Genomic DNA, 194,746 nt, shown 5'->3' with positions numbered 1-194,746 from the left:
CGTCGCTCACCAACTCAACGATCGTCCACGCAAAACGCTCGACTGGGAAACCCCAGCCGAGCGTCTGCGTGATCTACTTACCCGCTAAAAGCAGGCAGTGTTGCGACGACCCCTTGAATTCACCCATCTCGAGCGGGGCGCCTTCGCATGTGTTCGGGGAAAGGAAACTCAGTCCGCGGTCTGCAGGATGCCCGCCGGTGTCACCGTGACCTGATTCGAGCGTCGCAGGCGGCCGGTTCCCGGCGCGCTTGCCCAGACCGTGAAGGCGAGCAGGCCGTCGAGGAACATGGCGAGCACAGCCACCAGCAGGGCTCCGACGAGAACGCGGTCGTAGCGGTAGAGACCGATGCCGTCGAAAATGTAGCGACCGAGGCCGCCGAGGTTGACGTAGGCGGCGATGGTCGCGGTGGCCACTACCTGGAGGGTCGCGCCGCGCAGACCGGTGAGCAGGATCGGCAGTGCGTTGGGGACTTCCACCCGGAACAGGATCTGGGTTTCGGTCATCCCCATGGCGCGGGAGGCGTCGACCACATCCGTAGCGACATTGGCGATTCCGGCGTAGGCGCCGGCGAGCAGCGGCGGGATGCCGACGGTGACGAGGGCCAGCAGCGGTGGGACAAGGCCGAGGCCCATCAGCAGCACCAGGAAGGTGAGCAGGCCGAGGGTCGGCAGGGCGCGCATGGCGTTGGCGAAGCCGACGAGCACGGCCGCACCGCGCTTGGTGTGGCCGATGATCAGACCGAGCGGCACGGCGACGACGGCCGACGCGGCGACCGCGAGGAAGCTGTACCACAGATGTTCGGCGATACGGTGCTGAATGCCGGTCGGCCCGCTCCAGTTCGCGCCGTCGGTGAGGTAGTGCCAGGCGTCGAGGAAAAGGTTCATGAGGCAGCGCCTTTCGCTTTCGAGGCCCTGGCGTCGGCGCGCGCCCATGGCGTCGACCAGCGGCCGAGCGCGTACACCAGCCGGTCGAAGATCAAGGCCAGCGCGAGGGTCACGATGATGCCCGCGATGATCTCGTCCGGATAGTCGCGCTGGTAGCCCTGGGTGAACAGCTTGCCGAGGCCGCCGACACCGATCAGGGCGCCGACCGAAACCATGGCGATATTGGAGACGACCACCACTCGGAGACTGGATATGAAAACCGGTACGGCAAGCGGCATATCGACGGTCAAGGTCCGTCGCAACGGACCGAATCCGACGGCATCCGCGGCATCGATCACGTTGGCCGGCACCGAATCCAGTGCCGTCGGCACCGCAATCACCAGCAGCGCAGTCGAATACACCGTGAGTGCGATGATCACATTCATCGGATCGATGGTGGAAATCCCGGCCAGCGGCGGGATGATCACGAACAATGCCAACGATGGCACCGTGTAGGCCAGGCTCGACGCCGTCACAGTGACACGCCGCAGCCAGGACACCCGACGAACCAACGCCCCCACCGGAATCGCGATCACCAAACCCAGCGCCAGCGGTACCAGCGCCAAGTACAGGTGAGTCTTGGTGAACCCCATGATCTCCGAGAAGTTGTCGATCAAGTACTTCACGAGACCGCCTCCCGCCGGCGGGGCGAGACCGACGCGACGTTCGGTGCGGTACTCATTGCGCGGCTTCTTGTTCGAAGTAGTGCCGATTGCGTTCGGCGTCTTCGGCGGCCCGTTGGCCTGCCAGTTGCTCGAGGACCTCGGTGGCGAGCACCCCGCCGCGGACCGCCCCCGAATCATCCACGGCGACACCGACTCCAGCCGGTGAGGAAATGGCCGCGTCGAGCGCTTGGCGCAGGTCGCCCGACGGCGTGAACAGCGAGCCCCCCGCCGACATGCTGTTGTGCAGTTCCCTTCCGGCGCGCACCGCCTCGACCCCTGTCACATCGACCCAGCCGACCGGCCGCTTGTCCGTGTCGATCACCAGCACCCAGTCGCCGCGTTCCAGCCGCAGTTTCACCACCTCATCGGCGGTCGCGGTCCGGATCTCGTGCAGCGGAACGTTGTTCGCGGTGCGGAAGGACAGGCCGCGATAGCCGCGATCGCGGCCGACGAAGTCGGCGACGAAGTCGGTGGCGGGCTGGGCGAGGACGTGTTGCGGCGGATCGTATTGCTGCAGCACGCCGCCGCGACCGAAGACCGCGACCCGATCGCCGAGGGTGATCGCCTCGTCGATGTCGTGGGTAACGAACACGATGGTCTTGTGCAATTCGGCCTGCAGCCTTTGCATTTCGACTTGCAGTTCGGCACGCACCACCGGGTCGACGGCGCTGAACGGCTCGTCCATCAGCAGCACCGGCGGGTCGGCGGCCAACGCCCGCGCCACCCCGACGCGCTGCTGTTGCCCACCGGAGAGCTGGGCCGGATACCGCCCGGCCAGCGAGCGGTCCAGACCCACCCGGTCCAGCACGTCGAGCGCCGCCGCACGCGCGGCGCGGCGCGAATCGCCACGCAGCACCGGCACCGTCGCGACATTGTCGACAACGGTCCGGTGCGGCAGCAGCCCGCCGCTCTGGATGACGTACCCGATACCGAGCCGGAGCTCGACCGGATCGACTGTCGAAATATCCTGCCCGGCAATGGTGATCGTGCCGCCGGTCGGGCGGATCATCCGGTTGATCATCCGCATCGAAGTTGTCTTACCGCAGCCGGACGGACCGACGAACACGGTGAACGATCCCGATTCGATGCGCAGGTCGAGATTGGTGACGGCATGGGTGCCGTCCGGATAGGTCTTGCTGATACCGCTGAATTCGATATCGGACACGCGTACTCCTGTGTTCGGCGCGGCGGGGCCTGCCCCGCACACGGACGAGCACAGGCGCGGCCACCGCTTATCCGGTCGGCTTATTCAGTCCCTGGGCGGCGACCCATGCCGCGGCGGCGGCCTTGGGCTCGGTCTTGCTGCTACCGGAGACCGCTTCGTTGAGTTTGATCAGTTCGTCGGTGGTCAACTTCGCGGAAACGGCGTTGAGCGCGGCGAGCGACTTATCCGATTTCTTGGCCGCATTGAACAGCGGGACCACGTTCTGGGCCGGGAAGTTGTGCTTCGGATCCTCCAGCACCACAAGGTTGTTCTGCGCGATCGCGGGCGAGGTGGTGAAAACGTTGGCCGCGGTCACCTGGCCGTCGACCAGCGCGCGCACCGTGGCGGGCCCGCCGCCGTCGGCGATCGGCACGAAGTTGTTCGCGGCGATGTCGAGGTTGTAGTTCTTCTTCAATCCGGGCAGTCCGCCTGCGCGCTCCTGGAACTCGGCGGGCGCACCGAACTTCACCTCGGCCGAATGCGCGGCCAGATCGGCGATGGTGCGCAGGTTCCAACGCTCGGCGGTCGCCTTGGTGACGACGACGGCGTCGGAATCCTGGCCGGGCGCCGGGGTGCCGATGGCCAGATCGGCGCCGAGCGCCTTGGTGAGTGCGGTGTCGATGTCGGTGGAACTGGTCGCGGCCGCGCCCTTGTCCAGGTATTGCAGCAGGTTGCCGTTGTACTCCGGGATCACCGAGATGGCGCACTGGCGCAGCGCCGGGATGTAGGCCTCGCGGCTGCCGATATTGAGTCGGGTGTCCACCTTGAATCCGTTGGCCCGCAGCACTTCCGCATATACATTGGCGACAGTCTCGGACTCGGGGAAGTTGGCGGAGCCGACGGTCAGCCCGTCCCCCTCGCAGCTGCCCGTTGCCGCGAGCGGGTCGGAATTGCCACATGCGGACAGGATCATGGCGGCGGCCAGCGCTGCGGCGGCGACGAGGAACCGGGTCGCGCGCAGCGCCATGCGCAGCGCCGACCGCCCGTGCCGCGCGGCATCGGGGGAGATCGTGGTTTTCACTGGGGTCCTTCCGGCAAGGGCGAGCGGTGCGACGGGCCGTGCCTCAACGGCCACCGGTACATTCTGGTTGTTGTTCATACTGCCCGGTTCGTGGTGTTCCTGTTGGCTACGGAGAGTTGGTGTCGCCGGATGTTGCTGGCCGTGTCGAGGCGAGTGCTGGCTCGAGGTTTGGTCGTCGCGGCCGTCACGCTGGCCGTTTCCTGTGGAAACGATGACCAGGGCCCCACAATAGTGGTCGGCGCGGGCGATTCGATGGAATCAAATCTGCTTGCGCAAATCTATTCCGGAGCACTCTCCCGTACCGGCGTGTCCACCTCCGTCGCACCGCATCTCGGCAATCGCGTCGACTATTTCGCCGCATTGGACGCGGGCACCGTCACGGTGGTCGGTGAACACACCGGCGAATTGCTCGCATTTCTCGATGCCAATTCGAAGGCGCGCAAGCCGGCGGATGCCACCGAGGTGGCGACCGGCGGGGTGACCGAACCGTCGGTGCCCAAGGCGGTGAGCGGGTCGCTGCCCGAGGGGCTCGCGGTGTCGGATCCTGCCGACGGCACGGACATGCGACCGCGAATGCTGCGGACCGAGGCGGCGGCGACCCGCGATCGAGTCCGGTCGATCGGCGATCTCGCGGCCCGCTGCGGCGAACTCGAGGTCGGAGTGGCTCCGGTGCCGGAGGTGTTGCGCGCGTCCACCGATACGCTGCGGGTTTCGGGCTGCGGCTTCGCCCGGACCAAGCTGTTCCCCGATGCCGCCGCCCTGCGAAAAGCCTTGCTGGACGGCGAGGTCCAGGCCGGAATCCTGGGCGGGCCGCCCGCACTCGTTCCTGGAGCGACCGACGGCCTGGCTGTCCTTTCCGACGACGACTACGCATTTCGCGCGGAGAATGTGCTGGCCGTGTACCGCAAGGGCGAGCTCGGCGACCGTCAGATCCGGAAGCTGAACTACGTTGCGGGCGAGCTGACCACCGATGACCTCGTCGCCATGATCGGCCGGATCCGCGGTGGTGCGGTCCCCGCGGATGTGGCGCGCGACTGGCTCGATAGCCACGCTCTGTAATTTCCGTCTGGTGTAGCTCCCGGATCGCGTTCGGTGGATTGCCGCCGCTCGACTATTGCCGCCCACTCGGAGTGGACACCCGCACCTGACCACCTGGTTCGACTTGGGCCTGATCATCGCGTTCGGTGATCACTGTCGCCGTATCCGCTATGTCGCCGATCACATTTCCGATCGACCGAGGCGTCTTGCGACCGCGCTGTTCCGCGCCGTATATTCCACGTGGAATATTACAACAGGGAGCATGTCGGTAGCCACGACTACTGTGCGTGGTCTCGAGAATCAGTAGGAGGTAACCAGATGGGTCAGCAGGCGCGCTCCGCGGTGACGCCCCTGGCGATCGCCGTGCTCGCACTGCTCGAAGAGCGGCCCATGCATCCCTACGAGATGTTCCAATTGCTGATCGCCCGCCGCGAAGACCGGCTGGTGAAGGTGCGGCCGGGCTCGCTGTATCACACGGTCGCGCGGCTGGCCGATCAGGAACTGGTGTCGGCGGAAAGCGTCGACCGAGCGGGTAATCGACCGGAGCGAACCACCTATCGAATCAGCGATAGCGGCCGAACGGCGTTGCGCACCAGGATCACCGAAATTCTGCGCAATCCCGCACCGGAATATCCGATGTTCCCCGTTGCGCTCGCGGAGGCGCACAACCTGCCGAAGGCGGACGTGCTCGCGCTGCTGCGGGAGCGTGTGGAGCACCTGGAGCACGACCTGGCCGACATCGAGATGATCGGCCGATGGGCAGGCATGAACGCGGTGCCGCGCCGCTATTGGATCGTGCTCCCGTACCTGCGCGCCACCGTCGCCGCCGAGATCGCCTGGGTCAACGACCTCACCGCCGAGCTCGACAGCGGTGAGATGGAATGGGAGGAATTCGATCCGGCGACCGGTGCCCGGATCTCCGACCATCAGCATGCTTGGTCCGAAACCGCGGAAGCCGTCCTGCCGCCGGTGCCGCGGCCCGTGGCGCGGACGAGCCCGTCGCCGTGAACCAGTCATTTCATCGAAGCTTCGTCATCCAGAGACTTCCGAGATAGGAACGAAAACCATGTCCACCCAACGTAATCCGTGGCTGGCGCTCTTCGCGCTCGTCGTCGGCTTCTTCATGATCCTGCTGGACATGACGATCGTCGCGGTCGCCAACCCGGCCATCATGGTCGACCTCGGCGCCGATATCTCCCAGGTCATCTGGGTCACCAGCGCCTACCTGCTCACCTACGCGGTGCCGCTGCTGGTCACCGGCCGTCTCGGTGATCGCTACGGCCCCAAGAACATGTATCTCATCGGACTCGCGGTCTTCACCGCCGCGTCGCTGTGGTGCGGTCTGTCCGGAACCATCACCATGCTGATCGCCGCGCGCGCCGTGCAGGGCCTCGGCGCCGCGCTGATGACGCCGCAGACCATGGCCGTGATCACCAGGACCTTCCCGCCGGACAAGCGCGGCGCGGCCATGGGTCTGTGGGGCGGCGTCGCCGGACTCGCTACCCTCGTCGGTCCGATCCTCGGTGGCGTGCTGGTCGACGGCCTCGGCTGGGAGTGGATCTTCATCGTCAACGTCCCGGTCGGCATCGTCGCCTTTGCGCTGGCGGTCTCGCTGGTGCCCGCGCTGCCGACGAACGAGCACAAGTTCGACATTCCCGGCGTGCTGCTCAGTGGAGTCGGTCTGTTCCTGCTGGTGTTCGGAATCCAGGAGGGCAATACCTACGACTGGTCGTTGCGCATCTGGCTGATGATCGGCGCCGGTGCGCTGGTGCTGGTGGCCTTCGTGGTTAACCAGGCGCGCAATACCGGTGAGCCGCTGCTGCCGTTGCGCCTGTTCCGCGACCGCAACTTCGGGCTGTCCAACCTGGCCATCGCCTCGATGGGCGCCGCGGTCACCTCGATGATGGTGCCGTCGTACTTCTACTTGCAGGCGGTGCGCGAGATGTCACCGACCAGGTCCGCCTTGGTGTTTGCGCCGATGGCCATCGTCACCGGTATCTTCGCGCCGGTGATCGGCAAGTACTCCGACAGGTTCCATCCGCGCATCGTGCCGACCATCGGCTTCATCGGTTTCGCGGCCTCGGTCTTCTGGTTCGCGGCCGTCATGACACCGCACTCGTCGATCGTGTGGTTCCTGCTGTCGGCCGCACTCGCAGGCGTCGCCAACGCCTGCATCTGGGCGCCGCTGGCCTCGACCGCGACCCACAACCTGCCGGTGCAGTTGGCGGGCGCGGGCGCGGGCGTCTATAACACCACCCGTCAGGTGGGCTCGGTGCTCGGCAGCGCCGCGATCAGCGCTCTGGTCGCCGCGCGAATGACCGCCAACGGCCTGCACGGCGGCAAGGTCACCGAGGGTGCCGGCGGCCCGGTCCCCGAGGTGGTCAAGGACGCCTTCAGCACCGCCCTCGGCCAATCCATCCTGCTCCCCGCGGGCATCCTGCTGATCGGCGTCATCGCCTCGGCGCTGTTCATCCGCCACGGTGACGGCGCCACCGCGGGCCCCAAGTCCGCACCCGTCGAAGCCGACACCGTCGCGGCCTGATTTGCGTGTGCCCCGTGAGCAATCGCGCACGGGGCACTGCAATGTCAGCGCGCGAGCCCAGTAAGTCGATCCCAGTCGATCGACATTCGAATCGGCAGGTCGATAGTCGTTCGAGGCCCGCCTGGCGTCAACTGGGCATGAGGTCGATAGTGGCCGAATGCATGATCGAGAACGAAGATATCGACGACGGAGACGTGGTTGTCGACAACTCTGACAATCCAATACCACGGGATACCGGCGATGGCGTACTCGGCCTTCTTCTCTATCAGATCCACCTGAGTGTTACCCGGGGACACGATCTCGATAGCAAGTTTCACCAGGTGAGCGGGCAACGGTCGGAGATCCGAAGGCGCGCAATCGTAGATGGCGATATCGGGCCGCCTGATGGTTGTTCGTGGCGTCTCCCATAGCAGAACATCGAAATCAATGCTTATGTCCAGACATTCATCCCGGTATTGGTCGACGTGTTCATTGATGGCTCTGTCCACCATGTCGGCAATTTTGTACGTCGCTGTCTGCTGCGGACGACTCGGTGATTCCGCGCGGACCGCATCACCGTTCACGACCTCGACAAGGCGGCAGAATTCTTCGGGAAGTTGTTTCCAGATCTCCACCGTGATCAGTTCTGGCTGCAGGTTCTCTTCGCGCGCCCAATCGAATACGGCGGACATGCTGCGCTCCTTGGGACCAGCAACGGATACCACGTCGGATCCTAATCCCGGACGACGACGCCGACGGAAAGCACGCGCGGATCGGGGAGGCGTACTCGCAGTGCTCAGCGGGCAGAGTGCGTCGCGATCAGCCCACCTGGACGGTGATGGTGGGGTAGCCGGTGGCGCCGTCGGGGACTACGTCGCGGCGGTCGGCGGTTTGGGTTTCGCCGGTGCCGTCGGTGCCGTCGGTGGCGCGGGCGCGGAGGGTGTGGGTGCCGGGGGTGGCGTTCCAGTCGTAGACCCATTGGCGCCAGGTGTCGATGGACTGTTCGGTGGACAGGCGGGCGGGTTGCCAGTCGCCGTTGTCTATTTGGATCTCCACGGCTCTGATGCCGCGGTGCTGGGCCCAGGCGACGCCAGCAATCGGGGTGGGGCCCGCCTTGATACGGGCTCGGGATCGCGGGGTATCGATGCGAGACTCGGTCTTGATCGGGCCGTAGGCCGACCACCCGCGGCGGGTCCAGTAGGCGGTGGCGCGGTCGAATCGGGTGACCTCGAGTTCGGTGACCCATTTGGTGGCGGAGACGTAGCCGTAGAGGCCGGGCACCACGAGCCGGGCCGGATAGCCGTGCGCGACCGGTAGCGGTTCGCCGTTCATGCCGACGGCGAGCAGGGCATCGCGGCCGTCGGTGAGGACGGCAAGCGGGCTGCCCGCGGTGAAGCCGTCGATGCTGTGCGAGAGCACCATGTCGGCATCGGGATGCGGGCTCGCCTCGGCGAGCAGCGCGTCGAGGCGGTAACCGCGCCAGCGGGCATTGCCGATCAGATCGCCACCGACCGGATTCGAGACGCAGGCCAAGGTCACCAGGCTTTCGACAGCCGTCCGATTCGCAAGATCGGCCCAGGTGATGTGGATTTCGCGATCCACCATGCCGTGGATGCGCAGCGACCAATCATCGATGGACACCTGTGGAACGATCAGCGCGGTGTCGATGCGGTAGAAGTCGGTATTCGACGTCACATACGGTGTCAGCCCCGGCAAGCGTAGGTCCACACCTGGCGCGAGCGGCGCTTGCGGCTCGATCGGTTCCGGCAATTGCACCCCGGCCCGCTCACCCGAAACATCGTGTCGCTGAGCACCGAGCAACCGCCCACCCACTCCGGCGAGCACCGCCAACCCGCCGGTCATGGCAAGCCCGCGCAATACCTGCCGCCGCTCCGAGGTCGTCGCTGCACCCAGCCCGGTGCGTCCGGCATCGTCTGTGCGCGCATTCACCGACCGCATGCTGGATCCGGGCGGAGTAGCTGCGCCGGTGAGATCTGTGGATTGTGTTGCGGCGTGGTCATTTTGCTCGGTTGAGGCGGGATCTGCCGAACTGGTTGGGCTACCGGCGCCCGGGGTGCGTCCGGAGGCGCCGATGGCGGCCGAGGAAGATTCGGGGGCGATCGATTCGGCGGCCTCGTCGATGCGCCGGGTCAGCACTCGCAATGCGTAAATGCCTGCGGCGACGCCGATTACGGTGGGAATAGCGCCCGCGAAGCCGGTGCGATCGGCGGCGATTACGGCGGCAAGGAGACCGAAGAGGGCAAGCAGGATGGAGCCTGCGGCCCGGGTGGTGCGCTCGATCGCGCCCGCGCCTGCGGCGGCCATGATCGCGACCGCCGCCATGCAGAGGTACAGCACCGTCTTGTCGTTGGTTCCGAAGGTGGAGATCGCCCATTCGCGCAGGCCATCGGGAGTGTGGTCGACGACGGTGTTGCCGAGGGCGGCCAGCGGTGCGCGTTCGGGACCCATGAAGGCGGCGAGCAGTTCGGCGACGCCGAGTGCCAGCCCGGCCGAAACGATCCCCGCTATTACACGCTGTACCCGCAGGTCGGCCATGAAGCGAGCCTACTGCCGGATTTACGACAAAAGTATGACCACTCGGTGACGTATCCCGGCCGGCTGTGTCGCTGTACACCCGGTGTTTCGCGAGGCCCGAGTGGATTCAGTTCGCCGAGCCCTCAGGCTTGTGCCGCTGGTAGTAGCGGGCGACACGCACCCGATTGCCGCATCGCTGTGCCGAACACCAGCGCCGACGAGGGTGGGTGGGCAGGAACAGCAGCACGCAGTCGTCGGCTTCGCAGCGCTTGAGTTTGTCGATCGATGGGTCGGTGAGCAGGTCGATGGCGGACTCGGCCAGCGCCGCCGCGGCGGCAGCGCCGAGTGGGCCGTCGCGGCGAGCGGTCGCGACCACGGCGTCGCCGTTCCAGGTCAGCTCTCGGATGAGCGGCGCCGCGGCCTGGGCTTTTTCCAATCCACGCAGGGCGGCGGTGGGCGGCTGCTGCCCAGCAAATATGGCCTCCAGCGCGGCGGCAGTGTCTTCGCGGACTGCGTGGACGGCAATCAGGTCGGTCGCGGTCGGCTGCTCGATCCCGACGCCGTGCAACCGATCTGCTTGCCGCGCAAGCCACTTCGCCAGTTGCTCCGGCGTGCCGAGCAGGTCGGGCCCGTCCGGTGCGGTGTTGACCAAGTCCAGTGCCAGTGGCTCGCCGATCAGCGGGGTGGAATCGCTCATGATTCTAATGCTACTCCAAAGAATTGACACATTAGTATGCCTCGAGCTAAAACTAATGCACATCTCATCAAGAAAGCATGTGAACAGATGAACGCCTTGCCTCGAGTCGAGTACCGCAGCACCGATGTCGCCGGAGTCCAGGTCTTCTACCGGGAGTCGATCCCGGACCACGCCGACGCGCCGGTGCTGTTGCTACTGCACGGCTTTCCCTCCGCCTCGCACCAGTTCCGCAGGCTGATCGACGTGCTCGGCAGCCGATACCGGCTGATCGCCCCCGACTACCCCGGTTTCGGCAACACCGTCTCCCCAGCCGATTTCGAGTACACCTTCGATCGGCTCGCCGACGTGGTGGAGGGCTTCGTCGAACGCCTCGGCCTGCGCCGTTTCGCGATGTATGTCTTCGACTTCGGCGCTCCCGTCGGCTTCCGCATCGCTACGCGCCACCCGGAGTGGATCGCGGGCCTCGTGGTGCAGAACGGCAATGCCTACGAGGCAGGTTTGTCCGATGGCGCAAAGGAATTCACCGCATTGACACCGGAGCAGGCGGGCGCCGAGGACACCATTCGCGGCTTGCTCACGCTGGAAGGCACCCGCGGCCAGTACGAGCACGGCGTCGCAGACCCCGCCGTGATCTCGCCGGAGTCCTGGACCCTCGATCAGCACTTCCTAGACCTGCCCGGCCGCAAGGCAGCACAGGTTGCCCTGGCCTTCGACTACAAGTCCAACGTCGCCGCCTATCCGGAATGGCAGGCCTGGCTGCGCAAGTACACCCCACCGGCCCTGATCACCTGGGGCGCGAACGACCCCTTCTTTCCCGCTCCCGGGGCGCACGCCTACCTCGCCGATCTCCCAGATGCCGAGTTGTACCTCTTCGACACCGGTCACTTCGCGTTGGAAACGCACCTGGGTGACATCGCGCCGCTGATCGCCGACTTCCTCGACAAGCTCCCCGACCACAGCGTGTCTCCCGATCGGTGAGATCGGTGGACACCGTCCTTCTCGGACGTCCTCCACTCACACCAGTTCAGGGTGAGTGTCGGTTTCCGCGTCACTCGGGCCGGTTTCACCCACACAGATGTGTGGGCCAGTGCCTTCCCTAGGCGAAAGACGCTGCCGCCCGGCCCAACGCGTCCGGCAGCGCTCCGCGAGCAGCTCACACACCCGGCCTATCTCACCGTCGCGATCGGTGTCTCGGCGCGGCTGTCTCGGTGCCGCTCGACAAGGCCGCCGAGGCATTCGACTCCAGCCGGCCGCCACACCGCTGACGCCGCCCAAAAAGCGTGGCCCGCGACAGGTATCTGCGCGGGCCACACTTCGTCTGAAACTACCTCAGCCGTAGATCTTCTCCACCTCGGTGGCGTACTGCTTCATGACCACCGCGCGCTTGAGCGACATCTTCGGGGTCAGTTCGCCGGTCTCCTGGGTCCAGTCGACGGGCAGGATGCGGATCTTCTTGATCGCCTCGGCGTGCGACACCTTCTTGTTGGTGTCGGCGATCGCCGCATCGACCTCCGCGACCAGCTCGGCGTTCTCGATCAGCTTCTCGATCGGGGTGTCCGCGGGCAGGTTGTGGCGTTCCTTCCAGCCCGGAAGCGCCTCCGGATCGAGGGTGATCAGCGCGCCGATGAACGGCTGGCCATCACCGACGACCATCACCTGGCTGATCAGCGGATGCGCCCGCAGCGAATCCTCCATCAGCCCGGGGGAGACGTTCTTGCCGCCCGCGGTGACGATGATTTCCTTCTTGCGGCCGGTGATGGTGAGGTAGCCGTCGGCATCGATCGCGCCGAGGTCGCCGGTCTTGAACCAGCCGTCGGCGAACGCTTCCTCGGTGGCCGTGGCATTGCCCCAGTAGCCGTTGAACACCACCGAACCGCGCAGCAGCAGCTCGCCGTCCTCGGCGATCTTGATGGCGTGGCCCTCGGTCGGCTTGCCGACGGTGCCGACCCGGATGTTCTCCGGCGTGTTCACGGTGATGGCCGCGGTGGTCTCGGTGAGCCCGTAGCCCTCGTAGATGGTGACGCCGACGCCGCGGAAGAAGTGGCCCAAACGTGCGCCGAGCGGTCCACCGCCGGATACCGCGGCCTCACACTGTCCGCCGAGCGCGACGCGAAGCTTGCTGTAGACCAGCTTGTCGAACAGCGTGTGCTTGAGCTTCAGCACCAGGCCGGGGCCACCGTTGTCCAGCGACTCGCTCCAGGCGATGGCGGTCTCGGCGGCTGTGTCGAAGATCTTGCCCTTGCCGCCGTCGTGCGCCTTCTGCTTCGCGCTGTTGAACACCTTCTCGAACACGCGCGGCACCGCGAGGATGAAGTGCGGGCGGTAGCTGCCGAACTGGTCGACCAGGGTGGACCAGTCGGAGGTGAAGGCGACGATGACCTTGGCGTCGAAGGCGGCCAGCGTGACGCCGCGCGCGAAGACGTGCGCAAGCGGCAGGAACATCAGCGTCTTCTTGCCGGCGGTGACGTACTTGCTCAGCGCGATACGGTCGGACTTCGACTCGGCGTAGAGATTCGAGTGCGAGAGCATGACGCCCTTGGGGCGACCGGTGGTGCCGGAGGTGTAGATCAGGGTCGCGGGCGAGGCCGCGTTGACCTGTGCGCGGCGCGCGTGCACGGCCTCGTCGTCCAGGTCGGCGCCGCGAGTGGTGAGCTCCTCGATTGCACCCTTGTCGATCTGCAGAGTTTCCTTCAGATCGGTCAGTGCGCCCGCATCGATCTCGTCGATGACCGCGCGGTGCTTGTCGCTGTCGAGCACGAGCAGCTTGGTGGCGGAGTCCTGCAGGATCCACTTGGCCTGCTCGGGCGCGGAGCTGTCGTAGATGGCGACGGTGCAGCCACCGGCAGCCCAGATGGCGAAGTCGAGCACGGCCCACTCGTAGCGGGTCGGGGCCATGATGGCGACGCGGTCGCCGAGTTCGATGCCCGAGGCGATGAAGCCCTTGGCGACGCTGGTGACGGTCTTCGCGAATTCCGCGGCGGTCACATCGGCGAATCCGCCGTTGCCGTTCGGAATGTTGAAGAGCACCGCGCCCGGCGACTGCTCGGCGTGCCGGAAGACGTTATCGGAATTGTTCGCGTCTTCCGGAATGGTGTAGGAAGCCGGGACTTCGAACTCTCGCATCAGTGCCCTTCCACGTGGTTTTACTCGCCAGTAATCTACGACACCTGAGACCGGGCCATTCCCTCGACCACCGAAAAGTGATCTGGCTCGAAAATAGCGGCCGATCGAGGCCTTAATCGTACGCAGCCGGACTCGGCCCGTCCTCGGCTTTGCGGGGGTCGGGGACGACGAGGCGGCTGCTTATCCTAGGTCGCGAGCGGACGTCGGTTGGATCGCTTCGCGCAGAAATTCGGCCAGTTCGGTCAGCGCCGCCGCGGCAGGCGCGGCGAGCGAGGCCTGCAACTGCGCGACGTGCCACAGTCCCTGCGTCTCGGCGAACCGCACCTGCACGCCTGCGGCCCGCAGTGCGGCGACCAACTCGGTGCATTGGCTGTACAGCAGCTCGCTCGTGTCGACCTGCACATACGTCGGCGGCAGGCCGCGCAGCTCGCCGGTCAGCGGGGCGTAACCGGGGTCTGTCGAATCGCCGTTGCCGAGATAGGCGGCAGCGCATGCCCGCGACCACGGCTTGTTGATCACCAGGTCGCGGTGGCGCTCGGGGATCTGGTTCGGATCGGCCCATGGCGCGATCAGTCCGAGCGCAGCGGGCGTGTGCCCGTGCTGGGCGAGCAGGCGCTGGGCCGTGGCAAGCGACAACCCGCCGCCTGCCGAATCACCGGCGAGGGCGATGTTGTCGGGACGGTAGCCCACGCTCTCGACCAGCTCGAGGAACGCCAACTCGGCGTCGTCGAGCCCGGCGGGGAACGGGTGCTCCGGCGCCAGCCGGTAGTCGAGAACGTAGACGGTGCAGCCGGTTTCGTGTGCAAGTCGGGCGGCGAGCGAACGGTGCGTCGCGAGCGAACCGACCGCGTAGCCGCCGCCGTGCAGGTAGAGGATCGCGCCCCGCGCCGTCGCGCCGCGCGGAGATTGCGAACCCGCCGAGATTTGCTCGGCGGGCCTGCCGCCGAGGCGCAGTTTGCGCACGGCAGTTCCCGCGGGCAGCAACTGCGCGCGGGAACCGACATCGAGCAACAGGCGTTGCCACCGCCACGGCATCCGCTCGTTCAGCGTCACTCGGAAGATCGGCCGCAGCACCGCCCGTGCGACGGGCAGCGGAAGGTTGATGTCGCGCATGGTGTTTCCTCGACTGTGCCTTCTCGTGATCAGAGCTGGAACCGGCGATTCACCACGGCGGCGATGCGCTGGTAGCCGGAGGCGGTGATACGGACGAACAGGTCGAGCGCCTTCGCCTCCCAACCGATCAGCACCCGGCCGTGCCCCTTGCGCACGCCCTCGGTGATGGTCTGCGCGGCCATCTCCGGGGTGTGCATCGCCAGCTTCTTGTCGAACATCGATGCGGCGTTTTTGCCGTCGATGCCCTCGGCATAGGTGGCGTTACGGGCCACCGCGGTCTTGATGCCGCCGGGATGCACGCAGGTCACCTGCACCGGGTGCCTGCCGACCAGCATCTCCTGGCGCAGCGACTCGGTGAACCCGCGCACCGCGAATTTGGCTGCGTTGTAAGCACTCTGGCCGGGCACCGCGATCAGGCCGAACAGGCTGGACACGTTGACGACATGGCCCGCGCCGGACTCGATCAGCATCGGCAGGAACGCCTTGGTGCCATTGACGACACCCCAGAAGTCGACGTCCATGATGCGTTCGATGTCCTTGAACTCCGAACGGATCACCTCGCCGTGGTAGGCGATGCCCGCGTTGTTGTAGACCTGGTTGACCTTGCCGAAGTGCGCCCGCACGGCGTCGGCGTAGAGCAGCACGGCCTCGCGCTCGGCGACATTGATCCGGTCCGACTTCACCTCGGCGCCGAGCGCTTCGCAGCGGCGCACCGTTTCGGCGAGGCCCTCGGTGTCGATGTCCGACAGCGCGAGCTTGGCGCCGCGCCCGGCGAGGTTCTCCGCGAGCGCGCGGCCGATGCCGGAGCCGGCACCGGTGATGACACAGACCTTGTCTTTGAAGTAAGCGTCGTTGCGCCCACCCGTCTCCCGGCCGCCACCCCTCATCGAATCGCTGCGCGATGCTGTATTCACTGTGCGACCACCACTTTCAGATCGTTTCGGGAATCGTCGCTTGTCGTTTCATAGGCAGCGACATCGAATGTTCTTGTCAGCCTGCGGAATTCAAAAGTGAAGTCGGGCCACAGCGTGGTGTTGTTGCCATGCTTGTCCAGGTACCAGCTGGAGCAGCCGCCGGTATTCCACACGCTGCCTTCCAGCTTGTTCTTCAGTTCCGCGTTGTAAGCGTCCTGCGCGGCGCGGCGCACCTCGACAGTCTGCAGGCCCAGCCGGTCCACCGTGGCCAGCGCGTCGGCGATGTAGTTGATCTGCGATTCGATCATGAACACCATCGAGGTGTGGCCGAGGCCGACGTTCGGCCCGAGCAGGAAGAACATGTTCGGGAAGTTGGCGATGGACGAGCCTTTGTAGCCCTGCTGGCCGATCTCGTCGAACACTTCCGAAAGGGTGCGCCCGTCCTTGCCCGCGATGGTGTTGTAGGCGGGGGAATCGGTGACATGGAAGCCGGTCGCCACGATGAGGGCGTCGATCTCGCGCTCGGTGCCGTCCTTGGTGACGATCGAATTCTCGCGCACCTCGGCGATGCCGTCGGTGATCACATCCACGTTGTCGCGGCCGAGCGCGGGATAGTACTCATTGGAGATCAGCATGCGCTTGCAGCCGATCCGGAAGTTCGGTGTCACCTTGGCGCGCAACTCGGGATCGCGGATCTCGAGCTTCAGCTTGGCCCTCGCGATCAGCTCGAACGCCTGCATCAGCGCGGGGACCTTGGCCAGGCCGACGACCTGGGTCTCGCGGGCCGCGTAGATGGCCGCGCGCGAGAGGCGCTGGAAGCCGGGGATGTGCTTGAAGGCCAGACGTTCCGGCAGCGTGTACGGCCGGTCCATGCGGGGCAGCAGCCACGGCGCGGTGCGCTGGTAGACGTCGAGGTGAGCGACCTGGGCCGCGATGGACGGCACGATCTGAATGGACGAGGCGCCGGTGCCGATGATCGCGACACGCTTGCCGGTCAGATCTGCGTCGTGGTTCCAGCGGGCGGAGTGGAAGATCTCGCCCTTGAAGTTGTTGATGCCCTTGATGTCCGGCAGCGCGGGCTCGCACAGTGCGCCGACCGCGGAGACCACGGTGTCTGCGGTGAAGCTGCCCTTCGCGGACTCGACCTCCCACCGGTTGGTGCCGGTGTTCCAGCGCGCGGAGGTGACATCGCAGTCGAAGAGGTGCTTGTCGAGCACGTTGTACTTCTTGGCGACGCCCTGGATGTACTGCTGGATCTCGCCCTGCTTGGAGAACGAGCGCGACCAGTCCGGGTTGAGCGCGAAGGAGTACGAGTACAGGTGTGAAGGCACGTCGCAGGCGGCGCCCGGGTAGGTGTTGTCGCGCCAGGTGCCGCCGACATCGCTGCCGCGTTCCAGCACCAGGTAATCGGTGCGGCCCTGCTGGCTCAAGCGAATGGCCAGGCCGAGGCCGGCGAATCCACTGCCGATGATGATCGTCTTGACGTGACGGGCGGGGCGGTTGGCGACAGCTTTGTCTGTAACCTTGCGACTCATATAGGCGAGACTACGGTCTTATTGAGCATGAGTCAACAGTATTGACTGTCGTTCAGTAAGATGGCCGTGTGGGTACCAAAGGCACCGGAGAGACCGTGAAGCGCACCCGGCTCAGCCCGGACGAGCGCCGCACACAGTTGATTACCTTGGGTGCCAAGATGCTTGGCGAACGAGCTATCGAAGACATCTCTATCACCGAGATCGCCCAACAGGCAGGCATCTCCCGCGGCCTGCTGTTCCATTACTTCCCGACCAAGCAGGATTTCCAGTTGGCGATCGTGCACCACGCAAATGCCGAACTGCTCGAACGGGTCGCTCCCGACCGCTCGCTCGGCACATTCGACATGCTGCGCGACTCGATCGACCGCTATATCGCCTACGTCAGTGACAATCGCACGTCCTACCTGGCGCTGCTGCGCGGTCCCGCCAGCACCAGCCCACTGCTGGTCACCCTGGTAGAGGAAACACGCAACGCCATCGTCGGCATCATCCTCACCGAGGCCCCCGTCCCCGTCGACGACGCAGACCGCCCCCGCCTGCTCCTGGCCATCCGCGGCTGGATCGCCTTCGTCGAGGAAACCACCCTCAGTTGGCTCCGCGACGAACCTATCTCCCGCCACCAACTGGTGGACCTCTTGGTCGAATCCCTGGTGGCCCTTGCGCTTTCGCTCAGCCCCGCTCTCGCCGCCGCGCTGTCGAGGGTGACGGATATACCCTGACGTATGGGTCTGTCTCGCCGGGAGCTGTTGAGATTCGGCACCGCCGGATCGGTTGCGGTGCTGGTCGGCGCGTCGTCGGCCGGTAGCGGGCGGTTTCGGGCGCCGCGGTGGCCGGGGGACCCTTTCAGTTTGGGGGTGGCGTCGGGAGATCCCACCTCCGATGGCGTGGTGTTGTGGACCCGGTTGGCGCCCGACCCGTTTGCCCCGGACGGGCTCGGCGGAATGCCACTTGCTCCGGTGACCGTCGAATACGAAGTCGCTCATGACGAGCACTTCCAGCAGGTGGTGGCCCGGGGGAGCGCGGTCGCGACGCGCGCGCTCGCCCACACCGTGCATCCCGAGGTCCATGGATTGGCCCCGGACCGCTGGTACTTCTACCGCTTTCGCGCGGGATCGGCGATCTCGCCGATCGGCCGGACGCGCACCGCACCGCCGCCCGGCCGGCCCACCGCACGCATGCGTTTCGCCTTCGCCTCCTGCCAATCGTGGACTTCCGGCTTCTACACCGCCTACGAACACATGAGCGCCGAAGACCTCGATCTGGTCGTCCATCTCGGTGACTACATCTACGAGCGCGGCTGGAACCGTGGCCGCGAGGGCATGACGGTCGAGCCGCAGTTCCGTGCCGAAGCGGTCGACCTGGCCGGCTACCGGCTGCGCTACGCACAGGCCAAAGCCGAGCAGCCGCTGCGTGCCGCGCACGCCGCGTTCCCCTGGCTTGTCACCATGGACGACCACGAGGTCGACAACAACTGGGCGGCCGACGCGCCAGGGCTCGGGCTCGACATTTATCGCATTCCTGCGCTGTTCCGCCGCCGCCGCGCCGCCGCCTTCCAGGCGATGTACGAGCACCAGCCGCTGCGGATCGAACAGCTGCCGGCCGGGCCGAACATGCGTTTGCATCGGCGCTATGGTTTCGGCGACCTCGCGGAGATCACCATGCTCGACACCCGGCAGTACCGCAGCAGGCAGGCATGCGACGGCAAGAACGTCGCCGATTGCGCCGACGGTCTCGCAGCCGATCGCACGATACTCGGTGCGCGGCAACGTGATTGGCTGCTGGACGGGTTCTCCGGCTCCACGGCTCGTTGGCAGATCATCGGCAATCAGGTGGCGATGAGCCGATCCGACTACGACCCCGGCCCCGGCACCGACCTCGGCACCGACGCCTGGGACGGGTACGTCGCCGACCGCAACACCGTGCTCGGCGCCGCCGCCGACCGCGGCGTGCGCAACCTCGTCGTGATCACCGGCGACCGGCACCACAACTACGCTGCCGATCTGCGCCGCGACTACGCCGATCCCGAATCACCCGTCGTCGCATCGGAATTCACCGGAACATCGATCACAAGCGGCGGCGACGGCGCCGACATCAACCCCACCGGGCGCAACTTGCTCGCCGCCAATCCCGACATGAAATTCTTCAACGCACAACGTGGCTATGTCCGCGTCGAACTCGATCAGGGATCGTGGCGCAACGACTTCCGCGTCGTGCCTTATATCCGGCGCCCCGGCGCGCCCATCCACACTCGCGCCAGCTTCGTTGTGCAAGACCGAGTGCCCGGCGTCACGGCGGCATCGCGCCCCGACATCTTCACCGGCCATGCCCCTGAACCCGACGCCGCAGGCCGTCCACCGCAACCAAGGTGACGCGCCGAGCGACAACCCTCGACTGCTCGGTACCCCTACACTCGGCGACATGTTTCTCCGACGGCTGATCGCCCTCTGCGTTTTCGCGCTGCTCGCCTCGTTCGGCGTGGCCGCCTGCACCGTCGAAGGGCCGGGCACCAAGTCCGACTGCAACGTCAGCGGCTGCACCGTCACCTTCACCCGCGGCGTGCACGCCAAGGCCACCGTCCTCGGCGTCGACGCCGAACTGGTTGCCGTGAACGGCAATCTGATCACCCTGAAGGTGGCCGGTCAGGAGGTCACAATCCCAGCCGGGCAAACCCAGCCCGCGGAAGGCGTCAACGTCACGGTTCAGGAGATCACCGACGAGAAAGTTGTCGTCAAATTCGCCACCGGCATCACCACCGGGAACTGACCGAAACTTCGTCGCCGTTGACGCGTCGGCGCCGACCTGGCTCAGCTGGTCGACCTGCCAGTCAATCCTTGCTCCTTCGTTGGAAAGCACACCGGCTGCCGCCTGACGCGGTTGTGGCCGGCGCAGTTCGACCGGCATCCATGGAGCAGATCATCGCAAAGCCTCGGATACCAGCCGTCGATCTCGTGCACCAAGCATTGCGCGAACTACCGCTTCACAGCGGCAGGTCGTGAGATGGTGGCGACGTGCGGTATCGAAAAGCAGAACGCCGGGTCGAATCGCTCTGGGGAGAGGCGGATTCGACCCGGCATCGGGTCATTGACGAACTAGCGAACTAGCTGGTGGGCTCGAAGGCTTCGTCGATGATTTCCTGCTGTTCCACCGCGTGCACCTTGCTCGAACCCGAGGACGGGGCCGACATGGCGCGGCGCGAGATACGGCGGAGCTTGGTGAAGCGGTCGGGGAGGAGCTCGGGGAGGTTGAGGCCGAAGAACGGCCACGCGCCCTGGTTGGCCGGTTCCTCCTGGACCCAGGCGATGTCGGTCGCGTTGGGGTAGGTCGCGAGTGCCTCGTTGAGGCGGAACTTGGGCAGCGGGTAGAGCTGCTCGATCCGCACGATGGCGATGTCCTCGCGGTTGCCCTTGGCCTTCGCCGCGACCAGCTCGTAGTAGAGCTTGCCGCTGGTCATCAGGACCCGCTTGACCTTGTTGCCGTCACCGATGCCCTGCTCGTAGGTGGGCTCGTTGAACACCGAGTGGAACTTCGACTCGGTGAAGTCCTTCAGGTCCGAGACCACAGCCTTGTTGCGCAGCATCGACTTCGGAGTGAAGACGATCAGCGGGCGGCGGATGCCGTCGAGCGCGTGGCGGCGCAGCAGGTGGAAGTAGTTCGCCGGGGTGGACGGCACGGCGACCGTCATCGAGCCCTCGGCGCACAGCAGCAGGAAGCGCTCGATCCGACCGGAGGTGTGGTCGGGACCCTGGCCCTCGTGGCCGTGCGGCAGCAGCAGCACGACGTCCGACAGCTGACCCCACTTGGCCTCACCGGAGGAGATGAACTCGTCGATGATGGACTGCGCGCCGTTGACGAAGTCACCGAACTGCGCCTCCCACAACACAAGTGCGTTGGAGTTGCCCAGCGAGTAGCCGTACTCGAAGCCGACCGCCGCGTACTCGCTCAGCGCCGAATCGTGCACCGCGAACCAACCGGGGTTGGTGCTGCCGATGTTGTGCAGCGGGGTGTACTCCTCGGCCGTCTTGCGGTCGATGATCACCGAGTGCCGCTGGGTGAACGTGCCACGACGCGAGTCCTGACCGGTCAACCGCACCGCTTTGCCTTCGTCGATCAGCGTGCCGAAGGCCATCAGCTCGGCGAAGGCCCAGTCGACCTTGCCCTCGTAGGCCATCTCGCGACGCTTCTCCAGCACCGGCTTGACACGCGGGTGCACGTTGAAACCGTCCGGCACATTGAGGAAGGCATCGCCGATGCGCTGCAGCACCGTCTTGTCCACCGCCGTCACGACGGTGGTCGGCACCTGCTGGTCGTCCTCGACCGATTCGCTCGGCTCCGGGACGTACTTCTCCAGCTCGCGGACCTCGTTGAAGACTCGCTCCAGCTGACCCTGGTAGTCGCGCAGGGCGTCTTCGGCCTCTTTGAGGGAGATGTCGCCACGGCCGATCAGGCTCTCGGTGTAGGCCTTGCGAACCGAACGCTTGGTGTCGATGACGTCGTACATGTACGGCTGGGTCATCGACGGGTCGTCGCCCTCGTTGTGGCCGCGACGCCGGTAGCAGATCATGTCGATCACGACGTCCTTGCGGAACTTCTGCTTGAAGTCCACCGCGAGACGCGCCACCCAGTCGCAGGCCTCCGGGTCGTCGCCGTTCACGTGGAAGATCGGCGCGCCGATGAACTTCGCGATGTCCGTGGAGTATTCGGTCGAGCGGCTGTTCTCCGGCGCCGTGGTGAAACCGATCTGGTTGTTCACCACGATGTGGATGGTGCCGCCGACGCGGTAGCCACGCAGACCCGACAGGTTCAGCGTCTCGGCGACCACGCCCTGACCGGCGAATGCGGCGTCACCGTGCAGCATCAGCGGGACAACGGAGTAGCCCTCCGGGCCGTCGCCCTTGTCGAGGATGTCCTGCTTGGCGCGGACCAGACCCTCGAGCACCGGGTCGACCGCTTCCAGGTGCGACGGGTTGGCGGTCAGCGAGACCTCGATCTCGTTGTCGCCGAACATCTGCAGGTAGGTGCCGTGCGCGCCGAGGTGGTACTTCACGTCGCCGGAGCCGTGCGCCCCCGCCGGGTTCATGTTGCCCTCGAACTCGGTGAAGATCTTCGAGTACGGCTTGCCGACAATGTTGGCGAGCACGTTGAGGCGACCGCGGTGCGGCATGCCGATGATGACCTCGTCGAGCGAGTGCTCGGCGCACTGGTCGATGACCGCGTCCATCATCGGGATGACGGTCTCGGCGCCTTCCAGCGAGAAGCGCTTCTGGCCGACGTACTTGGTCTGCAGGAAGGTCTCGAAGGCCTCCGCCGCATTCAGTCGGTTCAGGATGTACTTCTGCTGCGCGACAGTCGGCTTCGCGTGCTTCTGCTCGACCCGCTCCTGGATCCACTGCAGCTGCTCGGTGTCGAGAATGTGGGTGTACTCCACACCGACGTGGCGGCAGTAGGCGTCGCGCAGTACCGAGAGCACCTCGCGCAGCTTCATCTGTTCCTGGCCGTGGAAGCCGCCCACGTTGAAGGTGCGGTCCAGGTCCCACAGCGTCAGCCCGTGCTGGGTGACGTCGAGGTCGGGGTGGCTGCGGAACTTGTCCTTGACCAGACGCAGCGGATCGGTGTCCGCCATCAGGTGGCCACGGTTGCGGTAGGCCGCAATCATTTCCAGCACGCGCGAGCTCTTGTCGACGCCGCGCTCGCGGATGTCCTTGCGCCAGCGCACCGGCTCGTAGGGCACACCGAGGCCGTGGAAGATCTCGTCGTAGAACTCGTCGCTGATCAGCAGTTGGTGGATGGTGCGCAGGAAATCACCGGACTCCGCGCCTTGGATGATGCGGTGGTCGTAGGTGGAGGTGAGCGTCATCAGCTTGCCGATGCCGATATCGGCGATGCGCTCTTCGCTCATGCCCTGGAACTCGGCCGGGTACTCCATGGCGCCCGCGCCGATGATCGCACCCTGGCCCGGCATGAGCCGCGGCACCGAGTGCACAGTGCCGATGGTGCCGGGGTTGGTCAGCGAGATGGTGACACCGGTGAAGTCTTCGGTGGTCAGCTTGCCGTCACGGGCCCGGCGGACGATGTCCTCGTAGGCGGTGTGGAACTGACCAAAGGTCATTTCCTCGCAGCCCTTGATGGCGGCCACGACGAGGGTGCGGCTGCCGTCCTTGCCGGGCAGGTCGATGGCGAGACCGAGGTTGGTGTGCGCCGGGGTGATCGCGTTCGGCTTGCCGTCGATCTCGGCGAAATGCCGGTTCAGATTCGGGAAGGCCTTGACGCCCTGCACGATCGCGTACCCGAGCAGGTGGGTGAACGAGATCTTGCCACCGCGGGTGCGGGCCAGGTGGTTGTTGATGACCAGACGGTTGTCGATCATCAGCTTGGCCGGAATGGCACGCACGCTCGTCGCCGTGGGGATGGTCAGCGAGGCGGACATGTTCTTGACGACCGCGGCGGCTGCGCCGCGCAGGACCTTCGATTCGTCGGCGGCCGCGGCGGGCTTGGGTCCGCCGGAGGTGGGCGTCGCGTTCGAGGTGGGCGCCGGAGTGGTCTGTGGGGTGCGCGCGGTGGCTTTGGCCGGTGCCGCGGGCTTTGCCGGTGCCGGGGCGGGCGCGGCAGGAGCCGGAGCGGCCGGGGCAGGTGCAGCTGCGGCGGGCGCGGGTGTGGCGGAAGTCATAGCCGCCGGCGTGGACGGCGCGGCCTGCGCGGGTGCGGCCGGAGCCGCGGTCTGGCTGTTACCGGAATCTCCAGTGGCTTCGGGGGTGTAATCAGCGAGGAACTCGTGCCAACTCTCGTCTACCGAAGATGGATCCTGTTTGTACTTCTGATACATCTCATCGACTAGCCACTGGTTCTGTCCGAACTGGGAAGTTGAGCTGCTCACAGCAGGTGTTCGCCTCATTTCGTTCTTCGCGCTGCGACGTTTGTGACGTGCCCGGCACGGGGATCAGCGGATGCGCGCCGATGCGCCCTATCTGAGGATAGGCCCAGCAGCAAACCGGCGGATCTACTGACCACCCGACAGTCCCGATCCCATATGTGACGACTCGTCTGTGACCGAGAATATTCCCCCCGTTTCCCGAGCCGCAGCCCATAGCCGGGAATACGGCCCCGTGGCCGCCACCAGCGCCTCGTGTGTGCCGATTTCCGCGATCTTCCCGTGATCGACGACGGCGATCCGATCGGCGCGCGCTGCCGTCCCGAGCCGGTGCGCGACGACAACGGTGGTGCGGCCGCGAGCCAGCGAACGACTGGCAAACAGCACCGCTGCCTCGGTGTCCGGATCGAGTGTCGCGGTGGCCTCGTCCAGCAGCAGGAGATCGGGGCCGACCAGCTCGGCTCTGGCGAGTGCGACGAGTTGCCGCTGCCCCGCCGAGAGTCCGCGGCCGCGCTCGCCGACCGGTTGGCGCATGCCGAGTGGCAGCGCGGCGATCATGTCCGTTGCGCCGACCGCCGCGGCGGCCGCCGCGATCTCGGCCTCGGTCGCGGACGGTTTTCCGAACGCGATGTTGCTCGCCACATCGCCGGTGAAGAGGTGCGCCTCCTGCGGGACGATGCCGAGGCGGGATCGGTAGTCGGTGAGGCGGTAGTGGCGAATGTCGACACCGTCGACACGGATCGCGCTGGTTACCGGACTGCGGGTCGGGTCGCTGGTTGCGGCGTCGTCGAGATTCCGGACACGGTGTGCGGGATCCTGGTTCGCGTCGAGGTCGTCGGGCAGATCGTAGAGGCGAGCGAGAAGCTTGACGATGGTGGATTTGCCCGCGCCCGTCGGGCCGACCAGCGCGAGGGTCGAGCCCGCCGGGATATGCAGCGATACGCCATCGAGGGCGGGTGCGTCGGTGCCCGGGTAATGGAAGTGAATATCGTCGACGGTGACCTCGCCGCGCAGACCGTCCGTGATCGCGACCGCCTGCGCAGGATCCGCGGCGATCGAGGACGGAGTGCGCAACAGCTCCCCGATCCGCCGCAGGCCGACCCTGGCCTGCTGATACCCGTCGAATACCTGGGAGAGCTGCAGAATCGGCCCGAACAGCAGCTCCAGATACAGCACGAAAGCGATCAGCGTCCCCGGACTCGTGGTGCCGCCCGCGACCGCACGGGCGCCGACGAACACCACCACGGCCAGCGCCAGATCCGCCCACGCGATGACAAACGCGAAGTACATCGAAATCGCGCGCTGCGCCCGCATCCGGCTGTTGCGGTAGCGCGCGGAGTATTCGGCGAACCGGTGCGCCGCGAACGGCTCATGACGACTGGCCTGCACCGCGCGCAGACCGCTGACGTTCTCCTGGAAATCGGCGTTCACCGCCGAGACGTGTTCGCGCGACACCGTGTATGCGGTCGAGGAGACGCGACGGAACAGCCAGGTCGCAACCGCGAGCGGTGGCAAGGCGACCAACACGGCCGCGGCCAGTGACGCATCGATGACCAGCAGCGCGCCCGCGATGCCGACCAGGGTCAGGCCACCGATCAGCGTGGTCGCCAGACCGGTCTGCAGGAAGGTCGACAAGGCGTCGATATCGGTGGTCATCCGGGTCATGATGCGACCGGACAGTTCTCGTTCGTAGAAGTCGAGGCCGAGCCGTTGCAGGTGGGCGTAGCTGCGTACGCGCAGGCCATAGAGCACCCGTTCGCCGGTGCGTGCGGTGAGCACGGTCGCCGCCGCGGCGACCGCCAAGCCCGCAAACACCAGCACGACACCGAGTGCCGCCGCGGTGGCGAGGGCACCGGAATCCGCATGGCCGACACCGGAATCGATCGCATAGCGGACGATCGGCGGGAAGGTGACGCCGATGAGTGCGTCCAGCGCCAGCAAACCGATCACGACCAGCACCAGCCAGCGGACCGGCCGCAGCAGCCGAGCCAGCCGGAAGCCGGGATCGGGCTCCCGCAGTTGCCGCTCGTCCAGGCCGGGTGCCTCGGTGGCCGGTGGCAGCCGTTCGATATCGCGGCGCAACTCGGGGGTTTCGCTGAGATCGGCCGCTGCACCCGATGCGGGCCCGCCGATCGCGGCGGACCCACGCCCGATGCGGATCGGCACGGCAGCGGCATCCAGATGCTCGAGGTGATGCGACACCGTGGGGGCGGGCAGGCGGATCACTCGGTCGGCGTGGGCGAGGGTGGACTCGCGATGCGCCAGGATCACTGTCGTGCGCCCGCCCTGGTCCGGCAGTGTGTCGAAGATCGCAGCCTCGGTCACGGCGTCGACCGCGGAGGTGGCGTCGTCGAGCACCAGGATGCGCGGCCGCGCCAGCAGCGCCCGCGCCAGCGCGATCCGCTGGCGCTGACCACCGGACAGCGTCAACCCGCGCTCGCCGACCACGGTGTCATAGCCGTCGGGCAATTCGGTGATGAAATCGTCGGCCGCGGCCAGTTCGGCGGCTCGGCGGATCTCGGCATCGGTGGCGTCCGGACTACCTAGGGCGATATTGGCGGCGATGCTGTCGGAGAACAGGAACGGGTCGTCGAAGACAACACCGATTGCACTGCGCAGGTCGGCAGCTCGGACGTCCGCGATATCGATAGCCGTCGGATGTGCGCGGCCCGCCGTTGGTCGGCTGGTTGCCGCCCCGCCCGAAGCGCGGTTCGGTGGGCCGATTCGCGGCTGGGCGATGCGTTCCTCGGCGGCGCGATCGAGTTCCGGGCTCGACGACGCCGATTGGGCGGTGGTGTCGGTTTCGGTGCCGAAAAGGCGGATCGTGCCGGAGTCGGGTGTGTAGAAGCGGGGCAACAACAGCGACAGTGTGGTTTTGCCGGAACCCGCGGGACCGATGATCGCCACCGTCTCGCCGGGTTGCACGGTCAGGTCGAGGTCACGCAGCACCGGGCGGTCGCTGTCGAATCCGAAGGTGACGGAGTCTATTTCGATGCCGAGTGGGCCTTCGGGCAGGGCGATCGGGTGCGTGGGGTCGGCGATCGTCGGCGCGGTGTCGATCACCTGGTAGACCCGTTCGGCCGCCGCACGGGTGAGCTGGGCCATGATCACCACCGAGGTCATGGTGCGGGTGGTCGTGGTCATGGTGGCCACATACGCGGCGAAGGCGAGGAAGGTGCCGATACCGATGGCGTCGTGCAGCGCGAGCCACCCGCCGAAGGCGATCACCGCGACCAGACCGGCCTGTGGGACCGCCGACACGGTCGGCGCGAACCGCGCGTTGATCTTCGCCGCGCGCATGCGCTCGGCATACAGCGCCCTGCCGTGCCGCTCGAGCACCTCGACCATGCGGGCTTCCTGCCCGAACCCCTTCACCACGCGAACGCCGGTGACCGTCTCTTCGACGTGCTGGGCGACCTCGGCGGCGCGTTGCTGCGCGGACCAGGTCGCGGCATACAGCCGTGGCCGCATCCGATAGACGACCAGCGCGATCACCGGAACCACCAGCAGGGCGGCGGCCGCGAGCGGTGGTGACAGCCACACCATCACCGCGGCTGCGAGCAGGAACTCCAGCAGTGCTAGCCCCGACAGCGGCGCCATGGCCAAAAGCCCCTGCACCAATTGCAGATCGGTGATCGATCGGGACACCACCTGGCCGGTGCGCATGGCGTCCTGCCCGGTCCCGTCCAGTCTCTGCAGCGACCCGAGCAGTTGCAGTCGCAGGCTGTGCTGCACATCCAACGACAGTCGTCCCGCCAGCATTCTGCGCCCGAACGCGGCCGCGAACCGCCCCACCGCGAGCACCGCGAGTAGCCCTGCGATCACACCGATGACGTCGGTGTCGCCTACACCCGCCGCATCCAGCGCCCGCTTGGTGAGCAGCGGCGCCGTGATCTCCACCACCGCACCGACCGCCAACGCGGCCCCGATCCCCGCGAGCAGCCCGCCGTGCGACCGGCTCTCGGCCCACAGCCTGCGCATCCAACCGCCCGGACCCACGCCCATCAGCTGCTTGCTCAAATCAGGTGCTCGCTCATCTCGATCGTCTCAGTCCACACATAAGTCGACGTTAACGACGCGAACCGGCACACCGTTGTTCCCGGTGGCAGCTATCCGATCGGGATCACAACTCGCGTTGGCGCACCGACCACCAGCCCGCGCCCGCGACGCCGATGGTCCACAGCAGCAGGACGACAACGGCCGCGGGAGCGGGAGCGAGGAAGTCACTGTCTTGGAAGGAACCCACGGCCACGGTGCTGACGGTGGCGGCGCCGGGGAACATGGTGGCGAAGCCCGCGATACCGAGGCCTTTGGCGACGAGCCAGCTCAGTGGTTCCACGATGACGAGCCAACCGAGCAGGGCGGCGACCGCGCCGGTCGAGGTGCGCAACAGCAGTCCGAGGCCTGCGCCGATCAGTGACCAGCATGCCGCGGCGAGCAGGCCGCCGCCGAGCACAGTGAGCAGCCGGAGGCCGAAGTCGAACTTGCCGTGCCCGAACCCGATCAGGCAGGCCATGGCGATCAGCTCGACGAGGAACGTGATCGTCAGCGCGAATCCCGCGGTGACAACGAGTTTCGCGGTGACGAGCCGATCGCGGTCCGCGGTGAACAATTGGGTCACCGACATGGTGGCGTACCGGTACTCGGTGCCCGCGCCCGCCGCGCCGAACGCGCCGGACACCAGGATCGCCGCTAAGAGGCCGAGATACAGGCCGATTGTCGCGGTGCCGGTCGCGGGATCGCCCTTCGGGTCGGCAGGCCCGGCGAGGATGGCGGTGACCGCACTCGCGACGAGCGCGACCGCGGGCACGCCGATGCCGAGGATCCGGCTCGCACGCAGCGTGATGACCTTGCGGACCTCGGAGTTGACCGCCGGGACGAGGTCCGCGGGCAGGATGTCGATCATCGTGGAATCCCGTAGGGCGTCGGCGTCGGAAGATGGGCGGCCACTCCGGGATACGGAGTCGGCTGTGGATGAACTTTGGTCAGCGCGGCCAGCACCCGATCGGGATGGATCGGGTCGGGGGTGATGCTGTCCACGCGCACGCCGGCGACTTTCGCCGCCTCCTGGATCTGTCCCTCGGTGGCCTCGGCGACGGCCAGCCGGCCGTCGGGGCGGATCACCGCGTCGGTGAAGCCCTGTGCGGCAAGCGTTGTCGCCAGCGCGATCGGCGTCGACGATGCGACAACGAGACGATCGGGGTGGCCGCGGCGCAGTTTGGTCGGACTGCCCTCGTACACCACCGAGCCCGCACTCAGCACAATGATGTTGTCCACCACCGGGATCACCGCGGCGAGGCTCTCGCTGGACAGCAGCACCGTGCCGCCGCGCCGCGTATGCCGGCGCAGAAACTCTTGCAGCCATGCGCGTTCCGCGCTGTCGAGGCCGGCGGCGGGCTCGTCGAGGACCAGCAGCGGTGGATCGCCGAGCAGCGCGGCCGCCAAGGCCACCTTGGTCTGCTGTCCTGCGGTCAACGCACCCGCTCTGGTGTCCGCCGCCACGTCGAGACCGACGAGTTCGATCACCTCGTCCACCCGGTCGTCCGCGACGCCGACCGCCGCGGCGTACACCAGCAGGTGGTCGCGCGCCGTGCGTGCGGGATGCAATCCGCGCGGTTCGAGCATGCCGCCCACCGCTCGCGCGGTGCCGGGTAACCCTTGTCCGCCGATGGCGATCGAGCCAGTGGTCGGTTCGAGCAGCCCGAGCAGGATCCGCAGGATCGTCGTCTTGCCCGCACCCGCGGGCCCGACCAGTGCCGCCGCGGTGCCCGCGGTGACGGTGAAGCTCACATTCTCGACGGCCGCCACCAGGTTGTACCGCTTGCCGATGCCGCGGACGGCGAACGCAGGTCCTCTGCTCGCACTCATCGTGGGGTGGCCGGGGGTTGCGGCTTGGCCGGGTCGAGGGCGGTGAGCGGATCGGCTTCGACGATGAGGTGCCGATCGGCAGGCCACACCGACGGTGCGGGCCCGAAGGCCTTGCGCGCGTTGTTGATCGTGGTCTTGCCGAGGGCCCGGTTGCCGACGCCGCCGATCACCGCACCGATGCCCGCCGGGACGATCTTGCCCGCCATCAGCGCCGCACGCTTGGTGATGAAGCGGATAATGAACCGCTTGAGCAGCGAGTCGTTCATGCTCGACAGCCCGGGAATGCGGTTGGCGAAGACGGTGCCCCAATTCTTCGCGGAATGGCCGACCGTTTTCTCGACGATCTCCATCCCGCTGTCACCGAGCACGACCGCGAGCACCAGCGCCCTGCGCTGTTCCTTGTCACCGGGGGAGACGCCGTGCACGGCCGCCACCGCAAGGGTGAACACCGCGGAGGCTTCCATGAAGAACGTCGTTTCGGCGCTGACGGCGGCGATGGCCGCGACGGTGCCGACACCGGGTACCGCGGCCGTCGCGCCGACCGCGCCGCCGCTGCCGGTCACGGCGAGCAGGTACTGCTTCTCCAGCCGCTCGATGATCTGCGCGGGGCTCTCGGCCGGGTGGGAGCGCCGGAGTCGGTCCACGTACTTGGCGACGGCGGGCGCCTGCAGGCGCGACCCGGAATCGAGCAGCTCGACGACCGTCTTCTCGAACGCGCCTTTGAACACGGCGTCATCCTCCTCTTCCACCTGTGTTGGGTGAACTGTATGGCACCGACTGCCTCCAGCTCGTCATGACAACGAACTACCCGGCCGGATCGGTTCCGATCAGGATCGGGCCGGCCGGGTGCCCGATCATGCCGGTTGGTTCAGCGCCGGCACCCGCTCGGCGAGTACCGGAGGCGGCGGCGGGGTGCCGTCGCCGAAGGGTCTGCCGCCCAGCGCTTCCCGGCCGTGTGGGGTCAGCCAGTTGGTCAGGTCGGGGCCCTTCGGGACGATCCCGGTCGCGTTGATGTCGGTGTGCACCGCGTAGTAGTGCGTCTTGATCTGGTCGAAATCGACGGTGTCACCGAACCCCGGCGTCTGGTAGAGGTCGCGGGTGTACGCCCACAGGACCGGCATCTCGCTCAACTTGCTCCGGTTGCACTTGAAGTGGCCGTGATACACCGGATCGAACCGGACCAGCGTGGTGAACAACCGCACATCGGCCTCGGTGATGGTGTCGCCCACCAGGTATCGCTGTCGGGTCAGCCGCTCCGACAGCCAGTCCAGGCGGGCGAAGAGTCGATCGTAGGCCGTGTCGTACGCGTCCTGGGTGCCGGCGAACCCGCAGCGGTACACCCCATTGTTGACATCGCGGAAGACCGCGAGATTCACCTCGTCGATCTCGGCGCGCAGCGATTCCGGATAGAGCGCGGGGGCGCCGGGGCGGTGGAACTCGGTCCACTCGGTGGAGAAGTCGAGGGTCAGCTGCGCATAGTCGTTGGTCACCACCTGTCCGGTGGGCACATCGACGATCGCGGGCACGGTGATGCCACGCGGATAGTCGGGGAAGCGCGCCAGATACGCGTCGCGCAGCCGCGGAATACCCAGCACCGGATCGACCCCGCCGGGATCGAGATCGAAGGTCCAGCTGAGTTTGTCGTGTGTCGGCCCGCACAGCCCGAGGGAGAGCGCGTCCTCCAGCCCGAGCAGCCTGCGCACGATCAGCGTGCGATTGGCCCACGGACAGGCCCGCGCCGCAACCAGCCGATAGCGGCCCGCTTCGACCGGGAAGCCATCGCGGCCCTCCGCGGTGATGCGGCTCTGGATGTAGTTGGTGTCCCGTTTGAACTCGCCAGGCTCTACGTAGGAACCATTTTCGGATACCGACTTGGTCACTTGGACAGTCTCGCAGACGTGGGTGACAGGACCATGCCTTCCAAGCGGCTGCCTCGCCTTCGCTCGGCCCGGCGCGGACTATCGACGGACTGTGTCCGGCTGTGTCTCTGGGGCGGCTGCCTCGCCTTCGCTCGGCCCGGCGCGGGCTGTGGACGGACTGTGTCCGGCTGTGTCTCTGGGGCGGCTGCCTCGCCTTCGCTCGGCCCGGCGCGGACTATCGACGGACTGTGTCCGACGCGCCTCTAGGCTGGCCGAATGAGTGAAACGAAGGCAACCCGTCTGGAACGCAACACCACCGACGGCGGCGCGGAAGTGGCCACCCTCACGCTGGCCAATCCGCCGCTGAACCTCTTCGACCAGGCCATGCTCGATGCCCTGGTTGCCGATCTCGCCGAGTTGTCGGCCCGCCCGCCGCGGGCGTTGCTGCTGCGCGCCGACGGCAAACTGGTGTCCGGCGGTGTCGATGTGCACGTCTTCGACGGCCTGTCCGCCGAGCAGGGCGCCGAACTGTGGCGCACCCTTTTCGCCCAGATCATCCATCCGCTGGAGGCGCTGCCGTGCCCGGTGGTTTTCGCCGCGCACGGGCTCACCTTGACCGCGGCCTTCGAGATGGCGCTTGCCTGTGATCTGATCCTGGCCGCGCCGAAGGCCAAGTTCGGACTTGTCGAGACGGTTGTCGGCCTGACGCCCTCGATGGGTGGCCCGCAGCGGCTTGCCGAGCGCGCCGGATCCGGCCGGGCCCGCGAGTTCGTGATGACCGGTGATCTCTACGACGCGGCGACCATGGCCGAATGGGGTGTGGTCAACGCCGTGCACGACGACGTCGACACTGCGGCGCGTGAGCTGGTGCACCGCCTGGCGCAGGGACCGACGAAGGCGCACGCCGCGACCAAACAGATCATCGAGGCCTGGCGCTCCGGCGGTGTGGCGCATGCCGATTCGGTGACCCCGGAGGTGTCCGGCGCCCTGTTCGGCACCGCTGACCTGCGCGGCGCGGTGCGCAGCTTCCTCGAGGCCGGACCGGGCAAGGCGACCTACACCGGCGAATGAGGATGACGAATATCGAAAAGCAGGGCATGTTCACCACCTAATCGCAGAAAATATGTGACTGGCGTCATATAGTTCGCCTAAGCCTGCCGGCTCTAGGCGTGCGGAGGACCCATGTCACAGCTCCTGGTCGAATACCCACTGACCCGTCCCCATGCCTGCGACAACCCGCTGGCCCGTGGTGCTGACGGAGTGCTGCGCTACGGGAATCTGACGCCCGCGGTCACCGAACTGCTGGATCTGCAGGTGCACGCCTTCGCGGGCCGGGAGGCCGTCGTGGAAATCGGCGGTCCCCGGCTCACCTACCGTGAGCTGTGGCATTCCGCCTCCCGGATCGCGGGTGGCCTCCAGGAGCACGGCATCGGCTACGGCGACCGGGTCGCCGTCCACATGCCTCCAGGCGCCCGGTGGGTGCAGGCGTTTCTCGGCGCGCTGCTCAGCGGCGCGGTGCCGGTGCTGGTGCACGACGGCCTGCCCGCCGAAGTGGCCGAGCGGGTGATCGCCGACAGCAGCACCGATTTCGTGCTCGGCGCCGGCAGTGCGGGCGGCTCCGACGCGCCGCTGCCCGATGGGGCCGCGTTCATCGATGACGGTGCGGCACTGGGTGATCTGGCGCTGCTGTGCTATACCAGCGGCACTGCCGCGCCGATGGGCGTCGAGCTGACCAACGAAAACTTGTTGTCGGCAATCCGTTCGGTGGTCGCGGCGCTGGATCTGCCGACCGACGGCCTGCGCAACCTGCTGCTGCTGCCGCTCGCCCATGCCAGCGGATGTGTGGATCAACTGCTGCCGACCTTCGCGGTCGGCGGCACGGTCGTGCTCGCGCCGGACACTCGCAGGCTGACCGAAACCCTGGTGGCCGAGCGGATCGACATGGTGTCGGCGACACCGCGCATTTTCACCCGGCTACTACCGGAGCTGGCAAGGCTGCGCACCGATGGCCTCGACACCGAGGGCATCACCCGCGTCAGCAATGCCGGACACCGCGCCGAACGCGCCGCCGCCGCTGCGGAACCCGCGAATCTGACGGCCGCACTGCGGGACATGTTCCCCGCGGCGCGGCGATGGTCGGTGTGGGGCGCAACCGAAACCAGCGGCATCGGTCTGGCCGTCGACGACGACACCGACGCCCCATCCGGCGCCGACGCGGTGCTCGGATTCCCCTTCGGCGGTACGGAATTGGCGCTGTGGGGCCCGCAGGCCCAGGTCGGTCACGGCGAATTGCTCTGTCGCGGACCGAATGTCAGCTGCCGCTACTGGAACGATCCGAAGTCGACCGCGGACCGCTTCACCGGAAGCTGGTTCCACACCGGCGATCAGGTGACCATCGATGCCGACGGACTGGTCCGCAGCGGGCTGTCCGCTTAGCCTTCGCTCATTCCAGCAGTCGCTCGCGCAACTTGGTGCGCAGCTCGTGGGTGAAGCCGATGGCGCCGAGGTACACCTCGAACTCGCCGTGCCGCTCGCGCACCGACTCCAGTGCGACCGTGAGGTACTCCGCGCGGACGCCGAGCAGGTCATCGGAAAGCTCTTCGCCCGCAGCCAGTTTCGTCGCCATCATGGCGCGCAGCGACGGCACCGCCGCATTGCTGATCAGGAAGTCGGTGAGCACGTCTTCCTCGGTGACCTCGACCGCACGCAGCAGCGTGGCGATCGCCCAGCCGGTGCGGTCCTTGCCCGCGGCGCAGTGCACCAGCACCGCGCCGTCGCCGCGCACAATCGATTCCGCGATGGCGACGATCGCGACGTGCGCCTCGGGCAGTGCGGGAAACAGCCGATACACCTCGAGCATGTGCGCGAACGCGGAATGGGTCTGCGCATCGTGTGGCGGCGCCTCGCCCATCCGCGAATCGAAGGGCGTGATGTTCAGCCGTACGCCTTCGGGTAGGTTGTCGTGCCCGATGTGGTCGATCTCGCGGCGGCCGCGCAGGTCGTGCACCTCGGTGACGCCGAGTTCGCGCAGGATGGCGTGGCCGGGTGCGTCCAGGCCGCTGAGTTGGGCCGAGCGCAGCAGCACGCCGGGGCGAACCTTCGCGCCGTCGAGGGTCCGCAGGCCGCCGACATCGCGGAAGTTGAAGGTGCCGGCGAGGAAGAACTGGTCGGCGGGGGGCGAGAGAGTCACCGATCCAGGCTATCGCCCCGTCGGTGACGCTAGGTGTCGTTCCCGGATCGAACGTCGAACGGCCAGGTGGCCGATTTGCGAAGTATTTGTGTGGGATCGATCACACGATGACGGGTCCCTGTGGGGCTGTCCGTACTGTGGAAAATCGTGTGTCCGGGGGTGAGGGCGGTCGAGAGTGACGCCCAGGGAGGCGATTCCGACGGACACCGGGCGGTCGCGGACCCATTCCGTTTGGGTAACAAAACATTCTTTCAGTCTGGTAATACCCTCCGAACCTATTCTTAAACCCCGATAAGCCTCTACCATTGCTGAATGTTGGACCGGGCAGCCAGGGGATTTCCTAGTGGAGGATTCTCGGGAGCGGCCCGCCATGTTCAGCGAGTCGCGCCGACGGTGGTGCGCGAGTTCTTTCGCCGAGGGAGTCGTCGTTGAGCGTTCGTGGAGAAATAGCGGAGGGCCGGTTGCGACCGACCATCTGCGAGGCGGTCGAGAAAGCGGCCGCCTCGCTCGATATCACCGGAGTGCGGGCGTTGCGGGTGCTGCTGCATGCCGGCGTGAGCGCGTACTGGCCGGTAGTCAAGGCCACCCCGGCCAGGCAGATCCGTGCCTATGAAATAACCGTGCAGACGCTGCGGCAGCGCTGGGAAGTGCAGACCGAATGCATTCCGGATCCGACCGCGTCGGCGGTGTATCGCGAGATGGACACCGAGGTCGCGGTCTTCCTCGACCTGTGTGCGGAGAAGTCCGGCGCGCAGTGGCTGGAGCCGGTGGAGGCTATCGCTGCCTATGCGGTGTCGGTGCTGCAGGGAACCGTGTTGCGCTGGCTCGCCGATTGCAATGACGAGACCACGCTGGTGGTGCTCGACGACCTGGTCAGCAGCTTGGCCACCCGGGCGGCCGAAGTGTGAGGACTGCCGGCGACCGCTCGACAGGACGGCGACTGACCGCCGGCCAATACTGGACGTGTGACCAGTTTGGTGGTTGAGTTGTACCGGTGACCCCGACGTCGCCGATTGTCGCGCTGGATACGGCCACGGCCGAGCTCGACCCGCCGCTGGCCGCCCTCGACCTGGCCGCGCTGCGGGCCAATGCCGCCGACCTGGTGCGCCGCGCGCGCGGTGTGCCGGTGCGCGTGGCCAGCAAGTCGGTGCGGTGCCGGGCCGTGCTGGAGCAGGTGCTCGGGCAAGGGCTGACCGCCCACGGCGGATTCGCGGGCATCATGTCGTACTCGCTGGCCGAAGCCATCTGGCTGGTTCGCCGCGGGGCCCGCGACGTGCTGCTCGGCTATCCGGCCGTCGACCGCGCCGCGCTTGCCGAACTGGTCACCGACGACACCCTCCGGCAATCCATCACCCTGATGATCGATGATGTGGCGCAGCTGGAGTTGATCCGTGCGGCGGTCGGCAGCGAGCGTGTTCGCCCACGGATCTGTCTCGACGTGGACGCCTCGTTGCGGATCGGACCGCTGCACCTCGGCGTGCGCCGCTCGCCCATTCGCACTCCCGACCAGGCAGCGGAGCTCGCCCGGGTGGCGATGGGGCGCGGGTTCGAGGTGGTCGGCGTGATGACCTACGAAGCGCAGATCGCCGGGCTGCCCGACTCCAATATCGCTGTACGGCTGGTGAAGCAGGCCTCCGCGGCCGAAATAACCAAGCGCCGCAAGCAGGTTCTCGACGCGGTCCGTTCGGTGGTCGGCAAGCTGGAGATCGTCAACAGTGGCGGTTCCGGATCGATCGAGGTCAGCATTGTCGACCCCGATGTCACCGAGGTGACGGCGGGCTCCGGTCTGTACGTGCCGACGTTGTTCGACCACTACCGCTCGTTCACCCCGCGCCCCGCGCTGTACTTCGCCACCTCGGTGCTGCGCAAGCCGACCCCGTCCATCGCCACCGTCTTCGCGGGCGGCTACATCGCCTCCGGTCCGACGGGTCCGTCGCGGGTGCCGAAGCCGGTGTGGCCCAGTGGGTTGCGGCTGATCGGCACCGAGGGTGCGGGCGAGGTGCAGACGCCGCTGTCCGGGGCTGCTGAACTGCAGATCGGTGACCGGGTCTGGTTCCGCCACGCCAAGGCGGGCGAGCTGTGCGAGCGCATCGATCACATCCATCTGGTCGACAGCGACGGCACCAGGACGACGGTGCCGACTTACCGCGGTGAGGGCAACTGCTTCGGCTGAGGCCGACGTACGTTGCTCCCCGGGATCGCCGACAGGATTACCGACTTTCGGCAATTTCGAGGCCCTGGATTTCGCATTGAATACCAACCGGTCTGGCTGTAAATTCCTGTCGGGTGCTGGCCGGTGTTTATGGAATGATTTCATCCGATGAATTCGCTCGGTAATACCCATACTCCGAATAGGTATTCGAGACGCCGGATCGATGTGAACTGTGCGGACGGCCACGGGATTACGACAAGCCCCACATTGCGCAGCGTGCACTCGATGGCCGCGGTCGTGCGCCATGACCGCGTGTGCCGCGATTCAGCTCAGATGCAGGAAGCTCGCCAAGTCCGACAGATCGTCCGCGGCGGCGGGCAGATACTCGGTGAGCAGTGGCGAGCGGATGATGGTCGCCTTCCACATGGCACGGCAGAGTGCGGCCTGGATCAGGCTGCGTGACAACAGAAACCCCATGCCGTAGGGTGCGTCCGCCGGGCTCGACGTGGTCATCGAGAGCAGGACGACGGCGGCCTCCCTGCCACGGAAGCGGTCGGCCGTGCCGACCAGCACGTCCTCGATCTTGGCGCGCGCGAGCAGCGTCCGGATCAGACCCACCTGGGCGCTATATGGCGCGACGACGAAGATGTCGTGCGGATGCAGCCGCCTGGTCATCGCGCCGGTCGTCCACGGCAGCCCGAGTAGGGCGCGCACCCGGCGGACCACCTCGCGCGCCTCGGCCACCGACTCGATGGAGTTGCCAGTGTGTTCGACGAGCACGGTGTCGACCCCCGGTGGCACGCCGTCGAGCTGTCGTGCAAGCGTGACCGTTTCGTTGGAGCGCAGCCTGCTGTCGTAGTACAGCCGGGAAATCGGTTCGCAGACCCGCGGGTGCATCCGCCAGGTCCGGTCCAGGAAGTAGCCGCGTTCGGCGGGCAGGGTGTTGCGTCCCTCGGCGAGCCAGCCGAGCACCGATTCGCCGACCGGCTCCGGGTGGGCGCTGCGCGTTGTCGGCGGCGCCGGGTCGCCGAGCAGCAACAGGTTGCGCGCGCTGACCGCGACCGCGACGGTGTCGGCCAGCGGAAAGCTGCCCGCGTCGGCGATCACGAGCAGATCGAGACGCTCGTGGGACACCAGCTCGTCGTCGGCGAAATCCGCCGGGCTGCCGCCGAGTACGCACCCGTTGACGGCGTTGTCCAGGAATCGCGGGTACCGGGCGCCGTCGATCACGGCCCACTCCGGCGCCACCGACTGCACGTCCTTCTTCGCGACAAGTTCGGGCAGCACCCCGATCTCGACGATCAGGTCGAGCATGTTCTCGACGGTCGAATGTGCGGGCGCGACAATGCCGATCCGCCACCTGTGCCGGGTGACGAGGCGTTCGATCGCGCGGGCGACGGTGGAGATCTTGCCGGTGCCCGACGGGCCCTGCACGGCGAGATAGGAGTTGTCGAGGTCGCGCACGGCGGTGGTGATCGCCGCGGCATGGTCGCCGTGCACATCGGGCAGGCCGCCGGCGCGATGCAAGCGGGGCGGGCGGCGGGCCAGGATGTCGAATATCGCGCCGGACGGGACCTCGGGCAGCGCCATCAGCAGCTCTTGGGCGACGAATTCGACGGCGGTCTCGGCGGTTTCGTCCCAAACGGGTAGTCCGGGCGCGATGGCTGTCGGTAGCTCGTCGTAGGGCTCGCACCCCTCCGACAGCAGCTCCTCCAGCCGCACAGTGTCGTCGAAGTCCGCGTCCACCGAACAGCCGAGAACCGTGGCGACGGCGGTCGCCCGCCGCCCGACGGCGGTGACCATGCCGGCAGCGACGGGCCGGTCGTAGAAGGTGTACACCATGGTTCCCGGTGCCAGCACGGTATGTGCCGCCACGGCGCCCGCCGTATGCGGTCCCGGCCCGGAAGTGCCCGCCGCACCGCTGCCTGCCGCGCTCGAACCCGACGCCGCGCCCCAGCCGATGCCGATGCGCCCGGTCAGCGTGAGGTAGCGGCGCATGGTTGCCCGGTGCGGGCTGCGATGCCATTTGGTGTCCACCGTGCCCCAGTCGGCGACGAGAACGCCTGGGGCATCGGCCCATTCGTCGACCGGGTGGCTGAGCCGATCGGCATGCGCCCACCACAGCGGTTGGCGTTCGCGCCGGTGATAGCCGAGCGCCGCGGCCAGCAACGCGGCCGGATGGTGCGGCTCCTGGTGTGTCGCAGCGAATTCCGCGAGCGCCGCCTCGATCGAGGAGGGGCGCGAGGGCGGCGCGAGATCCGCCTCGTCGGGTTCGGTCACCAGGCACCACGAACTCGCGCGCTCGAGTGTCACCGCCTGCGGGTCGATCCGCTGTTCGGCGGCCCGGTCCACCAGCCAGTCCCGCAGTCGCAGTACGGTCAGACAATCGCGTTCGGTGATCGAGGAATGCGCCTCGCCGGGTAGCAGCCGCCGGAGCCTGCTCAACCGGTAGGACCGTTCGCCGATGAGCAACGCGTTGCGCACAATCGGATACAGATCCACCAGCACGCCCGCGCGTAGCAGGTCGTCGACGACCTCCTCGCCGTTGCCGTGCGCGCCGGTCCAGCGCAGCAGCGCGGACCTGACCCCGGACGAGTAGTGGTAGACGTGCATGTCCGGGTACATTCGCCTGCGCTGCGCCAGATAGCCGAGCACCTCGCCCAGCGCACGACGCTGTTCGATGACATCGTCGGCGGCTGCCATCCGGAAGGCCAGATGGACGGTGCCGGGTCCGCCCACCTCGACGCCGATCGGCTGCCCGCCAGGACCTTCGTCGATGGTCAGCGACAGGTCCCCCGGCGAGGGCGGCGGCAGCGCGCCGAGCGCGATCACGTCGACGAGGTGATGCGTCGGTTTCCCGGAATCCTCGCGGCGCAGCTGGATTTCGGCTTGTTTGCGCAGCCCGCCGAAGGTCCGTGGTGGCACGCCCGGCACGGTGGTCTCGGTGACGGCAAGCCTATCGATGGTGCTCACGCCCGCCTCCCGCAATCGCGCACGCGCGGTGCGCGGCATCCCGGCGACCAGGAGCAGATCGCGCGCAGCCGCGAGCGCTGTGGTGCAGGTCGGGCAGTGCCCACAGGCCAGGTAACGGGGATCGCCCCACTGCGCCGGCAGCAGCTCGCTGAGCTTGTCGTCCAGGATGCGTTCGACTCGGCGGCGGCGCGCGAGGTACACCGGCACCAGATCGGAGAGTGGGTGGGTTGTGCTGTGTTCGCCGACGTACAGCCGGACCAGCGGTGCCGTCAGTGCGCCGGAGCCGTCCAAAGCTTCGGCGCACGCGGCTAGTTCGAGCGCGGCACCCACATGATCCGGCGGGCCCGCGGCGGTGCCGTGCACGGTGTAGCGGACCCGGTGACCCGCCCGCACCAGAAAATCGCAGGAGCAGGCGAACCGACCGTCGAAAAAGGCCGCACCGTGGATCACGTGCACACCAGCCCGCAGCGCGGCGACTGTCCCGGCGTGCGCTTCCCGCAATGCGTCGATGCGAGCCGATCCGTTGAGTTCGCGCCCCTCACCTTCGGGCCCGCGCGCACCACATTCGACTTCGACCATCGAGCTACCGAACCGGTCTCGGAAGTCCGCGAGCCTACGTGCCTTGGAATCGTCGAACCCGCCGCGCGGCTGCGCAACCGATTCCGGTGCGGTATCCGCGACGGGCACCAGATTGCCCAGTTCGGCATCGAGGGCGCGCAACAGCGCAAACTCACATTGCGCCGCGCGCACGAGATCGACGGCGGTGCAAACGACACGATCACCGAACACGAACAATCGCGGCCCTCCTGTGTCTTTGCGGGACACCGCCCCCGGGTCTTCGCGGGACTCCCGCTACCGACTAGCGCTGCAATACACGCTGGACGGCAACACTGTAGCTAGCGCGCCTGACCTCGATGAACCCTCCCCGGTTCAGGAGCGTGGCTGACGCCGCTCCGGGCGCTTGCCGCTCGCGCCTTCGCGGCGCGGCGCGCGGTTGAACGGCCGCTGTCCGGGCGGGCCGTAGTCCGGCGTCAGCTGGATGAGCTGACCGCTGATCCTGGTGCGGCGCAAGGCTTCCAGCGTTTCCGCAGGTAGGTTCGCAGGCAATTCGACCAGGCTGTGGTCGGGCCGGATGCTGATGTGCCCGAAGTCGCTGCGCCGCAGTCCGCCCTCGTTGGCGATCGCACCGACGATCGCACCGGGCACGACGCGATGCCGCTTGCCGACACTGATCCGGTAGGTCACCAATTCGGTGCCGGTCGCCCGCTGATGCGACGGCCCGCTACCGCGCGGTTCTTCGTCCTCGAAGCGACGCGGTGCGCGCTCGCGCGGTTCGCGGCGCGCGCGTTCGGGCTCCGGCGGTTCCGGCTGCATCAGGAAGTTGTCGCCGTCGCGGGACAGTGTGGCAAGCGCCGCCGCGATGTCGACGAGCGGAATGTCGTGCTCGCGTTCGTAATCCTCGATGAGCCTGCGGAACAGCTGCAGGTTCGACGAGGTCAGGCTCTCGGTGATGTCGTCACCGAACTTGGCGACGCGCTGGGCATTCACGTCGTCCACACTCGGCAGCTGCATCTCGGTCAGCGGATGCCGGGTGGCGCGCTCGATCGACTTGAGCAGGTGCCGTTCCCGTGGCGCGACGAAAAGCAGTGCCTCACCGCTGCGCCCGGCGCGCCCGGTGCGGCCGATGCGGTGCACGTAGGACTCGGTGTCGTGCGGAATGTCGTAGTTGACGACATGCGAGATGCGGTCCACATCCAGACCGCGCGCGGCGACGTCGGTGGCGACCAGGATGTCCAGCGCACCGGACTTCAGCTGTCCGATGGTGCGCTCACGCTGGTTCTGCGCGATGTCACCGTTGATGGCGGCCGCGGAGAAGCCACGGGCGCGCAGCTTTTCGGCGAGTTCCTCGGTGGCCTGCTTGGTGCGCACGAAGATGATCATCGCCTCGAACGACTCGACCTCGAGGACCCTGGTCAGCGCGTCCAGCTTGCGCTGGTGGGACACCTGCACCCAGCGCTGGGTGATGTTGGTCGCGGTCGAAGTCTTCGACTTCACCGTGATCTCGACCGGATCGTTCAGGTACTGCTTGGAGATTTTGCGGATCGCCGCGGGCATGGTCGCGGAGAACAACGCGACTTGCTTGGTCGACGGGGTGTCCTTGAGGATGCGCTCGACGTCCTCCTGGAAGCCCATCTTCAGCATCTCGTCGGCCTCGTCGAGCACCAGGTACTTCAGCTGCGACAGGTCGAGCGTGCCCTTCTCCAGGTGGTCGATCACCCGGCCCGGCGTGCCGACGACCACGTGTGCGCCGCGGCGCAGGCCCGAGAGCTGGACGCCGTAGGCCTGGCCGCCGTAGATCGGCAGTACGTGCAGCCCGGGAATGTGGGTGGCATAGCGGCCGAAGGCCTCGGCCACCTGGATCGCGAGCTCGCGGGTCGGGGCGAGCACAAGGGCCTGCGGAAGTTTGCCGGAGGTGTCGAGACCCATCAGGATCGGGATCGCGAACGCCGCGGTCTTACCGGTGCCGGTCTGGGCGAGGCCGACCACATCGGCGCCGGACAGCAGCGGCGGAATCGTCGCAGCCTGAATCGGCGACGGCGACTCGTAACCGACATCGGCGATGGCCGCGAGGACGCGGTCATCGATTCCGAGATCGGCGAAAGTCGGGCCGTCGTTGTCCCTGTCGTTGTCGCCAGGAACGCTGTCGACCTGATTGGTACTCATTGACCAGGAGTTTACTGCCTCCCGGTAGCCGTCCCGGCCACCGGCCCAATACCGTGAGATCTATGCAACCCGATAGTGCGTCCGTGCATCAGAGCCCGGCGACGTCTGCGCTGGATGTTGCGGTCGTTCAGTTTGCGCCGGGAACCGATCCCGCGGCGAACCTCACCGCGCTGCGCGAGCACGTCCGTGTGGCTCGGGAACGCGGCGCAAAAGTGGTGATCGCGCCCGAATACTCGATGTTTGCCGTGTCTCGCCTCGACGCGCGCGTTGTCGCCGCCGCCGAACCGTTGACCGGGCCGTTCGTCACCGGCCTCGGCTCGATCGCGCGCGAATTCGGTGTGCATCTGGTGGCCGGAACGGTGGAGCAAGTGGCGGCAGGCGCGGACCGGATCCGCAATACCCTCGTCGCCCTGGCACCCGATGCGAGCCTCGTCGCGAGGTATCGGAAGGTGCACCTCTACGACGCGTTCGGACACCTCGAATCCGACATCGTCGAACCGGGGGAGATCGAGACGCCCGCCACATTCGTGGTCGACGATGTGATGTTCGGCATGCAGACCTGTTTCGATCTGCGGTTCCCCGAGGGCAGTCGTCGCGTCGCGGCGGCGGGCGCACAGGTGCTGGTGCTGCCCGCACAGTGGATTCCCGGCCCGTCGAAGGTGGATCAGTGGACAACGCTGCTGCGCGCCCGCGCGATCGAGAACACCGTGTACGTCGCAGCTGCCGATCAGTGCGCGCCGCGCGGCGCAGGCGCATCGATGATTATCGATCCGACCGGCAGCGTGCTCGCCGAACTCGGCGATGATCCGGGTGTGCTGAGCGCCGGCATCGACCTCGACTACCTGGCGACCATACGCACCACGAACCCGAGCCTGGCATTGCGTCGATTCACCGTCGCCGAGCGGGTACCGGAGTAGCGTTCTATTGGATGATCTACACCGATCGGGCGTCGGCCGGTCGTGCGCTGGGTGCTGAGTTGGCGCACCTGCGTGCGTCGGACCCGCTGGTGCTCGGGCTGCCCCGGGGCGGTGTTCCGGTGGCCGCCGCGGTGCGGGATGTGATCGGCGGCGATCTCGATATTCTGTTGGTTCGCAAGCTCGGTGTGCCGTGGCAGCCGGAGCTGGCGATGGGCGCCATCGGTGCGGGCGGGGTTCGGGTGCTCAACCAGGATGTCTTGGACCACACGGGGATCACGTCGCAGCAGCTCGCCGAGATCGAGGACTTCGAGCGCGTCGAACTCGAACGCCGCCGCCTGGTGCTGCGCGGTGACACCGAGCCGATCGCGATGGGCGGGCGCACGGTCGTGATCGTGGACGACGGCATGGCGACCGGAGCCACCGTCGTGGTCGCCTGCCGCATCGTGCGGCTAGAACAGCCCGAGCGGATCGTGGTTGCCGTGCCGGTGTCCTCGGCGGAGGCGCTGCATCGCGTCGATGCGGAGGCCGACGAGGTGATCTGTCCGCTGGTGCCGCGCACACTCGGCGGGGTCGGCACCGCCTACCGTGACTTCCACCAGCTCCAAGACGAGGAAGTCACGGCACTGCTGTCCTGAGCGGCGTGCGTGCGCCGGTCAGACCTCGGTGATGCCCTTGCGGTGACGCTGGGCCAGGTCCGCGTAGAAGCCAGGGTTGAGCTTGACCCAGCCCTCGGCCGAGGTGCCCGCGATCGGCTTCTTGACCTGGGCGGGTGCGCCTGCGGCAAGGACGCCCTCCGGGATCTTCGCGTGCGCGGGCACCAAGGAGTGTGCGGCGATCATCGTTCCCGCACCGATCTCGGCCATGTCGAGGACGGTGCTGCTGTTGCCGACAATGGCTTCCGCACCGACCGACGCGCCGTGGAACACCACGCTGTGTGCGATCGTCGCGCCGGGGCCGATCTCCATCGGCACGTCCGGCGGTACGTGCAGCACGGCGTTGTCCTGGACGTTGGCGCGTTCCCGGATGATGATCGGGGCCAAATCCGCGCGCAGTACCGCGCCGTACCAGATGGAGGCGCCTGCCTCGACCCGTACGTCACCGATCAGCGTCGCATTGGGCGCGATGAACGCGGTCGGATCGACTTGGGGTCGTTTGCCTTCGAATTCGTAGAGTGGCACGTGCCCACCGTAACGAAGCTCACCAGCGTTCGGCGTAGGCGATCCGGCGTTCGGCTGCGGTGACCATCGGGCTCAATTGTGCGGTGAACACTTCCGCGGTCACCGGCACGATGTCGACATCCGCGCCCGTGCGCACGGCGTATCGGCCGTCGCCGACCACATCGATCCAGCACAGCACGCCGAACGGGCGCAGTTCGTCGTCGGCTCGGCGCAGCGAGACCACGATCTGGCCGATGCCGTCGCGGGGCCGGTTGAGCAGCCGCCGCATACGCGACGGCGTCGATGGACCGGCGACCGGCACGGTCACCAGGTCGCGGCTGTCCTCTTTGACCCGGGTCTGTGGCGCGGTCATCCGGGAAATCGCGCCGGGGGTGTTCTCCGGCAGCATCGAAACCACCCTGGCGGAAAGGTTTTTCGCAGCACCGACGAACAGCCGGATGTCACCACCGCGGTCCGGTGTCGCGGCGGCGCGCTGCGCGGCGACGACCGCGATCTCACCGGTGGACACGCCGAGCACCCGGACGGGCCGGATCGTGGCGGCTTCGGAATTCGTATCGTCGCGCTGCCCGAATACTTCGACGCGCACCGTGGGTCGGGCCAGCAGCCGCAACGCCGCCTCCAGGTCGGCGTCGAGCGTGCGGTCGCACCACCGGTTCAGTGCGGGCAGTTGCGCCGCCCGCTCGGTGGTGTCGCGGGCCGAGAGTCGGACAGCGAGAGGATAGGGAATCCGATCGCCGTCGGTGCGCGCCCAAGCCAGCGCGAACTGGTCGGGCGTGAGCGTCCAGCTCACTCGTACTCGCTCCACTCGCCGAGCACCGGCGGTGTCGTCGGATCCATCGCACCGATCAATTCGCCTGCCTCGTCGGCAGGTTCGAGGAAGGTGAGCTCGTCGTCGACGAAGTGCAGATCGTCGTCGTCCTCGTAGTCGGATTGCGCGGCCCGCTGCGGCGAGCTTGCGGATTGCCTGGGAGTGTCGGCCGCGGCGAGCGCGCCGCCCATCATGCCGCCCATCGCGCCCGCGCCCATCCCGCTGACCGCATCGCTGTTGGAGTCCTTGCGGCGTTCCTCACGCTTGCGTTCCTCGTCGGCGGCCGTGGCGTTGCCGCCGGAGCCGGGCACGGTCGACGGCGCCACGGTCGCGGCGGCGACAACCGGTGTGCCGGAAGCTGTTCGAGGAGCTCGGTCCGGGGTGATCGCCGCAGGCCCCGACGCTGGTTGCTCCGCTGCGGCGGCGACAACCCGTGGCGCGGCAGGTGTCGTGTCGAGGCCGCCGGTGGCAGCGGCGGTGCTACCGAGCGAACCGGCCGCAGGGGAAACCGCGGCGGGGGTCGTCTCGGAGGCTGCCGCCGGTGCGGTCTCTTCGGCCGCCGTCGACTCCGGAGTTCCAGCCAGGGGAGCGGGCGTCGAGATCTGCTGTGCGGTAAGCATTCCCATGGTGCTGTCGGCAGCAGATGCGGGCATCGCCTGCTGCGGTGTCGATGTGCTGCCGGGCTCCTGGGGTGCGGCGCCTGTCGTGTCATCAGGGAAGGCCGGTATTCCGGATCCGCTGGGGATGAAGGCATTCGTGTAGATGCTGTCCATCGCCTGCACCACATCTCGGCGCGAGTGCTCGGTGGCCTTTTGGGTGGCGGTATTGCTGGTGGCCTGTGCCGGATCGAGTAGAGCGGCCGCGAGATCCGGTGTGGCACTGGAGGGTTCGACGACCGCGGCGCGCAGGGCCTCCGCGGCGTCGCCCGCCTGACCGAGCCGCTGCGCCACCGTCGACATTACATCGGCGAGCTGCTGCCCGGACTGTTCGAACTGGTGCACGGCATCGGTGGCCTGTTGCGCGGCGCTCCCGCGCCAGCCGTCGGCGATGGCGGCGCGAATTTCGTTGTGCGCCTGCTCGACCGCATCGGCAAGTCCGGTCGCGGAACCCTGCCACGCCTGCTTGCCCGCGGACAGTGCCGCGGGGTCGAGCAGCTGGACGCCTGCGTGGATGTCCTGATGCGTCAGGTTGTCGAAGATTTCGACGTTCGGTGCGTAGTCGGGATCGGTGCGGTGGGCTCCGTGCTCGGTGGTGCGCGGCAACTTACGCATGGACGACCCCCGCCACTTCGGTCTGGTCGACCGCGACCGCGAGCCCGTCGTCGGCTTGCGTGTACGCCGCACCGGCCGCGCGGAAGGTGCGCGCGAGTTCCCTTGCGGCGTCGGCATAGTGCTGCAACCGGGTCACCGCGCCGTCGGCCTTGGTCTCGAAGCCGCGGCGCAGTGTGTCACCGGAGCCGAATCCGCCGAACCCGGGGAGTGAGGTCGCTGCGGCGAGCACCCGGATCTGCGCTTCGACCTGATCGGCGAGCTGTTCGTAGCGCAGGGCGCACCGTTCCGGCGCGCCTTCGGCGACCAACAGTCCGTCGATCCACAGTTCACCCTCATCGACCGCGGTGTCGAGGGCTGTCACTTTCGATTGCATCTCGCCGTCCCCCTTCCTCATTGTGCTGCGTTCAGCTCATCGGTGTCGTGCCAACCCCGCGACGACACCCTGCACCCATTCCGCGATGTCGGCAGCGACCCGCGCATGCACCGGTTCGTGCAGCAGATCGTGCCCGGCGTCGGCGTACTCGCGTAAATCTACCGATTCGTGGCGTCGAGTCCAGACCCTCATCGCATCGATCGGTGCGCGTCGATCCTCGACACCGTGCACTGCCAGCACCGGAAGGGAACCGGGCAACGGCGATCCCGGCGCACCGGGTGCGCCGCCGCCGAGTGCCCGCTTCGGCACCCCGGACAACACCAGCCCGCCCAGTGCGCTCGGCGGCAGGCTCGGAGTTCGCGGGTAATCCGCCTCCACCGCGTTCAGGTCGTCGGTTGCCGATGCCTGGTCGGGCACCGCCGCGCCCAGTGCGCCGAGCGCCGTGACGGCCCCGAGCGAGTGACCCATCAGGACCAGTGGCGTGCGGGGTAGCTCGGCCTGCACCAGCTCGATCAGCATGGTCGCGTCCGCCACCAGCTCGGCCAGGGTGCCTGGGTTGTTCGGGTCACCTTCGCTCAGCCCGTAGCCCGAGGTGTCCAGTGCCCATGCCTCGATCCCGGCGGCGCGCGCCGTCCGCGCAAAGCGGTGATAGTGCCCGCTGTGCTGTCCGATACCGGGCAGTAATACGATCACACCGGCTCTGTCGCCGTCATTGTCTAACGGCCACCGCCGATAGTGCATACGGCCACGAGCGCCGACGAAAAAGGGCATCCATAGATAGTGCCAAATTCTGTGCGAATCAGTCGACTTCATGACCGAATCCGTGCGGTGTCTAGACTGCTGGACGATCAGTGTTCGTATCGAGAGCCGAGGTGCCAGGTGCGTAGAATTCATCGTTGCTGGCCGATCGCCGCACTGGTTGCCGTTGCCTGCGGTGGGGTCGCAACCCCGTCCACTGCCGCCGCCGAGCCGATCGCCGCGTGCGCCCCCGCGCAGGCCGCGACCGCGGTGCCCGCAGGTGTTCCGATCCTCGACTGGTCGGAGAACGTGGGCTATGACGCGCAGGGCAATCTGTGGGTATCGCGCCTCTACCGCAATGAAGTCCAGCGCTACAACAGCTCGGGCGCGCTGACCGGGCGAGTTCCCGTCGAGTATCCGGGTGCGGTGCGTCTTGGTCCCGACGGACTGCTCTACGTCGTCTACGGCGATTCACCCACCAGCGTGTTGCGACCGGGCGGTGTCGTCCGCTTCGACCCCACCGCTGCCGACCCGAAGCCCGAGACGTTCGTTTCCGGTTTCACCATGCCCAACGGCGCTGCCTTCGATCAGGCGGGCAATCTCTATGTGGCCGCGACGTCCGGTGTGATCCGCATCGGCAGGGACGGCGTCGTCGATACCGAGTGGACCGCGCGGGCCACCACGGCCACTGCCAACGGCATCGTCGTTCGTGATCGCTCGCTCTATCTGACGTCGAACGGCAATCCACTCGGTCGTGTGCTGCGCATGTCCATCGACGATCCGTCCGACCGATCCGTCGTCGCCGACCTTTCCTCGACGCTGCCTGGCATTCCCGACTTCGCCGACGACCTGGTCGACCGGGACGGCATCCTGTACGTCACCACCATCTCCGGCCAACTGGTCCGTATCGACCCGGACACGAACGCCGCCTGCGCCGTGCTCACCGACCAGCCGATGACCTCGGTCGCGGCCGTGCCCGGTCACCTCGACGAACTGCTTGCCGGTACCGAGGGCGGCGCGATCCTGCGCATTCGGCTCTCGCGCTAGCCGCACGACAGCACTCGCCGCAGCGGCAAGGTCAGCCGATCGGTGTCCACGGTGGCGCGGGGCTGCTCGCGCCGGGGCCGGGACGGACCTCGATGTCGTGTGGGTGTAGCTCGTCACCGCAGCACTCGCACACCACTTTGGCGTGCGTCACTTTGCCGCAGGTGCCGTGCACCAGTTCGGTGGGGGCGCCGTTGATCAGGCCCGTGTGCTTCTCGCCCCAGGCGAGGATGGCAGCGATGACCGGATAGAGCTCCATTCCGGCTGTGGTGAGGCGGTATTCGTGCAGGGCGCGATGCGGGCCGGAGGCGTACTCGCGGCGTTCCATGATGCCGAAGGCGACCAGGCGATTGAGCCGTTCGGTCAGGATGTTTCGTGCGATACCGGTTTTGCGCTGATAGTCCTCGAAGGTGCGGGCCCGGAAATAGGCTGCGCGCAGGATCGCGATCACCCAGCGCTCACCAAGGACGGCTCCGGAGCGTTCGATCGCGCAATTACTTGCCAGCAGATCGTCGTGTTTCATCACCCCCAGCCTAGCCGTTGCAAAATGCAACGACGGCGCTTAGCGTCTACGCATGTTCCAAAGACGCGCGCTGGCGCTAGTGGCCATCTGCGGGAGCGCGTTCCTCGCCTTCCTCGACACCTCGATCGTCAACGTGAGCTTCCCCGACATAGCGGCCTCCTTCCCCGAGGCCAGCCGCGCGCAGTTGAGCTGGGTGCTGGACGCGTACTTCATCGCCATGGCCGCGTTGCTCGTTCCCGCGGGTGGGCTCGCCGATCGGCTCGGACACAAGCGTGTGCTGCTCTGGGGGATAGGCCTTTTTGTGATCACCTCGATCGCCTGTGCGTTGGCGCCGAACTGGCAGCTGCTCGTCGGCGCCCGCTCGCTGCAGGGCGTGGGTGCGGCCGTCATCGCGCCGGTCTCGTTGGCGTTGCTGTTACCCGAGTTCCCTTCGGAGCGACGAGCCGCGGCCGTCGGGATCTGGGGCGCGGCGGCGGCGCTCGCCGCGGGGGCCGGACCGCCGCTGGGTGGTCTGCTCATCGAGATCGCGGACTGGCGCTGGATCTTCCTGATCAACATTCCGGTCGGGCTGCTGATCCTGGCCGCGGGGCGATCCGCGCTTCGCGAAAGCAAGGACGACAACGCGACCGGCCTGCCCGACCTGCTCGGCGCGGTGCTGTCCGCGGCCGGACTCGGCCTGCTCGCGCTGGCGATCATCCAGGGCGACAGCTGGGGTTGGGGCAGCCTCGACACGGTGGCCTGCTTCGTCGTCGCGGCGGTGCTGATCGGCTGGCTGGTGCGCCGGTGCCTGGTTCACCCGCAACCGGTGGTCGACCCGGCGCTGATGCGGATCCCGAGCTTCGCGGTCGGAAACGTCGGCACCTTGTTGTTCGCACTCGCCTTCTTCTCGATGATCCTCGGCAACATCCTTTTCCTTACCGGCGTATGGCAATACAGCATTCTGAAGGCGGGTTTGGCCGTACTGCCCGGCCCATTGCTGACCACCGTCGTCGCCATCCCCGCGGGCCGCATCGCGGACCGTTTCGGCCACCGAGCGGTGATCGTCCCCGGCACCATCGTCTATGCCATCGGCCTACTCGTCCTCCGCGGCAGCGGCGCCGAGCCCGACTTCCTCGGCACCTGGCTCCCCGGCCAGTCGCTGGTCGGCATCGGTATCGGGCTGGCTTTCCCGGCCCTCGGCGCCGCCTCGGTAGCCAATGTCCCGGCCGACCGCTACGGCTCCGCCAGCGCGGTCGGCGCCGCCTTCCGTCAGTTCGGCGCAGTGCTCGGCACGGCCATTCTGATCGCCATCATCGGCTCGCCGACCACCTTGCAGGCCGCGCTGAACGCCTCGCACCGAGCCTTCCTGCTCGGCATCTCCGCCGCTCTCGCCGCGGGCGTCGTCGCGTTGGCGCTGCGCCCGACGCGGGTTCGGGAGTCTGCGCCGGTGCCGGTGTCGTCATGACCACAAGCGCCGAATCGCCTCCGCCGCAGGGCATCAGTGCTGCGGCTATCCGAGACACCTGGACCGCCGTGCGCTCGCTCGCGCCGTCCGGTCGACGTAGATTCGTGCTGGAACTGCAAGTGGCGGTGGCCAAGGCAATGGCGGAAGAACGATTCGGCGCCCTGCCGATTTCGCGATGGCGCCGCTTCGAGCATCGCGCGCTGGCAACCGAATGATCAGGCGGCCATAGCGTTTCGTATCCGACAACGGGTCGCAACCGGCCTCGGTTGTCGAACGCTAATGGCCCGGTAGGACAGCCTGCCCGCGTCATCCACTCCAGCGGCGAGGTCGAGGCCGCCGAAAACACCTGCGATGCAGCGCAACTGCCGGCCGCGACCCGGCCGGCCTCCAACTACGCTACCTGCAGGCGCTCGGGGAGCTGGGAGCCGAAGGCCGCTCCACGGTCGTCTTCCCGATGCCCGTCGACCTCGCAGAACCGCTCGAGCGCGTGCTGCGTTCCGAGACACTCGAATGAGTTGCGGCTTCGCAGGACGGCGGGCACCCGAAAAGTGAACGCCTGCACTCGCATTCGCGGGAATGCAGGGGCAGATCACCAGGTCACCCCGGCAGAATTCAGCCCACTGTTCGGGCTGCTACCGAGTGAACCGGGCGATGTCTTCAGCAACGCGCTCTGGTGCTTCGAAGGGGAACGCGTGACCGAGCCCGGGGTAGATCAGCAATTCCGAACCGTTGATGTAGTGGTGTAGCACGGTGGAGTTGGCAGCGGGTTCTTGTTCGTCGTTTTCGGCGCCCAGGATGAGGGTGGGCAGCTGCAGGGTGGGCAGGCTGCTGACGACGTTGGTGGTGGGGTTGATGAGCCAGTCGGTCATTGCGGCGCGTTGACGGTTGAGGCCGGTCAGGTTCATCCCGACCCTGTTGGGCCGCAGAGCTGTTCGTTGACGCCACGCACCTAGAGCGTCGGGGTGGCCGCTGAAGTACAGCGGAATGACCTGGTCGGCAGGCACAAGCGGGTCGAACGCCGGCCCACCCCGGACCAGACTGGGCAGATCGGGCAGCACCTGCTGTGATCCGCCGGGGCCGGTACCCATCAGGATCAGGGCGCCAACGGCATCGGGGTGGTCCACGGCCATACGTTGCGCGACGAATCCTCCGAGGGAGTAGCCCACGACGGTGGGGCGGTTCAGGTGGAGAGCTCGGATCAGGCCGGCAACCTGATCGGAGAGTTGTGGGACGGTCAAGATGGCCGAGGAGCTGGCCGGGGTCCGTCCCACGCCGTCGGAGTCGAAGATGACGACGCGGTTGGTCGTGGCCAGGCGGTCGAGCAGTGCCGGGTCCCAGTCGTCCATGCTGAATCCGAGGCACGGGGTCAATAGCAGGGTTGGTCCGTGTCCGAAGCTGCGGTAGGCGATCGCCAGCCCCGCGACGGTGACGACATGGGTGGGTGCTGTCAACGACGGTGACTGACCGACGTCGTCAGCTGTTGTCGATGCGATGTCGGTGGCGGGGACGGGCTGACCGGCCGTGGTGTCGGCGTTTGCGGCGCTGGGTGCGATCGACAGCATGCTGGTGGCCAGTGCCGCCATGACTGCCAGGGCGGGCGTCCGGCGTCGCGAGCCGGACCATCGACGGCCGGGCAACGGCCCTCTCACGGGCGTCGCTGGGGTTGGTTGCGGCAGGTGGAGAACGGACATGTGGGCTCCTTGTGGTTGTGGATGGACCGGGATCGAGGACTGTCGTGCGCTGGGTGCAGCTGGATCACTGGTATGCCAACCGGGTTTGGTGATCGGCGTCGTCGGCCGTGTCGTCCTGATCCAATGCCTCTTGGCTTGAATCGGACCGCCCCATAAGAGCGTCCCCGCCCGGGAAAGGATTCGGACCAAGCAGAAGTCCCACCCGGGATTGCCGACCTATCGCGCCTGTTGCGACCGATCCGCGACGAAATCCGCACACCCGTCCGCCGACCTGGTCGCCGAGAGTGTGGACGCCGGCTACCGGGAACTCGCCGCCCGGCTCGGCGACGACACCCCGCCTCGGTGGATGAGCACGGCAATTTGCACGTCGCGATCACACAATTGCGCGAGCCGAACCGTCACATGGCCACGAAGCGACGAGGCCGACCACCGGCGCGAGACCAGCAGCGGGTGTCGGATGACGACGACCGCCTAGCCGGGTCCACGATCACGCCGTGATGGCTGTGGTGATGCGAGTGCAGATAGTTCGCAGGTGCGCGACCAATGCGGGTGGCTCGTGCACCTGGAAGTCGACGCCGAGTCCGATCAGGCGGTGTGCCAACCACTCCGGCGAGTCGTCGCGGGTGGCCTCGAGCCGGCAGCAGTCGCGATCGATGGCGGCCAGGTCGCCCGGGGTATCGCCCAGTCGGCCTGCGACCTTTCCGACCGGCGCGTGGATTGTCACGCTGACGCGGTAAATGGGTGTGCCCCAATCGGTTCGGCGCCCGGCCACATATGCGGCGGGATCGGCGGCGGGAAGTTCGCGCGGGGCGTAGCGCGCGCCGGTGGCCTGGGGGCGTTCGATCCGGTCGAGGCGGAAGACGCGCCAATCGTCACGTTCCATGTCGTGAGCGACGAGGTACCAGCGTCGGCGGGCGGCGACGAGCCCGGCCGGTTCCACATGGCGACGGGTTTCGGAGCCTGCGCCGCTGCGGTAGGCGAAGCGCACTCGCTCCCTGTTGGTTACGGCCGAGGCCAGTGTCGTCAGCACGTCCGGGTCGACCGAGGGGCCGTCATCGTTCGGCAGTGTCATCGCGGCGCCGAGGACCCGAACTCGCCTGCGCAATTTCGCGGGGAGCACCTGCTCCACTTTGGCCAGCGCGCGCACCGACGCCTCCTCGATGCCCGCGACGGCGTATCCGGCGGCGGCGCGCAGTCCGACCGTGATGGCGACCGCTTCGTCGTCGTCTACCAGCAGCGGCGGCATTGCGGTGCCTGCGACCAGCCGGTAGCCGCCCAGCGCGCCCATCGTCGCTTCGACCGGGTAGCCGAGGTCGCGCAACCGTTCGATATCGCGGCGTACGGTGCGATCGGTGACGCCGAGGCGGTCGGCCAATTCGCTGCCCGGCCATTCGCGAGGAGTCTGCAGCAGCGAGAGCAGCCGCAGCATGCGAGCGGGGGTGTCGTTCATGGTTTTCAGGATTCCAGATAGCTAGGACACAGATTGTCCTAGATGGGTCCTACCGTTGATCACGAACCGAACGACCGACCCGTAAGGAGCCATCTTGATGGACATCGACCGCACCGCCATTCGCCCCTTCCGCATCGACATCCCGCAGGCGGATGTCGACGACCTGATCGAACGGCTTACGCGCACCCGCTGGTCGGCCCAGCTGCCCGGCGTGGGCCGGGAGCGCGGAGTCCCTGTCGACTACCTGAAGGAACTGGCCGAATACTGGCGCACCGGCTTCGACTGGCGGGCACAGGAAGCGGCGCTGAACGAGTTTCCGCAGTTTGTCACCGAAATCGATGGCCTCGACGTGCATTTCCTGCACGTGCGCTCGCCCGAACCGGGGGCGCTCCCGCTGATCCTCACCCACGGCTGGCCGAATTCGTTCGTGGAGTTCACGAAAACTATTGGGCTGCTGACCGATCCGCGCGCACACGACCTCGATCCTGCGCAAGCGTTCCACGTCGTGATCCCCTCGGTCCCTGGTTTCGCCTTCTCCGAAGCGCCGCGCGAGACGGGAATGACGGTGCGCCGGGTCGCCGAGATGTGGGTGACGCTGATGGACCGCCTCGGTTACCAGTGCTATGGCACGCAGGGCGGTGACCTCGGCGCCTATGTCGCGCCCGAAATGGCGATCGACGCGCCCCGTCGTGTGGTCGGGGTGCACATCGACGGCGGCATCGGGCTGCCGACCGAGGCCGACGTGCCGACCATGTCCATCGACGAACGCGCCGAGTGGGATCAGATGCAGCAGTGGATGTCCGGCGGTATCGACCACCATGTCCTCTTGCGCGCGGCCCCACAGACGTTCGCGCACGCCTGGACCGATTCCCCGGTCGGCCTGCTCGCCTGGCTCATGCAGAAGTTCGACGAATTCACCCCGCTGGCAGACCGGGCCGAAGACGTGATGGACCGCGACCATCTACTGACCAACATCAGCCTGTACTGGTTCACCAACACTGCGGGCACGTCGTCCTGGCCGATGTACAACGGTCTCGACGGCAACGGCGCATTCACCTGGCCCACCGGTCAGCAGCTGGTCCCCACCGGCGTCTACGGCGGCGGCTCCGCGCTCATGCGGCGACTTGCCGAGCGCGACAACATCATTGCGCACTGGCCGGAAGGCAACACCGGCAACCATTTCATCCCGATGGAACTTCCGGACATGCATGCCGCCGACGTCAGGACCTTCTTCGCGAAGCTGCGCTGAGGGCAATGAACTCGGGTGCGATCACCGCACGATCGCACCCGAATTTCTACGCGGGCAACGAGATCGGAGTCAGGCGGTTCGCTGATCGACCGCGCCGCCGGGCTCGATCAAGCCGGTGCGGGCGCCGCGGTGGGGAGCTGGGAGTTGGCGGGGGCAGGTTGCGCCGCGCCCGGCTGCGACGGCGTTTCGCCCGGGACGGCGGGCGCGGCCGGAGCGGGCGCCGGGGCGTTGGGGACAGTGAACAGCCCGACCGTCGGGGTCATCACGCAGTGCGCGAACGGGTAATCGATGATGCCCCACATCGAGGCCAGGACAGTGCCCGATCCGCTCGCCACGTTCTTCGACAGGCTCGGCAGGCCGTATTCGGTCCGGTCGTCGAGCATGTCGAGACCGCTGGCGCCGGTATTGATGTTGATCCAGGCCACTGTCAGTCCGGAGGCCAGTGGCGAACCCGAGTGCGCGGGCGTTGCGCTGAACCGCAGGGTGCCCGGGCTGGGGTTTGCGCCCTCGTTCGAGGTGGGCCCGTTGGCGGTGGCCGCGGCGATGATGGTGGTGATGGGGCCGTTGCTGCCACAGCCGAAGGTCGGCGCCGCGTACGCGAATGGAATGAACGTGCCTGCGACGTGCCGCAATTCGGCTACATCGACGAGCTTGGTGTACTGCTGCAGGGCGGCGACGCCCGCCTGCGTGGCCGTGTCGGTTCCCGCGGTGTCGGTGAGCTGGGCGAGGCCGATGTCGACCGGCGAGGGCGCGACCGGTTCGGCCGCTGCGGTCCCGGTGAGTGCCAGCACCGCACCGATACCGAGGGAGGTCATTGCCGCGGCCGCGCGTGCGATGGGTCTGCCGTTCACTCGTTACTCCTAGATACCGATCCCCAGGGTTCCCCTACCCACGCCCAGCAACGTACCAGCTCGTTGTTTCCGCCGCCGAGCTAGCCGGTCACGGTGTCCGGGCGAATGCGTGTCCTCCCGCTGTGACCCAGTCGGCAATGAGAGATTACCGGAGGGTAGGTTTGACTCGGACGTACGAGACACACCGGGAGATGTGTATGAAAATCAGTCTGTCCCCCGACGAGCTGGTCTTTCGCGATGAGCTGCGAAAGTTCTACCGGACCGAGATTCCCGAAGACATCCGTGAGCGCGTGAAATACGGCCACGAACTGTCCCGCGACGACATCGTCACAGCGCACAAAATCCTCAACGACCATGGTCTGGCCGTGCCGAACTGGCCGGTGGAGTGGGGCGGCAAGGACTGGACGCCGATGCAGCGCCACATCTGGCAGGACGAATTGCAGCTGGCCTCGGTGCCGGAGCCGCTGACGTTCAATGCCCAGATGGTCGGCCCGGTGATCGCGCAGTTCGGATCACAGGAGGTCAAGCAGCGCTTCCTGCCTGCGACCGCGGCACTGGACATCTGGTGGTGCCAGGGCTTCTCTGAGCCCGACGCGGGTTCGGACCTGGCCTCGCTGCGCACCACCGCGGTGCGCGACGGCGATTCCTACATCGTCAACGGCCAGAAGATCTGGACCACGCTCGCGCAGTACGCGGACTGGATCTTCTGCCTCGTGCGCACCGATCCGAACGCACCGAAGAAGCAGGCGGGCATTTCCTTCCTGCTGTTCGACGTGAAGAGCCCCGGTGTCACCATCCGCCCGATCAAGCTCATCGACGGCGGCTACGAGGTGAACGAGGTCTTCTTCGAGAACGTCCGGGTGCCCGCCGATCAGCTGGTCGGCGAGGAGAACATGGGCTGGACCTACGCCAAGTTCCTGCTCGGCAACGAGCGCACCGGTATCACCGGCGTCGGCCGCACCAAGGTCAAGATCGGTGTGGCGAAAGACTATGCGCGCCAGACCAAGTCGGGCTCGGGCACGCTGCTGGAGGACCCGGTCTTCGCGGCGCGGATCGCTGAGCTGGAGAACGAACTGCTCGCGTTGGAGATCACCCAGCTGCGCGTGGTCTCCAACTCTGTCGAGGGCAAGCCGAATCCGGCCTCGTCGGTGCTGAAGCTGCGCGGCTCCGAGCTGCAGCAGGCCGCCACCGAATTGCTGCTCGATATCGCGGGCCAGGACGCGGTGCCGGTCGACGCCGACGACATCGCCTCGCCCGGCTGGGCGCAGCGTAGCGGCCCCGGCTATCTGAACTACCGCAAGACAACCATCTACGGAGGTTCGAGCGAGGTGCAGCGCACCATCATCGCCTCCACGATCCTCGGATTGTGAGGCGACACCATGGATTTCGAACTCACCGATGAACAGGTCATGCTGCGCGACACCGTCCGCGATCTGCTGGCCCGCAACTACGATCCCGAATCCCGGCTGAAGATTACCGACACCGAACTCGGCTGGAGCCGCGATGTCTGGCGTCAGCTTGCCGAACTCGGCGTGCTCGGCCTGAGCTTCACCGAGGAGGACGGCGGCGTCGGTGCCGGACCGGTGGAGACCAACCTCGTGCTGGAGGAGGTCGGCCGTAGGCTCGCACCGGAGCCGATTCTGGACGCGGTGCTGGTGCCGGGTGGCTTGATCGCCAGGGTCGGCAGTGCTGAGCAACGGCAGCGGATCCTGCCCGAGGTGGTCGAAGGCAACAAGCTGCTCGCCTTCGCACATGCCGAGCCCGGGGTGCGCTGGCCGTCCGCCGAACTGGGCACGACTGCGACGGCGCAGGGCGATTCCTACGTGCTGACCGGCATCAAAAACCCGGTGCCGCACGGCGACTGCGCCGATGAGCTCGTGGTGAGTGCGGTGCTGCCCGGTGGCGGTGTTGGTCTGTTCCTGGTCGGTCTCGACGCCGCCGGCGTGGTGCGCAAGTCCTACCGGACGGTGGACGGCCAGCGTGGCGCACAGATCGAGTTCGACAAGGCGCCCGCGGAATTGCTCGGTGACAACCTCGACGCCGCGTCGGCGATCGAGTCGACCACCGTGCACGCCCAGGCCGGGCTGTGTGCGGAGTCCGTCGGCGCGATGGCGGAGGCACTGCGGCTGACCGCCGAATATCTGCGTACGCGTAAGCAGTTCGGTGTCACGCTGTCGAAGTTCCAGACCCTGACCCAACGGGCGGCGAACATGTACGTCTCGCTCGAGCTCGCGCGCAGCATGAGTCTCTACGCGACGGCATCGCTGGCGGACGGCGGCAACGACCCGGTGGTCGCGTCGCGGGCCCGGTTGCAGGTCGGTCGGGCCGCCCGGCACGTCGGTCAGGAAGCGATCCAGATGCACGGCGGCATCGGTGTCACCGCGGAATACCCTGTCGGCCACTACGTGGCCCGGCTCACCGCCATCGAGCGCACGCTCGGCGGCGGTTTCGAGCACCTGCGGGTGCTGACCGCGGGAGTCGGCGACTACGACCTGGCCGAGCTCTAAAACCGGATGGCGGTGCGTGGGTTGTGAGCTCACGCACCGTCGCGGGGGATCGGATTACTCGCCGCCGCCGGATGGCTCGGCGGCCGGTGTCGTGGCCAGCGGCGGCGTCGGTTCGACGGACGGCGTAGTCGGTGGCGGCGTGGTCACCGGTTCGGGGGCCTCGGTAGCGACGACCGGCGGTGGTGGCGGCAGCGGACTGGTGTCGGCCCGCAACGTCGTCGTCCCGGACGGCCGGGTGGTCGATTCCCCCGGCGCCGCCGTCGGCGGCACGGTGAAGGCCACATCCCTACGCGGTGCGTTGGGGGCGACCTTCCAGGTGGGCGAGGGCGGAATGAAGACCTTCGGCACCGTCACGCTGGAGCCTTCCCGCATCGGTGCGGCGTCGGCGGCAGACTTGATCGGCGGTGGTGCGACATAGGTGTCGTGTTTGCCGACACCGCAGGCGCCGATCAGGACGAGTCCGAGGGAGACCGCGCCCGCGGCGATCGCCGGACCGGCGATCTTGGTCCTGCTGCTCTCCATCGGTGACACTCCTCGTGCGTATCGAGTCGGGCTCACACTAATCGAGGCCGGGCGGCCCGGCCACAGGTGAGAAATTCGCTGGTGATGCGCCGAACATGCGCATCATAAACATCCGTAATTCAGATATCGAATTGATCTACATTGCGTGTCGCGGGCACGTGTCGCGAATGAACCACGTTCCGTGGCCTAGCGTGTGATCAAAGTTACGCGTGAGACGCCTGTATCCAGATGAGAGACGCGCGGTGCGATTTTGCGCGACAGCAACACTCTGATCGGCGTCATCGAGGAGTAGATGATGGGAGCTTACTCGACAACTCCGCTGCATGCCTCGTCCGCAGCCGCTGAACCAGCGGCCCCGGCAACGGCGCAGCATATGGTGTCGAACCAGCCAGTGCACACCCTGTCCACGATTCTGTCGCGGATATCGGGCTGGCTGATTTTCGTCGGCGGAATCGTCGGGGCCGTCCTCGGCATTGCCGGCTTACATGTCGAAATCACGGTTGCCGGACTGATTCTGGCGTGCACAGCGGGTCTGGTCCTGCTCAAGCTCCGCGCCGAAGGTGCGCGAGTGGGCGAAACCGGCTGAAACACTGACACTTCGGTATGTGTATTTTGTGCGCTCGCGAGAATTACGAGCGCACAGCGCATTCGGGGCTCTAGCCTGATCCGATGCGGATCGAGATCACCACGGACCCCGCGGAGTTCCGATCGCGGACCGAGACGTTCCTGCGCCGTGACCCCTTGCGGCACACAGTGATCACCACCGGTACCGCCAACTCCGCCGGTGGCCTCGACGGCTCGAACGAGCCGTCGCGTTTCCTCTCGGCGCGCGCCGAGGACGGCACAGTGCTCGGTGTGGCGATGCGCAGCGCGGGTCGCGACCTGTACCTCGGTGAGCTCGCCGACAGCTGCGTGGACGCCGTCGCCGAGGCGCTTGCCGAGATCGCTCCCGACGCAGGCGGAGTGGAGGGGGCCATCGAGACCGCCACCCGGTTCGGCGACCGCTGGAGTGCGATGCGCGGCGGCGGGTATCGGCATGCTTACACCATGCGTCTGTATCGGCTCCGCACACTCCGGTTCCCCGAGGCTGCCGGTTCGCCGCGCCGCGCGGTCGAATCCGACATCGATCTGTGCCTCGCTTGGTCGGAGGCGATGCGGGTCGAGTCGGGCATGGGCCCACAGGGGTGGACCGCCACGCTCGTGGGCAAGCGGATTGCGGCGGGGCGGTGGTGGCTGTGGGAACACGAGGGCAGGCCGGTCTCGTTGGCGGCCCATCAGGCGCCCGTGTACGGCTGGTCCCGCATCGGTCCCGTCTACACGCCGCCCGCCGATCGTGGCCACGGTTACGCCGGCATTCTGACTGCTCATGTGGCGCACACGCTGCGCACCGAGGGCGTCGACGTCTGCCTGTTCGCCGATATCGACAACCCCACCCCGAACAAGATCTATCGGGCCATCGGTTTCGAGTCGGCCGGTGAATTCGTGCACTACGCATTCACCTGATAGCGACTGCGCACTAGTCCCCAATCCTGGGGAACCCTATTGTCATCGGGTTAACTCGATTGGGTGAGTTGCGATTTCGGGGTAGCCCCGGCCGCTGATGTCGATACCGCCCTCGACGCACTCGAGCGGTACCGGCAGATGTGGGCTCATCCCTACAGTGGTGCCATCTCGCCCGACGTAGGTGAGTTCGTGGCCGAGGCCAACGGCCGCAGCAGTGCCGATGATCTGGTCGTCACCATTGCGGACTCCCGCGGAGCGGTCCTGCGCGCCACCGGGCCCGGCCGCAACCGGCATCTGCACACCGTGCTCGAGCTGACCAAGGATCGCGACCTGGCGGTTCTCGACGTGCAGACCGGGCATCTCTACGACCCACGCGGCCACGTCGAGGTCCTGGTCACCGTCGGTGACGGGCGGACGCTGCCATACCTCACCGCCCCGCTGCTGGAAGACCTCGTGGTCGCGGGAACCGACCCGGACGACCCCTTTCTGGTCGTGGCGCGCGACGACGACAACTACATCGGGGCGCGCCGCTACGAGTGGGTCTACGAACTCGAACACCGAGCGGGATCCGAGGCGGAGCATTTCCGGGTGTACACCACCATGCACACGGTGGTCCGTGCCGTCCTGTGGGCGTGGGCCTGCGGCGACCCCTCGTGGTCGATCGCCCTGCCGTGGCGTCGGGTCGACCCGGGATCGCCCGGGATCGAGGTGGCGTCAGGAGCGGAGATTCTGCTGGACGAACTGTCGTCCATGACAACCGGTCTGACCGTCGACAGACTCGCGCTGCTCGATACGTTCCTGTCGATGCGAGCCACCAGGGTGCCGACCCTGGATCCGGAATCGCACCTCCCGGACGACGATGCGGCACAGTAGAAATCGGCCGTAATGCGGGGAGCCGCATGAACATCGCGGCTCCCCGCATCGCCCGCTAGTCGGTGCTGAGCACCGTGCCCGCACCGACAGTGCGCCCGCCCTCGCGGATGACGAAGCCGAGGCCCGGCTCGAGCGGAACCGGGTGACCCAGTCGCACGGTCAGTTCGACCGTGTCGCCGGGGATCGCCATTCCGATGTCGTCGGGCAGGGTCACGTCGCCGACGACATCGCCGGTCCGCACGTAGAACTGCGGGCGGTAGCCGGAGGTGATCGGTGTGCGCCGACCACCCTCGGCCGTGCCGAGCAGGTACACGCGGGCGTTGAACCGGGTGTGCACCGCGATGCTGCCCGGCTCAACGACGACCTGGCCGCGACGGACCTGACCGCGCTGTACGCCGCGCAGCAGCAGCGCGACATTGTCGCCCGCTTCCGCGAACTCCATTGTCCGGCCGAAGGTTTCCACCCCGGTTACGACCGTGGTCAGCGCCTCGCCGTCGAGACCGAGCAGTTCCACCCGGTCACCGAGACGGACCCGGCCGCGCTCCACCGCACCGGTGACGACGGTGCCCCGACCGGTAATGGTCAGGACGTTCTCCACCGGCAGCAGGAACGGCGCGTCGGTGTACCGGACGGGGATCGGTACATGCGTGTCGACAGCGTCGAGCAGTTCGAGCAGCGCCGCGGTCCAGCGGTCCTCGCCCGCCAGCGCCCGCAACCCCGACACCCGCACGACCGGTAGTTCCGCGCCGGGGTAGCCCTGGGCGGTGAGCAGGTCACGGACCTCCAGCTCGATCAGGTCGAGCAGTTCCGGGTCGCCCGCGTCGGCCTTGTTGAGGGCGACGACGATGTGCTCGACGCCGACCTGACGGGCCAGCAGCACATGCTCGGCCGTCTGCGGCATCACGCCGTCCTGCGCGGAGACCACCAGGATGGCGCCGTCGAGCTGGGCGGCGCCGGTGATCATGTTCTTGACGAAGTCGGCGTGACCCGGCATGTCGATGTGCGCGTAATGCCGGGTGGCCGTTTCGTATTCGACATGCGCGATATTGATGGTGATACCGCGCAGCGCCTCCTCCGGCGCACGGTCGATGCGGTCGAAGGGTACGAAACTACCGCCGCCACGCTCGGCGAGCACCTTGGTGATCGCCGCCGTGAGGGTGGTCTTGCCGTGGTCGACGTGACCCATGGTGCCGATGTTGAGGTGCGGCTTGGTGCGGACATACGTCTTCTTGGACATGGGATTTCCCTGGTTTTCGAGATGGCGCGGCGGAACCTCTAGGACGGGTGACCTTCCCCGTCCGAGGTCCCGGGACATCCCGGGGAAGGTCAGCTTCGGGCGCCGTCGAGCTGCGCGGCAGCGGCTGCCGACGCTGCCAGGGCAGCCGCCATCGCGTCCGCGACTGCGGACTGCTGAGCGATGGCGAAGCCGAACATGTCGACCATCGTAGGATCCGGGACGGCTCCGGCGCGAAGCATTTTCGCCTTTCGCCGCGAGCCGAGCCCGAGAACCGCGGGATACGACGGGTTTTCGCGTTAGTTCAGCGGCGCCGTGCGCCACCAGCGCATGGCCTTCTCGATGCTGCCCGCGAGACCGTCGGTGTACATGGCGAACTGGGCGCGATCCTTGTCGCCGGTGAAGACGGTGATGATCTTGGGCCCGTCGTTCGTGTACTTGTAGTTCGTGTACGACATGCCGCCGTTGGTGTCGGTCGACTTGGTGTTCGTCGGCAGGGCGTTGACCATGGCCTGCACGTCAGCGGCGGATTCGTAGACGAAGATCGTGTAGAAGGGGTCCGGGTCGGCGGTCTCACCGCCGCCGTAGCAATCCCACTCGTAGAGCCACTTGCCGAAATCCGGTGAGCCGGTGGTCGGTGGCGACGGCGAGGTCGAATCGGCCGCGATGCAATGGGCGCCGTTGTAGCCGGTGTCGCCGGACTTGGACGTGGGCACCATGCGCCCGAATTCGGTGCTGATCGCTTCGATGCTCGGAGTCACCGTGCCGCTGTTGCTCGACGAGGACGACGTGGATGTGCTGGTGCTGGCGGTCGATGACGAATCGTCGGTGACGGTTCCGATAATGCCGAGAACCACCAGGATCAGCACCACCACGCCGAGGCTGATCCCGATGATGAGTCCGGTGTTGGACTTGTGTCGCGGCGGTTGACCGGGTGGGATCGGCCGCACGCCACCACCATTCGGCGGTCCGGGTGGTGTGTGGAAACCGAATGGGGGCTGCTGGTTGGTCGGCTGCTGGTACGGGTTCGGCTGCTGTTGGGCGGGGCCGGTCTGCATGGGCGGCTGCACCTGCGTGCCCGGCGGGGTGTTGGCAAGGGGTGGTCCGGTCAGCGGGTGTGCCCCGCTCGTACGCGGACCCGGCCCGTTGGCCACCGGAAACGGTGTTCCCGTCACGGGAATCGGCGGTGCGGTCTGCGGGCGAGGTCCGCCGGTCAGGGGAACGGCGGGCCCGGTGACGGGGCGTGGCCCGCCGACGACCGGCATCGACGGCACGCTCGGATTGGTGAGGGCGTGGCGTGCGGCGGCCGCGAACTCCGAACAGGAGGCGTACCTGTCCTCCGGTCGCTTGGCCATGGCCCTGGCGAGGACGCTGTCCAGTGCATAGGGCAGTCCGGGGCGGGCGCTGCTGAGCGCGGGCGGCGCGGCCTGCAGATGTCCTTGGATCACCGCGGCCGGGTTGGTCGCAGCGAAGGGGCCGGTGCCGGTGAACAGCCAGAACAATGAGCAGGCCAGCGAATACTGATCCGATCGGTGGTCCAGTGTGGCGCCGGTCAGCTGCTCGGGTGAGGCGTAGGCGAGCGTCGCGGTGAAGGTCCCGGTTTGGGTGAGATGGCCGGTGTCGTCACGCAGCCGGGCGATACCGAAGTCGGTCAGGTACACCCGTTCGCCGCGTCCCGCGCCCGAGCGGGCCAGCAGGATGTTCGCGGGCTTCACGTCGCGGTGTAGCACGCCCATGCCGTGGGCGTAGTCGAGCGCGTCCGCGGTCTCCTTGATGATCTGCACCGCCCGCTCCGGCGGCAGTGTCTTGGGATCCACCGACGCGGCATCGATGCCGTCGATGTACTGCATCGAGATCCACAGCTGCTCATCGTCGAGGCCGCGGTCGTACACCGTGACGATATTGGGGTGGTCGAGCTGGGCGACCAGATCCGCCTCCCGTTCGAACCGCGCCCGCACCTCCTTGTCGAAGAACATCTCTCTGTTCAACAGCTTCAGCGCCGTCATCCGCGGTAGCCGCGGATGTTTCGCCAGGTAGACCGAACCCATGCCACCGCGACCCAGTTGCCGATCGATGACATAGCCGGCGAAAACGTCACCGCTGGCCAGCATGTCTGCTCCACTTCCCGCCACGCATCGGGACCCACCGATGCGCAGACGTACAGCATAAGAACGCGCGATCGGCCCGACCCGTGCGCGAAAACATCGAAACCTTAGCAGTATTCGGGCAGCCCCAGCTCGCCCATTTTATAGCGAAAAGCTATGGCGGAGGAGGTGGTTCGGGCGGTTGCCGCCCGCCGCGCCGCGCCGAATCGGGTGGCGTCGACCTGGCCGGTCGCGCCCGAATATCGGGTAGCGCAATGGTTCCCGGACGCGGCTTCCGCCGCGGTGGCAGCGGCATCCGCGGTGCCGCCGAGCTCGGCTGCGGGTCGGCGGATCCGGCCGCCCCCTGCTGCTCGGGCGACACCTCGGTGTTGTGTGGTGCCGAGTGTGTGAGGTGTGGTGGCGTGGATTGCCGCGCGGTGGGAGACACGACGTGTGGTGAAACGGCTTGCGGGTGCGCCGTATACGCCGTTGTCGCCTGCGGCGGTGTGGGGTGTGGTGGCATGGATTGCTGTTGCGTGGCAGGAGATGCCGTATGCGTCGGAACGGCCTGCGGTTGCGCGGGGGACGCCCATGCAGGCTGCTGCGGTGCATGGTGTGGTGCGGCGTGATGAGGCGGCAGGCCATACGGTGCGGCGTGGTGTGATGGCGGCCCGTGCTGTGGTGCAGGGTGTGGTGGCAGATGGTTGGTCGGCGCGTGATGTGGCGGCGTCGTACCGACGGCCGGCCGGCCAGGTGCGGGGTGTGCGGTGTGCGGTAATCCGTTCGGAGGGTGCGGGTGTTGCGGTCCGCTGGACGAGAGCGCCCATCGTGCTGCTGCCGCGAACTCCGAGCAGCTGCCGAACCGGTCTGTCGATCGTTTGGCCAGCGCCCGCGCGAGTACTCCGTCCAGTGCGGGTGGAATGCCCGGCCTGGTGTGGCATACCGACGGCACCGGTCGGTAGAGATGGCCGTTGATGACCGCGGCCGGATTGCCGCCGGAGTACGGTCCGACGCCGGTCAGCATCCAGAACAGGGTGCAGGCGAGCGCGTATTGATCGGCCCGATCGTCCAGTGGCAGCCCGAGCAACTGTTCGGGTGCGGCATAGGCGAGGGTGGCGGTGATCGAGCCTGCCGAGCTCAGCGTGGTGTCGCTGTCGCGCACGCCCGCGATGCCGAAATCGGTGAGCAGCACCCGTTCGGGCTGTCCGATCGGCGCTTTGGCCAGCAGGATGTTGGCCGGTTTCACGTCACGGTGCAGCACGCCGTTGGCGTGCGCGAAATCCAATGCCTTGGCCGTGTCGCCCACGATTTGCACCGCTCGACCCGGCGCGAGCACATTCACATCCGCGCAGGATGCGTCCGCCCCGGGAACGAACTGCATGGAGATCCACAGCTGCTCGTCCTCCGCGCCGCGGTCGTAGACGGTCACGATATTGGGATGGTCGAGCCGGGCGACCAGGTCGGCCTCGCGCTCGAAGCGGCCGCGGATTTCGGTGTCGCTGTAGAGCTCCGGGTTCAGCAGCTTCAACGCGGTCAGCCGCGGCAGCCGCGGATGCTTGGCCAGATAGACGGTGCCCATGCCGCCTTGGCCGAGCACGCGCTGGATGGCATAGCCCGCGAAGACGTCGCCTTTGCGCAACACAGTGGATTCACCCCCCTCATCGGGTCGAGCACCTGGATCCTACCGATGTATCTCTATGCGCCGCCTCGATGCAACAGACTCGTTGTGCGGTCATTCGGCCTATGTATCGGTTGCTCCCGGCTTGTCGGTGCCAGTCGATAAAGTGGCCCCATGCGCATTGGAGCACACGTCCGGCTCGACAGCGATCCGATCGGTTTCGGTGAGAAACTCGGCGCCGATGTCATCCAGCTGTTCGTCGTCGATCCACAGAGCTGGGACAAGCCGACCCCACATCCACGGACCGAGGAGATCCTCGCGAGTCCGATCGACGTGGTCGTGCACTCGTCGTATCAAATCAATGTGGCGAGTCTGAACAACCGGCTGCGGATGCCGTCGCGCAACGCGGTGGCGCAGCAGGCGAAGGCCGCGGCGGATCTCGGTGCCTTCGGCCTGGTGGTGCACGGCGGCCACGTCCGCTCCGATGCCGAGATCGACACCGGAATCGATAACTGGCGCAAGCTGTTCGAACGCCAGCAGGACAAGGGCGGCTTCGCGGTGCCCATTCTGATCGAGAACACTGCGGGCGGAAACCATGCCATGGCCAGGCATTTCGATTCGATTGCCCGGCTGTGGGACGCGGTCGGCGAATACGGCGCCGGCTTCTGCCTCGACACCTGCCACGCCTGGGCGGGCGGCGAAGAGCTCGTCGGCGTCGTCGAACGGATCAAGGCGATCACCGGTCGAATCGATCTGGTGCACTTGAACTCTTCGCGCGACGAGTTCGATTCCGGCGCCGACCGGCACGCCAACTTCGCCGACGGCACCATCGACCCGCAGCTGCTCGCCGAGGTGTGCCGCACCGCCGACGCTCCGGTAATCCTCGAAACCCCCGCGGAAGGCGTCGCCGACGATCTCGCCTACCTGCGTGAACATGTGAGCTGACGCCGCGCGAGCGCCTATTGCGCGCGCACTGCAATTGTGATCATGGCGACGGAAACCCTCGTTGGCGGGGCAGTTCGGGTGATGTGCTCAACAGCGCATCAATCAGCCTCGAACAGCGAAGGTGATCTCATGACGGTCGACTACGCCACTCCCGCTACCACCTCGGTGACCAAGCTCGGTGCCCACATCGGTGCTCAGATCAACAATGTCCGGCTCGGCGGCGACCTGGACTCGGCGACGGTCGAGGTGATCCGGCGTGCACTGCTCGAGCACAAGGTGATCTTCTTCCGCGGCCAGGACCACCTGGACGAGGACGGGCAGTACGCCTTCGCGGAGCTGCTCGGCAGCCCGACCACGCCGCACCCGACGGTCACCTCGCACGGCGTCAAGAGCCTGGCCATCGATTCCGAGCACGGCCGCGCCAACAGCTGGCACACCGACGTCACCTTCGTCGACCGGATCCCGAAGGCCTCGATCCTGCGCGCGGTGCACCTGCCGTCCTACGGCGGTTCGACCACCTGGGCCTCCACCGTCGCCGCATACAACTCGTTGCCCGAGCCGCTCAAGCGGCTGGCCGAGAACCTGCGCGCCGTGCACACCAACGTCTACGACTATGCCGCCCGCAACGTCGACAAGTCGACCCCCAACACCGAGGCCTACCGTGCCGAGTTCCAGTCGAGCTACTACGAGACCGAGCACCCGGTGGTGCGGGTGCACCCCGAGACCGGCGAGCGCGCCCTGCTGGTCGGCCACTTCGTCAAGCATTTCGTCGGCCTGTCCAGCACCGAGTCGCAGGCCCTCTTCCGCCTGTTCCAGGACCGGGTGACCCGGCTGGAAAACACCACCCGCTGGAACTGGGCCCCCGGTGACGTCGCCATCTGGGACAACCGCGCCACCCAGCACTACGCCATCGACGACTACGACGACCAGCCCCGCAAGCTGACCCGCATCACCCTCGCCGGCGACGTCCCCGTCGGCGTCGACGGCACCGCGAGCACCATCCTCGCCGGCAACGCCGAGCACTACTCGACCATCGACGAGCCGGTGCGCCTGGCCTCCTGACACGCGCAGCCACAACTACACCCGAACCCCCGCCCCGGGGCCGGTCCGAGTCGATCGTCGAGTGGCACATCATTGAGGGGGCCTCTCGACCTTCGTCGCTGTTCGGTGCCGGTCGCCGGGTGGGCGGACGCGGTGGGGCGAGCGTGGTCAGTGTCGCCCCGGGTGGCATCGAGTCGGGCATCACCCACTTCACCCGAGGCCACCTCCCCCAGAACTCCGACTGGTCCCTGTTCGGTCGCCTGAAGCTGCCTGCCAAGTTCGTGATCGGGGTCGAGGGCCCCGCTGTTTGCCGTAGTCAGGTGCCGCTGGCGCGCCGGGCGGGCGACCTGGCTGTCTGGCCGGTGGTGGAGGATCGAGTGACGCAGCCCTGGGTGCTCCCGACGTTTGCCGCAGCTGTGTGCCACTCGCGCGTCGGGTCGGCGGGTGGTGGAGATGGGGATAGGCCACACTGGTGGCCATGAGTATTGGGCCGTTGGACGGGGTGCGCGTCCTCGAACTCGGCAATTACATCGCCGCGCCGACCGCGGGACGCATCCTCGGTGACTTCGGTGCCGAGGTCATCAAGGTGGAGCGGCCCAAGGTCGGGGACGAGTTGCGCAACTGGCGGCTCTATGGCGGCGACACCTCGATGCTGTATCGCACCGTCAATCGCAACAAGAAGTCGATCACCCTTGATCTACGCACCGAGGCGGGGCGTGGCATTGTGCTCGATCTGATCCGCCGGTGCGATGTGCTGCTGGAGAATTTCCGACCGGGCATGCTCGAGAAATGGGGTCTCGGGCCCGAGGTGTTGAACGAGGTCAATCCCGATCTGGTGATCACTCGCATCTCCGCATACGGGCAGACCGGGCCGATGGCGTCGCGGCCCGGCTTCGCCGCCGTCGCCGAGGCTGTCGGTGGCTTGCGTGAACTCGTCGGCGACCCGGATCGGCCGCCGGTGCGTACCGGCGTCTCCATCGGTGATTCCATCGCGGGGATCTACGCGGCGTTCGGCACGGTGATGGCGCTGTTCCAGCGCACGCAGCGGGCCGAGTCGATTCCGCTCGGTGAGCGCATCATCGATGTCGCCCTCAACGAGGCGATTCTGTCGGTGATGGAATCGCTGGTGCCGGACTACCTTGCCTACGGCATCAACCGGGAACGCGTCGGCGGCCGGATGGAAGGCATCGCACCGAGCAACGCCTACCCGTGTCGCGACGGCGTCAGCATCATCATCGGCGGCAACGGTGACGCCATCTTCCAGCGCTATATGGCCGTGATCGGCCGCCCGGACCTGGCCGCCGACCCCGACCTGCAGGACAACGCGGGCCGCTGGCGCAACCGTGAGCGGCTGGACGCCTCGATCGCCGAGTGGACGGTCACCCATACCCGCGAAGAGGCCCTGAAGCTGCTCGATGCGGCCGCCATTCCGTGCGGCCCTATCTACACCGCCGCCGACATCGTCGCCGACGAACAGTACAAAGCGCGCAACATGATCCAGCCCTTCCCCGTGGATGTCGGCGCCTCGCAACCGAAAACGGTCGGCTTCACCGGCATCGTGCCGGTGATCGGCGAGCAGTCGCTGCCCATCCGCAATGTCGGCCCCGATCTCGGTGCGCACACACGCGAGGTGCTGTCGGAACTGCTCGGCATGAGCGACGCCGACATCGATGCGCTGGAGGGGTCATGACCGCCGCACGTCCCGAGTGCGCTCCCGCGAGGGAAGCGTGGTCGATCAGATGTGGCGCTTCCAGTCGCCGGATATGGATGCCGCGTCCGATGGTGCGCGTACACGACAAGGAACACCGAACCCGATCGACCACTTCCAGTGGGTGTCGGCCGGCGGATTGCGGGCCCATCTCGTCACCATCGACGCAGACCGCGTACCGCACGTCCGCTCCCTATGGAAACGCCGACCGCGAACGTGCGCGTCACGAACGTGCGGCAGTCATGGGAAATGGTCACGCAACGGTGGTGCCGGCCGGACGCGGGACCTCCCGCGAGACACAGGCAGGCGTCGTGAGGGACAATCGCGCAGTGCTTGTACTGGAGGCCTCATGACTCGTCGGGTGTATGGCCGCAGGCGGCCACCTGGGCGTTCGGCATATGAGCTGCGCGCCCCGACACCTCGCCGACCCACCGTGCATCCCAACCCGGCGGTGGGAAACGGGAAGCCGTGCGGTGGCGTGATGTGTGTGCCGCAGGAAGTGCGCGAGAAGAAATGACGGTGCTGACCGAGTCGGTGCTGCGCGATGTGACGCTGCGCGACGGACTTCAGCTCACCGGCAAGGTGCTTCCGGTGGAACACAAGGTCGACATCGTCCGGCGCCTGCTCGCGCTCGGCGTGCCCGCTCTGGAGATCGGCTCCATGGCCCGCCCGGATCTGGTGCCACCGATGGCCAACACTATGGACCTCATCGCGGCGCTGACTCCCGAAGAGCTGCGACACTGCTGGGTCTGGGTGGCCACACCCCGGCACGTCGAAAAAGCGGCGGCCGCCGGCGTGCGCAACTTCCAATACTGCTTCTCCGCTTCGGACGCGCACAACAAGGCGAATATCGGCCGCAGCACCGAGGACAGCGTCGCGGCCATGCCCGACGCGGTCCGCCTCGCCCACGAAGCGGGCGGCGAAATCCAACTCTGCCTGGCCACCAGCTTCACCTGCCCGTTCGACGGCCCGGTAGATCCGGAACGAGTCCTCGCCATCGCCAACGACCCGCGCACCGAAGGCGCTAGCGACATCGTCATCGCCGACACCCTCGGCCAGGCCGACCCGGCTCGGGTAACCGCCCTCATCTCCGCGGTCCGCGACCGAACCCCGCACCGCCGCATCGTCTTCCACGGCCACGACACCTGGGGCATGGGCGTAGCCAACACCCTCGCCGCGCTCGGAGCAGGCGCCACCATGGTCGACGGCTCACTAGGCGGTCTGGGCGGCTGCCCCTTCGCCCCCGGCGCCAGCGGCAACACCGCCACCGAAGACATCCTCTTCGCCACCCGCCCCACCTGGTTCACCCCCACCACCCTGGCCGCCCTGGTCGAACTCTCCGAAGATCTCCTGACAGACCTCGGAGAACCCAACCGCTCCCGCACCGCCGAGGGCGCGCGCTCGAAAGCCGAAGCCTTCGAATGGGTCATCTGACCCGAGCGTGAAATAGCGGCGCGCAGTAACTCGCGGTATCTCGCAGACAAGGATCCGCACAAGGGTATCTTCTGCAAGAAACCGCGCCACGGACAGTGAAAAGCAGCCCGACAACCCCAGCCCGAACGTAGCGACTCTGAGTAGTCGTTGGCGCCGGTGCCGCACAGTTGGATGACACCCCCGTGCAGGCCTGTCCGAGGAGGATGTGCCGCCCACTGCACTACCGGGCAGTGCTGGGCGCGTCGTGTGCCGTACCCGGCTTCCTCTTCCGCAGCCTGCGTAGTCAGGCACACAGCTTCCAGCATGAGCACTCCTCGGCGAGGGGCATGAGTTTGCCGAGTGCGTTGACGACGCAATCCAGCCCTGGCGCATAGGCATACAGCAACGCGGTCGTCGGACGGAAGAGCTGGAGCGACGCAATCAACGACGGTTCGCTCTGCCGGAGCGCACTACCTGTGGTGTCCGTGACGCCGACGAGGTTCAGCAGTACCGCGTCGAGATCCGACTGTCGGTCGGTGATCGTCGCACTCGTGGTGGTGGCATTTTCCGCCGTGCGCAATAGATCTCCGACGGTGTCGGCGTACAGGCCGGTGACATCGGCCGTGGCGGCCAGATCCCGTCGCAGCGCGGGCAGGCTCGGATTTGATCTCGCGCAGATAGGAATCCGTGTGCGCCAGTGTCTCGCCGAGCTTGTCGCCGCGCCCTTGCAATGCGGTGCTCAGTGCATTCATGGCGACGTTGAGCTTGCCGGGCTCGACCTTCGCAAGGAGGTCGGCGAGATGGTCGATCAGCGTATTGAACTCGACAGTGACCGCCTCGGCCCTCACCTGCGCGCCGGGTCGCAGTGGACGGCCCGAAGGGTGTTCCGGAACAAGGAAATTCACATACTTCGCACCGAAGACGGTGGTGGAGTGGATGTCCACCCTCGCGTTGTCCGGGATGAGCCGCAGCAACTCGGGGTCGAGATCCAGCCGCAGCCGCGCCCGGTCCTCCGCTCGGGAGACCGCCGCCACCCGGCCGATCTCGACGCCGCGGTACTTCACCCTGGCATCTGGGTCGAGCACCAGTCCGGCGCGCGGCACGTCGACGGTGACCGACGCGGTCGAGATGTACCTGCCCGAATACATCGACAGCACAGTGGCAATGACGATGGCCATCGAGAGAATCAGGGCAGCACCGGCAATTTTCCGGCGTAATGCCCGCCAGATGCTTCGGGCGATTATCAATCGCGGCCCATCGGTCTGTTGCTTCGAATGCATTACTCACCTGCCTGGAGAGGGGCGCGTCGTTGCCCCGCTCGCAGTGCCGGATTGCTTGCCCGGCCTTACATGTCGTAGTAGTGTCCAGACACGTGTCCATCGTACGTCTGGACAGCTATACCGGGAGGATTTCCAATGACCCTGGTCAAACCACGGCGGGTTTCCGGAGGCGAGCACGAACACGGCCACCTCGACGAATTTCGGGTCGATCCACTGGCCTTGATGCGCCGAGTCCGGGCCGAATGCGGCGATGTCGGGTCGTTCGACTTGGCCGGACGGCGCGTCATCATGCTGTCGGGCGCCGAGGCCAACGAGTTCTTCTTCCGCTCCGGCGACGAGGATCTGGATCAGGGCGCTGCCTACCCGTTCATGAAACCGATCTTCGGCGCGGGCGTTGTCTTCGACGCCAGCCCCGAGCGGCGCAAGGAGATGCTGCACAACCAGGCGCTACGCGGCGAGCAGATGCGCGGGCACGCCGCGACGATCGAGCGCGAGGTGGAGCGGATGCTCGCGCGCTGGGGCGACGCCGGCGAGATCGACCTGCTCGATTTCTTTGCCGAACTGACCATCTACACGTCCTCGGCCTGCCTGATCGGGACCAGATTCCGTGACGAACTCGACGACCGCTTCGCGCGGCTCTACCACGATCTGGAGCGGGGCACCGACGCACTGGCCTACGTGGACCCCTACGCGACGATCGAAAGCTTCCGTCGCCGCGACGAGGCGCGCCGCGAACTCGTCGACCTGGTACAGGGCATCATGGACGGCCGCGTCGCGAACCCGCCTGCGCACAAAGCGGAACGCGACATGCTCGACATCCTGATCATCATCACCGACGAGCACGGCAATCCGCGCTTCAGCGCCAGCGAGATCACCGGCATGTTCATCTCGATGATGTTCGCGGGCCACCACACCACCTCCGGCACCGCCGCCTGGACCGTGATCGAACTACTCCGGCACCCCAATCTGCTGACCAGGGTTGTCGACGAGCTCGACGAGTTGTACGCCGACGGTTCGGAAGTCAGTTTTGCCGCGCTGCGCCGGATTCCGCAGCTCGAGGCAGTGCTGAAGGAGACACTGCGACTGCATCCGCCGCTGATCATCCTGATGCGCGTCGCCAAGGGCGAATTCGAGGTCTGCGGGCATCGGATCGTGGAAGGCGACCTGGTCGCCGCCACTCCCGCCATCTCCAACCGCATCCCCGAGGACTTCCCGAACCCGGAGGACTTCGATCCGGACCGCTATATCGACCCCAATCAGGCAGACATCGTCAACCGCTGGACGTGGATTCCGTTCGGCGCGGGACGGCATCGCTGTGTCGGCGCGGCGTTCGCGCTGATGCAGCTGAAGGCCATTTTCTCGATCCTGTTGCGCGACTGGGAGTTCGAGATGGCCCAGCCCTCCGACAGCTACCGCAACGATCACAGCAAGATGGTGGTGCAGCTACAGCAGCCGTGCACCGTCCGCTACCGCAGGCGTCAAAAGCCCTAGACGGCGCACACCTTGCTCGGGTGTGAGCAGGAACATTCTGCGCCGCATCGGGATACGGATCACTTGTACTGTGAAACGCATGATCACGCTCAAAAAAGAAGATGGCGCCGCGGATCTCAACGGCATCACCAAACTGACGGTCGGGGTGAGCTGGGATCCGTCGGCGGGCACGAGTGGCGGTGCGATGGGGCTGCTGCGCCGCAAACGCGGGGTGGACCTGGATCTGATCGCCATCCTCATGCAAGGCGCCGAGCCGGTGCGTTTCGCCGGCCTGGACTCCCTGGACCCGATGGGCAACGGTTCGGTCCAGCACACCGGTGACGAGCAGACCGGCGCCGCCTCCGGCGACGACGAATCGGTGCACGTCACCTTCGCCGATGTGCCCGGCGGCATCGACGCCATCGTGTTCGTGGCCGCTGCCTTCAAGAAGGGCAGCTCGTTCGAGAAGGCCAACAACATTTCGTTCAAGGTGTACGACGCGACCGGCGGCAGCGCCGAACAGGTCGCCGACATCTGGCCGTCGCTGCTGGGCAACGACAACGCCAATGCGGTCGCACGGGCCTTCCGCTCCGGCGCGGGCTGGCAGTTGGAAGTCCTCAACCGCAAGGGCCAGATCAAGCAGGGTGACAAGCAGGCCCTGCTGCGCTTCGCCATGGCATAGACACAGCAAAGCCGGAGTCGAGCGGTGCGTCACCCTCGATTCCGGCTCGGCCGAAAGATGTTTACAGAGCCGCTTCGATGGCGTTGATGACTGCCGCGGAGTCGGGTTCGGTCCGTGGCCGGAACCGGCCGATCACCTTGCCGTCCCGATCGATGAGGAACTTCTCGAAGTTCCACTGGATGTCACCGCTGGTGCCGTCCGCGTCCGCGGTGTCGACCAGCTCGCTGTAGAGCGGGTGCCGGTCCTCGCCGTTGACGTCGGTCTTCTCCAGCAGCGGGAAATCCACACCGTAGGTGGTGGCGCAGAATTCCTGGATCTCCTCGGCCGTGCCGGGTTCCTGACCCATGAACTGGTTGCTCGGCACTCCGATCACGGTGAATCCGCGCGGTCCGTAGGTCTTCTGCAGCTCGACCAGCCCGGAATACTGCGGCGTCAGCCCGCACTTCGAAGCCACGTTGACCAGCAGCACAGCGTGGTCCCCGGCGAGCTCGCCCAGGGTCGTCGCGTCGCCGGACAGCGTGCGCAATGGAATATTTCGAAGGCTCACTCGTATCGCACCTGCCACTTCTTGATTCCGTTGATCCACCCCGAGCGCAACCGTACCGGATCCGACACCTGCGTGATCTTGGGCATCACATCGGCGATGGCGTTGAACATCAGGTCGATCTCCAGGCGCGCCAGGTTCGCACCGACGCAGTAGTGCGCACCGGTGCCGCCGAAGCCGACGTGCGGGTTCGGGTTGCGCAGCACATCGAAGGTGAAGGGGTCGTCGAAGGCGTCTTCGTCGAAGTTCGCCGAGCTGTAGAAGAGCCCCAGCCGCTGTCCCTTCTTGATCTGCCGGTCCCCGAGCACGGTGTCCTGCGTCGCGGTGCGCTGGAAGGCCGTGACGGGGGTGGCCCAGCGGACGATCTCGTCGGGCGCGGTCCGCGGTCGCTGCTGCTGGTAGAGCTCCCATTGGTCGGGGTTGTCCACGAACGCCTTCATGCCATGGGTGATGGCATTGCGGGTGGTCTCGTTCCCCGCCACCGCGAGCAGGATCACGAAGAACCCGAACTCGTCGGAGCCGAGGTGCTCACCGTCGACGTCGGCATTGACCAGTTGGCTGACGATGTCCTCGGCCGGGCAGCCGCGGCGCTGCTCGGCCATGTTCCAGGCGTAGCCGAGCAGTTCGGCCGAGGCCATGGTGGAGGCCGAGGTGGTGTCGCCGTACTGCGGGTCGTCGTAGTTGAGGGTCTGATTGGTCCAGTCGAAGAGCTTGCGCCGATCGGCCTCCGGGACGCCGAGCAGTTCCGCGATCGCCTGCAACGGCAGTTCGACGGCAACCTGCTGGACGAAATCACCGCCGCCGGACTTCTTGGCCGCGTGCACGATGGCGGCGGCGCGTTCGGTCAACGCCGCCCGCAGACCCTCTACCGCACGCGGGGTGAATCCTTTCGACACGACCCGCCGGGTCTTGGTGTGCTTGGGCGGATCCATATTCACCAGCAGCGCACCGGTCACCGCCATCTGCTCCGGAGTGGTGTCATTGGGCAGCCGGATGATGGATCCCTTCTCCTGGGAGGAGAACAGTTCCGGATTCCGCGAGATCTCCTTGACATCGTCGAGTTTGCTGACCACCCAGTACCCGCCGTCGCGGAAGCCGCCCGAGGTGTCGTCGGATTGCACGTTCCACCACACCGGCGCGGTGCGGCGCAGCCATGCGAATTCCTCGACCGGCCTTCGGTTTTCCCACAGCGCGGGGTCGGTGAAATCGAAGCCTGCCGGCAATGTCGCCATGGTTGCCTCCTCGGGGGATAGAACGAGATGCGCTCAGCGCAGCCGGGTTCGGCGCATGAGCCGCAGCGTCGTCAGGGTGATCTTCAGTTGCTTCTCGTAGGGCATGCCCGCACGGGCGTTGAGCACCTGACGCTTCTGGACGCCGACGTTCACGGTGTCGGTGTACTTGAGCAGGCCTTGATCACCGTGTCGGGTGCCGACGCCGGACTGCTTCACGCCGCCCGACGGTGTGGCCTTGGCGGCATAGGTGGCCACGAAGCCGTCGTTGATATTGATGTTGCCGGCTTCCAACTGATCGGCAATGCGGTTGGCATGGGCCAGGTTTCGGCTCCACACGCTCGCGTTCAGGCCATAGTTGGTGTCGTTGGCGAGCTGGATCGCCTCTTGCTCGTCGCTGAACCGGTACACGCTGACCACCGGGCCGAAGGTCTCCATGGTCGCGTGCGTCATCTCGGGTGTGACGTCGGTCAGCACGGTGGGCTCGTAGAAGGCGGGTCCGATGTCCGGGCGCGCTTTGCCGCCGGTCAGCACTGTGGCGCCCTTCGCGCGGGCGTCGTCCACATGGGCCGCGACGCGTTTCATGTGCTCGACCGACACCAGCGAGCCGAATTCCGGTGTGTAGTCGTAGGCCGCGCCGATCTTCGAACCCAATTCTTCTGCCGCCGTGACCAATCGGCGCACGAATTCGTCGTAGTGGCGATCGTGTACGTAGATCCGCTCGATGTGCATACAAGCCTGGCCGGAGTTCGCGAACACCGCGAATGCCGCGCCCGGAATGACGTCGTCGAGATTCGCGTCGTCGAGCACGATCATCGGGTTCTTGCCGCCCAGTTCCAGGCTGCAACCGATCAGGTTGCGGCCCGCGCCTTCGCCGACGATCCGGCCGGTCGCGGTCGAGCCGGTGAACATCACGAAGTCGGCGTTATCGATCAGCGTCGGGCCCACCTCGGGGCCTTCGCCGCAGACGACTTGGAACAGTCCGCGCGGCAGCCCGGCGCGATAGAGCAATTCCACTCCGAACAGCGCACACAGTGCGGTCTTGTTGTCCGGCTTGAGGACGACGCCGTTGCCCGCCATCAACGCGGGCATCGCATCCGACAGCGCGATCGCGAACGGGAAATTCCACGGCGCGATGACCGCGACGACGCCTTTCGGGCGGTGTTGTTCGGTGGAGCCGGTCAGCAATGGCATCGGGCCGCCGCGCCGGACCGGCCGCAGCACCCGCTTTGCGGTCTTGAGGTAGTGGCTGATGACCATCGGTACGTCGCAGGATTCCTCGACGGCCATGCGGCGGGTCTTGCCGCAGCCGATCTGGATGAGGTCGGCGATGGTTTCGTGCTCGGCCAGCAACAGTTCGTGCGCGCGCTCGAAAACGCGCAGTCTGCGCCGCAGCGGCCAGGCGGCCCATTCTTTCTGTGCGGCGCGGGCGGTCGCGTAGGCGGCGGCGATGTCCGCGGGCGTCGACTGCGGTAGTTCGCCGACCACCGCTCCGGTGTAGACCTCGAGCATCTGGTACGGCGCTGCGGCATCGTCGGCGGCGACCATCCCGGTCAGCCTGCCGATCAACGCCTCGGTGATCCGGGCGGGCAGGGTGCTCGCCGACTCTGTGGTCGTTTCGGTTGTGCTCATCGGATTCTCCCAAGGACAACGGCGGATACGTCCGAATTAGAACACGTTCTCGTTGTCGTGACCAGGCTGTTCGCGCAGATAGACCACATCAAAGGCCCGGTTGCCGCTGCCGATCAGGGTGACCGACCCCTCCCGCTCGGCCCGAGCTCGATCGTCGGTGACCACCACCCGGGTGCCGTCGACGGTCTTGAACAGCCTGCCGGTCTTCTCCTCGTCCTTGTAGTAGCCGATCGGCACCGCCCCGGTCTTGGCCAGCCACCCCGCTGCGTCCGTCACTCTTTCGGGGCGCGCGTCAGAGCACGGTGAGCGGCAGCGGTATGCCGCGGTCGGTGAAGGTGAAGGACGCGCCGGTGCTGTATCGGGTGAGCGTCACCTCGGTCGCCTCGCGAAATGGTTGTGGGGCGAGCGCCATTTCGACGGTCCAGCCGTAGTCGTCGGTGGCGACGGCGCGGGTGGCGAAGCGCGGGTTCACGCCCCTGGCCATGGCATCCAATGGCGCGAGGTGGTCGGCGTCGATCATCGCGGGCCACGCGCCGTCGGCGACGGCGTCGCTCCGATGCGGAATATGCAGCAGGACAGTGTCGCTGGTCTCGGTGATCTCGACGCCGGTGTAGGGCAGCGGGTTCCAGGCCGGATGCAGCCGCAGCACCTCGGCGAGTGCCGCGGGATCATCACCGAGCCCGAATACCGCACGGATGCGTTCGGAGCTGATGCCCGCGATGCCGGTGAAGTGCTTGCGGCCGAGCTCCATCGCGCCATCACTGCCGGAAGGGCCACCGGCAGCGCCACCGCCACCGGCACCACCGGAAGCGGTGTCAGCAGCCGAAGCCGAAGTGGCATCGGCACCGAGCCTCGAGCGCACGGCGATCATGAATCCCAGGGTCAGCAGATGGTGTTGCAGACACACCTCGTCGGCCATCCGCACCAATGCCGATTTCGAGAAGTCGGCGAAACGGAGATCACTGAGCAGCGCTCCGGAATAGTCCGCCCGGCCCTGGTCGTCGGTGTCGATCGCACCGAGCTCGACACCGGCTGCCGCGGAAGCCGCCACCAGTTCCGCATAGCGCGGTGCAGGTGGTGCGACATTGGCCGGGTCGATGGTGACGGTCCACGCGCACATGGGATGCCGGTCGGCGGGCCTGCGCGGCGGGCGGTGAATCGGCCGAATCTGGGCGTGCGCGTTGGTCGCCAGCGCCGTCGCGTCGAAGGTCGGATCCTCGATGGTGTGGCACATCGCCACCACGAAATCCTCGCCCATCGGCTCGACATCCATCAGCGCACCGCAATGATCCAGCCAGAATTCCCCGTGGTCGCGGTCCTCGACGCGGAATCGGAAGTCCATGAACTGCGGCGGCGCGCCGATATCGAGTTGCAGCCCTTTGAAGATGGTCGCGACATCGTCGCCGACGAAGCCGAGCGCGCGTTGCATGCGACGGGTATAGACGGGGCTGGCGAGCTGCCACTCCTCGATGGCGATCGCCGTCATGCCGTCGCGGCCGAACGCCGCGACGGCATGCGGCAGGCCGGATCTGTCGATCAGTTGGCCGCACAGTAGCAATTCCGGCAGCAATGCGGCCAGCGCTGCCCTCGATAGGTGGTCGAAGCTGCTGCGCGACATGGCCGTCACCACAGGGGAACCGGCGCTTCGCCGACTTTGTACCAGCCGGGTAGTGGCTTGCCGGACATCGATCGCTGGATCCGCTTCTGCATACCGGGCAACAGCGCATTGCCTGCGATCATCTGCAAGAACAACTGCGAGACATTGCCGAGGTCGAAAAAGTCACGCTGCCAGGACCATTGGTAGTCGCCGCCGTACCGGAACCAGCTGCCGCCGATGCCCTCCGGGCTGTAGTTACGCCCATCGGGCCGCTTGGCATCGGCCACCTGTTTCCAGAAGCCGATCACGCTGCCGCTGCGCTCGTCGATCACGAACTCCTGATACGGGTAGGACCAGCCCTCCAGCCCGTCCATTTCCTGGCCGAGGGCGAGCACCCGGATCTCCTCGCGTCCGACCGCCATGAATTCCTGGGTGGGGCCGTAGTTCCAGCCGTAGGTGGCGCCCTCGGTGTACATCTCGGCGAGCGGCTTCCAATCGCCTTTGTCCTCGCAGCGCTGGTTCTCCAGCACCCAGCGCCGGACCATCTCGTCGAGCTCGCTGCGTTCGAAACCTGGCATTACGGTGTTCCTTTCGTGCCTGCTGCGGGCTCGTCCGCAATGATCGACAGGGCCTGTGTCGGGCAGTAGCGGACTGCGCGCTCGACATCCGCGGCTGTGTCCGCGTCGGGTGTCGGATCGGTGATTTCCACCTTTCCGCGCTTGGGCACGGTGAAGGTTTCCGGTGCCTCGTCCTGGCAGACGGCGTGCCCCTGGCACAGGTCGAGATCGGCGATGATCCTCACTGCTCGCTCCTGTCTTGCTCGTTCGAGGCGCTGTCCGGGATCGGCAGTAGCGGCGCTTCGGGCTGGACCTCGACGAGCACCAGGTGCGCACCACGCGGTGTGGAGACCACCGCAACCACCGCGGCGGCCAGGTCGGCGGCGCGCAGCATGTATCCGTGGCGGGCGAATCCCCAGGTTTTCCAGGCCTCCAGCATCGGCCCGATCACTTCGGGGGTGGAGTTCATCCCCATGCCGGTCAAGGTCGGGCCGGGCCGCACGAGGCTGGCGCGGATCCCGCTGCCCTCCAGTTCCATCCGCATTTGCCCGACCATGGCTTCGAGTCCGGCTTTCGCGGCGCTGTAGGCGCCGGTGTGCGGGCGTGGCTCGACGGCGCAGTCGGAGCTGATCACGACGACATCGCCGCGCCGCCGGGCGATCATGCCGGGCAGCACCCGATGCGCGAGCCGGTGTGCGCCGCCGAGGTGTACCTGTACCTGCTGAAGAAACCGGTCCGGTGCCATGTCGTGGACCGGGCCGAATTCGATGTCGCCCGCACCGGAGACGAGGATTTCGGTGGGGCCGAGCGCCGCCTCGGCCGCGGTCACGAAGGTATCGATCGAGGTGGGATCGGTGACATCCAGCTGGTGTGCGAAGGCCTCGCCGCCGCTGTCGCGGATCTTCTGCGCCAGCGCCTCGCATTGGTCGGTGCGGCGCGCACCGAGCGTGACGGGGTGCCCGAGTTCGGCGAGCGCGACCGCGGTGGCAGCGCCGATACCGGAGGACGCACCGGCGACGAGGGCGGGCCTGCGCACGGGATGGGGTTCGAAACGTGGCACTATTTCGCCTCCACGACGATGGGAAGTTGGGCGAACCCGCGCACGTTCGTCGAGTGCACCCGCACGATGCCGGAATCGGCGACGTCATAGGACCGGACCCGCGAAACGAATTCGCGCAGTGCGACTCCCGCTTCCAACCGGGCCAGGTGTGCGCCGAGACAGAAATGGACGCCTGCGCCGAAGCTGGCGAGTCCGGCCTTGTCGGTGCGGCCGATGCGATAGCTGTCGCCGTCGGTGAACACCTCGGGATCGCGATTCGCGGAGCCGATCAGCAGCAGCACTTTGGCGCCCGCCGGAATGGTGTGGCCGTGCTGGTCGATGGCGACGGCGGCACTGCGCGCGACCATCTGACTGGAGGTGTCGTAACGCAGTGTCTCTTCGACCCAGTCGGTCACCAGTTCCGGCTCCGCGACGACCCGCGCGTATTCCGCCGGGTTCTTCGCACCCCAGTAGAGCGCGTTTCCGAGCAGTTTGGTCGTGGTCTCGTTGCCCGCGACGACCATCAGGAACATGAACCCGATGATCTCCTCGTCCGAGAGTCTGTCGCCGTCGATTTCGGCGTCCAAGAGCGCCGAGGTGAGGTCGGTGCCGGGAGAGCGCCTGCGCGCGGCAACCATGTCGCTGTAGTAGCCGATGAGCCGGATCGAGGCTGCCACGGCGGGCATCGGGACGTCGAGCACACCGTCCTCCCGGTGCACGACCAGATCTGCCAGCCTGCGGATCTCGGCGCGATCGGGTTCCGGCACACCCATGAGCTCGGAAATCACGTCCATCGGCAGCTTGCCCGCGACCTCGTCGATCCAGTCGAAAGTTCCTGTTGCCAGGGCGGGTTCGAGGTAGGACAGTGTCAGTTCCTTGATGCGGTCGGCCATTTCGGCGACCCGCTTCGGCGTGAAGCCCTTATAGACGAGCCTGCGCATCCGCATGTGCCGTGGGTCGTCCATCGCCAGGAACGACATCACCCGGTGTGCGTGCGGTCCCCAAGCGGCGGGATCGAGCGACACTCCGTTGGCGCTCGACAAGCGGACGCTGTCGCGGAACGCGCCGGTCACATCGGCATGTCGAGACAGTGCCCAGAAGTCGAGTTCGGCGTTGTAGTACAGCGGCGCTTCGGTGCGCAGCCGCTGATAAGTGGGGTAGGGGTCCTCATGGAATCGGTAGTCGTATGGATCGAACGTCAATGGTTCCAATGAGGCCGCCGTCATCGCGCCGTCCCGAAATTCGATAACGAGTTCTCGTCGGTGAAAGTTGTCGCATCACCGTTGAGAGACACATAGCTGGACATGTGTCTGGACGGTACCACTGAGACATGCTCACGACAACGATTCTTTGGTAATTGTCCGTTGTTGGTGGTGTGGTTTCCGGGATATATCCGGATCGCCGTCGAGGTCGGGGATCGCTACCCGAAGGACGGTAAATCTGAAACATGTTCTTGCGACTTATCGGGCGTCGAGACTATATTCCGTACACGTGTCCAGACAGTATCGGAGCCCTTCATGAGCAGCCTCCTGCCCAACGCCGAATCCCGCCTGCTCATCGGCGGCAAGCTGGTGGCAGGCGCCGACGGCGTGTTCGACACCGTGAACCCCGCGACCGAGGAAGTTCTCGGCCAGGCCGCTGACGCAGGCGGCGGCGATATGGACGCGGCCATCGCCGCCGCACGCACCGCGTTCGACGACACCGACTGGTCACGCAATCACGCCTTCCGCGCACGCTGCCTCGAACAGCTGCGCACCGCGCTACAAGCCCACGTTGACGAACTACGGGAGATCACCGTCGCCGAGGCGGGCGCGCCGACGATGCTGACCAGGGGGCCGCAGTTGGAGGGTCCGGTCGCCGACCTGGGCTACTCCGCGTCGCTCGCCGAAACATACAGCTGGGAAACGGATCTCGGCGTGGCAGAGCCGATGGGCATCAAGACCCGCCGGGTGCTACGCAGAGAGGCGGTCGGCGTGGTCGGTGCGATCACCCCGTGGAACTTTCCGCACCAGATCAATTTCGCGAAACTCGGACCGGCGCTCGCGGCCGGAAACACGCTGGTGCTCAAACCCGCTCCCGACACACCATGGTGTGCTGCGGCCATCGGTGCGGTGATCGCCGAGCACACCGACATCCCGCCGGGCGTCGTCAATATCGTCACCTCCGCCGACCACGCGATCGGCGCGCGACTGACCACCGATCCACGGGTCGACATGATCAGCTTCACCGGTTCGACGCAGACCGGGAAAGCGGTGATGGCGGGCGCGGCGACCACGCTGAAGAAGGCATTTCTCGAGCTCGGCGGCAAGTCGGCGTTCATCGTTCTCGACGACGCGAATATCGCGGCTGCCGTTGGTGTTGCGGCCTTTTCGGTGTGTGTGCACGCCGGACAGGGCTGTGCCATCACCACCCGCCTGCTGGTCCCACGTGCGTCCTACGACGACGCGGTGCAGATTGCCGCGGCCACATTGGGTGGGATCGTGCCCGGTGATCCGGCGGATCCGCGCACGATCTGCGGCCCGCTGATTTCGCAGCGGCAGCGGGCCCGCGTCGAGCGCTACCTGGAGATCGCCGTCGCCGAGGGTGGTCGCATTGTCACCGGTGGCGGGCGGCCCGCGAACCATGAGCGCGGCTTCTACATCGAGCCGACCCTGATCGGGGACATCGCGAATACCTCGACGGTCGCCCGCGAGGAGATCTTCGGTCCGGTGCTGGTGGTGATCCCCTACGACGGTGACGACGACGCGATCCGGATCGCCAACGATTCCCCGTACGGGCTGTCGGGTTCGGTCTGGGGGAGTGACCAGGACCGGATTCGGCGCGTCACCGAGGGGGTTCGCACCGGGACGCTGAGTGTGAACGGCGGCATCTGGTACTCCGCGGACGCCCCGTTCGGCGGATACAAGCAGTCCGGCATCGGCCGGGAGATGGGCATCGCCGGCTTCGAGGAATACCTGGAAACCAAGCTGATCGCCTACCAAGCCTGACTAGAGGAGCTGACTTTCATGGCCCGTTTCACGGGAAGATCCGTCATCGTCACCGGTGCCGCACAGGGGATCGGCGCGGTGTATGCGCAGGCGCTGGCCGCCGAGGGCGCCGAAGTCGTTGTCGCCGACCGTAATGTGGCAGGCGGAAAGGCGGTCGCGAAGAAGATCGTCGTCGATGGCGGTACCGCGGTGTTCGGTGAGGTCGATGTCTCCGAACCCGAATCCGCTACGGCGCTGGCCGAATTCACCGTCGGCGAGTTCGGCGGCATCAACCACTTGGTCAACAATGCAGCCATCTACGGCGAGATGAAGCTGAATCTGCTGTTGACGGTGCCGTGGGACTACTACAAGAAGTTCATGGGCGTGAACATGGACGGCGCGCTGAACATGACCCGCGCGGTGTGGAAGCCCATGATGGTCGCCGGTGGCGGCTCGATCGTCAACCAATCCTCCACGGCCGCATGGACATACTCCAGCTTCTACGGCCTCGCGAAGGTCGGCGTCAACGGTCTCACCCAGCAGCTGGCCTTCGAGCTGGGCGGCTCCAAGATTCGCATCAACGCCATCGCGCCCGGACCGATCGACACCGAGGCCACCAAGGCGGTGACACCGGAGGCGATCGTCACCGACATGGTGAACCGGTTGCCGCTCAAACGGATGGGGACACCGCAGGACCTGGTCGGCGCCTGTCTCTACCTGCTCTCGGACGAGGCGAGCTGGGTGACCGGCCAGATCTTCAATGTCGACGGCGGACAAGTGTTCCGGTCATGAGCGCGGGTGCGGAGAGATCCGAGCAGGCAGCGAACGGGTCCGCTGCCGAATTCCGGGTCGGCTTCATCGGTCTCGGCAATATGGGCGCGCCGATGGCGAAGCGGCTGCTGGAGTGGCCCGGCGGGCTCATGGTGTGTGACATGCGGCCGGACGCGGTCCAGCCGTTCCTCGAGTCGGGGGCGCAAGCGGCAGGCAATGCGGCACAGGTCGCGCAGCAAGCTGCCGTCATCTCGGTGACAGTGCTGAACGACGAGCAGGTCCGTGCTGTGGTCGCGGGGCCGGCAGGCATCCTGCGCACCGCAGAACCGGGAACTGTGGTCGCCGTGCACTCCACGATCAGCGATCGGACCGCGGTCGAGCTGGCCGGCCAGTGCGCCGAGCGCGGCGTCGAGCTGGTAGACGCACCGGTGAGTGGTGGTGCGCCCGGTGCGCAGCGCGGCAGGCTCGCCGTCATGGTCGGCGGCAGCGACATGGCATTCCAGCGGGTCCGTGGCCCCTTCGGCTGTTTTGCCGATCTCGTCGTGCACGCAGGCCCGGTGGGTGCGGGCACCCGAATGAAATTGGCCCGCAACTTACTCCACTTCGTCGCCTTCACCGCCGCCACCGAAGCACAGCGGCTCGCCGAGGCCGCAGAGCTGGACATCACCACACTCGGCAAAGTCGTGCGCCATTCCGATGCCGTGACCGGCGGCCCCGGCGCGATCATGCTGCGCGACCGCACCGCACCGATCGAGCCGGGCGATTTCTGGCTGCCGATCCTCGGCCACGTCCGCGATCTCGGCGAAAAGGACCTCACCCTCGCCCTCGAACTGGGCGCCCGGCTCGGTATCGAACTGCCCCTCGCCGAACTGGCCCTCGATCGACTCGGACCAGGACTCGGCGTCGGCGCTGCCGCTACCCAATCAGAAAAGGAATCTCGATGAGCGATCAACCGTCGAACAGCGCGGCGGCCGAGTCCGTCCGTAGGCGTGGGCTGGCCAAGATGGCCGAGGTCTACGGCACCGAGTTCCAGGACTACCCCGGCGCGCACTTCGCCGTCACCGCCGATCACCTCTTCGCCGATATCTGGTCGCGCCCTGCGCTCACCGTGCGCGACCGGAGACTGATCCTGCTCGGCGCGCTGACCGCCCAGGGCGCAATCGACACCGCGGGCATCCAGATCGGCGCGGCGCTGCGCAATGCAGAGCTCACCGAGGAACAGTTGCACGAGATCGCACTGTTCCTCTGCCATTACGTCGGCTGGCCCAACGGCACCAAGCTCGACCTGCTGGTGGGGACCATCGTTGGACAGCAGAAGAAGGCAGCGCGTAAACAACAGGCGGATGCCGCGGAGCAGTCCGAAGCGGCGGACGGGCGATCCGACGCGGCGGCGGAGTAGGGCGATCGAGTTGCCGATTCGACCCGCCGGGCCGCCCGAAACGGCACAGTAGTCGACAGCGCAGGACCGTCGGGGCGCCTGCCGCGCGAGCGAGCGGGACAGCTCGACAACGCATCACGGTCCGACCGAGCAGAACAGTAAGGATCACGGAACATGTCTGATGCCACGACAATTCGGCCACTGCGTGCCGGTGCGATCTCCGAGTGGGACAAGGAGGCCGACGTCGTCGTCGCCGGGTACGGCATTGCGGGGGTGTGCGCGGCGATCGAGTCCGCGCGGGCCGGGGCCGAGGTGCTGATCCTGGAACGCACCGGCGGCTGGGGCGGCGCGGCCGCCATGGCGGGCGGGTTCATCTACCTCGGTGGCGGCACCCCGCTGCAGCAGGCACTCGGTTTCGATGACACTCCGGAGAATATGGAGGCGTTTCTGCTCGCGGCGCTCGGCCCAGGCGTCGACACGGCCAAGATCGCCGACTACTGCCAGGGCAGCGTCGAGCACTACAACTGGCTGATCTCCTGTGGTGTCCCGTTCCGCGAGGCGTTCTGGGGTCAGCCGGGCTGGGAGCCGCCGCACGACGAGGGGCTGATGTATTCCGGCGGCGAGAATGCCGCGCCCTTCAACGAGATCGCGAAACCCGCACCGCGCGGGCATGTTCCGCAGATGGCGGATAAGCGCATCGGGCAGAAGAGCGGCGGCTACATGCTGATGAAGCCGCTCGCCGAGACCGCCGACGGCCTCGGGGTCCGCGTCGAATACGACACCAGGATCCGGCGATTGATCGTCGATGACACCGACCGCGTCGTCGGTGTGCTGGCCACCCAGTTCGGCAAGCAGATCGCCATCCGGGCCGAGCGCGGTGTCGTCCTTGCCACCGGCAGCTTCGCCTACCACCAGAAGATGATCGAGGGCTATGCGCCGCGGCTGATCGGCAGGCCCGCCGCCGCGATCGAGGAGCACGACGGTATCGGCATCCGCCTCGCCCAGGCCCTCGGCGCCGAGCTGGCGCACATGGACGCCACCGAGGTCGCATTCTTCGGCGACCCGCAGATGATGGCGCGCGGCATCCTGGTCAACGGCCGCGGCCAGCGCTACATCCCCGAGGACACCTACCCGGGACGGATCGGGCAGGCCACGCTCATCCAGCAGGACAATCAGGCGTATCTGATCATCGACGAGGAATCGCTCGAGGCCGCGCTCGCCACCGAGACTTCCACTCCCTTCTTCCGGCAGCCGCCGACCTGGGCCGCGGAGACGGTCGCCGAGCTCGAGGCGGACATGGGTCTGCCGACGCTGACATTGCAGGGCACGGTCACCGCGTACAACCTGCACGCCGCCGACGGCAAGGATCCGTTGCTCGGCAAGAAACCCGAGTGGGTCAAGCCGATCGGCGCTCCGCTCGCGGCCTTCGACATGCGCGGTTTCACCGCGGGCTTCACCCTCGGCGGTCTGCGCACCGACCTCGACTCCCGGGTGCTGCACGTGTCGGGCGAGCCGATCGCCGGATTGTTCGCCGCGGGACGCTGCACCTCGGGTCTCTGCGCGGGCGGATACGTCAGTGGCGCGTCTCTCGGCGACGGCAGCTTCTATGGCCGCCGCGCCGGCCTCGCCGCTGCCAAGTAGGATCTAGACACATGTCCGAAGGCGAGTCCATCATCCTCGAGGCGACCCGGCGTCGCCTCACCGAGAAGCAGGCCGACACCGTCGACAAACTCACCAGAGCGGCGGTGGAAGTCCTTGCCCGCGAGGGTTTCGCAGGGATGACAATTCGCATGGTCGCCGCGGCGGCCGGCGTCGGCACCGCCACGGCATACACCTACTTCTCCTCCAAGGAACACCTTGTCGCCGAGATCTTCTGGCGGCGTTTGGTTTCCAGCTCCGCGCCGGTCAGCGAGGACCCGGATCCCACGGTCCGGGTGCTCGCTGAGCTGCGCAATATCGCCCTGCTCGTCGCCGACGAACAGGAACTGTCGGGGGCGGTCACCAGCGCGCTGTTGGGCCGTGACCCCGACGTCGCGCATTTGCGTGCCCGCATCGGTGCCGAAATCCGCAAACGCCTACTGCGCGCCCTCGGCCCCGACGCCGACCCGGACGTCGTCGAATCCTTGGAACTCCTCTACGCGGGCGCTCTTGTCCGCGCGGGGATGGGTTATGCCTCCTATTCCGAAATAGCCGACCGCCTGGAGAAATCGGCGCTGCTCATCCTCGAATAGCAAGGCACCCGGCGCCCCCGACCGGGTGCCCGTGCTGGTTCGATCGCCCGAACCGTGCTCGTTGCTGGAACACCTCGATCTCCGTGGGGTCACTCGTCAAGATGCCGGCCGACAGGGCGGTGGCACATGGTTGCGGCGGCGACGGCTACGCCGCGATGATCGAGCAGTTCCGAAAGCCATAGGTATGAGCGCCGCACCATTCGATCCGCGCTCGCCGGGGTCGGCCCGATCGGGTATCCAGCGCGCCGCCGTAAAAGCGGGATTCAGGGCAGGGAGTCTAGGAAAGCGTGCATGTCATCGGCTTCCGGGACACCGAGTTCGGTGTAGAGCTCCAGTGCCGACTTGCCGTGCGTGCGGGCTTCGTCCAGGCGGCCGAGGGCATGATGGGCCCGGGCCAGCCCGTCGTGGGCGCGGGCCTGTTCGGGGAGGTTGCTTGCCGCGTCGGCGAGTTCGAGTGCGGTGGTGTGATCGGCGATGGCTTGGCTGGGATCGCCACCGCACCGGGCGGTTTCGCCGAGGCCGTTGACGGCGGCGGCCTCGTCGCTGGGGTTGCCCAGCATGCGGTAGAGGTCCCTGGCGCGGCTGTGGTTGGCGAGGGAGTGCTCGAACTGTCCGGTGCCGCGGGCGATGACACCGAGGTTGTTGAGCAGGAGCGCCTCGCCGCGTTGGTTGCCGAGTTCCCTGTGCAGTGCAAGAGCTCGGTCGAGATGGTCCTCGGCCTCGGTGTAGCGGGTGGCGGCCGCGAAGACCATGCCGAGATTGCCGCGTACGTGTGCTTCGCCGACCTGGTTATCGGCCTCGATCGCGAGTCGCAGTGCGTGCTCGAGGTTTCGGCGAGCCAGGTCGTAGTCGCGGCGACGCCAGGCGACATTGCCGAGGGTGTTCAGTGCCCGAGCTTCCTGCAGACGGTCGCCGATCTCGCGAGATACCTCCAGTGCCCGAGTAGATCGGCTGACGGCCTGTTCGAAGTCGCCGTCGCGCCAGTGGGCCCAGCCGAGATCGGTCAGTGCACGGGCTTCGCCGTTGCGGTCCGACAGTTGCCTGCTGGCGCTGAGGCCGACGGTGTGCAGGCGCGCGGCATCGGTGTGACGGGAGCGCCCGTCGAGGTAGGGGCGCAGGGTCTCCGCCGCGTCGCGCGCGTAGGCGGGCAGGCCGTGTTGGCCAGCGTAACCTGCTGTGGCAATGAGGTTTTCGCGTTCCGCATCCAACCACCGGGCGGCTGCCGCATTGTCGATGAAGGAAAGGATCGGTGCGCTCGGCTCCGGCAGCGGTCGACGGTGTTGCGTGCTGTAGTGGAACAGCAGATCGACGGCTGCGCGCGCCGTGTGCAGGTAATGCTCTAACAGGCGGGAGCGGGCAATGTTTCGATTGTCGTCGGTTTCTTCTTCGGCCGCGGTGGCACGGGCATGCTCGCGCAGTAACTCGTGAAAGGTGTAGCGGCCGAGCTTGTGCTGAGCGATGACGTGCGCGTCCAGCAGATCTTCCAACAGTATTTCGGCATCATCGACCGAGCTGTCGGCCAGCGCCGCTGCCGCACCGGCATCGATGTCGCGGCCGGGATGCAGGCCGAGGAGGCGGAACATTCGCCGGTGCGCGGGTTCCAGCTGGCGATACGACAGCGCGAAGGCGGCAGCCACCCCCCTTTCGGCCGTGGACAATTCGGCGAGCCTGCGGCGTTCGCCGCGCAGTCTTCCGGCCAGATACTCGACGGTCCAGCGCGGGCGATGCTGCAGCCGGGCCGCCGCGATCCGCACGGCGAGCGGCAGGAAGCCGCACAGTTGCAGCACATCGAGCACCGCCAGCGGTTCGGCGATCGCGCGGGCTCCGACGATCCGCTCGAACAGTCCGACGGCATCGTCGGCGGGTAGCAGATCGACCGAAAGTGCTTGCGCGCCATCTAGATCGACGAGTCGCCTGCGGCTGGTGACGAGTAGGAGACTTGCACCGGCACTTGGCAGCAGCGGGCGGAGATGGTCGGCATCCGCGGCGTTGTCGAACACGACGACCACCCGGCGTCCGGCCAGCTCCGCGCGCCACAGCGCGCCACGGTCCACCGTCGAGGTCGGGATGCCTTCGTCGGGAATTCCCAACTGGCGCAAGAGAATCTCCAGCGCCGCGTCCGCTGCGACCGGCACCGGATTCACCGAATGCGCCTGGAGATCGATGAACAGCTGGCCGTCGGGGAAGCGTCGCGCAACTCGATGCGCCACATGCACCGCCAGCGCCGTCTTGCCGATACCCGCCATGCCGTCGATGGCGCGGATCGTTACCGAGGTGTCGTCGAGCGAGTCGGCGAGCAGGTCGAGCTCTGCGCTGCGGCCCGCGAAATCCGGTATGTCGTAAGGGAGGAAGTTCGCCCTGGTCGACCTCGACGCTGGGAGTGTCGGAGCCGGCTGCTGCACCGCGGTCGTCGAACCCGATTTCGGTGCACTATGCGGCGCGGAATCCGATTGCTTCGGTGCCGAGATCACCGGATGCGATTGCGCCCGACTGTCCGGTGCCGAATCCGGCGATGTGGTCCCAGCAGCCTCGGAACCAGGTATCGCGAGACCAGAACTCGCGGGATCGGAAGTCGTAGGTGCGGCGCTCGGCGAACGCCCGATCGCAGGTGCCCGCGCCGCAGGGTCGTCGCGCAGGACAGCCTGTTCCAACGCGACGAACGCGCTACCCGGATCGAGCCCCTGCAGTTCGGCGAGCACCGTCCGAAAGCTTCGTGCGACGGCGAGTGCGTCGGCCTGCCGTCCCGCTCGGTGCAGGGCGAGCATGAGCTGCGCGGATAGCTTCTCCCGCAAGGGATTCGCCGCGACTTGTGCCCGCAGCTCATCGAGCAGTTGGTCGTGTTTGCCGAGTGAGAGCTCGATCTCGGCCAGTTGCTCGAAGGCTCCGATTCGCTTCTCGTCGAGCAGTAGGCGCGCCGAGGCGACGTAGTCCGCATTCAGACCGGCCAGCGCCTCGCCCTGCCACAGCGACAGCGCTGCCCGAAGTTCGGCTACCGCGGCCGTCGGATCTTGTGTTGTCAGTGTCCGAGCTGTGGCAACCCGCCGGGTGAACTCATCGAGATCGAGCATCCCGGGTTCGGGCGTCACGACGTATCCGGCGGCTTTGGTCTCCAGTGCCTCGGCGATGCCCGCTTCCCGCAGCACTCGGCGGATCGCGGTCATCGCGGCATGAATTTGCGAGCGCGCGGTGCCGGGCGGCTCCATGCCCCAGACGGCGTCGATCAGTCGCTCGTTGCTGTGCACCCGCCCGGCATTGAGCAACAACCAGGCCAAAACCGCACGATGCCGTGGTGCCGCGGGCAATGCGCGACCGTCCACCACGACCTCGACTGGTCCGAGGACCGTGAAACGAACACCGACCACGCCACCCATAGAACACCCATCTTCGAAGCATCGCCAAAGTATCAACTCGGTCGAAGAAGGTGTGTTCATGCCGCACATCCCCCTGATCGAGCCGGAAGCAACCACGGGCGCGACCCGACGGCTGTTCGCCGAAGCGCAACAGCGGTTCGGGATCACGCCGAATGTCGCCAAGGCGATGGCCAACAGCCCTGTCGCGTTGCGTGGCTATCTCGACCTCGCCGCGGCACTGTGCGACAGCGGTCTGTCGGCAGCGACGCGTACCCGCATCGGGGTGCTCGTCTCCCAGGAGAACGGCTGCGACTACGGCCTGTCCGCGCACAGCTTCGTCGGGACCCGCCTCAACGGGCTGCGCCGAGACGAGGTCGATCGCGCTCGGGCGGGTACCGCCGCGGACCCGAAGGACGTGGCCGTGCTCGGCTTCGCCGCGGCGCTGCTGCGGCGCCGCGGCGCGGTCACCGACGCGGAACTCACACAGGCCGGCGCGGAGCTGGCGGACGCGGACCTCGTCGACATCATCGCCTGCGTCGCCCTCGCCGTCTTCGACAACTACCTCACCCTCGCAGGCCGAGTAGCCAACGACTGGCCACTGGTCTCGCACACCGATCCGATCGACTCGTCCGAGCTCGACCCCTCGAAAGGAACCCGACCATGACCGCACGTATGAAGAACCCCGCGATGGTGCTGCCCGACGCCATGAAGGGCATCAACACCATCTACAAGGGCATTCACCAGGGCGGACTCGCTGCCGAACTCCTCGAGGTCGTCGCCTTGCGCGCCAGCCAGATCAACGGTTGCAGCGCGTGCGTTACCTCGCACCTCGGCACCGGCCGCAAGGCGGGTGTCAGCGACGACAAGCTGTTCGCGGTCGCGGCCTGGCGTGAGAGCGCCGAGTTCACCGAGGCCGAACGCGCCGCACTGGCATTGACCGAGGTCGTCACCCGGCTCGCTGACAAGTCCGGAGACGCTGTGCCCGACGAGATCTGGGACGCGGTCACCGACCACTACGACGAAAACCAGCTCGCCGCACTCGTGCTCAACATCTCCCTCACCAATTTCTTCAACCGCATCAACACCACCATCAAGGAACCCGCGGGCACCCACTGGGGCTGACCAGGCACCACCGGCCCGGCCAGGCCGCAGCTCACGCTCGACAATCAGGAGTAACCATGAGCGCCACGCTCGATATGACCACCATGTACGCCATGCACCACGCGCTGCGGCGCGAGCTGGAGCAGATCGCCAAGATCACCAGCCGGATCGACGACGACCCGCGCAAGATCCTGTCGACTGCGGCGGGCTGGCGGATGTTCACCAAATCCCTGCATATCCACCACACCGCCGAGGACGATGCGCTCTGGCCGGTGATGCGCGAGACGTTGGCGCAGCGCCCCTCGGAGCTGGCGCTGCTCGACGCCATGGAAGCCGAGCACGGCGCCGTCGATCCGCTGATCGAGGCAATCGAGGCGGCCTTCGCCGATCGCGAGAGCGGTGCGCAGCGCCTCGGTGACCTGGTCGATGCGCTGGTCACCGTCCTGGTCGGGCATCTCGAACACGAAGAAAAGCAGGCGCTGCCATTGATCCAGGCGACGGTCACACTGCCGCAGTGGCAGGCGTTCGGCCAGCTGCATGGCAGTAGGATCGGACCGGATGCGCCACAACTGATTCCGTGGCTGCTCGACGGCGCCGACGAGCGGACTGTCGACACGGTCCTTGCGCCGCTGCCGGAGCCGGTCCGCGCCGCCTATTTCCACCAGTGGCAACCCGCCTATATTGCACTGGATCGGTGGAGCGCAGATACTTCCAAATAGTAGTTTTGGCTGTGCTGTCGCCGATCGGAACAGGTCGGGGACGGTGCAGTCTTCGGCAAATTAGGGCAGATGCCCGATACCGCCCGGCGTCCTCCATGTCTAACGTCCCCGACGGGGCCATAGATCGTGAGGAGGCTGCCGGGTGATCGGTATCTGTACCCCGTCCCTGGTGGATGTAGAAGCTGCTGCCGAGCGAATCGCCGGGCTGGTGCGACCGCTCACGGTGATGGAAGCAGGCCCGGAGTATGCCCCCGGCGCGGAGGTTTTCCTCGGGCTCGAATTCATGCAACACACCGGCTCGTTCAAGGCGCGGGGTGCGGCCAATCTGCTCGCCGCCATGCTTGCTGCGGGCACGGTGCCCGACGCGGGCATCGTTTCGGCCACCGGCCGCAATGCCGACATCGGATTCGCTTGGGCGGCCCGAATGTTCGGTATTCCGGCCACCATCTTCCTCGCGGAGTCGGCAGCGAAGGCGAGGGTCGATCGGCTGCGCGCACTGGGCGCCGATGTACGCGTTTTCGGCCGGACCCAGGAGCAGGCGCAGGACAACGCGGGTCTGTTCATGGCGCGCACCGGCGCGATCGACGCCTACACCTTCGACGACAATCTGACCTCGGCAGGCGCGGGCACGATCCTGCTCGAATGCCTCAACGCCATACCGAAATTGGACACGATCGTGCTCGCGGTCGGTGCGGGCGGCATGTTCTCCGGTGTCGCCGCGGTCGCCGACGGTCGCGGTATCAGAGTGGTCGGCGCGGAGCCCGAGGGCAGTTGCGCGCTGCATGCGGCGCTGGCCGCGGACGCCGTCCTGGATGTGGACATCGACTCGATTGCCGCGGATTCTCTTGGCGCGACCCGCATTTCCGCCGCTGCCCTGTCCTGGGCCAGAAGCGCGGACGCGCGGTCGGTGGTCGTCGACGACGACGCGATCATCCGGGCCCGCCGATCTCTGTGGGAGGGTTACGGTCTCGTGGTCGAGCACGGCTCGGCGACGGCCCTTGCGGCGCTCTCGACCGGCGCGTATCGGCCTGGCCGAGGCGAGCGGGTCGGCGTGATCCTGTGCGGGGCCAACACCGATCCCACCGATCTGCGCGCCGAGATCGGCGCGGTCGGCCACCCCTGATTGTGGAGTCGTCGGGACCGTTCTGGATCAGCTCGTCAGTTCGGCCAGCACGTCGAAGTCGAGTGCGTCCGCGCCGGCGAGGTAGACCGGTTGGGTGGTGTGGGCGCCACGGACTCGGACCTCACCGCGTGGACCGCCGTAACTGACACCGGCGGAACGGCTTTCGATGGCACGCAGATCGAGGCTGCGGGCGGTCTCGGCCAGGGCTGCGAACAACAGCATGCCCTCGTAGCAGGATTCGCCGATATTGTTCAGCGCAGGCGCGAACGCGCCGAACCGCCGGAGATATCTCGCGCCGAAGTCCATGCTCTCGGCGGAGACCACGCTCTCGAAATAGCCACTGGCGGTGTACAGGCCGTGGGTACTCTCGGGGCCGCCCGCGTACAGCACATCTTCGCCGATCATCATGCTCAGCCGCAGCCGGTGCTCGTCCAGGCCCGCCCTGGCGAAGGCCTCGTTGAAGGCGGCGCAGTCGGCGCCGACCATGAAGACCAGAACCCCTTGCGCGGGAGAGCGTTCGATCAGGTCGAGCGCGCTTCGGAAGTTGCGTCCGCCGAGCGGGATATAGCTCTCGCCGACTATCTCGATATCGGTCCTCGCCGCGAATTCCTTGGTGGCTCGCGCAGTTTCGCGGGGCCACACATAGTCGTTGCCGATCACGCACCAGCGCCGGATGCCGTGTTCCGCCCGAAGCCAGCGCAGGGCGGGGAAGAGCTGCTGTTCGGGGGTTCTCGCCGACCATATAGACGCCGCCGGAATCCTCGCCGCCCTCATAGAAGGTCGTGTAGATGTAGGGCACGCGTCCGGCGGTCTGCGGGGTGATCACCTTGCGAGCGTTGGACAGATGCCAGCCGACGACGCCGTCGACGAGTCCAGTGCCGACCATGCGATCGATCTGCGCAGCCAGTACCGGCAGCGGCGCACCCGCGTCGACGGCATGTATCCGGACCTGGCGGTCGAGAATGCCGCCCGCAGTATTGATGTCGTCGACGGCGAGGGTGGCGCAGGCCTCACAGGAAGGGCCGAACAAGCCCGCCGGTCCGCTCCGCGGCACTACCAGCGCAACGTCAACGGTGTCGCGACGGCCACGAAAACCCGAGGGCGGCAAGGGAATCACCGTATATTTCCATTTGAATCAATACCATACGGCGTTGGATATAGTGCTGCGGTGGACGATAGCACTGCCCCCGCCGCCTTGGAGGAGCTGGCGCGACTGGTACGCCGGGCGTCACAGGAATTGGACCGCGCCGTCGCGACCTGTCTCGGCGAAACCTCCGTCGCGCGCTGGCACGTGCTGACCGCGGTCGCCGCAGGCACCGGACGTCCGATGTCACATCTCGGCGAGGCAACCCTGCTCACCGGCGCCAGCCTGACCAGGCTCATCGACGCGATGATCGCCGAGAACCTGGTCCATCGCAAGGTCGACGACACCGACCGCAGACGCGTCCTGGTCTTTCCTACCCGACGCGGCCTGCTGACCTACCAGACGATGACCCGCGCTGTCACCGAGGCGGGCCTCGATCTGGTTGCCACCGATACCGGCCGGCTCACGGGCGCGTTGACCACCATGCTCGACCAACTACGTGACACCGAACCGGCGTTTTTGTAGGGCGACTGCCCCGCGTCGGGCGTATCGATACTCAGGTCATCGGGGTTCTCCCCGATGGCGCGGTGGCGCGATCGCAGACAGACTGGACTGCATGACTTCGCACGTTGTGGATACCGACACCGCCGAATTGGCGGCCGCGACCGATATCGCGGCTCGCGCCATCGACCTGATGAAGGTCTACGGGTCGGGAGATACGCAGGTCAGGGCACTGGACGGCGTATCGGTCGAGTTTGCGAAGGGAGAGTTCACCGCGATCATGGGGCCATCGGGCTCCGGTAAGTCGACGCTGATGCACTGCCTGGCAGGTCTGGACGGCGCCAGTTCCGGAACCGTGCGGATCGGCGACACCGATCTGGCGGGGCTGTCGGACAAGCAGATGACGCGGCTGCGGCGCGACCGGATCGGCTTCGTGTTCCAGGCGTTCAACCTGGTGCCGACGCTGACGGCGCTGGAGAACATCACGTTGCCGCTGGACATCGCAGGCCGCAAGCCGGACCAGGACTGGCTGGACACGGTGCTCGAGCGGCTCGGGCTGACCGACCGGCTCACCCACCGGCCCAGCGAGCTGTCGGGCGGACAACAGCAGCGGGTTGCGTGTGCGCGTGCGCTCGCGGGCAAGCCGGAGATCATTTTCGGTGACGAACCGACCGGCAATCTCGACTCGCGTGCCTCCGAGGAGGTGCTCAACATCCTGCGGGCCGCGGTGGACGAATTCGGGCAGACGGTCGTCATCGTCACCCACGAACCGCACGCCGCGGGCTACGCCGACCGGGTGATCTTCCTCGCCGACGGACGGATCGTCGACGAGCTGCGCGATCCCACCGCGGAATCGGTGCTCGACACGATGAAGGCACTGGAGCAGGCGTGAGTGCGAGACAGTCCTACTCGGTCTCCCACACGAGGCAGGGGCACAAGTAATGGCCGGTAGTCCGATGCGCAAGGTGGCCTTGCGCAATCTCGCCGCGCACAAGGTGCGTTTGGCGCTGACTGTGCTCTCGGTGGTGCTCGGCACCGCGTTCATCGCGGGCTCGTTCGTGTTCACCGACACCCTGCAGCGCACCTTCGACGGGATCTTCGCCAATCAGGCCAAGGGCGTCGATGTTCGGGTGAGTCCCAAGGAACGGCAGGCGCTCGGCGTTCCGCAGAGCGTGGTGGACCAGATCGCCGGGACAGCCGGGGTCCGGGCCGTCGCGCCGAGCGTGAACGGTCCTGTGGTGCTGCTGTATCCGGACGGCAAGAAGGCCGTGCAGACCGGTGGCGCGCCCACCTTCGGGCGGTCGTATCTGCCGCCGGACAAGGCGGTCGCCGAACCGGACAAATTCGTCGAGGGCGCCCCGCCCGCGCGCGAAGGCGAGATGGCCATCAACACCGGTGGCGCGGAACGCGCCGGCCTGAAGGTGGGGGACAGGACCAAGATCCTCATCCCGTCGCACGGTCCACCCATCGACGTCACGGTGAGCGGCATCTACCAGGTGCCCTCCGATACCGGCGGCTTCATCGGGCTGCTGTTCGACGACACCCAGGCGCGCAAGCTGTTCACCGACGGCACCCACGTCGCCTACGTCGACATCGCCGCCGCGGGCATTCCGGGCGACCGACTGCGCGACCAGCTTTCGACCACCTTGAAGGACTACAAGGTGCAGAACGGCGAGCAGGTGCGCGCCGATCTGAAGAAGGAAATCTCCAACGCGCTGAACTTCATCAATTACTTCCTGCTCGCCTTCGGTGCGATCGCGCTGATTGTCGGCACGTTCATCATCTACAACACCTTCTCGATGATCGTGGCCCAGCGGCTGCGCGAATTGGCACTGCTGCGGGCGGTGGGAGCAAGCAGGCAGCAGGTCGGGCGTTCGGTGGTTGCGGAGGCCTTCGTCATCGGATTGATCGGCAGCGCCATCGGTTTGGCAGGCGGCATCGGTCTGGCGTTCGGACTTTCCGCGCTGCTCAATGCTTTCGATCTCGGCTTGCCGACCGGTTCGATGGCAGTGCGGCCGCGCACGATCGTGGTCGGCATGCTCGTCGGACTGCTGGTCACCTTGGTGAGCGCGTATGCGCCCGCACGGCGGGCCGCGAAAATCCCGCCCGTCGAGGCGATGCGGGAGGAATTCGCTTCTGCCGGTGACTCCTTGCGGGTGCGCACCCTGTGTGGTGCGGTGCTGGCGGTCACAGGCGTGGTCCTCGTGGTGATCGGTGCGCGATCCACCGGCGGCAATGCCGCGTTGACCGTGGGCATCGGTGCGCTGGCGCTGATCTTGGCCGTACTGCTCGCCGCGCCCGCGGTGTCGCGGCCGGTGGTCGCGGTGCTCGGTGTGCTCATTCGCCCGTTCGGGTCGATCGGGCGGATGGCGCGCAACAATGCCGCACGCAATCCGCGTCGAACGGCCGCAACGGCTTTCGCGCTCACCCTGGGACTGATGCTGGTGACTGCGATCGGCATGCTCGGCGCATCGGCGAAGGCGAGTGTGAGCGTGCTGGTCGACAAGGGCGTGAACGCCGACTACGTGCTCGCCGGGCCGCAGCTGATCGGGGTGCCGCTCGGCGCGGGCGACGCGGTGCGCAAGTCGGTGCCGCAGGTGGCCGATGTGGTCGGGATTCGTGGCGTCGGCCTGAAGGTCGGCGACGATCAGCTCATCGGCACCTCGCCGGACGGGCCGCTCGACCGAGTGCTGAATTACGACGTGATTCGCGGCACCGACACCCTCGGCGACCACGACATGCTGGTCTCGGAGGACGAGGCCGACGAGCGGGGTTGGAAGGTCGGCAATCAGGTCACCGTGGTCAGTCTGGACGGGAAGAAGATTCAGCTGACCGTGACGGGCATCTACAAGAAGACACCGCTGCTCGGCCCGATGGTGGTCTCGCCCAAGCTGTACGACGAGACCATGCCGATCAACTTCCGCACCAATTTCCTGATGCTGATCAAGGCCAAGCCCGGCGCGGACCTCACCGAGATGCGCACCGACCTGGAAAAGGCGACCGAGCAATTCGTGGTCGTTCAGGTCCAGGACCCGGAGGAGTTCAAGGGCGCGCAGGGCAAGCAGATCAACACGTTGCTCGCGATCCTCTACGGCCTGCTCGCGCTCGCGGTGGTGATCGCGATCCTCGGCATCGTCAATACCTTGGCGTTGTCGGTGGTGGAGCGCCGTCGCGAGATCGGCATGCTGCGCGCGGTCGGAATGCAGCGTGCCCAGGTGCGCAGGACCATCTATCTGGAATCGATGTTGATCGCAGTGTTCGGCGCGATCGTCGGCATGCTGCTCGGCCTCGGGCTCGGTGTCGGATTCTTGCGCACCCTGCGCGACCTGGGCATCGATCAGATCGCGATCCCGTGGAATCAGCTGGTGCTCGTCCTGGTGTGCTCGGCTGTCGTCGGCGTCCTCGCGGCCCTGTGGCCCGGCATCCGAGCGGCGCGCACGCCACCGCTGGCGGCCATTGCGGATCTGTAGGGCTTTTCGCCCTGACGGCCGGTGTCACTCAGTACCGCAATGGCACTCGGTACTGGCAGATCTAACGGCCGGTCGGGCGTAACTTGTGGACAACGGCGGCCGTCGCGGTGGCGGTGACGTCGTCGACCCAGTCCGGAATGGGCACCGCGGCCGCGATGTACTCGCGGACGAGCCCGTAGGGAATGGCTTTGACGGCGGCCACCGCGATCGCCATGCGGTGCTCATCGGCGCCGCCGAACTCCGCGACGACGGCGGCGCGCAGCGCGTCGTCCATTCGGTCGTTGACCGCGGCGATATCGGCGCGCAGTTCCTCAGTGCCCACTTCGAGCAGTTCGTTGCGCCGGAACATCTTCATCGCGCGGGCTTCGGTGGGGTGCTCACGGCAGTACCGCGTCAGGTACATCGCGGCGGCAAGTAGCGGGTCGGGCCCGGAGAGAGTGGCGATGATCCCGATCTGGAAGCGCCGGATCGAGCGCAGCCACAGCCTGGCGAGCAACTCTTCGCGGGAGGCGAAGCGCACGTAGATCGACCCGGTGTGGATGCCGGAGGCGGCGCTGATCGCGGCGATGCTCGGCCGGGTCGTCGCCGGATCGGCGAGCAGATCGCGCGCCGCGTCGAGGACCTGATCATCGGTGAATCGCCGGGGTCTTGCCACGCGGGACAGCTTAAGGCAAGGTTTCGGAATATGGATTCAAAAACTAGGTTCCCGCTCATGGGTGCCTTGCTCGTCTTCATCGGATCGGCCCACACCGCGCTCGGTGTTGCCATATGGGCGGCCGGTGAAGAGCAGGCCGAGCTCTCGTTCTGGTTCACTGCGTTCGGAGTCGCCGCCGTCTGCTTCGGGATCGCCGTGATCGATGCGGAGCGAACCCGCGGCTATGTGCCAGCGCCGATCCTCGCCGCAACCGCTGTTCTCACTGCGTTCGGTCTCGTATTCGAGCCCGTGTCCGGGTTCCTCACCGTCCTGGCACCCCTGGCCGTCGGCGTCCGCGGATGGACGCGCCACCGCCGCGTCGCCGCAGTCTCGGCCGAGTAACACATCAGATCTACCAGCACCGACTCGACCACCGCGACATCACGGCGCGGATGAACGCGAACGAACCGATCGTGTCCCGGATCCAGGAGAGCCAGCTGCAACTCGCCCGCGCTGCCCGGCATCTGATGGCCGAAACACCGGGCGGTGCCGGTGCACTCGATGCAATGATCGCTGTCCTCATCTGCGACATCGGCATAGCGACCACGTAGCATCTCTCGGGTTGCAGCGGTACTTGATGGTCGGCAGGTGCACAGGATGGTCGCGGAATTTCCGTTTGCGGAGCAAACTTCGAATGAGTTGTCGTTCAAGGAACGCGACGAACGGTACGAGCGCCTGCACGACTGGCCTGATCCGACCTATCTCCATTCCTCCGGTCTGCGGATGATCTGGAAGTACGACGACGTGCGCGACGTACTGGAGGCGGCCGATCCCGCCCTCTCCAACGGGAATTCGCTTGATCCACTGGTGGGATTCCCGCGAATCGCGGGCACACCACGGGCAATTCCGCATTTCTTCCGGCACCTGGTTCCACTGCCTGCCAAGGCGACCGCAAACCTGACCGACGACACCTTGCACAAACAGGTGTGGGACACCATGGCCGGTCCGGCAGGGCATTTCACGATTTCGCGGGACGAGCGGCCACAGCGGGTCGAGGCCATGGTGGAGCACTTTCACCATGCGCTGCATGGCCTCGATGAGGGGGTCGTGTCGCGGCTGGACGTGACGGCACTGTCGATCGCCTACGCCGCACGCGTCGGCGGTGCCGCGGTCGGCCTGCCTTCAGCGGACTGGCCGCAGGTGGCGGTGTGGAGCGGTGCGCAATCCGGGCTGCTCGGCCGTCGGATGCGTGGCCGCGAACTGGCCGAGGCGGTGGGGGCGCTCGGCCAGCTGTTCACGGTGAGCGGCCGGGCCGTCGAGCGCAGCCGGCGCCACCGGGTGACCGGCTTCGCGAGCCGCCTGCACGACGCGGGCGTTCCCCGTCGCGTCGCCGTGTCCGCCATGGCGAATTCCCTTGCGGCAGGCGTACATACCGTGAGTGGCAGCATCCAGCAGGGCGTGCAGCGATTGCTGAGTGACCCGGGCCGGGAGTGGTGGGATCTGCTCGCGGATCAGAACACCGCCGCGCAGGTCGCCGTCAAGGTGCTCCAACTAGACCCCGGCCTGGTGGCATGGAAACGTCGCGCGGTCCGGCCGATGACCCTGCGCAGCGGCACGGAACTCGCGGCGGGGCCCGTGCTGGTCATGTTCGCCGCCGCCAATCGCGATCCGGCGGCATTCCGGAACCCGCTGGATCTGCGTGGTGGCGGCAAGCTGCCGCTGACCTTCGGGTTCGGCAAGCACGTCTGCCCCGGTAAGCAACTGGCCAACCTGGCGGTCGAGGTGTTCCTGCGTGAGTTGCGCGAACTCGCGCCACGGGCGCGTCTGTCGGAAGAGGTGGCATCCGCGAACACACGCAAGCCCGACCTGCTGTTCAGCGGAGCGGACGTCACCCTCACCGTATGAGCCGGGAACCGGTTGCGGCACGGTGGGTTCGGGGTAGGAGATCCTCCCGCTAGCTCACGTGCGGCGCGCCGACCAGGGATCGGCTGCGGTCATTCCGTCGAACGGCGCTTAGTGGTGCCGGCGACGCGGATGAGTTCGTCGTCGGAGGTGCCGTTGGGTGCGCAGCGCAGGTAGTAGGCGACTTCGAGCTCGCCTTTGCTGTTGGGTGTCAGTGCCCGGCGCGCCAGCAGCCACGGCTCCGGCCAGCGGTAGTGGTCCACGGAGCGGCCAGCAGCGAGGCCACCGCCCAGTCGAACTTGCGTGGTCCCTTCGCTCCCGCACCGCAGCTGAATCGTTTACAGCATCCGAAGGCGCTTGTGCGACAAGGTGATCGGCGCGGGTGCAGCCCGCGGTGATCGGGATGGTCTGGTTGCGTGGCACAGCCACCACGTAGCTGATGCGCTGGGCTTCACACCAGGACCGGAACTTTGTCTCTCCGGTCACACAGCGGTGAATCGAAGCGGATAGTGATGCTACGGTAAGCGGAGGTTGTTACTCCGCTTAATTGTAGATGGCGGCCTGCTTCGATGAGGAAGGGAGCCGCTGGCGATGGTGGCAGTGGGTTTCGGTGGTCCCGGCGTGAGTTTTCCGCCGGCGCTCGCCGAAAGGGCCGAACAGGTGCGGGCCGCGGTGCACGGCAGGGGCGGTGAGGCGATCGGGCAGCTCGCGCTGATCACCGTGTTGTATCTGGCCTATCGGGTCGGTCGGATGTTCACCGCAGACGACACGATGCACGCGATGGGCAATGCGCACGCCATGCTCGGTGTCGAAGACCGGCTCGGACTGCCGGAGGAGACGACGGTGCAGGCGATCTTCGTCGACCGGAGTTTTCTCGCGGTGCCCGCGAATTTCTATTACGCCACCGCGCATTTCACCATCGCGGTCGCGGTGCTGTTGTGGCTGTGGACTTTCCGGCCCGAGCATTACCGGTGGACCCGCAACTTGATGGTGGCGCTGACCGGCGGCGCGCTGGTGGTGCATGTGCTGATGCCACTCGCGCCGCCGCGCATGCTGCCGCAGTACGGATTCGTCGACCTCGCCGCCATCCACGGCCAATCGGTCTACGGCGCACCCGATTCCGGCGGCCTGTCGAATCAGTTCGCGGCAATGCCGTCGCTGCATGTCGGATGGGCGCTGCTGCTCGCCTTCGCCGTGGTCGCGGCGACCCGAACCCCATGGCGCTGGCTGGCATTGGCACATCCGGTGATCACCACCCTGGTGGTGGTCGGCACCGGCAACCACTACTGGCTCGACGCCATCGTCGCGATCACGCTGCTTGCGGCAGCGGCCGCGATACACCCCCTCGTAGTGCCGGAATCGGCGACCGCCTGGGGTGTGATGGGCCCGGTGGAATCGACAGTAGCCATCACCAGATGATCGCGCCGTCGGTTGTATGACCGACTGTCACACAACTGAGATCATCTGCCCGCGGACCGATCTCGACGCGGGCCGGACACTCGGCTGTCCGATTTTGTTGACCAGTCTCGAAAGGGGTTCAGCATGGGTGCTCTCGATGCCATCATGGGGATGGGCTATAAGTTCATCGACGCGATCAAAGGCATGATGAGTTTGTCGGCGGGCTACTGACCATCGGCTCTATGTTGGCTGTGTAGGTGTTGGCCCAGGACCGGATTCGTATAGTCCGGGGCCAAGACCAGTTGGTCGAGATTCAGCGGAGTTCGGGGCCTCCGCGAGCGGCCGTCATTGTCATCCCAGCGATGCGCGCCGAACGATCTCACGCAGGCGGCCTGCCTGAACCGGGCGGGCCGAACTGCGAGAAATGCCCCAGCTCAACACAAATGAGCTGGGGATTTGCGTTGTCAGCGAAGGTTAAGGGCGGTCGAACTCGCCGTCGTTCACGCCTGCGGTGAAGGCGTCCCACTCGCTGGGGGTGAACACCAGGGCTGGGCCGGTTGGGCTCTTCGAGTCGCGAACACCTACATGACCGCGATCAAGGAATGCGACTTCGACGCACTCCTTGCCCCCTGAGCTACGGCTGCTCTTGAACCAGTGCGCCCCGGACAGATCAACGGTCACGACAGAAACTCCCTTGCTACGTTCCGAAGCTTGGTCCGGCTCCTCACAGCGTCCAGCGCTGCGCGCTGGATCGTTGTCGACGCCATACGGTAGCTCTCCACATCCGGCCCACGTTCAAGGTACATGTCGCCGGTGAAGTTCTCGACGTAGATTACCGGCGGCTCAGTGACGCCGTCCTCGTCTGGCTTGAAGTCCAGGATCACAAACGGCCCAATTGGTACTCCGATCGGGACCCCGGCTGTGTACGGCAGCACCCGAACACCAACGTTGTCTTTGGTACTCATGTCTGCGAGGTGGCGGAGCTGGGCGGCCATGGTTGCCGGACTGCCCACGATGGTGTGCAGAACCGATTCGTGCAGAACGACATCCACTCTGGTTGGCCGGGTCTTGCGGCTGACTATCGCCTGCCGTTCCATACGCAGCCGGACACGGCCCTCCTGCTCTTCTTCGGAGTCATGGGGGAAGTAGATTCGATCAAGCGCTCGGGCATAGGCGGCTGTTTGTAGCAAACCGGGAACCAGATCCGGCCGATAGATCGTCATCTCATGGGCCGCCCACTCCAGATCCACGTACATCACGAACCCATCGGGGATCAGATCGCCGAAGGCGTGCCACCAACTCTTGACGTCAGCCTGTTGGGCGAGACCAACCATCACGGCGGTCCGCTCGGGGGTGAAGCCGAGAATGTCGCAGAGTTGTTGGACGTCTGCTTTCCGAATCTTGCCCTCTTCCCCCCGCTCGATACGGCCGAGCTTGCTGATGCTCCACTCCATGGACTTGGCAACGTCCGCGAGAGTCAGTTTCTCGGCGGTGCGCTGCGCGCGCAAGTGTCGGCCCAACTGACGGCGCGGGAGCGCCTTCCGGGAACCTTCGTCGGCCATCCAATCACCCCTGCGTGTTCAGTCTGGCAATCCGGCATGTTCAGTCTGGCAATCCAGTCGTGCCAGTTTGGCAGCCCCTCAGGCGTTTTAGGGCAGTTTCTTGAAATGTTCAGCCTGGCAAAGCCATTTCGCTCGTTCGGTGGTGTGCTGGTTGTGCGCCCGGGATGACTCTCCCTTCCCCTTCGTCAGGAGTTCGTCAGGGGCCGGGCGCACCCAGCCGCAGGCGATCCCCGGAGGTCGGCAGATGCCGAATAGCGAGCTTCCGCAACGAGACCCGTTCACCGGGCCACCAACCGCATACGTCGGCGCGACGGCCGAGCTGGTCGAGCGCTTCGCCTACGCCCTACGCCAGTGGGCGGAGCAGCCAGTGGTCGCCGAATCGTCCCGGTGCCGGGGTGTTGCGTCCCCCGGCAGCGGGCGCACGAACCAGGAGGCGCGGTGATGCGCCGAGATCGGTTGCGCACCAGTGAATCACCGGATGGTCGGAAGATTGCCACCTGGCGATTGCTGCGTGCGGGGGCCCACATCCTGCGGGTTCAGGATCGGGCCGACGCTTCCCCTGCCTATCGGTGGCCGGGCCGGAAACCGTTGCCTCTGGGAGCGCCGGGGTTGGTGTTGTTCGACGAGTTGTCACCGCCGGATCTGGCGACGGTCCGTGACGCCTTCCCCGGCTACCTCGATCTGTGGGATGCGGCGCGTGAGGACTACTGGCACGCACTACTCGACACGTCCGATCTGCCTGCCACGGGTACGAAGGGCTAGCCGGATGTTCGAAATCCACTCCCGGCGAGCGGAACTCGCCCCGTCTGTAGCAGCACTACTCGCCCTCTTCCACGAAGACACTCCCCAAAAGCTCGCCATCGCCCCCAACGACCGCCCCGCGATACTTCATCATGCGGACGGCACCCTCTCCCAGGTCGGCGAAGACGGCTGGCCTACGGCAGTCACATGACTGTGGCAACATCGAGAGCCCGCCACCGCCATGTGACGAAGTCATCTACCGCAAACTATTTCGGCAGTAGGTCGAGCTGTTGCTCGATTCGGTCGACGTCATGCTGAGCCTTCTCCTTACGGTCGCGGATTCCTTCGACGATGTCAGCGGGAGCCTTCGAGAGGAATTTGTCGTTGCCCAGCTTCTTCGTCGTGTTGTCCAACTCCTTGTACGCCGCCGAAAGATCCTTCTCTAGCCGACGACGTTCGGCATCGACGTCGATGGCCTGTGACAGATCGAGGCCGATTCGTGCCAGACCGATCGGCAACGTCGCGGTCGGGTTGAATCCATCGGCAACGGGTTCAAGCCGGAGCAGTTGCCGGATAGCCAATTCGTGTGCCTGCAGCGTCGTAGTCAGTTCGAGGTCGGCGGGCACGGGTTGGCTGGTGCGTACGCCTTGCTCTGATCGAAAGCGGCGGACTTCGGTGACGAAGTACTGGAGCTCGGTGATCTCGGCTTCGGCGGCGGGGGCGCGGTAGCCGGTATCGTTCGGCCAGGATGCAACGACGACAGATTCCTCGCCGGTGAGGGTGGTCCACAGCTTCTCGGTGACGAACGGCACGATCGGGTGCAGCAGCCGCAGCAGGGTGTCCAGAACGAGTCCGAGGACCCTGCGTGAGGCGTCCGCCGCGGCTCCGCCTGCAGCGAAGGTTGCCTTGGACAGTTCGAGATACCAGTCGAAGACTTCGTCCCACGCGAAGTGATACAGCAGGTCGGCCAGCTTGGCGAACTGCAAGTCTTCGAACGAGGTATCTGCCTCGGCGACAACGGTATTGAGTCGCGACAGGATCCAACGGTCAACCGCGGACAATGTTTCGACGGCCGGGAGCGGGCCGGTGGTGGTAGCGCCGTTGAGGAGAGCGAAGCGTGTCGCGTTCCAGATTTTTGTGGTGAAGTTGCGGCTGCCTTCGACGGATTCTTCGCTGATCGGGGCGTCGGTGCCGGGGTTGGCGGCGCGGGCGAGGGCGAAGCGCAAGGCATCGGTGCCGTAGGCGTCCATCCAGGTGATGGGGTCGACCACGTTGCCGAAGGACTTGCTCATCTTCTTGCCGTGCTTGTCGCGGACCATGCCGTGCAAGGCGATCACCTGGAATGGTGGTTGGCCGGTGGCGTAGAGCCCGAACATCATCATCCGGGCTATCCAGAAGAACAGCAGGTCATAGCCGGTGAACAACACCGAGTTCGGATAGAACTTGGCGAGGCTGTCGGTCTGCTCGGGCCAGCCCATCGTCGAGAACGGCCACAGCGCCGAGGAGAACCACGTATCGAGGACGTCGGGGTCTTGGGTCCACCCCTCTGGTGCGGTCTCTTCGGGGCCGACGCAAATCACTTCGCCCGCAGGTCCGTACCAGATCGGGATGCGATGTCCCCACCACAGCTGCCGGGAGATGTTCCAGTCCCGCAGGTTGTCGACCCAGTCGAAGTAGCGGCCGGCCAGCTCTGGCGGATGGACCACGACTTGGCCGTCACGGACCGAGTCGCCCGCGGCCTTGGCCAATGGCGCGACCTTGACCCACCACTGCATCGACAGGCGGGGCTCGATGACGGTTCCGCAGCGTGAGCAGTGCCCAACCGCATGCGCGTAGGGACGCTTTTCAGCGACGATTCGCCCCTCGGCGCGCAGTGCCGCGACAACGGCCGAGCGCGCTTCGAGTCGATCCAGCCCTTGGAACGGTCCATGTGCAGTGATGGCGGCGCGTTCGTCCATTACCGTGAGCGCTGGCAAGTTGTGGCGTTGACCGATCTCGAAGTCGTTCGGGTCGTGGGCAGGGGTGACTTTCACTGCGCCGGTACCGAACTCGGGGTCCACATGTTCGTCGGCGACGACCGGGATATTGCGGCCGGTCAGCGGGAGCTCGATCTCGCGGCCGACCAGGTGCCGGTAGCGGTCGTCGTCGGGATGGACCGCGACCGCGGTGTCACCGAGCATGGTTTCCGCTCGGGTGGTGGCGACGACGATCGAGTTCTCACCCTCGCCGTAGCGGATCGACACCAACTCGCCGTCAAGCTCCTTGTGGTCGACTTCGATATCAGAGATAGCCGTCGCGCATCGGGGACACCAGTTGATGATCCGTTCGGCCCGGTAGATCAAGTCGTCGTTGTAGAGGCGTTGGAAGATCGTCTGGACCGCGCGCGAGAGGCCCTCGTCCATGGTGAAGCGTTCGCGGGCCCAGTCGACGCCGTCGCCGAGTCGACGCATCTGGTCGGAGATCGCACCACCGGATTCGTCTTTCCACTGCCACACGCGCTGCTCGAACGCTTCGCGGCCGAGGTCGTGGCGGGAGAGACCCTGCTTGGCGAGTTCGCGTTCGACGACGTTCTGGGTCGCGATTCCGGCGTGGTCCATACCTGGCTGCCACAAGGTCTCGAAGCCTTGCATGCGCTTGCGGCGGGTGATGGCATCGATCTGGGTGTGCTCGTAGGCGTGGCCCATGTGCAGGCGGCCGGTGACGTTCGGCGGCGGGATGACGACGGTGTAGGCCGGCTTGTCGCTTGTCTCGTCCGCCTTGAAATAGCCCTTGTTTACCCACCGTACGTACAGCTCGCCCTCGAGTTCTACCGGTACGAAAGTCGTCGGCAGGCTGGTGGGGTCGATGCTGTTTCGGGGGTGGGTTTCGGTCACAGTCGCCCAGCATATTGCCTGCGCTCCGCCGGTCTCTCCGGTACCGGAAGGTGACGGTGATCCCGTCGCCCCGATCACGGGACGCCCAGCGTATCGGCGGGACTGGTCAGGGCGGCATGGCGCTGGCGGGCCAGGGTGAGAGCCTGGTCCAGGTCGACGGCGGCCATGTGCAGTAGGTCGGTCAGCCGGTCGGGCTTGCTCGCATACACGAGCGCCGCCACGTCGGCGGCCGAGCCGTCCTCGCCAAGGACGGCATGAAAGTAGTCCAGGTTCTTGTCGACAGCGAGCTGCACCGTTTCCAGTTCATCGACCTTGGCGGTGGATAGGCGAGGGAACCTGGCGTGTACGCGGTATTCGTGGAACGGGCCCACTATGCAGCCGATCTCGTTGGTCGTGCTGCGTCGGTGGCGGGCGGCGAGGAGGTCGATCGCGAAGGCCCAGTCTTGCCATTTGCGGATCCGTTGGTCGTAGCCGCCAGCTGCAAGGGCGTCGGTACGCCGGTAAATGATCGACATCGGGGCGTGGTGCTTGCGGACCATCAGCTGCTCGTGGCAGGGATAGGCCGAGATTGTCAGCCCATGAAAGTCGCCGAACATCTGTGAATAGGTGTGCACGAACGCGATCTGCGGCGACGAGGCCAGAATCTGCACCGCGCGTTCGGGGTAACTGCCGTCGGCGAGTAGCGCGGGATCGATCGTGAGTCGGTCGTCGGAGTCGAGTGGCAAGACGTAGTCGTAACGGGCCGCGTCCAGCCCGGCGTTGCGGCCTGCTTGGGCACCACGGTTATCTGGCAGCCGCACGACGCGCACTCCAGGGAATTCACGGCAGGCGTCGATGCTGGTCAACGTTTCGGGGTCGTTGCTTCCGTCGTCGACCACAATAATCTCCCGAGTCAGTGACATTGGTTGTTGGACAACGGATTTGACTGCTTCCATGATGAAGTTGCCGCTGTTGTGGCAAGGCACGATGACACTGAGTCCGGGTGCGGATTCTTCGTTCATCGGCAGAGTTCGTGGTTGGTGCGGCGGTGCGCGTGGATGGTGATCCTGTTGGCCTCGAAGTAGTTGTGTGGCGAGTCGGTGTTGCGCTCAGCGTGCTGGGTCAGCGTCATGTGGAGGGTCCATCCGGTGTAGAGGCGTTCGATGGTGGTGCGGAGTGTGTCGGCGGTGTAGGCGGCTTCGTCCTCGATCAGCACGCGACGCCCTTGCCGGTCGGTGCGGGTGATGTCGGTGAACACCTCGAGGAAATGCCCGGCACCAGCCGGGGCGCGTTGAATACAACGGGTCAAGACATCCCGGACTTGGTCCTGGCGCAGGTAGTGCAGAACATCTCTGGCAACGACGACACCGAATTGCCTTGCGATGGAGAAGTTTTCGATCCGCTGCTCGACGACTTCGATTCGGTTCGCCCAGTCTGGGCAGCCCGTCAGCCGTGAACGCAGGATCTGTGGCGGGATCTGGTCGACGGCAACGACATCGAAGCCGGTTCGGGCCAAGGTCACTGTGTAGGTGCCCATCCGGTAGCCGAATTCCAGCGCTGTCCGCAAGGCTCGATCATCCAGAGAGTTAAGGAATCCGGCGAACCTGTCAGAAACGGGTGCCATCAGCCGCTCTGCTGTCGGCACATCGCCTCCGAGTGCGTCGAGATAGAACGCACGGACCTCCCTCTGGGAGCGCACGATGCACATCGGCAATCTCCTAGATGCCGTCGACTTCCACGGTTTGGCCGGGAATGCGTAGGGAGAGCGCGAGTGCTTCGGTGACACGCATCGGGAGATAGTGCTCCTCCAGTCGGCTACGGGTCTCGGTGCCGCGCAACCAGTTCTGCATGAGCGCACGGTTGCTATCACTATGGAACAACCCGTCGAAAGTCTCCCGAGACACGTACTCGTCGTCGGTGAGCAGTGAGGCGTTAGCACGGGTCAGGATCTCCGCGACCGCGCCGATCTTGTCGGCATCCGGCCCACGCGGCACGTCATAGCAATTGACGTGCACCGAATACAGCGTCGAGAGCTGTGCCTCGAGGTCGACACTGCTGGTCCGACCGTTCTTGTTGTACACCCCGTCCGGGAATGTCGACCAGTTCCGGATCGATGGTGTTGTCTGTTCGAACGACAAGGTGCCCAGGGTGATGGTGGCGTCGGTTTCGGCATCGACGAGACGGAATGTCGAGGTGATGTCGGTTTCGCCGTAGCGGCGCGGTTCGCGGCCTAACACAGCGCATTTCGAATCACCGCCGAGCATCTGTGTCGCCGGAAGCGACAGCCGCTGCCACTGGTCGGCCGGGAATGCACCGAACGAGCACACCTGCAACCGCAGTGGTCGGTCCCGGAACAGCAGCTTGTTCAGCGACAAAACCTGCACCGCCAGGTCGATGTAGTGGTAGCTGCCGTGCATCAGCATCCCGTACCCGTACCGGTACGGGTGATCGTCGCGCGTCACGAACTCATGCTCCAGATTCCAGACGCCACCCGCCGCACGCAAGTGGAACGACGTCAGCGGCGACTTCCACGCGAGCATCCGCTCCCGCAGGGATTGAATGACCCGGTCGTTGTAGATGCTGTGGTAGCGGCTCAAGGTCATGACCGAGTGGTGGGCGTTGCGTCGCCCCGCCGCGGCGATCAATTCCGCCATGGTGGTGGAGATCAGCGACGGTTCGAAGCTGTCGCCGATCATCGGGGCCAGGACAGGCTTTTCGACCAGGGAGTCGACGCCCTCTTCCACGCAGCGCCGCAGGTACTGCTCATGGGAGCCCACCTCGGTGGCGATATACGCCTTCATCGGCAGGCCGGGTACCCGCAAGAATCTCAGCGCCGACTGAGCGGTTTCCAGCGCCAGCGCCGGGTTGCCGCGGTCTGAGGGGACAAAGAACTTCATGCGCGGTTGTGGATCGGCGCCGAGGAGTCGAGTTTCGATGACTTCGCGTTCGGACTCCAGGTCCACGATCGACCAGGAGTCGAGATGGCCGTCGGCGATCGCGGCTCTGATCACGGGCATGTACTTGTTGCGAACGATCTCGTCGTAGCCGATCACGACCAGTTGGTGGATGCCCATCGAGTTCTCCCATCGCCGCGCGACGGATCACGGTGTCCGTCGCCAATGCCGCACCACCGAGACACCGGGACCGGCTTGTGAGTCCGGACCCAAGAACGCGAAAGTTGTTGAAGCGACGCCTATTCCGGTGACCTCTCGGTGATGCGGTAGTTCAACAGTCGCAGTCGGGAGGTCACGCGGGAAGTGCCGTTAGAGGTACTCCGCAGGTACCGAAGGGGTACGCTTTTCGCACGAAACCGGTACGGGGGTGAGTACCGCAATGCCCGTGCAGTTGACGTGGACCGGACTGGAAGTGCGCGCCCTTCGTGACGCTCTACGGGAGACCAGGCCCGGATTCTGTGAGATCACCGGTGCGCGTTTCGAGGCGTTGCGCAAGTGGGAACGTCGCGGCCCGACCTTAATGTTGCGCGCGGTGAATGCCGCAATCATGGACACCACCCTCGCGCGAGCCACCGACGACCAGCGCGCCCGGTTCGATCTGCGCTGCGCTGAACTGCGGCGAAAGCACAACCTTCCGGATCCCCCGATCGCAACGCCTAAGCTCGACGGTGATGATTCCGATCGGCCATCCGCACAACGCGGACCGCAGTACCGCATGGAGATCAACGACATGAACCGCCGTGAGCTGCTGCGCGTGCTCGGTGTCGCCAGCGCCTCACTGGCGATCCCAGTCGACTGGGATCGCGTCCTTGCCGCCGCAAGCGGCACCGCCCGCATCGATGCCTCGACCGCCAGGCAATACGCGAGCATCAACCAGGGGTTGTGGCACAGTTACTCCCAAGCGGTAACCAAGGCTGACACCTTTCCTGCTGTCCGCGAGCACCTCGATCTACTCATCGACGGGGTACGCCGTAGCAGCGATGATCATGTCCGGAGACATCTGGCCGAGCTCACTGCTGAGGCGTTGCAGCTATCGGGTGAGATCCTGTTCGACAATGACGATTACGAGACCGCTGCCCACTGCTATTCCCTCGCGGCGTCATACAGCAAGGACGCCGGAGCATACGACCTGTGGGCATGCGCGCTGACCAGGCACGCCTACCTTGGAATCCGCAACCATCAGTTCGATGCCGCGATCCCGCTATTGGAGTCGGCCGGCGAACTCGCACGCCGAGGCAACCCAGCCTTGACCACTCGCTACTGGGTCGACGCCGTGCACGCACAAGCGCTCGCCGGGCTCGGCGATGCAACAGGCTGGAAACGCGCCAGCGACTCGGCCCGAGGCGCCCTCGATGTCGCCTCGACCGTCACCAGCTGGCTACGATTCGACGGCTCACGCCTCGATGAAGAACGCGGCAGCTCCTACATCCAACTCACGCAGCCCCAGCGCGCCGAACAATTGCTCGCCCCGATGCTCGATCGCCCACTTTCCACACGCCGCCGGGCCAGCGTGCTCATCGACCTCGCCGCCGCAGCAGCACTACACCGCGACCCGATCCAGCTCGTGTCCTACGGCAACGCCGCCCTCGACATCGCCCAGCGCACGCACTCCGGTTACCTGGGCCGTCGACTCGACGACCTCCGCCATCACCTGGAACCATTGGGTCACGATCTGCATGTCCGCCACCTCGACATGCAGATCGCATCCTTGCTGTCCCCGACCACCAGTACGAGGAGAACCAGTGCCCGACGACACTGACCGCGGGCGGATCTTCCGCCGAGCCTGGATCGACGGCGTCCGCAGCTACTACCCGGGCGATCCGAAACCGGGATATGTCGCCGAGTGGGAAGACATGCCGGCATGGGAGCAAGCCGCCGCCATCGCGGTGTATGACCAAGTAGCACAGTTCCTCTCGGCCACAGACGGCAGCGCAAGCAAGCTGAGCTCCGAGCAAAAAGGGCGCTGGATCGCACTGTGCTGGATCGCCCAGATCCACAAGCACATCCCGGAGCCGAAACCGTCGTACGTCGCAGACTGGGAGCAACTTCCGGATTGGCAACAGAAAGTCGACGCGGACATCTTCGCGGCAATCGAAGCTTCAATCGCCACCACCCTCCATTAGGCCACGAAGAGCATCGTTTCCACGGGCGGCGGCTCCGATAGCGGCGTGGCCTTGGCTGCCGCAACCTCGAGGAGGCGCTCGGTGTTGACCGGGCGTGGGGGAGTCAGGGTTGGCCCGCGTTGGTGTTGGCCCAGGATTGGATGTCGCCCCGGTCCAGGGCCAGTGCCAGGAGGTCGGGGAATTTGTTGGGGGTGCAGGCGAACGCGGGGACGCCTAGGGCGGCCAGGGCGGCGGCGTTGTCGTGGTCGAAGGCGGGGGCTCCTTCATCCGAAAGGGCCAGCAGGACTACTACCTGGACGCCGGATTCCTTCATGGCGTTGACGCGGCGGAGCATTTCGTTGCGGATGCCGCCTTCGTAGAGGTCGGAGATGAGGACGAACAGGGTGTCGGCGGGGCGGGTGATGAGTGACTGGGAGTAGGCGATGGCGCGGTTGATGTCGGTGCCGCCGCCGAGCTGGGTGCCGAACAGGACGTCTACGGGGTCGGCGAGTTGTTCGGTGAGGTCGACGACTTCGGTGTCGAAGACGACCAGGGAAGTCTTCAGCGCGCGCATCGAAGCGAGGACCGCACCGAACACCGATGCGTAGACCACGCTGGAGGCCATCGAGCCGGATTGGTCGATGGCCAGCACCACATCACGGCGCACCGCCTGGGCTTTGCGGCCGTAGCCGACGAGGCGTTCGGGCACCACGGTGCGGTGTTCGGGCAGGTAGTGCGCGAGGTTCTTGCGGATGGTCCGGTCCCAGTCGATATCGCGCAGGCGTGGGCGGCCGATGCGGGCGGCACGGTTCAGCGCGCCGGAGACGGCCGCGAGCGTGTGTGCGGCGATGCGCTGCTCGATCTCGCGGACGACCTTCTCCACCACCATTCGCGCTGTCGCCTTGGTGGTTTCGGGCATTACGCCATTGAGACTCAGCAGCGTGCCGACGAGGTGGACGTCGGGCTCCACCGCTTCCAGCAGCTCGGGTTCCAGCAGCAACTGCGTCAGGTTCAGCCGGTCGACCGCGTCGCGCTGCATGACCTCCACGACCGTGGAAGGGAAATAGGTGCGGATGTCCCCGAGCCATCGAGCGACTTTCGGCGCCGAGCCGCCGAGGCCCGCCGCACGTTTGCCGGACGACGTGGTGTCGTCGGTGTTGTAGAGGGCCGACAATGCCGCGTCCATCGCCTGGTCGTCGCCGGACCCGAGGCCGCCGAGGCTCGGTTCGGCAGCGGTGCCGAGCACCAAACGCCAACGCCGGGAGTGTGTTTCATCGATGTCGTTCATCCAGGTACTCCGGGGAAGTCGGTGGTCCGCATTTGTGTGGTCACGTAGTTCGAAGTGCTGGTGCCCGAGCCGGAGGTGTTCGCGCGACGGACATAGCGCTGCGAGGGTTCATCCGGCGGCTTCACGATGGTTCTGGTGTCGCTCGCGGCTCGGGTGTTGTGAGCGATCGTTGGGGTGTGGCCCGTGGTTTGGGTGGGTTGGGTGCTGGGAATGGTGCTTCGGGTATTGCGAGCGGGCCGGGTTTTGCGAGGGGTGATTCGGGCGGCTCGAGTGAGCCGCGTGCCCCGAGATCGTTGTGGTGCTGAGGTTTTCATCCGGCGACCCCCAGAATCTTTGCGACCGTGTGCATGGCGATCAGCCCCCGGTTCACGTCGAATGATGTGCTGTCGGAGTTGTCGGTCCGGAGTGCGCCGCCGTCGCGGACGGCCTGGCCGATGGCACGGCGTTCTCCCGATTCGAAGGCGCCGAAAGTGCGGCGCAGCAGGGGGAGTGTCTCGACGAACTGGTCGTCGCCGAGTTCGCGCAGCCAATCGTCGATGAGGCGCAGCAACTCTCGGTCGTGGACGAGCAAGAGACCGCGTCCACCGAGAAAACCGTCGATCCAGGCGGCCTTCGCAGCGGCGGTGTTACCGATCGACAGTGCGGCGGAAAGCCTGCGCGCGGACTCTGTTTCATCGATGATGCCCGCGTCGCAGAGTAGCCGGACCGCGCGGCCCACCAGCGCGCCGTGGACATCGTCGCGGTCGGCGAGGCGGCGCAGCGCCGCGAGCCACTCCTTGGTGGCCCAGCCGTCGTCCCTGGTGTGGATGGCGGTGTGGGCTGCGTCGAGAAGGCTGCGCAGTTGCTCGGCGGCGTCGGCGTCCAGCCCGGTGACGGCGCCGGGGAGGCCCGCACAGATGCGCACCAGAAGACCATCGGCGACGTGGACGAGCGCCTTGGTGTCGGTGCCGCGCACATCGCCGTAGCGCAGGGTGCGGACCAGACCTGGCAGGGCGGCGAGCAGGTGGCTCACGTCGTGGTCCAGTGCCGCAACCGATTCCAGTCGGGAGATGAGGCCGTCGGTGGCACCGCCGAGGTCGGCCAGCAGTGCGGTTTCCAGCGCGGCGGTGAGGTCGGCGACGGTGCTGCCGTCGCGGTTGGCCAGATCGAGGATCTTCGACTCGGCGGCGGTGCGGATGGTGGTGCCCCAGCGGGAGGCCTCGATGATCGAGACCGCGAACTCCGGCCGCCATTCCAGCGTCCAGGTTTCCCGGAAGGTGCCGGTGCTACGCACCTCTCCGGTGGTCGGTGTGCCCCAACCGATGCCGAGCAAGCGCAGCCGATGCAGCAGCCGGGAACGATCGACCTCCCGTTCTTTGCGCAAGTCCAGATCGAGGGTCCGCGATACGGCCTCCTGCTTCATGCGCAGTGTTCTGATCTTGGCCCGCAGATCGGCGTCGAGCGGCACGGTGGGCGTGCCCTCCGGCACGGCGCCGAGCGCCTCGCCGACGACGAGTTCGGCGGCGATCAACCGGACCATCGTCTCCTCGCCCGCGCACATCACCGAACGCACCGCCTCGGTGACCTCGGAAAGCCCGGCAAGCGGACGATCACGCAGCACGGCGAGAGTCTCGGCCAGCCGGACGGATTCGATGATGTGTGCACTCGAGACCGGCAGATCATGCGCCCGCAGCACCCCGGCCACCTTGGTGAGCCACCGGGCGATGGGCTGCTCGGTCTGAGTGAACAGATGGTGATACCAGCCCGGCGAGGTAATGCCCGCGCCATAACCGGACGCCGAGGCCAGCCGTGAATGCGTCCACGGCACCCAGGTCACGGTGGCCTTCACCTTCGGCAACCCCTTGAGCAGCCGCATATCCGCGGCCGCCGGTCCGAGCTTGCCGACCAACGCGGGCGCATGCCACGCACCGCAGACCACCGCGAGCCGTTGTGCTCCGTCCTTGAGCGCCTTGCGCATCGTCTGCCGCATGTACGCCTCACGCCGCAGGGTGTGCTCATCGATCGCGACCGGCACTCGTGGCGCGATCTCCGATTCGACAGCAACCGAGCCGCTTTCGGGTGCGCCGTCTTCGCTCGGTTCTCCGTTGTAGTCGGTCCGGGCGCCGAGCGTTCCTGCGGCGGCGGCATCGCGGATTGCCCCCATCGCTTCTGTGATCGCCTCGAAAGCGGTAGAGTCGGCTGCCGATTCGACCACCGCATCCCACCAGCGTTCGGCGTCGTCGTATCCAGCAGCCGCGGCCAACTCGGCGAGTGGGTCGATGTGATCACCGGGTTCGTCGTCGCGGGCGAGCACCGTGGTGGCGGGCAGGTCGCAGAACCGCACGGCCACACCGTGTTCCACCGCATACCCCAGCGCCTGCCACTCCGGAGAGAACACCGCATACGGCCAGAACGCCGCCTTGGCCGGGGTGTCCGGCACATAGGCGAGCAGCGCCACCGGCGGTGCCATCCCGTCCGCGGCGACATAACCGACCAGCGGATCGGCATCCGCAGGACCTTCGATCAGGATCGCATCGGGCCGGAATGCTTCCAGCGCCGCGCGCAGCGACTTGGCCGAACCCGGTCCGTGATGGCGGATGCCGAATACTCGAGTCACTGGTCCGTCGCTGACCTGCGATACGTCGCCGTCACCGCCCTGCGCGTTCGTGTCCGCGTGTCCGCTGGTGTCAGCGCCTGGATACGTCTGGATCACGGTGCTACCCCTTGTTTCCGTGCCGCGCCGGCCGGGCTGTGCGCACCGATTTCGTGCGGCTGCCCGTATGCGCGGATGCATCCCGTGTGGCTTGTGGTTTCCGGGTGTGTATCGGTGTCGGCGTATGTGTGAGTCACCCTGCTACCTCGGGTTGAATATCTCTGTCCGTGTGCACATCCCGGCCGTCGCAGCACCGAGCTGCGCCGATTCGGCGGTGTGGCTCACCCGTTCACGTCGCGGCAGGCGCGGTAGAAATCGGACCAGTCGGGGCGTTCGCGGACGACGGCTTCCAGGTATTCGGTCCAGACGACGGCGTCGGAGACCGGGTCCTTGATCACCGAGCCGAGGACAGCGCCCGCAATGTCGGAGGCGCGCAGGACGCCGTCGCCGAAGTGTGCGGACAAGGCGATGCCGTTGGTGATGACCGAGATTGCTTCGGCGGTGGACAGGGTGCCCGACGGGGACTTGAGCTTGGTACGGCCGTCGGCGGTGATGCCGGAGCGCAGTTCGCGGAAGATGCGTACGACGCGGCGCACTTCCTCGGCGGCGGCGGGAATGGTGGGCAGTTCCAGCGCGGAGCCGAGTTGTTCCACGCGACGGGTGACGATAGCGACCTCGTCGTCTTCGCTGGCAGGCAGCGGCAGCACCACGGTGTTGAAGCGGCGGCGCAGTGCCGAGGACAGGTCGTTGACGCCGCGGTCGCGGTCATTGGCGGTGGCGATGACGTTGAACCCCTTGGCGGCCTGCACCTCGGTGCCGAGTTCGGGCACCGGCAGCGTCTTCTCCGACAGCACGGTGATCAGCGCGTCCTGCACATCCGAGGGGATGCGGGTGAGTTCTTCGATGCGGGCGATGGCGCCGCGACTCATCGCGGTCATCACCGGCGAAGCCACCATCGCGCCTTCGCTCGGCCCTTCTGCCAGCAGTCGCGCGTAGTTCCAGCCGTAGCGGATCGCTTCTTCCGCGGTGCCGGAAGTGCCCTGCACCAGCAGTGTCGACTCGCCGCAGATGGCAGCCGAAAGATGTTCCGACACCCAGGTTTTGGCGGTGCCTGGCACACCGAGCAGCAGCAGCGCCCGGTCGGTTGCCAGGGTGGCCACCGCGACCTCCATGAGTCGGCGCGGGCCGACGTACTTCGGAGTGATCACGGTGCCGTCGTCGAGCGTGCCACCGAGCAGATAGGTGACCACCGCCCAGGGCGAGAGCCGCCACGAGGGCGGGCGCGGGCGGTCGTCGATGGCGGTCAGCGCCCGCAGTTCGTGCGCGTATGCCTGTTCGGCGTGGGGGCGCAACAGGTCCGGTGTGGTGTCTTCGGTGGACACGGTGGTGGTGGTCACTGCAACTCCTCGAGCATCATCGAGCGGTGGTTGAGGTCGTGGGCGAGTTGGTTGAAGGCCTGCTCCCAGCCGGGATCGTCGCAACGGCGGGCCACCACGGTGACCGCAGGGGCCGCGACGAGCGGCAGGTGAGCGGCCGCCGCGGCGAGCAGCGACCGGTGTGCGCTCGGCGTCGCGCCGTGTGCGCCGGGGCGGTTGGTCCCTGGCGGCTGGTACGCGGCGCGCGCACGTTCGAACAGCAGCAGAATCAAATGCTGGGCCAACGGTTCCGGCCATGGGTGCCCCATAGCGGGCAACAGTGCCTCGATCTCCGAGAGCCACGATCCGTCCAGCTGCAGCAGGTGCGTGGTCCGGTCGGCGAGCGGCAACAGCGCGAAGAGTTCACGGCGGCGCAGCATGGCGAGATCGGACGGCACGCCGGCGTTGAACAGGGCACGGGCCCACGCCGGATCGTGCTGCGCCAGTGTGGCATCGACCCAGCCGTCGAAGACCGGCTGCCGGAACCGGTCGGCGATGGCGGCCTGCGTCACCTGCTCCGGCGTGGCCGGATTATTCGGTGTCCCCAGCGCCGCCGCCCAGTGCGTCAGCGGCGTCGCGGCGACGAGCTGGCGGACGCGGCCCGCGGTCACGTCGGGTCCGCCGCCCCACCGGTAGGTGAACTCCACTGTGCGGTCGGCGATGCCGTCGCGGTGATCCGCGGTGTCGAGTGCATCGGGCAACTCGATGGTGAGATGCGCACGGAGCGCGCCGTTTTCGGCAGGCGCCCAGATCGTGTCCAACCATTGGGTCGCGCGCCGCGTCATCCGATGGGCGAACGCCGAGTCGGGCAGCAGGGTGAGCAGTCCGGCGGCGGTGCGCCGGACGTCGGCGCGGCGATCGTCCAACGCCGTCTCGAGCAGCGCCTCGTCGGCCGCTGAAATCCCGTTGGCGAGGACGGCGAGCAGCTCCGCTTTCAGCGGGCCGGATTCCTTCGGCCACGCCGCGGTCAGCGCCGCCAGCGCGGCGGCCGCGTCGCGGCGGCGCAGATCGGTGAGCCAGTCCCGCCGCTCGGGCGGTCTGCCGAACTGCCATACCTCCGCGTCCGGAGTTTTTGTACTGTGCCGCACCAGGTTTCGCCACTCCGGATGCTGTATCGCCAACCAGCGACCGCGCGCACCGGCCAGGCGCAAAAGGGGTTCGCGCAGCTCGGCGTTCGTTTTCGCGTGTTCCAGTAATAGTCCGCACAGTGCATCGGGGGCGCGGTAGTCGTACGGCGCGGCCGCGGCGAACCATTCCGCGAGAAACGGTGACCGGTCGGTCACCATGCGCGAGAGCCGGGACGCCGCAAGCCTCGGCAGTAGTCGCCGGGTGTCGTCCTCGGCGGGGTCGGGCGGGGTTGCGGTACCCGCTGCCACCCCGCCGCGCGCGAAAGTGTCACGCAGTGCGGCAGATTCGAGCAGCAGCAGTGCAGGCTCGGAGCGCAGCTCGGCCGCCGCGGCCGCGACCGGTGGATCGAGCCGGGTCGGGTCCGGGGCGCGGCGCGCGGTGCCCAGCAATGCGACGGAGGTCAGGTCTGCGGCGTTCGGCGACTGCGTGGCAGCCGAATTCCTGGCGCTGCGGGCGGTGAGTCCCTGGCCGCTCACGTCGACGACTTCGCCCGCGGTGAACGCCGAGATCGGGACAAGGCCATCGGCAGTCCACTCCGCGGCAAGCGTCACCGGATGACCGCCGGACACGCCGAGTAGCCGCCACGGCTGCTCGATCGGCACAACCGGTACCGCAGCACCGCCGGATTCCGCTATATACCAACCATTTTCGGTGGGTACCGGTACGACGTCGGTGAGCAGGATCGGCCACGACCGCAGCCACGGATCCGCGCCGAGCGCCCGCGCGTGCGCATCGAGCGCGGCGGTGATGCTGCCGGCTTCGGCTGCGATCGGGAAGGTGGTGAATGGTTCTGCGGCGCCGTGCCGTTCGCCCCACAGTGCGCGCAATGGCGCGGCCCCCGGGTAGTAGTGCAGGTGCGCGTCGGCCATCATGCCGGGGGCGGGCACCTCCGCGGAGAAGCTCGGTGTGCCGAAGGAGTGCTCGACCAGCAGCGCCCAGCGCCGGCTTTCCCTGCCGTACAGCCAGCTTCGCCGCGTGTAGAGCCGTTCCTCCTCGCTGGTGCGGACGCCGAGCACCATCCAACGGTCGCGAACAGCAGGCTCGTCGCGCACGCTCTCCGCCGGTGCGGGATAGCCGATGTGGGAGCGGATGCTCGCCGCCAATGCGGGCGACATGTCGTCGATGCGACGATGCGCGGCGACAAGCAGATGTAGCCGCGCGAATTCACGCAGGACAAGGTCCGGCCAATCCGCGCTGGTCACCACCGTGGCAGGCAGTTGCCGCAGCGCCGAGGCGATACCGGGCGCCTGCGCGTCGACCATCCGTGCGGCGATCGCCTCGAACGCCCCGAAGGACCGATTGCTCTGGGCGAGCCCCGTGCGTACCTGATCGCCGAGCCAGATATCGAGTTCCTCCAGCCCCGCGGTCACCCGCACCCGCCGTTGCTCGGCCGTGGCCGGATTCGGCGTCCGCGCGGTGGTTTCTCCAGCTGGTTTCGCCGCAGCGCGAGTGGCGCGGCCGGTGATCCAGTCGGCAGCGAAATCGGCGATCTGCGCTGCCTCTTCGACGGACCCGCCCGACCAGCTCAGCAGCAGCGACAGCGCGTGTTTGCACGGGAACTTGCGACTGGGACACGAGCACTTGTACGCCGGACCGGCCAGATCGACGATCGTTTGATACGGCTTGGCGCCGCTGCCCTTGCAGAGGCCCCAGAGTGCGGTGTCGTGATACCCCGCGCCGTGCCAGCGTCCGGCGAGCTTGCGTGCGGCCGACAGCGAGCTCGCGTCCGGTGCCAGCGCGCTGACCTGCTCCTCGGTCCACGGTGCCGTCATCGGGCGGCTCCCGCTCGGCTCTGCGTCATGTGTTCCCCCGTTTCTCGGTTGACCGGATTTCTACCGCAGCCCACCGACAAGTGCCGCGCTACCCACGGGTTTTGCCTGGAAATCGCTGTGCAGTCGGAAAATTCGAGACAAATGTGCCTTGCCTTACCGGTCGGTTTCTGTCATTCTGTTCTGTTCGGCTCGACCGAGCCACCCGCATCGGGTGAGACACCATCGAGCTGCCCGCCGGGGCTGGCGAGGGGTGGACATCGAGCGCATTCCCCTGACGCTCGATGGCCATACCATCCCCGCGGGCAGGTTCGAGCCCCTACCAGCACATTCGGACCGTGCGGTGGGCGAATTCGACACGATCGGGTAGCGTTTCGCACAGCTTTCGACAGTGACGCCGGGCCCTGGGGTCGCCAGGACGCCGTTCCGTGGTGGAGGGGGTTTCGCATGCGCACGGATCCCGATGCCGACCCGGCGACGGAATCGGTGCCGCGTCTCACCGCGGTGGTTGCCCGCAGGCTTGCTGCCGATCCCACGGTCACCGCCGATGTGGCGCACGCGGTGTTGCAGGCGCTCGGCACCGAGTCTCCCGACCGCACAATGGAGTTCGATGATTCGGGGATATTCCTGCGCGCGATCCGGGTGCGTGGCTTCCGCGGCATCGGACCCGAGGTATCGCTGAAGCTGCCGCCGGGTCCCGGTTTGACCCTGGTCGTCGGACGTAACGGCAGCGGCAAATCCAGCTTCGCCGAGGCCGCAGAGCTGGCGCTGACCGGCGGCAATCGCCGCTGGGACGGCAGGTCCGCCGCATGGCGGGAGGGCTGGCGCAATCTGCACGAGTCCGACTCCACCCGCATCGAGCTGGAATTGCTCACCACGGGAAGCGATTCCGAGCTGACCATTGCCAAGGAATGGTCACCGGAGGCCGACCTCGGCGCGGCGCGCTGGACCGAACAGCGACCACCAGGCCCGCCAACGGAATTCGATACCGACCGCTGGTCCGGACTGCTCGACCTGTACCGCCCATTCCTGTCCTACAGCGAGCTCGGTGCGCTGGTCGACGGCAAACCCAGCGACCTCTTCGACGCGCTGCACCAGCTGCTCGGCCTCGACGAACTGACCATGGCGCAGGAGCGGATTCGTGCCCGCCGGCTGGAATTGGAACGCGTGGTACGAGATTCGCGGCAGCAGCGGCTCGGGCTGGTCACCACGCTCGAGTCGGTGGCCGACGATCGCGCGATCCGGCTCGCAGGTCTGCTGCGCCCCGCGCAACCGGATCTCACCGCGATCGGCCGTGCGGTTTTCGGGTCCGCCGACGATCCGTCCGGACCCGCGGGCCTGCGCGCGATCGTGCGACTGGCCATCCCGTCCAACGCCGAGGTCGAGGCGGTGGCCAAGCGCCTGGAGCAATGCGCGACCGTGCTGGCTCGCGATTCCACCGCGGACGCCGAAGCCGATCTGCGAGTGCTCGAGCTGCTGCGCAAGGCCCGCGATCATGTTGCCGCCGGGGGCAGTTGCGCGTGCCCGGTGTGCGGCCGCGGGGAGTTGGACGACGCATGGTCGAGTGCCGCCGATGATTCGATCGCCGCGCTGACCGCACGTGTCGATGCGCTCGCCACCGCACGTGCCGATCTGCGCCGAGCCGTGCGTGCGGCGCGGGCATTGCCGCAACATGTTCCCGCGGAACTGGATTTCGACCCCGGCTACCCGCCCACCGTGGACACCACAGCGGTGCGCAGTGCCTGGTCGGAGTGGTCCGCGCTGAGCTCGGCCGAGTACACCACTGAGCTGCCCGACCAGTTGCGTTGTGCGCATGCGCGGCTCGTCGACGAACTCGATCTACTGCAACAGGGCACCCGCAAGGAACTGAGCCGGATCGACGAAGTGTGGTCGCCGCTGGTGCCCCGCCTCGTCGGCTGGTTGGACGGAGCTCGGCGGGTGGCCGCGCAAGCGGGCGTCCTGCGCACGGTCCGGCGAGCCGAGGACTGGCTCAAGTCCGCGACCGCGGGGTTGCGCGGCGAACGCATGGCGCCGCTGGAGACGACGGCGCGCTGGGTCTGGCACACGCTGCGGCAGCAGAGCAATGTGGAACTCGGCGCAATCACGTTGCAGGGCAATGCCGGAACCGCGCGGCGAGTGCTGCTCGATGTCACCGTCGACGACGTCGACGGCGCAGCGCTCGGCGTGATGAGCCAGGGCGAGCTGCATGCGCTGGGGTTGTCGCTGTTCCTGCCGCGCGCGACCGTCGAACAGAGTCCCTTCCGTTTCGTCATGATCGACGACCCGGTGCAGGCGATGGACCCGGCGAAGGTGGACGGGCTGGCCAGGGTGCTCGCCGTCGTCGCGTGGACGCGCCAGGTGATCGTGTTCACCCACGACGAGCGGCTGGCCGAGGCCGTCCGCCGCATGCAGTTGGACGCCTGTGTGCTCGAGGTGCAGCGGCGCGAGCGTTCGGTGATCGAGGTCAGGATGGCAAGCGACCCGGTGCGCCGCTACCTCGACGACGCGCGCTCGCTGGCCAAGACCCCGCAGCTGCCGCAGGCGATCGCCGATGAACTCGTTGCCACCTGCTGCCGCTCCGCTGTGGAGGCGGCCAGCCTGGCGCGGGCCAGGCGCAATCTGCTTGCCGAGGGCATGGATCATCGCGAGGTCGAGCGCTACGTCGAGGGCGCGCAGACCACCCGCGCGATGGTCGCGCTCGCGGTGATGGGGGTGTCCGGGCGCGTCGACGATCTGAACAAACACCTTGCCCGCGAAGGTAAATGGGTGGTGGACGCACTGCGCGACGCGACTGCGGGCGCGCACGTGCCGATTGGCCGCAGTATGCGCGATCTGATCGCCGATACCGAGAAGTTCGTCGCCTGGTTACGCGCATGAGTGCAGAACACAGGCCGCGGCGGAGGCCGGGGCGTCGCGGTCCTGCGCGTCGATCGGGTGCGGGCCGTCCGCGCGCACTGCCGCGGCCGACCGTCGCCGAACGATTCGATGCCGTCGACCGGCTGCTCGACGGGTCGGTAACCGACGCCGACGGGCTGTGGTCGCGCGCGACCGTGTGGATCCTGCGCCTGGCCCTCGAGCAGTGCGTCGACGAATTATGGGCGCGGGTCGCTCCGGAGCTGGCGCGTTGCCCGATGCGCGCGCAGCTACTGGCATTGCGCGCATTCGCGGGCTCCGAGACGGCCGCGCAGGTCGCGACGGTATGGGCGGCGCTGTCGCGCGCCGCCCACCACTACGACTACGAGCTCGCGCCGAGCGTCACCGACTTGCGCCGCTGGCGCGAGCAGACCGCGGCGATCGCCGCCGCGCTTGCCAGTGCCGAAGTGCGATGAGGTGTGGGCGGCCTCGGTCGAACAAGCCGATGATGCTGCTCGGTCGCAAAAGGCTATTGGGCAACGGCCGAACCGGTGCTCAGCATGTTCGACACAAGCCCTTTCTGAGGCCCGGAGTGATATCGAGTTCCCCGGGCTTGCACGATGTGGGTATGGGTAAGACCGAGGTGTGTCCGTGCAAGCGCGGCGAGCCGTTCGAGCAGTGCTGTGGTCCGGTGCTTGCGGGGCAGCGGCCTGCGGCGACAGCCGAGGCGTTGATGCGGTCGAGGTACACCGCGTTCGCGATCGGTGACATCGAATATCTTCGGCGCTCATGGCATTCGAGCACCCGGCCCGCGGATCTCGAGCTCGATCCCGGGCAGCGGTGGCTGTTCCTGGAGATCGTGCGCACCGAGCGCGGCGGTCCGTTCGACGATGTCGGCACCGTCGAGTTCATCGCGCACTATCGGGCCGACGGCGCCCGCGGGTCGTTGCACGAGGTCAGCAGGTTCCGCAGGGAGGACGGCGCCTGGGTCTACCTGGACGGTGTCATCGAACCATGACCGGTAGCGTGCCCCTCATGGCACGAGTCGCGATCGAATACTGCACCCAGTGCCGCTGGCTGCTGCGGGCGAGCTGGATGGCACAGGAGCTGCTGAGCACCTTCGAAACAGCCCTCGGCGAGGTTGCGCTGATCCCGGGATCGGGCGGTGTCTTCCGGGTCACCGTGGACGGTGAGCAGGTGTGGGAGCGCAAGGCCGACGGCGGGTTCCCCGATATCGCCGTGCTCAAGCAACGGGTGCGCGACCGGGTCGAGCCGGATCGTGATCTCGGCCACGCCGACAAGCGCGACTGAGCTCGGCCCCGCTGCGGCTCGAGCCGAACGAGGGTCAGGCGCAGCAGCCGCCACCGCAGCAGCCGCCGCCCGAAGGACGCGGCGCCGCAGCAGGCTGCGGTGTGCCGCCGCCACCCCGGCTGACCGTGGCAAACGTGGTGAGCAGCTTGACCGTGTCGTGGTGACCGTGCGGGCAGGTGGCCGGATTCGATGACTCCGCCATCGGGCGATTCACGTCGAAGGTGTCGCCACAGCTGCGGCACCGGAAGCTGTAACTCGGCATCGCTCCAGCGTAGCGTCCTGCAACCGTTAGCTGCGTCTTGCCCGCCGCGCTCGCGGCGTGGACGTACTCTCGAAGCAGAGATCACGAAGAACCGGACCGGGCGGAGCGAATTCGCAGCATGCCGACCGGGGTCGTGGGCAGGAGGTGCGGACAATGAGCACTCAGTTCGAGACGGAACCGAGCTCGGATGTGGAAGGCGCCGCGCCTGTCGCACGAACAACGTCGGGACACGTGCGTGGTCACTGGGACGGCCAGGTCGCCGTATGGCGCAGCATCCCGTACGCGGCCCCTGTCGCGGGGCCGGACCGGTTTCGGCCGCCGTTGCCACCGCAGCCGTGGGACGGGATTCGGGATTGCGTGACATTCGGGGATATCGCCCCGCAGACCATCGGCCCCATGGTTCCCGTCGATTCGGAACTTCGGATGGGCGAGGATTGCCTCTGGCTGAATGTCTGGGCGCCGCCGCACGCCACCGAATCAGGTGAACCACGGCCGGTGCTGGTGTGGCTGCATGGCGGTGCGTACTGCCTCGGCACCGCGGCGCAGGGCATCTACGACGGCCGCAAGCTGGCCGAAACCGGTGACGTGGTGGTGGTCGGCGTCAATTACCGGCTCGGCGCACTCGGGTTTCTCGATCTGTCCTCGCTGTCGGACGCCTTCACCCCCAACCTCGGTCTGCACGACCAGATCGCGGCACTGGAATGGGTGCGCGACAATATCGCCGGATTCGGCGGCGACCCCGACAATGTGACGCTGTTCGGTGAGTCGTCGGGGGCCGGGTGCGTGACGGCGTTGCTGACCTCGCCGCGTTCGGCCGGCTTGTTCCACAAGGCCATTGCGCAAAGTCCGCCCGCGACAACCATATTCGGACACGAGCGGGCCGCAGGCGTCGCGCAGCGGTTCTTGGAACTGCTGGAATTGCCCGAATCGAGAGTGAGTGAACTGCTCGAATGCCCGCTCGAACGGATCGTGACCGCGGCGGGCGTGCTGCTCGACGAGATCCCGCTGAAAGAGCCGGGCAGGCTGGCCGCGGCCCCCGTCGTCGACGGCGACCTGCTCCCCACCTATCCGATCGACCGTTTCCAGCACGGGCGTTCACATCGGATGCCGCTGATGATCGGGACCAACAAAGACGAGGCCTCGCTGTTTCGGGTGTTCCGTTCGCCGATCATGCCGGTCACGCCGGACGCGGTGAACGCCATGCTGCGCGATGTCGCCGCCAATCACCCGGAGATGTCGCACGAGCGGATCGCCGAAATCACCTCGGCCTACCCTGATCTCGACAAGACCCGCGGCGCGCTCGCCATGTCCACCGACGCGGCGTTCCGGATGCCTGCCCACTGGGTGGCCGATGCGCATGCCCAGCACTCACCGACCTGGATGTACCGCTTCGACCATGCGACGCCGATGTTGAAGGCCGCACGCGTCGGCGCAGGCCATGCCACCGAATTGCCTTACGTCTTCGGCAATTTCGGCACCTTCAACCACGACCCGACCTTCTGGCTGGGCGGCCGCAAGGTGGCCACCGAGGTATCGGGCCGGATGATGCGCCGTTGGCTGGCCTTCGCCACACACGGCGTTCCCGCCGCGCTGGACGGCTCGAAACACTGGCCGCCCTACCGTCCGTCGAACCGCACCACCCTGCTGATCGACGCCATCGATCGCGTGGTGGACAACCCCGACCGCGACCTACACACCGCGTGGGGCGAGCAGGCCGTCGGTTTCAGCTGAGCTCCCCGATCCGCGGATTGCTGCGCGACACGGGGTTCGCCTCGCGTCGCTGGACCGATCTTCTCGAAAACTGTTGCGCTGCTATGGAACCGATCTGTGGTTCGTTGCGTCCATACGTGTAGCAGAACCAGATCCCAAGAGGTGCCGCGGTCGTGACCGGCTGACGCAGCCTCGCAGGCGAACGGTGCTGCACACGGGCCGGCCGCACGGAGAACCCGGCCGGTACCTCGACTGCACCGAGTGGGGGATTTCTTGTGAACGGGACGCAACCGAGTCAGGCTGTTGGTGGAAGGGCGGCGCGTGTGGCCCTCGCGCATCCGGGCCTGCACGAGTACCTGGACTCCGCGAATGAGCTGTGGGGACAGCTCTTCGCGCCTACCTTCCGAATCGAGTTCGCGGACTACGACGAATTGGTCTCGCGCAGTGACATTTCCGGCGCGATCATCATGCTCCCGGTCAACGCGGAGTACGAGGCCGAAAGCTTGCATACGGTTCGGGCGCAGCATGCGATGGGTCTCATCGTCGCGGTCACCGACGACGTCACCGGTCATTCGACGTACTCCGCGATCCGCTTCGGTGCCGACTTCGTGATCAACGTCGCGATACCGGGCGAGCGGCAGGCGGAGATGCTTCGGGCGCAGTTGGGCGAGTTCATGCACTCGGCCAGGATCGACACGCGTCCGGCGTTGCTCGGCGCGGTCACCGACCACAGCGCGAGCAGCCGTGGGCAGCACGCCGAGCCGCGGCGCGACGATGCACCCGAGGCCGCAGACCTGCCTCCACTGGGGATCTCGGTCGGCCGCAGCGCGTGGACCGAATTCGACATCAGATTGCTGAGGATGCTGCGAACGCCGATGACCGTCGCCGAGATCGCGCGGGCCAACTACCTGTCGGAACGCTCGATCTATCGGCGCATCCGCAATCTTTACAACGCGCTCGGCGTGGTGAGCCGCACCGAGCTGATCAGGTCGACGGGCGGGGAATATTCGGCCGGGCGGTCTGTAGAACAGATGGAAGCTCTCCGGTAGAGAAGGACGGTGTCTCCCGATCTCACCGATCGGGAGACACGCTTTAGACGGTCGTCGGTTCCTGGGCCGGAGTGCTCGCGCGGCGGCCGAGGCGGACCGGCATTCGCTCATACCCGTGCAGGGTGAACAGGTTCCGGCGTCGGGGTCGGCCGTCGAGGGCGAGGTCGGGGAAACAGTCGAACAGCGATTGCAGAGCATAGACGGCCTCCATTCGGGCCAGGCTCGCGCCGAGGCAGGCGTGCATGCCACTGCTGAAGGTGAGGTGCTCCTTGGCGTTCGAGCGGGCGACGTCGAAGGCCGCGGGGTCGGTGAAGACCGCGGGGTCGCGGTTGGCGCCTGCCAGTGAAAGGACGATGGTGCTGCCTTCCCGAATCGCGACGCCGTCGAGTTCGACGTCGCACAGGGCGGTGCGAGCCGTTGTCTGCACCGGAGCGTCGATGCGCAGGACCTCTTCGATGGCGTTGGGCCAGAGTTCCGGTTCGGTGCGCAGCCGGTCGAGCTGTTCGGGGTGAGCGACCAGTTGCACGACACCGTTGCCGATGAGGTTGACCGTGGTTTCGAAACCGGCGCCCATCAGCAGGCTGGCGGTCGCCTTCAATTCGAAGGTATCCAGTTCACCGGCGGTGACCAGGTTGCTGAGGATGTCGTCACCCGGTTCGCGGCGCAGCCGTTCGATGTGGTCGTCGAGGTAGGAGTTCATGACATCCATCGCCACCACCCCGCGGTGGAACGTGCGCCAGGAGATGCCGACGTCGAGCAGTGGCGTCGCCTTGTCGCCCCAGTCGAGGAAGAGCTTGCGGTCGCGGTCGGGGAATCCGAGCATTTCGGAGATGATCGCGATGGGAACCTGTGCGGCAAAAGATTCGATCAGGTCGGCCGAGCCGCCGGCGGGTAGCGCGCCGAGCAGTTCCTCGGTGACGGTTTCGACGCGCTCACGTAGCTTGCGGATCGCCCGCGGGGTGAAGGCCGAGGAGACCGGACGGCGCATCGCCGTGTGCTGCGGCGGATCGATCACCAGCATCGATGGCGGCTCGACCGGGCTCGGCGGCATCGGGAAGCGATCCGCGATCAGCTGGAGCGGCTTGGGGATATTGAAGCTTTCGGTGGTTCGCACACCGAAACGGGTGTCCCGCAGAATGGCTCGGCACAGATCGTGGTCGAAGGCGGCCCACGCGATCGGGGTGTGCAGCAGCCTGCTCGGTCCGTGCGTCACCTGCGCGCGCAGGCGCTCGATGAGTGGATAGGGGTCGTCGAGGCCGCTCGGCCCACCCATCAGCTGAGCGAACGGGTCACCGCGCCATGCCTGTGTTCGCAAGGCCAGCCGGGGGGCGCCCTGCACTGATAACCAACGCAACCAATACTGCGGCTTCATTCTCACCAACCCCGTCGTTGTGCGATACATCCACCGTACGGATTCGGGTGCGGCTGTGGAACGTCCTCTGGTCGGATAGGTGGCCTATACCGTGGTAGGAGACGCCACCTCCACGCCTGGACCGATTATCCCAGCGAGCGACGATATTCCTCCGGTGAATGCCGGATTCGATCAGCGTCGAACGGTTACCCGTTCGGATGCCACGCGCCGGTCGTGCTGGGCCGGGTCCGGGTTGACCACTTGCACCAGCGAGGCGCCCGCCGCCAGCACCGAGATCAGTCCGTCGATCAGTTCCGCGGGTGTATCCCACGACGCACTCGACAGCACCCGATCGCCCTCGGAAAATCCTTGCAGCAGTGCGGATTTCTTCGCTTCGGCCAGTACCTCGGACACCGGCATGCCATCCAGCGCCACGCCCGCTCCGCGCGGGTGGAACTGGTCACCGTGCACGCGCACCGAGGTGGCGAAATCGGTGATGCCGATCGGCAGATCGCGAACGGGCATGCCGAACGCATCCAGCGACAGTGCGGCAACCTCGGCGACACCGTCGGTTTCCTCGAGCCGCTCGGCGGTGGCCAGGGCCAGATCGGCGTCGGGATCGGGCCCCAACACCACCTCGGCACCGGCCCACCAGCAGCCGAGCAGGACCGCGGCGGTCTGCCAGTGCGCGGGCAGCAATACCGCGACCCTGGCGCCGGGACTCAGGCCGAACTCGTCGCGAATCAGGTTGGCGGTCTTGGCTGCCCAGTTCGCAAGCGTCAGCCCGGACAGCTCGATCCTGGCGTCGGTGGCGTCGTTGTAATAGGTGATGCGCGGACCCGCGGGTTCGCGTTCGAGGATCGGATCGAGCACCGCCTCGGTGAGGGTCAGTGTCTTGGTTTTGTCACGCATGGTTCAGTTCACGCATTTCGGTCCTGTCTGGCCTGCGTCGATCGGTGGGGCGGGCGGGACCGGTGTTGCGGTGGCCGACGACGTCCCGGAGATGTCGAACATGCTGCTCGCAGCCGAGCCCGGCCCAGAATAGTCGCTCGCCAGCACGACGCTGACAGATTCCGCTGACAACGACGGATCGGCGACCACCGGGAGCCCACCGAGCGCCTTCGCCACTGCCTTGGCTTCCGGGTCCGTGGTGCTCGTGGCAAGCACCCGGCTGCTGGTCACGCTCGGGCCGGTGTAGTTGCCCACCAGACCCTCATGAAAGCCCTTGGTGGTCAAGGCCTGTGCCACCTGGCCGGCGAGTCCACCGATGCCGCTGGCGTTGAACACGCTGACGCTCACGTTGCTCGGGTCGATCGTCGATTCGGCGGGCTGCTCGGTCTTGCCGTCGACCAGCGACGCCACATAGGTCTTGACCGCCTTGGGATCGACGCGGACCACCGATTCGCCGTCGCTCGTCAAGCTGTTGAGATCGGTGACCGGCACCGTCTCGAACTTCACCTGGCCACCCGAAAGATCCTGTAGCTGTTGGAGAAACGCGAGCACATCCCAGTTGTCGTCCAAGACGACGGCCCGCCCAACCGCACCGCTGAGTTGCTCGAGTTTGCCCGGATTGGCCAGCGTTTTCGCGGTGAGTACCTGTTTGACCAACTGCGCCATGAAGACCTGCTGGCGCACGATCCGATCCAGGTCACCGCGCTGCAGATCGTGGCGCTGGCGCACGAAACCGAGGGCCTGCGGGCCGTCGAGCCGCTGGCGGCCCGCCGGGAAGTCGGCGCCGGACATCCATTCGTCGACCGGGTTGTTCAGGCACACCTCGACACCACCGACCGCGTCGGTGAGCAACACGAAGCCGAGCAGGCTCACTTCGGCGTAATGGTCGACGGTGATCCCGGTGAGGTTGGCCACCGACTTGATCAGTGCCTGGCGGCCGGCCTGGGTGGACTGTTTTTCCGCCTCGGCCTCGGAAACGCCCTGATTGTTCAGCTTCAGCCGCTCGGTTTCCTTGGTCTCGCCGTAGGCGGAGTTGATTTTGCCCATGCCGAGGCCGGGGATGTCGACGTAGGAATCGCGCGGGATGGAGATGGCGGTGGCGGAGCGCCCGTCGTTCGGGACGCGCATCAGCACGATGGTGTCGGTATTGGTGCCCACCTCGTTCCCCGCGTGCAACATCGCACGTTCGCCGCTGCTCAGCGGGTTTCCGTGCGCGTCGGTGCGGCTGTCCACACCGACGAGCAGGATGTCGACGGCGCCGTCGCGGCCACCGCCGAGGCCGAGGTTGCCGATGCGTTCGATCTGGGAGATCAGGGAATCGACGCTGTGCCAGGCGAATCCGGTGATGACAAGGACCAATACCGCACCCGCCGCGATGAATACGCGCAGCGGACCGGATGCGACGGGTCCGGCATCAGCGCCGGATAGTCGCGCTTGCACCGACGTCCTGCTCCGCTGCGACAACTCTGCATCCTCTCGCCTGACTCAGGTTCTCTGCTGGCAGCGCCAGACCGCCCCTACTCCGGTAAGTCCCCCGTACCCGTCCATCAAGGCTAACCAACGGTTACCGCGGCAGACATCAACCTCAGGTGTCACGGCGTGCCAGACTTGCGGCCGTGACCGCAGACACTGCAGCCCCAGGACGCTTGATCGTGACCGGGGCACGGGGGCAGCTCGGACAGGAGATACTCCGCCGGGCACCCGCCGCCCGTGCCTTCGGCCACCGCGAACTCGACATCACCGACGCGGCCGCGGTGCGTGCGATTGTCGAACCCGGTGACGTGGTGCTCAATTGCGCCGCGTACACCGCCGTGGACCAAGCCGAATCCGAGCCGGATGCGGCCTTCGCCTGCAACGAGACCGGACCCACCGTACTCGCCGCCGCCTGCGCCGATACGGGTGTTCGGCTGATCCATCTCTCGACCGATTACGTGTTCGCCGGTACCGGCGACAAGCCGTACGACACCACCGATCCGACCGGTCCATCGACGGTGTACGGCCGGTCCAAACTGGCCGGTGAGCAGGCGGTATCGGCATTGGCTCCGCAGTCGCACATCGTGCGGACCGCGTGGGTGTACACGGGGGTGGGCAATGATTTCGTGGCCACCATGCTGCGGCTGGAACGCGAACGCGACACCATCGATGTGGTCGACGATCAAATCGGCTCCCCGACCTATGCTGCCGATCTGGCCGCAGGTCTGCTGGAGCTGGTCGAGCGGCCGGACGCGCCCCGAGTGCTGCACGCCACTAATGCGGGCCGGGCGAGTTGGTTCGAACTGGCACAGGCGGTGTTCGTCGGAATCGGCGCCGACCCCGCCCGGGTCCGTCCGTGTGACTCGACCGCATTTCCGAGACCTGCACGGCGCCCGGCATATTCGGTGTTGTCCAACGATGCGTGGATCGGCGCAGGGCTCGCTCCGCTGCGAGATTGGCAGGAAGCACTCGGGGACGCGCTGTCGGGTAGGTCCGACTAGGCTGGCATGTCGTGAGTGAGCGCAGCGAACGAACCAGAGACACAGCCGCCGAAGCGGTCGGGCCGGAGCCGAGCGTCAGCGAGGCGCAAGCGTGAGCACTTCCGATTCTGCCGCCCCGGGCGGGCTTGTCGTCGTCACGGTGACTTATTCACCGGGCGAGCACCTCGAGCACTTCATCACCACGCTGGCCGATGCGACCAGCGAGAAGCCACAGGTGATTCTCGCCGACAACGGTTCCGTCGACGGCACGCCAGAACTCGCGGCCGAGGCGAATTCGCACGTCCGACTGCTACGCACCGGCGGCAACATCGGTTACGGCGGTGCGATCAACCGCGCCGTCGCGGAGATCGATCCCGACGTCGAGTTCGTGATCATTGCCAACCCCGACATCCGCTGGGGCACCGATTCCATCGATGAACTGCTCGCCGCCGCCCAGCGCTGGCCGCGCGCGGGCGCGCTCGGCCCGAAGGTGCTCGAACCGGACGGCAGCACCTACCCCTCGGCGCGCTCGGTTCCCGGTCTGCTCGATGGGGCAGGGCACGCGATTCTCGGCACGGTGTGGAAGTCGAATCCCTGGACGCGGCGCTACCGGCAGGAAAACGAGGAGATCTCCGAGCGGGCCGTCGGCTGGCTGTCGGGATCGTGCCTGCTGGTGCGGCGCGCGGCCTTCGATTCCATCGATGGCTTCGACTCCCGCTACTTCATGTACATGGAGGACGTCGACTTCGGTGACCGGATGGGCAAGGCAGGCTGGCACAACGTCTTCGTGCCCTCCGCCGAGGTGACCCATGCCAAGGGGCACGCCGCAGGCCGTCACCCGGAGCTGATGCTGCCCGCACACCACGCGAGCGCGTACCGTTTCCAGGCCGACCGGCATCCGCACTGGTGGCAGGCGCCGCTGCGGCTCGCACTGCGCGCTGGACTTGCGATCCGCTCGCGGATTGCGGTTCGATCTGCGCTGCGTCAACAGGCGCAGAGCTAGCCGCGTCAACCGGTACAGCCGAACAATCCACTGTGAACAGGGGAGCTCGATGGCAGGAAATGCAGGCACCGACGCCGTCATTCTGGTCGGTGGGCAGGGTACGCGGCTGCGTCCGCTGACCCTGTCGGCACCGAAGCCGATGCTGCCGACGGCCGGGCTGCCGTTCCTGACGCATCTGCTCGCCCGCATCGCCGATGCCGGGATCAACCACGTCGTGCTCGGCACCTCCTTCAAGGCGGAGGTGTTCGAGGAGCATTTCGGCGACGGGTCCGAGCTCGGCCTGGAGCTGGAGTACGTCACCGAGACCGAGCCGCTCGGCACCGGAGGCGGCATCCGCAATGTGCTGTCCAAGCTGCGCGCGGACAACATCATGGTGTTCAACGGTGACGTGCTCGGTGGCACCGACCTGGGTGGGATCCTCGACACACATGAGTCGACCAAGGCCGATGTGACGCTGCATCTGGTCCGGGTCGGCGATCCGCGCGCCTTCGGCTGCGTGCCGACCGACGAGAACGGCCGGGTCACCGCCTTCTTGGAGAAGACCCAGGATCCGCCGACCGACCAGATCAATGCGGGCTGTTACGTCTTCCGTCGCGAATACATCGAGAAGATCCCGGCCGGTCGCCCGGTCTCGGTGGAGCGCGAGGTCTTCCCCGCGCTGCTTGCCGAGGGCGCCCGGGTACAGGGTCACGTCGACTCCTCCTACTGGCGTGACATGGGCACACCCGAAGACTTCGTCCGCGGCTCCGCCGACCTGGTGCGTGGTATCGCGCCCTCACCGGCGCTGCCGGGCCAGCGCGGCGAATTCCTGGTCCACGAGGGTGCGGGCGTCGCACCGGGCGCCGTGCTGATCGGTGGCACCGTGGTCGGTCGTGGCGCCGAGGTCGGCGCGGGCGCCCGCCTCGACGGCGCGGTGCTCTTCGACGGAGCACGCATCGAAGCAGGCGCCACCGTCGAGCGCTCGATCATCGGTTTCGGTGCTCGGATCGGCCCCCGCGCCCTGGTCCGTGACGCCGTCATCGGCGACGGAGCGAATGTCGGCGCCCGCTGCGAACTACTACGCGGTGCCCGTGTCTGGCCTGGCGTCGACATCCCCGACGGCGGCATCCGCTTCTCCACCGACGTGTAATGACTCGCCTGCCGTCCTCGACATGTTGTTCGGCGGCGGCAGTTTCGGTCCGGCCGTCGCGCCTCGCGTATCGCATGGTCGGAAAGGACGAAGTATGACTACTCTCGCTCGCCGCATGTCGCAGCTCACCGGTATCACGGCGGTCACCGCCGCGGTTCTCCTCGGAGCCTCGGGTGTCGCCGCCGCCGACGAATGGCCGCCGGTGCCCACCACACCGAGCCCGACGGCACCGTTCGAGACCAAGCATTTCCTCACACCGGGCGACCTCGACTACTGGAACCCGCTCGTTTCCCGTGATCGGCTCACCTCACCGTTCGGGACCAGCACCCGAATCGTATGCAGCGCGTTCCACGGCGTGACCCTCGGCTGCTGGCAGGCAGATCGGGCAGGCAACCCGCACAAGCTGATTCGGCTGCCGTTCAACGTCCCCTCGGTCACCGGCTCCAGCCAGCCCGGCGGCGGACCGAGCCATTTCGTTTACCCCGGACTGAGCTGAGGCGACGGCTAGCTCCGAATCTTCCACAGGTAGCGGGTTTTCGGTCGGCCTGCCCGGCCGTAGTCGGAGCGGCGATCGACCAGACCGTCTTCGGCCAGTTTCTCCAGGTAGCGCCATGCGGTGATGCGGGAGACACCGATGGTGGTCGCGGTGTCGGCGGCGGTGACGCCGTCCGGAGCGTCGCGGACCACCCGGGAGATTTCGTCGAGGGTTTGCGGGGCAACGCCTTTGGGCGCGGTGGCGCGCTGGTCGGAGGTGCGCAAGGCGCTGAGGGCGCGGTCGACATCCTGTTGGGAGACGGCGGTTTCGCCCGCTGGCAGTGCGGTGCGGAACTCGCGGTAGCGTTCGAGTTTGTCGCGAAATGCCGCGAAGGTGAACGGTTTCAGCAGGTAGAGCACGACGCCGTGGGACACAGCAGTGCGGACCATGGCCAGGTCTCGCGCCGAGGTTATCGCGATGACGTCGGGGCGGGGCGCGAGGCCGGTGAGTGCCGCAGCGACGTCGAGGCCGCTGGCGTCGGGCAGGCCGATGTCCATGAGCACCAGGTCGATCGGGGTGCCTTCGGCCGCGTTGTCGGCGGCGGCGCGCATCGCGTCGCGACCGGTGTGCGCGATGCCGACCGGAGTGAAGCCGGGGATGCGTTCGACGTAGGCGCGATGTGCCTCGGCGATCAGTGGTTCGTCCTCGACGATCAGGACCCGGATCATGGTGCGACCTTTCGTGGAATCGTCACGGAGACCGCGCTTTCCGGATCTCGCTCGGTGTAGATCGCGCCGCCGTGCCTGGCGACCAACCGGTGCACCAGCGCCAAGCCGAGCCCTTGATGGTCGGCCTTGGTGGAATAGCCGCGTTCGGCGGCACGGGCGAATGTCTGTGCGGACATGCCGGGTCCGCTGTCCGCGACATGCAGGTACAGCGCTGAATCCTGGTCGGTGGCCGTGTCGTCTGCCAAATCCTGCTGGCGCACAGTCACCTCCACCCAGCCCTCGGCCCCGTCCGCGGCCGCGTCGATGGCGTTGTCGATCAAATTGCCGACCAGCGTCACTGTTTCGTGCGCGGACAGTGGTGCGGTCGAGTCGAGGGCGGTGTCCTCGGTGATGGTCAGTTCGACGCTGCGTTCGGCGGCCTGGTTCACCTTGCCGAGCAGCAGGGCCGCGAGTGCCGGGTCGCCGACCGAGGTGAGCAGCCGATCGATCAGTGCTTGGGACAGTTCGAGTTCGGCGGTCGCGAACTCCACGGCCTCCCGGTAGCGGCCCAACTCCACCATGGTGACGACGGTGTGCAACCGATTGGCCGATTCGTGGGCCTGGGCCCGCAGCGATTCGGCGAATCCGCGCACGGAATCGAGTTCGCCCATCACAGTGCGCAATTCGGTGTGATCACGGATGGTCATCACGGTGCCGATCGGGCGGCCTTCCCAGGCCACCACGTCCTGGTTGACCAGCAGAATCCGATCGGTAGTCACATGCATCTCGTCGCGGACCACGCCCCAGCTCATACGCTGTATCGATAGCGGCAGATCGGTGCGCTGCACCGGGCCGGACGGCAGGTCGAGCAGCTTGCGCGCCTGGTCGTTGACGACCTCCGCGTGCTCGGCGAACGGACCGAACACCACGAGACCTTCGTGGATCGAGTGCAGCACCGCGTCGTGCTGCTCGTACATGGCGCGCAGTTCGTCCGGCGCGAGGCCATGGGTCTGGCGGCGAATCCGCCGGCTGAGCAGGAAGGAACCCGCTGCCGCCACCACCAGTCCCGCGAACGCGACGCCGAGGATTACCGGCAGTTGGGTGGCGACCTGGTCGCCGATGCGGGCCCGGGTCACTCCCGCCGACACCAGCGCGACCACTCGGCCGTCGTCGTAGATCGGTGTCACCGCGCGGATAGATGGCCCGAGGGTGCCCGCATAGGTCTCGGTGAAGGTCTGCCCGGCCAGCGCGCGATCGATATTGCCGCTGAAGGGTTGTCCGATGCGTTCGGGCGTGGTGTGGGTGAACCGGGTGCGGTCCGGCGCCATCACGACGATGAAGTCCATGCCCGTGTCCTTGCGGATCCGCTCGGTCACCGGTTGCAGCAGTGCCGTGGGATCGGGGGAGTGCACCGCGGCGAGGGTGGACGGCGCCTGCGCGACCGCCACCGCGACGTCGGTGACCTCGCGCGTGGTCGTCACATCGCTGTCATGGCGCGCATCGATGACCGCGAGGACCGCTCCGATGCCGATCATCAGCGCGAGCACGACCAGTTGCAGAACGAACGCCTGCCCGGCCAACGAGCGGCGACTGCCTCGTATGCGCTCGGCCGGACGCAGGAGTGCGGACAGACTGCGTCTGGCCGCGCCGGCTAGGCGACCACCTCTCACGAACTGTCCTCCGCTGAACACTGTCTTTCTTGAACGAAATGCACCAAAGCGTGACCGGCATCACTCCGGCCGCCAACATTGTGCACAAGGGGTGGTGACCCACCTCACGCCGGTACCACTGAAGAGGACAGCACTCGCTATGAGCGACACAACGCAACAGCAGCGGCGCGACCGTACCCATTGGCTGTATCTAGCCGTCATCGTCGCCGTCGGAGCGGGAATTCTGGTCGGCTGGTTGGCGCCCGGTGTCGGTCAGTCGATGGCGCCGCTTGGCACCATGTTCGTGAACCTGATCAAGATGATGATCGCACCGGTCATCTTCTGCACCATTGTCCTCGGCATCGGTTCGGTGCGGGCGGCGGCCACCGTCGGCAAGGTAGGCGGCCTCGCCATCGGGTACTTCATGGTGATGTCGACGGTGGCGCTCGGCATCGGGCTCGTGGTCGGCAATCTGCTGGAACCCGGCACCGGCATGAACATCGCCAAGACCGCCAAGCAGGGCGCGAAGCTGGCGGATCAGGCGCACGCCGCGGGCGGTACCTGGGACTTCATCCAGGGCATCATTCCGACGACGCTGATCTCCTCGCTGACCGCGGGCAGCGTGTTGCAGGCGCTGTTCGTCGCGCTGCTGGTCGGATTCGCGGTGCAGGCCATGGGCAGCGCGGGCGAGCCGGTGCTGCGCGGTGTGGCGACGCTGCAGAAGCTGGTGTTCCGAATCCTGTCGATGATCTTGTGGCTGGCCCCGATCGGCGCGTTCGGTGCGATCGCGAACGTCGTCGGCAAGACCGGGCTCGATGCGGTCAAGCAACTCGCGCTGCTGATGATCGCGTTCTACCTGACCTGTCTGGTGTTCATCTTCGGCGTGCTCGGTGTGCTGCTGCGGACGGTGTCCGGTGTCTCGATCTTCAAGCTGGTCCGCTACCTGGCGCGGGAGTATCTGCTGATCGTCGGCACCTCGTCTTCCGAGTCCGCGCTGCCGCGGCTGATCGCGAAAATGGAACACCTCGGTGTCGAGCGCACCACGGTGGGTGTTGTTGTGCCGACCGGATATTCGTTCAACCTGGACGGTACAGCCATCTATCTGACCATGGCCTCGCTGTTCATCGCCGACGCGATGGGCAAGCCACTGGCCATCGGTGAACAGGTCGGCCTGCTGCTGTTCATGATCGTCGCGTCGAAGGGGGCGGCAGGCGTGACCGGCGCCGGACTTGCCACGCTGGCCGGCGGATTGCAGAGCCACCGCCCCGAGCTGCTCGACGGTGTCGGCCTGATCGTCGGTATCGACCGCTTCATGTCCGAGGCCCGCGCTCTCACCAATTTCTCCGGCAACGCGGTCGCGACCCTGCTGGTCGGCACCTGGACCAAGACGGTCGATGTCGATCGAGTTCGCACCGTGCTCGACCGCAAGTTGCCCTTCGACGAGCGGACCATGGTCGACGATGACCGCGATTCGCGGCCGCAGTCCGAGCCCGATACCAAGGACCTGGTCCCGGCCTAGCTGCACGCAGCCGGACGGTCCTGCGCTCGGGCGAGCGCAGGCGAGGGCCGCCTAGCCGCAACCTGAAAACGACAGTGCCCGCAGGATCTGCGGGCACTGTCGTGGTGTGTGGGTCAGGACGCCCACTTCTCCGGGTTGAGGTAGTGCTGGGTGATCGCGGACGCGTGGCCGTGGCCGAAGCCGTGCTCGTTCTGCAGCCAGGTGACGAGTTCCTTGTGCGAGGCCAGGCCCGACTCGCGCATCAGGGACTTCCACTCGTCGATGGTGTGGCCGTACTTGGCCTCGATCGACGGGAAGTAGGACGCGGGGCCGTGCGGCTTGGTCGACATGGTGGTCATCTCCTGCTTGTTCGGACGTTCAGTGGAATAGACGTACCCCCGCTCGCGAATTCATCGGCGAGCGGGGCATGTGGTCTGAATCACGCTACTGCGGCGGCGGATACCGGCTCGGCGACCTTCTTGTTCGACGTGTTGTGCTCGCGGATCAGCAGTCCGCCGGCGAGGGCGACCAGGACGGCGGTGAGGCCGTGGATGCCGAAGGCCGCGGCGGTCGAGCCGTTCCAGCTGAGCACGGTCAGCATGTCGCCGGTCGGGATCAGGGCCAGGACCAGCATCGCGATGCCGAGTGCGAACCGCTGCCGCAGCGCCAGCAGGGCCAGGATCAACACCCCGAAGGCGGTGTCGCGGACGCCCTTCAGATTCATGAACGCGACCGCGTCGCCCTTCGGCCATTCCGGCAGGCCGAATCCGGTGGCGATGGTTTCCGGCGTGATCAGGTAGCTGAGGCCGATGTAGAGGATGAACGCCGCGCCGATGACGGAAAGGGCGGTGGCGATGCGGGAGATGTTCATGGCGATTGCTCCTTGGTGCGCGTTCTCGATGCTCTGTTATCTAGCGTTGCTAGGTGTGAGAGCAACACTAACTGAGCTTCGATAGTTTGTCTAGCGCTGCTAGTATTTCTTCATGACCATCCAGAATCGCAAGGAACGCGAGCGTGCCGAGCGGCACCAGCGGATCATCGACACCGCACGCGAACTCGCCGAGGCGCAGGGCTGGGAGGCGGTGACGGTGCGCCGCCTCGCCGAGCGGATCGAATACAGCCAGCCGGTGCTCTACAGCCATTTCACGGGCAAGGTGGCCATCGTGTCGGCAGTCGCGGAACAGGGGTTTGCGGACCTCGGCGCGACGTTGCACGAGGCGCGCACGGGTGCGTCGAACCCGGCCGCGGCATTGGCGGCGGTCGCGCGGGCCTACCTGGACTTCGCGACCGCCAATCCGGCTCGCTACGACGCGATGTTCGTGCTGACCACCGAGCTGAAGTTCGGTCCGGAAGCGCCGAAGGCGCTGAAGGATTCGTTCGGCGAGATCGAGGCCGCCTACGAACCTTTCGCGGGTGCGAACGATCTACAGGCGGGAACGGAGGTGGCGTGGGCCGCACTGCACGGGGTGGCGACCCTGGATCGCGGCGGACGGCTGCGCCCGGATCTGCGTGAGCAGCGCATCGAGGTCCTGATGAGCCAGTGGACAGCCGGCCTGGAGTGAGTCCGAAGGCGGCAGTGTGTCGTGCCCGGCAGATCAGAGCATCCGAGTGGCGGGCAAGGCAGAGTGGGGGATATGTCTGATGTTGTAGTCGTCGGATCCGGACCGAACGGGCTCGCCGCGGCGGTGATACTGGCGCGGGCCGGGCTCGACGTGGAAGTGCACGAGGCGCAGGACACCGCGGGCGGCGGTTGCCGGACCGCCGAGCTGACCCTGCCCGGCTATCGGCACGACGTGTGCGCCGGTGCGCATCCGATGGCGCTGGCCGCACCGTTCTTCCGTGCGTTCGACTTGCGTGCGCACGGGGTCGAACTCCTGGTACCGCAGGTGTCCTACGCGCATCCGCTCGACGGTGGCATCGCCGGGCTGGCCTGGCGCGACCTCGACCGGACCGTGTACGGCCTCGGCCGGGACGGCGCGGCATGGCGCTCACTGTTCGGACCGCTCGTGGACCATTGGCGCGAGGTGGTCGAACTGGCGATGTCGGATCTGCGCCATCTTCCGGGAGACCTCGCGACCGCGGTGCGCTTCGGCCTGCGCATGATGGAGCAGGGAACGCCGTTGTGGAACATGCGTTTTCGCGAGGCCGCCGCGCCCGCGCTGTTGACCGGTGTTGCCGCGCACGCGATCACCCCACCGCGCGCGTTTCCTGCCGTCGGGGCGGGTCTATTGCTCGGCACCCTCGCACATGCGGGCGGTTGGGTGCTGCCGCGCGGCGGCAGTCAGGCGATTGCGGATGCGATGATCGCCGAACTCGAGCGGCTCGGTGGCCGAGTCGTCACCGGCCATCGCGTGGACTCACTGGCGGAATTCGGCGGCGCTCACGCGATCGTATTGGACACGGCCCCAGCCGAACTGCTGCGCATCGCCGGCCCTCAGCTGCCGGATCGCTACGCCGCGCGCCTGCGCCGCGTCCGCTACGGCGGCGCCGCGTGCAAGGTCGACTTCGCGCTGTCGGGACCGGTGCCATGGCAGGCCGAGGGCTGCGATCTCGCTGGGACTCTGCACCTGGTCGGCACGCGCGTGCAGGCAATGGCCGCCGAAAAGACCGTTGCCGCAGGACAACACGCGGCGCGGCCCTACGTGCTCGCCATCCAGCCCGGTGTCGTCGATGCGAGCCGGGCTCCGGCGGGCGGTCACACCTTCTACACCTACGCGCATGTGCCGAACGGCTCGACCCGCGACATGACGGAGTCGGTGATCAAGCAGGTCGAACGCTTCGCCCCCGGATTCCGCGACTTGATCCTGGCTTCGCATGTCCGCACCGGCGCCGAAATGCCCTCCCACAACGCCAATTACGTCGGCGGTGACATCTCTGCGGGCGCAATGACGTTGCGTCAGACCGCCTTCCGGCCCACCCCGAAATGGAATCCCTACGCAACGCCGCTAGCCGGCGTCTACCTCTGCTCGGCATCGACCCCACCCGGCCCCGGCGTGCACGGGATGAACGGTCTACACGCCGCCCGGCACGTGCTGTGGCAGGAGTTCGGCATCGACACCGACCCGCTCGACCTGCTGCGGACGCCGCAGGTGTCGGCCTAGCGGCTGTGCAGATCTGCGAGCCTGCTCTGCGCGTTGTCGGCCACGGCCGATCGGTTGCACGCTGCCCCACTGCTCGGCAATAGTGTTGCGCCTGACCGCAACCCCGCGCGGCCGTTGGTTGAACGTCGGAGGGCGCTTCGCTCTGCCGGCCTGTGGAGCGCAGCGCCCGAGGCTACGGGGTCATCGGCGGGGCTGGGTGTGGTTGGTCCACTGGTGGCAGTCGAACCAGCGGAGAATTGCGGGGTCAGTGAGGTCGGGGTACCAGCCGGGAGCGATCGCGTTGGGTGGTTGATATCCCGGTCGGCCGCTCGAGCTGGATTTGACGATCACGACGACTATCGCGAGAACGACAAGCAGGATGAGTAAGTGCCAGACGCTGAATGCTCCCATTCGGTCAGTATTCACTGGCCTTCGCTCGGCATCCGAGTCGATCTGTTGAAATCGGTTCGGAACAGACGCTCCGCTCGCGGCGGAGCACAGTGCCGCTGGACACTCCGATAGCGTTGGGGTACAGCATAAGTCGTGATTCGACCGGTGCGGGTCAGCTGGTCGGCGTGCGGTACAGATCCGGCTCGAGGTAGATGATTCGAGCCGTAGGCACGGCGGCGCGGACCCTGGCTTCAGCGGCGTCGATGGCGGCGGCGATCTCTTCGATGTCTAGTCCCGGTGTGATCGCCACCTTGGCGGCGACGAGCATCTCCTCCGGTCCGAGGTACTGCGTCTTCACGTGGATCACCCGATCGATGCGAGTGTCGTCGACCAGGTTCGCGCGGATATCGCGGTCCTCGTCGGGTGTGGCGCCCTCGCCGATGAGCAGGCTCTGCATTTCGATGATCAGCACGATCGCGATGACCCCGAGCAGGATGCCGATGGCCAGCGTGCCGATGCCGTCCCAGATCGGCTCATCGGTGACCATGGTCAGCACCACCGCGGCGAAGGCGAACACCAGGCCGACCAGCGCGCCGCTGTCCTCCAGCAGCACCACGGGCAGTTCCGGGCTGCGCGAGTTGCGGATGAACCGCCACCAGTTCGAATCACCTTTGAGGGGCCTGGACTCGTGGATGGCCGTGCGGAAGCTGAAGCCCTCCAAGGCGATCGCGATACCGAGGATGGCGACCGCGACGATCGGCGAGCTCAGCTCCTCCGGATGCTGGATCTTGTGGATGCCCTCGTAGATGGCATAAACCGAGCCCAACGTGAACAACACGAGGGCCACGATGAAGGAGTAGAAGTAGCGGTTGCGCCCGTACCCGAACGGGTGCAGTTCGTCGGCCTCCTGCTCAGCGCGGCGCTGCCCGACCAGCAACAATCCCTGGTTGGCGGTGTCGGCCACCGAGTGCACGCCTTCAGCAAGCATCGATGCCGAACCCGTGATCGCCGCGCCGATGAACTTCGCCACCGCGATACCCGCGTTCGCCGTCAACGCGGCGATGATCGCCTTCTTGCCACCACCAGCCGACATTCGGTTTGGTCCTCTCTCCGCTTTGTCCGATCTCGGTTAACTTAGCCTGTCAGCCGACCGCGCTCGACCGGCCAACTCGCAAAGCACCCGCCGCGCACAAAATCCTAAGGTCGTGCCGCCCCCAACGAACATCCCCGGGCAACCGAAGTCGCAACATCACCACCGATGCAGCCCCTCTGCACGATGACACCTTCCATGTGCAGTGAGATCGAGCACTAGAGTTCGCGGCCGTCTCGCGCCGGAAGCGCCCAACCGCTCCACCGAAGTCGCGACCATCACCGCCGACCCGGCCCCGCGGCTCGATGGCCCTTTCGAGCAGTCGAGTTCGCGCCCCTGTTCCACAGCACCCCATACGCATCCACGAAGTCGCAAGCTCAGCTACCGACACCCCCACTCGGCACGATGACACCTTCCGAGCGCAGCGAGACCGAGCCCTAGAGTTCGCGGCCCGTCTCGCTTCCGAGCCGTCGAAGCGCATGCGCCGCAGGCGCGAGTCTCGACGGCTCGGAAGCGAGACCAAGGGGGCCGCGAACACGCAGCGCCGCAGGCGCTGCAATCAAACACCCCAAATCAAACACCTCCCACGCTTGCGCAGAACAGTTGGGCGTTGCCTTCCACCGCTTGGGCGCGAATATCGGTGTCGGTAGCGGAGATCCAGGCCGCCGCGCCGCGCTCCAACACCAGTAGTTCGTCGCCGTGCAGCAGGCGGACCGTGCCCGACGTGCAGAGCACGATCCCGGGCCCCGCTGCGGTGAGTGGGACCTGCGCCGAGCCCGCGGTCAGGTCGAAGCGGCGGAGCGCGAATTCCGGTGCTGGGGTCCGGTAGTGGACCGAGCCGTCGCCCACCGGTTCCGGCAGCACCACCGGCAGGTCGATCGGTTCGAAGTCCAGTACCCGCAACAGCTCTGGCACGTCGACATGCTTCGGCGTCAGACCGCCGCGCAGCACATTGTCGGAGTTGGCCATGATTTCGACGCCGAGTCCGCGCAGATACGCGTGCAGATTGCCGGCCGCGAGGAACAGGCCCTGTCCTGGTTCCAGGGTGAGCCGGTTGAGCAGCAGTGCGGCAAGCACTCCGGCATCGCCGGGATAGGCTTCGGCGAGCTCGAGCGCGGTGCGTGCCTCGGGGGCGAACTCGCGCCTGCCCTTGGATGCGGCCGCGCTGCCCGACAGGTACTGCACGCAGCCGTCGAGGACCTGGGGCAGCAGCGTGCTCAACGCGGCGTGCGGCAGCGTGATCCAGGTGGTGAACAGCGTCCGTAGACCGGCCGAATCCGGTTGGGCGGCAAGCAGGTTCGCATAGGGATGCAACCCGGGCACGTCCAGCGCGCGGAACAGCTCGACGGTGCGTAGCGGATCACGGAACCCGGCGAGCGCCTCGAACCGATCCAGCGCGACCACCAGCTCCGGCTTGTGGTTCTCGTCGCGGTAGTTGCGCATCGGCGAGTCGAACGGCACCCGCGCCAGGTTTTCCCGTTCGAACCCGGCCTTGGCCTGCGCCGAACTCGGATGCGCCTGCAGTGACAACGGTTCCTCTGCGGCCAGGATCTTCAGCAGGAACGGCAGTCTGCCACCGAATTCCGGTGCGGCAGGTCCCAATTCCCGATCCGGGTCGGCCGCGACCAGCTCCAGCAGCGACCGCGTGTTGCCGTCGATGCGCACGTGCGCCGGATCGGCGGGATGCGCACCGAACCACAGTTCGGCTTCTGGATGCGCGGACGGTACCGGTCGGCCGCACAACTGAGCGAGTGCGGTGCGTGAACCCCAAGCGTAGGAACGCAGCGCACCAACGAGTTCGTGCACTAGTAGCGTCCCCCGTACTGCCCCTGGGTCTCGGTCGCGCTCCCGCGCGAACCGATCAGCCGTAGATAGGCGGCGGCCATTTCCAGTCTGAGCGCGAGCACCGCGAGCTGTTCGAGCTCGGTGCCGTGCCCGGTGGTGCCGAGGCCGCTGCCACCGAAGCCGGGTTCGTCCTGTCTGGCGGGGGTCGGGACGGACGGGTCGGTGAGCGTGGTGTGCAGCAGGTCGACATCGGCGCGCACCAGATCGGCGTCCACCAAACCGGACCCGGCGGCCCCGAAGACAGCCAGCCGGCGCCGCGCGGCGGATTGGTCGGCATCGGAACTGAGCACGAACACGCGCATGCGCTCCACCGGCACCGGTCCGTCGAGCTCCTCATCGTGGAACATCGGATCGAAATTCGGCGCGGATTGCCCTGCGGCCTCCACCATTCGAGGATTGGCGGCGACGGCCTCGGCCAGGTCCACCGCTGCGGCCACCCGGCCCGCCGACTGCAGCAGCACCTCGGCCCCGTGCTCGGCCAGTTCGGCGGTGGCGGGGGAGTCGCCCGCCAGCACGACACCGCGCTGGTGCATGCGTGCGGCGAGGGTTTTGGCGGGATTGCGGAAGACCTCGTTGTGCGGGCCGTCGCGCAGCGCCTCCGCGTCGAGCACATCGGCGAGCTCGGTCAGATCGGGTACTGCCGCACCCGCGCGCGTCGGGTCCACGATGCGTAGGACGGCCATTCCCGCGGCCAGGAAGCGCAGCAGGCGATTGTGATCGAGCACCTGGACTCTCGGCTCCAACAGGGCCGCCCGGCCGGCCGCAGCGGCGCGCAGCGGTCCCTCGTGCGGAGCCGCGACCACCACCTCGGCGCCGCGGCGCACTGCGCGATCGACGGCATCGATCAGTCGTGGATCGCCCGCGTCGTCACCGGCGACCAGGACCACGTCGAGCGGACCGACCCACGGCGGTAGCGAAGCAACGGGCACGATGGGCAGGCTCGCGCGATCGCCGAGCGCGGCGACCAGCAGCGTGGCGGCGCGTGCGGCACGGCCTGCGCCGGAGACGAGCACGACGCTGCGTGGGCGTAGGTCGGCAAGGCGTATCAGCGTGTCCTCAGCGACAGCTGCGGCGGTGGCGCGCACCTGAGCGCCACCGGAAGCGGCCGAGCGTAGGGCGCCGCCGGCATCGGCTGCCTCGAGCGAAGCAGCATCGTCGAGGTCGAGCACCGGTGTTCCAGCGATCATCGGGCGTCCCACCTCCCCTCATCGCGCTGTGCCATCCACACCGAACCCAGATCGGGCGAATCCAAGGCCTGTGATTCCACTATTCCAGTCAGGAGCGAACGATGCTCAGAATCTCGGTCACGAGTGCGTCTACTTCCTCCGGCGATCGGGCTTCGACGTTCAGCCTGAGCAACGGTTCGGTATTCGACGCGCGAAGATTGAACCAGGCGTGGTCGGGCAGCTGCACGGTCACCCCGTCCAGTCGATCGACCGACACCGTCCGGTTACCGAATGCCTCGACCACGGCCATCGTCCGCTCCTTCGCGTCCGCCACTGTCGAGTTGATCTCTCCGGACGCGGCATATGTTGCATACGACGACATCAGCTCCGAAATCGGCCGATCCTTCTCGCCGAGCGCGGCAAGCACGTGCAGCGCCGCAAGCATCCCGGAATCCGCACCCCAGAAGGCGCGGAAGTAGTAGTGCGCGGAGTGTTCGCCGCCGAAGACCGCTCCGGTGGCGGCCATCTCCTGCTTGATGAACGAGTGGCCGACCCTGGTGCGCACCGGGGTCCCGCCGAGCTCGGTGACCAACTCCGGCACCGCATGCGAGGTGATGAGGTTGTGGATGATGACTGCGCCCGGCTCCTTGGTCAACTCGCGCTCGGCGACCAGGGCGGTGATCGCCGAGGGCGACACCGGGTCGCCGTTCTCGTCGACCACGAAGCAGCGGTCGGCGTCACCGTCGAAGGCGAGGCCGATGTCGGCGCCGGACTTGCGCACCAGATCCTGCAGATCGACCAGGTTTTTCGGATCGAGCGGATTCGCCTCGTGGTTGGGGAACGAGCCGTCCAATTCGAAGTACAGCGGCACGATCTTCAGCTGCGGCAGGGTGCCGAGCACCGCGGGCACGGTATGCCCGCCCATGCCGTTGCCCGCGTCCACCGCGATGGTCAGCGGGCGGATTTCGTCGAGATCGACCAGGCCGCGCAGGTACGCCGCGTAGTCGGCGAGCAGGTCGATCTCGGTGGCGGTGCCGCGTGCGCCATCGTAGGCGGGCACACCCGCGACGATCTCGGACTTGATCGTGGCGAGGCCGGTGTCCTGACCGACCGGCAGTGCCTTCGCGCGGCACATTTTGATGCCGTTGTAGCGGGCCGGGTTGTGGCTGGCGGTGAACATGGCGCCGGGGCAGTCCAGGTTGCCGGAGGCGAAGTACAGCTGGTCGGTGGAGGCGAGGCCGATGTGCACCACATCGAGGCCCTGATCGAGGACGCCGTCGGCGAACGCGGCGGCCAAACTCGGCGACGAGTCCCGCATATCGTGGCCGATGACCACGCGGGTCGCGCTCTCGGTGCGCATCAGCCTGGCGAAGGAAGCCCCTACGTCCCTTACGAATTGCGCGTCGATCTGTTCACCGACCACTCCGCGAACGTCATAAGCCTTGATCACCGCGTTCACGAATTCGGCAGAGCGCGCGACTGTCATGGGAACCACCCTAGTGGTTGCCTGGGACACCCCTGACACGGTCCCGCCTCTTGTCAGCTCGGCGGGTCGGGCAGCACTCGGAGATGACCACGGCGACCGGTGCGGGTGGCTCGCGGCGGCGGTGGGGCGTAGTCGGAATAGCCGCGCTGATCGTGCTCGGGCGGGCGGCGGCGCAGTCCCGCCTCGCGTACCGCCTCGGCCAACGCTGTCAGATCGTCGTCATCCGGTGTGCTGGAAGAGAATCCGCCTTCGTGGCGAACCATTTCCCAGCCCTTCGGGGCGGTGATCCTCGAACCGTGTGTTTCGCATAGATCCCAGGAGTGCGGTTCGGCCACCGTGGCCAGCGGCCCGACGACTGCCGTCGAGTCCGAGTACACATAGGTGAGCGTCGCGACTGCCGGATTCTTGCAGCCTGGTCGGCAGCAACGACGCATGGGGATCACGACGATGAGAGTAACCCGCCACGCCGCCCGATGGAGGCAGACACGCTCAGGTAATAGGTGAGACTTGTCCGGATCGACCGTTAGTGAGTCGCTCGGGGACAACTGATCTCGCGCTAATCGCCCTCCGGGTCGATCAGGTCGGGGTCGACGCCGAGATACGTTGCGATCTGCTGGACGAGGACTTCGCGGAGCAGATCGACCAGATCCTCGGGATCGCCCGCGCGCAGTTCCAGGGGCTTGCGGAACAGCACGACGCGGGCGCGGGTGGCCACTCCGTGCCGATCGACGCCGGCCGGGATGAGCCGCGACAATGGCACCGGTCCGTCGGCCACCACCTCATCCGGCCAGGTGACCGAATCAGGGTGCAGCGGACGGATTTTCGGTACATCGTCGACCGCGATGTCCAGCTTGGTCAGCCGGTCGTGCCAGCGGGTGTCCAGTGGTGCGAACGCCTCCAGTACCAGCCGATCGAACTGTTGGCCGCGCGTTCGCCACGCAGGTACCGTCGGCGGCAGCATCGGCCCGCGCAGCCCACGACCGCGGCGGATCACCGACCGAGCGGTCGGTGGTCGTCGGTTCCGAAAATGCGCCATGAACAAAATCTAGGCCAGCCCGCCGCGAACGTGTGCATCGAGGCAGGCTGGCCTCACGTCTTCTAGCCGATGCCACGCTTCAGGCGGCGCCGCTCGCGTTCGGAGAGGCCGCCCCAGATGCCGAAGCGCTCATCGTGCGCGAGTGCGTATTCCAGGCACTCGTCGCGTACTTCGCAGCCCAGGCAGATCCGCTTCGCTTCGCGGGTCGAGCCGCCCTTCTCGGGGAAGAACGCCTCGGGATCTGTTTGCGCGCACAGGGCGCGCTCCTGCCACTGCTCCTCGATGGATTCGAACATCTCGTCGAAGCCCGTCACGACCAGGCTGAGCCGGGGTGGTGCCGAGACTTCGTTACCCCCCTCATGCTCGATCCGGCCGATATCTGCGCAGACGCCACGTGCTGCGCCTGCTGTGGAATCGGTCGGCGAGACCATTTCGTTGGCCATCGCTCCGCCTCCTCACTGTGTGTTAGCGCAGAATGATTCTTTCCGTCGGACCAACACGCACACCGACGGCCGTACCCCGCGACGTTGTCCCGCGGACATCCCCGAGCTTGTCATTTCGATGCGAACATCTGTTCGAAAAGCTGTCCGCGCCTTGATCTCTCACGCGAACCCGAAATGACATGACTGTGATTAGACACGCCGGACGTGTCGATGGTCAAGCCGCCGTCGCAATTCCGTTACTATCCGCAACCGCATTCCGGATTGATCTTGATGCGCCAAATAGCAAATGAGCAGCAAATATGAGATGAACCGCGGCCGCTCCGGTACCGCATAGGCTGTGCGGATGTGACTCCACAACAAGCGGACACTGCACCTGCCAGCGGGCCTCGGATTGCCGTCCTGGTGGGCGGAGTCGGTGGCGCGCGCTTCCTTCAGGGCGTTCGGGAACTGCTGCCGGAGGCAGACGTTTCCGCGATCGTCAACGTCGGTGACGACGTCTGGATGCATGGCCTTCGCATCTGCCCCGACCTCGATACCTGCATGTACACCCTCGGCGGAGGAATCGACACCGACCGGGGCTGGGGCAGGCTCGGCGAAACCTGGCACGCCAAGGAAGAGCTGGCCAAATATCACGCGCAGCCCGATTGGTTCGGTCTCGGCGATCGGGACATCGCCACACACTTGGTTCGAAGTGAAATGTTGCGCGCCGGGTACCCGCTCTCGGCGGTGACCGAGGCGCTCTGCAATAGGTGGCAGCCGGGTGTGAAACTCATCCCGGCAACGGACGATCGATGCGAAACACACGTGGTTGTGAGCGACCCTGACAACCCTGGCGAACGTCGCGCGATCCATTTTCAAGAGTGGTGGGTTCGCTACCGCGCGGACATCGAGACCCACGGATTCGCCACAATTGGGGCAGATGAGGCGAAGCCTGCGCCAAATGTGACCGAGATCATATCCACTGCGGACGCCGTCTTACTGGCCCCGTCCAACCCGGTGGTGAGCATCGGCGCGATCCTCGCGGTACCGGGTATTCGCGGCGCGTTGCGCACCACGGATGCGAAGGTCATCGGGGTGTCCGGGGTGATCGACGGCAAGCCGTTGCGCGGCATGGCAGACGAGTGCCTTTCGGTGATCGGCGTCGAGACCACGGCCGAGGCGATCGGCCGCTATTACGGCGCCCGCTCCGCCACCGGCATCCTCGACGGCTGGTTGATCCACACCACCGACACCGCCGATGTGCCCGGCGTGGAGGTGCGCAGCGTGCCCTTGTTGATGACCGATCCGCCGACCACCGCAGAAATGGTGCGGGAGGCGCTCGACCTCGCGGGAGTGAAGCCGTGAACGAATACGACCACGCGGCCGCCGAGCTGACGATTCTGCCGATCACCGGACTGCCGGAATTCCGCCCCGGTGACGACGTCGCCGAACACATCGCCGCCTGCGCGCCGTGGCTGGCCGATGGCGATGTGCTCGTGGTGACGAGCAAGATCGTCGCCAAGGCCGAGGGCAGGATCGTGGCGGCCCCGCTCGACCCGCAGGAGCGCGACGCTGCGCGCCGCGAGCTGGTCGACCAAGAGGCCGTGCGAGTGCTCGCGCGCAAGGGCCGCACCCTCATCACCGAGAACAAGCTCGGCATCGTGCAAGCCGCGTCCGGAGTCGACGGATCCAATGTCGAACAGGGCGAATTGGTGCTACTGCCCGCCGATCCCGATGCCAGCGCCAAGGCGTTGCGCACAGCCCTCGCCGAGCGGCTCGGGGTGCAGGTCGCGGTGCTCATCACCGACACCATGGGCCGGGCCTGGCGCAATGGACAGACCGACGCCGCCATCGGCGCCGCAGGACTTCGGGTACTGCACAACTACGCGGGCGCGGTCGACGGGCAGGGCAATGAGCTGCACGTCACGCAGGTCGCGATCGCCGATGAACTCGCGGCCGCCGCGGACCTGGTGAAGGGCAAGCTCGGCGGTGTCCCGGTCGCGGTGGTGCGCGGGCTTCCGGTCACCGACGACGGTTCCACCGCCGCCGACCTGCTGCGCGGCGGCACCGACGACCTGTTCTGGCTCGGCACCGCGGAGGCCATCGAGAAGGGCCGCTCGGAGGCGGTGCTGCTGCGCCGGTCGGTGCGGCAGTTCGCCGACGAACCCGTCGATCCCGAGCGCGTTCGCTCCGCTGTCGCGGTGGCTTTGACCGCGCCGGCGCCCCATCACACCCGCCCGGTGCGTTTTGTGTGGCTGCGCAAACCCGGTCTGCGTAAGCAGCTGCTGGAGGCGATGGCGGAGAAGTGGCGCGAGGACCTCACCGCGGACGGGCTGCTGCCGGAGCGGGTGGAGCGCCGAATTGCCCGCGGCCGCATCCTTTTCGACGCCCCGGAGGTGATCATCCCGTTCTGTGTGCCCGACGGCGCACACGACTATCCGGATGAGCGCCGCCGCGCGAACGAGCGGACCATGTTCACCGTCGCGGTCGGCGCGGCCGTTCAAGGGCTGCTGGTCGCCCTCGCCACCGAGGGGCTCGGCAGCTGCTGGATCGGTTCGACCATCTTCGCGCCGGAGATCACCCGCGACGTCCTCGGCCTCGAGACGGACTGGAACCCCTTGGGCGGCATAGCCATCGGCCATCCGCTGGAGGAATTGACCCCGCGTCCGGTGTACGGCCCTGGCCTCGGCCTGGTCGAACTGTGACCCACGGAGACCTCGCCCCCCTGACCGCGATCCGCGCCTGTCGTGGGTGCCCACTAGGGGTGCGGATCCCGAGCCGGGATGCAGATCGATGAGCACGAGTTCGTTGCATGCTTCGGCGACGGAGCTACTGGAATCGTGGCGCCCGGCATCGGGACCCGATGTCTCCCTGCGGGAGGCGATGCTGGCGTTTCTCGGCTCGGCACCGCGTGGTTGCCTGCGCGAGCACGTCCCCGGTCACATCACAGCGTCGGCGGTCGTGTTTTCGCACGACGAAAGCGAGGTGCTGCTGACCCTGCACCCCCGAGTCGGTCGTTGGATCCAGCTCGGCGGCCACTGCGAGGAATCCGACGACACGGTACCCGCCGCCGCACTGCGGGAGGCAACCGAAGAGTCCGGCCTGACGGATCTATGGCTGGATCCGGAACTGTATGGCGCGCAAGCACATCCGATCACCTGCTCACTCGGCATCCCGACCCGACATCTGGACCTACTGTTCCGGATCGTCGCTCCCGCCGACGCCGTCCCGGTACGCAGCGCCGAATCCACCGACCTGCGCTGGTGGCCGATCAACGCCCTACCTCCGGACAGCGACGTCCTACTGCGCTGAACCCACCCATCGGCGGTAGTCGAATGGTGGCCGCCGAGCACTTCCGCAGCCACCATTTCACTACCCTCGATCGCTATTTCGCCTTTCAGATCGGATGCCTGGGTCGAGAAGGTCCGAGAACGCAACCACAGCCAGTCTCCACGCCGGCAGCCGTGTGCCGTACCCGACTTTCTCTTCCGCAGCCTGTGCAGACAGGCAACGGCGCTGCTCTGTCCCTGCCTTCTTTCCCGCAGCCTGGGTAGGCGCGTCGCTTCCATCGTGACGGCTGGTGCGGTGTCGTTCCCAATTACTTTACAAAAGCGTGGATTTGTCTAGACAAGAGACATGTTGATCTCTAATGTCAATTTAAGTAGTACTGCACATCACATGTGATGTGCCGCTCGAATGGAGAGACAACGATGTCGACAGAAGCCGATACCTCGGGCCGTCAGGTCGAGGCGCCTGCATGGCGTGACCGCAAGCGGTACATGTGGTTGTGGGGGTTGTTCGCGCCGACAGGTCTATTCACCATCGGCTTGCCCTTGGTCTGGGCGTTCAATGAAATCGGCTGGCATCGGCTGGCCCAGGTGCCGTTCTGGCTCGGTCCGGTCCTGGTCTACGTGTTGATTCCGCTGGCCGACATCTTCTTGGGTCCGGACGGCGACAACCCGCCCGACGAGGTGATGGAGTACCTGGAGAACGACAAGTACTACCGCTACCTCACCTACCTGTACCTGCCGTTCCAGTACGCGACGCTGATCATGGCCTGCTACCTGATCACCGCGGATAACGTCAGCTGGCTCGGCATCGACGGCAGTCTGCACATCATCGACAAGATCGGCCTTGCGATCACCGTCGGCATGATCGGCGGCATCGGCATCAACACCGCGCACGAGCTCGGCCACAAGAAGGTCGACCTGGAGCGGTGGCTGTCGCGGATCGCGCTGGCGCAGTCGTTCTACGGGCACTTCTACATCGAGCACAATCGCGGCCACCATGTGCGCGTCGCCACCCCGGAGGATCCGGCGAGTTCCCGTCTGGGCGAATCGTTCTGGGCATTCTGGCCGCGCACTGTGTCGGGCAGCTTCAGCTCCTCGTGGCGGTTGGAGAAGGTGCGCCTCGACCGGCTCGGCAAGAAGCCGTCGAGCCTGCAGAACGAAGTACTCAGCGCCTGGCTGATGTCGGTGACGCTGTACGCGGTGCTGATAGTGGTGTTCGGCATCGGCGTGCTGCCATATCTGATCTTGCAGGCGGTGGTCGGCTTCAGCCTGCTCGAGGCGGTCAATTACCTGGAGCACTACGGTCTGGTGCGCCAGCGCACCACATCCGGACGGTACGAGCGGCCCGCTCCGGTGCACAGCTGGAACAGCGACCACATCGTCACCAATATCTTTCTGTACCACCTGCAGCGGCACAGCGATCACCACGCCTATCCGACGCGGCGCTATCAGACGCTGCGCAGCTGGGACGGCGCGCCCAACCTGCCGAGTGGCTACGCGAGCATGATCCTGCTCGCCTACTTCCCGCCGCTGTGGCGTCGGGTGATGGACAAGCGGGTGCTCGCACACTACGGCGGCGACGTCACCCGCGCGAACATCCATCCGGCGAAGCGGGACAAGGTGATCGCCCGCTATGGCGTCGGCTCGACGGCCGCGGGTACGGGTGCGGAGGCGGCTGGGCTATGAGCGCGTTTCGCTGCCCCGTCTGCGATTACGTCTACGACGAGGCGAAAGGTGCACCGCACGAGGGATTCCCGGCGGGCACGGCGTGGGACAAGGTGCCCGACGACTGGTGCTGCCCGGACTGTGGGGTGCGGGAAAAGATCGACTTCGAATTGATGGGAGCTGCCTCATGACCGAATACAAGCTGTTCCAATGCATCCAGTGCGGTTTCGAATACGACGAGGCCAAGGGCTGGCCCGAGGACGGCATCGAGCCGGGCACCCGCTGGGACGACATCCCCGACGACTGGACCTGTCCGGACTGTGGCGCGGCGAAGGCCGACTTCTACATGGTCGAGATCGAGCGGTCGTGAGATTTTGACTGCGGCATATCGCCGTGACAATGTCGCGGGTATGCCGCGCACAGGACCGAGGGTTCCGTATCAGGAGGCGGCGCGGGAACTCCTGCGCACATCGGTTCTGGACGCGATGCGGGAACTGCTCACCGAACGGGACTGGTCGAAGATCACCCTCGGCGATGTGGCGGCACGGGCCGGGGTGAGCAGGCAGACCCTGTACAACGAATTCGGATCGCGGTCGGGTCTCGCACAGTCCTACGCGCTGCGCCTGGCCGACGATCTGGTCGATCACGTCCGTTCGGCGATCGACGGCAATGTCGGTGATGTCAGGTCCGCTTTCCGTGAGGGGCTCGGGGGCTTCTTCCTCGAAGCCGCCGCCGATCCGCTGGTGCAGTCACTGCTCGCAGGCGAGGTGAAGCTGGACCTGTTGCGACTCATCACCCTCGACGCCGGACCGTTGCTCGAGCATGCCACCGAACGGCTCGCTGTCGCGTTCCAGCACAGCTGGGTGGCCGCGACGGCGGCGGAGTCGACGGTTCTGGCACACGCGCTGGTGCGCATCGCCCTGAGCTACATCCCGACACCGCCCGCGCCGGGGCGGAATGCGCCCGCCGATCTGAGTGATTTGCTGAGTCCGTACGTCGAGGCAATTCTGGCGGCACGCGAGCGGAGTTAGCGCAGCCGCGGGAACCGACGGCGGTTTGCCGGAAAGGTGCGGTGGCTGATCTCGCCTGGCAATGCCCTTAGAAACCGACTGTTAGGCATGTAACTGCCAACATCTTTCGATGCCTTCCCGGTGTGGAAGGTTCGATAAGTCTGTATGTATTGTCAAGCGTCCGAGTTGGGGTACTTACTTAGGTGGTCAAACGTGCATTCGGTTGGCAAACCGACGGGGTCGCCAGACCCCAAACGCCATCTGTGGATTCTGGGCTTGATCGCTCCGTCCAGCGCACTGTTGCCATCACAACTGGTCTTGCACACCGGCGTCGTCGCTTTCTGGTGGGTGGGCCCGATCATCGTGCTGATCGTCATTCCGGTATTGGACTGGGTGATCGGCGACGACGGCAACAACCCGCGCGACGAGGACTACGAGCTGCTGTCCAACGATCGCTACTACCGTTGGTGCACTTACCTATTCCTGCCGATCCAGCTGATCGGACTCGGCATCGCCAGCTACATGTGGGCGGGTGACCAGCTCAGCTTCGTCGACAAGCTCGGGCTCGCGGCCACTTTGGGATTCGTCAGCGGCATCGGCATCAACGCGGCGCACGAACTCGGGCATCGGGTCGAGCACCTGGAGCGCTGGCTCGCCAAGATCGCGCTGGCCCAGTCGGGCTACGGCCATTTCTTCGTCGAGCACAACCGTGGACATCACGCCAGGGTGGCGACTCCGGAGGATCCGGCCAGCGCCAGAATGGGCGAGTCGCTCTGGGAGTTCTTGCCGCGCACCGTTTCCGGCGGGTTCCGTTCGGCGATCGCACTGGAACGCGAGCGCTTGACGCGCAAGGGCCACCGCTGGTGGAGCGTGCACAACCACATCCTGCAGGCGTGGTCGATGAGCCTTGCGCTGTTCGGTCTGCTGCTCGGCCTGTTCGGCTGGCGGGCGCTGCCCTGGCTGCTGCTGCAGGCCGTGATCGGAATCGCCCTGTTGGAGACGGTGAACTACGTCGAGCACTACGGGCTGCTGCGCGGGCGCAGGCCCAACGGGCTCTACGCGCGATGCTCCCCGCGCGACAGCTGGAACAGCGACCGGCTCGTCACCAACATTTTCCTGTTCCATCTGCAACGCCACAGCGACCATCACGCCAATCCCGGCCGTCGCTACCAGACCTTGCGTAGCTCGGTGCAGGCGCCGCAATTGCCTGCCGGATACGCCACGATGATCGTGTTCGCGACGATTCCGCCGCTGTGGCGCGCTGTGATGGATCACCGGGTGCTCGCCCACTACGACGGTGACATCACCCTGGCGAACATTCAGCCACGCAAGCGCCGCCGTATTCTGTCGTCCTACGGGGTGACCGCATAATGGACGCTGCCGGACGAAGTCCGACCTTCGCCCGCGCAGTGGGGAGCGAAGGCGAGGCAGCCGCATAGTCCAGGGGCTGATTCAGCGACTAGCCTTGCCTCGGTACTGACGAACCAGGAGAGGCTGATAGAGGCAGATGACGACCTCAGAACTTCCCGCACGCACGTCCCTGACCGCCGATGTCCGCAACGGCATCGATTACAAGGTGGCCGACCTGTCGCTGGCCGAGTTCGGCCGCAAGGAAATCCTCCTCGCCGAGCACGAAATGCCCGGCCTGATGGCGCTGCGCCGCGAATACGCGGAGGTGCTGCCGCTGAAGGGTGCGCGGATCTCCGGTTCGCTGCACATGACGATCCAGACCGCAGTGCTGATCGAAACCCTCGTGAGTCTCGGCGCCGAGGTGCGCTGGGCCTCCTGCAACATCTTCTCCACCCAGGACCATGCCGCCGCGGCCATCGTCGTCGGTCCGAACGGCACCGTCGAGGAGCCCAAGGGCACGCCGGTCTTCGCCTGGAAGGGCGAAACACTGGAGGAGTACTGGTGGGCCGCCGAGCAGATGCTCACCTGGCCGGGTGAGCCCGCCAACATGATCCTCGACGACGGTGGCGACGCCACCATGCTCGTGCTGCGCGGTGCGCAGTTCGAGAAGGCCGGCGTGGTGCCGCCCGCGGACGAGGACCACTCGGCCGAGTACACGGTCTTCCTGAACCTGCTGCGCGAGCGCTTCGAGACCGACAAGACCAAGTGGGGCAAAATCGCCGACTCGGTGCAGGGTGTCACCGAGGAGACCACCACCGGCGTGCTGCGGCTCTACCAGTTCGCCGCCGCAGGTGAGCTGGTGTTCCCGGCCATCAATGTCAACGACTCGGTCACCAAGTCGAAGTTCGACAACAAGTACGGCACCCGGCACTCGCTGATCGACGGCATCAACCGCGGCACCGATGTGCTCATCGGCGGCAAGAAGGTTTTGATCTGCGGCTACGGCGATGTCGGCAAGGGCTGCGCAGAATCGCTTGCCGGACAGGGCGCTCGGGTGCAGGTCACCGAGATCGATCCGATCAACGCGCTGCAGGCGCTGATGGACGGCTACGACGTCGTCACCGTCGAGCAGGCGATCGGCAACGCCGACATCGTCATCACCTCGACCGGCAACAAGGACATCATCACCCTCGATCACATGAAGGCGATGAAGGACCAGGCCATCCTCGGCAATATCGGTCACTTCGACAACGAGATCGACATGGCGGCGCTGGAGCGTTCCGGCGCAACGCGTTTGAACATCAAGCCGCAGGTCGACCTGTGGACGTTCAAGGAGTCCGGCAAGGCGATCATCGTGCTGTCGGAGGGCCGCCTGCTGAACCTGGGCAACGCCACCGGCCACCCCTCGTTCGTCATGTCCAACAGCTTCTCCAACCAGGTGATCGCGCAGATCGAACTGTGGACCAAGCCGGACGAGTACGACAACGAGGTCTACCGGCTGCCCAAGCACCTGGATGAGAAGGTCGCCAAGATCCACGTCGAGGCGCTCGGCGGCACGCTGACCAAGCTCACCAAGGATCAGGCCGAGTACATCGGCGTCGACGTCGAAGGCCCGTACAAGCCGGAGCACTATCGGTACTGACGCCTCGTCGGCACCGAGTACGCGCGGTGAAGAACATGTGTCCCGCCGGCCCCTGCGGTCGGCGGGACACTGTCGTTCGGTGCCGAACACGGCGCATGTAGCCTCCTGACCATGGGCGTGTTGATTGCGGTGGAAGGCCTCGACGGTGCGGGCAAACGCACGCTGACCGACGCCGTCGTCGCGATGCTCGCCGCGCGTGGACTGCGGACGGCCACGCTGGCCTTCCCACGCTACGGGCGTTCGGTGCATGCGGACCTGGCCGCCGAGGCGCTGCACGGCAAGCACGGTGATCTCGCGGCGTCGGTGTATGCGATGGCTTTGCTGTTCGCGCTCGATCGGGCCGATGCCCGTGACGAGTTGTCGAAACTCCTGGCGGACAATGACATCGTGATCCTGGACCGCTACGTGGCCTCCAACGCGGCATACAACGCGGCCCGGCTGCACCAATCCATGGACGGTGAGATCGCGCGCTGGACAGCCGAATTGGAATTCGGCAGGTTCGGCATGCCCGAGCCGACGCTGCAAGTGCTGCTGGAGGTCTCGACGGAAGTGGCGGCCGAGCGTGCCCGCAGCCGAGGCGAACTCGACGACAGCCGCGCTCTCGACGCCTACGAACGCGACGGCGGACTGCAGCAGCGCACCCTCGAGGTGTACCGCGAGCTGGCCGAACGGGACTGGCACGGCCGGTGGTGGATATACCGATCCGATGACGATCCGGCCTCATTGGCCTCGCGACTAGCCGAAATTGCAGGCCGATAAGGTTGGATGTGCCGCGGGATCCCACGAGTGTTGGCGTGGCGGCCCGATCCGAGCCGGAGAGATGACACCATAGTAATTATGAAGCCCAAGATTCTGGTCGTCGACGACGATATGGCGCTCGCTGAGATGCTCACGATCGTCTTGCGCGGGGAAGGGTTCGACCCGCATGTGGTCGGTGACGGTACGCAGGCGCTGGCGGCGGTTCGGGAGATCCGCCCCGATCTTGTGTTGCTGGACCTGATGCTGCCCGGCATGAACGGCATCGATGTATGCCGTGTGCTGCGGGCCGACTCCGGAGTTCCGATCGTGATGCTCACGGCGAAGACCGACACGGTCGACGTCGTGCTCGGTCTGGAGTCCGGTGCCGACGATTACATCGTCAAGCCGTTCAAGCCCAAGGAGCTTGTTGCCAGGGTGCGTGCCCGCCTGCGCCGCACCGAGGAGGAGCCCGCCGAGCTGCTGTCGATCGCCGACATCGTCATCGACGTGCCCGCCCACAAGGTGACGCGCGGCGGTGCGCAGATCTCGCTGACTCCGCTGGAGTTCGATCTGCTTGTCGCGCTCGCCCGCAAGCCCCGCCAGGTGTTCACCCGAGAGGTGCTGCTCGAGCAGGTCTGGGGCTACCGGCATGCCGCCGACACCCGCCTGGTGAACGTGCACGTGCAGCGACTGCGCGCGAAGGTCGAGAAAGATCCGGAGAACCCGGAGATCGTGCTCACCGTCCGCGGCGTCGGTTACAAGGCCGGACCCCCGTGATCGAAGGCGATGCCGATCGTTCGAACGATGGGGAAGGGGTGGCCCACCGTCTCGAACGATCGCTCGCACCGGTGATCGCCTGGTTCAAGGAAGTCGGCACCGCGCTCGGCCATGTGTGGCGTCGTTCGCTGCAATTGCGCGTCATCGTCTCCACGCTCACCTTGTCGCTGATCGTCATCACGATCCTCGGCGTGGTGCTGACCAGTCAGATCACCGATCGATTACTCGACGCCAAGATCAACGCGGCGGTCGAGGAGATGGATCGCGCCCGTAACACGGTGGAGAACCAGCTCGCGGGCGTGCACGACATCGGCACCCAGCAGCAGCGCCTCGCCGACGCGCGCAACGCGCTGTCCAACCGCGGCGGCACCGGCCAGTCCAGCGGTGCGGCAGGCAGTTTCGACTCGGCGCTGAGCATCGTCGGCGGCACGCCGCTGCAGCAGATCTCGACCGGCCCGATCCAGGAGGTACCGGAGGAGTTGCGCCGCTATGTCGAGCGCAACCAGGTCAGCTATCAGTTCGCCACGGTCTCCGACCCCGATGGCTACCGTGGCCGTGCGCTGATCATCGGCAGCCCGAGCGCCGAGATCCCGACACTGCAGATCTATCTGATCTTCCCGCTGGCGAACGAAGAACGCAGTCTGTCGCTGATGCGCGGCACCATGCTGATCGGCGGCATTGTGCTGCTGGTTCTACTCGCCGCTATCACCGCGCTAGTCACCCGTCAGGTGGTGCTGCCGATCCGTTCGGCCGCGCGGATCGCGGGCCGTTTCGCTGACGGCAGGCTCAAGGAGCGCATGCTGGTGCGCGGCGAAGACGACATGGCGCGCCTGGCCCAGGCCTTCAACGAGATGGCCGAGAGCCTGTCCAACCAGATCACCCAGCTGGAGGAGTTCGGCAATCTCCAACGTCGCTTCACCTCCGATGTCAGCCACGAGCTGCGGACCCCGCTGACCACCGTGCGCATGGCCGCAGATCTGATCCACGGCAGCAGCGACGATCTCGACGCCGCACTCGCCCGAAGCGCCGAACTGCTTGTCACCGAGCTGGACCGCTTCGAGGGCCTGTTGAACGATCTGCTCGAGATCAGCCGTCACGACGCGGGCGTCGCCGAACTCCAGGTCGAATCCCTCGACGTGCGGATGTGCGCGCGGGCCGCGATCTCGACCGTCCGGCATTTGGCCAAGGAGGCCGGCGTCGAGGTCGTGATCGATTTGCCGGAGGATCCGTTGGTCGCCGAGGTCGATCCGCGCCGGGTCGAGCGGGTGCTGCGCAATCTGCTCGCCAACGCGATCGACCACAGTGAGGGCAAGCCGGTGCTCATCCGGATGCGCGGCGATCTCGATGCCAACGCGGTCGCGGTGATCGTCCGCGATCAGGGCATCGGCCTGCGACCTGGCGAGGAGAAGCTCGTCTTCAACCGATTCTGGCGCTCGGATCCGTCGCGGATGCGTCGTTCCGGTGGCACCGGACTCGGGCTGTCGATCAGCGTCGAGGACGCGAACCTGCACGAGGGCAAGCTGGAGGCGTGGGGCGAGGTAGGAGTTGGCGCCTGCTTCCGGCTTACGCTGCCGCTGGTGCGCGGCAAGAAGCTCGGTGCCAGCCCGCTGCCGCTCGAGCCCGTGTTGCGCAAGCACGCACAGCTGCGTGCGGTCGAAGCCGCGCCCGCGAGCAATGGCGAGGCCGAGCGGACCGCGGTGGTGGCGGAGCCGGAACCGGTCGAGCGGGCCGAGGTGACGAACGGCACGGGACCGCAGACCGACCAGAGTGCCGCCGCCGACGCCGAAGCCACCGAACCGGGAGACCTACAGTCATGAGGATGCGTGCCTGGTATCCGATGTCGCACCGGCGGTCCGCGCTCGGTGCGGCCGCCATCGCGGCGTTGCTGATGCTGACCGGATGTGCGAGTCTGCCGGAGTCCTCGGCGCCACAGGCGCTCGGCACCATCAACAGGGAGCCGACCAACGACGGTCCGCCGCCGCCCATCGCGGGACGCGATCCCGACCTGCTGCTGCGTGATTTCCTGCAGGCCACCGCGGATCCGACCAACCGGCACCTGGCCGCTCGGCAGTACATGACGCCGTCGGCGTCGGCGCAATGGGACGACACGGCGAGCACGACGATCGTCGAGAAGACGGACACGCTGCGTGAATCGCGTGTCGGAGACAAGGCGACCTATGTGATCCGAACGCACAAGGTCGGTGAGCTGGCGCCGGACGGCGCCTATCGGGCAAACGACTTACCGCTGGAAAACAAGATCGAAATGTCGAAGGTCGACGGTGAGTGGCGCATCGACCAGGTGCCGGACGGCGTGATCATGGACCACTCCGCGTTCGCCAAGTCCTACCGGCGTTACGTGCTGTATTTCATCGACCCCTCCGGCACCACCGTGGTCCCCGATCTGCGGTGGATCTCGGTTGCCAAGAATCAATTGACCCAACGACTGATGACCCTGCTCACCGAGGGCAGCCAGCCCGCACTGGCGACCGTGGTGCGCAACGAGCTGGCGCCGCCGGTCACGCTGCGCGGTCCGATCACCAAGGCGGGCAGCGATCCCGGTGAAGTCGGTGTCGGGCTCGGCGGGGTGCGCATCGACTTCGCAGGCGCCACCAATCTGTCGCCACGCGACCGAGAGCTGCTTGCCGGGCAGGTGGTCCTCACGCTGGCAGGCGCCGACATCCTCGGCCCGTACATGCTGTTTGCAGACGGCAAACCGCTGGACGATCGATTCGCAGACTGGTCGGTCGCCGACGTCGACCATCTCAGCGTGGCGGCACACACGAAGAATCGAATCGGATTGCACGCCCTGCGCAACGGATCCCTCGTGCAGGTCACTGCGGACGGAATGGTCACCCCGCCCGGTTACTTCGGTGCTGTGAACAACCTGCAGTCGGTGGGTCTGTCACCGGATGGCCAACTGGTCGCTGCCGTCGCCGATGCCGGTCGGCCGCCCCCCGAACCGCCGCGCACGCTGATGGTCGGCAGCTACGGCGGCAATGCGTTCCCCGTCGCCGAGGGCACGACCATCTCCAGGCCATCCTGGAATGCCGACGGCAGTGCCGCATGGGTGGTCATAGACGGCGAACGGGTGATCCGCGCGGTCAACGACCGGACCACCGGAACCGTCTCGGTGCAGGATGTCGACATCTCGGCGCTGACCTCGGCGATTCCCAGCCTGACATTCCGGCTGCCGATAACCGAACTACGGGTTTCCCGAACCGGGGTGCGTGCTGCGCTGATCGCCGACGGCAAGGTTTATGTCGCGGTCATCGTCCCACAGCCGAACGGCAAGTACGCCCTGACCTCACCGCTTCCGCTGGCCGTCGGACTGAGCACGGCCGCCGTCTCGGTGGACTGGCTCGGTGCCGACACCCTGCTCATCGCCCGCGCGGGCGATGTCGACCCGGTGAGTTCTGTGTCCGTGGACGGTTCCCAACCGCTCCCGCAGACAAGCCAGAATCTGACCCCGCCGGTGCGGCTGGTGAGCGCCTCACCGGAACACCAGTACGTCGCGGATTTGCGTGCGGTACTGGAGCTGACCAGCAACCCAGGCGGTGGCGAGCCCTACTGGCGTGAGGTGCCCGGTCTCGGCGCGAATGCCATTCCGGTCCTGCCCGGCTGATCGTCGTGGTTGTCCGATCGCCCGCGGGTGCGCTCGAGCGCTACCGGCAATCGGTGACCCGTTGAATGCTTCGGACCCACCCGCGTAGCGGCGTAATGGTTGTGCTGGAACGGAATCGGTCACCAAGCCGACTTACCATCTCAGTGGCAGCGCTCGGATTACGTCGCGAGGTCGGTCGATCGAACTTGTCGGTGGGTGCGCGCACACTCGGGCGATGCGGACACTGCTGGATCTCGTGCTGCCGTCGGCCTGTGCCGGATGCGGGGCGGCCGGGGTCGGCTGGTGCGCCGATTGTGCGGCGGTGCTGACACACGGGCCGGTGCGGGTGCGGCCGCGTACCGAGCCCGGGGTGCCGTGCTGGGCGCTCACGAAGTATGCGGGTCCTGGGCGGCGGGCGGTACTCTCGGCCAAGGAGCACGGGCGCCGCGATCTGGCGGAGCCGCTCGGCATGGCACTGTCGACTGCGTTAGCGCTATTGCGGGCCGAGGGCCGGCCGCTGGTGTTGATTCCGGCGCCGAGCAGAAGGGTGGCCGCGCGCCGCCGGGGCGGGGATCCCGTGGTGCATACGACCCATGCGGCGGCGAGGTGGCTGCCCGATTGCCGGGTGGTACCGATGTTGCGGGTGTGGTGGGGTGTGCGGGATTCGGTGGGCTTGACAGCCGCGCAGCGGCGGCACAATCTCCGGGGCCGAATCGTGGTGGCGCGCAGTCGCTGCGGTGGGGCGGTGATGCCGGAGAATGTCGAGGTAGTGCTGGTCGACGACGTGCTGACGACCGGAGCCACCGCCTCCGAATCGGTCCGGGTGTTAGCCGGAATCGGGGTGCCGGTACGTGCCGTGGTGGTGACGTGTGCTGCTTGACTCCGGGAAATTTGCGTGAACACTGGCGGACCGCCCGATGTCGTACTACCGTCGCGGTCACACACCCGAACCGGCAGTTTGGAGGTGGCGCCTCGGACATCAATGTGCCGAGAGATTGTCAATCGGCACGGCTCATCCCGCCGCACGTGCATCGGTTTGTGCGGCCATATCCGGGAGGTACGCGTGACGACTTCTTCACGACCTTCAGTGAAAGATGCCGATTCTTTGGTGCTGGATTCCGGCACCCAGGATCAGACAGAGCAACCCCCAGCGGACCGTCCTAGGACACCTAGCGCGGACGTCGTGGTGAAAGGTCGCAACGTCGAGGTACCTGATCACTTCCGAATCTACGTCGCGGAGAAACTCTCCCGACTCGAACGTTTCGATCCGTCGATCTTCCTCTTCGACGTCGAGCTCTTCCATGAACGAAATCGTCGACAGCGCAAGAGCTGCCAGCGAGTCGAGATCACCGCACGCGGCAAGGGGCCGATCGTCCGGGCGGAGGCCTGCGCGGACAGCTTCTATGCCGCATTCGAATCGGTGACTGCGAAGCTGGAGAGCCGGTTGCGCCGGACCAAGGATCGGCGCCGGGTGCACTACGGCGATAAGACCCCGGTGTCCGTTGCCCAGGCCACCGCGGACCTGATCGACGATTCCCTGTTCGTTCACGCCAACGGCACTATGGCGCACGACCACCCCGAGGGTGAAGGCCGCCGTGCTTCCGAAACGTCGGAGGCAACGGACTACGAGGCCGGCCCCGGTCACATCGTCCGCACCAAGGTCCACGCCGCGACTCCGATGTCCGTCGATGACGCCCTCTACCAGATGGAACTCGTCGGCCACGACTTCTTCCTCTTCCAGGACAAAGAGACCGACCGACCGTCGGTCGTCTACCGTCGGCACGCCTTCGACTACGGCCTCATCCGGCTCGCGTACTAACCACGCTCCCGCCTCTCCGGGTATTCAGCGCACCGAGTTGGATGCCCGGAGACTGCGATGCACGCGGTCGTTCACCGTCTGTCGCGGAAGAACGTCTTGTGTAGCAAGGATTCTCGGCGTTGGGGGCGCATGGCCTGGAGCATGACCAGGTCGGCGAAGGTTTCGGCGTCGCGCTCGCGGGTGGATTCGTAATCGCTGCGACCGAGGACGTGTGCGATGGATTCCGGGGAGATCGAGGGGAGCAGATCGGTGATCACGGCGTAGTTCTGCGTCGAGGGACGTGACGGTTCGGCGCCGTGTCCGAGCAGCATGTGCCCGAGTTCGTGGACGATGATGTGCTCGGCATGCCATTCGGTGGTGTCCGCGCCATAGGCGATGACGTCGCTGTCGTGCTTGGCGATCCACAGGCCGCTGCCGGTGCCGCAGCCGGTGCCCGAGAGGATGGGTGTGTCGACGGGAAGCAGGGTGATCGTCCGGCCGCGATGGGCGGCGACTGCGTTCAGGTAGGTCGGCAGATCCCACGGGTGGGGTATCGGGACGGTCCGGGAAAGTTCCCGAAATCGGCTGTCCAAACCGGCCATTCGATGCGATCTCCTACCTACAGCGGCACTACGGTTCCCGCCCCGGTAGGAGACGATGTTACCGAGTCGGTGGCCCGAGTCGATCCGCGCTCTCGATGATGGCGGTGAGCATGGCGGGATCGATGTCGGAACCGCGCAGTGCGATGCTCGCGACATTGGCGTCGCGCATGGTCGCGAGCAGCTCCAATTCCCGGTCGATCGCAACCGCGGCCAGCCCCGACGTGGTGAGGTAGTCGGCGCTCACGCCGAAGCACTGGGCGATCGCGGTGAGCACGGTGGTATCGACCGCGGCGGCCGCCTCGTCGAATTCGCCGCGGCGCAATCTGTCGATGTCACTCTCGCGCACCTCGCGCCGCAGTTGGTCGCTGACGTGCTCGGCCACCGACGATGTACTGCGTTCGGGAGCCGAGCGTGGGTGCACGGTTGCGAACAGCCGGTTGATCTTCTGGCTGAGCGCGAGACTTGCTCGGGCCGCCGCGTCGTCGGTCATGTCCTTCACCCTCAGTGCCTGCCGTTACGGATCGGTGTCGGACCATTGTTGGCTGCCAGCCAGCGGGCCCGAAACCGGGCCTCGGTGGTGGCGTCCACGTCCTCGGTTCGGCCTGCCAACCAGCGGCGATAGCGGCGCTCTTCGAACTCCGACGGATCGTCGGCCTCGGCGGGCACCTCCAGCAGATGCGCAAACGCCATCTCGACGAGCGGATGCAGGTGCCTGCCCGGCCCGCCGTTGCGTTCGAGCATTGCCGTCGCATAGCGCGCCGATAATCGGGAGACGACAGCGTTGAGGTCCGAAATCGCCGAGACCACATGGGGTTCGGTCGTTCGGCCGCGCTCGACCGCGTCGTTGAGTCGGCCGGCCGCCGCGAGCAGGCCGGTCAGGTCCGAGATTTCGAAACGGATCGAATCGGGTCCCGACACGATCGATTCGTCGGATCTCGGCGCGTGTACGTCGACGTCGTGTGCGGCCGGGGCGCCGCCCGCGTAGGTGCGCGCGGCACTGCCCGGCAGCCAGCGCAGGGGCGCGTCGAGTTTGTTGAGTGTGTGTGTGCTGATTGCTGCGTCGCCGTCTTCGATCTTCCTGATCGTCGGCGCCGAGGGCCCTCCAAGATCACCGATCTGCATCTGGGTGAGGCCGAGTTCATCCCGGCGCTCCTTGATGATTCGGCCGAAGCGCTTCTGTCGCGACAGCTCCGAAGGGCTCTGCATAGTGGGCCTCATGGTAGATCCAGCGTAGCCAAAAAGACAAGTTGATAGAAAACATTTGAAAAATCTATGAGAAAATTGCTACTGTTTCTTCGCGCCGAGTGGACGACGTCGGCCTTGCAAAGTGTCGGCTTTGGGCAGTTCCGGAACGAGCAGGGGCGTTCGCCGGGACTGGCGCCCGGTCTGTTGCGCAATGGCGCGCGGCAGGCCGGCTCACCGGCGACGAACCGGCTCAGCGGCACTGGAGGGGATCGCTGAGCCGGGGGCGTGGCGCCGGAACTTACCTTGGAGTAAGTTAGAGAGTCGAGGCTCTCGAAGGGAAAACCCATGGCTACCAAAGCTGCTCGCCGTGCTGTCATTGTTTCCGGCGCCCGGACGCCGTTCGTGCGGGCGTTCGCCGAATACACGCGAATGGACTCGATCGCACTGGCGGATGCTGCGGTGCGGGGCCTGCTCGAGCGGACCGGGCTGCCGGGCGCGCAGGTGCAGGCCATTGTGTGGGGCGGGGTGATCCTGCCGAGCGTTGCACCGAACATCGCTCGGGAGATCGCGCTGGATCTGGGGCTCGACGCCGGGTGCGAGGGGTACACGGTGACGCGAGCCTGTGCGTCCGGATTGCAGGCGGTGACGTCGGCGGCCGCGGCGATCGAGCGCGGCGAGTACGACATCATGATCGCCGGTGGCAGCGATTCCACCAGCAATGCCGAGGTGAAGCTGCCGCAAAAAGTGGTGCACGCGGCCGCGCCGCTCGCCCTCGGCAATCCGAAGCCGAAGGATTTCCTGTCCGCGATCGCGCAGCTCGCGCCATTCACCGATCTGCTGCCGAGCAGGCCGAAGATCGCCGAGCGCACCACCGGTGAGGTGATGGGGGAGTCGGCGGAGAAGATGGCCCGCATCCACGGTGTCAGCCGCGCCGACCAGGACGAATTCGCCGCGCGCTCACACCACCGCGCCGCCGCTGCCATCGAGTCGGGACGCTTCGACGACGAAGTACTGCGGGTGCGCACCCCGCAGGGCGTCGAGGTAGCGCGTGACGGGTTGGTGCGCGGGGACACCAGCATCGAGAAGCTGGCGCGCCTGAAGCCGGTGTTCGCCGCCGACGGCAGCGTCACCGCAGGCAATGCCAGCCCGCTCACCGACGGCGCCTCCGCGGTGCTGCTGATGAGCGAGGAGAAGGCGCACGCACTCGGCTACCGGCCGCTTGCCGCCTTCCGTTCCTGGAGCTACGTGAGCGTCGATCCGACCGACCAGGTGCTCATCGGCCCCGCCATCTCCATGCCACGGGCTTTGGACAAGGCCGGAATGTCCTTGGGCGACATCGACTTCGTCGATATACACGAGGCGTTCGCCGCCCAGACTCTGTCGGTGCTCGCCGCACTGAACAGCGACGAATGGGCGAAGACCAGGCTCGACCGGGACACCGCGGTCGGCGCGGTCGACATCGACAAGCTCAACGTGCACGGCGGCTCGGTCTCGCTCGGCCATCCGTTCGGCGCGACCGGCGCCCGCATGGTCACCACCATGGCCAACGAGCTCGCCCGCACCGGCAAGAGCGCCGCCCTCCTCGGCATCTGCGCCGCGGGTGGCATCGGCGCCTCGGCGGTACTGGAGCGCGTCTGAGCCCGGCCGCTCAGTTCCGGTAGGTTTCCTGGTGCACTGCGTCCGCCAGGGGACGTCCGGTGCGCCAGCCGAACCGTTCCAGGTCGGGAACCCGCTGGAATTCGTGGACCGGGCCGACGCAGAGCCAGGCGACCGGACGGATGCCGTCCGGGAGGCCGACAAGATCGGTGAGGAATTCCGCATCGTAGAACGACACCCAGCCGACCCCGATCTGCTCTGTGGTTGCGGCCAGCCAGAGGTTCTGGATCGCCAGAACCGCAGAGTAGACACCGGTTTCGGGGACGGTTGCCCGCCCGAGCACCTGGGGGCCACCGCGGTTGTGGTCGTAGGTGACCACAATGCCGGTGCCGCTCTCGGTGATGCCCTCGATCTTGATCGGCTCGAACGTCGCCGCACGCTCCGGCGGCAGCGCATCCCGGAATTCGATCCGTTTGTCCGCAACGTGGTCGGCGAACCTACGCAGGGTCACCGGATCTTGCACGACCACGAAGTCCCACGGCTGTGAGTGGCCGACACTCGGCGCCCGATGAGCGGCATCGAGTATCTGCCACAGCGTCGCATCATCGACGACGTCTCCGGTGAACTCCGCCCGCACATCGCGTCGCAACCGGATGGCGTCGTACACGCTCAAATGATCAGCACACACCAGGCCAGTCAACCAGCAGCGAACCGTCACCTGCACCCGGGACATAGGTTGTGTGCCTCGTCGACGGCTGCTCGGGGGATATGAGGTGCATCGGTCGATCAGCGCCGCGGTCGAGGCAGTCGCGTGCGGGTTGACCGCGGCGGGAAAGACGAAGGCAAACGGTGTGGGCGGCTGATCAGCCGATGGACACGGCGCGGCGGGTGAAACGACGACGACTCTCGGTGAGCGCCGTGCGCAGGCCGCGGCGCTTGCCGGTGATCGGGTCGATCGTCGGGTGGGTGTCACCCTCGAACTTGCGTTCCGAGGCGGTCTCGGGGGCATCGTCGGTGGTGGCGCGCAGGTACTTGTTGGGCAGCGCCAGCTTGAGGATGGTGCGCCAGGACTTGAAGTACTGCACCGGCAGCGAGCCGGTGGTGTAGGGCAGGTCGTATTTTTCGGCGAGGGCGCGCACCTTCACCGCGATGTCGGCGTAGTGGTTGCTCGGCAGGTCGGGGAAGAGGTGGTGCTCGATCTGGTGGCTGAGGTTGCCGGTCATGAAATGCAGGACGGGGCCGCCGGAGATGTTGGCGCTGCCCAGCATCTGGCGCAGGTACCACTGGCCCTTGGATTCACCATCGATGTCGGCCTTGGTGAACTTCTCGGCGCCGTCGGGAAAGTGTCCGCAGAAGATCACCGCGTTGGTCCAGACGTTGCGGACCATATTGGCGGCGATGTTCGCGGTCAGCGTCGAGAGGAACGCGGGGCCGGTCAGCAGCGGGAACAAGAGGTAATCCTTGCCTACCTGCTTGCCGATCTTCAACAGCACCTCGCGGCGCTTGACCTCGAACTCGGCCCGCTCGGGTGAGCCCTCCTTGTACCGGCCCACCTTGCCCAGCTCCAGATGCTGGACCGCGACACCGTATTCGAAGAACAGCTGTAGCAGCAGGTTGTAGACGGGGTTGCCGATATTGAAGGGCTTCCAGCGCTGGTCGCGGGTGACGCGCAGCAGCCCGTAGCCGATGTCGTCGTCCATGCCGAGCACGTTGGTGTACTTGTGGTGCAGGTAGTTGTGCGTCTGCTTCCAGTGCTTGGACGGCCCGGTGTTGTCCCATTCCCACGAGCTGGAGTGGACCTCGGGATCGTTCATCCAGTCCCACTGGCCGTGCATGACGTTGTGCCCGATCTCCATGTTCTCGATGATCTTGGCGGTGCCGAGCAGGGCGACGCCCGCCAGCCAGGCCGGCGGCAGGAAGCTGGCGAACAGCACGGCGCGGCCGCTGATCTCGAGGGCGCGCTGCAGCCGGATAACGTTGCGGATGTACTGCGCGTCGCGCACGCCGCGCGAGGCTTCGATATCACGGCGGATCGCATCGAACTCCGCGCCGAGCGCTTCTACATCGGCTTCGGTGAGGTGTGCGTATTCCTTGACATCCGAGATCGCCATGGCGGTTACAGTACCGTAAGTTACGAGACCGTAGGTTGCGGGGATAGGCCTCGAGATGTGGCAAATCCCCCATTGCAAAGGCGGCCGGGGTCTGCTATGTCAGCGCTTGCGCCGAATGCGGCGTAACGCTCGCTCCCGCGCGGCTTTTCGACGCAACGTCGCCTGTTCCTGCCTGGCCTTTTCCTGCAGCGCTACCTTGGCCTCGCGCAGTACTTCTTTCTCGTGCCGTGCCTTTTCCTTCAGCACCACTTTGGCCTCGTTCAGCGCCGAACGCAGACCGCGTCGCTGACCGGTCTCCGGGTCGACGGGCAGCCAGTGCGTCTCGTTCCAACGGTCGGCCCACCGCTCGGTGTTCGGCATCGACGGCATGGTCGGCATGGAGATGCCCGCGAACTTGCGCTCCGAGGAGGTCTCCGGGGCATCGTCGGCGGTGCGGCGCAGGAACCGGTCCGGCAATGCCAGCTTGTGGATGGTCCGGAAGGCCAGCAGGTACTGCTTGCCGAGCGAGCCGGTGGTGTAGGGCAGGTCGTACTTGTCGCACAGCTCGCGCACGCGGACCGCGACCTCCGAGTACCGATTGCTCGGCAGGTCGGGGAACAGGTGGTGCTCGATCTGGTAGCAGAGGTTGCCGCTCATGAACGCCATGACCGGACCGGCCTTGAAGTTGGCACTGCCGAGCATCTGCCGCAGATACCATTCGCCACTGGTCTCGCCCTCGAGCTGCTCGACGGTGAATTTCTCTGCGCCGTCGGGGAAGTGGCCGCAGAAGATCACCGCGTAGGCCCACAGGTTGCGCACGAAGTTGGCCGTCGCGTTGGCCTTCAGCGTGCTCTTCCACGCGGGGCCGGTCAGCGCCGGGCAGAACACGAAGTCCTTGGCCACCTGGCGGGTGATCTTGCGGGCGAATTCCTTGTTCGGCTCCGACATCAGTTGCTTGGGCGTGCCGGACAGCTGCTTTTCGATGTCCCAGTCGTGCAGCGCAATGCCCCACTCGAAGGTCGCGGCGAGCAGGACGTTGGCGAACGGTTGGACCAGGTGGATCGGCCGCCACTCCTCGTCGCGGGTCATCCGCAGGATTCCGAAGCCCAGGTCCTCGTCCTTGCCGAGCACGTTGGTGTAGGTGTGGTGGGAGTAGTTGTGCGCCCGCCGCCACTGCGACGAGGGACCGGTCATATCCCATTCCCACGAGCTCGAGTGGATCTCCGGATCGTTCATCCAGTCCCACTGCCCGTGGCTGATGTTGTGCCCGAGCTCCATGTTCTCGATGATCTTCGCGACCGACAGCAGGGCCGTGCCGCCGAGCCACGCCCAACGGTTGCGGCTGCCGAACAGCACCGCGCGCCCGGCGACTTCGAGCGCCCGCTGCGCGGCAATGGTCCGGCGGATGTACTTCGCGTCCCGTTCCCCGCGCGACAGCTCCACCGAGCGGCGAATCGAATCGAGCTCCTGCCCCAGTGTTTCGATGTCCGCGGCCGTGAGATGGGCGAACGCCTTGATATCGGTGATGGCCACCGGGGTCCTTTCGCTGCTGGAATTACCTCGAGGGTACCTGGCGGCTGCTCCGACTACGGTGCGCTCGCGGTGCCCGTTGTTACACGTCGAGTGTGCAGTCGCCTGCCGCGGCCGAGATGCAGGTTTGCACCTTGTCGCCCTCGCGGCGCTCGTCACCGTTGCGCAGATCGCGCGTATGTCCGGAAGTTATTGTCACCACGCAGGTTTGGCAGATGCCCATCCGGCAGCCGAAGGGCATCTGGACCCCGGCCGACTCGCCCGCCTCCAGGAGACTGGTCGCACCGTCGACCTCGGCGCTGCGTCCGGTCTTCCCGAAGGTGACGGTGCCGCCTTCGCCGACCGCGGAGCGCTCGATCTCGAAGCGCTCCACATGCAGTCGATCGGCGATGTCCGCATCGCGCCAGTGGTGCTCGATCTCGTCGAGCATCGCGGCCGGGCCGCAGGCCCAGGTCTGCCGCTCGCGCCAATCGGGGAACTGCTCATCCAGTTCGGCGAGGGAGAACTTGCCCTGCTCGCTGGTGAGCTGCAGATGTGAGGAGAAGCTCGGGTGCCGATCGTGCATATCGCGCAGTTCCGCGCGGAACATCACGTCGTCGTCGGTGCGCGCGGAGTGCACGTGCACGACGTCGGTCACCCGGTCGCGACGGTCCATTGCCCGCAACATCGACATGACCGGGGTGATGCCGCTGCCCGCGGTGAGGAAGAGCACCTTCTCCGGCGGCGGGAAGGGCAGCACGAAGCCGCCCTGCGGCGCGGCGAGCCGCACGATGGTGCCCGCGGCGACGCCGCTGACCAGGTGGCTGGACAGGAAGCCCTCGGGCATAGCCTTGACCGCGATGGAGATCAGCCGCTTGCTGCCGTGTTCCGGGTCGGTCCAGTTCGGCGGGCAGGTGAGCGAGTACGACCGCCAATGCCAGCGGCCGTCGATCAGGATGCCGATGCCGATGTACTGACCCGGCTCGTATTTCCAGTCGAACCCCCAGCCGGGCTTGATGACCAGGGTGGCCGAATCGGCGGTTTCCTTGCGCACCTCGACGATTCGCCCGCGCAGCTCGCGTGCCGACCACAGCGGGTTGGCCAAATGCAGGTAATCGTCGGGCAGCAGGGGGGTGGTGACCCGCGCGACGGCGCCGCGCAACACGTTCAGCCGTCCACCGCGCTCGGCGACATCGGCGGCCGGTGCTTCCAGCCACTCCCGAACACCCTGCACCGAGAATCCCCCTTTTTTCAAGACCATCGCTGCCGTTCGTCTCCCTGTCGTAGTGTCCGCTGTCACGGCCGCCTTGCAGTCAGGTTACGGCATCGTAGGTTCGAGCGGGGATCGGCAGGTTCGATAGGCGATCTGTCAGCGCGGGTCTTGCACGAGGGTGTCGCTCACAGCAATTCGAGCAGGAAGGGGAGTTCCTGCGCGGCGTACCAGGCGAGCTGGTGGTCTTCGGCGTCGCCGAGCACGAACTCGGCATCGGTGTCGCCGAGGTCGGCGGCGTCGACGACATCGACGGCCTTGGCGACCTGAGGCTCGGCCTCGGCGAGGTCAACGTGCACCGAGGCGATCTGGTCGTAGCTGATGGGACTCGTCAATCGCACCACGGCGTCGTCGAGGTCGGAGCGCAGTTTCGCGCCGATCACGTCGGCGGCGATCACCGCGCGCCGGTACACCGGGCTGTGGCTGTGCGTGGCCGTCGGCCCGGCGTCGTCACTCTCGGCCGGTGCGGCATCGTCGGCAGGGTCGTGGTCCGCGGATTCGGCGGGCTCCTCGCGTTCGGCGGCGAGCAGCCGCAGCGAGGCGCGGGCGGCCTCGCCCATCGCGACCTCGGCCAGTTCGTCGTCGTCGCCGGAGGCGTAGGCCTCGCGCAGCGCGGGGGTCACCGCGAAGGCAGTGCCGCTGACCGCGCGCAATTCCCGGTTCGCCACCAGTTCGCGCAGCATCGGCACCGTCGCGGGGATGTAGACCCGCAGCTTGTTCTGGTCAGATACAGGCACCGAGCATCTCCTCCATGGACTCGTGCACCGACGCGGCCAGCACGCCGATGTCGGCCATCGCGTCGCGGTCGGCGTTGAGCCCGTAGAAGACGCGCCCGTCGTAGGACGTGATCCCGATACTCGAGGCCTGATTGCGGAGCAGCGGCGACACCGGATACATCTCCAGCATCCGCGCGCCACCGATGAACATCGGTGTCTGCGGACCCGGTGCGTTGGTGATCACCAGATTGAACGTGTGTTCTGCGAACGTACTCGCTGCCCGCACGCTCATCGCATGCAGGCTGGCCGGAGCGAACCCGGCCAGGTGCACCAGAGTTCGCGCCCTGACTCCGCGCCGTTGCTTGCCGGTTGCCTCGGTCGCGTGCGAGATGTGCGACAGCCGCATCACCGGGTTCGGTTCGCCGACCGGCAGATCGATCAGGAACGAGGACACCTCGCTGGCAGAGTGCGGCTGGTCGCTGTCGACGCCCTCGACGTACACCGACATCGGCACCACCGCACGCAGCACCGTCGACTCGGTGAGCGCCTCGCCACGGGACAACAGCCAGTTGCGCAGTGCGCCGGTGACCACCGCGAGGATGGCGTCGTTGATCGAGCAGTCGAAGCGCTTGCGGATCTTGCGGTAGTCCTCCAGATCCGTCTGGACGACATCGAACCGGCGGTTACGGGAGGTCTTGGCGTTGAGCGGGCTGTCCGGCGTGCCGGCGGTTGCCACCCGCACCGCCGACACCACCGAGTCCACCGCCTTGCCCGCGGCCCCGATTACCGCGAAGGCGCTCGCGCTCGCATGGCGGGCCACCTCCAGTGCCTCGCGCGGCTGCGCGGCCAGATGGGTCAGCGCGCCGACGAACAGTTCCATCTCGTTGGGTTCGCGCGGCGCGTGCCAGGCGTCGTCGGCGAAAGCGCGTGGTGAGGCGCTGGCATCGAGGATCACGTGCCCGATCTCCAGCGCGGTTTCCCCGTCGACGAGCGCCGAATGCGTCTTGGTGAAGATCGCGCGCCGGCCGTCGGAAAGACCCTCGATCAGGTACATCTCCCACAGTGGCCTGCTCTGGTCCAACGGCCGCGAGGCGAGCCGGGCCACCAGATCGTGCAGCTGCTCGTCGGTGCCGGGACCGGGCAGCGCCGACCGCCGAATGTGGTAGGTGATGTCGAAGGCGCTGTCCTCCACCCAGACCGGCCGACCCAGCGCGAACGGGATCTCGCGAACCTTGCGGCGATAGCGCGGCACCAGCGAGAGCCTGGCCTCGACAAGATCGACCAGTCGGTCGTAGTCGAGTGCGGGTTCCTCGGATCCGTGCGCGGGGTCGGTGTTTCGGACGATCGCGAGGGAGCCGATATGGATCGGATTGCTACTCGACTCGAGCCGATAGAACGCCGCGTCCTGCGGCGACAATCTCGTGATCACGCTGCCCGGTGCTCCTTCCGACGCCTTGGTCGACGCCGATTGTGTTCACTCCACAACGGTTCGCCTCTTCCCCTGTGGCATATCCAGCGAAACCGGCACACCTCTTTTACCCTGTTCGGGCCTGTGGCAGGCTGCGCCGACCCGAGCTCGGTGAACTCGATTCGATCACAAGGGGAAGGGTTGTGCACAGCAGACGATCGTCGCTGTCGCTCGCTCCGCATGAGCTGCGCTGCCCTGCCGTCATCACATGTCGTCTCCTCGCGGGCAGACCGTTACCGGGGGTGGGCCCGCGCGGGGACGATAGACGCCTTACATCGTACGACACCGCGACTGAAACGGGTTCCGCAGCAATTCGATTCGCTGAAAGTTCGCTGTGACCGTACTTCGGGGCCAGCGCATGGATCTGTGCACGCGACCAGCTGTGATACTCGACCGTGCCTGGGAGGCGTGCCGCGCGGCGGGTACGGTGGCAAGTAACGGGCGGGACCACATGGTGGGGCCGGGGTGAGGCAGCACAACGCTGCTCGTCGACGCTTACCATGGGTGCCGCATTACCATGAAGCGTGCTGCGGATTCCGTCATACCCGACGGGCCCGTGCGCACCGGCCCGACTGGGCTCCGCACTCGGGCCTGACGCGGGCGGCGGCCGACAACACGATGACACACCGACCAGAGGACTGACGAGACCCGTGCCTGCGCTGACACTGACGAGGTTGCTACGGATTGGTGAGGGTCGCACGGTCAAGCGCCTGGCCCATCTCGCGGACGAAGTCCTCACGCTCGGTTCGGAGATCGAGCTGTTCACCGACGCCGAGCTGCGGGCCAAGACCGACGAGTTCAGGGAACGCTACGCCGACGGTGAGTTGCTGGACGACCTGCTGCTCGAGGCGTTCGCCGTCGCGCGCGAGGCATCCTGGCGAGTGCTGAACCAGAAGCACTACAAGGTGCAGATCATGGGTGGCGCGGCGCTGCATCTGGGCAATATCGCCGAGATGAAGACCGGTGAGGGCAAGACGCTCACCTCGGTGCTGCCTGCCTACCTGAACGCGATCAGCGGCGAGGGTGTGCACATCGTCACCACCAACGACTACCTCGCCAAGCGCGACTCCGAGTGGATGGGCCGTGTGCACCGCTTCCTCGGTCTCGAGGTCGGGGTGATCCTGTCCGGCATGACGCCCGCGCAGCGGCGCACGTCCTACCACGCCGACATCACCTACGGCACCAACAACGAGTTCGGTTTCGACTACCTGCGCGACAACATGACGCACTCGCTGGACGATCTGGTGCAGCGCGGCCACAACTTCGCCGTCGTCGACGAGGTCGACTCCATCCTCATCGACGAGGCGCGCACCCCACTGATCATCTCGGGTCCTGCGGACGCTTCCAGCAAGTGGTACGCGGAGTTCGCCAGGATCGCGCCGCTGCTGAAGAAGGACCTGCACTACGAGGTCGACATCAAAAAGCGCACCATCGGTGTGCACGAGGCCGGCGTCGAGTTCATCGAGGACCAGCTCGGTATCGACAACCTCTACGAGGCTGCCAATTCGCCGCTGGTCAGCTACGTGAACAACGCTATCAAGGCCAAAGAGCTCTACGTGCGCGACAAGGACTACATCGTCCGCGACGGCGAGGTGATCATCGTCGACGAGTTCACCGGACGCATCCTGGTCGGCCGCCGCTACAACGAAGGCATGCACCAGGCGATCGAGGCCAAGGAAGGCGTCGAGATCCAGCCGGAGAATCAGACCCTGGCCACGATCACGCTGCAGAACTACTTCCGTCTCTACGACAAGCTCTCCGGCATGACCGGTACCGCGGAGACCGAGGCGGCCGAGCTGCACTCGATCTACGCCCTCGGTGTGGTGCCGATTCCGACGAACAAGCCGATGGTCCGCGCGGACCAGTCGGACCTGATCTACAAGACCGAAGAGGCCAAGTTCGCCGCCGTCGTCGATGACGTCACCGAGCGGCACGAAAAGGGCCAGCCGGTGCTGATCGGTACCACCAGCGTCGAACGCTCGGAGTACCTGTCCAAGCAGTTCACCAAGCGCGGCATCCCGCACAACGTGCTGAATGCGAAGTTCCACGAGAAGGAAGCCGAGATCATCGCCGAGGCCGGGCGGCCCGGCGCGGTGACCGTGGCGACCAATATGGCCGGTCGTGGTACCGACATCGTGCTCGGCGGCAACCCGGACATCATCACCGACATCATCCTGCGCAAGGAGGGCCTCGATCCGGTCGAGACGCCGGACGAGTACCAGGCCGCGTGGCTGCCCACGCTGGAGCGGGTCAAGGCGACGACCTCCGAGGACGCCGAGGATGTGCGCGATGCCGGTGGGCTGTATGTGCTCGGCACCGAGCGGCACGAATCGCGTCGTATCGACAACCAGCTGCGTGGTCGTTCCGGCCGCCAGGGCGACCCCGGCGAGTCCCGCTTCTACCTGTCGCTGGGTGACGAGCTGATGCGCCGCTTCAACGGCGCGGCGCTGGAAGCCATCATGACCCGGCTGAACCTGCCCGATGATGTGCCGATCGAGGCGAAGATGGTCTCCAAGGCCATCAAGAGCGCGCAGACCCAGGTCGAGCAGCAGAACTTCGAGATCCGCAAGAACGTGCTCAAGTACGACGAGGTGATGAACCAGCAGCGCACCATCATCTACGGCGAGCGCAACAGGATCCTGCGTGGTGAGGACATGGAGGGCCAGGTCCAGAGCATGATCACCGACGTGATCAGCGCATATGTCGACGGCGCCACCGCCGAGGGCTATGTGGAGGACTGGGATCTGGACAAGCTGTGGGCGGCGTTGAAGACGTTGTACCCGGTGAGCATCGACGTCAAGGAGCTGACCGGCGAGACCTCGGTCGGCGAGGCGGGTGACCTGACCAGTGAGGAACTGGCCGACGCACTGCTCGACGACGCGCATGACGCGTACGAGAAGCGCGAGCAAGAGATCGACGGTCTCGCCGGCGACGGCAGCATGCGCAACCTCGAACGTCAGGTGTTGCTTTCGGTGCTGGACCGTAAGTGGCGCGAGCACCTCTACGAGATGGACTACCTCAAGGAGGGCATCGGCCTGCGCGCGATGGCGCAGCGTGACCCGCTCGTCGAGTACCAGCGTGAGGGCTTCGACATGTTCTCCGCGATGCTGGAGGGCCTGAAGGAGGAGTCGGTCGGCTTCCTGTTCAACCTGCAGGTCGAGGTCCAGCAGCCGCAGCCGGAGGGTGTTTCGGTGGACACCGGCCTGCGCTCGCCGGTCGGCGCCATGTCGGCTCCCCGTCCGCTGCCCACCCAGCAGGCCCCGGTCGCCAACGGTGCACCGGCCGCGTTGCGTGCCAAGGGCATCGACGAATCCGGCTCTCGCGGCTTCCACTATTCGGGCCCTGCCGAGGACGGACACGCCCAGATACACGACGACGCCGAGGAGTACGGCGACGGCACCACCCGCCGCGAACGCCGCGAGGCGGCCCGCGGCCAGGCCAAGCCGAAGCGCGCCCCGAAGACCCGCCGCAGGCACTGACGGCCGCGAGCGGAACTCAATAGCGAAGGCGCCCATGGACACTCCGAGTCCATGGGCGCTTTCGCGTATCAATACCGGGGCGACGGGTGCGCCGCTAGGTTCGAGGTATGGATCGCAGCGCTGTCGAGGTGTGGGTCGCGGGCTACGAACAGGCCTGGCGAACACCGGGGACGCGGGGACTGAGTGAGCTCTTCACCGCCGATATCCGGTATCTGATGTCACCGTGGTCGGAGCCGGTGGTCGGTTTGGTTGCGCTGGAGGCGTTTTGGGAGGCCGGGCGGGACGGACCCGATGAAGCGTTCACTATGCGGTCGGAGATCGTCGCGGTGGACGGGTCCACCGCCGTCGTCCGGGTTGCGGTCGAGTACGTGAGGGATCAACCGTCTCGGTGGCGCGATTTGTGGGTGTTGCGGTTCGATCGGGACGGGCGTTGCGCGTGGTTCGAGGAGTGGCCGTTCGCGCCGGGGCAGCCCGACGGGCACTAGTCGGACCGCCAATGTTCGGTAGCAATCGGCTATGACTACCTGTTGCCGGTAGTAAACTCGCCGAACCACTGGGTGAACACTCGAGTCGAGGCGGTATCGCATGGTCGACACCGAAGTGCTGGTTGTTGGCGCTGGCCCGGTCGGGCTGACCGCGGCAATCGAGTTGGCTCGACGCGGTGTCCGCTGCCGGATCGTCGAGGCAGCTGCCGAGCCGTCGCAGTACCCGAACGCGGTGGGAATCCAGCCGCGAACCCTCGAAGTATTCGAGGGTATGGGGGTGCTGCACGAGGTGCTCGACGCCTCGATCCAGCTGCGCGGCCAGATTGTGTACATCAACGGCGCGGAGGTGGCCAGGATGGAGACCGCAGTGCCCGCCGACGTGCCCTACGCGTTCATCGGGCTTCCGCAAAACGAGACCGAGCGCATCCTGCGGGAGCGCCTCGCTTCGACGGGTACCCGGGTCGAGCGCGGCACGAACTCACGGCCTTCGAGCGGGACGACGACGGTGTCGACGCGGTGGTCCTCGATGCGGACGGCGGGCACGCCATCCGCGCGCACTACCTCGTCGGCTCCGATGGAGCGCACGGCGTCGTCCGCAAGACTCTCGGCCTCTCCTTCGAAGGCGCGGCGTTCGCCGAGTAGTGCCGTAGAGGGCATCGGGGCCGGAGAATCGGACCCGGACTTCGTGCTACGGCGTGAGGCCCAACTGCTGATCGACTACCGCGACAGTCCCATCGTCGCGAGCTCCACCGACGGTGCGCCGGGTCCGTGCGCGGGCAGTCGTGCACCGGAGGCCACCGGTCTGATACGGGACGCGGTCACCTTCCCGATTCGGCTGTTCTCGTTGCTCGGGCGGACGAACCACACCACCCTCCTCTACGTCGACGACGGCACCGGTGTCGATGCGATCGAGGCTTTGGAAGGCCTTGCCGACGCCGCCCGTCGTGCGGCACATGGGCAAATGGACGTATACCTTGTTGCCGCGCCGGGGGCCGCCGTCGACGGGACGGTACTGCCGGTGATCCGTGACCGTGATGCGGACTTCGCGCGCATGTACCGCGCTGAGGGTGGCGATGTCTATGTCGTCCGACCCGATGGGTACCTGGGCTTCGCTCAGCCGGCCGCCTCGGCCGACGATCTGGCCAAGTACCTTGGGTCCACTTTCCGCTGACCGGGCAGGCGCCCGCACTCGTGGCAGGTCCGACGGGCATTGGACCCGTGTGCACGGTCGGTTCCGGGTGTCGAGGGTGGCGTCGAAGGATTTGAACGCCGTCTTCCCGGAATGTTTGCGGCGCAGGCGATTTCGCCACGGTGACGGCATCGGACCGAGTTCGGCGAACAGTGCCGCGCGCCGTACCCATGATCTGCGGCGCGGTCCCGAGTTTCTTGCGCGCCTGCAATCCGAGTTCGTTCAAGCGGTGACGATTGCACTTGACGTATAGCGACAGTATTTTTACAGTGACAGTAATTTACTGAACAACTAGAGAGCGGCAATTCATGACGACCACCGATGACATCCTGGAACTGAGCGCGCGTTGGGCCGCGGCCGAACAGCGCGCGGATACCGCCGAACTCGACCACATCACGACCGCCGATTTCACCCTGGTCGGACCACTCGGCTTCGTCCTCGACAAACAGCAGTGGCTAGCTCGCTACCGCACGGGTGGACTGGTCACCAAGACGCTGACCTGGCATGACGTAACCGTCCGCGAGTACGGCAATGCTGCCGTCGCGGTCGGTGTGCACACCCAGGAGGCCGAATTCCAGGGCACGTCGGCCGACGGCTCGTTCCGTGCCACGCACATCTTCACCCACGACGGCGTGCGGTGGGCGCTGGCCGGAATGCATCTCTCCCCGGTCGGTGCGATGCCGTTCCAGCCGCCCGCGAGCTGAGGAGCACCGCGATGCGGGTCAGTATCAGCATGACGAATTTCACCCTGCCGGGCGGCCCGCCGGAGCTGCGCGACTATCTGACGCGAATCGCGCGGGTCGCGGACGAGTCGGGCATCGATACCCTATGGGTGCCCGACCATCTGCTTCCCGCCGATCCGATGAGCGCGATCGACGCCCCCATGCTCGAGGCATGCACCACACTGGGATTCCTTGCGGCACAAACGGAACGGGTGCGCCTGGGCACCCTGGTCACCGCAGTGCACTTCCGTCCGCCCAGCGTAACGGTCAAGGCGATCAGCACCCTCGATGTGCTGACCGGTGGTCGTGCCTGGTTCGGTATCGGCGCAGGCTACCAACAGGATGAAGCACTCGCGATGGGGTTGTCGTTGCCGTCGGTCTCCGAACGCTTCGAACGTCTGGAGGAGACGCTGCGGCTGGCGCGTCAAATGTGGGCAGGTGACACTTCGCCATTCGTCGGCGTCCACTACCGGCTGGAGCATCCGGCGAACAGCCCGAACACTCTGCGCCGCCCGCACCCGCCCATCCTCGTCGGCGGTGCCGGGGAGCGTCGGACGCTGCGGTTGGTCGCGCGATACGCCGATGCTTGCAATCTGTTCGACATCCCCGACGGCGGAAAGACGCTGCGGCACAAGCTCGCCGTGCTCGCCGAGCACTGCGCCGAGACCGACCGGCCGTACGGCGACATCGACAAGACCGTCACCACGGCTCTGGCGCCGGGGGAGTCGGCCGCGCAATTCGCACGCCGATGCGCCGACCTGGCGAAACTCGGTGCCGAGCACATCGTGGTGATCACCCGCAACGTCCCGTGGACCGACGAGGCGGTGCGCATCGTCGCCGCGGGCGCTGCGGACATGCCGCAGCCGTAGCCCTACTCGCCGCGGTCCAGTTTCCAGGAGTCGTTGGAGTTCAAGGCGGTGAGCAGCAGGCGGATCGCGGCTACTCGGCGCTCTTTGCCCGGCAGTTGGTCGAGAGCGCATTCAGGGTCGGTGGGCGGGCCCAGGTGGGTGCAGCCGCGGGGGCAGTCCTCGATGGCGGTCGCCAGGTCGGTGAAGGCGGAGATGACGTCGTCGGGAGTGATGTGGGCGAGGCCGAAGGAGCGAACCCCCGGGGTGTCGATGACCCAGCCGCCGGCGAGCAGGGGCAGCGCGACGGATTGGGTGGAGGTGTGGCGGCCCTTGCCGACGCCGGAGACGATGCCGACGGCCCTATCCGCGTCGGGGACAAGCCGATTCACCAATGTGGACTTGCCGACGCCGGAGTGGCCGATGAGCGCGGTGAGGTTGCCGTCGAGTAGTTCGTTGATCGGGCCGAGTGGATCATCGATGCCGCCGTAGACGATGGTGAGGTCGAGATCGTCGAAGGCTGCGGCGAATTCGGATTCGGCGGCCAGGTCGTGTTTGGTCAGACACAGGATGGGTTGCAGCCCACCGGCATACGCTGCGACCATGGCGCGCTCGACGAAACCGGTGCGCGGCGGCGGGTCGGCGAGCGCGACCACGATGAACAGCTGTTCGGCATTGCCTACCACGATCCGTTCGAAGGGGTCGGTGTCATCGGCGGTGCGGCGCAATACTGTTCGGCGTTCGGAAACACGGACGATGCGGGCGAGGGTGTCGGGCCTACCGGACAGATCACCGACCACGTCCACCTGATCGCCGACCACGATCGGGGTGCGGCCGAGTTCACGGGCCCGCATCGCGACGATCGGTCGATCCGGGTCGCCGCCGAGCACGCACCCCCAGCGGCCGCGGTCCACCGCGACAACCATCGCGGATTCCGCATCATTGTGCTGCGGACGGGTTTTCGTGCGGGGACGAGAACTTTTGCCCGGGCGCACCCGGACATCGGATTCGTCGTACTCGCGACGCCTCAGTGTGCCGCTCCCTGGTCCGAGAGTGTCGGATCGAGCATCTGCTCCCACAGCGCGACGAAACCGGGCAACGTCTTGGCTGTCGTGCCGATGTCCTCGATCTCGATACCAGGCACCCGAAGTCCGAGAATCGCACCCGCCGTTGCCATTCGGTGATCGGCGTAGGAGTGCCAGATGCCACCGTGCAGCGGGGCCGGGATAATCTCCAGCCCGTCCTCGGTCTCGGTGACATTGCCGCCGAGCCGGTTGATCTCGGTGGACAGTGCCGCGAGGCGGTCGGTCTCATGGCCGCGCAGATGCGCGATACCACGCAGCTGGGACGGCGAATCCGCCAGTGCGGCAAGGGCTGCCACGGTGGGGGTCAGCTCGCCGACGTCGTGCAGGTCGATGTCGATGCCCGCCAGGCGCTCCGGGCCGCGCACGGTGAGCACGCCGTCGAAGCGGCTCGTCTCGGCGCCCATGCGCACCAGGATTTCCCGGATCACATCGCCGGGCTGGGTGGTGATCCGCGGCCAATGCGGAATGCGCACCTCGCCGCCGGTGATCGCAGCGGCGGCCAGGAACGGTGTGGCATTGGACAGATCGGGCTCGATATCCCAATCCACCGCGCGGATCGGCCCCGGCGCGACGGTCCAGGTCTGGGCCTTGCGGCTATCCGCGGGCGCCTCAACGGCGACATCGGCCCGCCGCAGCATCTCCACGGTCATCTCGATATGTGGCATCGAGGGCAGCGCCTTGCCGTCGTGGTGCACGACCACACCCTCGTCGAATCGGGCTGCCGACAACAGCAGTCCCGACACGAACTGGGAGGACCCCGACGCGTCGATGGTGACCTTGCCACCACGCAACGCGCCCTTGCCGTGCACGGTGAACGGCATCGCACTGCCATCGATATCGGCGCCGAGCCTGCGCAGTGCGTCCAAGATGGTGCCGAGCGGTCTGACCCGCGCCTGCTCATCGCCGTCGAATGCCACGTCGCCGCTCGCCAGCGCCGCCACCGGCGGCAGGAACCGCATCACGGTGCCCGCCAGCCCACAGTCGACAGTGCCGCCGCCCAGCGGAGCCGGCGTGACGGTGAGCGTGTCGCCGTCACCCTCGATGCCCACGCCCATGGCGCGCAACGCACCGATCATCAGATTGGTATCGCGACTGCGCAGCGCGCCGGAGATCGTCGAAGGGCCATCGGCAAGGGCAGCCAGGATCAAGGCCCGGTTGGTGATCGATTTAGATCCGGGCAAGGTCACGGTCGCGTGCACGGGTACATCGACATGGGGCGCTGGCCAGAAACTCACCTGTCCATCTTCGCCCATCGCGCAGTCGGACACGCGGGCGGTGTTGTTTTTGCAGCGCCTTCGGCGCTGCGTGTTCGCGGCCCCCTTGGTCTCGCTTCCGAGCCGTCGAGACTCGCGACTTCGTCGCATGCGCTTCGACGGCTCGGAAGCGAGACGGGCCGCGAACTTTAGTGCTCGGTCTCGCTGCGCTCGGAAGGTGTCATCGTGCCGAGGGGTTGCGTCTGTGGGGATCTTGCGACTTGTTGTCTGCGCTTCGGGTGCTCGAACGCGAGACGGGTCGTGGACTCTAGTGCAGGGTCTCGCTGCGCTCGGAAGGTGTCATCGTGCCGAGTGGGGGCGTCGATAGGGATTGTCGCGACCTTGTTGGGTGTTGTTGGGTGACCTTGGCACTGCCCGTTCGGTGAGTTGGCCGCGTGGTGAGTTGGCCGCCCGGCCACGGGCTTTTGTCGGTGGCCGGGCGGTATCCAGAAGTCGGCTTACTTGTGGCGGCCGTGCAGGAGTGGGACGAGTTTGCGCAGCAGCTTCATGGTGGAGTCGGTGCGCGAGTAGCTCAGTAGCGCCATGCCGGGGATGGCGAAGCGCTGCACGGCGATCGAGTGCGGGCGGGAGAATTCGCGCAGGCCGGGCTCGCCGTGGATGCGGCCGATGCCGGAATCGCCGACGCCGCCGAAGGGCAGGCCTGCGATAGCGGCGAAGGCGAGCACGGAGTTGACCGAGGTGGCGCCGACGCGCAGCCTGCGGGCGATCTCCAGGCCGTTCTTCTTGGAGTACACCGCAGAGGACAGGCCGTACTTGGACTTATTGGCCAGTTCGACCGCCTCGTCCACGCCGTCCACAGTGCGGATGGTGATGGTCGGGCCGAAGGTCTCCTCGCACACCGCTTCGGAGTTCTCGTCCACATCGACGAGCACCACCGGCTCGATGAACGGCGCCTTGACCGATTCCGGCCCACCGAGGACCGCGGTGCCACCGTTCTTCAGCGCGTCCTCGATATGACGGCGCACGATGTCGACCTGGCTCGGCATGGTCATCGGGCCGTAGGCGGCACCGGCACCGGATCCGGGCTTGATGTCGGTCAGAATGCGCTTCACCTCGGTGACGAACGCGTCGCGCACCGAACGATCCACGTACACGCGCTCCACGCCCGCGCAGGTCTGGCCGCTGTTGGCGGTGGCGCCCCAGGCGACCGCGTCGGCGGCGGCCTTGATGTCGGCGTCACCCGCGACGATCACCGCGTCCTTGCCGCCGCATTCCAGCAGCACCGGGGTCAGTGAGTCTGCTGCCGCGGCCATGATGCGCTTGCCGGTGGCGGTGGAGCCGGTGAACGCGAGCTTGTCCACGCCGGACTTGACCAGCGCCGCGCCGGTGGCGCCGAAACCGTTGATGGTCTCGAAAACGCCTTCCGGCAGTTCCGGATTGGCCTTCTTGAACGCCTCGGAGAGGAAATTGCCGATGCTGGTGGAGAATTCGCTCGGCTTGAACACCACGGTATTGCCCGCGGCGAGCGCGTAGGCGATGGAGCCGTTGGGAGTGTAGACGGGGTAGTTCCATGGGCCGATCACGCCGACAACGCCCAGCGGGCGCTGCTCGAGGCGGGCGGAGAAGTTCGACATCAGCACGCCGGGGAAGACTTTCTTCGGCGAGAGGACCTTCTTGGCGTTCTTCGCTGCCCAGGCGATGTGCTCGAGTGCGAGCATCAGCTCCAGGAAAGCGTCGTCGAGCGGCTTGCCGTTCTCCTGGTGGATCAGCGCGCAGAACTCGTCGGAACTCGTGACCAGCTGGGTCGACCAGCGCAGCAGGTGCTTGCGGCGCTCGTCGAAGCTCAGCGTCCCCCAGGTCGCGGCGGCGGTGCGGGCCTTGGCCACTGCCGCGTGCACCGCGTCTTCATCGGCGACGGTGTGCGTGGCGATGATCTCGCCCGTGGCAGGGTCGACCGACGTCAGCGCCGTGTCTGGCGCGGCCGGGGTGGTCTCGATGGTGGTCACGGTGGGTTTCTCCTCTTGCCGGTAACGGCGGCCGGACGTGGCGGTCGGTGCGCGTGCCGGAACGGGCGACGTAAGTTACCGTCCATTCCTTGAGAGAATGCTATGTCAGAACTCTCACGAGGTCACCTACTACCTTCAATTGTTCCCGACTCTGTCGGCCCTCGGTGGGAGTATCGACATATGTGCGGACGATATGCGACGACCACCGATCCCGGCCGGCTTGCCGTCGAGCTGGACGCCATCGATGAGACCGATACCAGAACCGACGCGCGGACCGGTGGTTTCACGAACTACAACGTCGCGCCGACCACCCAGGTGCTGACGGTTGTCGAGCGCCACGAGCACGGAACCAAAGACGACGATGCGCGGCTGCGGATCCGGCGAATGCGCTGGGGCCTCATCCCGACGTGGACCAAAGCCGCCGAGCCTGGTGTGCCGGTGAAGGGCAAGCCGCTGTTCAATGCCCGCGCCGACAAGGCCGCCACTACCGCATCGTTCCGCGATGCGGTGAAGTACCGGCGCTGCCTGGTGCCGATGGACGGCTGGTACGAATGGGTCGTCGAGCCCGACGCGCTCGCCGGGGCCAAGGGGAAGGTGGCCAAGCATCCGTTCTACATGTCGGCCGCCGACGCTTCCCGGTTGTACATGGCCGGTCTGTGGTCGGTGTGGCGCGATCGAACGCAGCCGGCGAGTGAGCCGATGTTGTCGTGCACGATTCTGACCACGGACGCGGTGGGCGATCTGACGCACATCCACGATCGGATGCCGTTGCCGATGCCGAAGGAGCACTGGGACGCCTGGCTCGATCCGGACCATCCCGCGCCCGCCACCCTGCTGGAGACCCCCAGTATCGACGCCGTGTCCGGCATCGTGGCACGGCCGGTGCCGGATCTGGTCAACAGCGTGCGCAACAACGGTCCAGAACTGCTGGCCCGGGTATCGGGCGCGGCGGCGGACATCGAGCAGGCCGGGCAGATCAGCCTGTTGTGATCGCCCGGCCTGTCGGTGTCGCTAGCGGTGATTCAGAGCTGGCACTTGACGCTGGCCGTCACAATGTTCAGCCCGCACTTGATGATGCCGGTGATCAGGTCGATGATCTTGGTGGTCACTCCACCACCGAGTTTCTCGGCCTTATCGGCCTTTTCATCCTTCGTCTGGGTGCTCCCTTTGCTCGGTGCGTCGTCGGCGCCGAGCCCGTCGAACGGGAAGTCGGCGATCTGAGTCACCGAGGGACGGTTGGGGGCAGCCGCGGCCGCTGGAACTTGTAGCGCCACCGAACCAAAGGCTAGGACCAGCGCACCGAACAGGGAGACGATCATGGTGCGCAGAGACATTTCGCATCACATCCTCGGGTCGGACGAATCTGGGTCTGTCCAGTAACGCACAGGTAGCACGGAATCCGTGTCGATTACACCGATGTGACCGGCGCGGTGACCGCGTTGGTCAGCCGAACCAGATCGCCGGGCGCGACCTCGATCTCCAGCCCCCGTCGCCCCGCGCTGCACAACACCCGATCCCAGGTCAGCGCGGAGGCGTCCACCACGGTGGGCAGCGGCTTGCGCTGTCCGAGCGGTGAGATGCCGCCGAGCACGTAACCGGTGACCCGTTCGGCCTTCGCTTTGTCTGCCATCGCTGCCTTCGGTGCGCCGAGCGCCGCGGCAGCTGCCTTGAGCGACAACGTATTCGGCACCGGAAGCACCGCGACGGCCAATGTTCCCGTCGACAGCTCGAGCACCAGGGTCTTGAAGATCTGCGCGGCGTCGAGGCCGAGTTCGCCGGCCAGCGCGTCGACAGCTTCGGTGCCGTAGGAATCGGCGCGCGGGTCGTGGGGGTAGGCGTGCACATGGTGGGCGACTCCGGCCTTGGTCAAGGTGCGGATCGCCGGGGTGGAGGCTCCTGCCATGCCGGACACCTTAGTTGCGTGACGGCACAGGCTGACAACGGCTTTTCGATGCCGTGACGTTGCACTGGGAACACAGTCGGGGCCGAGTCTGTTGACGCAAATACACAAGCAGCCTTGTGCACGACGCGAAGGAGAAGTCGGGTGCCCGTTCTGATCGAGGAACGTCCGGTATGGACCGAGGTGTCGCCGACGAATGACCGCCTCCCGTTCGAAATGCTACTGCCGGTAGATTTGGCAGGTACGGCGATCGAAGGGACACGTGTGACGAGCGACGACGATGTGGTGACCGACGGTGAGGTCGGCGCCGCGGTCGACGAAACCGCGCTGGCGCAGCGGTTCGAGCGGGACGCGCTCCCGATGCTCGACCAGCTGTACGGTGCCGCGCTGCGCATGACCAGGAATCCGGCTGACGCCGAGGATCTGGTTCAGGAGACCTACGTCAAGGCATTCCAGGGATTCAAGTCCTTCAAGGAGGGCACCAACCTGCGCGCCTGGCTGTACCGGATCCTGACCAACACTTACATCAACTCCTACCGCAAGAAGCAGCGTCAGCCTGCGCAATACCCGACCGACGAGATCACTGACTGGCAGCTGGCGGCAACCGCCGAGCACACCTCGCAGGGTCTGCGTTCGGCCGAGGTCGAGGCGCTGGACGCGCTGCCGGACGACGACATCAAGGCTGCATTGCAGGAGTTGCCGGAGGAATTCCGGATGGCGGTGTACTACGCCGACGTGGAGGGCTTTCCGTATAAGGAGATCGCCGACATCATGGGTACCCCCATCGGTACGGTGATGTCCCGATTGCATCGCGGGCGCAAGCAGCTGAAGGGTTTGCTCGCGGACGTGGCGCGTGAACGTGGATTCAACCGCAACGAGGCGGAACGCCAGGAGGTCAAGCAGTGAGTACGGAGCGCGACCCCGATATGGAGCTCGATTGCACGGCGGTGCTCGCCGATGTCTGGTTGATGCTCGACGGTGAATGTGACGCCGCGACCCGAGCTCGGTTGCAGCATCACATGGATCACTGCTCGCCCTGCATCGAGGCATACGGCATCGAGGAGAAGATCAAGGGTCTGCTGAGCCGCAAATGCGGTGGCGACCGCGCACCGGACTCGCTGCGTGACCGGCTGACCGTGGAGATCCGCCGATCGGTGACGATCGCCCAGGTCGAATCGCCGCAGGCGACCGAATCCTGATCGCGGGCGACCCCCGAAACGACTGAGCGGCACGCTCTTCCGTCCTGGAGGAGCGTGCCGCTCATGTTCTGTCAGCAGAACGGCTCAGGCGTTCGGCCTCTTGCCATGGTTTGCTGCGTTGCCCTTGCGGCTGCGCTTCTTACGACCACGCTTACCCATCGGTAGTCTCCCTTCTGTTGAAGGCCATTGTTTCATGTGTGGTTGGCTGTACCTTCAGCGGATACAGCGCCGACGAATGAATGGGGTGTCATGGCTGAGGAAGTGCGCGCGGAGATGGTGTCGACAGTGCTGACCGTCGAAGTGACCGTCGGCGACAAGGTGGAACTCGACCAGACCTTGGTGCTGCTCGAGTCCATGAAGATGGAGATCCCGGTGCTCGCCGAGATCGACGGTGAAGTCACCTCGATCGTCGTCGCGCCCGGCCAGGTCCTACAGCAGGGCGACCTGATCGCCGTCATTTCCTGAGCGAACCGAAGCGGCAGACCGAACATGGCGACACTGAGCGAGCTCCTCGCCGAGCACACCGATCTACCCGGCGTCGCGGTAGACCATCTGCAGCGGGTGGTGGGGGACTGGCAGCTGCTCGCCGATCTCTCCTTCGCCGATCTGCTCCTGTGGGTTGGTGCGGGTCCCATTACCGATGGCGCGGACATCGTCTGTGTCGCGCAGTGCCGTCCGACGACAGCGCCCACCGTGCATCCGGAGGATCGGGTGGGCGGGCTTGCCCTCCAGGCCGAACATCCGCAGGTGTTCGACGCATTGGTGACCGGCAAGATCGTGCGCGCCGACAGCGACGTCGAGGCCGAAGGGGTCTACCACCCGCACCCGGTGCATGCCATTCGTGAGGCCATCCCGGTGCGTTGCGGTGACGATGTGATCGCAGTGCTGAGCCGCGACACCGACCTGCAGCGTTCCCGGGTGCGCAGCACCCTGGAGATCGCGTATGTGGCCTGCGCGGACGACCTGTGCCAGATGATCGCCGACGGCACCTTCCCGACCACGGAGGATCGCGCCGCGACGCACTCCAGCCCGCGCGCGGGCGACGGTTTCATCCGGCTCGACACCGAAGGCATCGTGGTCTACGCGAGCCCGAATGCGCTGTCCGCCTATCATCGTATGGGTTTGCAGGCGGATCTGGCAGGCCAGGATCTCGCTGTCACCACACGGTCGCTGATCACCGATCCGTTCGACGCGCAAGAGGTGGTCGGCGATATCCAGGCCGCGCTCGCCGGCCGGACCGGGCGGCGGATGGAGGTCGAGGCCCGCGGTGCGACCGTGCTGCTTCGCACCCTGGTGCTGCGCCCGCACGGCGAGCTGGCCGGTGCCGCGGTGCTGGTGCGTGACGTCACCGAGGTCAAACGCCGCGACCGGGCGTTACTCAGCAAGGACGCGACCATCCGGGAGATCCACCACCGGGTCAAGAACAATCTGCAGACCGTGGCCGCGCTGCTGCGGCTGCAGGCGCGTCGCACCGAGAACGAAGAGGCGCAGGTTGCGCTGACCGAGTCGGTGCGCAGGGTCACCTCGATCGCGTCCGTGCACGAGATGCTGTCGATGTCGGTGGATGAAGAGGTCGATCTCGACGAGGTCGTCGACCGGCTGCTGCCGATCATGGCGGATGTCGCCACCGTGCACACCGCGCGAATCAAGGTGCGCAGGGCAGGCTCGCTCGGTGTCTTTTCCGCGGAGCGGGCGACGCCGCTGGTGATGGTGCTGACCGAGCTGGTGCAGAACGCCATCGAGCATGCCTTCGATTCCGGTGAGAACGGTTCGGTGACAATTCGTTCCGAGCGGTCGGCGCGCTGGCTGGATGTGATCATCAGCGACGACGGCCGCGGCCTGCCGCCCGGCTTCAGCCTGGAATCCTCCGACCGCCTCGGCCTGCAGATCGTGCGCACCCTGGTCACCGCCGAACTGGGCGGTTCGATCGGCCTGCACCCCGGCGCCGACGTCGGCACGGACGCCGTGCTGCGAGTCCCGTTGGGCCGCCGCTCGGGCCGCTGACCAGGACTGGGCCTCAACCTCCGGCGATCCCCTTGACAATCAACAACTTTCGATCGTCCCATGATCAACATCCGCCATTCGCAACCCACCTCACGATCGTCGCAAGCGCACCAACAGGTCGCAACAATCCCTACCAACACACCCACTTCGCCACGATGACACCTGCCGAGCGCAGCGAGACCCAGCGCTAGAGTTCGCAGCCCGTCCCACCTCCACACAAAAGCTGAAGCGCAGCCACCGAAGTCGCAAGCTCAACTACCGCCGCCCCCGCTCGGCACGATGATGTCTTCCGAGCGAAGCGAGACCGAGCACCAGGGTTTGCGGCGCATCCCACCGCTACCGCCGCCGAAGCGCCCGAACTGAAGTCGCAAGCTCAACTACCTCCGCC

176 protein-coding genes and 3 pseudogenes are annotated in these 194,746 nt (G+C 66.6%); 89 read left to right on the top strand and 90 right to left on the bottom strand.

The genetic code is table 11. The features are described from left to right. Positions 1-168 precede the first annotated feature (168 nt). The 4 genes from ACLMAL_RS14085 to ACLMAL_RS14070 form a co-directional block, all read right to left on the bottom strand. Complete coding sequence (locus ACLMAL_RS14085; RefSeq protein ID WP_328405631.1) at positions 169-885, bottom strand: ABC transporter permease; 717 nt, start codon at positions 883-885, stop codon at positions 169-171. Beyond that, positions 882-1,550, bottom strand: a complete 669-nt coding sequence (locus tag ACLMAL_RS14080; protein ID WP_411999470.1) for an ABC transporter permease — start codon at positions 1,548-1,550, stop codon at positions 882-884. Before ACLMAL_RS14080 ends, ACLMAL_RS14085 begins: the two co-directional genes overlap by 4 nt. Positions 1,551-1,602: 52 nt before the next feature. Then, positions 1,603-2,754, bottom strand: a complete 1,152-nt coding sequence (locus tag ACLMAL_RS14075) for an ABC transporter ATP-binding protein (RefSeq protein WP_411999469.1) — start codon at positions 2,752-2,754, stop codon at positions 1,603-1,605. 67 nt (positions 2,755-2,821) lie between these two features. Further along, entirely contained in the window at positions 2,822-3,760 is a 939-nt protein-coding gene (locus ACLMAL_RS14070) for an ABC transporter substrate-binding protein (protein ID WP_411999487.1), read from the bottom strand. A gap of 195 nt (positions 3,761-3,955) precedes the next feature. On the opposite strand from ACLMAL_RS14070, the gene ACLMAL_RS14065 reads away from it, so the two are divergent. From ACLMAL_RS14065 to ACLMAL_RS14055, 3 genes are all read left to right on the top strand, one after another. After that, a complete protein-coding gene (locus tag ACLMAL_RS14065) occupies positions 3,956-4,873 on the top strand; it encodes a glycine betaine ABC transporter substrate-binding protein (protein WP_411999468.1) in 918 nt (305 codons plus the stop codon). A 297-nt stretch (positions 4,874-5,170) separates the two neighbouring features. Beyond that, complete coding sequence (locus tag ACLMAL_RS14060; RefSeq protein WP_411999467.1) at positions 5,171-5,860, top strand: PadR family transcriptional regulator; 690 nt, start codon at positions 5,171-5,173, stop codon at positions 5,858-5,860. Positions 5,861-5,918: 58 nt separating this feature from the next. After that, positions 5,919-7,394 carry a DHA2 family efflux MFS transporter permease subunit gene (locus ACLMAL_RS14055; RefSeq protein ID WP_411999466.1) on the top strand — a complete coding sequence of 492 codons (1,476 nt, stop codon included), beginning with the start codon at positions 5,919-5,921 and terminating at the stop codon, positions 7,392-7,394. A 44-nt stretch (positions 7,395-7,438) separates the two neighbouring features. On the opposite strand, the gene ACLMAL_RS14050 is transcribed toward ACLMAL_RS14055, so the two are convergent. The 3 genes from ACLMAL_RS14050 to ACLMAL_RS14040 all read right to left on the bottom strand — a co-directional run bounded on the left by ACLMAL_RS14050 (position 7,439) and on the right by ACLMAL_RS14040 (position 10,605). Beyond that, entirely contained in the window at positions 7,439-8,065 is a 627-nt protein-coding gene (locus ACLMAL_RS14050; RefSeq protein ID WP_411999465.1) for a Uma2 family endonuclease, read from the bottom strand. Positions 8,066-8,192: 127 nt separating this feature from the next. Continuing rightward, positions 8,193-9,929 (bottom strand): molybdopterin-dependent oxidoreductase, encoded by a 1,737-nt coding sequence (locus ACLMAL_RS14045; RefSeq protein WP_411999464.1) that lies wholly within the window; start codon positions 9,927-9,929, stop codon positions 8,193-8,195. Between the two features lie 106 nt (positions 9,930-10,035). Further along, a complete protein-coding gene (locus ACLMAL_RS14040; RefSeq protein ID WP_411999463.1) occupies positions 10,036-10,605 on the bottom strand; it encodes a CGNR zinc finger domain-containing protein in 570 nt (189 codons plus the stop codon). 87 nt (positions 10,606-10,692) lie between these two features. Here ACLMAL_RS14040 and ACLMAL_RS14035 point away from each other — a divergent pair, with 87 nt between their 5' ends. Continuing rightward, positions 10,693-11,583, top strand: coding sequence for an alpha/beta fold hydrolase (locus tag ACLMAL_RS14035; protein WP_411999462.1), 891 nt, complete (start codon positions 10,693-10,695; stop codon positions 11,581-11,583). A 351-nt stretch (positions 11,584-11,934) separates the two neighbouring features. Here ACLMAL_RS14035 and ACLMAL_RS14030 read toward each other — a convergent pair whose 3' ends face one another. The 4 genes from ACLMAL_RS14030 to ACLMAL_RS14015 all read right to left on the bottom strand — a co-directional run bounded on the left by ACLMAL_RS14030 (position 11,935) and on the right by ACLMAL_RS14015 (position 17,290). Next, complete coding sequence (locus tag ACLMAL_RS14030; RefSeq protein ID WP_411999461.1) at positions 11,935-13,728, bottom strand: AMP-dependent synthetase/ligase; 1,794 nt, start codon at positions 13,726-13,728, stop codon at positions 11,935-11,937. A 180-nt stretch (positions 13,729-13,908) separates the two neighbouring features. After that, positions 13,909-14,841: an alpha/beta hydrolase gene (locus ACLMAL_RS14025; RefSeq protein WP_411999460.1), complete on the bottom strand. Its 933-nt coding sequence runs from the start codon at positions 14,839-14,841 to the stop codon at positions 13,909-13,911. Between the two features lie 29 nt (positions 14,842-14,870). Then, positions 14,871-15,728 (bottom strand): SDR family NAD(P)-dependent oxidoreductase, encoded by an 858-nt coding sequence (locus ACLMAL_RS14020; protein WP_328413371.1) that lies wholly within the window; start codon positions 15,726-15,728, stop codon positions 14,871-14,873. A gap of 23 nt (positions 15,729-15,751) precedes the next feature. After that, positions 15,752-17,290, bottom strand: coding sequence for a flavin-containing monooxygenase (locus ACLMAL_RS14015; RefSeq protein ID WP_411999459.1), 1,539 nt, complete (start codon positions 17,288-17,290; stop codon positions 15,752-15,754). 68 nt (positions 17,291-17,358) lie between these two features. On the opposite strand from ACLMAL_RS14015, the gene ACLMAL_RS14010 reads away from it, so the two are divergent. Genes ACLMAL_RS14010 through ACLMAL_RS14000 form a run of 3 tightly spaced genes read left to right on the top strand, consistent with a single transcriptional unit; the run spans position 17,359 to position 20,053 of the window. Further along, positions 17,359-18,009, top strand: coding sequence for a TetR/AcrR family transcriptional regulator (locus tag ACLMAL_RS14010; RefSeq protein WP_411999458.1), 651 nt, complete (start codon positions 17,359-17,361; stop codon positions 18,007-18,009). Between the two features lie 3 nt (positions 18,010-18,012). After that, entirely contained in the window at positions 18,013-19,659 is a 1,647-nt protein-coding gene (locus tag ACLMAL_RS14005; RefSeq protein ID WP_411999457.1) for an alkaline phosphatase D family protein, read from the top strand. Between the two features lie 49 nt (positions 19,660-19,708). Next, complete coding sequence (locus tag ACLMAL_RS14000; RefSeq protein WP_411999456.1) at positions 19,709-20,053, top strand: hypothetical protein; 345 nt, start codon at positions 19,709-19,711, stop codon at positions 20,051-20,053. Positions 20,054-20,387: 334 nt separating this feature from the next. Here ACLMAL_RS14000 and ACLMAL_RS13995 read toward each other — a convergent pair whose 3' ends face one another. The 6 genes from ACLMAL_RS13995 to ACLMAL_RS13970 form a co-directional block, all read right to left on the bottom strand. Beyond that, a complete protein-coding gene (locus tag ACLMAL_RS13995) occupies positions 20,388-24,179 on the bottom strand; it encodes a multifunctional oxoglutarate decarboxylase/oxoglutarate dehydrogenase thiamine pyrophosphate-binding subunit/dihydrolipoyllysine-residue succinyltransferase subunit (protein WP_328405601.1) in 3,792 nt (1,263 codons plus the stop codon). 105 nt (positions 24,180-24,284) lie between these two features. Next, entirely contained in the window at positions 24,285-28,160 is a 3,876-nt protein-coding gene (locus tag ACLMAL_RS13990; protein ID WP_411999486.1) for an ABC transporter transmembrane domain-containing protein, read from the bottom strand. Between the two features lie 118 nt (positions 28,161-28,278). Then, positions 28,279-29,061 (bottom strand): ABC transporter permease, encoded by a 783-nt coding sequence (locus ACLMAL_RS13985; protein WP_411999455.1) that lies wholly within the window; start codon positions 29,059-29,061, stop codon positions 28,279-28,281. Then, on the bottom strand, positions 29,058-30,023 hold the full coding sequence (locus ACLMAL_RS13980; RefSeq protein WP_411999454.1) for an ABC transporter ATP-binding protein: 966 nt from the start codon (positions 30,021-30,023) through the stop codon (positions 29,058-29,060). Before ACLMAL_RS13980 ends, ACLMAL_RS13985 begins: the two co-directional genes overlap by 4 nt. Further along, positions 30,020-30,751, bottom strand: coding sequence for a hypothetical protein (locus ACLMAL_RS13975; protein ID WP_411999485.1), 732 nt, complete (start codon positions 30,749-30,751; stop codon positions 30,020-30,022). The genes ACLMAL_RS13980 and ACLMAL_RS13975 overlap by 4 nt, the downstream gene beginning before the upstream one ends. A gap of 126 nt (positions 30,752-30,877) precedes the next feature. Further along, on the bottom strand, positions 30,878-31,903 hold the full coding sequence (locus tag ACLMAL_RS13970) for a glutathione S-transferase family protein (protein ID WP_411999453.1): 1,026 nt from the start codon (positions 31,901-31,903) through the stop codon (positions 30,878-30,880). Positions 31,904-32,158: 255 nt separating this feature from the next. On the opposite strand from ACLMAL_RS13970, the gene ACLMAL_RS13965 reads away from it, so the two are divergent. Then, positions 32,159-32,953: an enoyl-CoA hydratase/isomerase family protein gene (locus ACLMAL_RS13965; protein WP_411999452.1), complete on the top strand. Its 795-nt coding sequence runs from the start codon at positions 32,159-32,161 to the stop codon at positions 32,951-32,953. 111 nt (positions 32,954-33,064) lie between these two features. Next, positions 33,065-34,318 (top strand): class I adenylate-forming enzyme family protein, encoded by a 1,254-nt coding sequence (locus ACLMAL_RS13960; RefSeq protein ID WP_411999451.1) that lies wholly within the window; start codon positions 33,065-33,067, stop codon positions 34,316-34,318. 7 nt (positions 34,319-34,325) lie between these two features. On the opposite strand, the gene ACLMAL_RS13955 is transcribed toward ACLMAL_RS13960, so the two are convergent. Next, the gene (locus ACLMAL_RS13955; RefSeq protein WP_411999450.1) at positions 34,326-35,072 is read right to left on the bottom strand and encodes a tyrosine-protein phosphatase; all 747 of its coding nucleotides are present in this window, start codon (positions 35,070-35,072) and stop codon (positions 34,326-34,328) included. 428 nt (positions 35,073-35,500) lie between these two features. On the opposite strand from ACLMAL_RS13955, the gene ACLMAL_RS13950 reads away from it, so the two are divergent. Then, a complete protein-coding gene (locus ACLMAL_RS13950; protein ID WP_411999449.1) occupies positions 35,501-35,980 on the top strand; it encodes a TetR family transcriptional regulator in 480 nt (159 codons plus the stop codon). A gap of 86 nt (positions 35,981-36,066) precedes the next feature. Then, positions 36,067-37,245, top strand: a complete 1,179-nt coding sequence (locus ACLMAL_RS13945; protein WP_411999448.1) for an alanine racemase — start codon at positions 36,067-36,069, stop codon at positions 37,243-37,245. 303 nt (positions 37,246-37,548) lie between these two features. Here the strand turns inward: ACLMAL_RS13945 and ACLMAL_RS13940 are convergent, their stop codons facing one another. Both ACLMAL_RS13940 and ACLMAL_RS13935 read right to left on the bottom strand, forming a co-directional pair. Continuing rightward, on the bottom strand, positions 37,549-40,986 hold the full coding sequence (locus ACLMAL_RS13940) for an AAA domain-containing protein (protein WP_411999447.1): 3,438 nt from the start codon (positions 40,984-40,986) through the stop codon (positions 37,549-37,551). A 141-nt stretch (positions 40,987-41,127) separates the two neighbouring features. Continuing rightward, entirely contained in the window at positions 41,128-42,921 is a 1,794-nt protein-coding gene (locus ACLMAL_RS13935; RefSeq protein WP_411999446.1) for a DEAD/DEAH box helicase, read from the bottom strand. Positions 42,922-42,983: 62 nt separating this feature from the next. On the opposite strand from ACLMAL_RS13935, the gene ACLMAL_RS13930 reads away from it, so the two are divergent. Together ACLMAL_RS13930 and ACLMAL_RS13925 are read left to right on the top strand one after the other, a co-directional pair. Beyond that, entirely contained in the window at positions 42,984-43,838 is an 855-nt protein-coding gene (locus tag ACLMAL_RS13930) for a carbon-nitrogen hydrolase family protein (RefSeq protein ID WP_411999445.1), read from the top strand. An 11-nt stretch (positions 43,839-43,849) separates the two neighbouring features. Next, complete coding sequence (locus ACLMAL_RS13925) at positions 43,850-44,473, top strand: phosphoribosyltransferase (protein ID WP_411999444.1); 624 nt, start codon at positions 43,850-43,852, stop codon at positions 44,471-44,473. A gap of 18 nt (positions 44,474-44,491) precedes the next feature. Here the strand turns inward: ACLMAL_RS13925 and ACLMAL_RS13920 are convergent, their stop codons facing one another. The 5 genes from ACLMAL_RS13920 to ACLMAL_RS13900 are packed head-to-tail and all read right to left on the bottom strand — an operon-like array spanning position 44,492 to position 48,161. Further along, positions 44,492-45,016 (bottom strand): gamma carbonic anhydrase family protein, encoded by a 525-nt coding sequence (locus ACLMAL_RS13920; RefSeq protein WP_411999443.1) that lies wholly within the window; start codon positions 45,014-45,016, stop codon positions 44,492-44,494. A gap of 19 nt (positions 45,017-45,035) precedes the next feature. Beyond that, a complete protein-coding gene (locus ACLMAL_RS13915) occupies positions 45,036-45,806 on the bottom strand; it encodes an ESX secretion-associated protein EspG (protein ID WP_411999442.1) in 771 nt (256 codons plus the stop codon). Beyond that, a complete protein-coding gene (locus ACLMAL_RS13910; RefSeq protein WP_411999441.1) occupies positions 45,803-47,095 on the bottom strand; it encodes a hypothetical protein in 1,293 nt (430 codons plus the stop codon). Before ACLMAL_RS13910 ends, ACLMAL_RS13915 begins: the two co-directional genes overlap by 4 nt. After that, complete coding sequence (locus ACLMAL_RS13905) at positions 47,088-47,468, bottom strand: hypothetical protein (RefSeq protein ID WP_411999440.1); 381 nt, start codon at positions 47,466-47,468, stop codon at positions 47,088-47,090. The genes ACLMAL_RS13910 and ACLMAL_RS13905 overlap by 8 nt, the downstream gene beginning before the upstream one ends. A gap of 36 nt (positions 47,469-47,504) precedes the next feature. Next, positions 47,505-48,161: an alpha/beta hydrolase gene (locus ACLMAL_RS13900; protein WP_411999439.1), complete on the bottom strand. Its 657-nt coding sequence runs from the start codon at positions 48,159-48,161 to the stop codon at positions 47,505-47,507. 186 nt (positions 48,162-48,347) lie between these two features. On the opposite strand from ACLMAL_RS13900, the gene ACLMAL_RS13895 reads away from it, so the two are divergent. After that, positions 48,348-49,253, top strand: coding sequence for an SMP-30/gluconolactonase/LRE family protein (locus ACLMAL_RS13895; RefSeq protein ID WP_411999438.1), 906 nt, complete (start codon positions 48,348-48,350; stop codon positions 49,251-49,253). Between the two features lie 31 nt (positions 49,254-49,284). Here ACLMAL_RS13895 and ACLMAL_RS13890 read toward each other — a convergent pair whose 3' ends face one another. Then, positions 49,285-49,773 (bottom strand): winged helix-turn-helix transcriptional regulator, encoded by a 489-nt coding sequence (locus tag ACLMAL_RS13890; protein ID WP_411999437.1) that lies wholly within the window; start codon positions 49,771-49,773, stop codon positions 49,285-49,287. A 52-nt stretch (positions 49,774-49,825) separates the two neighbouring features. On the opposite strand from ACLMAL_RS13890, the gene ACLMAL_RS13885 reads away from it, so the two are divergent. Both ACLMAL_RS13885 and ACLMAL_RS13880 read left to right on the top strand, forming a co-directional pair. Then, the gene (locus ACLMAL_RS13885; protein WP_411999436.1) at positions 49,826-51,217 is read left to right on the top strand and encodes an MFS transporter; all 1,392 of its coding nucleotides are present in this window, start codon (positions 49,826-49,828) and stop codon (positions 51,215-51,217) included. Beyond that, a complete protein-coding gene (locus tag ACLMAL_RS13880; protein WP_411999435.1) occupies positions 51,214-51,432 on the top strand; it encodes a hypothetical protein in 219 nt (72 codons plus the stop codon). Before ACLMAL_RS13885 ends, ACLMAL_RS13880 begins: the two co-directional genes overlap by 4 nt. A 417-nt stretch (positions 51,433-51,849) precedes the next feature. On the opposite strand, the gene ACLMAL_RS13875 is transcribed toward ACLMAL_RS13880, so the two are convergent. Together ACLMAL_RS13875 and ACLMAL_RS13870 are read right to left on the bottom strand one after the other, a co-directional pair. Continuing rightward, positions 51,850-52,908, bottom strand: coding sequence for an alpha/beta fold hydrolase (locus tag ACLMAL_RS13875; RefSeq protein ID WP_411999434.1), 1,059 nt, complete (start codon positions 52,906-52,908; stop codon positions 51,850-51,852). 487 nt (positions 52,909-53,395) lie between these two features. Then, positions 53,396-54,358 (bottom strand): helix-turn-helix transcriptional regulator, encoded by a 963-nt coding sequence (locus ACLMAL_RS13870; protein ID WP_411999433.1) that lies wholly within the window; start codon positions 54,356-54,358, stop codon positions 53,396-53,398. Between the two features lie 97 nt (positions 54,359-54,455). Between ACLMAL_RS13870 and ACLMAL_RS13865 the strand changes: the two genes are divergently transcribed. After that, positions 54,456-55,607 carry an epoxide hydrolase family protein gene (locus tag ACLMAL_RS13865; RefSeq protein ID WP_411999432.1) on the top strand — a complete coding sequence of 384 codons (1,152 nt, stop codon included), beginning with the start codon at positions 54,456-54,458 and terminating at the stop codon, positions 55,605-55,607. 107 nt (positions 55,608-55,714) lie between these two features. Here the strand turns inward: ACLMAL_RS13865 and ACLMAL_RS13860 are convergent, their stop codons facing one another. Next, positions 55,715-56,458, bottom strand: coding sequence for a hypothetical protein (locus tag ACLMAL_RS13860; RefSeq protein WP_411999431.1), 744 nt, complete (start codon positions 56,456-56,458; stop codon positions 55,715-55,717). Positions 56,459-56,655: 197 nt separating this feature from the next. Here ACLMAL_RS13860 and ACLMAL_RS13855 point away from each other — a divergent pair, with 197 nt between their 5' ends. Both ACLMAL_RS13855 and ACLMAL_RS13850 read left to right on the top strand, forming a co-directional pair. Further along, complete coding sequence (locus ACLMAL_RS13855; protein WP_411999430.1) at positions 56,656-57,828, top strand: acyl-CoA dehydrogenase family protein; 1,173 nt, start codon at positions 56,656-56,658, stop codon at positions 57,826-57,828. Between the two features lie 9 nt (positions 57,829-57,837). Then, positions 57,838-58,965, top strand: a complete 1,128-nt coding sequence (locus ACLMAL_RS13850) for an acyl-CoA dehydrogenase family protein (protein WP_411999429.1) — start codon at positions 57,838-57,840, stop codon at positions 58,963-58,965. Positions 58,966-59,019: 54 nt separating this feature from the next. On the opposite strand, the gene ACLMAL_RS13845 is transcribed toward ACLMAL_RS13850, so the two are convergent. After that, complete coding sequence (locus tag ACLMAL_RS13845; protein ID WP_411999428.1) at positions 59,020-59,487, bottom strand: hypothetical protein; 468 nt, start codon at positions 59,485-59,487, stop codon at positions 59,020-59,022. A gap of 373 nt (positions 59,488-59,860) precedes the next feature. On the opposite strand from ACLMAL_RS13845, the gene ACLMAL_RS13840 reads away from it, so the two are divergent. The 3 genes from ACLMAL_RS13840 (at position 59,861) to ACLMAL_RS13830 (ending at position 61,863) form a co-directional block, all read left to right on the top strand. Beyond that, on the top strand, positions 59,861-60,073 hold the full coding sequence (locus ACLMAL_RS13840) for a hypothetical protein (protein ID WP_411999427.1): 213 nt from the start codon (positions 59,861-59,863) through the stop codon (positions 60,071-60,073). Between the two features lie 83 nt (positions 60,074-60,156). Further along, the gene (locus tag ACLMAL_RS13835; protein ID WP_411999426.1) at positions 60,157-60,990 is read left to right on the top strand and encodes a GNAT family N-acetyltransferase; all 834 of its coding nucleotides are present in this window, start codon (positions 60,157-60,159) and stop codon (positions 60,988-60,990) included. A gap of 63 nt (positions 60,991-61,053) precedes the next feature. Then, a complete protein-coding gene (locus ACLMAL_RS13830) occupies positions 61,054-61,863 on the top strand; it encodes a hypothetical protein (RefSeq protein WP_411999425.1) in 810 nt (269 codons plus the stop codon). Between the two features lie 55 nt (positions 61,864-61,918). On the opposite strand, the gene tuf is transcribed toward ACLMAL_RS13830, so the two are convergent. From tuf to ACLMAL_RS13815, 3 genes are all read right to left on the bottom strand, one after another. Continuing rightward, on the bottom strand, positions 61,919-63,100 hold the full coding sequence (gene tuf / locus ACLMAL_RS13825; protein ID WP_411999424.1) for an elongation factor Tu: 1,182 nt from the start codon (positions 63,098-63,100) through the stop codon (positions 61,919-61,921). A 296-nt stretch (positions 63,101-63,396) separates the two neighbouring features. Beyond that, entirely contained in the window at positions 63,397-65,208 is a 1,812-nt protein-coding gene (locus ACLMAL_RS13820) for a protein kinase domain-containing protein (protein WP_411999423.1), read from the bottom strand. 148 nt (positions 65,209-65,356) lie between these two features. Continuing rightward, entirely contained in the window at positions 65,357-66,823 is a 1,467-nt protein-coding gene (locus ACLMAL_RS13815) for a protein kinase domain-containing protein (protein WP_411999422.1), read from the bottom strand. 150 nt (positions 66,824-66,973) lie between these two features. On the opposite strand from ACLMAL_RS13815, the gene ACLMAL_RS13810 reads away from it, so the two are divergent. The 4 genes from ACLMAL_RS13810 to ACLMAL_RS13795 all read left to right on the top strand — a co-directional run bounded on the left by ACLMAL_RS13810 (position 66,974) and on the right by ACLMAL_RS13795 (position 71,927). Continuing rightward, a complete protein-coding gene (locus tag ACLMAL_RS13810; protein WP_406232672.1) occupies positions 66,974-67,744 on the top strand; it encodes a deoxyribonuclease IV in 771 nt (256 codons plus the stop codon). Between the two features lie 129 nt (positions 67,745-67,873). Next, the gene (locus ACLMAL_RS13805) at positions 67,874-68,806 is read left to right on the top strand and encodes a TauD/TfdA dioxygenase family protein (RefSeq protein WP_411999421.1); all 933 of its coding nucleotides are present in this window, start codon (positions 67,874-67,876) and stop codon (positions 68,804-68,806) included. Positions 68,807-69,263: 457 nt separating this feature from the next. Then, positions 69,264-70,475, top strand: a complete 1,212-nt coding sequence (locus ACLMAL_RS13800) for a CaiB/BaiF CoA transferase family protein (RefSeq protein ID WP_411999420.1) — start codon at positions 69,264-69,266, stop codon at positions 70,473-70,475. Between the two features lie 531 nt (positions 70,476-71,006). Then, complete coding sequence (locus ACLMAL_RS13795; protein WP_411999419.1) at positions 71,007-71,927, top strand: hydroxymethylglutaryl-CoA lyase; 921 nt, start codon at positions 71,007-71,009, stop codon at positions 71,925-71,927. A gap of 283 nt (positions 71,928-72,210) precedes the next feature. Here ACLMAL_RS13795 and ACLMAL_RS13790 read toward each other — a convergent pair whose 3' ends face one another. Both ACLMAL_RS13790 and ACLMAL_RS13785 read right to left on the bottom strand, forming a co-directional pair. Continuing rightward, positions 72,211-72,540 (bottom strand): MCE family protein, encoded by a 330-nt coding sequence (locus tag ACLMAL_RS13790; RefSeq protein WP_411999484.1) that lies wholly within the window; start codon positions 72,538-72,540, stop codon positions 72,211-72,213. Positions 72,541-72,637: 97 nt separating this feature from the next. Then, positions 72,638-73,054 (bottom strand): annotated as a pseudogene (locus tag ACLMAL_RS13785) (MlaD family protein); the annotation flags it as partial. Positions 73,055-73,321: 267 nt separating this feature from the next. On the opposite strand from ACLMAL_RS13785, the gene ACLMAL_RS13780 reads away from it, so the two are divergent. Together ACLMAL_RS13780 and ACLMAL_RS13775 are read left to right on the top strand one after the other, a co-directional pair. After that, complete coding sequence (locus tag ACLMAL_RS13780) at positions 73,322-74,677, top strand: cytochrome P450 (RefSeq protein ID WP_411999418.1); 1,356 nt, start codon at positions 73,322-73,324, stop codon at positions 74,675-74,677. A 79-nt stretch (positions 74,678-74,756) separates the two neighbouring features. Next, positions 74,757-75,338, top strand: a complete 582-nt coding sequence (locus tag ACLMAL_RS13775; protein ID WP_328405515.1) for a TerD family protein — start codon at positions 74,757-74,759, stop codon at positions 75,336-75,338. Between the two features lie 61 nt (positions 75,339-75,399). Here ACLMAL_RS13775 and ACLMAL_RS13770 read toward each other — a convergent pair whose 3' ends face one another. From ACLMAL_RS13770 to ACLMAL_RS13730, 9 genes are read right to left on the bottom strand one after another with little or no spacing between them, the layout of a single operon-like run. Continuing rightward, positions 75,400-75,885, bottom strand: coding sequence for a glutathione peroxidase (locus ACLMAL_RS13770; protein ID WP_411999417.1), 486 nt, complete (start codon positions 75,883-75,885; stop codon positions 75,400-75,402). Beyond that, entirely contained in the window at positions 75,882-77,114 is a 1,233-nt protein-coding gene (locus ACLMAL_RS13765) for a cytochrome P450 (protein ID WP_411999416.1), read from the bottom strand. The genes ACLMAL_RS13770 and ACLMAL_RS13765 overlap by 4 nt, the downstream gene beginning before the upstream one ends. Positions 77,115-77,147: 33 nt before the next feature. After that, positions 77,148-78,743: a succinic semialdehyde dehydrogenase gene (locus ACLMAL_RS13760; RefSeq protein WP_411999415.1), complete on the bottom strand. Its 1,596-nt coding sequence runs from the start codon at positions 78,741-78,743 to the stop codon at positions 77,148-77,150. Positions 78,744-78,779: 36 nt separating this feature from the next. Continuing rightward, positions 78,780-79,019, bottom strand: a complete 240-nt coding sequence (locus ACLMAL_RS13755) for a hypothetical protein (RefSeq protein WP_411999414.1) — start codon at positions 79,017-79,019, stop codon at positions 78,780-78,782. Positions 79,020-79,035: 16 nt separating this feature from the next. Then, positions 79,036-80,361 carry a hypothetical protein gene (locus tag ACLMAL_RS13750; RefSeq protein ID WP_411999413.1) on the bottom strand — a complete coding sequence of 442 codons (1,326 nt, stop codon included), beginning with the start codon at positions 80,359-80,361 and terminating at the stop codon, positions 79,036-79,038. Positions 80,362-80,366: 5 nt separating this feature from the next. Next, the gene (locus ACLMAL_RS13745; protein ID WP_411999412.1) at positions 80,367-80,918 is read right to left on the bottom strand and encodes a nuclear transport factor 2 family protein; all 552 of its coding nucleotides are present in this window, start codon (positions 80,916-80,918) and stop codon (positions 80,367-80,369) included. Further along, positions 80,918-81,142 (bottom strand): ferredoxin, encoded by a 225-nt coding sequence (locus tag ACLMAL_RS13740; RefSeq protein WP_328405504.1) that lies wholly within the window; start codon positions 81,140-81,142, stop codon positions 80,918-80,920. The genes ACLMAL_RS13745 and ACLMAL_RS13740 overlap by 1 nt, the downstream gene beginning before the upstream one ends. Continuing rightward, the gene (locus tag ACLMAL_RS13735; RefSeq protein WP_411999411.1) at positions 81,139-81,957 is read right to left on the bottom strand and encodes an SDR family oxidoreductase; all 819 of its coding nucleotides are present in this window, start codon (positions 81,955-81,957) and stop codon (positions 81,139-81,141) included. The genes ACLMAL_RS13740 and ACLMAL_RS13735 overlap by 4 nt, the downstream gene beginning before the upstream one ends. Continuing rightward, complete coding sequence (locus ACLMAL_RS13730; RefSeq protein WP_411999410.1) at positions 81,957-83,162, bottom strand: cytochrome P450; 1,206 nt, start codon at positions 83,160-83,162, stop codon at positions 81,957-81,959. Before ACLMAL_RS13730 ends, ACLMAL_RS13735 begins: the two co-directional genes overlap by 1 nt. Before the next feature lie 291 nt (positions 83,163-83,453). Here ACLMAL_RS13730 and ACLMAL_RS13725 point away from each other — a divergent pair, with 291 nt between their 5' ends. From ACLMAL_RS13725 to ACLMAL_RS13700, 6 genes are all read left to right on the top strand, one after another. Beyond that, positions 83,454-84,923, top strand: coding sequence for an aldehyde dehydrogenase (locus ACLMAL_RS13725; protein WP_411999409.1), 1,470 nt, complete (start codon positions 83,454-83,456; stop codon positions 84,921-84,923). Between the two features lie 18 nt (positions 84,924-84,941). Then, positions 84,942-85,694 (top strand): SDR family oxidoreductase, encoded by a 753-nt coding sequence (locus tag ACLMAL_RS13720; protein WP_411999408.1) that lies wholly within the window; start codon positions 84,942-84,944, stop codon positions 85,692-85,694. After that, positions 85,691-86,617 (top strand): NAD(P)-dependent oxidoreductase, encoded by a 927-nt coding sequence (locus tag ACLMAL_RS13715; protein ID WP_411999407.1) that lies wholly within the window; start codon positions 85,691-85,693, stop codon positions 86,615-86,617. The genes ACLMAL_RS13720 and ACLMAL_RS13715 overlap by 4 nt, the downstream gene beginning before the upstream one ends. Then, on the top strand, positions 86,614-87,072 hold the full coding sequence (locus ACLMAL_RS13710) for a carboxymuconolactone decarboxylase family protein (RefSeq protein ID WP_328405491.1): 459 nt from the start codon (positions 86,614-86,616) through the stop codon (positions 87,070-87,072). The genes ACLMAL_RS13715 and ACLMAL_RS13710 overlap by 4 nt, the downstream gene beginning before the upstream one ends. 153 nt (positions 87,073-87,225) lie before the next feature. Then, positions 87,226-88,692, top strand: coding sequence for an FAD-dependent oxidoreductase (locus tag ACLMAL_RS13705; protein WP_411999406.1), 1,467 nt, complete (start codon positions 87,226-87,228; stop codon positions 88,690-88,692). An 11-nt stretch (positions 88,693-88,703) separates the two neighbouring features. Continuing rightward, entirely contained in the window at positions 88,704-89,282 is a 579-nt protein-coding gene (locus ACLMAL_RS13700; RefSeq protein ID WP_328405487.1) for a TetR/AcrR family transcriptional regulator, read from the top strand. A 263-nt stretch (positions 89,283-89,545) separates the two neighbouring features. On the opposite strand, the gene ACLMAL_RS13695 is transcribed toward ACLMAL_RS13700, so the two are convergent. Next, on the bottom strand, positions 89,546-92,644 hold the full coding sequence (locus ACLMAL_RS13695) for an AfsR/SARP family transcriptional regulator (protein WP_411999405.1): 3,099 nt from the start codon (positions 92,642-92,644) through the stop codon (positions 89,546-89,548). A gap of 67 nt (positions 92,645-92,711) precedes the next feature. On the opposite strand from ACLMAL_RS13695, the gene ACLMAL_RS13690 reads away from it, so the two are divergent. The 4 genes from ACLMAL_RS13690 to ACLMAL_RS13675 all read left to right on the top strand — a co-directional run bounded on the left by ACLMAL_RS13690 (position 92,712) and on the right by ACLMAL_RS13675 (position 95,575). Next, positions 92,712-93,296, top strand: a complete 585-nt coding sequence (locus tag ACLMAL_RS13690) for a carboxymuconolactone decarboxylase family protein (RefSeq protein WP_411999404.1) — start codon at positions 92,712-92,714, stop codon at positions 93,294-93,296. Beyond that, the gene (locus ACLMAL_RS13685) at positions 93,293-93,754 is read left to right on the top strand and encodes a carboxymuconolactone decarboxylase family protein (RefSeq protein WP_411999403.1); all 462 of its coding nucleotides are present in this window, start codon (positions 93,293-93,295) and stop codon (positions 93,752-93,754) included. The genes ACLMAL_RS13690 and ACLMAL_RS13685 overlap by 4 nt, the downstream gene beginning before the upstream one ends. A 56-nt stretch (positions 93,755-93,810) precedes the next feature. After that, a complete protein-coding gene (locus ACLMAL_RS13680; protein WP_411999402.1) occupies positions 93,811-94,452 on the top strand; it encodes a hemerythrin domain-containing protein in 642 nt (213 codons plus the stop codon). A 169-nt stretch (positions 94,453-94,621) separates the two neighbouring features. Beyond that, entirely contained in the window at positions 94,622-95,575 is a 954-nt protein-coding gene (locus tag ACLMAL_RS13675) for a pyridoxal-phosphate dependent enzyme (protein WP_411999401.1), read from the top strand. 27 nt (positions 95,576-95,602) lie between these two features. On the opposite strand, the gene ACLMAL_RS13670 is transcribed toward ACLMAL_RS13675, so the two are convergent. Next, positions 95,603-96,349 (bottom strand): ABC transporter substrate-binding protein, encoded by a 747-nt coding sequence (locus tag ACLMAL_RS13670; RefSeq protein WP_411999400.1) that lies wholly within the window; start codon positions 96,347-96,349, stop codon positions 95,603-95,605. A gap of 19 nt (positions 96,350-96,368) precedes the next feature. Next, a pseudogene (locus tag ACLMAL_RS13665) lies at positions 96,369-96,629 on the bottom strand (ABC transporter substrate-binding protein); the annotation flags it as partial. Between ACLMAL_RS13665 and ACLMAL_RS13660 the strand changes: the two are divergent. From ACLMAL_RS13660 to ACLMAL_RS13650, 3 genes are all read left to right on the top strand, one after another. Beyond that, a complete protein-coding gene (locus ACLMAL_RS13660; protein WP_411999483.1) occupies positions 96,513-97,184 on the top strand; it encodes a MarR family winged helix-turn-helix transcriptional regulator in 672 nt (223 codons plus the stop codon). The pseudogene ACLMAL_RS13665 and the gene ACLMAL_RS13660 overlap by 117 nt on opposite strands. A gap of 91 nt (positions 97,185-97,275) precedes the next feature. Next, complete coding sequence (locus tag ACLMAL_RS13655) at positions 97,276-98,052, top strand: ABC transporter ATP-binding protein (RefSeq protein WP_411999399.1); 777 nt, start codon at positions 97,276-97,278, stop codon at positions 98,050-98,052. 49 nt (positions 98,053-98,101) lie between these two features. Continuing rightward, positions 98,102-100,630, top strand: coding sequence for an ABC transporter permease (locus tag ACLMAL_RS13650; RefSeq protein ID WP_411999398.1), 2,529 nt, complete (start codon positions 98,102-98,104; stop codon positions 100,628-100,630). A 61-nt stretch (positions 100,631-100,691) separates the two neighbouring features. Here the strand turns inward: ACLMAL_RS13650 and ACLMAL_RS13645 are convergent, their stop codons facing one another. Continuing rightward, a complete protein-coding gene (locus tag ACLMAL_RS13645; protein WP_411999397.1) occupies positions 100,692-101,285 on the bottom strand; it encodes a TetR/AcrR family transcriptional regulator in 594 nt (197 codons plus the stop codon). Positions 101,286-101,315: 30 nt separating this feature from the next. Here ACLMAL_RS13645 and ACLMAL_RS13640 point away from each other — a divergent pair, with 30 nt between their 5' ends. From ACLMAL_RS13640 to ACLMAL_RS13630, 3 genes are read left to right on the top strand one after another with little or no spacing between them, the layout of a single operon-like run. Beyond that, the gene (locus tag ACLMAL_RS13640; protein WP_411999396.1) at positions 101,316-101,666 is read left to right on the top strand and encodes a DUF6463 family protein; all 351 of its coding nucleotides are present in this window, start codon (positions 101,316-101,318) and stop codon (positions 101,664-101,666) included. A gap of 50 nt (positions 101,667-101,716) precedes the next feature. Further along, positions 101,717-101,875: a hypothetical protein gene (locus ACLMAL_RS13635; protein WP_411999395.1), complete on the top strand. Its 159-nt coding sequence runs from the start codon at positions 101,717-101,719 to the stop codon at positions 101,873-101,875. 46 nt (positions 101,876-101,921) lie between these two features. Next, a complete protein-coding gene (locus tag ACLMAL_RS13630; RefSeq protein ID WP_411999394.1) occupies positions 101,922-103,169 on the top strand; it encodes a hypothetical protein in 1,248 nt (415 codons plus the stop codon). Positions 103,170-103,258: 89 nt separating this feature from the next. Here ACLMAL_RS13630 and ACLMAL_RS13625 read toward each other — a convergent pair whose 3' ends face one another. Continuing rightward, positions 103,259-103,429, bottom strand: a complete 171-nt coding sequence (locus ACLMAL_RS13625; RefSeq protein WP_411999393.1) for a hypothetical protein — start codon at positions 103,427-103,429, stop codon at positions 103,259-103,261. Between the two features lie 328 nt (positions 103,430-103,757). Between ACLMAL_RS13625 and ACLMAL_RS13620 the strand changes: the two genes are divergently transcribed. Continuing rightward, a complete protein-coding gene (locus ACLMAL_RS13620) occupies positions 103,758-104,585 on the top strand; it encodes a phosphatase PAP2 family protein (RefSeq protein WP_411999392.1) in 828 nt (275 codons plus the stop codon). Positions 104,586-105,038: 453 nt separating this feature from the next. Here ACLMAL_RS13620 and ACLMAL_RS13615 read toward each other — a convergent pair whose 3' ends face one another. Then, entirely contained in the window at positions 105,039-105,245 is a 207-nt protein-coding gene (locus ACLMAL_RS13615; RefSeq protein WP_411999391.1) for a DUF397 domain-containing protein, read from the bottom strand. After that, positions 105,242-106,126 (bottom strand): helix-turn-helix domain-containing protein, encoded by an 885-nt coding sequence (locus tag ACLMAL_RS13610; RefSeq protein WP_411999390.1) that lies wholly within the window; start codon positions 106,124-106,126, stop codon positions 105,242-105,244. The genes ACLMAL_RS13615 and ACLMAL_RS13610 overlap by 4 nt, the downstream gene beginning before the upstream one ends. Positions 106,127-106,370: 244 nt before the next feature. On the opposite strand from ACLMAL_RS13610, the gene ACLMAL_RS13605 reads away from it, so the two are divergent. Genes ACLMAL_RS13605 through ACLMAL_RS13595 form a run of 3 tightly spaced genes read left to right on the top strand, consistent with a single transcriptional unit; the run spans position 106,371 to position 107,078 of the window. After that, complete coding sequence (locus ACLMAL_RS13605) at positions 106,371-106,568, top strand: hypothetical protein (protein WP_411999389.1); 198 nt, start codon at positions 106,371-106,373, stop codon at positions 106,566-106,568. Then, a complete protein-coding gene (locus tag ACLMAL_RS13600) occupies positions 106,565-106,888 on the top strand; it encodes a hypothetical protein (protein ID WP_411999388.1) in 324 nt (107 codons plus the stop codon). The genes ACLMAL_RS13605 and ACLMAL_RS13600 overlap by 4 nt, the downstream gene beginning before the upstream one ends. Before the next feature lie 4 nt (positions 106,889-106,892). Beyond that, the gene (locus ACLMAL_RS13595; protein WP_411999387.1) at positions 106,893-107,078 is read left to right on the top strand and encodes a hypothetical protein; all 186 of its coding nucleotides are present in this window, start codon (positions 106,893-106,895) and stop codon (positions 107,076-107,078) included. A gap of 55 nt (positions 107,079-107,133) precedes the next feature. Here ACLMAL_RS13595 and ACLMAL_RS13590 read toward each other — a convergent pair whose 3' ends face one another. From ACLMAL_RS13590 to ACLMAL_RS13575, 4 genes are all read right to left on the bottom strand, one after another. Continuing rightward, the gene (locus tag ACLMAL_RS13590; RefSeq protein ID WP_411999386.1) at positions 107,134-109,740 is read right to left on the bottom strand and encodes a valine--tRNA ligase; all 2,607 of its coding nucleotides are present in this window, start codon (positions 109,738-109,740) and stop codon (positions 107,134-107,136) included. A 74-nt stretch (positions 109,741-109,814) separates the two neighbouring features. After that, the gene (locus ACLMAL_RS13585) at positions 109,815-110,741 is read right to left on the bottom strand and encodes a glycosyltransferase family 2 protein (protein WP_411999385.1); all 927 of its coding nucleotides are present in this window, start codon (positions 110,739-110,741) and stop codon (positions 109,815-109,817) included. Beyond that, the gene (locus ACLMAL_RS13580) at positions 110,738-111,343 is read right to left on the bottom strand and encodes an SAM-dependent methyltransferase (RefSeq protein WP_411999482.1); all 606 of its coding nucleotides are present in this window, start codon (positions 111,341-111,343) and stop codon (positions 110,738-110,740) included. Before ACLMAL_RS13580 ends, ACLMAL_RS13585 begins: the two co-directional genes overlap by 4 nt. A gap of 94 nt (positions 111,344-111,437) precedes the next feature. Continuing rightward, the gene (locus ACLMAL_RS13575; RefSeq protein WP_411999384.1) at positions 111,438-112,793 is read right to left on the bottom strand and encodes a hypothetical protein; all 1,356 of its coding nucleotides are present in this window, start codon (positions 112,791-112,793) and stop codon (positions 111,438-111,440) included. A 265-nt stretch (positions 112,794-113,058) separates the two neighbouring features. On the opposite strand from ACLMAL_RS13575, the gene ACLMAL_RS13570 reads away from it, so the two are divergent. Together ACLMAL_RS13570 and ACLMAL_RS13565 are read left to right on the top strand one after the other, a co-directional pair. Further along, positions 113,059-114,432, top strand: a complete 1,374-nt coding sequence (locus tag ACLMAL_RS13570) for a transcriptional regulator (protein WP_411999383.1) — start codon at positions 113,059-113,061, stop codon at positions 114,430-114,432. Beyond that, complete coding sequence (locus tag ACLMAL_RS13565; protein WP_411999382.1) at positions 114,416-114,796, top strand: hypothetical protein; 381 nt, start codon at positions 114,416-114,418, stop codon at positions 114,794-114,796. Before ACLMAL_RS13570 ends, ACLMAL_RS13565 begins: the two co-directional genes overlap by 17 nt. A 103-nt stretch (positions 114,797-114,899) precedes the next feature. Here the strand turns inward: ACLMAL_RS13565 and ACLMAL_RS13560 are convergent, their stop codons facing one another. From ACLMAL_RS13560 to ACLMAL_RS13545, 4 genes are all read right to left on the bottom strand, one after another. Continuing rightward, positions 114,900-116,063, bottom strand: a complete 1,164-nt coding sequence (locus tag ACLMAL_RS13560; protein WP_328405444.1) for a VWA domain-containing protein — start codon at positions 116,061-116,063, stop codon at positions 114,900-114,902. Between the two features lie 310 nt (positions 116,064-116,373). Further along, positions 116,374-118,659 (bottom strand): DUF5682 family protein, encoded by a 2,286-nt coding sequence (locus ACLMAL_RS13555; protein WP_411999481.1) that lies wholly within the window; start codon positions 118,657-118,659, stop codon positions 116,374-116,376. A gap of 317 nt (positions 118,660-118,976) precedes the next feature. After that, a complete protein-coding gene (locus ACLMAL_RS13550) occupies positions 118,977-120,092 on the bottom strand; it encodes an ATP-binding protein (RefSeq protein WP_411999381.1) in 1,116 nt (371 codons plus the stop codon). Beyond that, positions 120,089-123,010 (bottom strand): DUF5691 domain-containing protein, encoded by a 2,922-nt coding sequence (locus ACLMAL_RS13545; RefSeq protein ID WP_411999380.1) that lies wholly within the window; start codon positions 123,008-123,010, stop codon positions 120,089-120,091. Before ACLMAL_RS13545 ends, ACLMAL_RS13550 begins: the two co-directional genes overlap by 4 nt. 444 nt (positions 123,011-123,454) lie before the next feature. Between ACLMAL_RS13545 and ACLMAL_RS13540 the strand changes: the two genes are divergently transcribed. The 4 genes from ACLMAL_RS13540 (at position 123,455) to ACLMAL_RS13525 (ending at position 127,171) form a co-directional block, all read left to right on the top strand. Beyond that, on the top strand, positions 123,455-125,884 hold the full coding sequence (locus ACLMAL_RS13540) for an AAA family ATPase (protein ID WP_411999379.1): 2,430 nt from the start codon (positions 123,455-123,457) through the stop codon (positions 125,882-125,884). Continuing rightward, entirely contained in the window at positions 125,881-126,336 is a 456-nt protein-coding gene (locus ACLMAL_RS13535; protein ID WP_411999378.1) for a hypothetical protein, read from the top strand. Before ACLMAL_RS13540 ends, ACLMAL_RS13535 begins: the two co-directional genes overlap by 4 nt. 152 nt (positions 126,337-126,488) lie before the next feature. Further along, positions 126,489-126,878: a YchJ family protein gene (locus tag ACLMAL_RS13530; protein ID WP_328405435.1), complete on the top strand. Its 390-nt coding sequence runs from the start codon at positions 126,489-126,491 to the stop codon at positions 126,876-126,878. 17 nt (positions 126,879-126,895) lie between these two features. Next, positions 126,896-127,171: a SelT/SelW/SelH family protein gene (locus ACLMAL_RS13525; protein WP_411999377.1), complete on the top strand. Its 276-nt coding sequence runs from the start codon at positions 126,896-126,898 to the stop codon at positions 127,169-127,171. Between the two features lie 34 nt (positions 127,172-127,205). Here ACLMAL_RS13525 and ACLMAL_RS13520 read toward each other — a convergent pair whose 3' ends face one another. After that, positions 127,206-127,433 carry a zinc ribbon domain-containing protein gene (locus ACLMAL_RS13520; protein WP_406232597.1) on the bottom strand — a complete coding sequence of 76 codons (228 nt, stop codon included), beginning with the start codon at positions 127,431-127,433 and terminating at the stop codon, positions 127,206-127,208. A gap of 153 nt (positions 127,434-127,586) precedes the next feature. Here ACLMAL_RS13520 and ACLMAL_RS13515 point away from each other — a divergent pair, with 153 nt between their 5' ends. Both ACLMAL_RS13515 and ACLMAL_RS13510 read left to right on the top strand, forming a co-directional pair. Then, positions 127,587-129,164 (top strand): carboxylesterase/lipase family protein, encoded by a 1,578-nt coding sequence (locus ACLMAL_RS13515; protein ID WP_411999376.1) that lies wholly within the window; start codon positions 127,587-127,589, stop codon positions 129,162-129,164. Positions 129,165-129,466: 302 nt separating this feature from the next. Continuing rightward, entirely contained in the window at positions 129,467-130,192 is a 726-nt protein-coding gene (locus tag ACLMAL_RS13510) for a helix-turn-helix transcriptional regulator (protein WP_411999375.1), read from the top strand. A gap of 43 nt (positions 130,193-130,235) precedes the next feature. Here ACLMAL_RS13510 and ACLMAL_RS13505 read toward each other — a convergent pair whose 3' ends face one another. From ACLMAL_RS13505 to ACLMAL_RS13495, 3 genes are all read right to left on the bottom strand, one after another. Beyond that, on the bottom strand, positions 130,236-131,564 hold the full coding sequence (locus tag ACLMAL_RS13505) for a cytochrome P450 (RefSeq protein WP_411999374.1): 1,329 nt from the start codon (positions 131,562-131,564) through the stop codon (positions 130,236-130,238). 171 nt (positions 131,565-131,735) lie between these two features. After that, on the bottom strand, positions 131,736-132,455 hold the full coding sequence (locus tag ACLMAL_RS13500) for a TIGR03089 family protein (protein ID WP_411999373.1): 720 nt from the start codon (positions 132,453-132,455) through the stop codon (positions 131,736-131,738). A 3-nt stretch (positions 132,456-132,458) separates the two neighbouring features. Next, a complete protein-coding gene (locus ACLMAL_RS13495) occupies positions 132,459-133,871 on the bottom strand; it encodes an LCP family protein (RefSeq protein WP_411999480.1) in 1,413 nt (470 codons plus the stop codon). Positions 133,872-134,110: 239 nt separating this feature from the next. Between ACLMAL_RS13495 and rfbD the strand changes: the two genes are divergently transcribed. From rfbD to ACLMAL_RS13475, 4 genes are all read left to right on the top strand, one after another. Then, entirely contained in the window at positions 134,111-134,968 is an 858-nt protein-coding gene (gene rfbD / locus ACLMAL_RS13490; RefSeq protein ID WP_411999372.1) for a dTDP-4-dehydrorhamnose reductase, read from the top strand. A gap of 91 nt (positions 134,969-135,059) precedes the next feature. Then, positions 135,060-135,950 carry a glycosyltransferase family 2 protein gene (locus ACLMAL_RS13485; protein ID WP_406232585.1) on the top strand — a complete coding sequence of 297 codons (891 nt, stop codon included), beginning with the start codon at positions 135,060-135,062 and terminating at the stop codon, positions 135,948-135,950. Between the two features lie 49 nt (positions 135,951-135,999). Then, positions 136,000-137,079 carry an NDP-sugar synthase gene (locus ACLMAL_RS13480; RefSeq protein WP_328405408.1) on the top strand — a complete coding sequence of 360 codons (1,080 nt, stop codon included), beginning with the start codon at positions 136,000-136,002 and terminating at the stop codon, positions 137,077-137,079. A gap of 94 nt (positions 137,080-137,173) precedes the next feature. Continuing rightward, positions 137,174-137,575, top strand: coding sequence for a hypothetical protein (locus ACLMAL_RS13475; RefSeq protein WP_411999371.1), 402 nt, complete (start codon positions 137,174-137,176; stop codon positions 137,573-137,575). Between the two features lie 8 nt (positions 137,576-137,583). Here the strand turns inward: ACLMAL_RS13475 and ACLMAL_RS13470 are convergent, their stop codons facing one another. Next, a complete protein-coding gene (locus ACLMAL_RS13470; protein ID WP_328405404.1) occupies positions 137,584-138,282 on the bottom strand; it encodes a response regulator in 699 nt (232 codons plus the stop codon). Next, positions 138,279-139,796: an ATP-binding protein gene (locus ACLMAL_RS13465; protein ID WP_411999479.1), complete on the bottom strand. Its 1,518-nt coding sequence runs from the start codon at positions 139,794-139,796 to the stop codon at positions 138,279-138,281. Before ACLMAL_RS13465 ends, ACLMAL_RS13470 begins: the two co-directional genes overlap by 4 nt. Before the next feature lie 274 nt (positions 139,797-140,070). Between ACLMAL_RS13465 and ACLMAL_RS13460 the strand changes: the two genes are divergently transcribed. Beyond that, positions 140,071-141,429 (top strand): cation:dicarboxylate symporter family transporter, encoded by a 1,359-nt coding sequence (locus tag ACLMAL_RS13460; protein WP_411999370.1) that lies wholly within the window; start codon positions 140,071-140,073, stop codon positions 141,427-141,429. Positions 141,430-141,542: 113 nt separating this feature from the next. Here ACLMAL_RS13460 and ACLMAL_RS13455 read toward each other — a convergent pair whose 3' ends face one another. Further along, positions 141,543-141,758 carry a DUF4287 domain-containing protein gene (locus tag ACLMAL_RS13455; protein WP_411999369.1) on the bottom strand — a complete coding sequence of 72 codons (216 nt, stop codon included), beginning with the start codon at positions 141,756-141,758 and terminating at the stop codon, positions 141,543-141,545. A gap of 89 nt (positions 141,759-141,847) precedes the next feature. After that, entirely contained in the window at positions 141,848-142,279 is a 432-nt protein-coding gene (locus tag ACLMAL_RS13450) for a DUF4267 domain-containing protein (RefSeq protein ID WP_411999368.1), read from the bottom strand. Between the two features lie 112 nt (positions 142,280-142,391). Between ACLMAL_RS13450 and ACLMAL_RS13445 the strand changes: the two genes are divergently transcribed. Both ACLMAL_RS13445 and ACLMAL_RS13440 read left to right on the top strand, forming a co-directional pair. Beyond that, positions 142,392-142,970: a TetR/AcrR family transcriptional regulator gene (locus tag ACLMAL_RS13445; protein ID WP_411999367.1), complete on the top strand. Its 579-nt coding sequence runs from the start codon at positions 142,392-142,394 to the stop codon at positions 142,968-142,970. Positions 142,971-143,042: 72 nt separating this feature from the next. After that, a complete protein-coding gene (locus tag ACLMAL_RS13440; protein ID WP_411999366.1) occupies positions 143,043-144,509 on the top strand; it encodes a phytoene desaturase family protein in 1,467 nt (488 codons plus the stop codon). Between the two features lie 180 nt (positions 144,510-144,689). Here the strand turns inward: ACLMAL_RS13440 and ACLMAL_RS13435 are convergent, their stop codons facing one another. The 8 genes from ACLMAL_RS13435 to ACLMAL_RS13400 form a co-directional block, all read right to left on the bottom strand. Then, the gene (locus ACLMAL_RS13435; RefSeq protein ID WP_411999365.1) at positions 144,690-144,899 is read right to left on the bottom strand and encodes a DUF2510 domain-containing protein; all 210 of its coding nucleotides are present in this window, start codon (positions 144,897-144,899) and stop codon (positions 144,690-144,692) included. Positions 144,900-145,050: 151 nt separating this feature from the next. Next, complete coding sequence (locus ACLMAL_RS13430) at positions 145,051-145,971, bottom strand: cation diffusion facilitator family transporter (RefSeq protein WP_411999364.1); 921 nt, start codon at positions 145,969-145,971, stop codon at positions 145,051-145,053. Positions 145,972-146,541: 570 nt separating this feature from the next. Next, positions 146,542-147,774, bottom strand: a complete 1,233-nt coding sequence (gene manA, locus ACLMAL_RS13425; protein ID WP_411999363.1) for a mannose-6-phosphate isomerase, class I — start codon at positions 147,772-147,774, stop codon at positions 146,542-146,544. After that, positions 147,774-149,000: a tobH protein gene (locus tag ACLMAL_RS13420; RefSeq protein ID WP_411999362.1), complete on the bottom strand. Its 1,227-nt coding sequence runs from the start codon at positions 148,998-149,000 to the stop codon at positions 147,774-147,776. Before ACLMAL_RS13420 ends, manA begins: the two co-directional genes overlap by 1 nt. A gap of 88 nt (positions 149,001-149,088) precedes the next feature. Further along, complete coding sequence (locus ACLMAL_RS13415; RefSeq protein WP_411999361.1) at positions 149,089-150,465, bottom strand: phosphomannomutase/phosphoglucomutase; 1,377 nt, start codon at positions 150,463-150,465, stop codon at positions 149,089-149,091. Between the two features lie 53 nt (positions 150,466-150,518). Continuing rightward, a complete protein-coding gene (locus ACLMAL_RS13410) occupies positions 150,519-150,899 on the bottom strand; it encodes a DUF3499 domain-containing protein (protein ID WP_328413358.1) in 381 nt (126 codons plus the stop codon). Between the two features lie 122 nt (positions 150,900-151,021). Next, positions 151,022-151,501 (bottom strand): metallopeptidase family protein, encoded by a 480-nt coding sequence (locus ACLMAL_RS13405; RefSeq protein WP_328405384.1) that lies wholly within the window; start codon positions 151,499-151,501, stop codon positions 151,022-151,024. Positions 151,502-151,563: 62 nt separating this feature from the next. Next, positions 151,564-151,797: a WhiB family transcriptional regulator gene (locus tag ACLMAL_RS13400; protein WP_040709504.1), complete on the bottom strand. Its 234-nt coding sequence runs from the start codon at positions 151,795-151,797 to the stop codon at positions 151,564-151,566. Between the two features lie 492 nt (positions 151,798-152,289). Here ACLMAL_RS13400 and cofD point away from each other — a divergent pair, with 492 nt between their 5' ends. From cofD to hpf, 15 genes are all read left to right on the top strand, one after another. Next, the gene (gene cofD / locus ACLMAL_RS13395) at positions 152,290-153,288 is read left to right on the top strand and encodes a 2-phospho-L-lactate transferase (RefSeq protein WP_328405382.1); all 999 of its coding nucleotides are present in this window, start codon (positions 152,290-152,292) and stop codon (positions 153,286-153,288) included. Further along, complete coding sequence (locus ACLMAL_RS13390) at positions 153,285-154,628, top strand: coenzyme F420-0:L-glutamate ligase (protein WP_411999360.1); 1,344 nt, start codon at positions 153,285-153,287, stop codon at positions 154,626-154,628. Before cofD ends, ACLMAL_RS13390 begins: the two co-directional genes overlap by 4 nt. Positions 154,629-154,716: 88 nt before the next feature. After that, the gene (locus tag ACLMAL_RS13385) at positions 154,717-155,235 is read left to right on the top strand and encodes an NUDIX hydrolase (protein WP_411999359.1); all 519 of its coding nucleotides are present in this window, start codon (positions 154,717-154,719) and stop codon (positions 155,233-155,235) included. 398 nt (positions 155,236-155,633) lie between these two features. After that, positions 155,634-156,899: an alkane 1-monooxygenase gene (locus ACLMAL_RS13380; protein ID WP_411999358.1), complete on the top strand. Its 1,266-nt coding sequence runs from the start codon at positions 155,634-155,636 to the stop codon at positions 156,897-156,899. Continuing rightward, entirely contained in the window at positions 156,896-157,069 is a 174-nt protein-coding gene (locus ACLMAL_RS13375; protein WP_328405374.1) for a rubredoxin, read from the top strand. The genes ACLMAL_RS13380 and ACLMAL_RS13375 overlap by 4 nt, the downstream gene beginning before the upstream one ends. Beyond that, on the top strand, positions 157,066-157,248 hold the full coding sequence (locus tag ACLMAL_RS13370) for a rubredoxin (protein ID WP_063047281.1): 183 nt from the start codon (positions 157,066-157,068) through the stop codon (positions 157,246-157,248). The genes ACLMAL_RS13375 and ACLMAL_RS13370 overlap by 4 nt, the downstream gene beginning before the upstream one ends. Positions 157,249-157,288: 40 nt before the next feature. Beyond that, positions 157,289-157,909, top strand: coding sequence for a TetR/AcrR family transcriptional regulator (locus ACLMAL_RS13365; RefSeq protein ID WP_328405369.1), 621 nt, complete (start codon positions 157,289-157,291; stop codon positions 157,907-157,909). 246 nt (positions 157,910-158,155) lie between these two features. Next, positions 158,156-159,259 (top strand): alkane 1-monooxygenase, encoded by a 1,104-nt coding sequence (locus ACLMAL_RS13360; RefSeq protein ID WP_411999478.1) that lies wholly within the window; start codon positions 158,156-158,158, stop codon positions 159,257-159,259. Between the two features lie 136 nt (positions 159,260-159,395). Further along, complete coding sequence (ahcY, locus tag ACLMAL_RS13355; protein WP_328405367.1) at positions 159,396-160,880, top strand: adenosylhomocysteinase; 1,485 nt, start codon at positions 159,396-159,398, stop codon at positions 160,878-160,880. 111 nt (positions 160,881-160,991) lie between these two features. Further along, positions 160,992-161,639 carry a dTMP kinase gene (locus ACLMAL_RS13350; protein ID WP_411999357.1) on the top strand — a complete coding sequence of 216 codons (648 nt, stop codon included), beginning with the start codon at positions 160,992-160,994 and terminating at the stop codon, positions 161,637-161,639. A 78-nt stretch (positions 161,640-161,717) separates the two neighbouring features. After that, a complete protein-coding gene (gene mtrA, locus ACLMAL_RS13345) occupies positions 161,718-162,395 on the top strand; it encodes an MtrAB system response regulator MtrA (protein ID WP_062984230.1) in 678 nt (225 codons plus the stop codon). A 38-nt stretch (positions 162,396-162,433) separates the two neighbouring features. Further along, the gene (gene mtrB, locus ACLMAL_RS13340; RefSeq protein WP_411999356.1) at positions 162,434-164,212 is read left to right on the top strand and encodes an MtrAB system histidine kinase MtrB; all 1,779 of its coding nucleotides are present in this window, start codon (positions 162,434-162,436) and stop codon (positions 164,210-164,212) included. Positions 164,213-164,214: 2 nt separating this feature from the next. Beyond that, on the top strand, positions 164,215-166,017 hold the full coding sequence (gene lpqB / locus ACLMAL_RS13335; RefSeq protein ID WP_411999355.1) for an MtrAB system accessory lipoprotein LpqB: 1,803 nt from the start codon (positions 164,215-164,217) through the stop codon (positions 166,015-166,017). Positions 166,018-166,231: 214 nt separating this feature from the next. Beyond that, on the top strand, positions 166,232-166,876 hold the full coding sequence (locus ACLMAL_RS13330) for a ComF family protein (protein WP_411999354.1): 645 nt from the start codon (positions 166,232-166,234) through the stop codon (positions 166,874-166,876). 231 nt (positions 166,877-167,107) lie between these two features. Further along, complete coding sequence (gene hpf, locus ACLMAL_RS13325) at positions 167,108-167,815, top strand: ribosome hibernation-promoting factor, HPF/YfiA family (RefSeq protein ID WP_411999477.1); 708 nt, start codon at positions 167,108-167,110, stop codon at positions 167,813-167,815. A gap of 71 nt (positions 167,816-167,886) precedes the next feature. On the opposite strand, the gene ACLMAL_RS13320 is transcribed toward hpf, so the two are convergent. Genes ACLMAL_RS13320 through ACLMAL_RS13310 form a run of 3 tightly spaced genes read right to left on the bottom strand, consistent with a single transcriptional unit; the run spans position 167,887 to position 169,602 of the window. After that, entirely contained in the window at positions 167,887-168,396 is a 510-nt protein-coding gene (locus ACLMAL_RS13320; RefSeq protein ID WP_411999353.1) for a hypothetical protein, read from the bottom strand. A gap of 58 nt (positions 168,397-168,454) precedes the next feature. Continuing rightward, on the bottom strand, positions 168,455-168,886 hold the full coding sequence (locus ACLMAL_RS13315; protein WP_411999352.1) for a hypothetical protein: 432 nt from the start codon (positions 168,884-168,886) through the stop codon (positions 168,455-168,457). A gap of 11 nt (positions 168,887-168,897) precedes the next feature. After that, the gene (locus ACLMAL_RS13310) at positions 168,898-169,602 is read right to left on the bottom strand and encodes a helix-turn-helix domain-containing protein (protein WP_411999351.1); all 705 of its coding nucleotides are present in this window, start codon (positions 169,600-169,602) and stop codon (positions 168,898-168,900) included. Between the two features lie 324 nt (positions 169,603-169,926). On the opposite strand from ACLMAL_RS13310, the gene ACLMAL_RS13305 reads away from it, so the two are divergent. Beyond that, complete coding sequence (locus ACLMAL_RS13305) at positions 169,927-171,219, top strand: acetyl-CoA C-acyltransferase (protein WP_411999350.1); 1,293 nt, start codon at positions 169,927-169,929, stop codon at positions 171,217-171,219. Positions 171,220-171,229: 10 nt separating this feature from the next. On the opposite strand, the gene bluB is transcribed toward ACLMAL_RS13305, so the two are convergent. From bluB to ACLMAL_RS13275, 6 genes are all read right to left on the bottom strand, one after another. Then, positions 171,230-171,850 (bottom strand): 5,6-dimethylbenzimidazole synthase, encoded by a 621-nt coding sequence (bluB, locus tag ACLMAL_RS13300; RefSeq protein ID WP_411999476.1) that lies wholly within the window; start codon positions 171,848-171,850, stop codon positions 171,230-171,232. A 190-nt stretch (positions 171,851-172,040) separates the two neighbouring features. Beyond that, on the bottom strand, positions 172,041-173,288 hold the full coding sequence (locus ACLMAL_RS13295) for a fatty acid desaturase family protein (protein WP_411999349.1): 1,248 nt from the start codon (positions 173,286-173,288) through the stop codon (positions 172,041-172,043). Positions 173,289-173,387: 99 nt separating this feature from the next. After that, entirely contained in the window at positions 173,388-174,800 is a 1,413-nt protein-coding gene (locus ACLMAL_RS13290) for a fatty acid desaturase family protein (RefSeq protein WP_411999348.1), read from the bottom strand. 79 nt (positions 174,801-174,879) lie between these two features. Beyond that, positions 174,880-176,037 (bottom strand): ferredoxin reductase, encoded by a 1,158-nt coding sequence (locus ACLMAL_RS13285; RefSeq protein ID WP_411999347.1) that lies wholly within the window; start codon positions 176,035-176,037, stop codon positions 174,880-174,882. Positions 176,038-176,174: 137 nt separating this feature from the next. Further along, on the bottom strand, positions 176,175-176,729 hold the full coding sequence (locus ACLMAL_RS13280; RefSeq protein ID WP_411999475.1) for a DUF6912 family protein: 555 nt from the start codon (positions 176,727-176,729) through the stop codon (positions 176,175-176,177). 40 nt (positions 176,730-176,769) lie between these two features. After that, the gene (locus tag ACLMAL_RS13275) at positions 176,770-178,191 is read right to left on the bottom strand and encodes a WS/DGAT/MGAT family O-acyltransferase (RefSeq protein ID WP_411999346.1); all 1,422 of its coding nucleotides are present in this window, start codon (positions 178,189-178,191) and stop codon (positions 176,770-176,772) included. 689 nt (positions 178,192-178,880) lie between these two features. On the opposite strand from ACLMAL_RS13275, the gene secA reads away from it, so the two are divergent. From secA to ACLMAL_RS13250, 5 genes and pseudogenes are all read left to right on the top strand, one after another. Continuing rightward, complete coding sequence (gene secA, locus ACLMAL_RS13270; protein WP_411999345.1) at positions 178,881-181,709, top strand: preprotein translocase subunit SecA; 2,829 nt, start codon at positions 178,881-178,883, stop codon at positions 181,707-181,709. A gap of 107 nt (positions 181,710-181,816) precedes the next feature. Continuing rightward, complete coding sequence (locus ACLMAL_RS13265; protein ID WP_411999344.1) at positions 181,817-182,194, top strand: nuclear transport factor 2 family protein; 378 nt, start codon at positions 181,817-181,819, stop codon at positions 182,192-182,194. A gap of 100 nt (positions 182,195-182,294) precedes the next feature. Next, positions 182,295-183,365 (top strand): annotated as a pseudogene (locus ACLMAL_RS13260) (FAD-dependent monooxygenase). 326 nt (positions 183,366-183,691) lie between these two features. Next, positions 183,692-184,087: a nuclear transport factor 2 family protein gene (locus ACLMAL_RS13255; RefSeq protein WP_411999343.1), complete on the top strand. Its 396-nt coding sequence runs from the start codon at positions 183,692-183,694 to the stop codon at positions 184,085-184,087. 11 nt (positions 184,088-184,098) lie between these two features. Next, on the top strand, positions 184,099-184,974 hold the full coding sequence (locus tag ACLMAL_RS13250; RefSeq protein WP_411999342.1) for a TIGR03560 family F420-dependent LLM class oxidoreductase: 876 nt from the start codon (positions 184,099-184,101) through the stop codon (positions 184,972-184,974). A gap of 2 nt (positions 184,975-184,976) precedes the next feature. On the opposite strand, the gene rsgA is transcribed toward ACLMAL_RS13250, so the two are convergent. From rsgA to ACLMAL_RS13235, 3 genes are all read right to left on the bottom strand, one after another. After that, positions 184,977-186,029: a ribosome small subunit-dependent GTPase A gene (rsgA, locus tag ACLMAL_RS13245; RefSeq protein ID WP_411999341.1), complete on the bottom strand. Its 1,053-nt coding sequence runs from the start codon at positions 186,027-186,029 to the stop codon at positions 184,977-184,979. Continuing rightward, complete coding sequence (gene aroA, locus ACLMAL_RS13240; RefSeq protein ID WP_411999340.1) at positions 185,978-187,288, bottom strand: 3-phosphoshikimate 1-carboxyvinyltransferase; 1,311 nt, start codon at positions 187,286-187,288, stop codon at positions 185,978-185,980. The genes rsgA and aroA overlap by 52 nt, the downstream gene beginning before the upstream one ends. Before the next feature lie 458 nt (positions 187,289-187,746). After that, positions 187,747-189,255 (bottom strand): aldehyde dehydrogenase family protein, encoded by a 1,509-nt coding sequence (locus ACLMAL_RS13235; RefSeq protein ID WP_411999339.1) that lies wholly within the window; start codon positions 189,253-189,255, stop codon positions 187,747-187,749. A 180-nt stretch (positions 189,256-189,435) separates the two neighbouring features. Here ACLMAL_RS13235 and ACLMAL_RS13230 point away from each other — a divergent pair, with 180 nt between their 5' ends. Then, positions 189,436-190,245: an SOS response-associated peptidase gene (locus ACLMAL_RS13230; protein WP_411999338.1), complete on the top strand. Its 810-nt coding sequence runs from the start codon at positions 189,436-189,438 to the stop codon at positions 190,243-190,245. A gap of 32 nt (positions 190,246-190,277) precedes the next feature. Here ACLMAL_RS13230 and ACLMAL_RS13225 read toward each other — a convergent pair whose 3' ends face one another. Then, entirely contained in the window at positions 190,278-190,589 is a 312-nt protein-coding gene (locus tag ACLMAL_RS13225) for a hypothetical protein (RefSeq protein ID WP_411999337.1), read from the bottom strand. A gap of 74 nt (positions 190,590-190,663) precedes the next feature. Next, entirely contained in the window at positions 190,664-191,158 is a 495-nt protein-coding gene (ybaK, locus tag ACLMAL_RS13220) for a Cys-tRNA(Pro) deacylase (protein WP_411999336.1), read from the bottom strand. Positions 191,159-191,419: 261 nt separating this feature from the next. Here ybaK and ACLMAL_RS13215 point away from each other — a divergent pair, with 261 nt between their 5' ends. After that, on the top strand, positions 191,420-192,061 hold the full coding sequence (locus ACLMAL_RS13215) for a sigma-70 family RNA polymerase sigma factor (RefSeq protein WP_406239824.1): 642 nt from the start codon (positions 191,420-191,422) through the stop codon (positions 192,059-192,061). A 20-nt stretch (positions 192,062-192,081) separates the two neighbouring features. Next, the gene (rsrA, locus tag ACLMAL_RS13210; protein WP_411999474.1) at positions 192,082-192,354 is read left to right on the top strand and encodes a mycothiol system anti-sigma-R factor; all 273 of its coding nucleotides are present in this window, start codon (positions 192,082-192,084) and stop codon (positions 192,352-192,354) included. 84 nt (positions 192,355-192,438) lie between these two features. On the opposite strand, the gene ACLMAL_RS13205 is transcribed toward rsrA, so the two are convergent. After that, positions 192,439-192,513, bottom strand: a complete 75-nt coding sequence (locus ACLMAL_RS13205; RefSeq protein ID WP_022597109.1) for a 50S ribosomal protein bL37 — start codon at positions 192,511-192,513, stop codon at positions 192,439-192,441. Between the two features lie 90 nt (positions 192,514-192,603). Here ACLMAL_RS13205 and ACLMAL_RS13200 point away from each other — a divergent pair, with 90 nt between their 5' ends. Beyond that, positions 192,604-192,819 carry a biotin/lipoyl-binding carrier protein gene (locus ACLMAL_RS13200; protein ID WP_328405319.1) on the top strand — a complete coding sequence of 72 codons (216 nt, stop codon included), beginning with the start codon at positions 192,604-192,606 and terminating at the stop codon, positions 192,817-192,819. 24 nt (positions 192,820-192,843) lie between these two features. Beyond that, complete coding sequence (locus ACLMAL_RS13195) at positions 192,844-194,358, top strand: sensor histidine kinase (RefSeq protein WP_328405314.1); 1,515 nt, start codon at positions 192,844-192,846, stop codon at positions 194,356-194,358. Positions 194,359-194,746 lie beyond the last annotated feature (388 nt).

This window comes from Nocardia sp. CWNU-33, assembly GCF_046764895.1.
Lineage (GTDB): Bacteria > Actinomycetota > Actinomycetes > Mycobacteriales > Mycobacteriaceae > Nocardia.
This window is presented reverse-complemented; position numbering and strand designations above follow the sequence as displayed.

Excerpts from the sequence above, each read along its gene's own strand:
- ACLMAL_RS13200 (WP_328405319.1), top strand. The coding sequence starts at position 192,604 with ATGGCTGAGGAAGTGCGCGCGGAGATGGTGTCGACAGTGCTGACCGTC.
- ACLMAL_RS13585 (WP_411999385.1), bottom strand. The coding sequence starts at position 110,741 with ATGAACGAAGAATCCGCACCCGGACTCAGTGTCATCGTGCCTTGCCAC.
- ACLMAL_RS13515 (WP_411999376.1), top strand. The coding sequence starts at position 127,587 with ATGAGCACTCAGTTCGAGACGGAACCGAGCTCGGATGTGGAAGGCGCC.
- ACLMAL_RS13605 (WP_411999389.1), top strand. The coding sequence starts at position 106,371 with ATGCCGAATAGCGAGCTTCCGCAACGAGACCCGTTCACCGGGCCACCA.
- ACLMAL_RS13530 (WP_328405435.1), top strand. The coding sequence starts at position 126,489 with ATGGGTAAGACCGAGGTGTGTCCGTGCAAGCGCGGCGAGCCGTTCGAG.
- ACLMAL_RS13910 (WP_411999441.1), bottom strand. The coding sequence starts at position 47,095 with ATGCGTAAGTTGCCGCGCACCACCGAGCACGGAGCCCACCGCACCGAT.
- ACLMAL_RS13655 (WP_411999399.1), top strand. The coding sequence starts at position 97,276 with ATGACTTCGCACGTTGTGGATACCGACACCGCCGAATTGGCGGCCGCG.
- ACLMAL_RS13780 (WP_411999418.1), top strand. The coding sequence starts at position 73,322 with ATGACCCTGGTCAAACCACGGCGGGTTTCCGGAGGCGAGCACGAACAC.
- ACLMAL_RS13475 (WP_411999371.1), top strand. The coding sequence starts at position 137,174 with ATGACTACTCTCGCTCGCCGCATGTCGCAGCTCACCGGTATCACGGCG.
- ACLMAL_RS13710 (WP_328405491.1), top strand. The coding sequence starts at position 86,614 with ATGAGCGATCAACCGTCGAACAGCGCGGCGGCCGAGTCCGTCCGTAGG.
- ACLMAL_RS13595 (WP_411999387.1), top strand. The coding sequence starts at position 106,893 with ATGTTCGAAATCCACTCCCGGCGAGCGGAACTCGCCCCGTCTGTAGCA.
- ACLMAL_RS13415 (WP_411999361.1), bottom strand. The coding sequence starts at position 150,465 with ATGACAGTCGCGCGCTCTGCCGAATTCGTGAACGCGGTGATCAAGGCT.
- ACLMAL_RS13450 (WP_411999368.1), bottom strand. The coding sequence starts at position 142,279 with ATGAACATCTCCCGCATCGCCACCGCCCTTTCCGTCATCGGCGCGGCG.
- ACLMAL_RS13670 (WP_411999400.1), bottom strand. The coding sequence starts at position 96,349 with ATGAGGGCGGCGAGGATTCCGGCGGCGTCTATATGGTCGGCGAGAACC.
- ACLMAL_RS13445 (WP_411999367.1), top strand. The coding sequence starts at position 142,392 with ATGACCATCCAGAATCGCAAGGAACGCGAGCGTGCCGAGCGGCACCAG.
- ACLMAL_RS13835 (WP_411999426.1), top strand. The coding sequence starts at position 60,157 with ATGCGGATCGAGATCACCACGGACCCCGCGGAGTTCCGATCGCGGACC.
- ACLMAL_RS13350 (WP_411999357.1), top strand. The coding sequence starts at position 160,992 with ATGGGCGTGTTGATTGCGGTGGAAGGCCTCGACGGTGCGGGCAAACGC.
- ACLMAL_RS13660 (WP_411999483.1), top strand. The coding sequence starts at position 96,513 with ATGTATCCGGACCTGGCGGTCGAGAATGCCGCCCGCAGTATTGATGTC.
- ACLMAL_RS13420 (WP_411999362.1), bottom strand. The coding sequence starts at position 149,000 with ATGATCGCTGGAACACCGGTGCTCGACCTCGACGATGCTGCTTCGCTC.
- ACLMAL_RS13980 (WP_411999454.1), bottom strand. The coding sequence starts at position 30,023 with ATGAGTGCGAGCAGAGGACCTGCGTTCGCCGTCCGCGGCATCGGCAAG.
- ACLMAL_RS13640 (WP_411999396.1), top strand. The coding sequence starts at position 101,316 with ATGGATTCAAAAACTAGGTTCCCGCTCATGGGTGCCTTGCTCGTCTTC.
- ACLMAL_RS14060 (WP_411999467.1), top strand. The coding sequence starts at position 5,171 with ATGGGTCAGCAGGCGCGCTCCGCGGTGACGCCCCTGGCGATCGCCGTG.
- ACLMAL_RS13465 (WP_411999479.1), bottom strand. The coding sequence starts at position 139,796 with ATGATCGGCATCGGAGCGGTCCTCGCGGTCATCGATGCGCGCCATGAC.
- ACLMAL_RS14015 (WP_411999459.1), bottom strand. The coding sequence starts at position 17,290 with ATGAGTCGCAAGGTTACAGACAAAGCTGTCGCCAACCGCCCCGCCCGT.
- ACLMAL_RS13375 (WP_328405374.1), top strand. The coding sequence starts at position 156,896 with ATGAGCGCGTTTCGCTGCCCCGTCTGCGATTACGTCTACGACGAGGCG.
- ACLMAL_RS13525 (WP_411999377.1), top strand. The coding sequence starts at position 126,896 with ATGGCACGAGTCGCGATCGAATACTGCACCCAGTGCCGCTGGCTGCTG.
- ACLMAL_RS13880 (WP_411999435.1), top strand. The coding sequence starts at position 51,214 with ATGACCACAAGCGCCGAATCGCCTCCGCCGCAGGGCATCAGTGCTGCG.
- ACLMAL_RS13580 (WP_411999482.1), bottom strand. The coding sequence starts at position 111,343 with ATGGCACCCGTTTCTGACAGGTTCGCCGGATTCCTTAACTCTCTGGAT.
- ACLMAL_RS13460 (WP_411999370.1), top strand. The coding sequence starts at position 140,071 with ATGAGCGACACAACGCAACAGCAGCGGCGCGACCGTACCCATTGGCTG.
- ACLMAL_RS14035 (WP_411999462.1), top strand. The coding sequence starts at position 10,693 with ATGAACGCCTTGCCTCGAGTCGAGTACCGCAGCACCGATGTCGCCGGA.
- ACLMAL_RS14030 (WP_411999461.1), bottom strand. The coding sequence starts at position 13,728 with ATGCGAGAGTTCGAAGTCCCGGCTTCCTACACCATTCCGGAAGACGCG.
- ACLMAL_RS13715 (WP_411999407.1), top strand. The coding sequence starts at position 85,691 with ATGAGCGCGGGTGCGGAGAGATCCGAGCAGGCAGCGAACGGGTCCGCT.
- ACLMAL_RS13430 (WP_411999364.1), bottom strand. The coding sequence starts at position 145,971 with ATGTCGGCTGGTGGTGGCAAGAAGGCGATCATCGCCGCGTTGACGGCG.
- ACLMAL_RS13575 (WP_411999384.1), bottom strand. The coding sequence starts at position 112,793 with ATGGGCATCCACCAACTGGTCGTGATCGGCTACGACGAGATCGTTCGC.
- ACLMAL_RS13765 (WP_411999416.1), bottom strand. The coding sequence starts at position 77,114 with ATGGCGACATTGCCGGCAGGCTTCGATTTCACCGACCCCGCGCTGTGG.
- ACLMAL_RS13400 (WP_040709504.1), bottom strand. The coding sequence starts at position 151,797 with ATGTTCGAATCCATCGAGGAGCAGTGGCAGGAGCGCGCCCTGTGCGCG.
- ACLMAL_RS13540 (WP_411999379.1), top strand. The coding sequence starts at position 123,455 with ATGCGCACGGATCCCGATGCCGACCCGGCGACGGAATCGGTGCCGCGT.
- ACLMAL_RS13875 (WP_411999434.1), bottom strand. The coding sequence starts at position 52,908 with ATGTCCGTTCTCCACCTGCCGCAACCAACCCCAGCGACGCCCGTGAGA.
- ACLMAL_RS13405 (WP_328405384.1), bottom strand. The coding sequence starts at position 151,501 with ATGGCGCATTTTCGGAACCGACGACCACCGACCGCTCGGTCGGTGATC.
- ACLMAL_RS13250 (WP_411999342.1), top strand. The coding sequence starts at position 184,099 with ATGCGGGTCAGTATCAGCATGACGAATTTCACCCTGCCGGGCGGCCCG.
- lpqB (WP_411999355.1), top strand. The coding sequence starts at position 164,215 with ATGCGTGCCTGGTATCCGATGTCGCACCGGCGGTCCGCGCTCGGTGCG.
- ACLMAL_RS13725 (WP_411999409.1), top strand. The coding sequence starts at position 83,454 with ATGAGCAGCCTCCTGCCCAACGCCGAATCCCGCCTGCTCATCGGCGGC.
- ACLMAL_RS13545 (WP_411999380.1), bottom strand. The coding sequence starts at position 123,010 with ATGACGGCACCGTGGACCGAGGAGCAGGTCAGCGCGCTGGCACCGGAC.
- ACLMAL_RS13280 (WP_411999475.1), bottom strand. The coding sequence starts at position 176,729 with ATGCTGCGCGAACTGGTGGCGAACCGGGAATTGCGCGCGGTCAGCGGC.
- ACLMAL_RS14050 (WP_411999465.1), bottom strand. The coding sequence starts at position 8,065 with ATGTCCGCCGTATTCGATTGGGCGCGCGAAGAGAACCTGCAGCCAGAA.
- ACLMAL_RS14025 (WP_411999460.1), bottom strand. The coding sequence starts at position 14,841 with ATGCGCGACATCAACCTTCCGCTGCCCGTCGCACGGGCGGTGCTGCGG.
- ACLMAL_RS13855 (WP_411999430.1), top strand. The coding sequence starts at position 56,656 with ATGAAAATCAGTCTGTCCCCCGACGAGCTGGTCTTTCGCGATGAGCTG.
- ACLMAL_RS13990 (WP_411999486.1), bottom strand. The coding sequence starts at position 28,160 with ATGGGCGTGGGTCCGGGCGGTTGGATGCGCAGGCTGTGGGCCGAGAGC.
- ACLMAL_RS13480 (WP_328405408.1), top strand. The coding sequence starts at position 136,000 with ATGGCAGGAAATGCAGGCACCGACGCCGTCATTCTGGTCGGTGGGCAG.
- ACLMAL_RS13650 (WP_411999398.1), top strand. The coding sequence starts at position 98,102 with ATGGCCGGTAGTCCGATGCGCAAGGTGGCCTTGCGCAATCTCGCCGCG.
- ACLMAL_RS13385 (WP_411999359.1), top strand. The coding sequence starts at position 154,717 with ATGAGCACGAGTTCGTTGCATGCTTCGGCGACGGAGCTACTGGAATCG.
- ACLMAL_RS13230 (WP_411999338.1), top strand. The coding sequence starts at position 189,436 with ATGTGCGGACGATATGCGACGACCACCGATCCCGGCCGGCTTGCCGTC.
- ACLMAL_RS13685 (WP_411999403.1), top strand. The coding sequence starts at position 93,293 with ATGACCGCACGTATGAAGAACCCCGCGATGGTGCTGCCCGACGCCATG.
- ACLMAL_RS13440 (WP_411999366.1), top strand. The coding sequence starts at position 143,043 with ATGTCTGATGTTGTAGTCGTCGGATCCGGACCGAACGGGCTCGCCGCG.
- ybaK (WP_411999336.1), bottom strand. The coding sequence starts at position 191,158 with ATGGCAGGAGCCTCCACCCCGGCGATCCGCACCTTGACCAAGGCCGGA.
- ACLMAL_RS14070 (WP_411999487.1), bottom strand. The coding sequence starts at position 3,760 with ATGGCGCTGCGCGCGACCCGGTTCCTCGTCGCCGCCGCAGCGCTGGCC.
- ACLMAL_RS13850 (WP_411999429.1), top strand. The coding sequence starts at position 57,838 with ATGGATTTCGAACTCACCGATGAACAGGTCATGCTGCGCGACACCGTC.
- ACLMAL_RS13885 (WP_411999436.1), top strand. The coding sequence starts at position 49,826 with ATGTTCCAAAGACGCGCGCTGGCGCTAGTGGCCATCTGCGGGAGCGCG.
- ACLMAL_RS13690 (WP_411999404.1), top strand. The coding sequence starts at position 92,712 with ATGCCGCACATCCCCCTGATCGAGCCGGAAGCAACCACGGGCGCGACC.
- ACLMAL_RS13630 (WP_411999394.1), top strand. The coding sequence starts at position 101,922 with ATGGTCGCGGAATTTCCGTTTGCGGAGCAAACTTCGAATGAGTTGTCG.
- ACLMAL_RS13255 (WP_411999343.1), top strand. The coding sequence starts at position 183,692 with ATGACGACCACCGATGACATCCTGGAACTGAGCGCGCGTTGGGCCGCG.
- ACLMAL_RS14055 (WP_411999466.1), top strand. The coding sequence starts at position 5,919 with ATGTCCACCCAACGTAATCCGTGGCTGGCGCTCTTCGCGCTCGTCGTC.
- ACLMAL_RS13310 (WP_411999351.1), bottom strand. The coding sequence starts at position 169,602 with ATGCAGAGCCCTTCGGAGCTGTCGCGACAGAAGCGCTTCGGCCGAATC.
- ahcY (WP_328405367.1), top strand. The coding sequence starts at position 159,396 with ATGACGACCTCAGAACTTCCCGCACGCACGTCCCTGACCGCCGATGTC.
- ACLMAL_RS13845 (WP_411999428.1), bottom strand. The coding sequence starts at position 59,487 with ATGGAGAGCAGCAGGACCAAGATCGCCGGTCCGGCGATCGCCGCGGGC.
- ACLMAL_RS13195 (WP_328405314.1), top strand. The coding sequence starts at position 192,844 with ATGGCGACACTGAGCGAGCTCCTCGCCGAGCACACCGATCTACCCGGC.
- ACLMAL_RS13905 (WP_411999440.1), bottom strand. The coding sequence starts at position 47,468 with ATGCAATCGAAAGTGACAGCCCTCGACACCGCGGTCGATGAGGGTGAA.
- ACLMAL_RS13410 (WP_328413358.1), bottom strand. The coding sequence starts at position 150,899 with ATGCGTCGTTGCTGCCGACCAGGCTGCAAGAATCCGGCAGTCGCGACG.
- ACLMAL_RS13610 (WP_411999390.1), bottom strand. The coding sequence starts at position 106,126 with ATGGCCGACGAAGGTTCCCGGAAGGCGCTCCCGCGCCGTCAGTTGGGC.
- ACLMAL_RS13720 (WP_411999408.1), top strand. The coding sequence starts at position 84,942 with ATGGCCCGTTTCACGGGAAGATCCGTCATCGTCACCGGTGCCGCACAG.
- ACLMAL_RS14040 (WP_411999463.1), bottom strand. The coding sequence starts at position 10,605 with ATGAGCGATTCCACCCCGCTGATCGGCGAGCCACTGGCACTGGACTTG.
- ACLMAL_RS13795 (WP_411999419.1), top strand. The coding sequence starts at position 71,007 with ATGACGGTGCTGACCGAGTCGGTGCTGCGCGATGTGACGCTGCGCGAC.
- ACLMAL_RS13805 (WP_411999421.1), top strand. The coding sequence starts at position 67,874 with ATGACGGTCGACTACGCCACTCCCGCTACCACCTCGGTGACCAAGCTC.
- ACLMAL_RS13620 (WP_411999392.1), top strand. The coding sequence starts at position 103,758 with ATGGTGGCAGTGGGTTTCGGTGGTCCCGGCGTGAGTTTTCCGCCGGCG.
- ACLMAL_RS13960 (WP_411999451.1), top strand. The coding sequence starts at position 33,065 with ATGTCACAGCTCCTGGTCGAATACCCACTGACCCGTCCCCATGCCTGC.
- ACLMAL_RS13935 (WP_411999446.1), bottom strand. The coding sequence starts at position 42,921 with ATGAGTACCAATCAGGTCGACAGCGTTCCTGGCGACAACGACAGGGAC.
- ACLMAL_RS13925 (WP_411999444.1), top strand. The coding sequence starts at position 43,850 with ATGATCTACACCGATCGGGCGTCGGCCGGTCGTGCGCTGGGTGCTGAG.
- ACLMAL_RS13635 (WP_411999395.1), top strand. The coding sequence starts at position 101,717 with ATGAACGCGAACGAACCGATCGTGTCCCGGATCCAGGAGAGCCAGCTG.
- ACLMAL_RS14085 (WP_328405631.1), bottom strand. The coding sequence starts at position 885 with ATGAACCTTTTCCTCGACGCCTGGCACTACCTCACCGACGGCGCGAAC.
- ACLMAL_RS13965 (WP_411999452.1), top strand. The coding sequence starts at position 32,159 with ATGAGTGAAACGAAGGCAACCCGTCTGGAACGCAACACCACCGACGGC.
- ACLMAL_RS13680 (WP_411999402.1), top strand. The coding sequence starts at position 93,811 with ATGAGCGCCACGCTCGATATGACCACCATGTACGCCATGCACCACGCG.
- ACLMAL_RS13320 (WP_411999353.1), bottom strand. The coding sequence starts at position 168,396 with ATGGCCGGTTTGGACAGCCGATTTCGGGAACTTTCCCGGACCGTCCCG.
- rsrA (WP_411999474.1), top strand. The coding sequence starts at position 192,082 with ATGGAGCTCGATTGCACGGCGGTGCTCGCCGATGTCTGGTTGATGCTC.
- ACLMAL_RS13295 (WP_411999349.1), bottom strand. The coding sequence starts at position 173,288 with ATGGCGATCTCGGATGTCAAGGAATACGCACACCTCACCGAAGCCGAT.
- ACLMAL_RS13730 (WP_411999410.1), bottom strand. The coding sequence starts at position 83,162 with ATGACGGCGGCCTCATTGGAACCATTGACGTTCGATCCATACGACTAC.
- mtrA (WP_062984230.1), top strand. The coding sequence starts at position 161,718 with ATGAAGCCCAAGATTCTGGTCGTCGACGACGATATGGCGCTCGCTGAG.
- ACLMAL_RS13750 (WP_411999413.1), bottom strand. The coding sequence starts at position 80,361 with ATGTCGCGCAGCAGCTTCGACCACCTATCGAGGGCAGCGCTGGCCGCA.
- ACLMAL_RS13305 (WP_411999350.1), top strand. The coding sequence starts at position 169,927 with ATGGCTACCAAAGCTGCTCGCCGTGCTGTCATTGTTTCCGGCGCCCGG.
- tuf (WP_411999424.1), bottom strand. The coding sequence starts at position 63,100 with ATGTCCAAGAAGACGTATGTCCGCACCAAGCCGCACCTCAACATCGGC.
- ACLMAL_RS13870 (WP_411999433.1), bottom strand. The coding sequence starts at position 54,358 with ATGAACGACACCCCCGCTCGCATGCTGCGGCTGCTCTCGCTGCTGCAG.
- ACLMAL_RS13930 (WP_411999445.1), top strand. The coding sequence starts at position 42,984 with ATGCAACCCGATAGTGCGTCCGTGCATCAGAGCCCGGCGACGTCTGCG.
- ACLMAL_RS13705 (WP_411999406.1), top strand. The coding sequence starts at position 87,226 with ATGTCTGATGCCACGACAATTCGGCCACTGCGTGCCGGTGCGATCTCC.
- ACLMAL_RS14020 (WP_328413371.1), bottom strand. The coding sequence starts at position 15,728 with ATGAGGGGTGGCGGCCGGGAGACGGGTGGGCGCAACGACGCTTACTTC.
- ACLMAL_RS13365 (WP_328405369.1), top strand. The coding sequence starts at position 157,289 with ATGCCGCGCACAGGACCGAGGGTTCCGTATCAGGAGGCGGCGCGGGAA.
- ACLMAL_RS13810 (WP_406232672.1), top strand. The coding sequence starts at position 66,974 with ATGCGCATTGGAGCACACGTCCGGCTCGACAGCGATCCGATCGGTTTC.
- ACLMAL_RS13435 (WP_411999365.1), bottom strand. The coding sequence starts at position 144,899 with ATGGGAGCATTCAGCGTCTGGCACTTACTCATCCTGCTTGTCGTTCTC.
- ACLMAL_RS13760 (WP_411999415.1), bottom strand. The coding sequence starts at position 78,743 with ATGAGCACAACCGAAACGACCACAGAGTCGGCGAGCACCCTGCCCGCC.
- ACLMAL_RS13370 (WP_063047281.1), top strand. The coding sequence starts at position 157,066 with ATGACCGAATACAAGCTGTTCCAATGCATCCAGTGCGGTTTCGAATAC.
- ACLMAL_RS13380 (WP_411999358.1), top strand. The coding sequence starts at position 155,634 with ATGTCGACAGAAGCCGATACCTCGGGCCGTCAGGTCGAGGCGCCTGCA.
- ACLMAL_RS13505 (WP_411999374.1), bottom strand. The coding sequence starts at position 131,564 with ATGAAGCCGCAGTATTGGTTGCGTTGGTTATCAGTGCAGGGCGCCCCC.
- ACLMAL_RS13995 (WP_328405601.1), bottom strand. The coding sequence starts at position 24,179 with ATGAGGCGAACACCTGCTGTGAGCAGCTCAACTTCCCAGTTCGGACAG.
- ACLMAL_RS13315 (WP_411999352.1), bottom strand. The coding sequence starts at position 168,886 with ATGACCGACGACGCGGCGGCCCGAGCAAGTCTCGCGCTCAGCCAGAAG.
- ACLMAL_RS13745 (WP_411999412.1), bottom strand. The coding sequence starts at position 80,918 with ATGCCAGGTTTCGAACGCAGCGAGCTCGACGAGATGGTCCGGCGCTGG.
- ACLMAL_RS13265 (WP_411999344.1), top strand. The coding sequence starts at position 181,817 with ATGGATCGCAGCGCTGTCGAGGTGTGGGTCGCGGGCTACGAACAGGCC.
- aroA (WP_411999340.1), bottom strand. The coding sequence starts at position 187,288 with ATGGGCGAAGATGGACAGGTGAGTTTCTGGCCAGCGCCCCATGTCGAT.
- ACLMAL_RS13890 (WP_411999437.1), bottom strand. The coding sequence starts at position 49,773 with ATGAAACACGACGATCTGCTGGCAAGTAATTGCGCGATCGAACGCTCC.
- ACLMAL_RS13500 (WP_411999373.1), bottom strand. The coding sequence starts at position 132,455 with ATGCGTGACAAAACCAAGACACTGACCCTCACCGAGGCGGTGCTCGAT.
- ACLMAL_RS13330 (WP_411999354.1), top strand. The coding sequence starts at position 166,232 with ATGCGGACACTGCTGGATCTCGTGCTGCCGTCGGCCTGTGCCGGATGC.
- ACLMAL_RS14045 (WP_411999464.1), bottom strand. The coding sequence starts at position 9,929 with ATGGCCGACCTGCGGGTACAGCGTGTAATAGCGGGGATCGTTTCGGCC.
- ACLMAL_RS13865 (WP_411999432.1), top strand. The coding sequence starts at position 54,456 with ATGGACATCGACCGCACCGCCATTCGCCCCTTCCGCATCGACATCCCG.
- ACLMAL_RS13455 (WP_411999369.1), bottom strand. The coding sequence starts at position 141,758 with ATGTCGACCAAGCCGCACGGCCCCGCGTCCTACTTCCCGTCGATCGAG.
- ACLMAL_RS13700 (WP_328405487.1), top strand. The coding sequence starts at position 88,704 with ATGTCCGAAGGCGAGTCCATCATCCTCGAGGCGACCCGGCGTCGCCTC.
- ACLMAL_RS13285 (WP_411999347.1), bottom strand. The coding sequence starts at position 176,037 with ATGGTCTTGAAAAAAGGGGGATTCTCGGTGCAGGGTGTTCGGGAGTGG.
- ACLMAL_RS13840 (WP_411999427.1), top strand. The coding sequence starts at position 59,861 with ATGGTGTCGAACCAGCCAGTGCACACCCTGTCCACGATTCTGTCGCGG.
- ACLMAL_RS13535 (WP_411999378.1), top strand. The coding sequence starts at position 125,881 with ATGAGTGCAGAACACAGGCCGCGGCGGAGGCCGGGGCGTCGCGGTCCT.
- ACLMAL_RS13520 (WP_406232597.1), bottom strand. The coding sequence starts at position 127,433 with ATGCCGAGTTACAGCTTCCGGTGCCGCAGCTGTGGCGACACCTTCGAC.
- ACLMAL_RS13985 (WP_411999455.1), bottom strand. The coding sequence starts at position 29,061 with ATGATCGACATCCTGCCCGCGGACCTCGTCCCGGCGGTCAACTCCGAG.
- ACLMAL_RS13775 (WP_328405515.1), top strand. The coding sequence starts at position 74,757 with ATGATCACGCTCAAAAAAGAAGATGGCGCCGCGGATCTCAACGGCATC.
- ACLMAL_RS13800 (WP_411999420.1), top strand. The coding sequence starts at position 69,264 with ATGAGTATTGGGCCGTTGGACGGGGTGCGCGTCCTCGAACTCGGCAAT.
- ACLMAL_RS14005 (WP_411999457.1), top strand. The coding sequence starts at position 18,013 with ATGGGTCTGTCTCGCCGGGAGCTGTTGAGATTCGGCACCGCCGGATCG.
- ACLMAL_RS13470 (WP_328405404.1), bottom strand. The coding sequence starts at position 138,282 with ATGATCCGGGTCCTGATCGTCGAGGACGAACCACTGATCGCCGAGGCA.
- ACLMAL_RS13225 (WP_411999337.1), bottom strand. The coding sequence starts at position 190,589 with ATGTCTCTGCGCACCATGATCGTCTCCCTGTTCGGTGCGCTGGTCCTA.
- ACLMAL_RS13560 (WP_328405444.1), bottom strand. The coding sequence starts at position 116,063 with ATGAACGACATCGATGAAACACACTCCCGGCGTTGGCGTTTGGTGCTC.
- ACLMAL_RS13820 (WP_411999423.1), bottom strand. The coding sequence starts at position 65,208 with ATGCTGGCCAGCGGTGACGTTTTCGCCGGCTATGTCATCGATCGGCAA.
- ACLMAL_RS14000 (WP_411999456.1), top strand. The coding sequence starts at position 19,709 with ATGTTTCTCCGACGGCTGATCGCCCTCTGCGTTTTCGCGCTGCTCGCC.